This is a genomic window from Brevibacterium sp. FAM 27836, from assembly GCF_051351055.1.
In the GTDB taxonomy this organism is placed as follows: domain Bacteria; phylum Actinomycetota; class Actinomycetes; order Actinomycetales; family Brevibacteriaceae; genus Brevibacterium.
Map to the genome: position 1 here is coordinate 683,668 of NZ_CP195711.1, position 226,313 is coordinate 909,980.

Below are 226,313 nucleotides of genomic sequence, written 5' to 3' on the forward strand. Positions count from 1 at the left end.
CGCGGAAGTCCGGAAGTTCGGAATAGCGCCAAAGCTGCTGCCAAGTCCCGTCCTGAAGAAGGGTCTCGCGCATGAGCGCATCGACCTCCGCGCCGATCTCGCGTACGCCCGGAGCGTCCGAATCCGGCAGCACACTCCCCCGATAGAACTCCAGCGCTGTATCGATGTCGCCCCGGGACAGCGCCTGGAGAGTGCGCTCGAGGTCGGAGCCCAGTTGCCCGCGCAACCGGTAGGGACGCGCCTCGATGCTCAGATGCTCGACTCCGTCGATGGCCCTGCGCAGCCGGGTGATCTCCGCCCGCACGGTGACTTCGCTGCCGCCGACCGGCCACAGTCTTTCGACGAGTCCTGATCCGCTGATCCCGTCGGGGAATCGGTGGAGCAGAAGCAGGATCTCGGCATGACGCCGGGTCAGGGCGACTTCCGCCCGGCCGGGTGAGTGCAGGGCGGGCCCCGCACCGAGGACGGTCAGCTCTGTTCCAGCCGCCTCGGTGCCGGTGTCTCGTCCCTGTTGCGGCGTGTAGAGCTCGGACAGGCGGGCTGCGGCTGCCTTGGCCGTCGACGAGAGCAGCGGCAGCACGATCGAGGACACGGCGTCGTCTCCGCCGGTGACGTCGATGATGCCGATGACCTGCCCGGTCAGCGGATGCGTCACCGGGACGGCGCTGCAGCTCCAGGAATGGACGTCGGGAGCGAAGTGCTCGGCACGGCTGATCTGCACCGCAGTTCCCGATTGCAGGGCCAGGCCCGGCGCCGAGGTGCCCATGACTTCCTCCGACCAGTCGGCTCCGGGGACGAAGCCCATGGTCTCAGCCCGATTGCGCACGCTCCGCTCGCCTTCGATCCACAGCAGACGGCCCTGCTCATCACCGAGCGCGGCCAGCAGTCCCGAGTCTTTCGCAGGTTCGAGCAGATGCGATCGCAGCAGAGGCATGATCGCGTGAAAAGGATGGCGACGTCTCACCTCGGTCAGCTGATCTGCTTCATACGCCACGTGCACCCTTGCACCCGCGGGATCACGCAGCCGGTCGAGCGATCGATGCCACGATTCGAGCACTGAGGTGCGCACACCGCGAAGATGACCATGCAGCCGGGACTCATCGCTCGGTCGGCCGGGTATCAGCGGCTCCAGGCGCTCATGGGCCCGACGCACGGTGCGCTGATACGCGTCTTCGAGCAGAAGCGTCGAATCCATGCGGACGATCCACCTCCATCGGCGGTTATCGGAAGAGAGCCTCGAATGCTCATAATCTAACCGCGAACCTGTATTCGGGCAAGACCGCACCCACCCACCGAGACTCCCCCCTTGCTACCTGACGGCGGCCCAGCAACCTCGCGCGAGGTTGCTGGGCCGCCGTCAGGTAGCAAGGGGGGAGGGAAAGGGAAGGGGCGGGAAACGAAAACTCGCTTCCCGCCCCTCAAGCGCGCTGATCAGACGATCAGAGGCGCAGGCCCGAGTGATCGACCGGAACGGCGGGGCCGTTCGAGGTCGTGATCGTAGCCTTGCTGATGTAGCGGCCCTTCGAGGAGGACGGCTTCAGTCGCAGGATCTCGTCGACCGCGGCATCGAAGTTCGCCTGCAGTGCTTCCTCGGAGAAGGAGACCTTTCCGATGATGAAGTGCAGGTTCGAGTGCTTGTCGACGCGGAATTCGATCTTTCCGCCCTTGATGTCGGTCACGGCCTTCGCGACATCCATGGTCACGGTTCCGGTCTTCGGGTTCGGCATCAGGCCACGGGGACCCAGCACCTTACCGAGACGACCGACCTTGCCCATCATGTCAGGGGTCGCAACAGCGGCATCGAAGTCGGTGAACCCTCCGGCCACCTTCTCCAGCAGGTCATCGGAGCCGACGAAGTCAGCACCTGCTTCACGGGCAGCTTCTGCACGGTCGCCGGCAGCGAACACCAGGACCCGGGCGGTCTTACCGGTACCATGCGGAAGGTTGACGGTGCCGCGCACCATCTGATCCGCCTTGCGGGGGTCAACCCCGAGGCGGAGGGCGACCTCGACCGTAGCGTCGTACTTCGCCACGGTGGTCTCTTTAGCCAGGGCGATTGCCTGAGCCGGTTCGTAGTTCACATCTGCGGCGATCTTCTCAGCCGCGGCCTGATAGGCCTTTGAACGCTTTGCCATCTGCTTTGCTCCTTGCAGTCGTGGTGTGGGCTGCGCAGGCCCTGCCACTGTGTGAGGTGAGGTCTTCAGACCTCGATGTCGGTGGTGACGCCCATGGAACGCGCGGTTCCGGCAACGATGCGGTCGGCCTGTTCCAGGGTGTTGGCGTTCAGGTCGGGCATCTTCGTGGTGGCGATCTCACGCACCTGGTCGGCGCTCAGGTGAGCAACCTTGACGGTGTGCGGAGTGGCCGAACCCGACTTGACTCCAGCGGCCTTCTTGATGAGTTCAGCGGCCGGCGGGGTCTTGAGAACGAAGGTGAACGAACGGTCTTCGAACACGGTGATCTCGACGGGAACGATGTTTCCACGCTGGGATTCTGTGGCGGCGTTGTAGGCCTTGCAGAATTCCATGATGTTGACGCCGTGCTGGGCAAGCGCCGGACCGATCGGAGGAGCCGGGTTAGCGGCACCTGCCTGAATCTGGAGCTTGACGAGGCCGGCTACCTTTTTCTTGGGAGGCATGTACGGTCCTTAATCTTGAAGTTTCGATGTGCCAGACATATACAGCACATCGTTCGACGGCGACCATCCGATAAGGGCCGCAATCAAACCACACCAGTATTCCATGCGGGCAGTCCCGGGAGCAAATGCCCGTGAGGCGGATCACCGCACGCCACCATCGCCGAGGCGGCCGCCCCCTCCCCCGCGGACACGACCGCTGCATCAGCGCCCCCGGAGACGACGCAGGGGCCCGGAATCATCCGGGCCCCTGCGTCGGCGATCGCCGCCGCTGCGCGGCTGCACGATCGGCTCAGAAGTGCAATGTCACAGCTTCGCGACCTGGTCGAAGCCGAGCTCGACGGGGACGTCGCGTTCGAAGATCGACAGCAGCACGGTGAGCTTCTGCGATTCGGGACGGATCTCCTGGATCGTGGCGGGGTGGCCCTCGAAGGAGCCTTCCTTGACGAGCACGGACTCGCCGACCTCGAACTCCACCTCGGTGATCGGGGCGGACTTCGCAGCGGCTTCGGCGGCCGGACCTTCAGCGGCGGCGGCTTCGGCCTGGCGCTCTTCGAAGACCGGGGCGAGCATCGAGAAGACCTCGTCGATCGACAGCGGGGTCGGGTCGTAGGCGTTGCCGACGAATCCGGTCACACCCGGGGTATGGCGCACGGCGCCCCACGACTCGTCGGTCAGCTCCATACGGACGAGCACATAGCCGGGAATGCGCACGCGGCGAACCTGCTTGCGCTGTCCGTTCTTGATCTCGACGACGTCTTCCATCGGCACCTGCGATTCGAAGATGTACTCTTCGAGGTTGAGGCTGATGGTGCGGTTCTCGAGGTTCTGCTTCACGCGGTTCTCGTAGCCGGCGTAGGAGTGGATGACGTACCAGTCACCTTCCTGCATGCGCAGCTCGGCCTTGAACTCCTCGGCAGGATCGACTTCGTCGGCAGCGGCTTCGGCAGCATCGCTGTCTTCGGAGGATTCGGCCTGGTCGGCCTCGGCGGTCTGCTCGTCGTCAGCAGTTTCGACGTCCGCGTCATCGGCGGCGACAGCCTCGACGTCCGAAGCTTCGGTTTCGGGCACCACAGCGGCACCCGACTCTTCGGGAGTGACGTCCTGGGTCTCAGGGGTCTCCTGCTCAGGTGAGTTGGTATCCGACACCGATCAATTCCTCGCTTCGCGTGTTGTGATTCCCGGATGGGAGTGAAGGTTCAGCATAAGGTGCGTCGCTGCGAACAGCGAGTCACCACAAAGGCCACAGCGGTGTTCCGCCGAAGACGAATCCGACGAGCTTGCCGAACACCAGGTCGAGGACCGTGACGAGGAGCATCATGAACAGAATGAACCCCAGGACGACCAACGTGTAGTTGACCAGCTGTTTCCGTGTCGGGGTGACGACCTTCTTGAGTTCGGCCACGACCTCGCGGAAGAACTGCAGGATTCGTCCGAAGAACCCGAGCTTCTTAGGACCGGAGGCACTGCTGGGTGCGCTGCCAGTCTTCTTTGCCGGTGTGTCGCTCACACATCCTCACTCGGTCGGTTTCGTTGGGGCTTCACAATTGTTCATGCCGGTCGAGGACGGCGCCTGGCCGATGAGACTTCGGCAGAGTCAACTGCGCAGGGGTGACAGGACTCGAACCTGCAACCTACGGTTTTGGAGACCGTTGCGCTACCAATTGCGCCACACCCCTTCGGCCGGACGATGAGTTCCGTGCGGATCTCTGTGGTGTCCGACCACGAGAAACGAGCATACCGTGCCCGACCGCCGTTCGTCGAACCGAGCATCCGGATGGTTCCTCAGGCGTGCCGGCACCCGCTCATTCACCCGGTTCCTCGGCCGGTGGCTGAGCCGCGAGCGGCAGGGGTTCGGGGAAGCGCACCCACGGATCGATGCGGACTTCCTGTTTGGGGTTGACCGTGATCAGCTGCATGTCAATGGGTCGTTTGGTCCGGTTGTCCACGCGGATGATGCTCAGTTCCGCGTCCATGCGCAGCGGGCCCGGGGTGAGCGCATTCGCCAGCGCTCCGCCCGTTGTCGAGCTCACGTAGCGGACCCCCGAACCGGAGGTCTCCGGGCCCACTCGCCGGTGCCAATGTCCGCTCAGAGCGTAGTCGGCACACCCCGAACGCAGCGCCGGGGCACCGACTGCCGGGTCGTGGACGAGCATGATGTCGAAGTCGGTCGCGCACGCTTCATCACGCAGTCGCTGAGCGTATTGGTCGACGGTGAGCTCCGTTTCGAGCTGCGGTCCGGAGCCGAAGACGGTCCGACGCGGATCCGCGGCTCCGAAGAAGGTGACCCCGCCCATCTCGGCCGTCGAGTCCTCGAGCACCTTCCACCCGGTCGACTTCGCATGCCTGGTCGTCTCCACGGAGTCGTGGTTGCCCTTGACGATCATGCGCGGAAGCTTCTCAGGCAGCTCATCGTCGAGCACGTCGAGGCAGTAGTTCTCAGCCGACGTGCCGGTCATGGAGACGTCCCCGCCGTCGATATAGGCATCGGCGCCGCTCATTCCGGCGACGGCTCCGACGACGCGCGCCATACCGATATTGCAGTGGATGTCGGAGGCGAAGACGAAGGTCGTCACGCCCGCATCCTCGTCCGCCCCTGAGGCGGAGTCCCCGTCCTCTCCCCCCGGACCTCCGATTCCGGCGGGCGGGACCATGCCCCTGTCCGTCCAGTTGCCCGAGATCGGCCGCTGATCCCATTCGGCGCGCAGGGTCGTGAGCACCTTGTCGTAGAACGCATCGTTGTCGTCGGCGAAGTCCTGCACCGCGGTGACCGCGGTGTCGATGATCCCGCCGAGGCGGCCCGTGACCTGAGATCCGGCCAAGGGCGTGCCGTCGAAAGCCGGGTCCGCCGAGATCGGCTTCGGCCGATTGAACACGACGGTGCCGAGACCGGCGAGGACGAGGACGACGACCAGGCCGATGCCGAGGAGCTCCTTGCCGACGAAGGCGCGCGAGATGGCCTCTACGCGCCGCGGGCCGAGGAAGGCGGCGAGACCGACGAGCCCGCCGGTGATCACACAGACCGCCAGAGCCCAGCGGATGAGGATCGCTTGGCTGAGTCCGTGGACGATCTGGTCGACCTGGGCCTGCGGGGCGGAGAAGAGCGAGGCGTAGGAGGCCACGTCACCGCCGAGGGCGTCGACCGTTCCTCCACCGGGATCGTCGACCGCGTCGGGGTCTGCGGCGGGTCGCTGCTCATCACTGGCATCACCGGAGACCGGGATCTCGCCGATGGAGACCCGCAGCCCGAGGCCGAGCGGGATGTAGTCCTCGGCCGGGACGAGCAGCTTCCCCAGAGGACCGAAGTCGACGGTCAGCCGGGAGTCCGCGGTGACCTGGTACTGCGCTTCGTGGGGACCGAAGGTGAGATCGGCCCGCGAGGTGAACAGCGCCCACGGCAGGGTCAGGAGACCGACCGCGGCCAGGGTGATGATGAGAGTGATGGTTCTGCGACGTGAAGACACGTCCACCAGTCTAAAGAAGGTGCTGGCTGCCCACGGCTGGTCTCAGCGGTCCAGCGAACAGCCGATGAATGTCGGCTCCGGTTCGAGCGTGATGCCGAAGGCGTCCGCGACTCCGTCGACGACGGTGCGGGCGAGATCGATCACATCGGCCGTCCTCGCGTGTCCTCGATTCGTCAGCGCCAGGGTGTGCTTGTTCGACAAGGCGGCGTGTCCGTCACCGATGCTGAAGCCCTTGGCGAACCCGGCGTGTTCGATCAGCCAGGCCGCCGAGGTCTTCGTCTTCCCTTCGATCTTCGCCCCGCTGAGCGGATCGGTCACCGGGTAGCGCGGGGCTTCCGCCGGCAGGATCTCGGGGTCGTCGACGATCGGGTTGGTGAAGAAGGAGCCGGCCGACCAGGAATCGTGATCGTCCCCGTCGAGGACCATGCCTTTCGACCGACGCAGCGCGATGACGCTGTCGCGCACGAGGGCCGCCGCAACGCGGGTGCCGATCTCGACGTCGAGTGCGGACGCGAGTTGGGCGTAGCGCACGGGCAGGGAGAGTTCGCTGTGCTGGAGATCGAAGGTCACCGACAGCACGACGAACTGGGGGGTTCCGACCGCGGCCTGCGCGCGTTTGAGCGCCGAGGTGCGATAGCCGAATTCGAGTTCGACGGCGCTGAGACGACGGATCTGCCCGGCCACACGGTCGAAGACCTCGACGGAGGTGATGAGCTCACCGACCTCGGTGCCGTAGGCCCCGACGTTCTGGATCGGGGTCGCCCCGACCGAGCCGGGGATGCCGGAGAGCGCTTCGAGCCCGGACAGACCGAGGTCGAGGGTGTGGGCGACGAATGCATCCCAGTCCTCCCCCGCCTCGGCAGTGACCTGTGTATCGGTGCTCGTGGTCTCGGTCGTCGTCACCCCGGTGGTGCGCACGACGCACACGGCACCGTCGAACCCGTCATCGGAGATGAGCAGGTTCGACCCGCCCCCGATGAAGAGGACGTCGGAACGGTCGTCGCCGGTCAGCTCCAGCGGGTGGGCGTGACAGAAGTCGAGCAGCTCCTCGCGGATCTCCGCGATGGTCACATGCTCGGCCGGACCGCCGAGGCGGAAGGTGGTGAATGTCGAGAGATCCTCATTCACGGCTTCGGTCACCGGGAGATCCGAACCTGGGTGCGGCTGAGGACATCGGCTTCGCCGGACTTCACGGCGATGTCGATGCGGGCGGTGCCGACGGCGGCGTCGACCGCTCCAACGGTGGCGGTCATCTTCAGCGCGGTCGTCGGGGTCGCCGGCGACCCGGTCTCGGCGTCGGGGACGGGCACCGGAGCGGAGAAGCGCGTCCGGTAGTCCACGATCGCACCGGGGTCGCCGAGCCATTCGACGAGAGGGGCGATGACGACGGCCATGGAGAGCATGCCGTGGGCGATGACTCCGTCAAGTCCGACCTCGCGGGCGAAGCGTTCGTTCCAGTGGATCGGGTTGTGGTCGCCCGAGGCCGCGGCGTAGTCGATGAGCGTGGCCCGAGACAGTGGGATCTCGGACTCCACGACAGTGTCTCCGATGGTCAGCGCGGAGAAGTCGATGGGATTCATTCTCCGTCTCCTCTCACGACAATGGTCGAGGTCACGGTGACGACGGGCTGTTCGGCGGCGTCGGTGATCTCGGTGCGGGTGGTGATCATGGCGTTGTCGCCCGCGGAACGGACACCGTCGACATGGGTGACGGCGGAGAGCACGTCGCCGGCGACGATGGGGCGGGTGAAGGAGAACTGCTCGGAGCCGTGGACGACCTTCGAAAAGTCGATGCCCGAATCGGGATCGGAGATGTAGGCCGCCTCGGACTTCTGCGCGATGATCACGGCGAAGGTCGTCGGAGCGACGACGTCGCGGTAGCCCAGTGAGGTGGCCGCCTCGGTGTCGAAATGGTATTCGGCCTTGGCCCCGGTGGCGAGCGCGAATTCCGCGACCGCCTCCCGCGAGACTTCATAGGGCTGCGGCAGGGAGAACGAGGCCCCCTGCTTCTCGGTATTCACCGGCATATGCGCTCTCTCTTCCACTGTGGTCAGTATCGACACCAGCCTAAGGCACAGGCCTGCCGCGACGCTCATCGGCGAACATTCGGCCGCTCGTTCGCGTCCGATTCACACAATTGCCGCACCATCGGGCCCAGGACTACGAAACTGGTATATGTTATCCACATCACGTTTGCTAAGGAGTAGTGCGATGACCGACGAATCCCCCAGCGCAGGCCCAGCGATCCCTGAGTCGCAGAAAGCGAATTCCGGTGCCCGAGTCAAGGACGCAGTCGCCGTTCCCTCTCCGCATGCTCCCGGACCAGGCTCTCCAGCGGCCGCCGGACCGGCCGCCGCGACGCCTGCTGCACCCCCTGCAGTCGCTGCCGTCGCGAGCTCTGAGCCGACCGTGCACGAGGACGCCGAGCCGCAGGTCGAGGTCACAGTCGCCACCGACGCCGCCTACACAGGCAAAGAAGCCGACCGCGTCCAGATCCGCCGCCCACTGCGCAACGTCTCCGAAGTGCGTCACTTCTTCCGGACGAATCAGACTCCGATCTACTTCGTCGGGGCCACCCCGTTCAACCTCCTCGGTCTCGACCGGTGGGTGCGCAACTTCTCCTACATCACGTACTACGACGGGTGGGACGGCGCGCACCCGCGGGTGTTCTCCCCCCGCTACAAGCCCTATGTCGAGTTCGACTCGGGTGAGGCGATCAACAACTGGCTGCTGCTCAATGCCGAAGTGCGCGCGCATATGACGCGCAGCGTTCCCCACGGGGAGCGGGTGAAGGTGGCGATGGTCTTCTTCGATGAGGAGACCGAACGGATCTGCCGCGAGCTCGGCTACGATCTCATCCTGCCGTCGGCGGCTCTGCGCAATCAGCTCGATTCGAAGATCGAGACGACGAAGCTCGGCAACGAGGCCGGCGCCTTCTCCGTCCCCAACGTGCTGACCACAGCTGAGGCGTACGAAGAGCTCAACAAGCGGGCCGCTGAGGAGGGGCTGGGCACCGACCTGGTCGTACAGACTCCTTACGGCGATTCGGGGAAGACGACGTTCTTCATCTCCGGACCCGCTGACTGGGAGAAGCATAAGGACGACATCATCGGCGAGCAGCTCAAGGTGATGAAGCGGATCAACAACACTCCGGTCGCCGTCGAGGCGGTCATCACCTCCAGCGGTGTCGTCGTCGGTCCGTATCTGACCGAGCTCGCCGGTTTCGCCGAACTCACTCCCTACAAGGGAGGATGGTGCGGCAACGAGATGAAGCCCGACGTCCTCACCGCCCAACAGCGGGCCCAGACCCGCGACCTCGTTCGGCGAATGGGTGAGGGTCTGCGCAAACGCGGCTATCGCGGGTTCTTCGAAGTCGATGTCCTCGTCGACCTCGACAGCGACGTCTGCTACCTCGGTGAGCTCAATCCGCGTATCTCCGGCGCCTCGGCGATCACGAACGTCACCGCCGGTGCCTACGCCGATGTGCCGCTGTTCCTGTTCCACCTGCTCGAGTACCTCGATGTCGAATTCGACCTCGACGTCAACGAGATCAACGAACGGTGGGAGGAGCTCTCCGGTGCGGACGAGTGGAGCCAGATGATCATCAAGGAGACGGCTCCGATCACCGAATACATCACGCATTCGCCGCTGACCGGTCAGTACTACCTCGACCAGTACGGGACGCTGACCTATAAGCGGGCGGCCTTGGACTGGCATCCGCTGCAGAACGGCAACGAAGTGTTCTTCCTGCGCATCTTCGGCGCCGGCGACTACCGGTGGAAAGGCGCCGACCTCGGAGTGCTGGTGACGAAGAACCCGCTGCAGACCAATGTGGGCGGACCCGATTCGCTGAGCATCAGGGCCAAGCACTTCATCGATTCGATCCGCGCCATGTATGCCGGCGTCCCGGTCGCCGCGGAGGACCCGGCACCGGCCCTCGGCGGGCCCGGTGCGAAGGGCGACTGAGCGGCGGATCCCCGGTGGTAGCCTCGTCACAGTTGATGCGGCGGGGTTCCTGCCTGCCCTGGATGCGCAACATTCCGAACCGACCGAAAGGTGCACCGTGACCGAACCGTCACCGGACAACGCCACGCCCACCCCCTCCTCGGCGGGGGTCGGCACTCCGCCCATCGCCGACCCGTCCGTCGATGTCGCGGCCGCCGCCGGCGGTGATCCCGCTGCGGTCGCGCCGCCGCTGGGCGTGGACCCTTCCGCGGGCGTCGATCGGGACAACTGGCAGGAACCCGGCAATGTTCGGTGGTCATTCCAGAACGTGAAAGAGGTTCTGCCCACGACGCCGATCTCGCGCGGGACCGGGCCGGTGGCCGAACTCCCGGCCGACCTGCAGGACCTCGGTGAGGTCGAGATACCGGCGACCGAGCACTCCGAGGCGCGCAGCGTCCGCAGCGTCATCGAAGCTTCGGATACGGACGCGTGGCTGCTCATGCACAACGGGACAGTGCTCGCCGAGGAGTACTTCGGCGGGATGACGCCGGGCACCGAACATCTGCTCATGTCGGTATCGAAGTCGCTGGTCGGAACGGTCGCCGGCGTGCTCGTCGGCTCCGGCGACCTCGACCCGAACCGCCTGGTCACCGACTACGTTCCCGAACTCGCGAAGTCCGGCTATGCCGGAGCCACGGTGCGCCACATCCTCGATATGCGTTCGGGCATCCGGTTCTCCGAGGACTACCTCGATCCGAAGTCCGAGGTCAGACAGATCGAGGAGTCGATCGGCTGGACCGAGGCCAAGCGCGAGAACCCGGGCATCGGAATGTACGAGTTCCTCACCACCTTAGAGGCGAAGTCCGAACACGGCGGCGTTTTCGAATACCGCTCGTGTGAGACCGATGTGCTCGGCTGGGTGTGCGAGAAGATTGCCGGAGAGAGCATGCAGTCGCTGATGTCGCGGGTGCTGTGGTCGCACATCGGCGCGGAGCAGGATGCGCTCATCGCCACCGACCAATACGGCGTCGGAATGTTCGACGGCGGCATCAACACCACTCTGCGCGACCTCGCTCGGTTCGGTTACGTCTACGCCAATCGCGGCCAATCGCTGACCGGCCAGCAGGTCGCACCGACGACGTGGATCGGCGACACCCTGACGACCTCGGCGGAGGTGCGGCGGGCCTTTGCCGAAGGACCCGGCGACAATCGGATGCCAGGCGGGGCCTATCACAATCAGTTCTGGTTCCCGTTCCCCGATTCCCACGCGTTCCTGGCCCTGGGCATCCACGGCCAGATGATCTACATGAACCCAGGGGCGAACATCGTCGGCGTCAAGTTCTCCAGCTGGGGGCTGCCGCAGGATGCGACGAAGCTGTTCCCCACGATCCGCGCCTTCGAGGCCATGGCGAAGGCCGTCAACACGACCGCCCCGGCAGTCGGGTAACGGCCGACACCGAATCGCCCCGAGCCGGTGGGCTCTTCTCCTCGACGTACCGAACCATCAGTCACCATCAGCGGCATACCACCTCGGTGCAACGGTGCAGTGCGACGCTGACGGTGACTGATGCCTGCCGCACAACCGGTCGGCCTGTCTCGTCGGCCTGTCTCGTCGGCCGCGTTCCGGCACTTCCGCAGGTTCCGTGTGTCCGAATCGGCACAGCTGTCGCCGGATCCGCACACTCAGCCGCATCGGCAGGCTGACGGCCATGGCAGAATCATTCACGTATTGACAACTTCTGTGATCGCAGTTCGTGCGAAGGAGAGAGACCATGACACCGACTCGTCGGACTTATCTGATGCCCCGCCTGCTGACCGCGGCCGCAGGAACTGCCCTCGCCCTGTCCCTGGCCGCCTGCGGCGGGCCCGGTGCCGACAAGCCGACCGAAGACACACAGTCCGAAGCCGCCGAGTCTCCCGAAGGCGGATTCGGCGGAGGGTCAGTCGAGACGACACCGGCGGAATCGCCGGGTTCCGAACCCGCCGAGGCGGAGCCGACCGACACCGAATCGACCGATCCGTTCGCCGACGCTGCGAAGACGACAAACTGGGCCAGTGACGACGGGATGAAGATCGACAAGGACGGCAACGGCACCGTGCCCGCTTCGTCGATCGAAGCTGACCTCGTCGATCTGTTCGAGAACAAGCTCGAGCTGAAGCTCAAAGAAGCCAAGTGCGACTCCGATATGGAGCTCCGAGAGTGGTACGGATTCAAGTCCTGCCAGGTCACCGTCAAGGACAAAGAGGCTTACAAGGGCGAGCGGAAGTACTTCGGGACGGTGAAGATCGTCGACCACAAAGGTCAGATGATCAAGTACGAACTCATGTTCCCCGGCATCGACAAGGAAGACTTCGACTTCAAGGACTGACTCGGTCAGATTCCAGCAGGCACCACCCCGACGCAACCCCGTCCCCGTCACTCGGCGGGGATGGGGTCTCTGTGCCGCGGCTGCGCATCGACTGGGGTGTCATGATTTGAGTAGACAGCAGAACCCGATGAAAGGAAACTGCTGCACATGACTACCAGCCAATCCCCGCGGCGGCCCCGCAGAGAGTTCACCTCGGAGTTCAAGGCCGACGCCGTCGCGATGGTCACCGACCTCGGGAAGTCCCGAGCCGAAGTCGCCCGCGACCTCGACATCAACGAGTCGACGCTGGGCCGGTGGGTCGCGAAGGCCACTGGCACTGAAGGAACCGGCTCCGGATCAGCTCGACGCGCTCCCGACGCCAACAGTGATGACCCGGCCGAGATGGCCAAGGAAATCGCTCGTTTGAAGCAGGAGAACGCGTTCTTGAAAAAAGCCGCGGCCTTCTTCGCGAAGGAACAGCCGTGAGCGCGAAGTACGAGCTGATCCACACCGAAGAAGGCGCCTTCCCCGTCACCTTGATGACCCAGATTCTGGGAATTGAGCGCACCGGCTACTATGCGTGGAAGAACCGGCAGGACACCGAACCGGACCCTGAGTCCAGGCGTGGTCGCCGCCAGATCGTCGCCGACCGGGTCTACGCCCTGTGGTTGGCGTCGAACAAGGTCTACGGCATTCGCCGGATCCACAAGGATCTCGCAGCCGAAGGGATCACCGTTTCGCTGGGGTTGGTCGCTGCGATCATGCGCGAGCTCGGGATCGCGGGTGTCCAACCCCGGGCAACGAAGCGAACCACGATCCCTGCCGCCGATGCCCAGGACAGGGCGGATCTGGTGCGGCGGGAGTTCAACCCGCCGGTACCCACGACGCATCTGGTCAGCGACATCACTTATCTGAAGACGGGTGAGGGGTGGTTGTTCCTGGCCACGGTCATCGATCTCACGACCCGGATGGTGGTGGGGTGGGCGACGGCGAAGCATATGCGCACGAGTCTGATCATCGATGCTCTTAAGGTCGCCTACCAGGGCGGATACGTTGCCGAGGGCGCAATAGCGCATTCGGATCGAGGCAGCCAGTACACCTCTGCGGAGTATGCGGAAGTCGCACGATTGATGCAGGTTCGCTTGTCAGTGGGCAGGACTGGGGTGTGTTGGGACAACGCGGTCGCGGAGGCGTTTTTCGCTTCGTTGAAGAATGAGATGTTCCATCGTCAGCGATTCGCTACTCGCGCAAGGGCACGGCTGGCGGTCGCGGAGTATATCGAGGTGTTCTACAACCGGAAGAGGCGTCACTCGGCGTTGGGCTATGAGATCCCTGCCCGGGCGATGGAGTCGTTCTTCGATCGCACCGAGACGGAATCATCGGCAGCCGACCGGGCTGCTTGAGGAAATAGTGTTCTCCTGTCGAAACAACTTGACACAGTCCAGACCTTCCCGCCGCGGTTGGCACCGAGTAGCATGAAGGGCCAGGCCGCAGGCACGCCTCCAGACAGGCAGACACGGACGCGGCCGGGAAGGACCCCTCATGACTGAGCACCGTCCCCCATTGCCGCCGTTCGATCGGGACTCCGCCGCGCAGAAGGTCCAGGGCGCCGAGGATGCGTGGAACACTCGCAGTCCGCAGACAGTCGCCGCGGCCTACACCGTGGATTCGGTGTGGCGCAATCGCGATGAGTTCATTACCGGCCGCGATGAGATCCTTGCGTTCCTCACCCGCAAATGGGACCGCGAACTCGACTACGCGCTGCGCAAGAATCTGTGGGCATTCGATGACAACCGCATTGCCGTCCGCTTCCAATACGAATGGCACGATGCCGGCGGTCAGTGGTGGCGCAGCTATGGAAACGAGTTGTGGGAGTTCGATGCTCAGGGGCTGATGGCACGCCGTGAAGCAAGCATCAATGATGTCGCCATCGCCGAGGCGGACCGCTGGATCCGTGGGCCCCGACCGGCCGAGAACCGCGGCAGGGAATTCGACCTCCGGTAAGACATTCGTGGGCTCAATCGCCGCCTTGGGCGGTGGCGGAGGCATCCCACCAGTCGAGGATCCGCTGGGCTTGCAGCGTCACCCATTTCGAGGGTTCGCCGACGGGTGCGTCGACATGGAACCAGACTTGCCCGCCGAGGCGGTGCTCCTGTTGCCAGCGTCCGTCCGCTCCTCGGCGAGACCGGATCATCTCAACGGCTTCGCGCATGCGCGGATCCGGATCGGTGCAATCGGTTCGTGCCGCTTCTCGGAAGTAATCGAGTGCCGGCAGGATCCCGTAGAACCACCGTCTGGGGCAGAACAGCGCCAGGGCACGTTCGTCGAAGGGTTCGCCGGTGCCTCGGCGGCGGAACAGGTCTCGGACGAGCAGGTATTCCTCTCCCCCGGCCCGGGCCTGAGCTACGCGTGCGCTGTCACCGGCGGACTTTTGGTAATCGAGGAGCGCGACGAGGGCGTTGAGGGTGGAATGGAAGGAGGACACCTTCGCGCCGTCGACCCATTCGCAGTTCCATCCGCCGTCATCGAGCTGGTGGTCGAGGAACCAGTCGACGAGCCCGTCGACATCGGCACCCAGCCAGAGGCCGTTCGACAGTGTCCACGCATTGATGCACACATCGACTTCGCCGCCCCAGTAAGGCAGGTTCTCGTATTCCCACCGAACGGGCGCCAATTTCTCTGCGGTCCCTGCCAGCACCGACGCAGCCACTCCCCACTCGCGCAGGTCCTTGAGCGCCCAGGTCGTCGCCGTCCACGGCTGTGAACGCTCAGTGTTGAAATCGAAGCCGGCGGGGAAATATGCTCCGCCGGCCCATTGCCCATCCGGGTCCTGTCGGGAGAGCAGCTCGGCACCGAATCCGACGTGTGCGACTTCGGCTCTGCTTGACTGCCAGGTCGAGTCCTCAGCACCGAGGAGGTCACGTTCGACCTGCCAGCGCAAGGACGGGTCGGAATCGAGCAGCCAGTCGGACAGTTGTGCGTTGATCATCGTTGATCTCCCGCGTCGGTCGAACAGTCTCTATGAGAGTAGGTGACGAACCGTCTGATGACCATACCCGCCGCCGAATTGCGGTCGAACGGACATCCGTCGCGCTCGGACCGGCCCTGAGCATAAGAGAAGACCCCCACGCCGGGACCTTATCCCTGGTGAGTGGCTTGATCGGTAGCGGGAGGGGCCCCTGTTTGCACCCACAACATGCCCGTGCCGGCCGCATTATCGGTCGGCTCGAGGGCGTTGGTGTCAATGCTGTTGACGTGATCACCTATCGTCACGCCGTCCGGTGTGCGGTCGATCGCGTGGTAGGTCATGGCGAGTTCGATGGAGGCGTTGCGGATGCGGCGGCGTTGCTTCTCGCCTTCTTGGTATCTGACGTATTCGACGTTCATTTGCCACCCCCTGCGAGGTTGCTGAGGATCCGTGGGATCTCGGTGGCCGCGGTCTGCATTTGTTCCGGGGGGCGCGGAGATGGCGGTGAGGAGTGATGTGAGGACGGTTTCGAACTGGGCGCCCGTCTGCTCGGCGATACGCACTTGCCTCTCGTCGACACCGGCCTTCAACGTTTCGCCGGCGTACTTCGCGAGCAGGTCCTGCGCTTTGTGCAACAGCGTGTACACGATGTGCTGGCAGGCTTCCTGAATAGTCTCCCATTTCTCGCCCATGGGGATGTCTTCCTCGGATTCCTTCGTCGTCCCCCACCACAGTTCACCGTCAGTCTCGAAGAGCTCGACTTGGTGACGCAACCACTCGACTTCGCCAGCTTTGGATGCAACGAGATCCAGGAGTGCTTGCGCCAGGTCGAGGTCGGTGTGGGGTGTGCCGAGGCGGCGGGCAACGCGGGTGAGCTGGTCCTGCTCGAGGTTGCGAGTCGCAGCGGCGCGGGCCTTCTTGGATACCCCACCGTGGCGGAGACATACGCGCAGACCGCGGACGTGGTAGTTCTTGTATTGATCGCCACGCTTCTTCGACGTGGCTTGGCATTTCTTCGGGTCCCAGTTGCTCTTGTCGACCATCAGAGTCCGCTCACTTCGGTGGTGACGTACACGGTCGCGTCGTTGGGTACTGAGTGCAGGTGGTCGCCGATGCGGAGTGCGCTGGTGTCGGTGGCGGTTTCGAGGGTGATGGAGTGGAGTGTGCCGCTACGGCACCGGCCGAGGGCTGCGAGGGTCGGCAGGGTGACGGTCTTGCCGAGGTCGCTTGCGTTGAGGTGTCTGACGATCATGCACGGAGCATGCGGCCGGGCACGGGAGAGTTACCAGGGACGACACGCGGGTGACAAAAGAAGAGTGGCCCGAGCATGTTTGCGTGGGCCACTCTTCAGGGTGGAGCCTACTCAGGCACGTTAGCCTTCGATAATCTGAAAATCACCGTTCAGTCGAAGTTCACCGACCGTGATCACCTGGAGATCACCGACTTCAAGCTTCTTCCGGGCGTTCTCTTCTTGAAAGAAGACATCCTCAACTGCGGCGTCGCTTAAGAGCTCGATTGCTTCCTCACCGTCTGGTGTCGGCCTGTAGGTCGCCATGTAGTGGTAGGCGTAAACGGTGTCGCCGGGTTCGATCGTGTGGTCATCGGCATCCTCTACGTCGCGTTCCTCCCAGCTGATTTTGTAGCCCGTCTGCTCCCTTTCGATTCGTTCACACTCGGCCTCATCGCTAAAAATGCCGACCAGCGGATCAATCTTGTCGTCTGGGTCGAACGGAGACGTCTGTTCAGCGAACAGTAGGTACAATTTCTGCTTACTCATTGCTTGAGTCTCGCATCCTGTCGATCAGTGTGGTCCGCATTCTGCGCTGATTGGCGATGCGTATACTCGCGCCCACAGTGTTCGACCTTGATAGCGCAGACGCCCGATCATGCTCGCCGACCACTTGTGACTTCTGGTCCCTTTGCACAGGTAGTTCATGTTCTTCTGCTGAAACTTAACGACCCAGTCCTTCTTCTTGTACCGGTACTTTCCAGCCTTTAGGTCCTTGTCGGTCGCAGTTTGCGGGACCTGAACACCGGTCTTCACCCACATCAACGCGTTCTTGTAGCGCAGTTGGGAGGCCATCTTGATCCCTGTTACCGTCTTCGTGCACACAGTGACCGGTTTGACCCCGCCGTACTTATGACCGCTCGATTTCCTGGTGTGGAAGCTTTCTGGGTATAGAACGCACGGCCCGAAACGGACGCTGGCGACCTGAGCCTATATCCCACCGGGGTTCTCCTGCTCGATTTTGTCCAGCTTCTTCATGGCCTCTTCCTCCGTCTCGGCTTCGACGTACGGTGAGGCCCCTTGCATGCTCGTCAATTCTTGGTCGGTGACCTCGTTTTGGCTCGAGGCCGCGGCCGGGGTTACAGCGAAGCTGGCGAGCATAGTAGCCATCACGGCGCTGGTTACCAGCGACTTCACTAGTTTCATGGGGATGTTCCTTGCGGGCTTCATTCAAGGGGCTTTGCCATTCTCTGGCAACCATCGCGACACTACTGAAAACTGTCCTTTGATCGCATCGCACGTAAGTATGAAGTTCAGCCGCCTATGCCACACTGGCTTCCATGGTTCCTGGCACTGTGAGCGAGCTCTCCGAGCATGATCGGATGATCCTCGATTTGGAGAAGACCGCGCACACTGCGGCTGCCCGTCACTCGTTGTGCCGGCGCATCGATCTGCTGCCTGAGAAGTACACCGTTGCACTCGAGGGGCTGGCGGATACGGACGCCGCCTACAGTTACGCTCCGGATGTTGTCGAGCGAGTCAGGCAGTTACGGGCGGAACGGTTCGCGTTCGAACGACGGCAAGGACGGTGGAAGAACCGCTAGCAGTTGCTCGCACCTCTACTGCAGAGTCGGTATTGACCCATTCGATCAGATCCCGTTCACCCGGCTCGGGGCGTACGAGGCGACGTGTCGGCTGCTCGTTCGGGTTCACAGCTTTCCTCCTGCCTGTGGTCTGCCCGGCCTTTTCACATGTCGGGTGCGTATGGTGGGGTTGCTCCCCACTTCCTGAACGGTGCCCCTCGCGGGGTTTTCGTTCCGTCCTCTTAGGAAAACCTGAAATGGTGAACGGACGTGAAGTGGCGAGTATCTGCCTCGGGCGGTCGCGACCGCCCGAGGCAACATACCGTTGCTTACAGGCCTCATGGTTCCTCCCCGAGTAGTACGGAGATGACTGTCCGTGCTGCTTTCCGATAGTCGTTCTTCATCTCGGGTTCCTGCCCGTCCCATGTATCGGGTCCGTCGAATGATTCGAGTGCGGGTGCCGGGTCGGTGGACCAGATGGCCTCTGCTGCAAGCTCGACTGCTTCGTCGGTGCGGAGTTGGTCGCGTTGCCACTCCGCACCTTTGACGAACATCTTGTGGAACCGCTTGTTCTCGCGGTACCCGCGATGCTCGTAGGTGTGATGAGCGCTCGCGTGGTCCTCAGTCTTTTCGTCCCAGTTCATAGCTTCTCCTGCCCGACTACTTCAGTTAAAGTTCTGGCAACGGTTGTTGGCGGCCATGGAAAACTGCCCATAGGCGGACAGTAGAAATGCCCGTTCCTGGCCATAAGAACTGCCCAGTGGCGGCCACGATTTCTGCCCATCCGAGCATGTAGAACCTCTCATTGAGACACGACCCCGAACCACTTCCGGGAGATGATGACGGTGTCTAATCGATCAACATCCACCACGAGAGGGTTCGGGGCCGCGTATGAAGTCTGACGGAGAAATCATGGAAATTCTAGAAGCGTATGACTCCACAGGGTCCTACCGAGCCGCAGCCGAGTTGGCAGGGTGTTCACACCACACAGTCAAGGCCCACGTCACCGCCCGCGCTCAAGGCCGCCCGGTGGGCGTGCCCGTCCGCCGTGATCGGGTCACGGACGAGTTCATGGACAAAATCACGGAGCTGGTAGCCCGTTCAGGGGGCAGGATCCGTGCCGATAAGGTCCACGAACGCCTTCTTGGACTCGGCTATGAAGGTTCGGAGAGATCAACTCGCCGTGCCGTCGCCCACGCCAAAGCGATCCATGAAAGAGCAGGTCGTCGTGTGCATCGTCCCTGGGTGGCAGAGCCGGGACTGTGGCTGCAATACGACTACGGTGACGGGCCCGTCGTCGGTGGCGTGAAGACGGTGTTGTTCATCGCGTGGTTAGCGTTCTCGCGGTTTCGCATCGTCATTCCGCTTCGGGATAAGACGCTGGCGTCGGTGTTCATGGTCTTAGACCGCACGTTTCGACTCATCGGCGGCATCCCGACCTATGTGTTGACTGATAACGAGAAGACCGTCACGACGATGCATATCGCCGGGGTTCCGGTACGCAATCGCGACACAGTCTCATTCGCGAAGTACTACGGAACGACGGTCCTGACGTGTCAGCCGGCCGATCCGGCATCGAAGGGCGGGGTGGAGCGGTCCGTCCAGATCGCGAAGGCTGATCTGGTGCCCACAGCCACGAACCTGCGCAATGAGTACGCTTCGTTTGCTGACCTCGAGGCCGCCTGCCAAGCCTTTATGTCCGAGATCAACGAGAAAGAGCATCGGGTGACGAAACGATGTCCGATCGACTTGATCGGTCAGGAGCAGGAGAGGATGCATCCGGTCCCGGACCGGGCGCATACGATCGCGTTCGGTCTGTCGAGGAAGGTTCCGGTCAATACGCCGATGGTCGCTTTCGAGTCCGGGCAGTATTCGGTACCGCATGCACTCCTGGGGTCCGAGGTCTTCGTCCGCGTCCACGGTGTCGCCGAGGCAGAACAGATCATCATCGTAGCTGCCGGTCGTGATGGGGTTCGGGAAGTCGCCCGACACGGCAGGGCCCGGCCCGGATCGCCGAAGATCGATGACGAGCATTTCCCGACTGATGCCACACAGAAGGTGCCCGGAGTGTATGCGGTCACAGCGAACAGTCCTGATGAGGAAGCGTTCCTGATGATTGGGCATGGTGCTCACGAGTGGTTACGTGAGGCGGCCGCGGCAGGGACGTCGAGGATGCGACAGAAGATGGGCCAGGCCGTGGCACTGTCGCGGTTGCATGGTCGAGAACGTGTCGATGAGGTCCTGGGTACGGCGGCTGCCTATGGTCGCTTCGGCACTGGTGATGTGGCGTCGCTGCTGGCCCACCGGGTTGCTGATCAAGGCAGTCGCAGTGCGGGTGAGGATGCGTCCCTGGCGCAGGGGACTGTGGGATGGCAGGCGATGAGCTCACCGTCGACGACTGCGGACGGGGGTGAGCTGTGATGGTTGTCTCTGCCCAGGCGCCAGTCCTTGATACCGAGGTCGAGGCGCTGATGCGACGGTTGAAGATGCCGTATGCGCGCAGTCTTGCCCCCGAGTTGTTGGCCACGGCGAAAGCGCAACGGTGGGAGCCGGTCGAGGTCGTGCGGGCATTGTTAGTCGAGGAATCTCGTGGCCGATCGGCGGCGATGTTAGCGACCCGGCGGAAGCAGGCCGGGTTTCCCACGGGCAAGACGTTCGAGTCCTGGGATGAGGAAGTGTCATCGATTCCTGTACCCACGCAGCAGGCGCTGTCGACGCTGGAGTGGGTGGGGCGGAAGGAGAACCTGGCCATCTGTGGGCCCGCGGGAACCGGCAAATCGTTCTTCCTGGAAGCGCTGGGACAGAAAGTCATCGACGGCGGTGGACGCGTGTCCTGGCTGAAGCTGGAAGATCTGGGCGGACTCGTTCGTGCTCATCGTCCTGATGACCAGGTGACGAAGACTGTTCAGCGGCTGTTGCGAGCCGATCTCGTGATCGTTGACGACATCGGGCTGCTGCCGGTCAGTGATGATGCTGCCGAAGGTCTGTATCGGCTTGTCGATGCTGCTTATGAGAAGAGATCCGTCGCGATTTCGTCGAATCTCCATCCTTCTGCTTTCGACCAGCTGATGCCCAAGACCGTGGCTACGGCGACGGTTGATCGGCTCCTTCATCATGCTCATTTGGTCCAGACCAGTGGGGAATCGATTCGACTCAGCCAGGCCGTTTCTGGGGCAGGGGTGGTTGCTTTGAGCTGATATCGACGGCCCCGGGTGGTCACGACTGGACACAACGAGTCGATGGGCAGAAATCGTGGCCACCAGCGGGCAGTTTTATTGGCCACCAGTGGGCAATTCTCGTGGCCGTCTATGGGCAGTTCCTACTGACCGTTGACAAACGGTAGACATGGAGGTCTCCTCATGTGGGCAGTAGTCGGCATCCTTCTGGTGATTGCGCTCGGATGCTGGCTGCTTGCAAAGGTTCGGTCGCCGGCTGCACATAAGCCGCCGACGATCGATGCGCCTCCAGAAGACTTCAGCCCGGGCCCAACCGCTGACACCGCACCCTCGAGCCAGACTTGGTTGTCGAAGGAGGAGGCCGATTCGGAGCTGGTCCGCGACGAATGCGGGAGTCTCGCCTTTCGAGTCGAACGACGAGAAGGCGAGTACCGGTTCGTCAGTGAAAAGTCCGGAAAGCACCCCTCCCCTGGCAACCTGGCCCTGGCAAGACTTGGGATCTTCTACCTGAACGTTCGCGGGTGGAAGAACTACCCTGCCGCACGGCTGAAAGTCGGCGATCACATTGATCTTCGCCGGCGGCCCGGGAACAAGTACGATTCGAACGCGATTGCTGTCGCTCGTCCCGGTTCGAAACACATCTATGGCTATGTCAACAAGGGGTTTGCTCGTCGTCTCGCGAAACCTATCGACTCCGGCAAAGAGTTCGTGGGAGTGGTCATGGGTCGGGCGGGCAACACGATCGCGGTTATGCCGACTGAGATCGCTGCGGAACTGGACCTGTAGCCTCCACCGCCGCTTGAATGTGTCGCTCATCTTCACCGTCCGGCGCCTTCACGCCCTGGGCCGTCGCCTGTTCGTCCCTCCGACCATCCGTTGAACGTCTTCACGCCAACGCTCCAATCTCACCTAGCATCCCCGCATGGGATTTTTCGACATCTTCAAAGGACCAAAAACCCGCGTCTACGCAGGGGAACCAATCGAACGAGCCCTGAAACCCTGGCTCTGTGAAAGCTACGAAGGCAGGGACGAAATCAGTCCCGAAGGACGGTTCAAGCACGCTTGGGTCAAACTCGAACCATCCGGCGACCGCGTCAACGTGAAGACCCTCGACGGTGAGAAGGTCGGCTATCTCGACAAGGACAGGCCCGAATGCTCCACCGTCGTCGAAATCATCAGGCAGGCCGGCATCGAAGCCGGCACCGTCAAATGCTTCCTCGACGAAGAACGTGGCCGTGACGGGCACAGAGCAATCTTGACGCTTGGCCCCCACAAGTACCAGCCGAAGCCGCCGTTCAAACGGCTCGAGGAGGTCGATGTGCGCGCTCAGTGACGGAGCGTTGGCAGCGGCGAGTGAGTTCATGCCCTGAGCTTCGCCTCCCTCACGGGATTTTTCCTAGTGTCGACACACGGTTGGTGAGGTTCGGCTCTGGCCCCGATGTTTGGTGAGGTTCGGTGGGCTTGGGTGAGTCGTCGGCGGGTGATGAGGTACTCGATGGGGCGAATCATGCCGCTCCCCTCAGCGCGAGGGTCCCGCGACGGTACGCCGACCACGCTGTGCCACTGTGCAGATAGTCGTCGTGCTGGTCGGGGGTGAGTTGCCCGGATGCGATCGCCGCCGTGAGCTCCCGAGCCGTTGTCAGTTCGGTGCCGGCGTCGTTCATGTCGGCCAGGGACGGGTTTATCGGCCCAACCTTCGACAGGCGGTTCTTCCGTTCGACTTTGATGATCGACCGCACATGTGACGGCATCAGCCAGTCCGCATGGGCAACACCAGCGTCTCCGGAAAACGCGAGAACTACCGGGCGACAGCACGATCCCAACAGGTGAACGGCAAGACTGTGCCGCGGTTCCGAACCGGTGCCGCAAAGGAAGCCGCACGCAACGCGCTCCTCGAGCCGCTGACCGACCTGCGGGGCCAAACGATCGCCGGCGAAACCTCGAGCACGACGACTCTGGCTTCATTCGCAAACGACTGGTTGAAACGGTGGGAAGAATCCGACGAACACCCGCCAAGCAGCTTGGACACTCTGAGGTCGGGGTGACGGCGAAGCACTACGTGCAGAAGCTCAACATTGGCCCGCAGGGTGTCGTTGGGGTGCTCGACAAGTGGATGCAAAGCGTGTCGTAACCGTGTCGGTGGCCGTCTCTGGGCAGAAAAATAGCCCCTCACCGGGACGTTATCCCTGGTGAGGGGCTTGAAAGTAGCGGGAGGGGGACTCGATCCCCCGACCTCACGATTATGAGTCGTGCGCTCTAACCAGCTGAGCTACCCCGCCCCAGCGCCGCATTCCAGGCGGCACGAGAGCCCCGAAAGGGAATCGAACCCTTGACCTTCTCCTTACCATGGAGATGCTCTGCCGACTGAGCTATCGGGGCAACAGGTAAGAATTTACACGGGTTCGCGCAGCCAGGGCAAATCGGCCCGGAGTGACGTCACTCACACGACCTCGTTTCGGCAGCGAGTTCCGGCGCAATTCTTGTGCCGTCACAGCTGTCACCAGTGGAAACGATCATCTCACCGGGTCAAAACGCCCCGCCAGGAACCCTTGCAGACGGCCCGGTTGGTTGGTGATGATCCCGTCGACCTCGGCGTCAAGAAGTTCTCGCCATTCGTTCATCTCATCCGCCGTCCAGACGAACACCCCGAGGTCGTTGTCCCTGATCTCGGTGACGACCGATTTCCGCATGGTGAAGCCCTTATAGGAGGGATTGATCGCCACCGCCCCGAGATCACGGGCGATCTCGATGTCTTCGGGCTTGGGCACCATGCGCAGCAGGAATCGGGCGACCATGGGCAGGAGGTCGCGGCAGGTTTCGAGGGTTTCGAGGTTGAAGGACTGGACGATCATCCGGTCGGCGATGCCGGTCTCGACCACGAGCTCGGAGATCCTCGCCACCGCGCCGGAAGACCACTCCCCTTTGAGCTCGAGCAGGAGCTCCCCGCCTCGATGCTGGATGTCGCGCATCACGGCGGACAGGGTGGGGATCCGCACTCCGTGGAATCCGGGCCCCATCCAGGACCCGGCGTCGACGAACGACAGCTCCTCGGCGGTGAGGTTGGCTACGGGGCCTCTGCGGTTCGTGGTCCGGTCCAGGTCAGGGTCGTGGAGGATCACGGGCACGCCATCGGCGCTCGTCGATGTGTCGACCTCGATGAAGTCGACCCCGAGCGCACGCGCGGCATCGACGGCGGCCAGACTGTTCTCGGGCACAACTGCCGAATATCCGCGGTGCGCAATCACCAGCGGTCGGCTGCCGACCCCGGGCCGTTCGGCCATGCCTCGTTCGTGAAGGAACTGCAGAAAGCTCATGGGTTCACCCTATGCCCTGATAGGGCGAACGTGCATGACGGCCTCGGACCCCCAACGGTCACCGCTCTGGCCCTGACCGGCGCCGGCCTGCTGAGGCTTCACCCCAGGGCCGCTATCACCGACGAAGACGGCGCCACCATCGCCGAGGTGGCTGCTTCCTCTCCGCGCTCGTTTCGTCGGCTTGTCGGCCACCGCGCCCCTGACTGCGACCGCCGGCTTCCGCAGACCTGCCCGTGGTGCCCGGTTCCGCTCCGCGCCCTCCCGGCCCCAATCCGGCGCCGATGTCGGTCGTCGCTTGCGCACGGCGTTGGCGCCATGCCGCGACCTCGTCGTCGATGTTGCGCGGCGGGGTGAAGACCGGCGGGCCTTCGCGCAGGTCCATCACGGCATCTCGCACTCGGGCGTTGAATCCTGCGAGGTAGTCGCGGACATCTGCCTCTTCGGTGAAGGCGTCGACGGTGTCTTCGAGGACGGCGTTCTCCTTCCGGAGTTGGAACGCGGCCGGGGCGACTCCGCTGATGCCCTCGGTATCCATCTTCTGCTTGATCCACCAATCGGGATCGGACGAACCGTGCAGACCTGTCAACGGTTTACCGAGGCCGGGCAGATCATCGAAATCACCGCGTCTGATGGCCTTGTCGAGGGCGGATTCGACCACAGCGTTGCGGTCCTCCAGCGAATTCAGGCGCCGAGGCGGCCCTGCGTCAGTCGGATCGTCGCCCATCGTCTCGCCTCTCCTCCACCGCGTCCGCCGGGTGGTGTCCTTCAACGTTAGAGGCGAGGTTCAGGCTTGGCAAGGGAATGTGGGAAGTGTGCGAGACGAGAGAAGCTCCGTGACCGTTCGGTCACGGAGCTTCTCTCGTTCTGCGTGGCAGATGAAGGATTCGAACCTTCGAAGGCAATGCCGGCTGATTTACAGTCAGCTCCCTTTGGCCGCTCGGGCAATCTGCCGCAGTAGGCGCTCGATGAGCACCTGAAAAGAATACAAGGCCCGAGTCCGATTCGCCAACTCGGTTGTCGCAGGTCACATTCTCACGTCTCGACTAGACTCGGCGACAGAAGCCACGCCCGTTTCCCGCGGGCACGAACGAATACTCACGAAGGAGCATCCATGGCCAGCGAATCCTCATTCGACATCGTCAGCAAGGTCGACCGTCAGGAAGCTGACAACGCCCTCAACCAAGCCGCGAAGGAGATCAATTCACGCTACGACTTCCGCGGCACCGACGCCTCCATCGCCTGGAGCGGTGAAGCCGTACAGATGAAGGCCAGCAGCGAGGACCGAGTCAAGGCCATCCTCGACGTCTTCCAGTCGAAGCTCGTCAAGCGCGGAATCTCGCTGAAGTCCCTCGAAGACGGTGAGCCCTACCCCTCCGGCAAGGAGTACCGCATCGATGCGTCCCTCAAGGAAGGCATCGACAAGGACAATGCGAAGAAGATCTCGAAGATCATCCGCGATGAAGGCCCCAAGGGCGTCAAGGCCCAGATCCAGGGTGATGAGCTGCGTGTGAGTTCGAAGAAGCGTGATGACCTGCAGGAAGTCATCGCCCTGCTCAAGTCCCAGGACCTCGAGGTCGACCTGCAGTTCACGAACTACCGCTGATCCGCGCGTCGCACCCGAGGCACGCAGCACTCCCCTCCTCACCCGCCACCTCCCCTCACCTTCCGTCCCTCCTTCCTCCCCCTCCTCACCGGGCAGCAGCTGACCCGGCCCCATACCCTTGCCGCAGCGAACATGACGGAACACGTCCCCGTCTGACGTCAGTGGACGCTGCTTGACCCTCAGATGACGGGTCGTGACGCCCATGTGGCGTTGACACCGAGTCGTCCTGTCCCCGCTGTCAGGATGGCCGCATGCCTTCCACTCATCTCACCCCAAGGATCTCGGCCTCGGCGCCCGACAGCGTCGCCGATGGTCTCCCGCCCGCTCGCGGCCGGCTGCGGCGAGCGCTGTCGTTCGAAGTCATCCCGCCCCGATCAGCGGCGCAGGCGGCCCGAATGCCGCAGCTGCTGAGGTTCCTCGACTCGCTGCACCCTGACTATCTGGCCGTCACCTCTTCGGCGAACAGCGACTGGCTGCAGGGCACCGCCGATTTCATCAGCGAAGTCACCGACACCACCTCGCTCAGACCGTTGGCGCACCTCGCCTGCACCGCCGGTACCGAAGTCGAGCTCCTCACCTGGATCGAGCATCTCCTCAGTGCCGGCGTGCGCGGTTTCCTCGCCATACGCGGCGACATCCCCGCAGGTCAGACCTCGCTTCCAGCCGGTCACCTGCCCCACGCCGATGACCTCGTGGGCCTCCTGCGCCGCATCGAAAGCGAGAATGTCGCCTGCCTGGCCGCCGGACGTCTCGGGATCGGCGTCGCCGCCTACCCCTCCGGCCACCCGGAGTCGGCCGGCCCCGATGAGGACCTCGACGTGCTCGCCGCCAAACAGCGCAACGGGGCCGACTTCGCGATCACCCAACTCTTCTTCGACCCCACCGCGTACTCCCGGCTGAGACGCCGCGCCGAGCACGCAGGAATCACCCTGCCGATCATCCCCGGCATCCTGCCGATCACCGACGCCCGCCGTCTCCACACCATGTCTCGCCTCTCGGGCCTGCCCATCCCGGACGGCCTGCTTGCGCGCTTCGACGGAATCTCCGACCCCGCCTCGGCGCGGCGCATCGGGCTCGAGATCACGGCGGAGCACACCGCTGCGCTCCTCGACCAGGACGCCGACGGCCTGCATTTCTATACCTTCAATGACCAGAACACGACCGAAGACGTGCTCACCGCACTCGACGAGAAAGGAATCTCAGTGACCTCACTTCTTCCACCACCACCGCCTCGGCGATGGCCGCCAACACAACCGACCGCAACGACGACAGACAAGGACACCCGCTCATGACCGCACCATTCCCGACCGCCACCATCACCGGATACCCCCGCATCGGCGCCCGCCGTGAGCTGAAGAGGGCACTGGAGAGCTTCTGGTCCGGCCGAATCGACGCCGATGACTTCTCCCGTTCCGTGCACACCCTCCGCATCGAGACCTATCACCGTCTGGCGGGGCTGGGACTGCGTGAGGATTATGCGATTCCGGCCTCCTACAGCCACTACGACCACGTCCTCGACACCGCGCTGACGGTGGGTCTCATCCCTTCGTCCTCCACCGGCTCTGACTTCGACCTCACGGAGTACTTCGCCCTCGCCCGCGGCACCGCGTCCACGCCGCCTTTGGAGATGACGAAATGGTTCGACACGAACTACCACTACCTTGTGCCCGAACTCGCCGACGACACCGCGTTCACCGCGCACCCGCAGCACCTGCTCGCACTCGTGGCTGAGGCCGAAGCGGCCGGTCATCGCGTCCGCCCCGTACTCGTCGGGCCGTTGACTCTGCTCGCGCTGACCAAACCGGCTCCCGGCACCACCACCCGTCCGCTCGACCGCCTCGACGAGCTCACCGCCGTCTACCGTGAGATCATCGGCTCGCTCGCCGTGGCCGGCGTCGACTGGATCCAGTTCGACGAACCGGCCCTCGTCGCCGACATTCCCGGCACGAGCGATGAGGAACTCGCCGAGGCGGCCCGGCACACCTATTCGGCCCTGTCCGCGACCGAGGTCCGGCCGCGGCTGTTCGTCACCGCCCCGTACGGGAGCCTGCGGGCAGGTCTGAACGGGCTCGCCGGGTCCGGCATCGATGCCCTCGGTGTCGACATCTCGTCCGCCACCCGAGCCGTGGATCCGCAGTATGTGCAGCGTCTGCGCACACAGGTGCCGGACCACGTCCGCCTCGTCGCCGGCATCATCGACGGCCGCAATATCTGGGCCGATGATCTGCGCACCAGCCTCGACGTGCTCCGGGAACTGAACCGAGAGACGGTGAGCGTGTCGACTTCGACATCACTGCTCCACGTGCCCTATACGGTGGAGCAGGAGACGGCGCTGCCGGTCGATGTCGCGTCCTGGTTGTCATTCGCCGAGGAGAAGGTCACCGAGGTCGAGGCTCTCGCCGCGGCGATCACCGAGGCTCCCGAGGCGCGTGCAGCGGCATTCGAACGCGCCGACCGGGCCCGGCGCACCCGGTCCGAATCGGCTCGAGTCCACAACGATGCGGTTCTGGCCCGCACCGAGGCGGCTGCGGCACACACCGGCTTCCGCACCGATTTCGCAACGCGTCATGCGGCTCAGCAGACGCTTGGGATCCCCGAGCTGCCGACGACGACCATCGGTTCGTTCCCGCAGACGCCCGAGGTGCGCCGCGCCCGTGCAGATCACCGGTCGGGCCGCATCGACGATACCGACTACACCGCGCTGATGAAGGACGAGATCGACCGAGTCGTCGGTCTGCAGGAGGAACTGGGACTCGATGTCGTCGTCCACGGCGAACCCGAACGCAATGACATGGTCCAGTACTTCGCCGAGAACCTCGACGGCTTCGCGACCACCGACAACGGGTGGGTGCAGTCCTATGGATCCCGATGCACCCGTCCCCCGATTCTCTTCGGCGATGTGTCCCGCCCGAATCCGATCACCGTGGAATGGTCGGCTTACACCGCCCAGCAGACGTCGAGGACTGTCAAGGGCATGCTCACCGGTCCGGTGACGATCCTCGCCTGGTCGTTCGTTCGCGACGACGTGCCGTTGCGCGAATCCGCCGACCAGATCGCCCTGGCTCTCGCCGATGAGGTCCTCGACCTCGAAGCGGCCGGAATCGGTGTCATCCAGGTCGACGAACCCGCCCTGCGGGAGCTGTTGCCGCTGCGCGAATCCGACCGCGCGGACTACCTCGACTGGTCCGTGCGTTCGTTCCGGCTCGTCGCTGCACAGGTGAGTCCGCGCACCCAGATCCACACGCACCTGTGCTATTCGGAATTCGGGGAGATCATCGACGCGATCAATGCCCTCGACGCTGATGTCACCAGCATCGAAGCGGCCCGCTCCCGAATGGAGGTCCTCGATGACATCGCGGAGTACGGTTTTGAACGCGAGATCGGTCCCGGAGTCTATGACATCCATTCCCCACGGGTGCCCGCGGTGCCTGAACTCGTCGAACTCATCGAGGCTGCGCTGCGGCATGTGCCCGCCGACCGTCTGTGGATCAATCCGGACTGCGGGCTCAAGACGCGCGGCTATCCGGAGGTGCGTGCCGCGCTGGCCAACCTCGTCGCCGCGCGCGATGAAGTCCTGACCACGCGTGCCGATCGGGGACGCGGAGATCACGCCCTCGTGGGAGCCGGTCAGCCGCCTCGGTGAGGGTGACGGTTGCTGCGTCAGCGTCGCGGCAGATCGAGGGGAATGTAGTACAGGCCCTTCGAATCCTCTTCGACGCTGACGCGCAGCCGGTCGTCGATGCGGACGTAGTCGTTGACTTTGATCGTGCCCTTCGTCTCGCTGAGGCGACGGATCGCGAAGGCAGGCACCAGGCCCTGACGCCCGTCCCCGTCGACGGCGAGCGCATACTTCGGGCCCGTCGCGCGGACCCGGACCTCGATCCCGGTGTCCTGTTCGCGCAGCTCGTCGAGCTCGAGGACCGGCTCGGGGTTGGTCAGCGCGGTGAGCTCGAGGGCCAGGGTGTCGGCCATGTCATCGACGGTGGCGAGCATATTCGCCATCGCACGAGCGAACTCGCCGTGCAGCTTGCTCGGCTTCATCGCCGCACCGGGCTTGTACATGTCCTCGTGGGTCAGCTCGCTCCACGCATCCTGCAGACGGGTCTTCACCTGGATCTCGGCGAACACCGGCTGTCCGAGGTCGGAGGGGATGCGGAGGATGACATGGCAGGCACGGTAGCCGCTGGCCTTCGGCGGGTCCGTATAGTCCTTCGATTCGATGAGTTCGAAGGTGCCGAGCTGTTCGGGGTCGCGCAGAGCATCGAACATCATCCGCTGGTCCCGCGGTGACTTGCACAGCACCTTGATGCCGACGATGTCACGGATCTGGTCCTCGACGTCCTCGGCGCTGTCGACCGTCAGCTGCGGGTCCTCTTCGGACTTCTCGCTGAGTTTCGCCAGGGTCCGTGCGGCATCCTTGATCCGGTGCCCATCGACATCGAGGCGCGAGATGTCTTTGTCTTTGAGCAGACCCTTCTGCTGCTCCTTGAGCCAGTGCTTGATCCGCACGGCTGCCGCCTGCCAGGCATCAAGTCGTTCGGCATAAGCACGTTCGACGATCGCTCTGAGCAGCGATTCGTTTCTCACGAGGTCTCCCCTGCCTGCCGACGGTCTGGTTCCGGTGCGTGCCGGCGACCCTTTCGGTGCCGGTCAGCTGTATTCGACTCTACGCGGTGGACGCATCACGCCCCGGCAGCGACTCGTCCTCTCGGTGCGCCGGGAGGAGATGACGTTGCCGGGGCGTTTGGCCGCTCAGCGGAGGCGGTGACGCTGCCGGGAGGCGGTGACGCCGGCGGTGCGGGATGCCCCGGCGGCGTCAGCACCCCAGGAGGTCAGTGACCGAGGGGTTCAGCACCCGGAGTGATCAGCGCCCAGGGTGGTCAGTGGCCGCCGGAGGGTTGGCCCACGGATTCGGCGGTGACGTGGCCGCGCGCCTCGGCGAGCATCGCCTCGCGGGTGGCGAGTTTGATCCGTTCACGACCTTCGGCTTCGCCGGCGGCCTTCTCAGCGGACTCGACCCGGTGGTAGCCCTCCCAATCGACATAGTCGATGCCCTTGGATTCGAAGAGTTCGACGATGGCCGACTCGTCCGGGTAGACGGGGTCGGTGAGCACACCGGCGGCCCGGTCGTCGAGGATATGCCCGATGGTCTCGAGCGCATCGCCCTTCGTGTGACCGATGAGCCCGACGGGTCCGCGCTTGATCCACCCGGTCGAGTAGACGCCCTGGACGACGTCGGCCTCGGCCGCCTTCGTCTGGTCGTCAGAGTCGACGACGCGCCCCTCATGGTTGGGGATGACGCGCTTGCGCTCGTCGAAGGGCAGCTGCGGCAGCTTCGTGCCGGCGTAGCCGACGGCACGGTAGACGGCGTCGAGCTCCCAATCGTGGAAGTCTCCGGTTCCGTTGACTCCTCCGGCACCGTCCAGTTCCATTCGTTCGGTCCGCAGTCCGGTCACCCGATCCTCGCCGAGGATGGCCACCGGTGCGTGGAGGAAGTGGAGGTGGAGGCGACGCTTCGCCCCTGTCGGTTCACGCATGGTGAAGTCCGTGAGCGTCTTCGCGACCTGTTTGGTCTGGTTGCTCGATTCGATGGCGGCCATAGAGCCTTCGTCGAATTCGAAGTCCTCGGGGTAGACGATGACGTCGACGTCTTTGACCTGTCCGAGTTCCCGCAGCTCGAGTGGGGTGAACTTCGCCTGGGCCGGTCCCCTGCGGCCGAAGATGTGGACGTCGGTGACCTGCGAGGTCTTGAGTCCCTCGTAGACATGGTCGGGGATCTCGGTGGTGTGGAGGTCATCGGCCTGCTTCGCGAGCACCCGGGCGACGTCGAGGGCGACATTGCCGTTGCCGATGACGGCGACGCGCTGCGCGTCCAACGGCCATTCCTGGCTGACATCGGGATGCGAGTCGTACCAGTTGACGAACTCTGCGGCCCCGTAGGAGCCGGGCAGGTCGATGCCGGGCAGGTCGAGTGCGGCGTCGACGAAGCAGCCGGTGGAGAAGATCACGGCATCGTAGCGGTCGGTGAGCTCCTCGAGGTGGAGATCGACGCCGTATTCGACGTTCGAGAACAGGCGGATGTCACCACGGTCGAGGACCTTGATCAGGGCATTGATGATGCCCTTGATCCGCGGATGGTCGGGTGCGACGCCGTAGCGGACGAGGCCGAAGGGAGTCGGCAGGCGGTCGAAGAGATCGATGCTCAGATCGAAATCGCGTTCCGCCTTCATCATGAGATCGGCAGCGTAGATCCCGGCAGGACCGGCGCCGACGATGGCCACCCGGAAGGGTCGAGTCATTCTCACACCTCTCTATTCAGTCACAGCGAGTCTATCGTCAATGTAGGTGATCCTTACAATGACGTGACCAAGCTCGCACTTCGCACCCAGCTGGCTCCCAACCAGCCGCGCCGGGTTCGATTGCGTCTCATGTGCGGGGCCCCGCCCGGTCGCTGCCCGACTCTCAGTAGACTGGGGCGAGTGAGCACAGACCCAGGACCCGATGAGAGCGCAATCCGCCGTGCCGGCCTGATCAACGGATTCTCCGCCTACCTGCTGTGGGGAGTCATGCCGCTGCTCTTCGCAGCCGCAGCTCCCACGGGTGCGCTCGAGCTCGTCTCCCACCGAGTCATCTGGTCGCTGGTGTTCTGCGCCCTCCTCCTCGTCTTCACCGGCGGGTACGCCCGCACCTGGCAGATCCTTCGCTCACCGCGCACCTTCGGGCTCCTGCTGCTCGCCTCGGTGCTCATCGCGATCAACTGGACGACGTTCATCTACGGCGTCGAAACCAACCAGCTCGTCGAGATCTCGCTCGGTTACTACCTCAATCCGCTGCTGTCGATCGGCCTCGGCGTGGTCTTCCTCGGTGAGAAGCTGCGCCCGCTGCAGTGGACGGCCGTGGGCTTCGGCCTCCTGGCTGTGATCGTCGTCGGGGTCAGCCTCGGCCGCATCCCCTACCTCGCGTTCACGGTGGCCCTGTCATTCGGCCTCTACGGGCTCGTGAAGAACAAGGTCGGCTCCCGTGTCGGTGCGCTCGAGGGCATGACCGTCGAGAGCCTCGTCCTCGCCGTGCCCTCAGCGATCTACCTCATCGTCCTCGGCTCGCTGGGTCTGCAGACGTTCAGCGGCTTGGGCGGATGGCACGTGTTCGTCATCATCATCACCGGTCCCGCCACGGCCATCCCGCTCATCCTCTTCAGCGCCGCGGCGCGCCGCATCCCCCTGTCCTGGGTGGGCATGCTCCAGTACCTCACTCCGACCCTCCAGTTCATCCTCGGCGTCACGGTGCTCGGTGAGCTGATGTCGACACCGCGGTGGATCGGCTTCTTCATCATCTGGATCGCCGTCATCCTGCTCTGCACCGATCTCGTGCGCACAAGCCGTCGTCGTCCGTGACACCGCCTCCGCCGGAGTCGGTGGACGCCACTTCCGCCGGAGTCGGCAGCCCCCTCGGAACCACCCGAAACCCGTGATCCGATCATGCCAAACACCAGCCCGTCGGCGCCCATCCGCTGGCTGCCGGGTTCAGAGTCCAACGGATTCCGCCGGAAGCCCTTGACATCATCCTCACCCCCATGGTTCATTAGTTGAGTAACTAACCAACAGACATGGAGTTGAATATGATCGACGACGGCAGACCCCTGTTCGCGCAGATCGCCGAGCGCGTAGAGGACTCGATCATCGACGGGACCCTGTCCGAGATGTCCCGGGCCCCGTCGACGAACGAACTCGCGAGCTTCTACTCGATCAATCCCGCCACGGCGGCCAAGGGGATCAATCTCCTCGTCGCCAAGGGCGTGCTCGAAAAGCGACGCGGAATCGGAATGTTCGTCACCGAAGGCGCTCGCGGCCTCCTCATCAACGAGCACCGCACCACGTTCTCCGACACCTACATCACTCCCCTGCTCAATGAGGCCGATCGGCTGGGGCTGGGATCCGAGGACGTGATCGCGCTCATCACAGAGCGCTCCCGAGAGCTCCGACTGACCAGTGCCATCGATCCGGTCACCACGAAAGGATGAGACATGAATGCCGTCATCGAAGTCCGCCACCTCACGAAGACCTACAAGAAGACGAAGGCACTCGACGATGTCTCCCTCACCATCGAACAGGACGCGATCTACGGACTGCTCGGCCGCAATGGAGCCGGCAAGACCACACTGATGTCGATCCTCACGGCACAGGACTTCGCCACCAGCGGTGACATCGACGTCTTCGGCGAGCACCCGTACGAGAACGCCCGCGTACTCAACCGCATGTGCTTCGTCAGGGAGAGCCAGAAATACCCGGAGGATGCGACCGCCAAGCACGCACTTGCCAATGCCCGGCGCTTCTTCCCGCACTGGGACCGGTCGTTCGCCGAGGAGCTCGTCGATGACTTCCGCCTTCCCCTGAAGACCCCGATCAAGAAGCTCTCCCGCGGTCAGCAGTCCGCCATCGGCGTCATCATCGGTCTGGCTTCGCGGGCCGAAGTCACCTTCTTCGACGAACCGTACCTGGGTTTCGACGCCGTGGCCCGGCAGCTCTTCTACGACCGCCTCATCGCCGACTACGCGGAATGCCCGCGCACTATCGTGCTCTCGAGCCACCTCATCGACGAGGTGGCGAACCTCATCGAGAACGTCATCGTCATCGACCGCGGCCGGATCATCATGGACGAATCCGCCGAGGCGGTCCGCGGCCGCGCTGTCAACATCGTCGGCGATGATGATGCGATCCGACGTCTTGTCGCCGGACGTGAGGTCATCCACAGCGAGACATTGGGGCGGGTGTCGTCTGTGACGATGCTCGGACACCTCAGCACCCTCGACCGCGAATTCATCGCCGAGGCCAACCTGGATCTCACTCCCGTCTCTCTGCAGCAGCTCGTCGTGCGCACCACTCAGAGTGGGGCCGACGGCCGATCCGTGCCCGACACCGAACACAGGAGCCTTCAGCCATGACCGCCACCGCCTCCGCCTCCGCCTCCGCCGCCAGCATCCGACCCGCTGCCGGGCCGAAGAACCGGACCTGGGGTGTCGTCCGACTCCAATTCACCAATACGCAGACCTTCGTCTGGGTCCCCGTCCTCGTCCTCGGCGGGATCTGGCTCATCACCCTGAGCGTCTACTGGATCATCTCCTCTTCGGGTGTCGAGGGGCCGATGTACAGCGGTGGGTCGCAGGCACCCCTGTGGTACTTCGCTGTAGTGGGCGCCCAAGCAATGAATCTGACCTTCTACTTCTCCCAGGCGATGAGCCTCACCCGCCGCGAGTTCTACCTCGGCTCGCTCCTGGCCGCGGCGCTGAGTGCGTTCGGGATCTCCCTCGTCTTCGTCCTCCTCGGCCTCATCGAGCAGGCCACGAACGGCTACGGCATCAACGGCTACTTCGCCTACCTGCCCTGGGTTTGGGAGGGTGGGCCCTTGGCTGCGGGACTGACCTACTTCGTCCTCACCATGCTGACGTTCATCCTCGGCTTCTGGTTCGCCATCGTCAACAAGCGATTCGGGTTCCTCGTCCTCACCATCTCGCTTCTGGCAATCGCGCTTCTCCTCATGGGAGCAGCGGCGATCGTGAGCGTCAATCGGGCCTGGGCCGAAGTGTGGATGTGGTTCGCTCAGTCCTCAGCCCTCGGGCTCACCTTCTGGGCGCTGGGGCTGTGCGCGGTCTTCGCCCTCGGCTCCTATCTCACACTGCGTCGCCTGACCACCTGATATCGGATCAGGACTGACGAGCCCGACGAGGCAGTGCGGCACTTCAGCTCAGCAGCGCCAGCATCCCACCGGCGAGCACCGCTGAGACGGCGACGGCGACTCCCATGGCCGCGGTCGTCCGCCATCCCATCGCCTTGCCGACCATGACCATCGACGGGATGCTCAGCGCGGGCAGCGCGACGAGCAGGGCGCCGGTGACACCGGCTCCGACGCCCAGCGGCACGAGGGTGAGAATGATCGGGATCTCTCCGCCGGTGGGGATGACGAGCAGGGTGCCGACGACCGCGACGACGAGGACGGCACCGGCGCCCAGCTGCGCTTCGAGACCGAAGACGCCGGTCAGCCACGGAGCGAGCAGTCCGATGAGGAAGACGAGCAGAATATGCTCGGGCACGAGGATGAGCGTGAACCGCCCCAGGGAGCGCAGGAAGCGCACGGGAAGAGACGACACCGTCGCCGAGGCGGGGCTCGGGTCGGGCACCGGATCGTTGCGTCCGGTCACCCACCGTCCGATGAGGGCGCTGGCACCCACAGCGATGAGAACAGCGAAGACCAGGCGCACGGCCGTGTACTGCCACGGCAGGACGAAGGCCAAGAAGATGAGCACAGCGGGGTTGAGCAGCGGGTTGCCCACCCAGTAGGCCAGTGCCGCCGAACGACGCACCCCCGTCTCACGCAGTCCCGCGGCCACCGGGGCCGCACAGCAGGTGCACATCATCGACGGCATCGACAGGGCGGCACCGACGAGAGACTGACCGGCATGGCTGCGCCGATTGAGCAGCCGCAGCAGCCAGTCGCGCGGCACGAGAGCGTCGATGACGGCGGCGACGAGCAGCGCCACGAGCAGGGCTTTCCACACTGCGGTGAAGTACACAAGAGTGAAGTCCCAGGCTCCCGACAGCGACACGGCCTCCCCGGCAGCATCGAAGAGCGGAGCACCGTCCCACAGGGAGGTTCTGCTCAGCGCCCACGCCTTGTCCCAGTAGGGCAGCCACTTCGACCAGCTCAGGCCCACCAGGAGGAACACGGCGAGCACGCCGAGGCCGACCCAGTCGGCCGGTGTGAGTGTCTTCGCACTCGGAGACGGTGAGGCTGCCGAGTCGACGGTCATCGATGAGGTTCCTTTGCGGCCTGGCCGAAACGGCAGAGACTGAGAAGTGTGAGGACGCTCAGGAGCTGCGTGCGACGACGGAGTCGGCGAAGGCGAACAGCGCTTCCTTCACCCGCCCGGCGGGCAGCGCGGCCAGTGCCTCCTTGGCGTCATCGGCCCACCGCACGGCCTCGGTGCGTGCTCGCTCGGTCACGGGATGAGCGGCCAGGGCCGCGCGAGCGGACTCCAGAGCCGCATCGGAAGTGAGGTCGGCGTCGAGGAGTCGGACCACCTCGGTCGCGGAGTCATCGCCGGCGGCGGCAGCGGCACGCACGTAGAGGACGGGCAGGGTGGGGACGCGTTCGCGCAGGTCCGTGCCCGGGGTCTTTCCCGATTCCGAGGATGTCGTGGTCAGGTCGATGATGTCATCGGCGAGCTGGAAGGCCACGCCGACGCGTTCGCCGAAGATCCTGACGGGTTCGGCGAGTGCCTGATCGGCGCCGGAGAACATGACACCGAACCGCGCCGAGGTGGCGATGAGCGATCCGGTCTTATCGGCGAGCACCTGGATGTAGTGCTCGATCTCGTCGGCGTCTTCGGGCGGTCCGGCGAATTCGTTGAGCTGGCCGAGGACGAGACGTTCGAAGGTCTCGGCCTGGATGCGCACGGCCTCGGGACCGAGCTTCGCGGTGACCCCCGAGGCCTTGGAGAAGAGCAGATCGCCGGTGAGGATCGCCACCGAATTGCCCCACACCTCATGAGCGGCCTTCGCACCGCGGCGCACGGGAGCATCGTCCATGACGTCATCGTGGTAGAGCGAGGCGAGGTGAATGAGTTCGACGGCCACGGCCGCATCGATGATGTCCTCGTTCTCGGCGTCGCCGAGGCGGGCGGTGAGCAGGACGAGGTTCGGGCGCGCCCGCTTGCCGCCGGCGGCCAACAGGTGCTTCGAGGTCTCGTCGGGGAGCCTGCGGGTCTGTTCGGTCACCTCGTAGAGTTTGGCCTCCACGGTTTCCAACTGAGTCGAGATCTCCGCCGCGAGCTGGGCGTCGTCACCGGTGAAGGTGGCCGGAGAGGCTAGGTGGCTCATGTCCTCGTCATTCGTCGTAGTCGGTGTCGGCATGCCGTTGTCCTTGCCCTTGCGCTCAGAGTCTTCGCCCATGTGCTCAGACATTGCTGGTGGCCGGGACGATTCGGGCCAGGGCGGAGATCACCCTGTCGATGAGATCGGCCTCGGAGACCTTCGGGTCGCGGTAGAGGTTCGCCAACAATTTGACGACGAACTCCATCACAACGTCAACACCCATACCGTACTTGATTCCGAACTGCATGAGCGCAGGGTGGCCGATGATCGCGGCGAAAACACGGCCGAGAGTGAAGTAACCGCCCAAGGAGTCTCCGAGCAGTGCCGGGTATTCCTCGAGTCGGCGGCGCATCACGGCCTGCGGGTAACGGGAGTACGTGGAGATCACCTCGGCGGCGATGCGCGCCGATTCCAAGGCATAGTCGATGCCTTCGCCGTTGAACGGGTTGACCATACCGCCGGAGTCGCCGACGAGCAGCAGACCGCGGTGGAAGTGCGGAGTGCGGTTGAACGCCATGGGCAGGGCGGCGGATTTGATCGGACCCAGCGAGGTCGATTCGTCGATGCCCCACTCGTGGCCCATGTCGGCGATCCACTGCCCCATCACCTTGCGCAGGTCGACGGATCTGAATTGCGGGGAGGAGTCGAGGAGGCCGGCACCGATGTTCACCGTGCCGTCGCCGAGGGGGAAGATCCACCCGTATCCGGGCAGGGTCTCCGCCTCTCCGGCCTGGTTCGTCGACCGCATCTCGACCCAGGATTCGATGTAGTCATCGGCGTGCCGAGGCGTCGTGTGATAGGCACGGGCGGCGATTCCCATCGGCCGGTCGTCGCGCTTCTCCAACCCCATCGACACGGCCAGACGGGAGGACACGCCGTCGGCGGCGATGACGATGGGGGCCCGGAAGTGGGCTTCGGGTCCGACGCGGCGGCCTCGGTGGTCGGTGCCGGAGGCATGCACGCCCCTGATCCACCCGTCGTCGCCGATGTCCGGGGACATGGCCCGCACCTGTTCGAAGAGTCGGGCTCCGCTGCGCTGAGCATGCCGGGCGAAGGCCTCGTCCATGCTCATGCGCGGGCGGGTGAGCCCGTAGTTCGGGGTGCCGTCGATGTCCGGCCAGTCGAGTTCGAGGCGGTGCCCGCCGCCGATGAGGCGCAGCCCCTTGTTCGGATGCCAGCCGTCGGAGGCCGGCAGATCCATGCCGAGGAATCCGGCTTCCTTGACCGCACGCGGGGTCAGGGCATCGCCGCAGATCTTGTCGCGCGGGAAACCTGACTTCTCGAGGATGATGACCTCGTGGCCGGCCTGGGCGAGGTAGGCGCCGATCGCCGATCCGGCGGGGCCGGCTCCGACGACGACGACCTCGGCATCGAACTCATTCATCGTCAAGGCGTGTGCGTCTCCGCTTCGCCACCGTGCTCCGCCCGGTCGGTCGGCTCCGACGCCCCGGCATTCGCTGCCGGCTCGGCGGGTTTGAGGGCGTGGTGGACAGCGACGATTCCGCCGGTGAGGTTGCGGTACTTCACCTGGTCGAAGCCGGCATCGAGGATCTGGTGGGCGAAAGCGTCCTGGTTCGGCCAGGCGCGGATCGATTCGGCCAGGTAGACGTAGGCCTCGGGGTTCGAGGACACGGCCCGGGCGATGGCCGGCAGCGCCTTCATCAGGTACTCCTTGTACACGAGGCTGAAGGCGTCGAGCGTCGGGGTGGAGAATTCGCAGATGACGAGACGGCCGCCGGGCTTGAGCACCCTCAGCATCTCGGCCAGTGCCGTGTCGACGTCGTTGACGTTGCGGATGCCGAAGGAGATCGTGACGACGTCGAAGCTGGCATCGGCGAAGGGCAGATCCATCGCGTCGGCGTAGATGAAGTCGATCTTCGGGTGCCGTCGGCGCCCCTCGGCGAGCATCCCGGTGGAGATGTCCCCGGCGACCACCTCGGCGCCGTGGTGAGTGAACGTCATCGACGAAGTGCCGGTTCCCGCCGCCAGATCGAGCACACGTTCGCCGGGCCCTGCGGCCACGGAATGGGCGACGGTGCGACGCCATGCACGGGCGAGCCCGAAGGTGAGGACATCGTTCGTGAGGTCGTAACGGGAGGCGACATCATCGAACATCGACGCGACGTCAGCGGGCTGCTTGTCCAGCTTGGCACGATTCATGACCATATTGTCTCAACACCTGCGGCGGGAGGGCGAATCCGCACGACCGCGGACATGCGGCAGACGGTGTGGACATGGCCACACTCCCTGCCCCGAGTGCTCACCGCGACTCCAGCGGGGAGGCCGCGAGCCCGCATCCTCGTCTAGACTCGAGGCGACATGACTACGACTCTAGGCACCTCCGACATCCTGGCCGCCGCCCCGCGCCTGAACGTGCGCTCCCGCTTCGTCGATGACGTCGATCCCGGGCCCGGCTTCCCCTTCGAATCCGGCCTGCCGACCACCGTCGAGCAGACACTCGAGCTGCTGCCCACCTCCGGGTTCTCCTGCTGGGTGCGTGACACCTCCGGGCTCATCGGCTTCGGCCGAGTGCTGCGCATCCGCGCCAGCGGCCCTGAACGCTTCGCCGAACTGTCCCAGGCCTGGAAGGCCATCACCGAGGCGGCCACCGTCGAAGATGAGGTCGACCTCCTCGGATCCGGGCTGATGTGCTTCGCCACGGTCGCCTATTCGGGCGAATCCACGGTCGATTCGATCATCCACGTCCCCGAATTCGTCCTTGGTCGCCGCGGCGGCCGCGTGTGGCTGACCTCGATCACCACCGCCGCAGAACCTCCCCTGCCCCCGCTGCTGCGTCCCGAACCGCTGCGACGGGTGGAATCGGCCCATGCCGAACCCGGTGACCTCGACCCGACGCGGTGGTCGCAGCTCGTCGCGCAGGTCGCGGACATGCTCACTCCCGTCGAGACCTCCGACGAAGTCGACGCGTTCTCCGACGATCCCTCGCTGCGCAAGATCGTCCTGGCCCGCGACGAAGTCGTGACCACCGAGGGCGACATCGACGTCCGATCGGTGCTCGGTGCGCTCAACCGCAGCTACCCGAGCTGCTGGACCTTCGATGTCGCGGGTCTCATCGGATCGACCCCGGAGCTGCTCATCGGGGTGGAGAACAATCGGGTGACCTCCCGCGTCCTCGCCGGCACCTACCGGGTCGAGGCCGACCCGATGGACGAGCTGCCGGCGGCGAGAAAGCTGCTGAGCGCACACAAGGACAGCACCGAGCACGCCTTCGCCATCGCCTCCCTGCAGCGCAGCCTGGGATCGGTCGCCGAGGATGTCACCGTCGATGAGCGCCCGCACCTGCTGCCTTTGGCCAATGTCATCCATTCGGCCTCGGACGCGCAGGCGACGCTGGCCGCCGACTCCGGTCTCAACGCCCTCGACGTCGCCGCCGCCGTCCACCCGACCGCGGCCGTCGGCGGGTATCCGCAGGCGAGCGCTGTGGCCCACGTCGATGAGCTCGAACCCCTCGACCGGGGCCGGTACTCGGGTCCTGTCGGGTGGATGGACGGGCGCGGCAACGGGCAGTTCGGCATCGCCCTGCGCTGCGGCCAGCTCGAGGAGCGCAATCGGATCCGCTTGTACGCCGGGGCCGGGATCATGCCCGATTCGGATCCCGACACCGAGGTGGCCGAGACGAACGCGAAGCTCAAACCGATGCGCAGGGCGCTCGGTCTGAGTTGAGACGCGAGCCGGGCTGACGATCCGGTCAGGCTGCCGGCCCGGTCGGGCGGATGATCCGACCGAGCAACGTCCCGATAGGGAGGACTCGTGTGACGTCAGCCGAGAGGTGTCACTTCGACGATCCGCCGCCCGGTCGTGGAATCCTCGGCTGCCAGTGCAGCGCTCAGGCCCGGAGCGTCGCTCACCTGCGCGTAGTCCCAGCCGTAGGCGGCTGCCAGTTCGGCGAATCCGCGACCGTGCGGGACGGTGAAGTATCGCTCGAGGTGGGCCTCGAGGTGGGGCTGTGAGTGTTCGAGTCCGGAGAAGATCGCGCCCCCATCGTCGTTGAGCACGACGATCGTCACGTCACCGGCTGCCTCAGCGGTCGGAGTGAGCAGTCCGCCGACGTCGTGGAGCATCGCGATATCGCCGATGAGGAGGACGACCGGTTCCCCCAGCCCGAGAGACAGACCGGTTGCGGTCGACACGAGCCCGTCGATGCCGGCCAGACCGCGAGAGGCGTGGATGCGGGCCCGGATGGTCTCGGCGTCGCTGAGGTAGCGCACCGAGTTCGAGCTCGCCACGAACAGCGTGATCTCCTGCTCGGCGAGGTGTTCGGTGATCCTCCGCGCCGTCGTCTGGAACCTCTCCGCCGAGGGCAGGCTCACAGGTGAGGATGCGCCCGCCTCTTCAGCCAGTTCGGCCCGGACGTCCGCCACGATCGAGGCCCCCGTCTCGACCCAGTTCCGCACCCAGGCGGGTCCCGATGAGGCGTCGGCTTCTGCCGACCCCGAGTCGATTGCCTCGCCTGTGACGGCTGCCTCGTCGAACACGGTGATTCCGATCGTGTCGATGTCATCGGGCACATGCTGCACGTGCACGGAATCGTCGGCCAGCAGTGCGGCGACGGGCCTCGTCAGCGTCGGTTTGCCGTGGACGATGACGGTGCGGATCGCGTCCCGCAGCTCGATGTGTTCGCCGAGCACACGCGCATGGGCGGGCACGAATGTCGAGGTCGCCTGGGTGGACCGCGACAGCGGACTCGAGGGTTCGGCGAGTACCGGCAGATGGTGGTCGGCGGCGAGCGCTCGCACGGTCTCGGCCGAGTGTCCGCCGGCGTCCCCAGCGACGATGACCGTTCCTTCGGTGACGGTGACGTGCACCTCCGAACACACGGGCTCACGCGCTCGCATCGGTCCGGCCCGCAGGGTGCCGATCTCTTCGGCCCACGCCTTCAGCTCGTCGACGGTGGGCACGAGCGGGGTGTCGAACTGCACGTTGAACTGGACCGGACCGGCCGCCTCGGTGCCGGTTCCACCGGTCGTGCCCGCGGTCGCGGACACTGCCTCGATCACGGCGCGCTCGATCACGTCCGAACTCTCACCCGCGGGAATGTCGAAGCGGGCGCGGACATCGCTGAGGACCTGGGACTGGTCGTCGATGGTCTGGTTCGCGCCGGTGGCGCGCAGTCGGGCGGGCCGGTCGGCGGTCAGGGCCAGCAGCGGCAGGTGTCCGTAGGAGGCTTCGAGAACGGCCGGGTGGAGGTTGGCCACGGCCGAGCCGGAGGTCGTCACGATCGCCACGGCCGCTTCCCCGCCCCGCACGCGCAGACCGCGCGCAAGACCGAGGGCGAGGAACCCGGCGTCACGCTCATCGATGCGCACGTGCGTGCGGATGAGCCCCGCCTCGTTCAGCGGTGCCAGGGCGTAGACCAAGGGGGCCGACCGGGACCCGGGGGCGATGACCACGTCCGTGACCCGCGATCGGATCAGGCTCCGGGCTATCTGCTGCGCCGCCGCGCTCGAATTCGACATCACCTGATATTCAACCACTTACCCACCTGCGGTTCATCTCCACCCTCTAGCCTCGACGCATGCGCCGCTCGTTGATCATCGCGATGGGAGCTCGTGCCATCCGCACCCTGACCGCGGCTCGCTCCCAACGCGGACTGTACCCCGCCCTCGACCAGAACAGCTCCTTCCTCGGACCCGAACCCCGCGGCAAGGACGCACGCACCTGGCACATCCGAGACAAGCGGAAACTCTCTCCGAGGCTGCGCGAATTCTTCCTCTACTCCCCCGCTCTCGGCCGGACCGTCGGGGTGCGGGTGCTGCTGCCGGGCATTCCCGCCGAGGTCAGCCCCGTCATCCACCTCTTCCACGGCGGTGGCGACGATTTCCGGTCGTGGACGGATTTCGGGTCCGCCGAAGAGCTCACCATCGATTCCCCCTCCCTCATCGTCATGCCCGACGGCGGCGCCGGGACGTACTCGCGGCTGGCTGTCGGCAGCGAGGTCCACGATTGGCCCCGATTCCACACCGAGGAGATCCCCGAGTTCCTCAAGGCGAACTTCTCCGTGGATTTCGCCCCGGAGAACCAACGACTGGCCGGACTGTCGATGGGCGGGTACGGAGCGATGAAATACGCGGCCTGGCATCCCGACCGGTACGGGGCGGCAGCCGCGTTCTCCTCCCCCTTGGACCCGCTGTCGACCGTACCGGCCTTCGACATCATCGCAATGCGTGAAGGTGCTCGGTCGATGACGCTCTTCGGTGATCCGGTCGCCGATCGCGGCGAATGGCTGGCGAACTCCCCGTATGCCTTGGCCGAGAACCTCGCCGGCCTCGACCTGTGGTTCAGCGCCGGATCCGGCAGCCTCGAGAGCACGAAGGATCGGGACCTGGTGGAGAAGATGATCAACGCTCAGGGTGAGCGCTTCGCCGCCCGACTCAACGCACTCGGCATCCGTCATTCCTGGTTCCCCCGCACCAGCGGGCTGCACAACTGGACCAGTTGGGAACGCGAGCTCGGTGCGTGGCTGAAGACGCTTGCCAGACGGCGGAACTACTCGAGCTCGAACCGAGGCCTCACCGATCGCGTGGCCGATGGCGGCCGATTCACCTACCTCACCGGTCACGCCCTCTTCGACATTCACGGGTGGCGCGTCGAGATCTCCCGGCGTCGGCCACAGATCGTCCGCTTCGACGGCGTCAGCGCCGCGGGTTTCTCCCTGACCGGCACCGGCAGCTTCCGTGTCCGAACGCCCGGGCTCTTCGATCCCGGCCGTCGTTATGACATCAGAGTGTCCGGTCCCGGCGGAAGCAATGCCTACCAGCAGAAGGCGGACAAGAAGGGGCGGCTGACGTTCACCGGTCGGCTGGCCGCGGCCATGCACGACCCGATCATCCCCGGCAAGCGCACCGCACACTTCACCGCGCTGGGACAGGACGAGGTGACCGCGGTGCGGATCACCTCGGCGCTGGCCGACGCGGCAGCCGACGACAGAAATGCCGCGAGCGGCGACGAACGAACCGTGACCGACGATCGACACCCCACGGACGATGTGGGCCACGACCAGGTCAGTGGTGATGTTCCAGATCCGACACAGACAGCAGCCTCAACTGAGACCGTCGGCGACTATATTGAGAACGGTCATGAATCAACGACTGCTGACTCCTCTGAACGCTGATCTTCACTGAACGCTGACTCGAGAGGCCCAACATGAAACGCATACTCCCAGCCATCGCTCTCATCGCTGGACTGTCCCTGACGGGATGCACGGGCGGTGACCAGAGTGCAGACAAGCCCGACGGCAGCGGAGACTCCTCGCCGACCGCCGAGCAGACGCCGGAGGCGAAGAAGCTCGATGAGGCGCAGCTGAAGGACATCCTCGAGTCCACCTCTGCCGAGGGCCAGTCGTTCAAGGTCGTCGAGGGGGCCGGCCAGGCCAACAGTGAGTCGGTGAAGGCCATCGAGGGCTCGGAGTTCGAACCGGCCAAGTGCAAGAACATCACTCTCGACATCCTCAACGCGAACCTTGCCTCGGACGGCACCACAGTGGCCGCCACCTCCACCGACAATGTCCTGTCCGCAGGCATCACGAGCTTCGACGATCCTGAGGGTCCGCAGACCCAGCTCGATGGGCCGTCGAAGATCGCCGAAGAGTGCAGCGATGTCAAGCTCAAGACCGCGGGCCTGGAGATGACGATGAACTATCAGACCTTCGATCCAGAGGTCGCCGGGGCCGATGCGACCGCCGGAGTCGTCGCCTCCTTCGATGCCGCCGGGCAGACCGCGATGGAGATGAGGATGGTCTACGCTCAGGTCGACAACAATCTCGTCTCCGTGTCCAATGTCGCCGATGTCGAAGAGGCGACGGTGACCAAGACCGCCGACGCCTTCGTCGAGGCCGTGAAGAACGCCGGCTGAGCTCGCCCACTCAGCACAGGTCCGGGCCGTCGGTGGCCCCGCAGTCCGTGGCCCAGACATGGGCCGGCCGGGGGTCTAGACCTCTGCTGTCCCTCCGCGGCGCAGGAACGTCCAGCATTGTTGAAGTCGCCGCGTCCACCAGTCGAATCGCCCCGGATCCACCGCCAGCTGCTGCAGACGGTCAGGATCCGGGGTGATTCGCGCTGCGGGGATGCTCCCGTCGACCGGGGTCAGGCTCGCTGATTCGGACACGACATCGGCGGTGAAGAGACGCCCGGTGCCCAGACCGCAGGCTACCGACTCGCCGAGGATGTCCCGACTGGCCCGAGTGCGCGGCAGCCGGGCGGCGAGTTCGGCCCCCGCAGCCAGCCCGACGGAGGATTCGAGCGCTGAGGACACGACCGCGGGCAAGCCCGAGGCGGCAATGACGGACAGAGCCTGCCCGATCCCGCCCAACGGTTGGACCTTGACGATGATGACCTCGGCGGCACCGAGTTCGGCCACACGCAGCGGATCCTCGGCCTTGCGGATCGACTCGTCGGCGGCGAGAACGATCGGAATGTCCCGTCGGGTGAGTGCTTCGCGCAGCTGCGCAAGCCCCTCGACCCCTGCCACGGGCTGTTCGAAGTATTGGAGTTCGAAACCGGCGAAGGCCTCGCACGCCTCCAGTGCGTCCGGAAGCGAGTACCCGGCGTTCGCGTCGAGGCGCAAGGTCGTGTCCGGGAACAGACGCCTCAGCTCCCGCAGCCGTTCGAGATCCTCGTCGAGGGAGTCGATGCCGTGTTCGGCGACCTTCGCCTTGATCGTGGACACCGTTCCATAGCGGGAGAGAATCGACTCGACCTCGTTTGGAGCGCAGGCGGGCAAGGTCCCATTCACGCTCACCCTCTCAGGCACGAAACCGCGGGAAGAAGCGGCAGCTGGAGCCGCCTCGGCGAGGGTGGGAACGAACCCTGCGAATTCGAGTCCCGCCCGCAGCCACCGGCTCGCCTCCGCGGTGCCGTACTCGGTGAACGGGGAGAACTCTGCCCACCCGGCCGGTCCGGCGAAGAGCGCGACCTCGCGTTCGGTGATGCCTCTGAACCGGGTGACCATCGGCAGCCGCACCACGTGGAGCCGTTCGAGCATGTCTTCGAACCGTTCAGGCAGATCGAGCGGTGCGGAGACGGTGGCAGCGGCAGAAGCAGACGAAGTGTGTGCGATCTCGGGCATGGGCTCAGACTATCCCCTGTCGTTGGGGCACGACAGCACGAAGCCGCGTGCTTGGAAGGGGTGTCTCAGCACAGATCTCGACGCGGTGCCCCGCGCACTCTGAGGTCAGCGTGCCCCGAGAACTTCGCGCCCAAAGAGTCGTGAGCTCAGAGGTCCTGCAGGAAAGCGTGCACCCGTGAGCGCACCAGCCCAGCAGCGTCGGCGTCGAACGCCTCGAGCGAGGAATCGGTGAAGAGGTGCGCATCGCCGGGATAGACGAACAGTTCGGCCGAGGGTGTCGATTCAGCGAGCTCACGTGCTGCCGGCAGGTCCTCGTCGAAGAACTCATCGCCTTCCATCCCGTGGATCTGCACCGGAACTCCTTCCGGCCACGACTGCCCGAATTCGGAGACCGGGGCACACGAATGAAGGAACAGAGCGCCTCGCGCACCAGGGCGGGTCTGAGCCAGCTTCTGGGCAGTCATCACTCCGTAGGAGAAGCCCGCATAGACGAGTTCAGATCCCACCCCGTTGACTGCCGCCAGACCTTTGTCGCGGAGCGTATCGAAGCCGACCTCCTGAGCAAACGCAAAGCCGTCGTCGATCGAGGCGAAGGTCCGTCCGTCGAACAGGTCGGGGGTGTGCACGGTATGGCCCTGCTGCCGCAGATCCTCGGCGAAGGCGGCGACCCCGTCGGTGAGGCCCTGGATATGGTGGTAGAGCAGAACTTCGGCCATCTCAGTCTCCCATTGACTGCTGTTCTGGTGCGCTTGTCGTTCCGATTCTCCGGAATGGTGACTGAGTCTAGACCCGCATGGCCTGGCTCACAAGGTGTCTTTGCGCCTTCGGCGGAGACATCATGCGCCTTTGCCGAAGGCAGCAAGCGATGCCTGATGAGGTTCGCCTCCAGGCCCACGACACCTGGACTCCGAACTCATAGCCAAGCGCTAGGCTGGTGACCATGACGGTTTCAGCAATCTTCGACCCCTCCCTATGGCGTGAGGTCTCCGGCTTCGACTTCACCGACATCACCTACCACCGGGCGATCGACCCGACGACCGGTGACGACATCGGCTGCGTGCGCATCGCCTTCGACCGCCCCGAGGTCCGCAACGCCTTCCGCCCCCACACCGTCGATGAGCTCTATCGCGCCCTCGATCACGCCCGCCAGACCTCGGACGTGGGAGCCGTGCTGCTGACCGGCAACGGCCCGAGTGAGAAGGACGGCGGTTGGGCGTTCTGCTCCGGCGGCGACCAGCGCATCCGCGGACGGTCGGGCTACCAGTACGCTGCCGGTGAGACCCGGGAGTCCGTCGACCCGGCACGGGCCGGACGCCTCCACATCCTCGAGGTCCAGCGCCTCATCCGCACCATGCCGAAGGTCGTCATCGCCGTCGTCCCCGGCTGGGCGGCCGGCGGCGGGCACAGCCTGCACGTCGTGTGCGATATGACGATCGCCTCACGCGAACATGCGAAGTTCAAGCAGACCGATGCCGATGTCGGCTCCTACGACGCCGGCTACGGTTCGGCGTATCTCGCGAAGATGGTCGGGCAGAAGACGGCGCGCGAGATCTTCTTCCTCGGCCGCACCTATTCGGCACAGCAGATGGCCGATATGGGCGCCGTCAACGAGGTCGTCGACCATGCCGAACTCGAATCGGCAGCCCTGACGATGGCGCGTGAGATCCTCGGCAAGTCCCCGAACGCGCAGCGCATGCTCAAGTTCGCGTTCAACCTCGCCGATGACGGACTCATGGGGCAGCAGGTCTTCGCCGGTGAGGCCACCCGCTTGGGCTATATGACCGACGAAGCCGTCGAAGGCCGTGACGCCTTCCTCGAGAAGCGTGACCCCGACTGGTCCCCGTTCCCCTGGTACTACTGAGCCACCGAGGTCGACCGTGACCAGTCGCGAACTCAGCGCCGCCGAACTGCCCGAGGCCATCGACCGTGCCCTTGCGGGGACGTCGATCCTCATCCTCCCGGCTTCCCGGGCCGGTGCCGTCACCGAAGCGGATCCCCGAATGTGGGCCGGTCCCGGCTCGTCGCCGGCGCTCGTCCTCTTCACCTCGGGATCGACCGGGCAGGCGAAGGCCGTCGCCTTGTCCTCCCACGCCCTGACCACCTCGGCGCGAGCGACCGAACGGTTCCTGTCCGGACCCGGAGATTGGCACCTATGTCTGCCGGTCAACCACATCGCCGGATTCCAAGTGGAGCTGCGAGCCCGCTTGGCGGGGCGGGCCCCCGTGCGGGCCGCCTCGGCGAGGTTCACCGCAGAATCATTCGCAGCCGCTGTCGACTCGCTGCTGCAGCGGGCGGGCGGGCGGCCCACATACACCTCGATCGTGCCCACTCAGCTGCACCGGATCCTTGACGATGACCGAGCGACGCGGGCGGCCGCGCAGATCTCCCACATCCTCCTCGGCGGGGCGGCGATCTCACCGGCACTGCTCGACCGGGCCGACGAAGCCGGACTGGCGATCGTGCGGACGTACGGGATGAGCGAAACAGCGGGTGGGTGCGTCTACGACGGTGTCCCCTTCGACGGGGTCGACATCACCATCACCGAGGCGGGCACGATCGACCTGCGCGGACCCGTCGTCGCCGACGCCTACGTCGGCATCGACGACGACGGGACCATCACTCCCATCGAGTCGGCGGCACTCACCACCGATGAGCAGGGGCGGGCACTCATGCACACGAGCGACCTCGGTCGACTCGACAACGGAGTGCTCAGCGTGCTCGGGCGCGCGGATGACATCATCGTCTCCGGCGGTGAGAACGTCTCCCCGCACGCCTTGGAGACCGGGCTGCTGCCGAGTTGGCAGCGCGCCGGTGTCACGGAGATGCTTGTGACCTGGGTGCCCGACGCGGAGTGGGGGAAGAAGATCGTCGCCCTCGTCCGACTCGCCGATGACTGCCCATTCGGTGCGGAGGAGACTCCGCGGCAGCTGGCACGGCACCTCAATGGGCTCGACCGGGACATGACCGGGCAGCTCCTGCCGCAGCTCGTCTTCGCCGTCGAGGAGATTCCGAGCCGGTCGATCGGCAAACCCGACAGGAAGGCGGCAGCGGAAGTCGCCGCCGAACTCGAGGCCGGGTCTGGTCCTTGAGACACCGAATACCGTTGCCGGTGAACAATCGGTAATATGAGACGGTTCGAGGACATGACAGGAAGGTGAGCGAGACCTATGGCTGATGCCGCCCAGTGGATATCGGGAGCTCGACTGAGAACTCTCCCCCTGGCTCTCGCCCCCGTCCTCATCGGCACCGGTGCCGCTATCGGATCGCTCGGCGGCTTCACCGCCTTCATCCTCGACGATCTCGCCGGCAGCAGCGACCACGTCAGCATGGCTCAGATCCTGCTGCGCGGTCTTCTGGCCCTCATCGTCTCGCTGTGCCTGCAGATCGGATCGAACTTCGCCAACGACTACTCCGACGGCATCCGCGGCACCGATGACGAACGCGTCGGACCGGTTCGGCTGACAGCCACCGGATTGGCGGAGCCGCATGCGGTCAAGCGAGCGGCCTTCCTCTTCTTCGGCATCGCCGGTCTCGCCGGCATCGTGCTCGTCCTCGTCTCACAGGCCTGGTGGTTCCTCATCGTCGGGGCTGCCGCAGTCGCCGCGGCCTGGTACTACACGGGCGGGAAGAAACCCTACGGGTACATGGGGCTGGGTGAAGTGTTCGTGTTCGTCTTCTTCGGCCTCGTCGCCACCTTGGGCACAATGTGGATGCAGGTCGGTCACCTCAGCCTCAGCGGCTGGGCCGGTGCCGTGGCGATCGGTTCGCTCGCCTCGGCGGTGCTCATGGTCAACAACCTCCGCGACATCCCCACCGACATCGAGGCCGACAAGATCACTCTGGCCGTGCGGCTCGGCGACAACGCCGCCCGCATCGCCTACGCGGTGCTCGTGCTGCTGCCGTTCGCGCTGTTGGCGCTGGCGATCCTCGACGGACATCCGGCCGTGGCGTTGGCGATCCTTGCCATGGTCCCTGCGCTGAGCCCGCTGAAGACCGTGCTCAGCGGCACCACAGGGCCGGGCCTGGTCCCGCCGATCAAGTCCACGGGACTGACCGGCCTGGCCTTCTCCGCCCTGATGGGGCTGGGCCTGGCACTCTGAGGCGCTGCAGGCCCGTCTGGGCTCGGTCGCCCTATTCGGGCTTGTCACCGTCGGTGCTGTCATCGTCGCCGACGCGATCCGCGACGATCCGGTCCTCGGCTTCCTCATCGGCACCCTTGCGCTTGGGCTTCGCGGCCTGTTTCGCCACGCGCTCTTCGATGTCGGTGGCCACCTGGGCGCGCATCCGCCCGAGGAACAGGTAGCTGAGCAGAGCTCCGATGATGATCGCGGCAAGTGCCATGACCATGTTGAAGCCGAGGAACGGGAACAGGACGAGGCCGACGGCGATGATGATGCCGAGGCGTGCGAGAGTGTAAAGCCAGAAGGTGCGCATTGAGCCTATTTTAGCCGCCGATCGTGACCGTCTCGTCACCGCCCGCCTGGGTCTGCGCTCAGGTTCGTGGACTATCCTTGATGCATGGCTCGATTTCTCATAGCCGCGATCGTCCTGGCGGCTGCGGTGACACTGTACGGACTCTTCGATTGCCTGTTGCGCGATCGGGGTCTGATTCGAGTCCTGCCCAAACCCGCGTGGGCGCTCATCATCCTCTTCATCCCCGTCCTCGGCTTCATCCTCTGGTACCTCTTCGGACGCGGCTCCGAAGACAAGCCTCCCAAAGCCGGACGCCGGCGCGGACCCTCGGCTCCCGACGACGACGTCGAATACCTGCGCCAGGTCGATCGCGACGTCAAGCTCGGCAAGCATGCACCGGAAGCCGAGCGTCACGATGAGCCGACCACTCCGGACAAGGATTCCGCACCGCCCGCTGACGGAGACGATTCCGCGGGTTCCTCCGCCGAAAGTCCGGCCGACACTTCAGCCGACAGCGATGACCGCGGCACCAACAAGGGCGATGGCCGCGGCCGCTCGGACTGAAACTGCCCGCCCACAGGGCACACGGAGCCTCCTCACCGGTCGCCGAGACACTCACCCAGCAGAACCACTGAAGAACGTGGGCGCTGCGACACCAGATCCCAACGCCGCGTCCTGACGCCATCGCAGGTGCTGCCTCGCGAGCATCGTCACTCAACCCCTCGAGCATTCGGGGTTGCTGCGGTTGGCTCGCTGGAGCCCACGAGCATCCGAGGTTGCTGCAGTCGGGCTCAGTCGAGTCCGGAATACGAGTGCAGGCCGTTGAAGTACATGTTGACGACGGTGAAGTTGAAGATCACCGAGGCGATGCCGATGAGGTTGAGCACGGCCACCTTCGTCGGGCCCCAGCCGCGGGTCGCACGAGCGTGGAGGTACGCGGCGTAGATGACCCACACGACGAAGGTCCAGATCTCCTTTGAGTCCCAACCCCAGTAGCGGCTCCACGCCACCTCAGCCCAGATCGCACCGGCGATGAGCGTGAACGTCCAGGTGATGAACCCGACGGCCGCGATCGTGTAGGAGAGCCGTTCGAGATCGGTGCTCGAAGGCAGACGGTGCAGGAACCGCAGCCACTTCGGGTCCTTGCTCTCATGCACGCTCTTGAGGATCTGGAAGACCGCGAGGATCGCGGAGATGTAGAGCAGCGAGGTCGAAAGGATCGCGATCGGCACGTGGATGGCGATCCAGTAGGAGTCAAGCGCCGGAATGAGCTTCGCCGCAGGGGTGTAGAAGACGGTGATCGCCAGTCCCAGACACAACAGCACTCCCCCGGACACGAAGGTGCCCAGGTAGCGCACGTCCTTCTTCGTGAGCACGACGAGGTAGACGATGAGGGTGATCGCCGTGGCCGTGAGGACGTACTCCATCATGTTGCCCCACGGCACGCGGGACACCGACAGGGCCCGGGTGAGCACGGCTGCGACATGCAGAAGACCGGCAAGCACGAGCAGCGAGGTGCCGATGCGCGCTCCGCGATGCCGTTTGGTCCGCGACTTCTCCGACGGCACGGAAGCGTCATCATCGTTTGGGCGGTCGAGGACCGCGGTCGACGCGGTCTTCCGGTTCGTCCGTCGGACGGTGCTCGCCTTGGCGGTGCTCTCGACGCTGGTCTCAGCGGTCTTGAGCTCACGAGCGCCGAAGAGGTCGAAAGCGTAGAAGATCATGGCGAAGGCGTAGACGATCATCGCCGAGATGATCAACTGGTTCGACCACATTGCGAGGTCAGTGTTGACGTCCATTCATCCTCCGCACTCTTCGGTGCCTTCAAATCGTGTGCTGTTCGTGCCGGTGCAGGCGCCCGCCGCCGTCGATCTCGTGCGAGCTGCTCACACTCCGCGGCTATTCTACTCCGCGTAGTAGGTCCGACTCACCTTTCGTGATCGCAGTCATCGACTCCCGTCTTCGTTCGGCCGATCGCGCAGGTCTTTGACCAGGTCTTCGACGGCGCGTCCGACCATGGGATCTTCTCCCCGAGCCAGGGCGGCCACCTCGGCGTTTCCGTCCTTGATCCGCACCCACACGCGACGGCGCGGGATGAACAGGGACAGGCCGAGTCCGAGCAGGATGAGGATGGCGCTGATGAGCATGAGGGCCTGTGTCGGATCCTGGGAGATGTCGACGGCGATGTACTTCTTCACCCCGTCGAAGGTCACCGAACCACCATTCGGCAACTGCTGCGTCTCACCCTCGGCCAGCTGGATGACGAGCGGATTGCCGGACTCATCGGTCATCTCGGTCATGTTGTCCGCGTCGAGGGAGTACACCGACTGCGGAGCTCCGGAGTCGAGGCCGAGGTCGCCGGTGTAGCCGCTCATCACGAGGTACGGATTGCGCAGTTCGGCGAAGCTCGACACCAGCTCGCCGTCCTCGTTCTGGGCGGCAGTCGGCAGGAACACGCCGACGAAGCCCATCTGGCTTCCGGCCGCATCCGGGACCTTGATGACACCCTCGGAGGAGTATCCCGGGTCGCCGCCGTCGGGAATGAACACCTGCGGCCCGGAATGGACGACCTTGCCCTGCGCATCACGGACGGTCACCTCGGGGGCGTAGCCGTTGCCGGTGAGGTACACACCGACGCCGTTGACCCGCACAGGTTCGTTGACCTTGAGCACATGCGAGTCCTGCTGCCCGTCGACGGTGGTCGTGACCTTCGCGTCGAAGCTGCGCGGCTGACCGAACTGATTTCCCGCCGCCCGATCGTCGAACGTCGAGGTGAAGGTGTCGAGTCTGAGCCGGAAATCCGGCAGATTGTCCGCATCGTAGTAGGAGCCCGGTTCGAACGAATCGTAGGACACGAGCGAGTTCGTGAACGTCTCCCCCTCGACGAGGATGCGCTGCCCTTCGTAGCCGAACAGAGAGCCGATCGCCATCGTCAGGGTGGCCATGAGCAGGGCGATGTGGAAGACGAGGTTGCCGGTCTCCCGCAGGTAGCCGCGTTCGGCGGCGACATGGTCGGCCTGCCGATTGATGCGGTATCCGGACTTCTTCAGTCGAGCTTCGGCGGCGTCGAGGAACGTCTCGTCCGCGTCCTCCCGCGAATCCGCGTCTGCCTGCGCAGAGGTGAAGGAGGCGTATCCGGGCATCCGGGTCAGCCTCTTCGGCGCCTTGGGCGGGGCCGAGCGCATCGCCTTCCAGTGCTGCTTGGTGCGCGGAACAACGCAGCCGACGAGCGAGATCATCAGCAGCAGGTAGATCGCGGAGAACCAGACGGAGGAGTAGACGTCGAACATCTGGATGGTGTCGAGGAACCTGCCCCACGCACCGTTGGCCTCAAGGAACGTATTCACCCGTCCCGGGTCCTGGATGCGCTGCGGCAGCAGAGAACCGGGGATCGCGGCGAGAGCGAGGACGAGCAGCAGGATGAGTGCCACGCGCATCGTCGTCAGCTGCGTCCAGGCCCACCGGCACATGCCGAAGAAGCCCAGCTGCGGCTGTGTCACGGTCGACTTCGCGGACGACTTCGCCCCCTGCTTCGCGGTCGGCTCGGCACCGGCGTTCGCGGTCGTGTGCGCGTCCGCCTGCGTGTTCTCCGAGCCTTCGGTCCTGCCCGTCACTAGATCACCACTTCAAATCCATTGATCAGACCTTGCAGAGAGGTCATCCACATATTCCATACGCCGCTGGCCATGAGCACACCGAGGACGATGAGCATGATGCCCCCGGCCCGCACGATCGAGGTCTGGTGCTTCCGGACCCATTCGAGTCGCCCCGCACCCTTGTGGATCGCCACCGCCAAGAGGATGAATGGCACGCCGAGTCCCAGACAGTAGACGAAGGCGAGGAAGGCACCGCGCCAGATCATCCCGTCACCGCCGAAGCTCACCGACATGCTCAGCACGGCCGACAGAGTCGGGCCGACACAGGGGGCCCAGCCGAGGGCGAAGGTCGCGCCGAGGACAGGTGCGCCCCACAGCCCCGCTTTCGGCTTGGCCCGGATCCGGTGTTCGTTCTGGAGCAGACCGAACCCGCCCATGAACACGAAGCCGGCGAGGATGACGATGATGCCGAGGATGCGAATGATGACCGACTGCCATTGGGAGAACAGCGCCCCGAGCGCGGAGAAGCCGGTCCCCAGCAGTACGAACACGACGGTGAAGCCGAGCACGAACAAGCCGATGCCCACGACCACGCGCCATGTCTCTTTGTCTCTCAGCGAGGATCCGGACAGACCGGTGACGTACCCGACGTAACCGGGCACGAGCGGGAGCACACACGGGGAGACGAACGAGACGAGACCTGCCAGAGCCGCCGCACCGGCGGCCAGCAGCAGCGGGCCCGAGAGGATGGTCTGGGCGAACTCCGCCCCGAGCCCACTCACTCGGCTCGCACGTCCTCGATGAGTCCCTTGAGCGTCGAGGCATCGATCTCACCGACGACCCGGGCCGCGGCACGGCCCTTGCCGTCGAGGACGACGGTCGACGGGGTGGCCTGCGGCGGCAGGATTCCCGAGAGCAGGGCAACCATGTCCCCGTCGCTGTCGAGCATGTTCGGGTACGGGATCTGGTAGTTCTGGACGAATGCATTCGCCGCGGCCGCCTGGTCACGGACGTTGACGCCGATGAACTGGGCCTTGTCTCCGACGCCCTCCGACACGGACTTCAGGTCCGGGGCTTCTTTCCGGCACGGCGGGCAGGCCGCGTACCAGAGGTTGATGACCACCGGAGTCGGCCGCAGATCGGCCAGGGACATCTTCTTGCCGTCCAAGGTTTCGAACTCGAGGTCCAGGGGCTGTCCGCGATCCTTCGCAGCCACCTGCGAGACGACTCCCGAACCGGACACATAGCCCTGGTCGGAGCCGGCCTGATCGGCTAGGTCATCGTTCTCGCTGCAGGCGCTGAGCACCAGGGCCGAGCCGACGGCGAGGGCCGAGGTGAAGAGCGCGCGGCGGTTCAGTGGGCGATCGGAACTCATGCTCCTGCCACCGGGGTGCCGGGCTGCAGATCGGCGCAGATGCTCTCGTAACTCACGGACACCAGTGTGGACGAATCGAATGTGAAACTCGTGATAGAAGCCAGGTCACATTCGCGGCGACGCGGGTCGTGGACGAGGGACCGGCCCTCCCCCGACAGACGGGTCATCCAGATCGGCAGCTGGTGGGAGACGATGACGCCTTCGGCGTCGGGACCGTGGTGGGAGAGCTTCGCCCGCAGGCTGGCGATCGCCGCGCGCATCCGCAGCACGATCTGCTTGTACGGCTCACCCCAGGAGGGCGTGAGCGGGTTGTACAGCCGCACGAGGTTCTTCGGCTCGGCGAGGTGACGCACCCCCACCTTCTGTCCTTCGAAGGAGTTCGCGGCTTCGATGACCCGGTCATCGGTGAACACCGGCAGCTCGAGGCTCGTGGCCAAGGGCGCGATGGTCTGCTGAGTCCGCAGCAGCGGGGAGGCGACGAGTTCGACGGGGGTCGTGGCCGTCTCGGCGAAATGCCTCGCCACACGGGCGGCCATCTCGTGCCCGCGGTCGGTCAGCCCGAAGTGCGGCAGCCGCCCGTAGAGGATCCCCTCGGGATTGTCGACCTCTCCGTGTCGGACCAGGTGGATGGTGCTCATGACTGCGCCTTCTCGGTCTCCGGCACTCCGGCCGCCGCCTTCGCCGCTGCGGGCAGGGCGGAGATGATCCGGTCGAGGATCTCATCGGTGTGAGCGTAGGACAGGAACCAGGCTTCGAACGCGGACGGCGGCATGTGGATGCCCTGGTCGAGCATGGCGTTGAAGAACGCGGAGTAGCGGTCGACGTTCTGGCTGCGGGCATCGTCGTAGTTCGTCACGTCCTTGTCGGTGAAGAACACGGAGAACATCGAGTTCGCGGACTGGATGACGTGGGCGACGCCTTCGGCCTCGAGCGCGGACGCGACGGCCGGGCGCAGGATGTCCGCGGCCCGTTCGATGTGGGAGTACACGTCGAGCTCGGTGGTGAGTTTGAGCGTGGCGAGGCCGGCGGCGGTGGCCACCGGGTTTCCCGAGAGCGTTCCCGCCTGGTAGACGGGTCCGGCAGGTGCCAGGTGGGCCATGATCTCGGCGCGACCGCCGAAGGCCGCGGCGGGGAATCCGCCGCCCATGACCTTGCCGAAGGTGAACAGGTCGGCCGGTCCCTCCGGGTAGCCCAGAGACTCGGATTCGAAACCGTACCAGCCCGCCGCGGAGACGCGGAATCCGGTCATCACTTCGTCGCTGATCATGAGCGCACCGTGAGCCTTCGTCAGTCGGCGGATGGTGGTGGTGAACCCGTCGCGGGGAGGGACGACGCCCATGTTTCCGGGGCTGGCTTCCGTGATGACACAGGCGATGTCCTCACCATGCTCGGCGAAGACGGCTTCGAGCCCCGCGGCATCGTTGTAGTCGACGACGATGGTGTCCTGCGCCTGAGCTCCGGTGACTCCGGGGGTGTCGGGCAGGGAGAACGTGGCCAGACCGGATCCGGCCTGGGCCAACAGCGAATCGACGTGGCCGTGGTAGCAGCCGGCGAACTTCACGACCTTGGAACGGCCCGTGTACCCGCGGGCCAGTCGGATCGCGGACATGGTCGCCTCGGTGCCCGAGGACACGAGTCGCACCTGGTCGACGGGGTCGATGCGGGAGACGATCTCCTCGGCGAGTTCGACCTCACCGGTCGAGGGGGTGCCGAAGGAGAAGCCCTTGACCGCGGCTTCCTGCACGGCCGCGACGACCTCGGGGCGTGAGTGGCCCATGATCATCGGGCCCCAGGATCCGATGAGGTCGATGTAGTCGTTGCCGTCGACGTCGCGCAGCCACGCTCCGGTCGCCTCGGTGATGAATCGGGGGGTGCCGCCGACGGCTTTGAACGCGCGGACCGGGGAGTTGACTCCGCCGGGGATGACCGCCTCGGCGCGGGTGAACAGGGCGGCTGACTCATCGGTGGGGTGAGAGTTCGTCGGTGCTGTCGTCATGGGGTCTCCTCTGCTTCTGCCCGGGTCGGTGCGTCTGGCCGGGTCGGTGTCGTCACGGATCGTGGTCGGATACGCGGTCGGTGCGCCTCAGGCGCCGCCGGTCTCGCCGGTGTGGACGTTCTCACCAGTGTGGTCGGTCTCGCCGGTGTGGCTCAAATGCTCGAAGACTTTGGTGAAGACGCGGCCCAGCGCCGCCATCTCCTCGGGTTCGAGAAGGTCGACGAGGTGGTTGCGGACTCCCGCGACATGGTCGGGGGCCGCGGTGCTCAGCAGCTGCCATCCGGCTGCGGTCATCACGCAGTTGACTCCGCGTCCGTCCTCGGGGATGGCCGAGCGTTCGAGCAGTCCGCGCTTCTCCATCCGGGCCACACTGTGGGTCAGCCGGGACCTCGACATCGTCGTGTCCGTGGCGAGCAGGGCCATGCGCATCGTTCTGTCCTCGTGTTCGGACAGGCGCACCAGGATCTCGTACTCGGGCAGACCGATGCCGTGCTTCTCCCGCAGCTCCTTGTCCAGCTGCGCGCTCAGCAGCTGGGAGCCGCTCAGGTAGCTGCGCCACGCCTTCTGGTCCGCAGGATTGAGCCAGCGGGGTTCGGTCATCGCCGGGCTCCGGTCGCCGCCCCGACGGCTGCGCCTGACGCGGTGGTGCCGGCGGCTTCGGTCTGGAGGCGCTGGGCGACCTCGGTGGCCCAGTAGGTGAGGATCGCATCGGTGCCGGCCCGTTTGAAGGAGATGAGGGATTCCTCGATCGCCTTCTCACGGTCGATGGCTCCGGCCGCGGCCGCGAATTCGATCATCGCGTACTCCCCCGAGACCTGGTAGGTCCACACGGGCACGATGGATTCGCGGGCGACTTCGGCGAGAACGTCGAGGTAGGGCAGTCCGGGCTTGACCATGACGACGTCGGCACCCTCGGCGAGGTCGAGGCCGAGCTCGCGCATCGCCTCGCGGCCGTTGGCGGGATCCTGCTGGTAGGTCTTGCGATCGCCCTGGAGTTCGGAATCCACGGCTTCGCGGAACGGCCCGTAGAAGGCGGAGGCGTACTTCGCGGTGTAGCCCATGATGACGGTGTCGGTGAACCCGGCCGCGTCGAGTGCCTCCCGACAGTAGGCGACCTGACCGTCCATCATGCCGGAGAGTCCGAGCACCTCGGCTCCGGCGCGAGCCTGTGCCAGCGCCATCGACGCGTAGCGGTCGAGGGTCGCGTCGTTGTCGACGGCTCCGGAGTCGTCGAGGACTCCGCAGTGACCGTGCGAGGTGAACTCGTCGAGGCACAGATCGGACATGATGACCGTGTCCTCGCCGAGGTGCTCGTGGAGAAGCGCGAGCGCACGGTTGAGGATCCCCTCGGGAGCGTCGGCCTGGGAGCCGATCGGATCCTTGTGCTCGGGGATCCCGAAGAGCATGAGTCCGCCGACTCCGGCTGCGACGGCTTCCCGGGCGGCGTCGAGCAGCGAGTCCAGTGTGTGCTGGACGACTCCGGGCATCCCGCCCAAGGGAGCCGGTTCGCTCAGCTCCTCTTTGACGAACATCGGCAGGACGAGGTCGGCGGGGTGGAGGCGGACTTCGGAGACGAGTCGGCGCAGCGCCGGGGTCGTGCGCAGCCGGCGGGGGCGAACGGATCCGGGAACCAATGACATGTCAGGCCTTCCTTCTGCGGCGCTTCTGGCTCGGACGTTTCGGGGAGACCCCGGCGTCCACGTCTTCAGCCCGCTTGGTGAGAGCGAATTCGACGAGTCCGTCGATGAGCGAAGTGAGGTTGGCTTCCTCGGCGAGGACGTCGACGCGCAGTCCGTGTTCTTCCGCGGTGTTCGCGGTCGCCGGGCCGATGCAGCAGATCACCGAGGTGGGGGCGGGTTTGCCGGCGATGCCGACGAGGTTGCGCACCGTGGAGGAGGAGGTGAAGAGGAAGGCATCGAAGTCGCCGGCCTTGATCGATTCGCGGATCGGCGCCGGCGGCGGGGAGGCCCGCACTGTGCGGTAGGCGGTGACGTCGTCGGGGTCCCACCCCTTCTCCAGCAGTCCGGCCACGAGCACCTCGGTGGCGATGTCGGCACGGGGCAGCAGCACGGTGTTCATCGGGTCGATGTCATCGACGAAGTCGGGCCAGGCCGCGGCCAGGCCACGCGCCGAGTGCTCACCGTCGGGGACGAGATCGGGGGTGATGCCCCAGTCGACGAGCGCGGCGGCGGTGCGGCCGCCCACGGCCGCGACCTTGACTCCGGCCATCGACCGGGAGTCGAGTCCGAAGTCCTCGAACCACATGCGCACCGCACGCACGGCGTTGACCGAGGTGAAGCCGACCCATTCGTAGGACCCGTCGACGAGGCCGCGGATCGCCTTCTCCATCTGGGTCGGTGTGCGCGGGGGCTGCACGGCGATGGTGGGGACGACGGTGCCGACGGCACCGAGCTCGGCCAGCGCCTCGGCGGTGGAGGTTCCCTGTTCCTTCGTCCGCGGGATGAGCACCTGCCAGCCGAAGAGGGGTTTGGATTCGAACCAGCTGAGTTCTCCTCTGGATTCCACTCCCTGTCCCATGATCACCACCATACGATCCGAACCTGTCTGAGCCATGGACAGCGCCTGCTTCAGGGTGGTCTCCACACTCGTCTGCTCGATCGTGGAGATCCCCCATCCGAGGAGGACCTTCGTGTCCTCGTCCCAGCCGTCGGCCAGCAGTGCTTCGATGGCCTGTTCGTGAGCGGCAGCGGAGCCGGTGAGCACATGAGTGGTGTTGCGGTGACGGGAGACGTCGACATGCGTCTGCGGTCCGGCTTCGATGAATCGCACCGAACGCACCCGGTTCGTCGTCAGCGCGGTGCCGGTGAAGGCCGCCGTCGAGGCGGACAGTCCGACGCCGGGCACGATCTCCACCTCGACCTGTTCCTTGCGGCACACAGCGGCCTCGGCGGTCGTCGTGGTGAAGATGATCCCGTCATCCGAGCTCAGCCGCACCACCGTGTTGTCGGGGCGGGCGAGTCCGGCCAGGCGGCGGCCGCGGGTCGACGCGGCGACACCGAGATCGGCGGCGTCGATGAGTTTCGCCGCCTGCGGCACATACGCGGTGACGATCTCCGAGTGCACATCGGCGTCGTAGACGACGGTCTCCGCGGTGGCGAGGATCTCTGCCCCGCGCATCGTCATCAGCCCGGATTCGCCGGGGCCGCTGCCGATGAAGACGACACGCGGTGCGGCCGGCAGGAGTCGGCGGGGCTGGACCCGGCCCGTGGTCGGTGCGTTGGTCATCCCTGCTCCTGTGCCTTGACGGGGGTGAGGTGATCGGCGCTGGCCGCCGGGTCGATGCCGAGCCGATCGAGCAGGTCTTCGGCGGCTGCGGTGCCGAGTTCGTCGGCGACGCGGGCGAGTTCCTTCGCGGCCACGGTCAGCTGCTGCTGTGTTCCGGCGGACCAGTCGACATCCGGGACGGCAGGCAGTTCGGTGCTCTGTCGGGTGCGGGCGAGCTTGCCGTCGTCGTCGGCCATGACGGCGTCGACGATGAACGTGGTGCCTTCGATCTTCGCGAGGGCACCGATCGGTGCCGAACATCCTGCCTCGGCGCGGGAGAGGATCGCCCGTTCGCACGTGACGGACAGGTCCGTGGTCTGGTCGTGGATGCGCCGCAGCGCGGCACGCACTTCGGCATCGGCGTTGAGGATGCCTTCGGTGTTCGCGAAGTTGCTGTCGGCGCTGCGAGTCTCCACGGCCAGGGCGCCTTGGCCGGGGGCGGGCAGCATGACATCGAAGTCGATCGAATCGGTGGCTTCGGCCAGACGGCCAATGCGGCGCACACCGGCAGCGGCGAGTACGACAGCGTCGAGGCGTCCGTCGCGGACGTGGGCGATGCGGGTGTCGACGTTTCCGCGCACCCCGCGGACCTCGATATCGGGGCGGGCGGCACGCAGCTGCACGGCTCGGCGCGGCGACCCGGTGCCGATGACGGAACCTGCCGGCAGCTGAGCCAGGCTCAGACCGTCACGGCCGATGAGCACATCGGCAGGGTCGACGCGCGGCGGGATGGCCGCCATCTGGATGCCCGCCTCGGGGGTGGTGGGCAGGTCCTTGAGCGAGTGCACGGCGAGGTCGATCTTGCCCTGGTGCAGGGCCTGACGGACGGCGGAGACGAAGACCCCGGTGCCGCCGAAGCCGGCCAGCGGGGACATGTTGACATCACCCTCGGTGACGACTTCGACGATCTCGACCCGCCAGCCGGTGAGCGCGGCGATCTGGTGGGCGATCGCCGTGGACTGGGAGCGGGCCAGCTGAGACCGGCGGGTGCCCAGTCGCACGGTGCGGCCGCTGAAGTGTTCGGGTTCGACGATGTCGAGCGTGTGATCGGCGACCGGGCGGATGCCGTCGGCCTCGACATGGTGGACGCTGGCGGCCTTCGCGACCTTCGTCTCCGGTGGGGTCATGGCGTGGGCGACCTTGTTCACGGGCAGATCGAACAGCTGCATGAGCGCCTGAGCGTAGTCGACCTCGGACTCGGTCACAGCCAGTTCCTTGACCTTCACGGTCGGGGTGTGGATGAGCTTCTCGGCCACCCGGTGCAGGGACTTGCGGATCTCGGCGAAGGACTTCTCGTCCACGGCCGCACCGAGCTTCTTCTCCAGACGCTGCGTCTCCGCGGCGAGCACGTCCTTGGCGTGGGTACGCAGAGCGGTCACCGTCGGGGCGACCGAACGTTCCTTGTTGCCGGTGGCGATGTTCTCGATTTCGGCGGCGATGATGGTGCGGACCGCGTCGACGGTGCCGGCGACCTTCGCATCGCGTTCCTTGTCAGAGTTCTTCAGCAGCTCCCGGATCTCGCCGAGACCGAACAGGGCGACGTGCTCGAATTCGCGCACGCTGGGGTCGATGTCGTGCGGCAGGGCGAGGTCGACGAAGGCCTTGTTCGCCGCACCCTTGGGGTTCTGCGACAGTCCCGCGACGATGTCGTCGCGGGAGACGACGACGCCGCGGGCACCGGTGCAGGAGACGATGAGGTCGGCGTCGGCGATCTCTTCGGCCATCACACGCGGGGTCAGTTCGCGGGCACGCCCGCCCACTTCGGCCACGAGGCGTTCGGCCTTCTCCAGGGTGCGGTTGAGCACGGTGATGCGCCCGACCCCTTCCCTGTGCAGCCCGGAGACGACGAGACCGGACATCGCTCCGGCGCCGATGACCAGGGCGTTGGCCGCGCGCAGCGAACCGATGTGTCCGGCCGAGGCTTCGAGGGCCGCGCCGAAGAGCGAACGGGCGACCTCGCCGAGGTCGGTCTCCGAGTGAGCGCGTTTGCCCACGCGCAGCGCCCGCTGGAGGGCCTGGGACAGTTCCGAGGTCAATGCCTTGTCGGTCTGCGAATCGGTGAAGGCCGAGCGCAGCTGACCGAGGATCTGAGCCTCGCCGATGGCCATCGAGTCGAGCCCGCAGGCGACCTTGAGCAGATGCTCCATGGCCTGGTTGTCATAGTGGGCATAGAAGTGGCCGGCGATGTCCGACCACTCTTTGTCGATCGAGGACACCAGAGCGTTGCCGAGGTCGGCCAGTCCCCCGTGGAAGGCGGAGACGTCGGCGATGAGTTCGAGCCGGTTGCAGGTGGAGAGCACCGCAAGTCCGTCGACGTTGTCTCCCGCCAGAGCATCAGTTCGCAGGGCGCCGACCTCGCCGGCGCTGAAGGCCAGCTTGTCGAGCATGTCGATCGGGGCCGACTGATGGGAAATGCCGAGAACCAAGAGAGTCAATTCCTGTGCTCCTCAAAACCAGGGTTGAGCGGTGCCGTATCCAGCGCCGAATAGTATGCGAGTACTTGCAGCTCACTGGCCAGATCGACTTGGTGGACACGGACGGTGTCCGGGGCGTCGAGCACGGTGGGTGAGAAATTGAGAATGCCGCGCACACCCGCTTCGACGGCCGTGTGGGCCGCCGCGGGTGCCGCGGCTGCGGGGACGGCCATGACCACCAGGTCGATGTGTTCGGGCCAGGTGATCAGCTCGTCCAGAGAGGAGACGGTCAGTGTGCCGATGGCGGTGCCGATCTTCTCCTCATCGATATCGAAGATGGCGGTCAGACGCAGACCGCGTCGGCGGAATCCGGCGTAGTCGGCCAGGGCGGAGCCGAGACGACCGGCGCCGATGATGGCGACGCTGCGGTCCCGGTCGAGACCGAGGAAGGTCCGCAGGGTCGCAGCCAGTTCCGGGCAGGAGTAGCCGACACCGCGGGTGCCGGAGCGTCCCAGCTGGGACAGATCCTTGCGCAGGATCGACGGGGACACCCCGCTGCGAGCAGCGAGGTCCTCCGAAGACACTGTCTCCTGGCCTGTTGCGGCGATGGTCTCGACGGTCTGCAGGTAGATCGGAAGTCGGGAGATCACGCGCTCGGGTACGTCCTTGCGAACAACACCCTCAATCCTGTTGGCGGACAGAATCTCGCCCACGAATCCGTCTCACTCCTTCAATCGATCTCATGCGCCCAGTGCCGTGAGGGCCTTGGACAGCCGATCCTTCTCGACTCGATGAAAACTGTGCTGGCGCCCGTTGAGGAGCACGACCGGAACGTCCCAGCCGTACTGCGCGGCCAGGTCGTCATCGGTGTCGATATCGATCTCGGTCACGTTCACGTCTCTGCCGGCGGCCACCTCGGTGACGGTCTGCAGCGCCTGAGCGCACAGATGGCAGTCGACGCGCGTGAGGAAGGTCAGCTCGACCATGGCTCACTCCTCATCGGGTGCAACAAACCCCGCCGAGAAATCACTCGAGCGGGGGCGTAGGACCGTCGGGTCTTACTTCTTGTTGCGACGCTGGTGACGTGTCTTGCGAAGCTGCTTGCGGTGCTTCTTCTTCGACATACGCTTGCGGCGCTTCTTGATGACTGAGCCCACTCGGGTACCCCTTGTGCTTGTCGGTGGAGGGTGAACACCAGGTGCCCACCCATTGAACTAACCGTGCAATTCTATCGCCTGCCGGCCTGCTTTCCCAAAACTGTGTCGAGATCCACAGCGGCCGGAAGACTCAGCCGCGTCACCGCGGGGTGCCGGCCCGGTCGGGCCGTGAGCTGCGGGCTCGCGGCTCAGTCGAAGTACGGGTCGAGTCCGAAGAAGGGGAAGACGTTCTTCCGTGTTCCCATCACGGTCCTGTCGAGCTCGGCTTCGGGGTCGAATCCCTTCGACCACGGCTCGAAGGCTCCGTCGAATCCGTCGGTCATCGACAGCGGAGCTTCGCGTCCGGTCTTCGTCTGTGCGTAGTTCGCCCAGCGACCCGGGATGCGGGCGCCGGGTTCGATGTCGCGGCCGGCGGCGATGGCCAACAGATTCGTCCATACGCGGGGCACGACGTCGATGATCGCGTACCCGCCGCCGCCGACGGACAGCCATCTCCCCTCCGCGTGTTCGACCGCGAGGTCCCGGACCCGTTCGGCGGCGATGCGCATCGCATCCACGCTCAGCCGCATATGCGTCAGCGGGTCGCTGCGGTGACCGTCGCAGCCGTGCTGGGAGACGATGACCTGCGGTTCGAAGGCAGCGACGACCTGCGGGACCGTGGCGTCGAAGGCCCGCAGCCAGTCCGCGTCCCCGGTGCGCGGGGGCAGAGCGACATTCATCGCCGAGGCGGCCGCCTTCAGTCCCCCGATGTCCGCGGGATAGCCCGTGCCGGGGAAGAGGAACTTCCCCGATTCGTGGATCGAAATGGTCAGTACCCGCGGATCGTCCCAGAAGAACGTCTCCACACCGTCACCGTGGTGGGCGTCGAGGTCGAGGTAGACGATGCGCTCGAAGCCGGCGTCGAGGAATTCGGTGATTCCGGCGGCGGCATCGTTGTACACGCAGAACCCGCTGGCCTTGCCCGGCATCGAGTGGTGCATTCCGCCGCAGAAGTTCACGGCGCGCCGGTAGCCGCCGGAGATGATGGCGTCGGCGGCATCGATGCTGCCTTGGAACAGCAGTGCCGAGGCGGTGTGCATGTTCTCGAAGCCGGGAACATCCTCGGTGCCGATGCCGTAGCGGTCCGCGTCCTCTTCGCTGAGGCCCTCGGGGGTTCCTGCCTGTTTGACGGCGGCGATGAAGTCGGCGTCGTGGAGTCGAGCGAGCTTGGCCTCGTCGATGTCATTGATCGGGTGGACGTGGACGTTCTCGGCGTCGAAGAGCCCGAAATCGAGGGCAAGCTTCGCCGTCAGGTCGAGCCTGAAGGGGTGCATGGGGTGGCTGGGACCGAAGTTGTAACCGGTCACCGTTTCGTCCCACACGACATAGACATCATTTTCGGCCATGCCCACCATGCTATATGGCACAGCTCACCTGCACCGGTTCCGGGGCCTGCGGATCTACCATGGTGCTTGTGTCCAAGAATTCCGCACCGCGCTTCGATCGGCTGCTGCGGCCGGGACGGTGGGTCCGTGACTTCGTCGACGACCTCGCCGTCGCCTCGCCCGCCCGGTTGGCGATCGGCTCGTTCATCGCCGTCGTCGCTCTCTTCGCGATCCTGCTGATCCTGCCGGCGAGCATGCGCGACCCGGGCTCGGTGGATCGGGTCACGCACATCGCGAACTCCGTCTTCGTCGCCGTCTCGGCAGTGTGTGTGACCGGGCTCAGCCCGGTCGTGACGGAGGAGTACTGGTCGGATTTCGGGATCTCGGTGATCACCGCCGGCATCCAGGTCGGTGGTCTCGGCATCCTCACCCTCGCCTCGGTGCTGGGCATGGCGGTCTCACGTCGGCTGGGGGTCCGGCAGCGGCTCATCGCCCAGCAGGCCACCTCGGCGCTCAATCTGGGTCAGGTCGGCTCCCTGCTCAAGACCGTGGTCATCACGATCTTCACGGCCGAATCGATCCTCGCCGTGCTGCTGTTCCCGCGCTTCCTCATGCGCGGGGAGTCCTTGGGCGATGCGACCTGGTATTCGGTGTTCTACTCGATTTCGGCATTCAACAACGCCGGTTTCACCATTCACCCCGGCGGGGCCGCGTATTTCGCCGCGGATCCGTGGATCCTGTCTCTGCTCATGGCCGGCGTGTTCGTCGGGTCTCTCGGGTTTCCCGTCGTGCTCATGGTCGCGATGTTCTGGAATCGGCCGAGCCGCTGGGACCTGCACACGAAGCTGACGCTGACGACCACGACGACGGTGCTGGCGGTCGGCCTGCTGCTGTTGGCGCTGTTCGAGTCGGCGAACCCGGCGACGCTCGGCGACAAGAACGCCGGGCACACCTTCGTCGAGGTGCTGTTCATGGCCGTCATGCCCCGGTCTGGGGGTTTCGCGACGATGGACGTCGCGGACATGAGTCAGGCCTCGCACCTGCTCATGGATCTCATGATGTTCATCGGCGGCGGTTCGTCCTCGACAGCCGGCGGCATCAAGGTCACGACCGTGGCCGTGCTCGTCCTCGCCGCATTTGCGGAGGCCCGGGGCCTGCAGGATGTCCACGTGTTCGGTCGGCGGCTGACCTCCTCGACGATCAAGCTCTCGATCTCGATCCTGCTCACCGGCGCGATGATCGTCTTCGTCGGCACCCTGACGATGCTGCAGATCAGTGCCGAACCGCTCGACCGCGTGCTGTTCGAGGTGATCTCGGCCTTCGGCACGGTGGGTTTGAGCTCCGGGGTGTCCGCGTCGTCACCGCATGCGGGGCTCTATGTTCTGTCGGTGATCATGCTCATCGGCCGACTCGGTACGATTACACTTGCGGCTGCACTGTCCATGCAGGATTCAGTGCGCCTGTACCGCTACCCCGAGGAAAGGCCCGTCGTTGGCTAACGAACACAGCTCCATCCTCGTCATCGGACTGGGACGATTCGGGTCCTCGACGGCGGCCACCCTGGCCCGGCTGGGACGTGAGGTCATGGCGATCGAGCACAACCCCGAGCTCGTCAGGGACTGGTCCGGCAAGCTCACCCACGTCGTCGAAGCCGATTCGACGAATATCGACGCGCTGCGCCAGGTCGGTGCCGGTGACTTCTCGACTGCCGTCGTCGGCATCGGCACCTCGATCGAAGACAGCGTGCTGACGACTGCGAACCTCGTCGACCTCGGTGTCGGGCAGGTGTGGGCGAAGGCGATCTCCCCCTCCCACGGCAAGATCCTCCACCGCATCGGAGCCCACCACGTCCTCTACCCGGAGTCGGATGCCGGACGCCGTGTGGCTCACCTCGTCAGTTCGCGGATGATGGAGTACATCGAGTTCGACGAAGGCCACTTCGCGGTGGTCAAGATGCGTCCGCCGCGGGAGATCCAGGGCTTCACGCTCAGTGAATCCGGAGTCCGCGACAAATACGGCGTCACGATCGTGGGCATCAAGAGTCCCGGCCGCGACTTCACCTATGCGGACCCGACGACCCGGGTGGGCAAACAGGATCTGCTCATCGTCGCCGGCCACGTGGAGCTGCTGGGACGGTTCGCCGGTCGGCCGTAGGCTGCAGATTCCGCCGCTTCTGCGGTCACGGACGAGGCGGGAAACCGTCCGAGCAGTGGGCACAAAGAGAGCGGGCGACGGGAATCGAACCCGCGTCATCGGCTTGGGAAGCCGAAGCTTTACCATTAAGCTACGCCCGCATGTCACCTCAGATCAGCAGCTGTCTGCCCAGGTGAACCCCGGTCAGGACGTGCCGTGATCGGCGACTCGAACCAGTGTACCTCGTCTCACCGCACACGCACCCCCCCCGCCCCGTCTCTCACCGCAGGCACCTCCCCTGCCCGGCACCCACGACGCAGTCGAGGAGGGGCGGCCGCAGCCGCCCCTCCTCCTGCGTGTCGGGTTCGACGGACACCCAGCGACGTCCGATCTCCAGTCCCCGCCACGTGATCGGGTCACGTTCGGATCAGTGCTCGACGGCCTCCTCGGCGCCGAACCCGGTATGGGCTCGGACATCCATCTCGGCTGCGAGCTCGGGACTCTCCACCGTCCGGTCGGTGATCGAAGCGATCCAGCCGAGGAGGAAGCCCAGCGGAATCGAGATGATTCCCGGGTTGGCCAGCGGGAAGATCGCGAAGTCGGCACCGGGGATCATCGCGGTCTCGGACCCGGAGACGACCGGCGAGAACGTGATGAGCACCATCGCCGAGATCAGGCCGCCGTAGATCGACCACACGGCTCCGCGGGTGGTGAAGCCCTTCCAGAACAGCGAGTACAGGATCGTGGGCAGGTTCGCGCTGGCGGCCACGGCGAAGGCCAGGGCCACGAGGAACGCGATGTTCTGCCCCTGCACACCGATTCCGCCGATGATCGCGATCGCACCGATGACGATGACCGTGCGACGGGCGATCTTGACCTCCGCCTCGGAGTCCTCGACCTTGCCCTTCTTGATGACGTTGGCGTAGATGTCGTGGGCGAACGAGGCCGCGGCGGTGATCGCCAGGCCTGCCACCACGGCAAGGATCGTCGCGAACGCGACCGCGGAGATGAAGCCCATGAGGATGGGCCCGCCGAGGTGGAGCGCGAGCAGCGGTGCCGCCGAGTTCACGCCGCCGGGAGCATTCTTGATCTCATCGGCGCCGACGAGTGCGGCCGCGCCGTAGCCGAGGATGAGGGTGAAGATGTAGAAGGCGCCGATGAGCCAGATCGCCCACACCACCGAACGGCGGGCCTCTTTCGCCGTGGGAACGGTGTAGAAGCGCATGAGCACGTGCGGCAGGCCCGCGGTGCCCAGCACCAGGGCCAGAGCCAGGGAGATGAAGTCGAGCGGATTCTCACCGTACTGCAGGCCCGGGTTGAGGACTCCTTCCCCGACGCCTTCGGCCGCGTTCTCCACCGCCGAGGCGAGCAGAGTCGAGAGGTTGAAGCCGTTGAGTGCGAGCACCCAGATGGTCATGGCGAAGGCTCCGGCGATGAGCAGGATCGCCTTGACGATCTGCACCCAGGTGGTGCCCTTCATTCCGCCGACGAGGACGTAGATGATCATCAGCGCACCGACGACGGCGATGACCAGGGACTGACCGACCTTGCCGTCGATTCCCATGAGCAGGGAGACGAGTCCGCCGGCGCCGGCCATCTGAGCGAGCAGGTAGAAGAAGCACACGGCCAGGGTCGACAGGGCCGCGGCCATGCGCACGGGACGCTGCTTGAGCCGGAAGGAGAGCACATCGGCCATGGTGAACTTGCCGGTGTTGCGCATGAGTTCGGCGACGATGAGCAGAGCCACGAGCCACGCGACGAGGAAGCCGATCGAATAGAGGAATCCGTCGTAGCCGTTGACGGCGATCGCACCGCAGATGCCGAGGAAAGAAGCGGCCGAGAGGTAGTCACCGGAGATGGCGAAACCGTTCTGCGGACCGGTGAAGGACCGGCCTCCCGCGTAGTAGTCGGAGGCGGTCTTGTTGTTCCGGCTGGCGCGCAGCACGATGAACATCGTCACCCCGACGAAGGCAGCGAAGATCGCGATGTTGAGGACGGGGTTGTTCTCGACCTCGGTCGTCGCCGCGGTCAGCAGGTCTTTGCCGGAGGCGAGCATGTCGCCGATTGCCAGAGTGCTCATGAATGCAGTCCTCCCGACTGGGCTTCGAGACGCTCACGGATCTCCTGCGCTGGAGGATCGAGCTTCTTGTTGGCGAATGAGACATAGAACATCGTGATCGCGAACGTCGTCACGAACTGCAGCAGTCCGAACACCAGTCCCACATTGATCTCACCGACCACCTTGGTGGACATGAAATCGTGGGCGTAGGTGCTGAGGATGACGTAGAGGAAGTACCAGACGAGGAACGCGATCGACAGCGGGATCACCACCGAGAACCTCTTGCGCTTGAGCGCTTTGAATTGAGGATTTTCCTCTTCCTCGAGGAAATCAACCCCGAGGCTGACATTGTCAGTCATTCTTTCTCCTTTGAATGGACAGAACTTCAGTGTCCTGAATCACATGTCCAAAGGTAACGTTCAGCATGCACTAGGGAATACCACCGAAAGTTGGTAGCTTGTTCACATGAACGCGCATGCGAAGCACACGCGGGCTCTCAAGGCCGAGACCCGCCGCCTATTCGTCGAAGCCGTCGATTCTCTGCATCAGGCCGGTACGGGCGATGTCGTCTTCGGCGGCATGGTCGACGGGGGTGCGGTCGACGTCGAAGCCGTCGCCGGTGCCGGCAAGGGTCTGCTCTCCTCCCTCATCGTCAGCACCGGACGGGGCCTCGGCGGTCGAGCCCTGACCGAAGGCACTCCGCAGCTGACCCGGGACTATGAGGTCGACCCGCTCATCACCCACCACTACGACGAAGAGGTCCTCGGCGAAGGCATCCGGGTCCTCGTCGCCGTCCCCACCCTGCACGGCGGTGAAGTCACGGGCATGGTCTACTGCGGCCACCGCACGGACTACGACGCCGCTGCCCCGCAGACGGGAGACCTCGTCCGACGAGTCCGACAGCTCTCGGTCGATCTCGCTCGGCTCGGCTATCGACGGGAACCGCAGCCGGTCCCCGTCGCCGAGCGGCTCTACCCCGACTTGGATTCCTCGGGACGGGAGGCGCTGCGCCATACCTATGCCGAGCTGCGCGCCATCCGGTCGGGCATCCTCGATGAGGAGACGCGGGAGAAGCTCACCGTCGTCGAGACCCGGCTGGCCGATATCCTCTCCGGGCACAACCCGGATGACTTCCAGACACCGGTCCCGGCGGTTCGCCTGTCCCCAAGGGAGACGGACATCCTCTCCCATGTGGCTCTGGGCTGGTCGAATGCGCGCATCGCCGAAACACTGAGCCTGCGCGAGTCCACGGTGAAGTCCTACCTCAACACCGCCATGGTCAAGCTCTCGGCCCGCACCCGGCATGAAGCGGTGTCGATCGCTCGGTCGTCGAACGTCCTGCCCTGAGCGCGAACGAGTCGACCCCGGCCGACGCCGCTCACACGGTGCCTGCCGGGGTCGGATTCCGTCTCAGGGGGACGGTTCCGTTCAGCCGTTGATGGTCTCGGAATTCTCCCGTTCCATCTCCAGGGAACGATTCGCTGCCGCCTGCGCGGCCGCCTCGGCGATGTCGAAGATCCCCGCGTCGATGAACTGCTGGAGGCCCGCCAAGGTCGTACCGCCCTTGCTGCTCACGGCTTGCCGCTGAGCGGCCGGGTCGGGCTTCGCGCTCAGCAGCCGCCCGGCGCCGTCGGCGGTGGCGACGACCATCTGGCGGGCGGTGTCCTCGCTCAGCCCCTGCTTGACTCCGGCGGCGATCATCGCCTCGGCGAGGAGGAAGAAGTAAGCGACTCCGGACCCGGAGATGCCGGTCATGGCCGGGATCTGGGATTCGTCGAGGTCGACGACGAGCCCGGCCCCGGACAGCAGAGTCTTGAGTGTATCGACGCTGTCGGCGGGCACCTCGGCGTCGGGGGCGAACGCGATGACGCCGTGGCCGATCGAACTCGGCGTGTTCGGCATGATCCGCACGATGGGATTCTTCGGGGCGAGCTTCGCGAGGTCGGCGGACGAGACTCCGGCGGCCATGGACACGAGCACCGTGTTCGACTCCAGCGCGGGGGCCAGAGCGGCCAGGGTCTCGGCCATCATCCAGGGTTTGACGCCGAGGAGGACGAAATCAGCTTCGGCCGCGGCCTTCCGGTTCGCCTCCGCATCGTCTTCGACCGAAGTCACCGTCGCCGACGGCAGGTCGCGGCTCAGACGCTGTGCTGAGGCGGCCGAGTGAGTCGTCGCGCGAACAGCGATGGTCGCGTCGGCGCTGAGGATTCCCTGGATCAGCGCCGTGCCCATGTTGCCGGTTCCGATGGAGGCGAGAGTGGTCAAAGCGAACCAACCTTTCGTAGTGATTGTCATGCGTCGGTGGGGCGGGTGCGCGGTCGCGGCAGGCGCCGTCGGTGATGATGCGGGTCAGTTCCCGGAGGAGCGAGGGCGTTCCGAGGTGCGGCTGTGGCTGTGTCCGTTGCGCCGCGGGGCATCCTCGTTGAGTCCGAGGTGTTGGCGGGCAAAGGCGATGGACTCGGCGAGCATCTTCTCACGGGTCGACTGCTTGCGCACGAAACGAGTGTTGACCTCGACCACGACGTCACCGGCCCAGTTGTGTTTGGCCAGGTACTGCAGAGTCTCGGCCACGGGCATATTGCCGGCGCCGGGGACGAGGTGCTCGTCTTTGAGGGATCCGGACCCGTCGGTGAGGTGGACGTGGCGGAGTCGGTCGAAGATCTCGGCCACGGTCTCCAGCGCATTCACACCGGCCGTCGAAGCGTGGGAGAAGTCGAAGGTGAGGTCGTCATAGTCTTCGTCCAGCGGGTTCCAGTCGGGATAGTAGACCTGGACTTCGCGCAGGCCCGCCCGCCAGGGATACATGTTCTCCACAGCCAAGCTCACACCGGTCTCGCGGGAGACCTCCCGAACGCCGTCGACGAATCCCAGCGCGTAGTCCCCCTGCCACCTGAACGGCGGGTGGAGGACGACGGTCTCGGCGTTGACTGCCTTGGCAAGGTTCGCGGTGATCCGCAGCTTCTCCCAATGGTCTTTGTGAAGCACGCGCGGCAGGAAGAGCAGCGTCGGTGCGTGCAGGGACATGACCTCGAGTCCCGTCTCGGCGGAGAGTCCGTTGATGAGGTCGACATCTCGGGTCTCGGCATTGTGGGTGACCATGATCTCGACACCGTCGTAGCCGTGCTTCGCCGCTTGTGTGAAAGTCTCCTCGACGGTCATCGGGGACACGGAGGAACTCGACAGGCCGAGCCGGATGGGATGTTCGGAGACGTGATGAGCGTCGTGTTCGTAGACCGCATGGCTGTCGAAGTACTCTCTGTGGCGCCGCGAATTCGAGCGCGCAGAGTTCTTGGTGGTCAGCACCTTCCGTTTGGACTTCGACATTTTACTCATCGCCAACAGTTTAGCGCGGACTTTTCCCCCTCGCCCTCCCCCATTGCTACGTGACGGCGGCCCAGCAACCTCGCGCGAGGTTGCTGGGCCGCCGTCGGGTAGCAATTAGGAGGAGAGGGCGTCGGTGTCCTCGTCGACCCAGCCCTTCGACCGTTCCACGGCCTTGTTCCACAGGCGGTAGACGCGATCGACCTTCTCCTCGTCCATCGACGGGTCCCAGCGTTCGTCCTCACGCCAGTTGGCCTTGACATCCTCCTCGCCGTTCCAGAACTTCACCGCGATTCCGGCCGCATAGGCCGCCCCCAGGGCCGTGGTCTCGACGACCTCGGGACGGATGACGGGCACGCCGAGGAGGTCGGCCTGGAACTGCATGAGCGTCTCGTTGGCGACCATGCCGCCGTCGACCTTGAGCTCGGTGAGCTCGACGCCGGAATCGAGGTTCATCGCGTCGAGGACCTCGCGGGACTGGAACGCCACGGACTCGAGCGAGGCACGCGCAATGTGGTTCTTGTTCACATACCGGGTCAGACCCACGATGGTGCCGCGGGCATCGGACTCCCAATGCGGCGCGAAGAGACCCGAGAACGCCGGCACGATATAGCAGCCGCCGTTGTCCTCGACCTTCTTGGCCAGGGTCTCGACCTCCGGAGCGTCCTTGATCAGACCGAGGTTGTCGCGGATCCACTGCACCAGCGAACCGGTCACCGCCACCGACCCCTCGAGGGCGTAGACGGCATCGGCGTCACCGATCTTGTAGGCCACGGTCGTGAGCAGACCGTTCTTGCTCGCCACCGGCTCGTTGCCGGTGTTGATGAGCATGAAGTTGCCGGTGCCGTAGGTGTTCTTCGCCTGCCCCTTCTCGAAGCAGGCCTGACCGAAGGTCGCCGCCTGCTGATCGCCGAGGATGCCGCAGATCGGGGTGTCGATGATCAGTCCGTTCTTCGCCCCGTAGCCGTAGATCTCCGAGCACGACTTGATCTCCGGCAGCATCTCGACGGGGATGCCCATCTCCCCAGCGATCTCGGCGTTCCAGTCGAGGGTGTCGATGTTCATCAGCATCGTCCGCGAAGCGTTCGTGACGTCGGTGACGTGGAGGCCGCCGTTGACCCCGCCGGTGAGATTCCAGATCACCCACGTGTCCATCGTGCCGAAGAGGAGATCACCGGCCTCGGCGGATTCCTTGACCCCGTCGACGTTGTCGAAGATCCATTTCGCCTTCGGCCCGGCGAAGTACGTGGCCAGCGGCAGACCGACACGGTCCTTGTACTTATCGGCCCCGTCATCGCCGGCGAGCTCATCGCAGATCTTCTGCGTCCGGGTGTCCTGCCACACGATCGCGTTGTAGACGGGCTCACCGGTGTGCTTGTTCCAGATCACGGTGGTCTCACGCTGGTTTGTGATGCCGACGCCCTCGAGCTGATGGCGGTTGATGTTCGCCCGGGTCAGCGCCTGGCCGATGGCTTCGTTCGTGTTCTTGATGATCTCGACCGGGTCGTGTTCGACCCATCCCGCGCGAGGGAAGATCTGCTCGTGTTCGAGCTGACCGGACGAGACGATCTGGCCGTCGTGGTCGAAGACGATCGCCCGTGACGAGGTGGTGCCCTGATCGATGGCGAGGATGAACTTTTCCTGACTCATTCTGACTCCTGTGTCGAGGTGGTTGTCTGTGATCGTACTCAGATGAGGGCTCGGGAGACCACACCTGCAAGGACGGCGCCGACCAGTGGGCCGAAGACCGGCACCCACGAGTATGCCCAGTCCGAGCCGCCCTTGTTCGGGATCGGCAGGAGAGCGTGGACGATGCGGGGCCCGAGGTCGCGAGCAGGGTTGATCGCGTAGCCGGTGGGGCCGCCCAGCGACGCGCCGATCGCGACGACGATGAGCGCCACGGCCAGAGGACCGAGCCTGTCCGGGGTGCCGCCGAAGAGGAGGACGACGATGACGAGCACGAAGGTCGCGATGACCTCGGTGACGAAGTTCCAGGCGTATGAGCGGATCTCCGGGCCGGTCGAGAAGGTGCCGAGGATGTTGCCGGGGTCCTTCTCCTCGTCGTAGTGCTTCTTGTACACCGCCCAGGCGAGGAACGCACCGATCATCGCTCCGATCAGCTCGGCGGCGAGGTAGGCGATGGTGTTGCTCACGGTGACGGGGATCCCGTCCGCGTACTCTGCGGCCCCGCTGAACAGGATGCCGAATGTCACGGCCGGGTTGAGGTGCGCTCCGGTCTTGTAGGCGACATAGACGCCGGCGAAGACGGCAAGTCCCCAACCGAAGGAGATCAGCAGCCAGCCGCCCCCGTTGCCCTTGGTCTTGCCGAGGACGACGTTGGCGACGACGCCGACGCCGAGCAGCATGAGCATCGCCGTGCCAGCGATCTCGTGAAGGAAGATAGTGCCCATATCTCACAAACTCCTATTGTTTGTCTTTCCGGTGGGTGTTCCGGTCGATGGTCGACCCGGGCGATGCTCCGGGGGCGGTCGATATTCGGTTGTCGTCCCGCACGTCGTTGTGAACGACTCAGTGGAGGGTTTCACCGACCAGAGCCGCCGCCGAGGCGTCGTCATCGGTGGACTCGGCCGCGACCTGGGCGTCGACGTGGGCGTTGAATTTCTCGACCTCGGCCGACACCCGGTTGTCGTCCCAGCCGAGCACCGCGCCGACGATGGCGGCGACCGCCTCGGCGGCGTTCTTGCCCCGATCGCGGGTTTCGTAGTTCAGCCGCATGCGGCGTTCGATGATATCGCCGAGGTGGACGGCCCCCTCTGCGGCGGCCGCATAGTAGGCCTCGACGCGCAGATAGCGGTCGGCACCGTCCAGAGGCCGACCGAGTTCGGGGTCCTCGTCGACGAGGTCGAGCAGATTCTCGATGAGGGTGCCGTAGCGACGGATGAGCCGACTGACCCGGTCTTCGTCCCAGCCGTACTTCTCAGCGATCCCGGTCTGACCGCGACGCAGCGCGCCCACGCCCTGGGCACCGAGCAGCGGCACGGATTCGGTCAGTGACCTGCGGTCCTTCGCATCGTCGCCGAGGACGAAGTCGACGGCGTCTTCGGCCATCACCCGGTAGGTGGTGAATTTGCCGCCGGCGATCGCGGCAAGTCCGGGTTCGACTTCCATCACAGTGTGTTCCCGGGAGACCTTCGTCGAGGCCTGCCCTTCCTTGACCACGGGCTGCAGCAGCGGACGCAGACCCGAGTACACTCCGATGACGTCCTCCCGGGTGAGTTTGTCGGCGAGGATCGCATTCGCATGCTCGAGCAGGTACTCGATGTCCTTCGAGGTCGCCACGGGACTGTCGACGTCTTCGGTCCACGGAGTGTCGGTGGTGCCGATGACCCAATAGCCTTCCCAGGGGATGACGAAGAGGACGGATTTCTCCGTCTTCGAGATGATCCCCGTTCCCGGGTCGGCTTTGATCTTGTCCTGGGCCACGGTGATGTGCACACCCTTGGAGGCGAGCACCTTGAGTCCGGCATCGGCCTTCGCCAGGTCCTGCTGCTCCTCGGTCCATACGCCCCCGGCGAGGATAGTGCGACGGGCGTGGATATCGAATTCCTCTCCGGTGACCTCATCCCTGGCATGCACACCAGTGACTTGGTCGCCGTCATGGAGGTAGCCGATGACCGAGACGTGGTTGGCAGCGGCCGCACCGTAGCCGACAGCCGAACGCACGAGCGTCATCACGAACCGCGCATCGTCGACCTTCGCATCGTAGTATTCGAGCGCACCGACGGCGGCATCGTCGGCCAGCCCCGGGAAGTGTGCGCTCAGCGCCTTCTTGGACAGATGCCGATGCATCGGCACGGCTCGTTTGCGGCCCGGTCGGGTGGCCATCGTGTCGTAGAGGAGGACGCCGGAGCCGATGAAGGCACGGTCGATGAGACGGTGCTCGAAGGGGAAGACGAAGGCGACGGGCTCGACGAGGTGAGGAGCGGTGTGCTGCAGCAGCAGGTCACGTTCCCTCAGCGCCTCGGCGACGAGTTTGAAGTCGAGCATCTCGAGATAGCGCAGACCACCGTGCATGAGCTTCGAGGACCGAGATGAGGTGCCGGAGGCCCAGTCCTTCGAATCGACGACTCCGACCTTGAGACCGCGTGTGGCCGCGTCGAAGGCAGAGCCTGCGCCGGTCACACCACCGCCGACGACGAAGACGTCGAGTGGATCGGCCGCCGTTGTGTTCTTGAGGGTCTCGAGGGCCTGTTCGCGGTAGTGCGGGGACAGCTCACCATTTCGCATCGGCAGAAGCGTGCTTTCTATCAGACGTTCGGACACCCACCATTGTCATCCCGGTTCGGGACGATGAGTCGAGCCGGAAGCGGATAGTCAAAAACTAGCAGGCAATTCTGAGGTGCGATACTGACCGGTAGACAACAAGCGACGACGAGGCGGCCGAATCAGTCGAGTGCGGCGACCGCTTCGACGCGCATCGTCGAGGACTGCTCGGCCGAATCCAGCAGGTCGAGTTTGCGCATGATGATGCCTTCGCGCAGTGCCCACGGCGAGATGTTCATGACGCCGATGTCGAAGATCGTGAATGCCGCTTCGGCGACGATCGCACCGGCGAGCACCTGACCGGCACGGGCTTCGGAGACGCCGGGCAGCGTCGCCCGCGCCGCCGGGGTGCGTGTGGCCAGGGTATCGATGATGCCTTCGAGATCGCGACGGAAGAGTTTCCTCGGGGCGTAGATGCCGTCCCCGCTCGGGGCGGCACCGGCGATGCGGGCCAGGGAGCGGAACGTCTTCGAAGAGCCGACGACCTGGTCGGGCACGCCGACCCTGTTGATGTCACCGGCGATGCGTCCGATCTGCGCCCGTGCGTGTTTGCGCAGTTTGTGGATGTCCTCGGCCGAAGGGATGGGGTCCGGCAGGAAATCCGAATAGGTGCGTCCGGCGCCGAGCGGAACCGACACGGCCGCTTGCGGGTATTCGTCCTGACCGACCGCGATCTCCAGAGAGCCGCCGCCGATGTCGAGCAGCAGGATCTTTCCGGCCGACCAACCGAACCAGCGGCGAGTGGCGAGGAAGGTCACGCGGGCTTCGTCCCGGCCCGACATCACATTGAGGGTGACCCCGAGCTGAGCGTTGATCGTTTCGATGAGCGCCACCCCGTTCGGGGCATCGCGGACCGCCGAGGTGGCGAAGGCGAGTATCTGCTCCGCCCCCTGGTCCTCCGCGATCTCGACGGCTTCGGCGATGAACGAGTGCAGACGTTCCTGGCCCTCCGCATCGATCGTTCCGTCGTCGCTGAGGTACTCCGCGAGACGCAGCACCTCCTTGTGCGAGGTGGCAGGCAGGGGCGGTGCTCCGACGTGAGCGTCGACGACGAGGAGGTGGACGCTGTTGGAGCCGATATCGAGGACTGCAAGACGCATTCGCTCAGTTTATCCCGTCTTCAGGCTTCGCCGTCTGTTGCCCACGCGGACTTCGCGAACGCGAAATCCGGCGGTCGTTTGGCGAAGAAGGCCTCCTGCCCGCGCGTGATCTCCTCCCGGTACGCCGAATCCAACCACCGAGGCGGCTCCTCACCTGCAAGCAGATTCCCGTCGAGGATCGCTTTGGCCCCGACCTGGCTGAGCCGGGACAGGCCGACGATCCGCTCCCCCAGTGCCTGCGCCGCAGCCAGGGGAGTCGGCGTCGTGTCATGGAAGAAGCCGAGTTCGGCCATCTTCTCGAACTTCACGATCGACGCTGTGATCAAGAGGTACCTGGCCCAGGAGTCTCCGAGGATCTGCGCCAGACGCTGGGTGGGCCCGGCCGGGTAGACAAGGCCGAGCTTCGCGGCGGTCACACCGAAGATCGACCCGGGGGCGGCGATGCGGATGTCGCAGGCGGCAGCGATCTCGGTGCCTCCGCCCACGCAGTTTCCTTCGATCGCCGCGATCGTCGGAGTCCGCGAATTCGCTACGGCCGCCTCGGCGGAGGAGTTGAGCTCCCAGAAGTCGGCCAGCGGAACATCGAGGTCGGCGATGTCCGAACCGGCGGAGAAATGCCCGCCGGCACCGGTGATGATCAGCGCACCGATCGAGTCATCGGCGTCGACGGAGGCGATGATCTCCGGCAGCGCCCGCCACATCGCACGCGAGATCGCGTTGCGTTTCTTCCTCCGATCGATGACGAGGGTTCCGACCCCACCGGTGACGGTGAAGTCGAAACCCTCGAGATCGACCGGACGGTACAGACCGTCAGGTCCCATAATGCTGTTCTGCCTTTCGGACCTCTCAGCCCCGGTTGTCCGGGACCTCACGCTGGTCCTCACCGTCGTAAGCACTCAGGGGACGGATGAGGGCGTTGTTCGCCTGCTGCTCGAAGATGTGAGCGGTCCATCCGGTGATGCGGGCCATCACGAAGATCGGAGTGAACTGCTCGGTGTCGAAGCCCATCAGGTGGTAGGCCGGGCCCGAAGGGTAGTCGAGGTTGGGGTAGATTCCCTTGCGCTCGACGAAGTCCTCTTCGAAGGCGTTGTACAGATCGAGCAGATCCTTGGCGCCCTTGGCCTCGACCATGTCCTCGAAGGCCTTGCGCATGGTGGGAACGCGCGAATCGCCGTTCTTGTACACGCGGTGGCCGAAGCCCATGATCTTCGCCTTCTTGGCCAGCGCCTCGTCGATCCAGGCCGAAGCCCTGTCGGCGGTGCCGACCTCTTCGAGCATCGCCATGACCGCTTCGTTCGCGCCGCCGTGCAGGGGGCCCTTGAGCGCACCGACGGCACCAGCGACGGCCGAATAGAGGTCGGACGTCGTCGAGGTGATCACGCGGCTGGTGAACGTCGAAGCGTTGAACGAGTGCTCGGCGTAGAGGATCATCGACACGTCGAAGCAGCGCACGACCTCTTCGGTGGGAACCTCGTCGAAGACCATCTTGAAGAAGTTCGCGGCATAGCCGAGATCCCTGCTCGGAGCGACGGGATCGAGACCGTGACGGCGACGGTGGTCGATGGCCACGATCGTCGGCAGCTGCGCGTAGAGGCGCTCGGCCTTGGCCAGGTTCGCCTCTTCGCCCTCGACATCGGCTTCGGGGTCGACGGCGCCGAGGTAGGCCACGGCCGTCTGCACGACGTGCATCGGGTGGCAGTCCTTCGGCAGGTCGAGAATGAGCTGGATGAGCTTGTCGTCGATGGCACGCTGGGCGCGCTCACGCTCTTGGAATTCCTCCAGCTGAGCCTCGGTGGGCAGTTCGCCGTTCCAGATGAGGTAGGCGACGTCCTCGAAGCTGCGCTTGGCGGCGAGCTCCTGGACGGGGTAGCCGCGGTAGGTCAGCGAGTTCGTTTCCTGGACTACTTTCGAAACGGCCGTGGTGTCGACGACGACGCCGGCAAGGCCCTTCTTGATTTCTTCGGTCACTGGTGACCCTCCTGTGAGAAGTTGAATACTGCGGCGTCAAAATCGTTGTACGCAGCGTAGTCGATCGTGTCGTACAGGTCCGCACGGGTCTGCATGCCCTCGAGCAGGTCCACCTGAGTGCCCTTGTCCCGAATGGTCTCCAGGCCCGTCTTGATCGCACCCATGGCGATGCGCAGAGTCGTGACCGGGTAGATCACGAGCTTGACTCCCGCATTCGCCAGCTGCTCTGTTGTGAACAGTTCGCTCTTTCCGAATTCCGTCATGTTCGCCAGGATCGGCACATCGACGGCCGACGCGAAGGTCTCGAACTCGCCGAGGTCGCGCATCGCTTCGGGGAAGATCATGTCCGCTCCCGCATCGACGTAGGCCTTGGCCCGGTCGATGGCGGCGTCGAGACCTTCTCCGGCGCGAGAGTCCGTGCGGGCGCAGATGACGAAGTTCTCATCGCGACGGCCCTTGACCGCCGCTTTGATCCGCTTGGACATCTCGGCCGCGGTCACGACCTCCTTGCCGTCGAGGTGGCCGCAGCGTTTCGGATTGACCTGGTCTTCGAGGTGCATGCCCGAGATCCCTGCGTCCTCGAACTCCTGGACGGTGCGGGCCACGTTCATGGCTTCGCCCCATCCGGTGTCGGCGTCGATGAACGTCGGCAGGTTCGTCACTCGCGCGATGTTGCGTCCGTGGTCGGCCACCTCGGTGAGCGTGGTCAGCCCGATATCGGGCAGACCCATGGCCGCGGAGAATGCACCGCCGGAGATGTAGACGCCTTCGAAACCGGTCTGCTCGATGATCTGAGCGTTGATCGGGTTGATGGCGCCGGGGAACTGGACGATCTTGTCGCCGGCGAGGAGTTCGCGGAACTCAGCGCGACGCTCGGCCGGGGTTGCCTGTGCGCCGAGCATCAGAAGATGCCCTTCGATCCGCTGTGCTCGAGTCCGTCGACGACGAAGCTGAGTTCGCCCACACCCGAGGCATCGAGGTTCTCGAGGTTCTCAGCGAGGTCGAGGAACCGGGCCTGCTCCGCATCGGAGATGACGCCCTCGGCGAGGGTCTTGAACTTCTCGATGTAGTTCGCCCGGGCGAAGGGACGCGCACCGAATGGGTGGGCATCGGCCACGGCGATCTCGTCGGTCAGTGTCGATCCGTCGTCGAACTCGATCTCCACGCGGCCGCCGAAGGCCTTCTCGTTCGGGTCGGTCGAGTGGTAGCGACGGGTCCACTCCGGGTCCTCGGTGGTTTCGATCTTGTGCCACAGCTCGACGGTGTCGGGACGACCGGCGCGCTCGGGAGCGTAGGAGTGCTCGTGGTGCCAGCCCTGGTCCTGCATGGCCACGGCGAAGATGTACATGATCGAGTGGTCGAGGGTCTCGCGGCTGGCCTTGGGATCCATCTTCTGCGGATCGTTCGCGCCGGTGCCGATGACGTAATGGGTGTGGTGCGAGGTGTGGATGACGACGCGCTTGATCTTCGTCAGATCCTCGATCTGTCCGCCGAGCTTGCGCGCAAGGTCGATGAGCGCCTGCGCCTGGTACTCGGCCGAGTGCTCCTTGGTGTAGGTGTCGAGGATCGCACGCTTCGCTTCGCCCTGGCCCGGCAGCGGGACGGTGTAGCGGGCCTCGGGGCCGGAGAGGATCCAGGCGATGAAGCCGTCTTCGCCTTCGTAGATCGGGTTCGGTGCCCCTTCACCGCGCATCGCACGGTCGACGGCCTCGACGGCCATCTTCCCGGCGAAGGCGGGAGCATGAGCCTTCCAGGACGAGATCTCGCCCTTGCGCGACTGACGGGTCGCGGTGGTCACGTGCAGCGCCTGCTGGACGGCCTGGAAGGTGACCTCGGTGGGCAGGCCGAGCAGCGCGCCGATGCCGGCCGCCGCGGAGGGACCGAGGTGGGCGACGTGGTCGATCTTGTGCTCGTGCAGGCACATGCCCTTGACCAGGTCGACCTGGATCTCGTAGCCGGTGGCGATGCCGTTGATGAGGTCCTTGCCGCCGATGCCCTTGTGCTGCGCGACCGCGAGGATTGCCGGGATGTTGTCGCCGGGGTGCGAGTATTCGGCAGCGAGGAACGTGTCGTGGAAGTCGAGTTCACGCACGGCCACACCATTGGCCCAAGCGGCCCATTCCGGAGAGAAGCGGTCGGTCACGGGCAGACCGAAGATGTTGGCACCCGGGTTGAACGGATGAGCCTGCGCCTGCTCACGAGCGTGCGTCGGAGCGGAGCGGCGCACCGAGGCGGCTGCCACGGCGGCGTTGTCGATGATGCGGTTGATGACCATCTCGGTGACGTCTGCGTCGACCGGCGTCGAGTCGGATGCGACTTCGGCGATCTTCCAAGCGAGCTGATCTTCGCGAGCCAGGTTCTCTGAGCTCTTATGAGTGCGGACTTCATGATTGATCATGGATACCCCTTCATAGTCCTTGACCGGAACTGGTCGTCAGGTGCTGACCCCACTGTAGGTCACGGCACTCGGCAGATCTCTGCCGGTCGGAGATTTATCTCGACATCAAGATATTTTACCCGATGTGTGCGCTGGTTCACCAACAGGGTCCGATGCCTCTTCTGCACCGACCCCCGATATGGGACGATTGCCTCATGACCCGCACTGCATTGGACTTCGATGAGAACTGGTTCGACGATGCGGAGTTCGCCCGCCTGCGCAGACGGATCCCCATCCCCTACGTCAACGCGATCCCCGTGCGAGTCGGCGAGGCCGGCAACGTCGAACGCATCGGACTGCTGCTGCGCAGCCTCGAGGACGGAACCCTGGGCCGCGAGGTCGTGGGCGGGCGCATCCGCTTCCACGAATCGATCCGCTCCGCGCTCATGCGGCACGCCGAGAACGACCTCGGCCCGATGGCGCTGCCGGTCATCCCGCCGTCGATCTCCCCGTTCCACATCGCCGAATACTTCCCGACCGAAGGCTCCGGCCTCCTCCACGACCCCCGGCAGCACGCGATCTCGATGTGCTTCGTCCTCGAGGTCCGCGGCGAGTGCACTCCACGAGCCGATGCCCTCAGTCTCGACTGGCTGACCCCCGAGGAGACCCTGCGCCCCGATATCACCAGCGAGCTCTGCCACGGTCAGGATTTCATCCTCAAGGCCGCGCTCACCCATCTGGGCTTCCCGGTCTGAGACTGCGGTTCTCACAGACACCATTTTCTACATTCCGTAGAATAACCTTGGTAGACTGGTGGCGACGCAGACGATACCGCTGGTCGGGGCCGTCGTCGGCGTCTGGGTTGGCCAGGCCCCGAGGGAGAGGTTCGAGATGTCTGCCCAGTCCCCAATGCCCGAGTCCCACACCCCCGAAACACGTCCGGCTGATGCCCGGCCGTCCGAGTCCGGTCTCAACCGGGAATTCGGCGTCCTCGTCGGCTTCGACGGCTCCGAACTCGCCGGTCTCGCGGTCCGCTGCGGCGCGCTGGAAGCCGAACGACGCAAGACCACGTTGACCGTCGTGACCGCATATCCGCTGCCGACGATGATCTACCCGAACATGGCGTCGATTCCCAGCGAGCCCGAGGACGCGATAGCGAAGCAGGATGCGGAGAAGATCCTCGCCGAGGCGGTCGAACTCCTCCGCGATCATCCCGGAGAGAAGAGCTTCCGCACCGTGCCCGGCGATGCGGCCGGCTCGCTCATCGCGCTGAGCACCGATGCCGAGGTCATCATCCTCGGCGCGCGGGGCCGAGGCGGCTTCATGGGCCGCGTCCTCGGCTCGGTGTCCACCGCCGTGCCGGCTCACGCGCACTGTCCGACGATCGTCGTCCCCCACCATGCCGCGAACGCCGAGGCGGACGGACCGGTGGTCGTGGCCGTCGACGGTTCGGACACCGGCCGGGTCGCCATGGTCACCGCGGCCGCCGAAGCCGCCCTGCGCCGAACAGCACTCGAAGTTGTCGCGGTGCTTCCGGCGGGAGAGGAATGGCTCTACTGGTACCCCGAGCTCGAGCTCAGCTCCGAAGTCACGGGACGGCGGCAGAAGCAGATCGCTGCCGGACTGGAGGAAGAGATCGCGCAGCTGTCCGAGCAGTTCCCGGATCTCGAGGTGTCCTCCTCGGTGCCGGTCGGTGACCCCACGCAGACGCTCGTCGAGATCAGCGCCAGAGCGCAGCTGACGGTGATGGGCACGCGCGGACGAGGACGGTTCCGCAGCGTCCTGCTCGGCTCCGTCTCACGCGGAGTCCTCAATCATGCCGAGGGCACGGTGATGGTCGTCCCGAGCTGACAGCAACGGCACCTGACAGCGCAGCGGCACCTGAGGGTCCGCGGACCGGACAGCTCCGTGCCGGAGCCCGCTCTCCCCTGTTGTACAGTGGTGGCTACGACAGGGGAGCGCCGTCAGGGGCGCTGAGAGTGCAGAAGAAGCTGCAGACCCTCGAACCTGATGCGGCTAGGACCGCCGAAGGAAGTCGAGACTCTTCACCCCTCCTTGTATGAGGAGGCACAATGCCGAAAACCACCACACCGAAAACCACCTCCGCCGCGGCGACCGCACACACCAGGGCTCCGAAATCGAAGCAGTGGCGGGTCGTGGACTATGTCACCACCGCCGTGCTCGGCATCGCCGTCGGGCTCGTGTTCTGGGTGTTGGCGCTGAGCTGGAAGGTCATCGAACTCGCCTTCCAGGCCTTCCCGCCCTCGATCGGGCTCATCGCCGGCCTGTGGGTCCTCGCCGGCCCCTTGGCCGCTGCGATCATCCGCAAGCCCGGAGCCGCGCTCCTGTGCGAACTCATCGCCGCCATCGTCGAAGCGGTCCTCGGCTCACACTTCGGAGCCACCGTGCTGCTGTCCGGGTTCGTTCAGGGCCTCGGTGCCGAACTCGTCTTCGCCGCCTTCGGCTACAGGCGGTTCACGCTCTGGATCACCGCGCTGTCAGGGGTCGTGGCCGCGGCGTTCATGGCCGTGAGCGAGAACATCATGTACAACGCCGAATGGCAGTTCGGCTATCAGGCGATCTACGCGGTGTGCGCCATCGTCTCCGGCCTCGTCCTCTCCGGCATCGGCGCCTGGTACGCGTATCGGGCGATCGCAGCCACCGGGGCGCTGAGCTCGTTCGCCTCCGGTCGCCTGCGCTGATGGCACTGCCGATCACGGCACGCGGATACTCGTGGACGCATGCCGATCGCGATACACCGGCTGTCGGGCCCCTCAACATCGACATCGCCGCGGGTGAGAAGGTCCTCCTCCTCGGCCCCTCGGGGGCCGGCAAGTCGACTCTGCTCCATGCCATCGCCGGCGTCCTGCCCGAGGAGTCCGGCGAATCCAGCGGTGAGCTCCTCGTCGGCGGCGAGGCTCCGAATCCTCGCCGAGGCGGCACCGGACTGGTCCTGCAGGACCCCGATTCGCAGGTGATCTTCTCTCGCATCGGCGACGATGTCGCCTTCGGGATGGAGAACCTCGGTCTGCCCGCCGAGACCATCGAAGCTCGGATTCCCTCGTCTCTGCGTGCCATGGGACTCGACCTGCCCGCCGAGCATCCGAGTGCGGCACTGTCCGGCGGGCAGAAGCAGCGTCTGGCTCTGGCCGGCATCCATGCGATGTCGCCGGAGGTCATCGTCCTCGACGAGCCGACGGCCAATATCGATCCGTCTTCCGCGCCCGGCGTCCGTGATGCCGTCCTTGCCGTGCAGGCCGAGACTCAGGCGACCATGCTCGTCGTCGAACACCGCGTGGGGCTGTGGCTCGATCACGTCGATCGGGTGATCGTGCTCGGCCGGCAGGGAATCCTCGCCCAGGGCGCTCCGAGTCGGGTCTTCGATCATCCGAATCTCTCAAGCGTCCTCATCGACTGCGGCATCTGGGTGCCCGAGGACCCCTCACTATCCCGCGATGACCGTACCCGGTCGCTGAGCGGATCCGTCCGGACCGATGGTGAGCCCGAACGGTCACGGGTTCTGTCCGACCGGGCGGACGACCGCCTCGGCGAGGTGCTGCTGCGCACGGAGGAACTCAGCGTTGCGCGACCGCGGATGCGCGCGCCCGCGGTCGCCGGCCTCGATCTGAGTCTGCGCGCCGGGCAGGCGCTCGGCCTCGTCGGCCCGAACGGGGCCGGGAAATCGACGACAGCACTGACCATGGCCGGGCTCATTCCCGAATTCGCCGGTGCGGTCCACGCCGAGGCAGATCTGCGTGACGGACTCAGACGCACCCGCCCCTTCGCCTGGCCTTCTGCTCAGTTGGCCCCGCGCATCGGGATGGTCTTCCAGGAACCCGCGCATCAGTTCCTCGCTTCCAGCGTCGCCGGCGAACTCGAACTCGGTCCGCGACTGGCCGGCTGGTCGAGTGCCGAGATCACGACACGAGTGGATGACCTGCTCGTGTCACTCGGTCTGGCCGAACTCTCGCAGGCGCACCCGCAGAGCCTGTCCGGAGGAGAGAAGCGGCGCCTGTCGGTGGCGGCCATGATGGCACCTCGACCGCGAGTCCTCATCGTCGACGAGCCGACCTTCGGTCAGGATGCGCTGACGTGGGCGGGACTGGTCGAGATGTTCCTCGATGCTCTCGCGCACGGATCTGCGGTCGTGGCGGTCAGTCACGATCAGGCGTTCCTCGAGGCGATCGGGGCCGATCTCCTCGATCTCGGCGACCACGGTGGTGGGGCCACGACTCTGTCCGCCGACGTCCAGGTCAGGGCCGGTGATCGCGGTGAGTGAACGACTCGTGCGGGTGCGCTCCTCCCCCACCGAGGCGGCCGTTCCGGATCCGGGCCAGCTCATTCCCGTCATGCGCAACACCCTCGTGGTTCGGTGCAACCCGCTGACGAAGATCGGGGTGGCGCTCATCCTCATGGTCGGGGCTCTGCTGAGCATCGACCTGGTCTCGGCCGGAGTCGTCTTCGTCTTCTGCCTTCTTGCCCTTCCGGCCACGGGTCTCGACCTGTCGGCGGCGGCGAAGAGACTGTGGTTCCTGCCTGCCGGCGCCCTGCTCGCGGCCTGGGGTACCGCCTTGCTGGCGGAGAAGACCGGACCCGTCGTCGTCGACTTCGGACCGATCCTATTCACCACCGGATCGCTGTCCGCGGCCGCCGCGATCTTCCTCCGGGCTCTGGCCCTGGCGATTCCGCTCATCGTGCTCGCCTCGACGATCGATCCGCGCGACCTGTCCGATGCGCTCATCCAACATCTGCGCCTGCCCGAGGTGGTCGTGGTCTCTGTACTTGCCGCCTCGCGGCTCCTCGGACTCCTGATCAGCGAATGGCAGGTGCTGTCGATGGCGCGGCGAGCCAGGGGTGTGGCCGGAGGTTCGCTGCTGCGGAGGACTCACAGCCTCTTCAGCGGGGTGTTCGTCCTGCTCGTAGTCTCGATTCGTCGCGCCACCACACTGGCGATGGCGATGGAGGGCCGTGCGTTCGGTCGTCCCGGCCGGACGTGGCGCAGGCGCTCACACTTCGGGGTCCGGGATCTCGTGGTCGTGCTCATCAGCCTGGCCGTCTGTGCACTGGCGATCGTCGCCGCGCACCTGCTGGGGACCTGGAATCCGATCATCGGCTGAAGCTGAGCCGAAGCGCTTCAGTCCCGGGCCGACGGGCCTGCGAGCCGGCTGAGGAAGTCCTTGCCGAAGGCCCGCCATTCTTCGAGAGCGTCCGGGCTCGGCAGCTTCGAGGTGGTGAGGACGACGAGAGTCTTGTCGTCGCTCTTCGCCTCGGCGGCGACTTCGACCTTGATCCCGCCGTCGAGGTCCGCTCGCCAGAAGGAGCGCTTCGCGGTCTCGGAGGTGCGGGGTTCTCCCTCGAGGGCCGCTCCGTTGAGAGTGCCGTCGACGAAGGAGGCGAACTTCGCGATGAGGTCGCTGCGCTGACCGGAAATCGTGCGGGAGACAGCCACGTCGAAGGTGCCGTCGGCACGCTGCCCCGGCACCCGCCGACCGATCTCCTGCTCGTAGGCGACGACTGCACCTTGGACCCACCAGCCGTGGTTGTCGACTTGGCCTTCGAACTGCGGATAGAGAGCGTCGGCAAGTTCTCTGTGACTCGCCGACGCTCCCCCGGCCGCCTCGAGGCGAGCGCGGGTGTCCTCCCACTTCTCGCCGAGGGCGTTCTCGATCGCCGGAATGTTCATCCCTCTGGTCGCCATGGCAGAAGTCTAATCTCTGCGGCGCCCAATAGCGACGGTTCAGGCCGGTCCGGCGATCAGTCGATCTTGAGTTCGCCCATCTCGTCCCAGCCTTCGCCGTCGATCTTGCGGGAGATGATCTTCGGGGTCGAGGCCAGGTGCGGGCGCATCGCTTCGAGCCCGGCAGCGAAGTGATCGCTCGTGACATGCGGTTCGGCACCCTCGTCGGTGAATGCTTCGACGAGGACGAACTCGTTCGGGTTCTCCAGGCTCTTCGACCATTCGAAGAAGAGATTGCCCGGTTCGGCCCGGGTCGCCTCGGTGAAGGTGCGCACTGCCTCGGGGAACTTCTCGACGCTTTCGGGCTTCACGTCGTACTTCACAACGATGAAGATCATGGGATTCTCCTTCAGCTCTTTGGTGGATGGTTCGTCTTCAGCCTAGTTCGGTCGACCGCACGAATCGACTGGACGCAGCGAGAACGCCTCACAGTCGTGTGGCGATGAGGACGAGGAAGTCGCTGCCGGCGTCGAAGGGGTGCAGTTCCCAGGTGGAGAACCTCTGATCGACGAACATCCCAGTGGCCCTGAGATCGTCGGCGAAATCATCGAAATCGTAGCCGCGTCCGGCGCCGAACCCGGACACGAAGCGGCCGCCGTGCTTGAGCGTGGACTTGATGTTGCTCAGGGTCTGCCGGCGGGAGGCCGGGTCGAGGAAGGCGAGCACATTGCCGGCGCAGAAGGCCACGTCGATCTCATCGATCCCGGTCCCTGCGAAATCGAAGTCGGCGAGATCGCCGGTGTGCCATTCCCCGCTTGGGTAGTCCTCCTCGGCGACGGAGATGAGGAATTCGTCGAGATCGACGCCGTATACAGTGTGCCCTTCTTCGATGAGCAGACCGCCGGCCCGCCCCGTGCCGCAGCCGGCGTCGAGGATCCGAGCTTCGCGCGGAGCCATCGCGTTGACGAGTCGGGCCTCTCCCCCGATGTCGTGCCCGGCGGCGACCTGTTTGCGCCACATCTCGGCATAGTTCGCCGAATGCTCGGGGTTGACCCTGCGGACCTGGTTCCACTTGTGATCGAAGCTCATGGCCTCATCCTAGGACGATTTCACAGCTCCCGACGTCGAGGTCGGTGCTCACACGAACACTTCGGCGATGACCGCGGCCACGGCGCTGACCGGATCGCTCGGGTCCGGGGAGGTGAGCACGATGATCTCACGCCCTCCCGCCTCGGCGACGGGATGCAGATCGACATCGGGCCCGCTCAGGGACATCATGATCGGCGTCGCCAGGGTCAGGCCCAGCCCGGTCCCTGCGAGTGCAAGGGCGACCGCGGTGTCGGTGACGATGTGCGTCTCCTTCGCATTGATTCCCAGCGCCGAGGTGGCCAGACGCATCGCTCGGCCGAAGAGCTCCTCGGCCGGCGGGAGGATCCAATCCGCCTCGGCCAGTTCCGTCTCCCCCGGTCGAGCCCGGCCGGTGGGCACGACGATGCCGAAGTCCTCTTTCGCCACCGCCTCCCAGCTCAGCCCGCGCATCGGCGGCAGCGGCACCGCCGGATAGTTGATCCCGATCCCCAGATCGATGACTCCGTCGATGACGGCCGCTGACATCGACTCCACATTGATCTCCCGTGCCCGGACCTCGATGTGCGGGTGGCGCTGCGCCAACCGGTGCACGACTTGCGGCAGCGCTGTCATCGATGCGGATCCGAACACGCCGAGGGTGACGATCGCTTCGCTGCGGAAGTCGCGGCCGAGCATCGCCATCTCGGCCTGCTTCTGGGCGGCGAGGATGTTCCGTGCACGCGGCAGCAGGGTGCGCCCGGCCTCGGCGAGGATGAGCCCGCGGCCGCGGCGGACGAACAGTTCGGAGTCGACGACCTTGCGCAGTGCGGCGATGTGCTGGGACACCGCGCCCACGCTGTAGCCGAGGTGGTCGGCTGCGCGCGTCATCGATCCCAGTTCGGCCACCGCGACGAAGGTGCGCAGCTGCCCGAGTGTCCACGTCATGGAGGCATCCTAGCTGTCTTTAGGTTTCCTCAACAGAGTGTTCACAAACTCTCTCTTGTCCTTAACTGTGAGGGCGAGCACAATGGGGGAAAGTCGCAGTCCGCCGACATCGACGTCGGCGTCTTTCGCCTCTGCGGCGGCCAAAGGCGGTCGCCGCGGGGGCAGACAGGGAGGTCACAGTGGAGATCCCGACCGCACCGAACACGGATCCGACCACGCCTGACAGGGTGCCGGCGAGTGTATCGGTGGTCATCATCGGCGCAGGAGTGATGGGCGCGGCCATCGCCTTCCACCTGGCCGAACGAGGCGTCGAAGACGTCGTCATCGTCGAACGCGACGCTCCCGGCTCCGGTTCGACGTCGAAGGCGGCAGGAGGGGCGCGCTGCCAGTTCTCCGACGAAGTGAACATCGCCTTGGCCGCGCACGGCCTCGAGGTGCTGCGGAACTTCGAAACCGATTTCGGAGTCGACATCGACCTCGTGAGCAATGGCTACCTGTTCCTCCTCGACTCCGAGGAGTCCGCGCAGGCCTTCTCCGAGAATGTGGACCTGCAGCAGCGGATGGGACTCGACTCGCGCATGCTCACCGTCGCTGAGGTGGCCGAACTCGCCCCGCACGTGAACACCGAAGGGCTCGTGGCCGGGGCGTTCAACCCCGGTGATGGCCATTGCACCCCCGAGGCGGTCGTGTCCGGGTACATCACCGCCGCTCGCGAACGCGGCGTGCGGGTGCTCAAGGACTGCGAGGTGACCGGATTCGAGGCCTCAGCCGGACCCGACCGTGAGATCACCGCGGTGGTGACGGACCACGGCACCATCGCCTGCACCCAGGCCGTGTGCGCGGCCGGCGCCTGGTCCGGACTCATCGGAGACCTGGCCGGGGTCGACCTTCCGGTGACGCCCCTGCGACGGGAGATCATGGTCTCGGAACCGGTCGACTTCGACACGACCGGGATGCCCTTCACCATCGACTTCACGACCAGCTACTACGTCCACCCGGAAGGTCCCGGTCTGCTCTTCGGCTGCCCCGATGAGGTCGATGACTGGTCGTTCAATGACAAACGGGACCCGAATTGGCTGACCACCCTGGCCGAACACATCGAAGCCCGCACGCCCGCGCTCATCGATGTGGAGGCCAAACGCGGGTGGGCGGGGCTGTACGAGATGACTCCGGACCACAATGCGCTCATCGGTGAGGCCGAAGAGCTGACGGGATTCTTCTACGCCTGCGGGTTCTCCGGCCACGGTTTCCTCATGGGGCCGGCCGTCGGGGAGGTCGTCGCCGACCTCATGACCGGCCGCGCCCCCTTCGTCGACGTGACCCCGATGGACAAACGCCGTTTCATCACCACCGGACTGCGCAAGGAGCTCAACGTGGTCTGAACGCCCCACCCCACATACCTTCCTGCACCACCGTCACCGAAAGGACAGCAATGACCGCACTGCCCACCGACCAGACCATCTCCGACCTTCTCACCGCCGGACTCAGCGCCTGCGGCGTCGACCGATCCGTACTCGAAGGGTCGGTCGCCTCGGCGCATCTGCCCGCCCGCTCCCCCATCACCGGCCAGAGGCTCGGCACCCTCGCCGCCGACACCCCGGAGACGGCGGCAGGGAAGATCGGTGCCGCCGCCGAGGCCTTCGCCTCCTGGCGTGACGTGCCGGCGCCCGTGCGCGGACAGCTCGTCCAGAGGTGGGGCCAGCTGCTGAGTCAGCACAAGGAGGATCTCGCGAAGATCATCACCGTCGAGGCCGGAAAAACCCCCTCGGAGGCAGCCGGCGAGGTGCAGGAGATGATCGACATCTGCGAGTTCGCGCTCGGCCAGTCCCGACAGCTGTGGGGCAAGACCATGCCCAGCGAACGACCCGGACACCGGCTCATGGAGACCTGGCACCCGCTCGGCGTCGTCGGCGTCATCTCCGCGTTCAACTTCCCTGTGGCCGTGTACTCCTGGAACACTGCCCTGGCCCTGGTGGCCGGGGACTCCGTGGTGTGGAAGCCCTCGGAGAATGCCGTGCTCGCGGCCTTGGGCGCACAGTCTCTGCTGGCGCGGGCCGCCGCCGAGGTGGGAGCACCAGAAGGGCTCGTCCCGGTCCTCGTCGGAGGCAGGGACATCGGTGATGCGATGGTGCGCGACGAACGGGTGGCTCTGGTCTCGGCCACGGGATCGGTGCGCATGGGTCGTGAGGTCGGGCCCGTCGTGGCCGAGCGCTTCGGGCGGATCCTGCTCGAACTCGGCGGCAACAATGCCGCCATCGTCGCGCCGAGCGCCGATATCGAACTGGCTCTGCGCGGTGTCGTCTTCGCCGCCGCCGGAACCGCCGGGCAGCGCTGCACGACCCTGCGCCGGCTCATCGTCCACGAATCCATCGCCGATGAGTTCGTCGACAAGATCGTCTCGGCGTATCGGACGCTGAGCATCGGCTCACCGACCGATGACGGTGTGCTCGTCGGCCCCCTCATCAACGCAGGCTCCTTCGATGCCATGCAGGCCGCCCTCGAACAGGCCACGGCCGAAGGCGGCGAGGTGCTCTGCGGCGGAGCACGGGTGCTCGCCGAGGAACGGCCCGATGCCCACTATGTCGAACCGGCGGTGGTGCGGATGCCCGCACAGACAGCGGTGATGGAGTCAGAGACCTTCGCACCGATCCTCTATGTCGTGACCTATTCGGATCTCGACGAGGCGATCGAGATCCACAACGGGGTCCCGCAGGGCCTGTCCTCGGCGATCTTCACCTCCGAACTGGCCGAATCGGAGAGATTCCTCTCTCGGTCGGACTGCGGCATCGCCAATGTCAATATCGGCACTTCGGGTGCGGAGATCGGCGGAGCCTTCGGCGGCGAGAAGGAGACCGGCGGCGGCCGCGAATCCGGCAGCGATTCGTGGAAGGCCTATATGCGACAGGCGACGAATACGATCAACTACTCGGGCGAGCTGCCCCTGGCCCAAGGAGTGGAGTTCCTCTGACGAGCGGGCACTCGGTCCGGCTGACCTCGAACGGGCAGCGGCCCTGTGACGCGCAATCGCCTTCAGGTCACGCGAAACTCGAAAAAGTCGTCGCCAGTGATGACCTTTTCGAGCTTCGCATTGACTGAGCGAACCGGACGCCCACAACAGGACAAGGTTTCCTGATGACGTGAGTGAGAATCCGCTGCTACCAGCTGCCTATGATGTGATCTGGTCCGGCGTCGTCCTGCTGCTCGTCGTTCTGCTCATCTGGGCAATGGTGAGCATCGCCCGATCGGGGCTCGACGCCCGAGTGAGACTCGTCTGGGCGATCATCGTCCTGCTGCTGCCCGTCGTCGGGCCGATCTGCTGGTTCGTCGCGCGACCGCAGAAGGAGAACGGCGGCCTCAGCTGAAGGGCCGTGAGTGCGCATCGCGATCAGCCGCACGAGCCGAAGAGTTAGCGCGTCACTTCTCTCAGGTAACGCGAATCTCGAAAAACGCGTCGCCGGCGACGACTCTTTCGAGATTCGCGTTACCTGACGCCGGTCGCGGCGGGGTGAAGAGTCCGCAGCGCCAGCACGCCCACGGCGGGCCGGGTTCTCTTCCTGCGGCTGTCTCCTTGCCCACAGATGCGCGTGCGGCCGCGACTTCGGGACCGCCGAGGACTAAAATCGACACGAACCCCCTGCGCATCGTTGAAGGAGAACACCCGTGATTGAGCTGAAGACACCCGCCGAGATCGACAAAATGGCGGTCACCGGCCGATTCGTCGCGCAGACATTGGCCGAATTGTCTTCGACCGCGGAGCCCGGCATGAACATCATGCACTTGGAGAAGCGCGCGCGGAAGCTCATCGAGGACGCCGGGGCGGTCTCCTGCTACTGGGACTACGCACCCTCATTCGGTGAGGGCCCCTTCAGGAACGTCATCTGCCTGTCGGTCAACGACGGCGTCCTCCACGGCAAGCCCCACGATTATGTGATGAAGGACGGCGATCTCCTCACCCTCGACTTCGCGGTGTCCATCGACGGCTGGGTCGCCGATGCCGCCCGGTCCGTCGTCGTCGGAAACGGCAGCGAAGAGGACCAGAAGCTCATCGATTCGACGTGGGCCGGCCTCGAAGCCGGCATCGGTGCCGCACAGGCCGGCAACCGCCTCGGCGACATCTCGAAGGCGATCGGCGATGTCGCCGATGCCCAGCGCATCCCCGTCAACCTCGACTTCGGCGGCCACGGACTCGGCCGCACGATGCACGAGGATCCGCACGTGCCCAATCGCGGCAAAGGCGGTCGCGGTCTCGTCCTCAAACCCGGACTGACGCTGGCAATCGAACCGTGGTGGTCCTTCACTTCGAAGAAACTCACCGTGGACAAGGACGGCTGGACCCTGCGCCTTGCCGACGGTTCCCACGGCGCGCATTCGGAGAACACGATCGCCATCACCGAGGATGGTCCACGGGTCCTCACCGCGCTCGACTGACCCGGCCGCCGCACTTCTGTCAACGGGGCGTCCGACGATGAGATCGTCGGGCGCCCCTTCATCGTCCGCAGATTCTCGTGTCATGGTCTCGTGCCAGAATTGCGGTATGTCTTTCACGTGTGCCGAATGCGGCTATTCGACGGTCAAATGGCTCGGACGCTGCCCCGAGTGCCAGGCCTGGGGCACCCTCGAGGAGAGGGGCGCGAAGACTTCGAAGGTGAAGACCAAGGTCAAGAAGTCCAGTGGGGCGAAACCGATCAATCAGATCGACTCGACGCTGGCGCAGGCGAAGGAGACGTATGTCTCCGAGCTCGACCGAGTGCTCGGCGGCGGAATCGTCCCCGGCGCCGTCGTCCTGCTCTCCGGCGAGCCGGGCGTCGGCAAATCGACGCTGCTGCTCGATGTCGCGGCGAAAGCCGCGATGTTCGGTGCCAAAGTCCTCTACGTCACGGGTGAGGAATCGGCCGGCCAGGTCCGGCTCCGGGCCGAGAGGATCAACGCCCTGGCAGACTCGCTCCTGCTTGCCGCGGAGACCGACCTCGGGTCGGTGCTGGGCATGATCGAGGCTGAGGAACCCGAACTGCTCATCGTCGATTCCATCCAGACTCTGGCCTCCTCCGAGGTCGAAGGCGTCCCCGGTGGTGTCACCCAGGTCCGGGAGGTCGCGGCCGCACTCATCCGGGAAGCGAAGGCCCGGTCCCTGCCCACGGTCCTCGTCGGCCACATCACGAAGGACGGCACAATCGCCGGACCCCGGCTCCTCGAACACCTCGTCGATGTCGTATGCACCTTCGAGGGAGAGAAGCACTCTCGCCTGCGTATGCTGCGGGCGGTGAAGAACCGTTTCGGACCCACCGACGACGTGGGCTGCTTCGATATGGCTGAGAACGGCATCCACAGCCTCGAAGACCCCTCGGGACTCTTCCTCTCCCGCAGCGGAAACAACCCGCCGGGCACCTGCCTGACGGTGACCCAGGAGGGCAAGCGCCCCCTGCTCGTCGAAGTGCAGTCGCTGATCACCGAATCCGCCGGCGGCCAGTCACGCCGGTCGGTCTCGGGAGTCGACTCCTCCCGAGTGGCGATGATGCTGGCCGTGCTCAGCCAGAACATCCCCGGCGTCCAATTGGCCAAGAACGACGTCTTCGCCGCCACGGTCGGCGGGGCGAAGCTGTCCGAACCGGCCAGCGACTTGGCCATCTGCCTGTCCCTGGCATCGGCGGTCACGGGCAGACCGCTGGCGAAGAAGTTCGTCGGCATCGGCGAAATCAGTCTGTCCGGGGAGATCCGCAATGTCCCCAACCTCGGACAGCGGCTCAACGAGGCCAGACGTCTGGGCATCACTCATGCCATCGTGGCCAAGGAGGCCATGCGCAATGTGTCGACACCGGACAATATGACGGTCAGGGAATGCGAACACATCGCCGAGGCGGTACAGGTCCTGCTGCTCAACGGCGGATGAGAACCCGGGAAAGAGAAAATTCGGGACTTTCGGACGGTTTTAGAGCATCCTTGAGTAATGACCACTACAGTTTTTCCAGCACTGAGAACCACGGATGCGGCGGCCACGATCGCACTGCTGGTCACGCTCGGGTTCACTGAGCGTCTGATGGTCCGCAATGAGCAGGACCCCGAACTCGTCGACCACGCCGAATACGCACTCGGCGAGACCGGCGGGATCATGATCGGCTCCGTCCGCAATGACGGTTCGGCACTCGACGCCGTCGGCGGCAGCTCGATCTACGTCGTCGTCGACACGGAACGCGAAGTCGATCGTCTCTACCAGGAGATCGTCGATATGGGGCATGCGATCGTCAGACCGGTGGCGACACAGTCCTACGGCGGTCGGGAATTCGACTTCCGCGACCATGACGGCAATTCCTGGGGTGTGGGCTCCTACCGCGGAGCCTGAGCGACTCACCCCGAGGAGTCACCCCTCACGCTCTGCCGAGTGGGCTCGGCCGGGCGGGCTCAATCCTGCGCCGCGTGGTTCAGTCCTGCGGTTCCTCGGACTTCTCTTCCTCGGATTTCTTCTTCTCGTCCTCAGCCTTCTTCTCTTCGGCCTTCTCCGCGTCGCTCTTCTCGAGCTCGAAGCTCGTCGGCTTGCTCTCTTTGTCGTCGAGTTTGACGATGAGGTCGTACTCGCCGGATGCGAAGTCATCTTTCGCCCGGTTGCAGTTCTTATCGACCTTGACCCGATTCCACTTCAGCTTCGCCGTCTTCTCCGACTGCGGAGCGAACTCGGTCGAAACCTCGGCATTCTCATCCTTCGATGCCGCGCAGTACTTCGATGACCAGACCACATCGCCGTCCTTCTCGACGACGAACTCCTGCTGCTTGGTGCCGACCTCGATGAGGCAGGTCGCGGTGTGGCTGTTGCCGATGACCATGCCGAACTCGGGTTCCTGACCGTCTTTGACCGACTTCGGGTCGACCTTCGCCTTCAGCGAGACTTTGTCGTCGGGGCATTTGCCGCTCGCGGCCTTCTCATCCGGCACTGGTGCTGCGGTGCTCTGCTCGCTCGTCTGCTCCGGTTCGGCCGTGGTCTCGTCTCCGTCCGATCTGCCGCTGCCGAGGGCTTTGACGATGCCGACGATGCCCACCACCAGCAGCACGAGGACGATGATGGTCAGGACGCTCAAGGTGATACGGCGTCTGCGGTACACGTGAGCAGGCAGCTTCCCGCTAGACTGGCGGGGCTGTCCGGCAGCTCTGTTCGGCTGCGAACCACGATTGGAAGGAGTCATCGCTTTGAGCCTAGGCCGAAGCGAATGAGCATCCAAATGACACACCGAGTCAGCCCCGAAACGAATCCCTCCGGGTCGGCAACAGCCTTCCCCGAGGTCGCCGAGCCGCTGGTCTCCCGTGTGCAGGACACGATCATCTCCTGGTTCGCCGCAGAGGCGCGCGAGCTGCCGTGGCGAGACCCGAACACCAGCGCCTGGGCCGTCCTCGTCAGCGAGATCATGTCTCAGCAGACTCCGGTGTCCCGAGTCGAACCGCGGTGGCAGGCATGGATGGAGGCCTGGCCGACCCCGGCTGACCTCGCAGTCGCACCCACCGCCGAAGTGCTCCACCGCTGGGATCGTCTCGGCTACCCGCGCCGTGCCCTGCGCCTGCAGGAGGCGGCCCGCGTCATCGCCGAAGAGTTGGACAACGAGGTGCCAGGAACCGCCGAAGAGCTGCTGAGCCTGCCCGGCATCGGCTCCTATACCGCCGCCGCCGTCGCCTCGTTCGCCCACGGACAGCGGACGACGGTGCTGGACACGAATGTGCGCCGGGTCCTCATCCGCGTCTTCGCCGGACGGGAGCGTCCCACGGCGTCACCAGGCCGCCACGAAACCGAATGGGCCGCCGGTTTCGTACCAGAGAACGATCACGTGGCATGGAACGCCGGAGTGATGGAATTCGGCGCCCTTGTCTGCACGGCCCGCAGCCCCGGATGCCCCACCTGCCCGCTGCAGGACGTGTGCACGTGGTACCGACTCGGCAGACCCGCCTCGGCGACGAAGCCGAAGGCCCAGAAGTGGGCGGGCACGGACCGACAGCTGCGCGGGGCGATCATGGATGTGCTCAAGACCGCGCACTCCGCGGGAGGCGAACCCGCCGGTGTCAGCCTCGACCTCCTCACCACCTCGGTGGCGGTGCTCGACCCCGATCTCTTCTCCTCGCTTGACGAGCCGACCGCGGCGGCAGTGGCCCGGGTCCGCGAGCTCAGCACCGATGTGCAGAGGATCACCCGTCTCGTCTGCGACCTCGTCTCCGATGGTCTGGCGCAGGAGGACGAGGGCAGGCTGGCCCTGCCGGGACACTGACGACGCTCAACGGGAGTCGCTCAGTGCGAATGGGCTGAAGAACCTGGAGCGGGGCTGAGCCGAGTGATCGTCAGAGGTATTTGATCATACGCGAATTGCCCAAGGTGTTGGGTTTGACTCGAGCCAGGTCGAGGAACTCCGCCACACCTTCGTCGGTGGAGTGCAGAAGTTCGATGTAGACCTCGGGTGAGACCGGGATGCCCTTGATCGGTTCGAAGCCGAGGGAACCGAAGAATCCGGTTTCGAAGGTCAGGCAGAACACGCGGTCGACACCGATCTCACGGGCGTCGGCGAGCAGCTGACGGATGATCGCCTTGCCCACTCCCCTGCCCCGGTAGTCCGGTGAGGTCGCGACGGTGCGCGCCTCGGCGAGGTCGGACCAGATGATGTGCAGCGCACCGCACCCGGCGAGCACTTCCGAGCCGTCGGGCTGCGGGTCGACGACGAGCCAGAACTCCTGCAGCGACTCGAAATAGGTCACCGTGTCCTTGCCGAGCAGGATCCGTTCGCCGGCCAGGGGCGCCACCAGAGCTTCGATGCCCTTGACGTCGTTCGTCCTCGCCCTGCGCAGGAAGAGACCACCGGGCAGTTCGTGGGTGTGATGGTGGTTCCGAGAGACCTGGCGGTGGTCGAAATCCTCTGCGGCTGAGCTCATATGCCCATTCAACACCATGAGAGGCGGTGGCCGATCATTGCTCTTCCAGACAGACGGGTTCGGCGGAGACCGTAATGCTCTCACCGACGCGCTCCAGATGCCTGCGGATGATGCCGACGAGGTCGACTTCGCCGCGGGTGATGACCCACTGGAGTTGAACTCCGTCGGCGACCGCGATGCACTCTCTGGCGACGTCGACATAGTCGATGTCGGTGCGGAGGAAACCGTTGTCGGCCCCGGCGCGCAGCAGTCCTGCAAGCTCCTCGACCACCTTGGTGTAGTGCTCGACGAACAGCGGATGTGCGGGACCGTTCGGATCGGCGGCCTCAGCGGATACGAGGACGAAGAGTTCAGCCAAGGCCGGCTCCTCGGCCAGGCGCTTCGAGATGCGCAGCATCAGTCGCAGCGGGCCCAGGCCGTCGACATCCGGCGGAGAGGACTCGACGAGCGCTGTCGCGATGTTGAGTCGTCGATCGGCGACCGCCAGCAGCAGGTGCTGCTTGGTCGGAAAATGATGAGTCAGTCCCGGAGTCGTCAGTCCCACTTCTCGGGCGATCTCGGCCAAGGATGTGCGCGAATAGCCGCCCTCGGTGAACTTGGCCGTGGCGACGTCGACGATTCGATCACGCCGTCTGCGCCCGACTGCATATGATCCCCGCGCGCTCAGCTCCACGAATGTGAGGCTACTGAAGCCCCCAGGCTATTGCAAACGCAGCGACCGCACCATAGACCCCCGCCGCCATGGAGGATTTCCCTCTTGAATCTGAAAACCTTATATGTAAGCTATTCACTATTCGACCGAACATCGCATCCCCGTGTCACACGAGCTGCACCACCGCAGGCTCAGAATCATCCACACTCACCGACCACAGCGGTCGGGACAACGCAAGGAAGCGGAAATGACAACGATCGATTCATCCAGTTCATCTGAACCACCCACCTCCGACGAGACGCCCGGGACGCACGGAGCAACCGGATCAGCCGACGAGAACGCCCTTCAGGGGCCGCCCGCCTCCACGGTCGACGGCGAATGGCAGAATCCACGACGCGGGTTCCTCTTCTTCCTCGGTATGGCTGCCATTGCGGGAGGCATGGCCCAACTCGTGCCCGCAGTCCTCACCCTCTCGCTCAAGGCCAATGCACTCGACCCGGAGAACGCGACCACGATTCTGTCGACGGTCGTCGCCATCAGCGCTGCCTTCGGACTCGTGGCCGCACCGGCATTCGATCGGGTGAGCGACCGGATCACCTGGCGCGGCGGTCGCCGTCGACCCCTGCTGCTGGGAGCGCTCCTGTTCCTCATCGGCGCTCCACTCAGCTACGCAGCGGCGAACACAGTCACGCTCACACTGGCAGGAATTTTCACCACGCTCGGATTCACTGCCGTGACGGTCGCCTGCACAGCGATCCTCGCCGACCAGTATTCGCCTGATCGCCGCGGCCCCGCATCGGCGGTCATCGGTCTCGCCATGCCCGTCGGTGCCGTGGTGGGCCTGTTCATCGCCCAGCTGGTGTCCGGATCGCTGCTCGCTCAGTTCCTCCTTCCGGCGGGAATCGGTTCGCTCAGTGCGCTGCTGCTCGCAGCGCGTCTGCCCGACCGCGCGATCACCCGGGCCGAAGTGCCGACGATGAAGGTCCGGGACCTCCTCGGCACCTTCTGGGTCAACCCCCTCGCCCACCCGTCGTTCGGTTGGGCCTGGTGGAGCCGCCTGCTGATCTTCTTCGGAGTCGCGGCTGTGCAGGCCTACCAGGCGTTCTACCTCATCATTCGACTCGGATACTCGCCGGCAGAGGTGTCGGGAGCGGTCTTCCTCTCAACTCTCATGCTCACAGGAACAGCACTGATCTTCGCGCCGATCGCCGGCAAGATCTCTGACCGGGTCGGACGACGCAAACCCTTCGTGATCGCTGCGGCACTGATCTTCGCCGTCGGTCTCACGATCGTCACCATTGCGACCGACTATTCGATGTTTCTCGTCGCCATGGCCGTCGTCGGCCTCGGGCAGGGCGTCTACTTCGCCGTCGATCTCGCCCTCATCAGCGAGATTCTGCCCGACAAGTCGAACATCGCCAAGGATATGGGCATCATGGGGCTGGCCAGCACCCTTGCCTCCTCAGTCGTCCCGGCCATCGCACCGCTGCTGTTGGCCATCGGCGCGGCCGACGGAGAGCAGAACTTCTCGGCCCTCTTCCTCACCGGAGCCATCGCCGGTCTGCTCGGAGCCGCGTTCATTATTCCCATCAAACAGGTGCGATAGGCCGATGCACGACTTCCAGGATGCTCGTCTCCGGTTGCCGTTCGCCCTCCGCCGACAGATGACACCACCTCACAGAAGGATCCGCCCATGAACAGTCCCTTTCCCCTCGACTTCCTCTGGGGAGTCTCCACCGCCGGCCACCAGACCGAAGGTCACGACGAGACGAGTGACACCTCGTTCCTCGAGCAGGTCACCCCCACTGTGTTCCAGGAGCGTTCCGGCCCCGCATGCGACTCATGGAACAGGTGGGAGTCAGACCTCGACCTCGCACAGGGGCTCGGGCTCAACGCCTTCCGGTTCTCCGTCGAATGGGCGCGGATCGAACCGAGCCCGGGCGAGATCGACGAGGAGGCGCTTGACCACTACGATGCGATCGTCAGCGGATGCCTCGCGCGGGGGCTCTCACCGCTGATCACTCTCAGCCACTTCACCACCCCGCATTGGTTCGCAATGCGCGGGGCGTGGCTCGATCCGGAGGCACCGGCCCTCTTCTCGCGATTCGTCCGTGCGGTCATCGACCGGCTCGGTAACCGGGTGAGGGCGGTCGTGACCTTCAACGAACCCAATCTGCCCGAGATGCTCACCTGGAGCAGCCTGCCGCCTGTTGTCGCCGAACTCGAAAGAGCCACGCTCGAAGCAGCCGCCCGAGCGGCCGGGGTCGAACGCTACCGGACAGGAAACGTCATGCTCCCCGAAGACTTCTCTCGGATGCGTCAGGGCATGACCGAGGCGCATCTCGTGGCCAAGGAGATCATCGCGGCAGCACGACCCGGGCTTCCTGTCGGACTGTCGATCGCCGTGGTCGATGACGTCGCCCTGGCCGGAGGAGAAGAGATCCGCGACCGCAAACGCACCGAGGTCTATGACTATTGGCTGCGACTGGCGGCCGACGATGACTTCATCGGAGTCCAGAACTATGAGCGGCTGACCTATGGCCCCGAAGGACTCCAACCGCCTGTTTCGGAAGGCAGAGTCAATGAGATGGGCAGCGCGGTGGAACCGGATTCTCTGGCCGGAGCGGTCGTCTACGCCCATGAGGCCAGCGGGGTTCCCGTATTGGTCACCGAACACGGAATCAGCACCGACGATGATGAGCTTCGCAGTGACTTCCTCACCCGGTCGATCGCGGGACTCTCGGCCGCCGCCGAATCCGGAGTTCCGCTCATCGGATACTGCCACTGGACGCTGATGGACAACTTCGAATGGATCTTCGGCTATTCGCGGCACCTCGGCCTTCACGCCGTCGACCGGGAGACGTTCGAACGAATCCCCCGACCGAGCGCTGAGGTGTACGCGCGTATCGTCGAACAGGCACGAACTCAGACACACCAGGAGGACACTTTGTCACAGACTTCAGCACACCCCGCCGACGAGCCCGACATCCACGGGTTCGACCCGGAGGTGTTCCAGCCCCCGACCTATCTGGCACCGGGCACCGCGGAGGCGCAGCATCCGAGCGGAGCGACCGCCTGGCCGGGACTCACCTATTCCATGCCCGACGGATATCGACCGCTGCAGCTGGACCTGTTCGTACCGACCGAGCGCAGCGGTCCGGTGCCCTGCGTCATCTGGATCCACGGCGGAGCCTGGCTGCTGGGCACTCGTCTCACTCCCCCGGAGTACTGGCCGGCGGGAAGCCTGTTCCAATCCCTCATCGATTCGGGGATCGCCGTCGCGACCATCGACTACCGCCACTCTCGGGAGACTCCGTTCCCCGCGCAGCTCCACGATGCCAAGTCTGCGGTGCGCTATCTGCGGGCCTACGCCGAGGAATTGGGCATCGATGCGAATTCCTTCGGCGTGTGGGGAGAATCCGCGGGCGGTCATCTCGCCGCACTTCTCGCGCTCGCCAACGCTCCTGAACTCGAAGGCAGTGAGGGCATCACTGACCACAGTTCTGCGGTCGACGCCGCGGTCGTGTTCTATGGGGTCGCCGATGTGGACACTCTTCCCTCGTTCCTCGAGTCCATGCCGCCTGAATGGGCCGACGATCTGCGGGAGAAGGGTGATGCCGAGGCGGCCGAGCCGATTGATGTCCTCCTCGCGGGCAGCCCCTTCCCCCGCCAAGAGGCTCGACGCCTCGTCTCACCCGTTCACCATGTGCGTGCGGACGCTCCGCCCTGCCTCCTCGTCCACGGGGACTCTGACGCACTGGTCCCCTTTTCACAGAGCGAACAGCTTCGTGATGCGCTGCGGGCCGTCGGTGCGCCGGTCGAACTCGTGACGGTTGCCGGAGCGGATCATGTCTTCCTCGGGGCGGATCCGATGCCGCAGATCAGGCGCGGGGCCGCCTTCCTCAGTGAGGTGCTCAAGACCGCCGCGCCACAGGAAGAGCGGATCGGATGATTCTCCGACCCCCAGTTCCCACATTGGAGAGGTCCTTCGACGTGGTCGCAGAGCTCGGCCCCCTCGAAGACCACGGGATGACCCGCTCGGGGCATCGCCGGGTCATCCCAGTGATCGGAGGAAGCATCAGCGGAGCGGTCGCGGGTGAGATCATTCCCGGCGGTGCCGACTGGCAGGTCGTGCGCTCGGACGGATCGATCGAGATCGACGGTCGCTACAGTGCACGCCTCGATGACGGGAACCTGCTCGACATCCATGCCCGCGGAGTCCGCAGCGGTGAGCCCGCCGTTCTGGCTGCTCTTCTCGACGGCGAGGACATTGCCCCCGACGACTACTATTTCCGTGCGGCGCTGACCATCGAGTCGGCGCAGCACTCGGAATTCGAGAATTCGGTGTTCGTGGCGTCCTACATCCGAGAGAGTTCTCGAGTCAGATACACGGCCTACAGACTCACCTGAGGCTGAACGGCACCGGAGACACAGAGAAGTCCGAAGAAAGCGGTCTGCAACCGCCCCTTCGGACTTCTCTGTGTCTCTTCAGCTTCTCGGCCCGGGACTCACCGTAGGACGGCGACCATGGTCAGTCACCTCGGTGAGCGGGGCTCCGTCGCCGGTCAGGAGTTGGATCCTCCCGAACCGTTGGAACCGGATGATCCGGCGCCGGCAAGCTCGTTCTCGGGGTCAGAATCATCGGACTCACCCGCAACGGCACCCTCGGTCTCGACACCGTCGAAGGTGAATTCGGCGTCCTTTCCTTCCCCTTCGACATCGACCTTGATGGTCTGGCCCCGTCCGATCTCCTTGAACAGGATCTTCTCCGACAGAGTGTCCTCGATCTCGAGCTGGATGGTCCGACGCAGGGGTCGGGCTCCCAGGACCGGATCGTAGCCGCGGTCGGCGAGCAGGTTCTTCGCCGCATCCGTGACCTCGACCTTCATGCCCTGATCGGCAAGACGGGTATCGAGGCGCTCGAGGAAGAGGTCGACGATCTTGATGATCTCTTCCTTGCTCAGCTGCGGGAACACGATCGTGTCGTCGACACGGTTGAGGAACTCGGGACGGAAGTGCTGCTTGAGCTCTTCGTTGACCCGCTGCTTCATCCGGTCGTAGTTCGTCTTCGTGTCACCCTCGACCTGGAATCCAAGCTGGAGTCCGCTCGAGATATCACGCGTACCGAGGTTGGTCGTCATGATGATGATGGTGTTCTTGAAGTCGACCTCACGACCCTGCGAGTCGGTGAGTCGACCGTCCTCGAGGATCTGCAGCAGCGAGTTGAAGATGTCCGAGTGGGCCTTCTCCACCTCGTCGAAGAGGACGACGGAGAACGGCTTCCGACGGACCTTCTCAGTGAGCTGACCGCCCTCTTCGTAGCCGACGTATCCCGGAGGCGAACCGAACAGACGCGAAACGGTGTGCTTCTCCGAGTACTCCGACATGTCGAGGCTGATGAGCGAATCCTCGTCGCCGAAGAGGAACTCCGACAGCGCCTTGGCCAGCTCCGTCTTACCGACGCCGGTGGGACCGGCGAAGATGAACGAACCGGACGGACGCTTCGGATCCTTGAGACCGGCACGGGTGCGGCGAATCGCTCGCGAGATCGACTTGACCGCATCGTTCTGACCGATGACGCGCTTGTGCAGCTCGTCTTCCATCCGCAGCAGACGCGAGGACTCCTCCTCGGTGAGCTTGAAGATCGGAATGCCCGTGGCAGAGGCCAGGACTTCGGCGATGAGATCGGCGTCGACGACCTTCGAGGTGTCGGCACCGGATTTGCGCCACGCCTCGGTCTGCTCTTCCTTCTCCTTGACCAGCTTCATCTCGGAGTCGCGCTCCGAGGCCGCCAGTTCGAAGTCCTGAGCGTCGATCGCAGCTTCCTTGCGGTGGCGGGCCTCGAGGATCTTCTCCTCCAGGTCACGGACCTCCTGCGGAACCGACAGCCGCGAGATGCGCAGCTTCGCACCGGCTTCGTCGATGAGATCGATCGCCTTGTCCGGCAGGTACCGGTCGTTGACGTAGCGATCGGACATGTTCACGGCCGCGGCCAAGGCACCATCCGTGACGGTGACCTTGTGGTGTGCCTCGTACTTGTCGCGCAGTCCCTTGAGGATCTCGATCGAATGCGCCAGCGAGGGTTCGGGAACCTGGATCGGCTGGAACCGACGTTCGAGCGCGGCATCCTTCTCGATGTGCTTGCGGTACTCGTCCAGAGTGGTCGCACCGATGGTCTGCAGCTCTCCGCGCGCCAGCATGGGCTTGAGGATCGAAGCGGCATCGATTGCGCCTTCGGCGGCACCGGCACCCACGAGGGTGTGGATCTCGTCGATGAAGAGGATGATGTCGCCGCGAGTCCGGATCTCCTTGAGCACCTTTTTCAGACGCTCTTCGAAGTCACCGCGGTAACGGGAACCAGCGACCAGTGAGCCGAGGTCCAGCGTGTAGAGCTGCTTGTCGGTGAGGATCTCGGGGACATCGCCGTTGACGATGGCCTGTGCGAGTCCTTCGACGACGGCGGTCTTGCCGACGCCGGGTTCGCCGATGAGGACCGGGTTGTTCTTGGTCCGGCGAGAGAGGATCTGCATCACGCGCTGCATCTGCTCGTGGCGGCCGATGACCGGGTCGAGCTTGGCCTCCCGAGCCGCAGCGGTGAGGTTCGTGCCGAACTGGTCGAGCACGAGCGATCCCGAGGGGGTTCCCTCTTCGCGGCCGCCAGCGGACACGGGCTCCTTGCCCTGGTAGCCCGAGAGCAGCTTGATGACTTCCTGACGGACCCGACCGAGATCGGCTCCGAGTTTGACGAGCACCTGCGCGGCGACGCCCTCGCCCTCACGGATGAGGCCGAGCAGAATGTGCTCGGTGCCGATGTAGCTGTGGCCGAGCTGGAGAGCCTCGCGGAGGCTGAGCTCAAGAACCTTCTTCGCACGCGGTGTGAAGGGAATGTGTCCGCTCGGCGCCTGCTGTCCCTGTCCGATGATCTCCTGGACCTGGTCGCGCACCTGCTCGAGGGAGATGTCCATGCCCTCGAGAGCCTTCGCTGCCAGGCCTTCACCCTCGTGGATGAGGCCGAGCAGAATGTGCTCGGTGCCGATGTAGTTGTGTTTGAGAAGTTTTGCTTCTTCCTGTGCGAGCACCACAACGCGTCGTGCTCGGTCGGTGAACCGCTCGAACATATTCATCCTCCTCGGTTTCTTATTCTTCTGAGCCTAACGACCATGAGCGCGGTTCTATTGCACGTTTCGCCATGAGCCGAAAGCGTTTGGCTGAGGGCGAAATCTGCGCCGCTGTTCCAGCGACCCCGGTCTTCGGCGGCAGAGGCGCCGCGAACGCCTTCGTCCGCAATGCACTCGCTTCTTCCGTCGAGCCCGCTTTCAGCCGTTCCGCAGCGGAAGATCCTCGAAAGCTGACTCACCGCTGCCCACTGACACAGGGTCCCTTGATTTACTTCAGACCTCGACGAACCCTTTGCGTCTCGTTTGGCGTGGATCGCTTTGCCGCAGCGATTTCCTGGCAATTGTCTGTGACTGCTGACATTCGCGGTTCATCGCATTGTCGCTGCCGCTCCATTCGCGAAACCCTTGCGGGTCCAATATGAAAACACCTGAGGGGCCAGCGATGGAATTCGCTGACCCCTCAGGTCTGTTTGGCTGATTTCAGCTTTCGAATGGCCTCTTACTTCTCGGCGGCTTCGTAGGCTTCGACGATCTCCAGTGGGATCCGGCCACGGTCACCGAGCTGGTATCCGTTGTTCTGAGCCCATTCGCGGATCTTCGCGGTGTCTCGCTTGGGGCCGGCGCTCGAACCGGCGCGGCGACCGCGGCCGCCGGTATTGGCTACACGACGTGCCTTCGCGATGAATGGGGCGAACGTCTCACGGAGCTTTTCTGCATTCTCTGTAGAGAGCTCGAGTTCATACGTAGCCTGGTCAAGGCTGAAGCGAACGGTCTCTGCCGCTTCGGATCCGTCGAAATCATCCGTGAGAACGAGGCGCATTTCCCTTGCCATGTTCACTCTTTTCGTAATCAGAAGTATTTGTCGCAGTCATCTTAACATCTGATTCCGGGGCATTGTCGACTTCGCTAACGTCAATTTCAGAATAGTATTTATCGACCTGTTCGCGTTCATTGCGATCTGCGCGCACGATATTCTTGAAGACATACCAGAACAGCAATGCCACGCAGATCGATGGAAGAAGCGCTTTGAGGATATCGAGCATCGTAATCAGCCCTCCTGAGCTGTATCTTCCTGTGAAGCCGCCAAAGGCTTGGTGAATGGGAACAGAATCGTTTCGCGGATTCCCAAACCGGTCAATGCCATGAGCAGGCGGTCCAGTCCCATTCCCATTCCGCCGGTCGGCGGCATTCCGTGCTCCATGGCCATGAGGAAGTCCTCGTCGAGGCCCATGGCCTCGTCGTCGCCGCGTGCGGCGTCGGCTGCCTGCGCTTCGAAGCGCTCACGCTGGATGATGGGGTCGACGAGCTCCGAGTAGCCGGTGGCCAGCTCGAAGCCGCGCACGTAGAGGTCCCATTTCTCCACGACGCCCTTCTTCGTCCGGTGCTCACGCACCAGCGGTGAGGTGTCGACGGGGAAATCGGTGACGAAGGTCGGTGCCCACAGCCGGTCCTGGTAGAAGTGCTCCCACAGCTCTTCGACGTATTTGCCGTGTGAGCGGAAGACGCCGGACAGGTCCACGTCGTTGTCGGCGGCGATCTTGTCCAGCACATCGAGACCGGTCTCCGGGGTGACTTCGACGCCGGATTCCGCGGACAGGGATTCGTACATGCTCACCACGGCCCAATCGCCGCCGAAGTCGTATTCGCTGCCGTCTTCGAGGGTGACCACGAGCGAACCGGTCGCGTCCTGCGCGGCGTTCTGGATGAGAGTCTTCGTCAGATCCGCGATCGAGTGGTAGTCACCGAAGGACTGATAGGACTCGAGCATCGCGAATTCCGGCGAGTGCGTGGAGTCCGCCCCTTCGTTGCGGAAGTTGCGGTTGATCTCGAAGACGTTCTCGATTCCGCCGACGACGGCGCGCTTGAGGAACAGCTCCGGCGCGATGCGCAGGTACATGTCGATGTCGTAGGCGTTCATGTGCGTCGTGAACGGACGCGCCGAGGCACCGCCGTGCATGGTCTGCAGCATCGGGGTCTCGATCTCGACGAAGTCCTGTTCGGCGAAGGTCCGCCGCAGCGAGGTCATCACCTTCGCCCGGGTGAGCATCGTCTTCCGCGCCTGTTCGCGGGTGATGAGATCGAGGTAGCGCTGACGGACGCGGGTGTCTTCGGCCAGTTCGGTGTGCAGACCCGGCAGAGGGCGGATGGCCTTCGACGCCATCTGCCAGGAGTCCGCGAGCACGGAGAGCTCACCGCGCTTGGACTTGATGACCTTGCCGTGCAGGAACAGGAAATCGCCGAGGTCGACATCGGACTTGAAGTCGTCGAGTCGGTCCTGGCCGACCTCGCGCAGGGAGAGCATCCCCTGCAGACGGGTTCCGTCGCCGGCCTGCAGAGTCACGAAGCAGAGCTTGCCGGTGGTGCGGACGAAGACGACACGGCCGATGACACCGACGATGTCCTCGGTCTCCTCACCGGCTTCGAGCCCGTCATGGGCGGCGTGGACGTCGGCGAGACTGTGAGTGCGAGGCACCGAGACGGGGTAGGCTTCGGTACCGCCGTCGAGGAGACGCTGGCGCTTTTCCTTTCGGAACCGGATCTGCTCCGGATCGAGATGTTCGGGTGAAAGGTCTGCGTTCTCAGGTGTCTTCGAGTCGGTGTTCGCCATGCCTCAAGGCTACCGTGGACCGGGCTCGCGGGGGAATTCGGCGATCACTCGAGGACCGTCAGAATCTCCTGTGCCTGCGCATCTGTGATCCGTCCCATCGCCAGCGCCTTCGACGTCGTCGATCGGGCCAACGCGATGTAGCTGTTGCGGGCGGCGGGGTTGGAACGGCTGAGACTGAATTCGCTCAGCGCTGCCAGGTGAGCGGCCACGGTTCCGACATCGCCGCGACTGACCGGTCCGGTCAGGGCCTTCGGCCCGTTCTGGAGGGTGTTGGCCACACTCGCGTCGACAAGGGCGCCGAGGACATGGGCGGGATCGCTCACCCCCGCCTCGGTGAGCATCTCCATCGCTTCGGCGATGATCGTGATCGAGTGGTTCGAGGCGTGAGTGATGGCGGCGTGGTAGAGGGGACGGTCGGCTTCGGCGATATCGATCGGTTCGGCGCCGAGTTCGACGACGAGCGCCTCGCCGACCGGACGGATCGGTGCCGGTGCGGTGACCGCGATCGTCGCCTGCCGCAGGCGGGTGAGGTCGACGTCGGTGCCCGTGAACGTCAGCGACGGGTGCAGGGCGATGGGCAGTGCCCCGAGGCGGGTCCCGGCGTCGAGGGCCTCTGTGCCGTATCGACCCGAACAGTGCACGAGGATCTGACCGGGATGGAGGCGTCCGAGGTTCGCAAGCCCTGTCACCAGTGGCGCGATCTCGTCGTCCGGTACAGCCACGAGGACGAGTTCGGCGCGTTCGGCGATCTCATCGGGGTCGAGGACGGGGACTCCGTGAAGCATGTCAGCGGCTCTGTCGCGGCTGGCCTGCGAGGTGGCGCTGACGCCGACGATCGCGTGTCCGGCCTGTCGCCAGGCGGCGCCGATGCTCGCTCCGACTCGACCGCAGCCGATGATGCCGATGCCCAGCCGTGGGGCGTCGCTCTGGTTCATCGTTCGTCCTCCTCGGCGGGGTTCGGGCTGTGCTCGAGCACAGCGGCCTGTCCGGTCTTCGCGTCCTTGGTCACGGCATCGAAGTGCTGCCGGGCCAGTCGGGTGCGTTCGGCGTGTTCGGTGAAGAAGCGTTTGGCGTCCTCGGCGCTCTGGTGCGTGACTCGCGGGTCGACGGGACCGGCGGTCGAGTGCACGGCCACCGAACCCAGTCCCAGCGCCCGCATCAGTGGCCCCTGGTGGTAGCGCAGGGACTGCACCCGCACATGGGGGACGAAGTCGACGCGGCGGTTGAATGCCCCGAGGCGGAGCACAAGCAGCGATTCGGTCAGGGCATAGGCGCGACGCTTCCACACGAAGGGGTCGAGGATCCGCGAGGAACGCGGCTGCGGATGGAACATCGCCTCCGCCGCGGCGGCGTTCGGGTCGGCGGATTTCCGGTCATACATCGCCGAACGCACCAGAGTGTCGGCACCCACGCCTTCGTCCAGCTGCGGATCCGGCAGTGCCAGTCCGACCATGAGCAGCGCCTGGTCGAGGTCGCCGACGGGCAGCAGCAGGTTCGTATCGTGGTCTCCGCCGGCGCTGGCGATGTTGTATTCGGCTTGCCACCATCCGGCCCATCGCCACAGCAGAGGCTGATACAGACACACCGCTTGGATTCGGTCGAGCGGGATGACTTTGCGCGAGGTGGAGAAGAGTCCGTGGTTGACGGCCAGACCGGATTCGCCGAGGCGGACGACGAAGTTCGCGTTGTCGAGGTTCTTCCGGAACACGGAGAAGGCCGCGAAGATGCCCGGCAGGACACCGACGAGCATCGGGATGAATGCCTCTTTGATGCCCATGGCCATGAGCACGATGGCGATGACGATGACGATGACGACCACGGCCGCAGAGATCAGGGTCTCGGGCTTGAGCAGGGAGGCCACGACCACCCGGTGGACGGGCACACGGATGATCTCACCTTCCTTGCCGACGCTGGTCGAGAGGTTGTACGGCGCAAGGAGTTCGTTGAGGCTGCCTTCGGCCTCGTGTGAGACATCATCGGCCATCGCACCGAGTCGTTTGCTCAGCCTCACGCCGATGCTGTCGTCACGGCGTTCGGGCACGCTGCGGTCGACACCGGAGCTCGCCGGCTCGGCAATGTCCGCGGCGTTCTCGGCCTCGGGGAGGGCCTGCGCAGCGTGCGCTCCGCTGCCCGAGGGCCCCGCGACTGAGAGGTCCGCAGCTGAGGGACCCCCAGCTGAGGGGCGGTCGGGTCCGGCCGTCCCGGCGGTGTCGGTCCTCTTCTTCGCCCTGACCGCGGCCAGCAGTTCGTCACGCAGCTCTTCGGCGCGCTTCTTCGACAGGTACTTCAGTGAGATGTTCGAGTCACTGCCACCGGCGACGTCGAAGACGAGTTCGGCCATGCCGAGCACGCGGGGCAGCAGCTTCTGCTGCAGGTCGATCGACTGCACTCGGTCGAGTCGGGCCTTGCGCAGCTTCTTCGACAGCAGGCCTCGGCGGTAGTAGATCGCTTCGGCGTCGACTCGGTAGCCCATGACCCGCCAGGCCAGCCAGCTGAACATCGCGGTGAGCAGGAGGATGAGGATGATGCCGCCGACGATGCCGAGGATCGCCAGCGGGTGACCGCCGATCCACTCGGCGAACGTGAGGTCGACCGACCGGCCGGAGGCCAGATCTTCGACGGCGTTCTGGAAGACATTCTGCAGCCCATAGGCGGCAGCGATGAAGATGCCGACGAGGACGGCAAGACTTTCGATGATCGGCGTCAGCGGGTGGACGCGATGCCAGACCTCCGGAGCCGCTGCGCCTTCCAGCGCATCGGAGACGTCATCGTGGGACGCTGCGTGCACGGAGCGCCCGGCCTCGGCGGACTCGGGCAGCGCCGACGCGGCCGCTTCCTCGGTGCTCTGCTCGGGTTCGTCTGCGGCCATGTTCACAGCCCCGCCAGATTGGCCTGGCCGAGTCCGGCGAGGCTGTCGCGCAGCCGATCGGCTTCGGCGCGGGGCAGTCCGGGAATGGTGGCGTCGGTAGCGGCCGAAGCGGTGTGGAGTTTGACCGTCGCGAGGCCGAAGATACGGTCGATCGGGCCGGCGTCGACGTCGACGAACTGCAGGCGTCCGTAGGGGACGACGGTGGCCTTGTGGAACATGATGCCGCGGCGGATGAGCAGGTCGTCTTCACGTTCGGCATAGCCGATCGCACGAGCCTGGCGCAGGACGATGATCGTCGAGGCGATCCCGTAGGCGAGAATCGCGATCCAGATCAGGTGCAGCCACGGCACATCGGCGGTGAAGATGATCGCGCACACGAGCGCCGCGATGAACATCGGCACCAGGAAGATCATGCTCGCAAGGACTTCCTTCACCCCATATTTCGGACTCACCCTGTTGAACGGCACATCGGCACCGATGGTGAAGAAGTGGTCGCGGTTCATGCTGTTTCAGCTCCCGGCGGGTCTTGGGGTGGGATTTCGCAGAATCCCTCGACGATGATGCCCACGATCATGAGGACCGCGGCAGAGATGACGGCGACAAGCATACCTGCTGCCAGATCGTTGCGGATGCCCGGTGTGGACAGGAAGTAGTAGCCGGCGTTGCCCAGATACCACCCGGCCAGTCCGGCTCCGGTCAGTGCGCTGGCCTTGGCCATGACCGCGACTCGTGCGGCTTGGAGGGGGTCGATCTCCTTGGTCCGGTCGCCGTCGTTCCATTTCTTGATCGGCCACCCCAGCAGCAGGAGGACGGCGGCGAGGACGAGCATGCCGATGATCGCGAACCACGGCACTCCCGGAAGGGAGAACCCTTGGCTTTCGAGCACAACATCGACCACGACCGCGAGAACCGTGCCGATCACGGCCCAGACGGCGAGGGTGGACGAGGAGGTTCTCTGCATGGTTCCCAGTCTCTCAGATCAGCGTCGGTTATCCAGATGTGATCCGGGCGATGTCCTGGTCATCGAGTTCGGCGAGGATCTCGCCGATCGGGCGCGCACCGTCCGGGGTGCGCACCATCGTCTCGCCGACGAGTTCGGCCCACGGGGCCAACACGAATGCCCGTTCGTGAGCGCGCGGGTGCGGAAGCGTCAGTCGATTCGTCTCGGTGACGAGTTCGGCGGTGTCGCTGCCGTAGCGGATGAGGTCGATGTCGAGGGTCCGCGGTCCCCACCGCAACTCCCGGGTCCGCCCACAGGCGACCTCGATGCCCTGGGCCACGGAAAGCAGCTCGAGTGCCGGCAGGGTGGTCGCGACGATCAGTCCGAGGTTGAGGAAGTCGTTCTGTTCGACGCCTCCCCACGGGGCGGTGCGGTAGAACGAGGATCGGGCCTCCACCGTGATGTCCGGGTGCCGGTCGAGGGCTTCGACGGCTTGGACCAGGGTCTCGCGGGCATCGCCCAAGTTCGCGCCGAGGTTGAGGTACGCCTCGGCGCGGCCCGTGCTGTCTCCGGCCGGGGTGCGGAAGCGTTCGACTCGGATGCGCACATCGTCGAAGGTGCGTTGGATCGGAGCCGAGGGTTTGTGGACGACGACTTCGACGTGTGCGCACAGGCTCAGGCAGTGCTCGGCGATGCGTTCGGCGAGGGTTTCGATGAGGTCGAAGGTGTTGTCCTCGACGATGGCGGCGACATCCTCGGCGAGTTCTCCGTAGTGGATGGTCTCGGTGAGGTCGTCGGTGGCGGCGGCCGCGGCGACCGAGGTGTGCAGGGTGACGTCGATGACGAAGTCCTGACCCTCGCGCTTCTCGAAGTCGAAGACCCCGTGGTTGCCGCGCACGGTGAGGCCGCGCAGTTCGATGCGGTCGGGTGCCGCCTCGGGCCCGGTCATGCCCCCTCCTCCCCCGCTTCGGCAACGGCCGCGATGACCTTGCAGGCGATCGCCGAGGTGGCCGGGTCGTGGACGCGGACGGCCCAGGCGCCCGCCTGCGCGGAGATCGCCGAGATCGTCGCCGTCGCCTGGTCCTTCGCCGCCTGCTGTGCGAGTTTCGGATCGTCGGGGCTGATGAGCGAGGCGATGAAGCGCTTCCGGCTGGCGGCGACGAGGAGCCGGTGGTCGAGCGCTGCGAATTCATTCAGGGCGGCCAGCAGCTGCCAGTTCTGTTCGGCGTTCTTCGAGAATCCCAGACCCGGGTCGACGATGATGTTCTCCGGCTTCACTCCCACGGCGATGGCTTCGTCGATGCGGGTCCGAAGCTCACCGATGACCTCGGCGACGACATCTTCGTAGTGGAAGGTCGCGGAAGCCTGGTCGAGGTAGCCGCGCCAGTGCATGAGCACGATCGGGGCGCCGGTCTCGGCGGCGACGCTGAGCATGGTCGGATCCGACTGTCCGGCGGAGACGTCGTTGATGATGTGGGCTCCCGCGGCCAGAGAGTCTCGGGCGACGCTGGCGCGCATGGTGTCGACGCTGATCACGGCGCCGGCGGCCGCGAGATCACGGACGACGGGGACGACTCGGCGCAGCTCTTCGGCTTCGTCGACGCGGGCCGATCCGGGCCTGGTCGATTCGCCGCCGACGTCGATGATGTCGGCTCCGGTGGCCATGAGTTCGAGGCCGTGGGCGACGGCTCGATCATGGTCGAAGTAGCGTCCGCCGTCGGAGAACGAGTCGGGCGTGACGTTGAGGACGCCCATGATCTTCGTGGCCGTCGCGGTGCTGTTCGTGGTCTTCTGCATGGCTGCTCTGCCCCTTTTGCCGACCCTCAGCGCCCGAGGATCAGGCTCATCGCTTCGGCTCGGGAGGCGCTGTCGCGCAGCTGACCGCGCACGGCCGAGGTGATCGTCGAGGCACCGGGCTTGCGCACCCCGCGCATGGTCATGCACAGGTGTTCGGCTTCGACGACGACGATGACGCCCTGCGGGTCGAGGTGTTCGACGAGCGCGTCGGCGATCTGCGCGGTCAGCCGTTCCTGCACCTGCGGGCGACGGGCATAGATCTCGACGAGGCGGGCGAGCTTCGACAGGCCGGTGACCTTGCCGTTCCTGCTGGGAATATAGCCGATGTGGGCGACGCCGTGGAAGGGCACGAGGTGGTGTTCGCACGTGGAGTACAGGTCGATGTCACGGACGAGGACGAGTTCTTCGTGACTGATGTCGAAGGTGACGCCGAGGACTTCGGACGGGTCGCGGTGCAGGCCGGCGAAGATCTCTTCATAGGCTCGAGCCACACGTGCCGGGGTTTCGACGAGACCTTCCCGGTCGGGGTCTTCACCCACGGCGATGAGGATTTCGCGCACCGCGGCGGAGATCCGCTCCTGATCGACGTTGTTCTCACGCCCGGCGGGGGCACGGCCGAGGCCCGCGGAGACCTCTTCGATATCGGCCATCAGTCGTTGCTTCCTCTGTTCTCGTCTGTATCGTTCGTCGTCGGTCCGGTGCTGCCGGGCCCGTCGTTCGGTCCAGTGGGTCCGGTCGGCCCGCCCGTCGGCCCGGTCGGGCCGGTGGGTCCGTTCGGGTTCTGCGGTCCGGGTGGGTTGTGCGGAACCTGTGGCCCGCTCGCTCCCGAGGGACCGGCACCAGGAATGTCGGTGGTATCGACCTCGGCTCCGCCGGGTCCTTCTCCGGCGTTTCGATCGTTCTGCGGTGCCGGCGGTTCGATGGGACCGCGTGCGGACACCGGACGTTCGTCGTGGGCCAGCCACACCTCGCGGATGGGACGTTTGACGACGTCGGCGAAGATCGCATCGAGTGCCGCCTGGTCGAGGGTCTCCCGTTCCAGCAGCTGGTATGCGAGGTTGTCGAGGACATCGCGGTTGTGCGTCAGCGCCCAGTAGGCATCGGCGTGGGCGGAGTCGATGAGCCCGCGGACCTCACGGTCGATCGAGGACAGGGTCGAGTCTCCGTATTCGTCGCCGCCGCCGTAGCCGCGTCCGGCGAAGGGCTCGGACTGGTCATCGCCGATCTTGACCATGCCCAGCTTCTCGGACATGCCGTACTGGGTGACCATCTTCCGGGCGATGTTCGTCGCCTTCTCGATGTCGTTGCTGGCCCCGGTGGTCGGATCGTGGAAGACGATCTCCTCGGCGACCCGACCGCCGATCGCGTAGGCGAGCTGGTCGAGCAGTTCGTTGCGGGTTGTCGAGTACTTGTCTTCGCTCGGCAGCACCATGGTGTAGCCCAGCGCCCGTCCGCGCGGAAGGATCGTGACCTTCGTGACCGGGTCGGTCTGATTCATCGCCGCTGCCACGAGTGCGTGCCCACCCTCGTGGTAGGCGGTGACGAGGCGCTCCTTGTCGTTCATCAGGCGGGTCCGCTTCTGCGGGCCGGCGATGACTCGGTCGATCGCTTCGTCGAGGATTCGGTTGTCGATGACCTTCGCATTCTCACGGGCGGTGAGCAGGGCCGCCTCATTGAGGACGTTGGCAAGGTCCGCACCGGAGAATCCGGGGGTGCGCTTGGCGACCTGCCCGAGGTCGACCTCTTCGGCCAGCGGTTTGTCCGCCGCGTGGACCTCGAGGATGTGCTTACGGCCCTTCATGTCCGGGGCTTCGACGGGGATCTGCCGATCGAAGCGGCCCGGGCGCAGCAGCGCCGGGTCGAGGACGTCGGGACGGTTGGTGGCGGCGATGAGGATGACGTTGGTCTTGACGTCGAAGCCGTCCATCTCGACGAGCAGCTGGTTGAGTGTCTGCTCGCGCTCGTCATGGCCGCCGCCCATGCCGGCGCCGCGCTGACGACCGACGGCGTCGATCTCGTCGATGAAGATGATGCACGGGGCGTTGTTCTTCGCCTGATCGAACAGGTCGCGGACACGGGAGGCGCCGACGCCGACGTACATTTCGACGAAGTCGGAGCCGGAGATCGAGTAGAAGGGCACTCCGGCCTCGCCCGCGACGGCCTTGGCCAGCAGGGTCTTGCCGGTGCCGGGCTGGCCGTAGAGGAGCACGCCCTTGGGGATCTTCGCCCCCACAGCCTTGAACTTCTCGGGCTCGGCGAGGAATTCCTTGATCTCTTCGAGTTCCTCGAGAGCCTCGTCGACTCCCGCGACGTCCCCGAAGGTGACGTCCGGGTTCTCCTTGTTGACGAGCTTCGCCTTCGATTTGCCGAAGTTCATCATCTTCCCGCCCGACATCTGGGAGATGAGGAACCAGAAGACGACGAAGATGATGACGAACGGAATGAGCGTGCCCAGCAGCGACATCAGCCAGGACTGCTTGGGCACCTCGTCGGTGAATCCCTTATCGGGTTGGGCGGAGTCGACGGCCTTGACGACCTGCTCCCCGCGCTGGTCGACGTAGAAGAACTGGACCTTCTTGCCGAAGTCCTTGCCGTCGACCTTGAAATCGTCCTTGAGAGTGAGGTCGACGCGCTGGTCCTTGTCGACGATCTTGGCCTGTTCGACCTTGTCGTCATCCAGCAGCTGCAGACCCTGTTCGGTGTCGATCTGGCTGAAGCCGCTCTGACTGAACAGCAGTGCACCGATCGACACCACGAGCAGCGCCATGACGATCCAGACCAACGGGCCCTTCGTCGCCTTGGTGAACAGGGGGCGACGTTTGTTCGACTCGGCCATAAGTCCTCTCAGGAAAAAGATATGGGCAACCGTTTCAGGCTACCGAGGCTGCCTGGGAACATCCCCCACAGCCTAGTACTTCACACCGGTACAGCCCGAATGCGCCGCTGATCTATTCCGTCACAGGCACCGGGCCGAGGTGAGGTTCGCCGCAAGCGTAAATTCGCGGCAGCATTCCACCTCAGCTGCAGCGGTGTTCCGCCTCAGCTGTAGACGTGCTGAGCCAGGGTCGCGACGAAGGGCACATTGCGGTACTTCTCCGCATAGTCGAGTCCGTAGCCGATGACGAATTCGTTGGGCACGTCGAAACCGACGTACTTCACGTCGATGTCGACCTTGAGAGCTTCGGGCTTGCGCAGCATTGTGCAGATCTCGACGGTGGAGGCTCCGCGGGTGCGCAGGTTCTGGACCAGCCAGGACAGGGTCAGTCCGGAGTCGATGATGTCTTCGACGATGAGGACGTGACGGTCGGTGAGGTCGGTGTCGAGGTCCTTGAGGATGCGCACGACGCCGGAGGACTTGGTGCCCGATCCGTAGGAGGACACGGCCATCCAGTCCATCGTCACCGGTGAGTGCAGGGCGCGGGCGAGGTCGGCCATGACCATGACAGCACCCTTGAGGACGCCGACGAGGAGGATGTCTTTGTCTTTGTAGTCTTCATCGATGGCGGCTGCCAGTTCAACGAGTCGTGCGGCTATCTGCTCTTCCGAGACGAGTACCTTTTCGATGTCATTGCCGAGATCGTTGATGTCCACGAGTGTCGATTCTCCTCAGATGGGGTCCTGGAGATTCCATTATGGGTCACTTGGCCTCACCGGTGCCACTGTGCCGGGTGTCCGGAGCCAACTCTTCGTCGACGTTGCCGGGACCGGCCGAGAGCCAGCCGGTGATCGCCATGAGCGCGGAGATGATGACCATGAACCACAGCGGCACCTGCCAGCCCCCGCTCCAGCCGAGCAGCCCGCCGACGGCCAGGGGGCCGATGGCCGCGAGCACATAGCCCGAGGACTGCACGAATGCCGAGGTCGAAGCGGTGACGGACACGTCTCGGGTGCGGGAGGTGATGAGGGCCAGGGCGGCGGGGAACGCGAAGCCGCCGTAGCCGAGCAGGACCGCCCAGACCCATGGTGTGGTGGCCGGAATGAGCAGCAGGCCCATGTATCCGATGACGGCGCTGACACCGAATGAGACGAGGAAGGCGCGTGGGGCGATGTTCCGAACGATGATCTGCGGGGCGAGGAACCCTCCGGGCAGACCGCCGAAGGTCACGATGGTGAGCATGATTCCGGCGAGGAAGGGGTCGAGCCCGGCGTCGCGGTAGATCTGCGGCACCCACCCGAATTGGACGTAGGCGTTGGCCGATTGGAGTCCGAAGAACATCGCCATGTACCGAGCTTTCGGTGAGGAGAGCACCGATCGCCGAGGCGGCCGTCCCTCCCGTTCGTCACCGGGGTCTGCGACCTGGCCGGAGAGGATGGGCACGGACTTCAGTGTTCGCAGCACCGTCCAGGTGATGAGGGCCGACAGCGGCAGCACGAGCCAGAACCCGAGGCCGACACGCCACCCGCCGAAACTCTCGGCCAAGGGCGCGGTGAACAGCGACGGCAGCATCGAACCGAGGCCGAGGGAGACGGTGAATGTCGTGGAGCCGAGGGTGGGTCGGTGTGGGAAGCGGGACTTGACGTAGACGGGCAGGATGACGTTGCCGATCGACATACCGGCCAGAGCGAGGACGGTGAGCAGAGCGAAGGCCACCCATTCGGTGACGAGGGCGCGCAGGCCGATGCCGACGACGATGAATGCCGCGCTCATGGCCAGAGCCGAGAACAGGCCGAGGCGTTTGAGCAGGGGCACGGCGATGATGCCGCAGATCGCGAACACGAGTCCCGGCAGTGCGGTGAGCAGGCCGGTCTGCCATTCGGCGAGTGAGAAGCCGTCTTTGACCTCGGAGAGCACCGGGCCGAGTGACGAAGCCGCGGGTCTGAGAGAGGCGGCGATGAGGACGAGGCAGGCCAGGGCCAGGATGTCCAGGCCCCGCGAGCGGCGGAACCCGAGCTCGGTCGAAGACGTCATGGGCTCATCCTTTCAGACCAGGGCCACTCGCCCGCGCGGCGGGTCGGCAACACGACCTGCCGCGCGGGCGAAGGGCGGTGAGAGGATCAGATCCTGCCGGGACGCCTGGCGATCGCGACTGCGACGGCGCCCAGACCGATGAGCACCGCACCGACTCCGAGACCGACAATGCCGCCTCCGGTCCGCGGAAGGTCTCCCACCGGGCGAGAAGCCTCCGAATCATCCGAGCCCGCGGTGCCGCCGGACGAGGTGTCATCGGACGAGTTGTCGGCAGAGCTCGCGGTGTCGACGGCCTTCGCCGAAGCCTCCGATGACGCCCCCGCGTCGGACGCCTCAGAGCCACCACCGGTGCTGCTCGAGCTGTTCGCATCCGAGGCCGAGGCGGAGTCCGCTTCTGCGGCAGCATCGGCGTCGACCTCGTCACCGCGGTCGGAGCCGCCGTCCGAACCGGTGTCGGCGTCGGCACCCTCTGCCGTCGAGTCCCCGTCATCGCCGGGCGTCGGCTCTTCGTCTTCGCCCCCAAGGCTGTACGTGATGAGGTTGCCCTTGTGGTCGGTGGGCCAGTCGGCCTCGGGCGTGAAGAATTCGTCCTGCGACTCCTCCTCGACGAACTCATCGCGCACGACCGAGGTGCGCGGTCCCACGAGTTGAGCAGAGGTGGCCTGAAGGTCGTCATCGCCGGAATGGAAGACGAAGTCGATGCGATCGCGTTCGTCCGCTTTCGGAGTCCAGCTCAGCTCGGATGTGGGGAAGTCGGTGTTGCCGGCAGGCCAGGTCACTCCGGGATGGGTGATCTCATCGGGATGGACGTCTCGATAGGCGTCGACGTATCCGCCCTTCTCCAGCTCCAGCGTCGAATCCCACGGCATGACGACGCCGTTGTGGTCGTGCTCGTCCTTGGCCCGTTCGGTCCAATCGAGATGCGAGGGTTCGTTGAAGTCACCTCCGATGAGCACTGAGCGGTCCTGGCTGCGGTCATCCTCGGCGGCTGCGACCGTTCGGGCCACGGCTTCGCTGCGGCCCGATTCGCGGTTGATCTTCGTGATCAGGTCGAGATCGGTGATGGGTCCGGTTGGAATCTCGTCCCAGCCGTATTCGCTCGTCGGCAGCGGGGGCGGAGTCCCTCCCCCGTATCCGCGAGGCAGGTATTTCGCGTAGTACCGGTACTCGAGGTGACCGGAATACACCGCGAGCTCCTGATCGCCGACGTCGAGGACGGCTCGGGCGAAACCCTCAGCCACCGACGACTCGGTGATGGGGAACCGGGAGATGATTCCTGCGTCCGTGGAGGATCTGCTGGAGGTGTCGTGGCCGCGCCTGTTCAGTTCACGCCTGATCGAGTCAGCTGCGGGGCCGGCCTCGGAGAGCATGACGATGTCCGCTTCGGTCTCTTCGACGATGTCGGCGATGGTCGCGATCCCATCGGAGATCTGAGTCCCCTGATGCCAGATATTCAGCTGCAGCACTGTGATCTCGTCGGTGGGCTTCTGCGGTGGCTGCGCCTCCGCAGCCGCTGCGGGTACGGAACCAAGCGAATTCCCCAGAGCCAGAGCCAGCGCTGATCCAGCGCAGAGCAGGGAGCTTCGCCGTCGAAACACTCGGAACACAAGGAACCTTTCTGTCGGGAAGGGTGCTGACCTGGGACATCGTAGCTCTCGTGCCCATTACGGCGCAGACCGTCTCACCGTGCCTTCGCGGCAGCCTGGAACACCGCTCTGCCCGGCTCGACGAGGACCTCGTTGTCTCCCGGCAGGGAGAGTCGACCGCGGCCGCTGCCGCGGACGAGCGCGCCGAGCTCTGCCACCCGCACGGCGCCGAGGTTCTGGGCAGGAACTCCGCAGCGAAGCAGCCAGTTCCGCAGCACCCGGTGCAGGATCGCATCCGCACACTCGGTGAGGTCGGCCAGCGGCAGCTGCGCATCGACGCCGATCTCGGCGCTGATTTCCTCGGCCTGGGCGTCGAGGCAGTCGGCGTCTGCACGGCACAGGTCGGCGGTGCGGGCGAGGTTCGCCGTGATGGGTTGGCCGAGCTCGGTTTCGAGGCCGGCGAGCAGCTGTCGCGCCCGCACCCGGGTGAACGCGGTGTCGACGTTCATCGGGTCGTTCCAGACCTCGATGTCCTGCGCCCGGCAGGAGGCTTCCGTCTGCTCCCGGTCGAGGCCGAGCAGGGGACGCAGCAGCCGACCCGTCTGCGGGCTCATCCCCGCCAGCGACCGGGTGCCCGAACCGCGCATGAGTCCGAGGAGGACGGTCTCGGCCTGGTCGCTGCGGGTGTGGGCGGTGAGAATCCAGTCGGCACCTGCCGCTGTCCGTGCGGTCTCGAGCGCGGCGTAGCGGGCAGTTCGTGCCGCGGCTTCGAGTCCCTCCTCCCCCGCGGTGATCTCGACACGGACCAGGTCGGCGGGAACGCCCCAGGATTCGGCGGTGTCGACGACGTGACGGGCCACTTCGGCTGAACCGCTCTGGAGTCCGTGGTCGACGGTGAGGACGCGGGCACGCACTTCGCCTCGCCGGTGGAGGAAGGCACAGGCATGCAGCAGCGCCATCGAGTCTGCGCCCCCGGAGACAGCGACGATGATCCCGGGCGCCCGGGGCTCAGTTGCGCTCCCAACCGACGGCGGCCTCCGCGATTCGGAGGCCGCTGCGAGAGCGGATCGCACCGCGTTGCGGACGGCGCCGCTGGCCGGGTCGAGGGTGGGCCGCCTCGGCGAGGAGCGCTCAGAGTGCTCAGCCATGGATCCTCTCGAGCCAGAGCTGCGGTTCGTGGATCTCAGCGGTGCGCGGCAGATTCTCGGGTGCTGCGAAGATGCGGGAGAATCCCTTCTGTCCGACCTCGCTGCGGACGGCTCGGACGAACTTCGCCCCGTCGCGGTACTGGGCGAGTTTGAGATCCATCCCCAGCAGGTTCGTGAGCAGTCCGCCCTGCCCGGCGTCCCGGCGGGCTTCGAACTTCCGGCGCAGCTTCCGCACGCTCGGGATCACCCCGGCACCGACCTCGTCCATGACGACATCGGCATGGCCTTCGAGCAGGGACAGGATCGCCGTCGCCTCATCGAGTGCCGCGCGCATCTCTTCATCGCGGATGAGATCGACGAGGCTGGCTTCGCCCTTGACGATCCGCCCGAGCGTGGCGAAGAGCTCGACGATTCCACCGACTCCGGGCATCTTCACCCTGGTCGACACCGCCCCGGAGAGCAGGGAGCGCATGTGGTCGCGCAGCCAGGGCGCGGTGGCGAACTGCACCTGGTGGGTCGCTTCGTGCAGCGCCACCCACATCCGGAAGTCGCGCTCGTCCACGCCCATCGCCTCCTCGGCGATGAGCACCGCCGGAGCGACGAACATCAGCCGTCCGGCTTCGACGGCGAAAGGGTCGAACTGGCCGAGCACGCGCGTCGAGAGCAGAGACAGGACACCGGCGACCTCGACCGCGGCCCCCTTCGCGGTGGCCGGTGTCACGGGGGCGGGCAGGGCCGCCTCGTCGACCATCCCGTTGAGGGATTGCGCATTGGCCTTGACCCAGCCGACCTGGTCGAGCACGAGCACGGACCCGGCCGCCAGGCGCGCCCGCACGTCATCGGCGTGGGCGGGTTCGAGCAGGAACGAATCGAGCACGAGGTCCTGCGCGGTCAGCGCATTGTCCTTCATCCCGGCCACGAGCTCGTCGAGGACGCGGGCATCGGGGACCTTCGCCGCGGAGACGAGCTCACGTGCGGTGCGGGCGGCGAACTTCTCATCGACGATCATCGGCAGCCGCAATTCGCGAGTGCGGTGACGATGTCGTCCACGGTCTTTCTGGCTTCCAAGATCTTGTCCTTGTCCACGTCGTCGATTTGGATGGAGAACACGAGGTAGCGGCCTTCGGCATCGAGGACCCCACCGGCCAGGGAGGTCACGGTCGACAGTGTCCCGGTCTTCGCATGCACACTGCCGGAGGCGTTCTTCTCGTCCACAAACCGGTCGTGCAGGGTGCCGGTGAGACCGCCGACCGGAAAGTAGCTGATGAGGCCGGCCAGGGAGTCATCGGCGACGACGGAGGCTTGGAGGATCGTCGTGAGGTCGTGCGGGGCGATCCGGTTGTCATAGGACAGGCCCGAAGTGTCCACGAGGCGGGTGCGGCCGAGGTCGACCGAATCGCCGAGGGTTTTGAGCACGGCCTGCGGTCCGGCCTCGAGACTGCCGTCCTCGCCCTGGGCGATGGCAACCTCGTTGCCGAGCACCTCGGCGACCACGTTGTCACTGTGGACGAGCGCGTATTCGACGATCTCGGAGATCGTCGCCGACTCGACCCGTGCGAGCTCCTTCCCGTTCGCGCCAGCACCGTCCTCGGACTCCTGCGAACCAGCATCACTGTCGGCGCTGCTCTTCGCTTCTGCGTCGTCGTCTGCTGCGGTCGTGGTGATCCCGGCTTTCTTCAGTTCCTTCGCGAAGACCTTCAGCGCGTCGGCGGCCGGGTGCTCGCTGCGGGCTCGCCATTCCCGGTCCTTCGGTCCGATGTAGGCGGTGTCGACCATGAGCGGTTGGATCGGGGTGATCACACCCTTGGCGATGTCAGCGCGGTCCCATCCGGAGTCGAAGTCCTCACCGGTGTACCTACTCGTGTCCAGCGCGAGCGCCACCTCGGTGATGTCGTCGTCTTTGAGGGCCTGCGCAGTGTCCTCGGCCAAGGTCCGCAGCCCACCGTGCCCGTTGACCGAACCGGGATCGGAGTCCCCGGCTCCCAGGAGCACGTCCCCTCCTCCGGTCAGGGTCAGGGTGTTGGCATCGGCGTCGAAGTCCGCCGTCGTCGCCAACCGCGCCTGACCGCCGATGGATTTCAGCGCCGCTGCCGCGGTGAGCACCTTCGTCACCGAGGCGGGAGTGCGCGGTTTCGTTTCGTTCTTCGCATAGAGGACCTCGTCGGAGAGTCCGTCCCGGACTTCGAGGCCGAAGCCCTTGACCTTCGAATCCTTGAGGATGGGCGCGATCTTCTTCTCAACCTTCGTCGGCACGGAGGCGGAGTCTGCCACCGCCGAGGCGGGGGCGGGCACTTCCTTTGCCTGCGCTTGGGGATTCGGCACAGCTTGGACGGAGATCGGCGGCTCCGTGGTCAGCACGCCGGGCAGCCCGGGGACGAGGTCGAAGGCGTCGACGGCCGCGTAGGCACCGAGTGCCAGGACGAGGACCCCGGCAGTGATCGCCCCGCCTCTTCCCCTGCGGCGTCGACGCTTCACGGCATCGGAGCGCGGGGAATCGGAGTCCGTCGAGTCCGCAGTCTTCGGCTCATCGGGGATGTCGTTCAAACGCGCTTCTCATTCCTCGACGGCCGAGAAGGCCGCCGTCGGTGGACGGTGACGGGGACTTGTACCATCTATTCTAGTGATGCACCCCTAACGTGAAGGAGCACTATGGAACTGTTGGCCACAATCGAGATCCCGCGCGGATCCCGCATCAAGTACGAAGTCGACCATGAGACCGGTCGTGTCAAGCTCGACCGCTATCTCTACACCTCGATGCAGTACCCCGCCGATTACGGCTTCATCGAGGACACGCTCGGCAACGACGGTGACCCCCTCGACGTTCTCGTGCTGCTGCCCGAACCGCTGTTCCCCGGTGTGCTCATCGACGTCCGCCCCATCGGCATGTTCCAGATGGAGGACGAGGCCGGAGGCGACGACAAGGTCCTCGCCGTGCCCGCCGGTGACCCCCGCTGGGAGTCCTACACGGACATCTCGGATGTGGACAAGTTCATGCTCGACTCGATCGAGCACTTCTTCAACCGCTACAAGGACCTCGAGCCCGGAAAGTACGTCAAGGGTTCGAGCTGGGCCGGCCGGGAAGCCGCCGAGGCCGAGGTCAACGCCTCCATCGAGCGCTTCAAGGCGGAGGGCCACTGAGCCGCTCCCCCCTCAAACGCACCTGACCGCCCGGATGATGTCATCCGGGCGGTCGTGTCATGTGGGCGGGTGACCTGCTGACCGGCACCGACGAGTGACGATGCTCACGATTTCTTAGGTCACCCTAAGGGGCAGTGTGAGCCAGGTTATGCCATCGTCGAGTCATGAAACTCGATCATGTGTCATACGCCAGTGAACCTGATGGCTACCGTGCGACGGCCGAGCGGATCTCGGAGAAGCTCGGTGTGGTTCCCTACGACGGCGGTGTGCATCCTCGATTCGGCACCAGAAATCTCATCTTCCCCCTCGCGAACGGCCACTATCTCGAAGTCGTAGAAGCCTTGGAGCACCCGGCCGCTCTCTCAACCCCTTTCGGTCAGGCAGTGCGAGCTCGCTCCGAGCTCGGCGGCGGCTGGATGGGCTGGTGCGTCTCGGTCGAAGATCTCGCCGCGGTCGAAACCCGCCTCGAGCGCAAAGCCGTCGACGGCAACCGCACACCGGAGTCCGGTTTGGAACTCAAGTGGCTGCAGATCGGCATCAAGGGGCTCATCGCCGACCCCCAGCTGCCGTTCTTCATCAAGTGGTCTGCCGATTCCTCACAGCATCCGTCGACCTATAAGACGAATCCCGCTGTCGCCATCGACACGCTGCAGATCGCGGGCGACCGTGATCGACTGCGTGATTGGCTGGGTACTCAGGACGCGAAGCCGATCCCGGAGATCCACATCGACTGGTCCGCACCCCACGGGACGCCGGGCATTATGTCGGTGAGCTTCGAGACGAAGAACGGGTCCGTCACCATCTGAGATGGCCGACCTCGAGGCGTCGGTGCCGGCCGCGACGCCGGCCCCACGCCGCGGCGCCGGCCGACTATGGCCGAAGACCGGTGATGCGACGGAGTTCAGGACGGTCTGTGCTGAATCCGGTACTGGATTCCATCACAGGCCGTCCTGAACTCGACGTCAGCGGTTTCTCCCGCGCTGCCCTTCTGCATCTTTCAGCCAAGTGGCGGCCGAACTGGGGTCACTCGGCGTGGGTCTCCTCGACCGACTCCCCGGTGCCGTCCGCGGGTGATGCATTCTTCCGACGCATATGAGCGGCCGTGGCCATGGCTCCGCCGACGGCGAGCAGCCCGGCACCCCCGCCGAGCAGAGGCAGCGTGCTGTCCGAACCGGTCCACGGCAGCTCGCCGCCGGATCCCGAACCGCCGCCTGAGCTGCTCGATCCGGAGCCTGCGCTGCCGGCGGAGGAGCCTGCGTCACTGCCTCCGCTCGAGGCCGCTCCCGCGGCTGCGGCGTCCTTCGCTCCGTCCTGGGATCCAGCCGTCGACCCCGAGCTGTCAGCGCCGCTTCCGGTCGTGTCACCTTTCGCATCGGCGTTCTCATCCGATCCGGTGCCGTCGGCGCTGCCGTTCTCACCGGCATCGGCACCACCGGCATCTGAACCATCGGCCTCGGCGTCCTGGTCCTTCGGCGGATCCGTCGGGTCCGGCGCCGAGCCGCCGTCTCCCTTGATCACCTGGACAACGGTCGGTCGCGGCAGCGCAGCCACCCCCTTTTCGACATCGGTCTCATCCACATAGTCGGGGAAGCGCGAATGCTGGTCTGACCAGGACCCGTCTTCGCCCGGGTGTTGGACGGCGACGAACGCCGAATCGTAATCGTCGTGCACGAGCGGCCCGCAGACCTCTGCCTCGCGTGGAACGGAGAGGAACTGTTCGACCCGTCCGCGCTGGCTGCCGTCGATCGTGACCTTGAACAGACCATCGCAGTACCCGATGCCGTCGGGAGCGCCGTCGGTGGAGATCCACAGGTTCCCGGCCGTGTCGAAGGCGACGTTGTCCGGACATGAGATCGGTGAGACCTGATCTTCGGGGAATCCGGAGAAGTAGGTGGCGTCTCCCTGTTTCGGGTCACCGCAGACGATGAGCAGCGTCCAGTCGAACTGGGTGCCCGTATGGTCGCCTGAGCGTTCCGTGATTTCGACGATGTGACCGTCGCGGTTCTCGGTCCGCGGGTTCGCTTCGTCGGCGGCCGCCTTTCCGTCGGTGCCGCGATCGGAGTTGTTCGTGCAGGCGACGTAGATGCGACCGTTGACCGGGTTTGGTTCGACGTCTTCGCACCGGTCCATCTTCGTCGGACCGACCTTATCGGCGGCGAGGCGTGTATGGACGAGGACCTCTTCGACGGAGAATCCCGAGACCTGGGACTGGCCGTCCTTGAGCAACGGCAGCCACTGTCCGCTGCCATCGAATTCGCCGTCGGCGGGCACTTCGCCGCTCCCGTCGATCTCGGACTTCGGCGAGTTGCCGGTGAACTTCGCGACGTAGAGGTCGCCTGCGGTCAGCAGGGTCTTGTTGTGTTCGCGGTCGCCTTCGACATAGGTGCCCTTCGACACGAACTTGTACAGGTAGTCGAACTTCTCGTCGTCTCCCATATAGGCCACGGCGTGCCCCGAGTCGGAGATCGTGATGTTCGCGCCTTCATGTTTGAACCGGCCCATGTTCGTGTGTTTGTGCGGAGTGGAGGTCGGGTCCCACGGGTCGACCTCGACGATCCAGCCGAACCGGTTCGCTTCGTTGGCGTAGCCGGCGTTGTTCGTGTCGAATCGGTCGAGATCGGCTTCCCAGCCATTCGCCGATTCGTCGCTGCTCAGGCCGTAGCGTTTGTCCTCCGCCGAGGTGCCCGGTGTTCTGAAGTACGAGTTGAAGTTCTCCTCACCGGAGACCACGGTGCCCCACGGGGTGAGCCCACCAGAGCAGTTGCCGACGGTGCCCTGGACCTTGTCGCCGTTCGGGTAGTCCTTCGTCCGCAGCAGATCGGTTCCGGCGGCGGGACCGGTGAACTCGTATTCGGTGTCGATGAGGAACCGGCGGTTCTTCTTGCCATTGACGTCGACCGTCCACGTCGACTTCTCGTCCTTGCGGGTGAGTTCGGCCACGGTCAGTCCGTGTGCTTCGCGGCTGATCGCTCGTTGGTCGTCCCCATCCATGTCGTCGGGGTACATGATGGCGTCGTTCGTGTACTCCTGGTTGGAGAACAGCAGTGCCCGGTTCGAATCGCTGTCGTCGACCTGGATGGACAGATAGTCGTTGTTGTAGCCGAATTGGCGACGCTGGGCCTCCGGGGTCTGGTTCTCGGGATCGAACTTGGGGGCGTCGGGGAACAGTGGGTCGCCCCAGCGCACGATCGGGTGCCAGGTGTAACCGTCGGGGACGATGAATTCGTCGACTTCATGCTGGACGGGGTCGATGGCAGTGAAGGCGAGGCTGCCGGCGGTCGCGGCCGCGGCGCTGCGCGCGGTCGGGCTGGGCGCAGTGGTCACAGCGATCGCCAGGGCACCGGCGGCGGAGGCGCCGAGGACCGCGCGACGGCTGAGCTTCGCATTGACGATATCGCGGAAGTAACCGTTCGCCGATGTGTTGCAGGTGGCCTTGAGACACGCGTTGTCGCACTTGAGAGCGCAGGTGACGGGGCTGCGCTTGCCGCGCACGTGGTTGGCCATCGGCAGCAGGGTTCTCATCGGTTCTCTCCTCGTATCGGATTGTCTCTCCCCTTCCGCGGCCCGCACCGGATGACGGCACGACCCGGAAAGGCTCACCCGATCGAGACTTCCATCGGCAGGAAGCCCTGTGACGACCCGTCGGTGAACTGAGGATGAATCCGTGTGGACGAGTGCATGTTCGGGCCTCAGCCGAAATCGATGAGTGTGAGCACTCCCGGGGCCAGGAAACCGACCGCGTCGATGATGAAGTGCGCCCACACCAGCGGCATCAGTCGACCGCGGCGCAGGAAGTACCAGCCGAAGATGATGCCCATGGCGATGTTGCCGAGGAACGGCCCGATCCCCTGATAGAGATGGTAGCTGGCCCGGAAGATCGCCAGAGAGATGATGATCGTCCACGGCCCATATCCCAGCCGCCGCAGACGGTCGGCGCCGAATCCGAAGATGAGGACCTCTTCGAGGATGCCGTTCTTCGCCGCGGCGAGGATGAGAACCGGAATCGTCCACCAATGATCGCCGAGGTTGGACGGTTGGAGCTCGGCAGTGATCCCGAGTGCCCTCCCGGTCGCGTACATCCCGAGGGTGCCGATGCCGATGATGACGAAGATGAGGCTGCCGTGCCCGAGGTCTCGGAGTCGGTGCCCGTCGACGCCGAGGCGGCCGCTCAGGCTCCGATGTCCGGCATCGCGGGTGAGCAGGTAGAGAGCGAGGAGGACGGGAACGAGGCTGAATCCGATGTCGAACATCTGGTAGATGAGGTCGAAGCCGGGCCGCTGGGACTGCGAGGTGTTGAGTTTGGCTTGGGCTTCGCCGATGGGTCCTCGGGTGAGGATATCGGCCAGCCGCACGACCGCGTAGACGGCCGATTGGCCCAGGGACAGGGCCGCAACGACACCGAGCTCGAACCACAGGCGCTTTCTCTCCTGCCGTTCGAGCTCGGTCATCATGCACCCCACTGTAGCCGGGTCGGCTCAGTGCTTGGGTTCGCTGCCTCCGTCGTCGTGGCGCGGGTTGTGGCTGCGCAGTGTGAAGTCCGAATCCGCGCTGCCGCGTCCGGCTGCCTCGGGACGGCCCGTTCTGGGTTCATCCGAGCCGGGCTCACCGGTGCCGGGTTGGTCCGAGCCGGGCTCACCGGTGCCGGGTTCGTCCGAGTCGGACTCTGCTGCTCCGGCTCCGCCTTCGTCTGCTGCCGGTGTGGGTTCATCCGTCACCGAGGCGGCTGCACCGGAATCGGTCGGCCGCGGCTCGTCCTCCAGCCGAGTCGAATCCCGATCGGGCGCTTCCGCACGTGCCTCGGCCGAGTCGAGGACCTCGCCGCGGGCCATGTTCTTCACGTACCGCTTCTCCGCACGCCGTTCCTTGACTCCCTCGAGCAGGAGGTAGAGCACGGGCACGAGGATGAGCGTGAGCAGCGTCGAGCTGACCAGGCCGCCGATGACGACGATCGCCAACGGCTTCGAGATGAACACTCCCCCACCGGTCAGACCCAGTGCCATGGGCAGCAGCGCGAAGATCGTCGCGGCTGCGGTCATGAGGATCGGACGGAAACGCAGCCTCGCACCGTGGACGACCGCCGTGCGCAGATCCACTCCACGCAGACGGAAGTGGTTGATGAGGTCGATGAGCACGATCGCGTTCGTGACCACGATGCCGATGAGCATGAGCAGACCGATCATCGATGTCAGCCCCAGTGGGGTGTCGGTGATGAGCGAAAGCGCAACCGAACCGGTGGCCGCGAACGGGATCGAGACGAGGAGGATCAGCGGCTGCAGCAGCGACTTGAACGTGGCGACCATGATGACGAAGACGATGAGGATCGCAGCGAGCATCGCCAGGCCCAGCTGAGCGAACGCGTCGTTCTGCTCCTGAGTCGCACCGCCGGTGTCGACGCTGACCGATTCGGGCAGGTCGACATCGTCGAGAGCGGACTGCACCTCTGTCGACACGGCACCGAGGTCATCACCCTCCGGGGTCACAGACACGGTCGTCGAACGCTGCGCATCCGTGTGACGGATCGTTGGAGCGGTCTTGACCTCCTTGACTTCCGCAACATCGTCGAGCTTGATGAACCGCGGTTCCCCGGTCACCGCGGGAGCACCCGCGTTCGGGTCGCCGCCGGCCGCACCGGCACCGCCCGCACCGCCAGCGTCTCCGGCAGCACCAGCGTCTCCGGCACCTCCAGCCGCTCCGGCGTCTCCGGCGCCTCCGGCCGCTCCAGCATCACCGGCTGCGCCGGCATCGTCTGCACCGCCGGCTGCCCCTGCCCCGCCGGGAGCGGGGGCCGCTTCCTTCGGCTTGCCGGGGATCTTCAGATCGCGCAGCTTCTTCACCGTATCGGCATTGCGGTCGAAGAGCAGCACCGAGTGGGAGACATCGTCGATGACGACCTCGCCCACCTGCTGACCGTGCATGGCACGCTGCACATACTGTCCGATGGCCGCCTCGGTGAGGTTCTCTTCTGCGGCCTTCTTATGATCGACTTTGACCTCGATGACGGGCTGAACCGACTCGATGTCGCTGGTCACCGACTGCGCGCTGGAGACTCCCTCGAGCTGGTCAGTGACCTTCTTCGTCGCGGCCTCGAGCTCCTTGGGGTCCGTGGCCGAGAGCGTGATGTCGATCGTCTGCGCCCCGGGTGTCGAACTCTGGCTGAGCACCTCGACCTCACCGACGTCCTTGAGACCGTCGAAGTCCTTCTGCAGGTCGGTGGAGATCGACTCCGCAGAGACACCGGATTTCGTGTTGACGATATAGGTGCCCGTCAGCGAGGAGTCATCGGTGAACCCGAATGTCGTCCCGCCCAGCGACAGCTGGTAGTTGTCGACATCAGAGTTGTCGGCGAGGACGTCTTCGACCTTCTCCGCCTGTTTCGACGCTTCGTCGAGGTCGGTGCCCGGATCGAAGGCCTGCGAGACCTGCAGGGAGTCCTGACCGGTGTCGCCGAACAGTTCGGTCTTCAGCTGCGGGATCATCGCACCGGTGCCGGCGAGCACGAGCACGGCGATGAGGATCATCACCAGCGGGTGCTTCGTCGAGAAGGCGATGGCCGGCATGTAGGTCTTCTGCAGACGTGTCACCGGCGAATGCATTCCGGCGAGCTCGTCGACTTCCTGTGTGCCGTCCTCGGATTCGCCGTAGCGCGGGCCGTCGGCGCTCACACCGACAGGTCCACCGGCGCGTGCCCCTGCGGCCTCGTCGACGGCTGCGGTGTCTTCGGCGTCGGCGCCGGCAGCGACCATGTCGCGGTTCTTCTCCGCCTTCTTCGCGGCCTTCTTCTCCGTCCGCCACTGCGCGAGCATCGACTTGCGGCTGCGGCGGATCTCCGCCTTCTCCGCCCGGGTGAGCTTGACCTTCGACTCGCGTTGGCGCAGGAACCAATAGGCAAGCACCGGAACGATCGTCAAAGCGACGAACAGCGACGACAGGAGAGCGATCGTGGCGGTCAGCGCGAAGGGACGGAACATCTCACCGGTCTGCCCGGTGACGAACGCCAGCGGCAGGAACACGGCGACCGTCGTCAGAGTCGAGGCGGTGATCGCGCCGGCGACTTCGGAGACTGCAGCGAGGATGTTCGAGAACTTGTCACCGCCGGAGGCGTGCCGTCGTCTGATCGCTTCGATGACGACGATGGAGTCATCGACGACGCGGCCGACGGAGATCGTCAGCGCGCCGAGGGTGAGCATATTCAGAGTCTCCCCGCCCATCCACAGGCCGACGAGCGCGATGAGCAGCGACAGCGGGATCGAGATCGCGGTGATGATCGTCGCCCGCACCGAGAGCAGGAAGACGAGGATGACGAGGACGGCGAAGATCAGGCCGAGTCCGCCCTCGTTGAGCAGGTCGTCGATGGACTGTTCGATGAAGGGTGCCTGGTCGAAGGCGGAGACGAACTTCGTGTTCTCGCCCATCATCTTCTCGAGCTCGGGCAGTTTGTCGGCCACCGCGTGCGAGACATCGACGGTGTTCGCGTCGGACTCCTTCATCACCGACACCGACAGCGAAGGCTGGCCGTTGGTCCGGGAGATCGACTCGACCGGTTCGTCGACGAGTTCGACATCCGCGACGTCGGAGACCTTGATCGGGCCGTCCTTGCCGGAGATGACGAGATCCTTGATCGCATCGATCGACCGGATCCGGGTGCCGACCTCGACAGGAGCCGCACCGTCGGCGCCCTTGAGTTCACCCGCCGAGGTGGGCACACCGTTGGACTGGAGGATTCCGGCCACCTCGTCGAGGTTCGCCCCTTCATCCTCGAGATCGTCACGACGGATGCTGATCTCGACCTGTTTGGTCTTCGCACCGGCGATCTGGACCTGGGAGACTCCGTCGATCTTCTTCAGTTCCGGTTCGACGATGTCTTCGAGGTTCGCCGCCAGATGGTCCTCATCGGCGTCGGAGGTCACCGACAGGGCGAGCACCGGGATATCGTCGGTGCCCATCATCATGACATTGGGTTCGACCCCGTCGGGCAGGCTCGGCTGCACCTGGGACACGGCGCGCTGCAGGGCTCTGACGACATCGTCGGAGTCGTCGCCGTACTTCGTGCTCACCGTGATCTGCGCACTGCCGGCAGAAGAGGTCGAAGTCATGTCTTCGACCTCGGGCAGGGCGGTCAGCGCACCTTCCAACGGGTCGGTGACTTCGGATTCGACGGCCTCGGGGGTGGCGCCTTCATAGGAGGCGGTGACCGTCGCCTGGGGATTGTCGAGGGATGGGAAGAGCTCTTGCTTGAGCGCACCGGCTCCGATGACGCCGAAGATCACGGCAACGACGGAGATGAGCGCGATGAGCGCCCGGTTCTTCAAGCTCAGCCGGGTCAGGAAACTCACAGAGGGGACTTTCTGGTCGTAGGCAGGGCGACGACGCAGCACGTCGACTCCACCATCCTAGTGAATGTCCGCTGGGCGGCACATGAGGAAAACCTGACTCCTCAGGACTCTTTCTTCGTCTCCCGCACCTGCCGCGGACGAGTCTCACGACCGAAGAACCACAGCCCCGCAGCGATGACGCCGAGGAGGCCGGTGAGCAGGAACGCCCACGAGTAGTCGAAGCGGTCGACGATCGCACCGGCGATGATGGGCCCGATGATCGCACCGCCGTCGAGAGCCATCTGGTACCGCGCGAGCACTCGACCGCCCTTGCGTTCGCGGCCGATGACATCGGCCACGGTCGCCTGCTGGGCGGGGTTGGCCAGTCCGGAGCCGACTCCGGCGATGACGGAGAAGACGAAGAAGACCCAGATCGCGTCGGTGAACGCCAACGCCGCAGTGGTCACGCCGAGGACGAAGAGTCCCCATTGGATGAAGGGTTTGCGGCCGAGCGTGTCGGCGAAGCGTCCGACGACGGTCACAGCTGAGGCGTTGCCGATGGCGAACATGGTCAGGGCCAGTCCGGCTACGGCAGTGTCGGCCTTGAGGGCTTGGATCGCGAACAGCGGGTAGATGGCCACGCGGATGCCCATCGCCGACCAGCCTTGGACGAAGGCAGAGATGAGAGCCGAACGGTAGGCCGAGTCGCTCCACGCCTGGCGGAAGGTCATGACTTCCTGCTGCTTCTCATTCTTCGTCGCCTCCAGGCGGGCACGCCCGGATTTCGTCGAGGATCCGAACGCCGCGGTCGAGGCGAGGAAGACGCGCACGACGATCGCGGCCAGCAGCAGACCGACGGCGTAGATGATGAACGGCACGCGCATGCCCCAACCGGCCATGGCCCCGCCGAGGACGGGGCCGGCGATGTTGCCGACGAGGAAAGCGGTGGCGTAGGTCGATGAGGCTTTCGCGCGCGCATCGATCGGTGCGAGACGGACGATGAGCGCCATCGCGGAGACACTGAACATCGTCGACCCGATGCCGCCGAGGCCGCGGAAGACCAGCAGCTGCCAGTAGTTCTGCGCAAAGGCCACGGCCGCGGTGGAGGCAGCGACGATGAGGAGTCCGGTGATGTAGATCCGGCGTTCGCCGAAGGCGTCGACGAGGCGGCCCGACGACGGTGAGAAGACGAACCGGAAGAATGCGAAGGAGGAGACGACGATCGTAGCGGCGGTGACGCCGAAGTCGAAGCTCGCTGCGAACTGCGGCAGCACCGGGGCGATGATGCCATAGCCGAGTGCCACGATGAATGCCGCGGCCACGAGGACGTAGATCTCCTTGGGCAGCCGGCGTGCCTCGTCCTCGAGGGCGGGGGCCGTTGAGTCGGTGTCGGCTCCCGGTGATACGGCGCTGTGGTCCCGGTCGTCGTGGCCTGTCACAGGGTATCGAGGAACTGTTCGGGCGACGGCAGCGGTCGGGTGCTCGTGGCCAGGCGCTGTCGGTACCGTTCGGGAACGGCACCGATGTAGAACCACCCCATGAGCAGTTCGGAATCCTTGAGCCGGTGGAGCCGGCGGACCGGTTCGCTGTTGGCCAGGGTGCCCGAGCGCCACATCACTCCCCAGCCGGCCTGCCACAGGGCGAGTTCGAGCAGATGACCGGCTCCGGCGGCGGTGGCGTGCTGCTCCCATTCGGGAACCTTCTCATGCTTCGTCGGTGAGGCCACGAGCGCGAGCAGCAGCTCGGCCCGCAGGGGCTTCTGGTTGACCTCGCCGGGTTTGCGTCTGACTCCCCCGGCTTCGTCGAGGGCTTCACCGAGGCGGTGCCGGTCGTCTCCGCGGATGATGAGGAATCGCCAGGGGCGCAGTCCCTTGTGGTCGGCGACCGAGGAGATCGAGCGGATGAGTTCGAGCAGGTCGGCGTCGTTCGGGGTCTCCGGATCGACCTTGGAGATGGAACGACGCGTCGACAGGGCGTGGAGGACGGGGTCGGCGACGAGGTCGATCGATGACGGCACGGAGTAGTCAGGCCCGCGCCGGGTCGGCAGCCCGGATTCGCTGCTGCCGTTCCCGGCAGCAGCGGCCGCCCCGGCGGGCTGGGCGTTCTTCGCCTCCTCGGCGGCGAGGTTCTTCGCCCACGGTCCGGTGTTGCCGTCGAGGAAATGCGCGCGGACGCGTTCCTTCGTCACCTGACAGGCACCGTCATCGTAGGCACGGTCCGTGTCCTTGCCGGTGGAGCCTTTGGACTTCTTGTGCTTCTTGTCTTTGTGTTTGCCCTTCTTGTGCCCGCCCATCAGCTCACCCATTCGGCGAAGGCGGTGCGGGCTCGGTGGAGCTTCGGATCGATGATGACACGGCAGTAGCCGTTGTCGGAGTTCGCGGTGTAGAAGTCCTGGTGGACCGCCTCGGCGGGGTAGAACGTACCGAGCGGTTCGAGGGTCGTGACAATCGGGTCGTCGAAGAGCGCCTGCGCGGATTCGATGGCCTGCGCGAAATGCTGCTTCTCGGCCTCATCTCGATAGAACATCGCCGAACGGTATTGGGTGCCGACGTCGTAGCCCTGCCGGTTGAGGCTCGTCGGGTCGTGTCCGGTGAAGAAGAGCCCGAGGATGACCTCTTCGGGAACGATATCGGCGTCGAAGGTCACCTGGAGTGCTTCGGCGTGACCGGTGGTGCCGCTGCAGACCTCACGGTAGCGGGGATCGTCGGTATGACCGCCCGTGTATCCGGAGATCACTTCTCTCACGCCGGTGGTCCGTTGGTAGACGGCGTCGAGGCACCAGAAGCAGCCGGCGCCGAGGGTGAGGGTACGAAGATCGCTCATAACTCGTATAACGATGACACACGCGAGTTATTCCCGGCAGACTCCGCCTGCCTTCGACTCTCGATCGGGTCATCGTCGGGGCCGGCCGTCTGCTCGAAAATGGCCGTCTTCTCGAAAATGACGGGGCCCTCCGGCTCATTGCCCGTCGACGCGGATGCTCAGTTCCTCCGGTCGCGGCCAGGACTCCAGCGTGTGCACCTGTTCGTCGAAGACCTCGTCCGTGATCTCGAGACTCGACCAGTAGGCGGCTTCGTCCTCGTCGCCGGTCTCCTCGGGGTGGAGAGTGCCCGGCACGGAGTCGCGCAGGGCCGCGGCGGTGAGCATGTCTGCGTCGGTGTCCGCAATCGGTTCGCCCAGGTCCAATCGGTTCAGGCGCCCGTCGACGATTTCGATGCTGAGTTCCATGCTGCCCTTCGCCTCACCACCGGCTGCCCGGTCCGCACTGTCATCGGCATGGTCGGCGACACAGGTGAGACCGGTGATCGGGTAGGTCTGCATGGCCGGCACGATTGAAGGACTCACCGTGCGGGGACGAACTTCGATCGAGACGATGTCTTCTCCTTCAAGCACCTGCGCAAGCTGCTGGGAGTCGAGGCGGACCGGCTCGTCCCCCGAATGGAGAGAGTCCGGGTAAGTCACCCACACGAAGAACTGCGCGGAGTCGAACTGCTTGCGGACCGCCTCGGCGGTGGAAGGGGAATTCGGGTGCGGCTGGGACAGCAGGAGCTCGACCGATTCGCGGATATGAGCGGGCAGCTCGATTTCGACCGGGGCCCAGTTCGTCTCCTCGCCGTCGTCGGCCCAGGATCCGACCGTGTCGATGACCGCACCGGTCAGTGCCACGAGCCCGCCGCTGGCCACGGCGTTGAGCCCACGGCCCACGCCCTTCGGCAGCCGCTTGTCGACGGCCGCGGCGATGTTCTCTGTCAAAGGCCACAATGCCCAGCCGGCTGCCCCGGCCGCCACTGCGGTGGCTGCATTGAGAAATCTCGGTGACTTCAGGTCCGCGCGCTCATCCCACCACGCTTCGGGGTCGACACCGCCCTCACGCCCTCCGGTGCGGCCCTCTGCGTCGACTTCATAGGAGTAGCTCACCGGCCCGGTGCCCCGGCCTGTGAAGGATTCGAGGAATTCATCGATGCCGCTCGATCCGCCGACCTTGCCGAGGAACGCGGTGGTTCCGGTGAGCCAAGTCAGACCGCCGGTTGCCAATGCGGTGCCCAACCGCAGGCACCGCTGGTTCTCGGCCGAGACGTCACGCCTGCGGACCAGCGCGAGGGACGCTGCCGCCAGCGTGGCGGCAGTGCGGACGATTCGGTGATGACGCTGGGGGATGTCGGGAAGACGCATGCCCTCATCCCAGCATGTTCACCTGTGTTATTGGTGGGAACCGTCCTCACATCACCATGCCGCTGGGCAGGGCGAAGCCGAGTTCGGCGGCGGCCTTCTGCGTCGAGGGCTGATTCCAGAATTTCGCCACAGAGTCGTTCGTCGCCAACGACCGCATTTCGGCCTTGTCGAGGAACAGGATTCCGGACAGGTGGTCGGTCTCGTGGGCGACGATGCGGGCGGACCAGCCGGTCACCACCTCGGCGATGGGCTCGCCGTCCACAGCGGTGCCGCGCAGTTCGACCTCACGCGGGCGAGCGACGACGGCTTGGTATCCGGGGATCGACAGGCAGCCTTCGTAGAAGGCGACGTCCTCACCGGTGGCCCGCTCGTACTCGGCGTTGAGGACCACGCGCAGGGGCATCGGCTCGCGCTGGCGTGCCGCGGCGACCTCCGGGTCCCGAGCTCCCGGATCCTCGGCGACGAACATCGACAGGCCGATGCCCACCTGCGGGGCGGCGAGGCCGACGCCGGGGGCTGAGAGCATGGTCGCCCGCATCACCTCGGCGAGCTTGGCCAGCTCCGCGTCGTCGACCTGTCCGTCGAAGGGACGGGTTTCAGCGCGCAGCGCCGGGTCGCCGGCCTCGACGATGTCCGCGATCCCGCCGCCTGCCTCGGCGGCGGCGAGGACGGTGCGGATCTGGTCGGCGATGATCGCATCGGCTTCGTGCATCTTCCGTGTCCCTCCGTGGATCAGTCCGCGCGGGCGACGATGAGTTCGGCGTGCTTGAGCAGCGGAGCGTCGATCATCTTGCCTTCGAACGCGAACGCGCCCTTCTCCGTGGTGGCGAGTTCGAGGACGGACTTCGCCCAGGTCAGCTGTTCCTCGCTGGGACGGAAGGCGTCCCGGACGACGGGCACGTGGTTGGGGTGGATGGAGACCTTGCCGGAGAACCCGGACTGCACGGCGTCCTCGGCCTCGTCCGCCAGCCCCTCGAGGTTGGGGATGTCGGCCCAGATCGAGTCGAGGGCGTACTTGCCGTGAGCACGCGCAGCCAGCAGGGTCTGGCTGCGCACGTGCTTGGCCACGTCACGGTAGGCGCCGTCGGCGGTGCGCGAGGATCCTCCGCCGAGATCGGCGATGAGGTCCTCAGAGCCCCACATGAGCGCGAAGGTGTTCGGGGCCGCAGCGATCTCGGCGACGTTGACGGCCCCGAGCGCGGTTTCGATGAGCGCGATGACCTGGTAGTCGGCGAGGATCGTCAGGTCGGTGCCCCGTTCGGACTTCGGCAGCATCACGGCCGTGTACTCGGTCTGCGCGAGCATCTTGAGATCCTCGCCGAGGTGGTCCGAATCCCTGGCATTGATGCGCACGACCGTACGCGTGGGGTCGAGCGGGAAGTCGATGATCGCCTCACGTGCAGCGGCTTTGTCCCCGTCGTTGACCGCATCTTCGAGGTCGAGGATGACGATGTCGGAGCGTTCGGCGGCCTTCGTGTACCGGTCGGGGCGGTCGCCGGGGCAGAAGAGCCAGGCGGGTTTGAACTCGAGGGCCATGGGAGTGCTCACTTTCCTGATTCGGTCTGGTCGTCTGCGGTCGCGTGTCCCGCGTCCTTCGCGTGGCTCGAGTCGAACATCATGGTCTGACGCACGGCTTTGGCCACAAGGGTGCCGTCCTGGTTGTAGCCGCGGTGTTCGAGGGTGACGATGCCCTGCCCGGGACGGGACTTCGAGTTGCGCTTGTCGAGGATCGTCGTCTCCGCGTAGAGCGTGTCACCGTGGAACAGGGGTGCCGGGAAGCTGACCTCGGAGAAGCCGAGGTTGCCGACGATCGTGCCCTGGGTCAGCTGGGTCACGGACAGGCCGATGAGGGTGGCCAGGGTGAACATCGAATTGACGAGGCGCTGGCCGAAGGGCTCGGTCTCGGCGAAGGCCGCGTCGAGGTGGAGGGCCTGCGTATTCATGGTCACGGCGGTGAACCAGGTGTTGTCCGCCTCGGTGATGGTGCGCCCCGGCGCATGCTTGTAGGTCGCTCCGACTTCCATCTCGTCCAGCCACAGACCTCGTTGTTCGATGACCTTCTCGCTCATGTGTCACTCCTCACTCGTCGTGATTTGAGCTTATCGTCTGTCTCCGGCCCGCTGCGAGTCAGGGCCGGGTTTCGGTAGGCTCACACCCATCATGGCCATTGTGCGCACGCTCTACGTCGCCACCCACCCGGAGTCCGAGCACCATGTCGACGGTTGTCTTCCCTCCCGTGCCGGCCGGGCCCTGCGGCCACGATCTGCGCCTCGATCATTTCGAAGGCATCGAAGGCGCGGAGACCCGGCGTGAGGCGGGTGCCCGCGTCTATGCGGCGATGGACCGGATTCTGACGCGCCCGCGTGACCACCAGGTGGTGGTCACTCATGGGTTCTCGCACACCTTCGTCGTCGGCCGCTGGCTGCAGCTGCCGCTCGAGGCGATGGGACGGGCAGCCTTCGCGGCCTCACCGGGGTGCATCACCGAGCTGGTCGAGGATGACGTGTTCGGCAACCGCACTCTGCGCACACTGGCGGCCGTGGACCACCTCGACGATGTCTGAGGCGATCCACGGTCGTTGTGATGTTTCGTGCGGACGCTGCGGACTGTTGGGCGGATGAGCGCTGCTGCCTCATTCCCGGCGGGCCGAGGCAGGCTGTTTCCGGTCTCGGCTCAGGAGCCGAGCTCTGCATCGAGGACTCTGAATGCAGAGTTCCATCCGTCGTAGGCGCTCGCTTCGGAACCGGAATCGTTCGGGATGCCGGTCACGGAGAATGTCATGCGGGTGGTGGCCTCGTCGATCTCGTCGAATTCGATGCTCACCCGCGGCGATGCGTCGATCTCCTCGGGACTACCCCAGGTGAAGTCCAACCGCCGGGGCTGCTCGACGCGCAGATATCTGCCGGCGACCGGGAACTCCTGACCGGTCTCCTCGATGACCATCGTGTACGCGTAGAGGCCGCCTTCGCGGAGGTCGACGCTCACCGAGTCGCGTGGGGTGACGAGGGTCTCCGGGTGGAACCAGCGGGCCATGACGTCCGGGGTGGTCCAGGCCCGCCAGACCTGTGCGCGGGGTGCGGAGAAATCGCGGACGATGGTGAAGCCGGGCTCCTCGGTCTCGGTCGGGTTCGTGTCGGCGGTGGTGTCATTCGTGTTCATGATGCTCCTCCTTGAGTCGATCATCTTCCGTATAGGACTGCACGGGTTCAGGACGTCTCAGCCTGCTGGTCGGCGGCCAGAACCTGGTCGAGATTGTCGAATCGCTGCTGCCATTCGTCGTGAGCGGCCTGCAGCCAGCCGGTTGCAGCGGACAGCCTATCGACGTTCAGCGACACGATTCGTCTCTGGGCGCTCTTCGACCTCGTGATCAGGCCGGCACTCTCGAGCACCTTGAGGTGCTGGGAGACTGCGGACCGGCTGATCGGCAGCGGATCCGCCAGCTCTCCCGAACTCAAATCCCCATCACGGAGTCGATCGATGATCGCTCTGCGCGTGGGGTCGGCCAGAGCCCCGAAAACGAGATCCAAAGTCATTGAAGCACCTACTTAATTAAGTACCGCCTACAATACAGTCCTCAATGCAGGTGTCAAGGGTTCTGCACGGTCAGTGTTCACGTGATCGCCCCCCGTCTCGGCCGACCGGATCCGTCCCGGCATTCGTTTCCGGCAGGGGCATCGATTCCGACTAGGCTGGGAGTGTGCCGTTTCGGCCCACCCCTGAGTTCGAGGAGAGACATGGATCGCGATTCGATCGAATGCTGGCTGACCGATATGGACGGCGTCCTGGTCAAAGAGAACAACCCCCTGCCCGGGGCCGCTGAACTGCTCGCCCAATGGCGGCAGGCTGACATCCCCTACCTGGTGCTGACGAACAATTCGATCTACACCGCCCGAGACCTCTCGGCCCGGCTGCGTTCGAACGGACTCGACGTCCCCGAGGCGAACATCTGGACCTCGGCCATGGCCACCGCGGACTTCCTGTCCAATCAGGTCGATCACGGCACCGCCTATGTCGTCGGCGAGGCGGGGCTGACGACGGCTATCCACGAAGCTGGGTTCGTCATGACCGAACACGACCCGGACTTCGTCGTCGTCGGCGAAACGCATTCGTACTCGTTCGAAGCGATCACGAAGGCGATCCGCCTCATCGATGCCGGTTCCCGCTTCATCGTCACGAACCCGGACGCCACCGGCCCCAGCCCCGAGGGTGTCCTTCCGGCCACCGGCGCCATCGCCGCTCTCATCACGAAGGCGACGAACCGCGATCCCTACGTGGTGGGCAAGCCGAATCCGATGATGTTCCGTTCAGCCCTGAACAAGATCGGCGCGCATTCGATGAGCACTGCAATGATCGGAGACCGCATGGACACCGACATCATCGCCGGCATGGAAGCCGGCATGCACACCGTGCTCGTACTGTCGGGAATCTCCACCGTCGAGGATGTCCGCGCCTTCCCGTTCCGCCCCAACGAGATCGTCGACGGAGTCCACGAGCTCCTCGACGTCCCACTGGAGGCGCGCAGCGAGCTCGGCCCGGACGTCACCGGCTCCGCCTGAGACTCGCTGGCCCCGCTGGTTCGCTGGCCCAGGACGCGATGCCCCCAAAAACATAGGTCACTATCGGATACTTTCAAGCGCGAAACGTATCCGATAGTGACCTATGTTTCGGCGAAAGTGTCCGATAGTGACCACAAGTCCGCGCCAGGACGTGCCGGCGCGCCAGTTTCAGCACCGGCTACGGTGCCGCGCTCACTACATTGCGGAGGCTAACAGCAGGGTGCAGGATCACTACATCGCGGAGGCTAACAGCAGGGTGCAGGATCACTACATCGCGGAGGCTCACTGCAGGGCGGAGGTCAGACGCATCGCCGACTCCATGTAGCGGCGTCTCAACGGCCGCTTCTCCCACTCCTCGAGTGTCAGCTCTCGGCTGACCTCCTGGTAGCCGGCGACGACCTCGACGATGTCGTCGACGAGGTCACCACCGGTCGTGAGCAGGCTGATCTCGTAGTTGAGGCCGAAGGAGCGCATATCCATGTTCGATGAGCCCATCACCGCATAGGTGTCGTCGACGACGAAGCACTTCGTGTGCAGCACCGCCGGTTTCGGGAACATGAAGATCCGCACTCCCGCTTCGAGCAGCGACCGGTAGTACGAGGACTGAGCACGGTCGACCATGTACTGGTCGGCCTGCTCGCTGACATAGAGTTCGACCTCGACGCCGCGCCGAGCCGCTGTGCCGACCGCGGCGAGCAGCGATTCGTCGGGCACGAAGTAGGGACTGACGATGGCCAGGCGCTTCTGCGCGAGGTACATCATCGAGGTGAAGACTTTGAGGTTCGGTTCGGTGGTGAAGCCGGGCCCCGAGGGAATGAGCTGCATCGCGCTCGTCGCCCCGCCCACTTCGGGTTCGTTGCCGTCGCGAGCGTAGGGTCGGACCCCCAGCGCCTCTCCTGATTCGCTGTACCAGTCGGTGGAGAACACAGCCTCGATCCCGGCGACGATGGGGCCGGAGAGTTCGACCATGGTGTCGTGCCAATGACGACCGATGCGCACGTTCTTCTTATTCAGGTACGTCGAGTCGATCATGTTCTGCGAACCCATCATCGCCTTCGCCCCGTCGACGACGAGGAGTTTGCGGTGGTTGCGCAGGTCGATCCGCCGGGCCTTGCCCCGCCACGGGATGAACGGCAGCATGAGATGCCATTCGATGCCGGCGGCGGTCAGTCGCTTGCCCAGCCGGTGGAATCCCGGGTATTTCCGAGACCCGATGTGATCGAAGAGGACGCGCACTTCGACCCCACGTGCCGAGGCTCGTTCGAGTGCGCGGAAGAACACGTCGGTCGTCGAGTCCCAGGCCATGATGTAGATCTCGACGTGGACGTAGTCGCGCGCTTCGTCGACGAGCTGCGACATCCGGGCGATGGATTCCTCGTAGTCCGAGATCACCCCGTGGCTGTCACCGGTGACCATCGGAAGCGCGGTCAGTGCCCGCCCCAGCTGGGCGATGGAGACGAATTCCGGGGCGGCGACCAGCGAGGGCGGCACATCGGGCAGGTCGTCGGCGCCTTCGTGCATGAGTTCGTTCGCTTCGGCCTGGATCTCCGCCCTCCGGCGGTTGATGGAGGGGCTGCCCAGCATGATGAACGCGGGGATGCCGACGATCGGCACGAACAGGATGAGCAGCAGCCACGCCGAGGAGGACGACGGTCGCCGGTTCTCCGGCACGACGCCGATTGCGATGATCTTGACGATGTATTCGATGACGATCCAGGTCGTCGTCGCCACCGTAGCCACCACGCTGAGGTCCATCCGCGTTCACCTCCACAATCGGTCGCCCGGTCACCTCGATGTCCTGTCGCCCCAGACTATCGCCTGCCCGGCTCGGCCGAATCGATCACCCCGATCGAATCGCCCGCCGAGGCGGTCGTCCACGTCCGTACGGATGTGCACGACCGCCTCGGCGGGCGGGGTGCGGGTCGGTCCCCGAAGGAGCGCTTGAGCGCGAACGCGACCGGCGCGAACCGGTTCAGGGACCGAACCGGTTCAGATTCCGAGTTCGCGGGCGATGAGCATGAGCTGGACCTCGGTCGTGCCTTCGCCGATTTCGAGGATCTTCGAGTCGCGGTAGTGGCGGGCGACGAGGTATTCGTTCATGAACCCGTAGCCGCCGTGGATCTGGGTGGCGTCGCGGGCGTTGTCCATGGCGGCCTCACCGGCGATCATCTTCGCGATGGCCGCTTCCTTCTTGAACGGCAGTCCGGCGAGCATCCGGGAGGCTGCGAGGTAGTAGGCCGAGCGGGCGGCGACGACGCGGGCTTCCATGCGGGCGATCTTGAAGGAGATGCCCTGGAAGTCGGCGATCGGCTTGCCGAAGGCCTGGCGTTCCTTCGCGTACTTCACGGATTCGTCCACGCAGCCCTGAGCAGCACCGACGGACAGTGCGCCCACGGCGATGCGGCCCTCGTCGAGGATGCGCAGGAAGTTCGCATATCCGCGTCCGCGTTCGCCGAGCAGGTTGGCTTCGGGCACCTGCACATCGTCGAAGGTCAGGGGGTGCGTGTCCGAAGAGTTCCAGCCGACCTTGTCATAGGCCGGTTCGGCGGTGAAGCCCGGTGTCCCGGTGGGGACCATGATCGTCGAGATCTCGGGGACCTCACGGCCTGACTTCGAGGTTCGGGTCCCGGTCACTGCCGTGGCGGTGACCAGCCGGGTGATGTCGGTGCCGGAGTTCGTGATGAAGCACTTGCTGCCGTTGATCGTCCACGTGCCGTTCTCCAGCGTGGCCTTCGTCTTCGTGCCCCCGGCATCGGATCCGGCCTCGGGCTCGGTCAGACCGAAGGCGGCCAGTCCGGAGGCGTCGGTGAGCTTGGGCAGCCACTCCTTCTTCTGCTCCTCGGTGCCGAAGCGGTAGATCGGCATCGCACCGAGCGAGACGCCGGCCTCAAGGGTGATGGCCAGAGACTGGTTGACTCGGGCGATCTCCTCGATGGCCAGGCACAGGGCGAAGTAGTCTCCGCCCATGCCGCCGTATTCCTCGTCGAAGGGCAGACCGAACAGGCCCATCTGCCCCATCTTCGCAACGAGTGCGTAGGGGAACTCGTGTTTGGCATCGAGTTCGGCTGAGACGGGTGCGACCTCTTCGTCGGTGAATTTCGCAACACCCTGGCGCAGGTCTTCGTATTCTTCGGGCAACATGCCCGGAACAAAGGTTTCCATGGTTTCCTCCCCGCTTGCGGCGTGGTTATCGGTTCAGTTCTCTGATGTGGTGTCGGTGGACGGTGTCGCCGCGGATCCCTCGGCGGCGGATTCGTCGACGACGGTGGCGAGCACCTCGTCGAGTCCGACCTGGATGCCTGCGACGGCGGTGACGGTGACGATGCCGGCGGCGGGCGCGGTGAGCACGTGCTCCATCTTCATCGCTTCGACGACGACGATCGGGTCGCCCTGTTCGACGTGGTCGCCGGTGGCGACTTTGATGTCGACGACGGATCCGGGCATCGGGGCGAGCACTTCCGCACCGTCGAGTCCGGGCGTCAGCGAGGTATCGGCCCGCGGACGGCTGAAGGCATGGACGCCGCGGTCGCTGCTGACCCAGATGCTGCGGCTGCCGGCATCAGAGAAGATGCGGGCGGTGTACTGGATGCCGTCGATGCTCAGATGCCACAGCCCCGTGTCGTCGATGGTCACGGAGCCTGCCCGTGCACTCACCTCGACCCCGGGTGCCATGGCGGCGGCCGGTGCCGGGCCGTATTCGACCTCGTCGCCGTCGTCGACAGTCATCTCGCCGGCCTCGGCGAAGTCGAGACGCACGGTGGGGCGGAATTCGGGACGAGACGTCCGGAAGGCCGCCGGTCTCCCCCACGCCGAGGCGGTTCCGCCGACTGCTGCGCCTGCCAGATCCCGGGCCGTGACCGCACCGGTGATCGCGGTCCCTGCGCGGCCTAGAGTCTCGATGACTGCCGCGGCGGCGACCTGTCTGTCGATCTCGCTCGGCACGTGGGCCAGCTGGCTCTCGTCGAGGTTGTCGATGAGTGAGGTGTCGAGATCACCCGAGATCAATGCGTCGATGGTGATGAGCGTGCGCAGGAAGTCGATGTTCGTCACGATGCCGGGCACCGCCGAGGCGGCGAGCGCGGCGTCGAGGCGAGCGAGCGCGGCTGCCCGGTCGGGTGCGTGGACGATGAGCTTGGCGATCATCGGATCGTAGTCCGAGGCGATGGTCTGCCCGGCTTCGAGACCGGCATCGACGCGAATGCCTTCGCCTTCGGGGAAGACGACGTCGAGGGCGCGCCCGCCGGTGGGCAGGAAGCCGCGCGAGGGGTCTTCGGCGTAGATGCGAGCCTCGATCGAATGCCCGGTCATCGTGATGTCGTCTTGGACCAGAGGCAGCTCTTCACCGGCGCCGATGCGCAGCTGGAGTTCGACGAGATCGATCCCGGTGACCTCCTCGGTGACCGGGTGCTCGACCTGGAGACGGGTGTTCATCTCCATGAAGAAGAACTCGTCGGGGCGGTCGGCGCCGACGATGAACTCGACGGTTCCGGCCCCGACGTAGCCCACGGACTTCGCGGTCTCACAGGCCGCCTGGCCGATCCGGGCTCGGGTGGCTTCGTCGAGCAGCGCCGATGGAGCCTCCTCGATGACCTTCTGGTGGCGGCGCTGCAGCGAACATTCACGTTCGCCGAGATGGATGACGTTGCCGTGCGCATCGGCCATGATCTGGACTTCGATGTGGCGCGGGGTGGCGACGAGACGTTCGAGGAACAGGGTGTCGTCGCCGAAGGAGCTCGCGGCCTCGCGGCGGGCAGTCTTGAGCGCCTCGGGCAGCTTGTCCGCGTCGAACACCGCGTGCATGCCTTTGCCTCCACCACCGGCGGAGGGTTTGATGAGCACGGGGAAGCCGATGTCGGCGGATGCGGCGATGAGCGACTCGTCGCTCATGGCGGCGTCCTTCGTGCCGGGCACGAGGGGTACTCCGCGGGAGGACACGGCCTGCTTCGCGGTGATCTTGTCGCCCATGGTCCGGATGGCATCTGCCCCGGGTCCGAGGAAGACGATTCCGGCTTTCTCGCAGGCGGCGGAGAACTCGGCGTTCTCCGACAGGAATCCGTAGCCGGGGTGGATGGCTTGCGCACCGGTCGCCTCTGCGGCGGCGATGACCTTGTCGATGCGCAGGTACGACTCGGCAGCGGCGGCCGGACCGAGGTGCACGGAGAGGTCGGCGGCCTTGACGTGCGCGGCCTGGGCATCGGCGTCGGAGTAGACGGCGACGGTGCGGATGCCCAGCCGGCGGCAGGTGCGGATGACGCGCAGGGCGATCTCTCCGCGATTGGCGATGAGTACTGTATTGAACATGGAGGGGCTCACATTCTGAAGACGCCGTAGCCGCTGGCATTGAGCGGGCGTTCCATCGGTCCGAAGCGGGCGAGTTCGAGGGCCAGTGCCAGCACCTGTCGGGTGTCGCCGGGTTCGATGATGCCGTCGTCCCACAGGCGTGCCGTCGAGTAGTACGGATTGCCTTGGGCTTCGTACTGGTCGCGGATGGGCTGTTTGAATGAGTCTTCGTCCTCGGCACTCCACGTCTCTCCGCGGCCTTCGAGCTGGTCGCGCTTGACCGTGGAGAGCACGCTGGCGGCCTGTTCGCCGCCCATCACGGAGATGCGGGCATTGGGCCACATCCACAGGAAGCGCGGGGAGTAGGCGCGGCCGCACATCGAGTAGTTGCCGGCACCGAAGGAGCCGCCGATGACGACGGTGAATTTCGGCACCCGGGCGGTGGCGACGGCGTTGACCATCTTCGCTCCGTGTTTGGCGATGCCGCCGGCTTCGTAGTCGCGGCCGACCATGAAGCCGGAGATGTTCTGCAGGAACACCAGCGGCACGCTGCGCTGGTCGCAGAGTTCGATGAAGTGGGCACCCTTCTGCGCGGATTCGCCGAAGAGGATGCCGTTGTTGGCCACGATGCCCACCGGGTGTCCGTCGAGGTGGGCGAATCCGGTGACGAGGCTCGTGCCGTATTCGGCCTTGAACTCGTGGAACTCGGACCCGTCGACGAGGCGGGCGATGACTTCGTGGACGTCATAGGGGGTGCGCGAGTCCACAGGGACGACGGATGTCAGTTCCTCCGGCGCGTGCGCGGGCAGTCGCGGTTCGACGACGTCCCAGTTCGGCGCGCCCTTCGGCCCGAGCGTGGAGACGATGTCGCGCATGATCTCCAGGGCGTGAGAGTCGTTGGCCGCCAGGTGGTCGGTGACGCCGGAGACCCGGGAGTGCAGCGCACCGCCGCCGAGCTCTTCGGCGGTGACTTCCTCACCGGTGGCGGCCTTGACCAGGGGCGGGCCGCCGAGGAAGATCGTGCCCTGCTCGGAGACGATGATCGATTCGTCGGCCATGGCCGGGACGTAGGCACCGCCGGCGGTGCAGGAGCCCATGACGGCGGCCAGCTGCGGAATGCCCGCGGCAGAGAGCGTGGCCTGGTTGAAGAAGATGCGCCCGAAGTGTTCACGGTCGGGGAACACGTCATCCTGGTTGGGCAGGTTGGCCCCTCCGGAGTCCACGAGGTAGATGCACGGGAGGCTGTTCTCCTTCGCGATCTCCTGGGCGCGCAGGTGCTTCTTCACCGTGACCGGATAATAGGTGCCGCCCTTGACGGTGGCGTCATTGGCGACGATGACGCATTCGCGTCCGGCGACCCGGCCGATTCCGGTGATGATTCCGGCTCCCGGGCTGGCGTCGTCGTACATGCCGTTCGCGGCCAGCGAGGAGAGCTCGAGAAACGGGGTGCCGGGGTCGAGCAGTGCTTCGACGCGATCCCGGGGCAGCAGTTTGCCGCGGTCGATGTGGCGTTGCCTGGACTTCTCGGAGCCGCCGCGGGCGGTGGCCGCGATGCGCTCCCGGAGTTCAGCGATGAGCTCGGCGTGGGCGTCGGAATTGGCCTGCCCCATTGCCGGACTGATCGCAGTTCCCACTGCTCTCATTCCATCCTCGTTTCAGTTAACGATTATTAACTGACTGCTATGATACTGCTCACGAGCGAAAGTGACAATGCACGGTCGGGACAACGCCCGGATCACGGTGCTCGGCAGCGCAGCAGCGACGAGGAAGGAGAACGGGCATGCCCGACGACGACACGGCCAAGCCGACGGCACGAGCGGCGGCGAAGGCGGCGCGGCGCGAGCAGCTGCTCGCAGTGGCGAAGACGCTCTACGCCAGGCACGGATTCCACGGGGTGCGCCTTGATGACCTGGGCAAAGGGGCCGGGATCTCGGCACCGGCCGTCTACCGTCACTTCTCGTCGAAGGAAGCAGTGCTCGAGGAACTGCTCGTCGGCATCTCCGAGTACCTGCAGTCCGGCGCGGAGGCGATCGTCGCCGAGTCGGGCACCGGCACCGAGGGGGCCTCCCCCGCTGCGACGCCTGCGGAGGCGACTCTGCGCCGCCTCATCGACTTCCACGTCGACTTCGCGATGAGCGAGCCCGAGCTCATTCTCATTCAGGACCGCGACCTTGCGGCCCTGCCGGAGAGTTCGCGGCGGACCGTCCGGCGCCTGCAGCGCGCCTATGTCAGCCGGTGGGCCGAGGTCGTCACTGCCGCCCACCCCGGATGGTCACTCGAGGCGGCGACGGTACGCGTTCATGCGGTGTTCGGGATGATGAATTCGACCCCGCACCAGGCTCGACGCTCCAGCGCCGAGGTGGTCGGGGTCGAACTGCGTGCCGCCGCGGCCGCGGCATTGACCGTCGGCTGAGCCGACAGCTGAGGAAGCGGCTCGAAGAACGGCTCAGGGCACGATGACGAGCTTTCCGCGGACATGCCCGGTCGCACTGTCCTTAAACGCCTGCGCCACCTCGTCGAGGCCGTAGGTCTTGGCGACTTCGACAGAGAGCTTCCCTTCATCGGCGAGGAGGCCCAGTCGTGCGGTCTCGGCTCCGTCGGGGCGCACCCAGATGTACCGTCCGCCGTGTTCGGCGACGCTGGGATCGGCCACCGAAGCGTGGCTGCCGCCGTCAGCGAGCACAGCCAGGGTCTCGTCGAGGACTTCCCCGACGAAGTCAGCGACCCCGTCGACCTTCCCTCCGGCGGCGTCGAGCACGCGTTCGACCATTCCGTCCCCGTAGGTCACGGGCTCGGCACCGAGGCCGCGAAGATAATCGTGGTTGGCCTCCGATGCTGTGCCGATGACGCGGGCGCCTGCTGCTCGTGCGATCTGCACCGCGAAGCTGCCCACTCCCCCGGAGGCCCCATGGATGAGCACGGTGCGGCCCTCGATTGTGCCGAGGGATTCGAGGGTGCGCAGAGCCGTGCCGCCGGCCAGCGGCAGTCCGCCCGCCTGCTCCCAGCTCAGACTCTTCGGCTTGGCTGCGACAGCCCGCACCGGGACCGCCACCTTCTCGGCGAAGGTCCCCGTGCCCAGCACGTCCTTGCGCGCATAGGCGACGACCTCGTCTCCGATGGAGAATTCCGGGGTGTCGAAGCCGAGTCCGACGACGACACCGGCTACGTCCCAGCCCGGAGTGACGGGGAACTGCGTGGGCATGACCGGGTCGAGGTGGCCGCCGACCAGCTTCCAGTCGACCGGGTTGACGCCCGCGGCCCTGACCTCGATGAGCACCGAGGCGGGTGGGAGTTTGGGCTCGGGCATCTCGCGGACCGTGATGTCGTCGAAGTTCTCGGTGTAGGCGTCGTAGACGGCGGCTCGCATAGCAATGGCCTTCCGGTTGATGTCAGTGACACTGGATGTTCAGTGTGACTGGACAACACCGGAAGGCCATCGGGCTATTCCTGTGGACCGCCCCGCCTCGGCGGGATGTCCTCAGTCGATACGCGACTTACTCGTAGGTCTCCCCGGTCTTCGCCCGCTCGACCAGCGAGGCCGGCGGGGTGAAGTGCTCGCCGTACTGCGCGGCCAGTTCCTTCGCTCGCGCCACGAACCCTTCCAGGCCACCCTCGTACTGGTTGACGTACTGGAGGACGCCGCCGGTCCAGGCGGGGAATCCGATGCCGAAGATGGAACCGATGTTCGCATCCGGCACCGAGGTCAGCACTCCCTCGTCGAGGCACTTGATCGTTTCGATCGCCTCGGCGAAGAGCATGCGCTCCTGCAGGTCGGCGAAGGGCTGATCGTTCGACCCGGAGTCGTACTTCTCACGCGTCCCCTGCCACAGCGCGGTGCGTTTGCCAGCCTCGTCGTAGTCGTAGAAGCCGGCACCGTCCTTGCGTCCGGTGCGTCCCTGCTCGACCATCCAGTTGAAGACCGCCTCGGAGGGGTGAGCGACCCAGGTGCCGCCTGCGGCCTCGACCGCGTCTCGGGTCTCCTGATTGATCTTCTGCGACAACGTCAGCGTCAGCTCGTCGAGCAGCTGCAGGGCACCGGTGGGATATCCGGCCTGCAGCGCTGCCTGTTCGACTGTCGCCGGCTCCACGCCTTCGCCGACCGCGGCGACCGCCTCGGCGATGAACGTGCCGATGACGCGGGAAGTGAAGAATCCGCGGGAGTCATTGACGACGATCGGTGTCTTCCGGATCTGCTGCACGAGGTCGAAGGTGCGGGCGAGGACCTCGTCGGAGGTGTTCTCTCCGCAGATGATCTCGACCAGCGGCATCTTGTCGGCAGGTGAGAAGAAGTGGACTCCGATGAAGTCCTTGTCCCGGTTCACACCCTTGGCCAGTTCGGTGATCGGCAGGGTCGAGGTGTTCGAACCGAGGACCGCGTCGGGTTCGACGATGTCCTGGATCTCCTGGAAGACCTTCTGCTTGAGGTCGACGGACTCGAAGACAGCTTCGATGACGAAGTCGACGCCGGCGAAGTCCTCGGCGGAGGCACTCGGGGTGATCCGGTCGAGGACGGCCTGGGACTTCGCCTCGGTGGTCTTGCCCTTGGCCAGGGCGGATTCCTCACGCTTGGCGGCGTAGGCCTTGCCCTTCTCCGCATTGGCGAGCTCGACGTCCTTGAGTACGACTTCGATGCCCGACTTCGCGGCGCTGTAGGCGATCGCAGCACCCATCATTCCGGCACCGATCACACCGAGCTTCTTCACCGGACGAGGTTCGAACCCGTCAGGCCGCGAGCCGCCGGAGTTGATGTGGCCGAGGTCGAAGAAGAACGCCTTGATCATGTTCTTCGCCACCGGGGTGTGGGTGAGGTGGACGAAGTAGCGGGTCTCGACGTCCAGAGCCGTGTCGATGTCGACATAAGCGCCTTCGACCGCTGCGGCGATGGCAGCACGCGGGGCAGGCATCGGTGCTCCCTTGGTCTGACGGCGCAGGAGAGCGGGCAGAGCGGGAAGCATGGAACCCAGCGAGGGCGAGGTCGGCGATCCGCCGGGCATCTTGAAGCCCTTGACGTCCCAGGGCTGAGCCGCTTCGGGGTTGGCCTTGATCCAGTCTTTGGCGCGGTCGACGAGGTCACCGACCGGTGCCAATTCATCGATGAGTCCCAGCTCAAGGGCATCTGCCGCTTTGAACTTCGTCGAGGGCAGAATCGCCTTCTGCAGTGCATTCTGAAGACCGATGAGTCGAACGGTCCTGGCGACGCCGCCGCCTCCGGGAAGCAGTCCGAGTGAGACTTCGGGGAACCCGACGCGCAGGCTGGAGACATCCTCCGCCGCGATCCGGTGGTGAGTGGCGAGTGCGAGCTCGAGCCCGCCGCCCAGGGCTGCGCCGTTGACGGCGGCCACGACGGGCTTGCCCAAGGTCTCGAGTCGACGCAGGAGTGACTTCATATGGTTGGTCCGCGCGGCCTCGGCTGCGGAGTTCTCCGGGTCTGCCGCGCGCAGTTTGTTGAGATCGCCTCCCGCGAAGAAGGTCTTCTTCGCCGAGGTGATGATCACGCCCGTGATGTCATCGACGTTGGCCTCGAGCCACTTCACGGTGCCCTCGAGGGCGGCCGCGAAGTGGTCGTTCATGGTGTTGACCTTGGCGTTCGGATCGTCAACGACGACCGTGACGATACCGTCGGAGTCGGTGGTGTGGGAGTATTCGGTGTTCGTCATGTCAGACCCTTTCGATGATCGTCGCGATACCCATACCGCCACCGATGCACAGGGTGACGAGTCCGCGCTTGAGGTCGCGCCGTTCGAGTTCGTCGAGAATGGTGCCCAGAATCATGGCTCCGGTGGCTCCGAGCGGGTGGCCCATAGCGATGGCTCCGCCGTTGACGTTCACCTTCTCGTGGGGGATGTCGAGATCCCGCATCCATTTGAGCACGACGGCGGCGAAGGCCTCGTTGAGCTCGAACAGGTCGATGTCATCGACGGTCAGTCCGGCCTTGTCGAGGGCCTTCTGCGTGGCAGGAGTCGGTCCGGTGAGCATGATGGTCGGTTCAGAACCGGTGACCGCGGTGGCGACGACGCGCGCACGCGGCTTCATACCCATCGACTTGCCGACCTCACCGTCGCCGACGATGACGAGGCTGGCGCCGTCGACGATCCCCGAAGAGTTCGCTGCGGTGTGGACATGGTCGATGGCCTCCACCCAGTGGTACTTCTGCAGCGCCACCTCGTCGAATCCCGCCTGGGCGGCGACCTTGGTGAATGCCGGGTTGAGGGAGGACAGCGATTCCACTGTTGATCCCGGGCGCATGTGCTCATCGGTATCGAGCAGCGTGATGCCGTTGATGTCCTTGACAGGGACGATTGACTTCTCGAAGTACCCGTTCTTCCAGGCATTCGCGGCACGGGCCTGGGATTCGGCGGCGAAGGTGTCGACGTCGGTGCGGCTGAAGCCCTCGGTGGTGGCGATGAGGTCGGCGCCGATGCCCTGCGGGACGAAGTAGGTGTCGTAGTTCGTCGCCGGATCCTGGGCCCAGGCTCCGCCGTCGGAGCCGAGAGGCACGCGCGACATCGATTCGACCCCGCCGGCGACGACGAGGTTCTCGAAGCCGCTGCCGACCTTCTGTGCGGCGAGATTGACGGCTTCGAGCCCGGAGGCGCAGAAGCGGTTGACCTGGACGCCGGCGACGGACTCGTCGAGTCCTGCCACGAGTGCCGCGGTGCGGGCGATGTCCCCGCCCTGTTCGCCCACTGGCGAAACGACGCCGAGGACCAGATCGTCGATGGCTTTGTCGTCGAGTTCGGGGTTGCGCTCGCGCAGTGCGTCGATGAGCCCGGTCACGAGATCGATGGGTTTGACGCTGTGCAGAGAACCGCCGCGGTTCTTGCCGCGCGGGGTTCGCACCGCGTCATAGATGAACGCTTCGCTCATGTGTTCCTCACAGTCTGGATGGAAGACCGACCACAAGATCTGATCGATCGTTCAGTAACATTCGCACGTCCCATTGTGCCCCGGTTTCCGGTGACGGGCAACACATGCAGACGGCGGAGAGACGGCAGTGGGGTGACACCGTCGAAGAGAAGGCGATGGCGGCGGGGCGAAATCAGAGCAGCTGCAGAAGGAGGCCGAGCAGCGCTGCGCTCAGGCCCGCGAATCGAAGAGCGACGACCAGTCGACGATGATGGGCATCGATGAGCTCCGCGAAGCCGCACAGCACCATCAGTCCTGCCGTGGTCAGCGATGTTCCGGGCATGGCCTCGGCCCACGACAGCGACGGGGCGACGAGACTGGCTACCAACACCAGACCGAAAGCGACAACAGAGAACTTCGCAGCGCTGTTGTGGCGAGGTGGACCGAACAGCTCGTCCTTGAACGTCCTTCGAGAGGTCGAGGCGCCCGCCGGAATATCTGCATCCACCATGCCCTCAGTGTCACATCCGCACCCGGCGACTGCCAAGGGCACCTGTACCCGCGCGATCACGGATCCGAGCGCAGAAAGCCCCTCCCACTCCGTGTCTGCACTGGAGTGGGAGGGGCGTTGCCGAGCCGCCTACCAGAATCGAACTGGTGACCTATTCATTACGAGTGAATCGCTCTACCGACTGAGCTAAGGCGGCAACCGGACTAACTTTAGCCAACTCTCCTGCCGAGCGTCAAAACGAAGGTCCGCTCTCGCGGTCCTCTCCAGCACACCGGGCGAACCTCCTGATCGCGCCGGGTCCCACCGCCTGCGTCTGACCTCACCTCGGAACCGGTTAACCTGGTAGGAACAGCAGACGGAAGAGGAATGGGAGACACCTGTGGCAGAGTTCGACTCCGACGATTTCATGAGTGACTTCCAAGCCCTCATCGAATGCGAGTCGTTCTCCAACGACCCCTCGTCCCTGGCCCGCAGCGCACAGCTCGTCTCCCGCATCGGCACCGGAATGCTCGGTGCCGCCCCGCAGATCATCGAGACCGACGCCCACCCGCATGTGCTCTGGCGCTTCGGCTCCGGACCCCGCAAGGTTGTCCTCGTCGGCCACCACGACACCGTCTGGCCCACCGGCACGCTTTCGGACTTCCCGTACTCGGTCAAGGACGGAGTCGTCCGCGGACCCGGTGCCGATGATATGAAGGGCGGGCTGCTCATCGCCATCTACGCGCTGGCCCGGGTCCGCGCCGAACTCGGCACCCTCGACGGGGTCAGCCTCCTCATCACCGCCGACGAAGAGCTCGGTTCTCCCGGCTCCCGGTCGATCATCGAGGACGAAGCCCGCGGAGCCGAAGCCGCGCTCGTCTTCGAAAGCGGCGCTGCCGACGGTGCGGTGAAGATCGCCCGCAAAGGGGTGGCGATCTACCAGCTCGAGGTCACCGGTCTGGCCTCTCACGCCGGTGTCGAACCCGAGAAGGGCATCAACGCCACCATCGAAGTGGCCAACCAGGTCATCGACATCGCCCAACTGCACAAACCGTCCCTCGGCACCTCGGTCGTCCCGACGGTGATGTCGAGCGGATCGACGACGAACACCGTCCCGGCCAAAGCCGTCGTCGGCATCGACTCAAGGGCCGCCTCGGCGAGTGAACAGGTCCGCATCGATGAGGCCCTGCGCGCGCTCACCCCCACCGTGGCGGGGGCGAAGATCGAACTCAAGGGCGGGATCAATCGGGCCCCGCTCGAAGAGGAGATGGCGATGGGCCTCTACGCACGTGCCCAACGACTGGCGGGCAAGCTCGGGCATCCTCCGCTGCGCTCCGTTGCCGTCGGCGGCGGATCGGATGGCAATTTCACCGCCGGAGTCGGAACCCCGACCCTCGACGGTCTCGGCACCGTCGGCGGAGGCTCCCACGCTCGCACCGAACATGCCCTGCAGATCTGGATTCCCCGCCGCATCGAACTCACCGCGGCGCTCGTCTCAGAACTCCTCAGCAAACGCTGAGGGCACAGCCGCGCCCCAGTGTCGGCCCACGCCGCCGACGGTTGTCGCGTAGGGCTTCTGTGACCGCGAGGCGTCAGATCGCTCCCGAGCGGTCCTCCTGCAGCCACGGGTTCGACAGCAGCACGAACGCCGCCTCGACGATGAGCACCGGTGACATATTCGTCTGCAGACGCTGTCGGGCCTCGGTGATGGCGTCGATGCGCAGCAGGGTGGTATCCGGTCCGTCCCGGTTCGCCTGCTCGGCGATGAGGTCGACCTCGCCGTCGTTGATCCAACCGTCGCGGATCCCCAACTGATACATGAGAATGTCGCGGTAGAGGCTCATCAGTTCGAGGAAGATGCGATCGAGCTCATCGTTGCGAGCCCGCACCGACCGTCTCTTCTGCTCTTCTTCGAGCTTCCTGATCTGTGCCCTGGCCGAAGGCGGAATCGTCTTCTCCGTCTCGATGCCCAGGGTCGTCAGGAGCTCGGCGCGTTCGGCTGCGTTGCGCTCCTCGACCCTCGACTTCGCCGTTTCCGCCGCGGCATCGACGATGCGTCCGGCCAAGCGGATCGTCGCCCCCACCGAGGTGAGTTTGCCGGGGATCGCGAGGATCTGTCGGCGTTCGGCGTCGGCCGATTCGCTCAGCGTCAGATACTTCGCCCGGCCGATGTGGTTCTGCGCCACGGCGGCCGCCCACTTCGCGCGATCCTCGTCGACGTGATCACGCTGCATGAGCAGCTGCGCCACGGCATCTCGAGACGGAATCCGCAGTCGCACCGGTCGGCACCGCGAGCGGATGGTCGTGAGTACGTCGATCGGGCTCGGCGCGCACAGCAGCCAGACGGTTCCGGGAGGCGGCTCTTCGATGGCTTTGAGCAGAACATTCGCCGTCCGCTCCATCATCCGGTCGGCGTCTTCGATGATGACGACCCGCCATTTCGAATTCACCGGAGCGGACTGAGCCTTGGACACGAGCTCACGCACCTCTTCGATCGAGATGACCGATTTCTGAGTCGACATGATCGTCAGGGACTCGTGATGGCCCGACAGCACCCTGGCGGTGACGTCATTCGACTCGGTGCCGCCGGAGATCAGTGCGGCGGCGAACGCCCGGGCGGCGTTCGACCGGCCCGACCCGGGTGGGCCCGTGAACAGCCACGCATGGGTCATCGCGGCCGGGTCGTCCAAGGCATAGCCGAGCTGGGTGATGACATCGTCTTGGCCGACGAGTTCGTCGAAGACGCTCACTTCAGGATCCCTCCGGGTCGTTGAAGCGACGGTTGTTGCGTTCGCGTTGCCTGCGCAGCCGCTCTCGAGCCTGCCTTTCGATCTCGGCCTGGGCCTGCAGACGTTCACGGCTCATCTCGCGAGCGCTGCGTGCCGGCAGCACCGTCGTCTCTGCATCGCCAGCAGGGGCTCCCTCGTCGGGTTCCCCTTCGGCGATGGGATCGGCTTGTTCGACGACGCGGGTTTCAGCGTCCTCAGGGGTCACTTGGCTGACGACGCGGGTTTCAGCGTCCTCCGCAGTCACCTGGCTGACGACTCGGGTCTCTGCGTCTTCGTCGTTGGCTGGATCTTCGCTGAAGTCAGTGGAATCGGAATCGTCGTCTGCACCTGCATCGTCCGAGTCGGCGTCGTCCGCTCGGTCATCCGATGTCGAAGGTTCGGATTGCCTCACCGGGGTCGCGGCGAAGTTCTGATCGCTCGCCGAGGCGGCCGGGCCGTCGCGCAGGTCAGCTCCGAGGTCGACCCGTTCGGTGGGAACGGCTCCGGACGTCTCCACTTCCGCGTCGCTGATCGCGCTCGGGATGAACCGGTCGTCGGCCACCGGGACGAAGCGCGGTCCGCGCTCATGTCGGTCGGCGTCACCGGCAGAGGAGTCTTCTGCGATCTCGGAGGGGGCGTCATCGGGTCCGGTGTCGGTGGCGTCGTTGTCGTCGCTGGTCTCCGGGGAGGCAGCGACCGCCTCGGTGCTGGTGCCATCGCGAGAGAGCAGAGCCTGCGGAAGCCGCGCCCGGACGGCGGCGAGCATCTGCGCGGTGAGCTCATCGGCACTGACCGAGGCGTCGAGGACGACATAGCGGTCCGGTTCCCTGCGTGCCCGGGACAGGTAGGTCTGGCGCACACGCTGGTGGAACTGCTGGTTCTCCTCGTCGAGGTAGTTGCTCTCCCCGCGCTGCCCCATCCGCTCGGCGGCGCTCTCGGGATCGATGTCGAGCACGATCGTCAGGTGCGGGACGAGTCCCTGGGTCGCCCAACGGCTCAGCGCCTGGATCGTCTTCTCGTCGAAGCTGCGGCCGGCGGCCTGATAGGCGATCGTCGAATCGATGTAGCGGTCGGTGATGACGATGGCGCCCTCATCCAGGCTGGGGTCGACCAGCGACGCGACATGGTGGGCGCGGTCGGCGGCGAAGAGCAGCGCCTCGGTGCGGGGGCTCGGCGGGTCGGCGTCGAAGAGGACGGAGCGGATCTTCGTGCCCAGCTCGGTGCCGCCGGGTTCCCGGGTGGACTCGACGTGATAACCGTCGTCGGCCAGGGCACGGGAGATCCGTTTGATCTGCGTGGTCTTCCCGGCCCCGTCGCCGCCTTCGACAGCGATGAAGAAACCGGCGCCGAGGCGCTGAGTCGAATTCCCGAGCCCGCCGGCAGAGGCTTCCGCCTGATTCGGTGGGCGGAACCCGTGGACGATGTCGACGGACAGACCCTGCAGTTTGTGCGGGTCGAAGATGAACAGGCCGATGATTCCGGCGACGAGGGCGGCGATGCCGAAGACGAGGAACGCCACGTCACTGGGCGCGAGCACCCAGTCTGGGCTCGACCCGACCTCGACCGTGCCGCCGAGGTCGAAGGCGTTGATGACCAGGGCCAGACCGGCACCGGCAACGGCACCGTAGCGGCGAGAGAAATCGTAGGGTTGGGCGCGCACGCCGATGCCGACGAGGAATGCGATCGCTGCTGAGAGCACGACCTTGCCGGAGAGCTCGTTGATGGCTCCGGTCGCCAGCAGCAGCACACCGGAGACGAGCAGGGCGAAGGTGGACACACGGGGCCGGGACATTCCGGGGGCGAAGGTCGGTCCCATCTCGAAGCCGATCGCCCAGCCGACGAGGCAGCAGGCGATGATGAGTGCGAAACCGGCCTGCCCGTACCCGTGACTGATCGCCGTCGGCTGCGCGAGCATGAAGGTGGCGCCGAGTACGGCGAAGAGTCCGATGCACACCCAGGGGTTGGCGATCGCCTCGGCGGGACGGACCACGCGAGCTTTGAGTTCCGGGAACGAACCGGTGGTCGCGGTCTCCGCGTGCAGGACGCGTTCGGGGGTGAGGAAGATGATGACGGAACCGGCGGCCATGCCGATGCCGACGAGCAGCGATGTCCATCCGAGCGCTTGGGTTCCGGCGGTGGATCCACCGAGGATCTGAAAGGCACAGGAGACGAAGACGAGGACCGCGGCGGGGATCCCGACACGACGCCACGGCTTCTCGTTCGTGAACGGGTTGATGCTCATGAGCAGACCCACCACGGCCCCGAGGAACAGGGCGGCGACCCAGGTCAGCCAGGCGCTGGGTGCCAAGCTGAGGACGATGAGCACGGCGGCCTCGACGACGGCGGCGATGCTCAGCGCGGTCTTGCGCACCGCCGGTGACCGGGTGGCGAAGACCTTCGCGGGAATGAAGAGGCCCGCGCATGAGAGCGCGAAGACGATGAGCAGCGACAGGGTGCCCATCCGATTGTCGAAGCCTCCGGCGCTGATGGATTCGCCCATCGCGGTGAAGGCGCGTCCGCCCACCGTGGCGAGAAGTCCGCTGGTCCCTGCCACCACATAGCTGATCGCGACAAGTACGATCAGTGCTCCCCAGGCGGCGGTCTCGGTGACCAGCCGGCCGGGTGCTCCGGGCAGTCGGTGTCCTGTAGTCGTCAACATGCTCACAGCTCTAGACTATCGGTCTCGACTGACATATCTCTTGGAACCCGATGCGATCTCCGACAACCCGAACCGCGCCGGGGTCGACCCATCCTCTACTCTTGTTCACGTGCACACAGACATTCCGGCCATGACCACGGTGGCGACTGAGGGGTTGGGGCCCGTTGCCGAGCTCGCTTTCGCCCGTGTCCTCCTCGACTCGGTCAAGGCCGGTCGTCGCGGGGCAACGCTGCGGATGTACCGCCCTCAACCGACCTTGGCCTTCGGTGCCCGCGACCGTTTCCTGCCCGGCTTCACCACCGCGATCGAGGCGGCCCGTGACCACGGTTTCACGCCCGTGCTGCGCAGCCTCGGCGGCCGGGCGGCGGCCTATCATCCGGGATCGCTGGTCATCGATCACATCGAACCGAGTGATTCCTTCATCACGAACACGAACGCCCGGTTCACCGGTTTCGGTCTCGATTACGTCGAAGTTCTGCGCGGCATCGGAGTCGACGCCCGCCTCGGCGAGATCCCCGGCGAATACTGCCCCGGTGAGCACAGCGTGAATGTCGCCGGACGGATCAAGGCCATCGGGACCGCCCAGCGAGTGGTCTCGGGAGCATGGCTGTTCTCCTCCTCCGTCGTCGTCGAGGACCCGGACCCGATCCGTGCCGTCCTCACCGATGTCGAAGCCGCCCTCGGCATCGACTGGGACCCAACGACGGGTGGGTCGATCAGTGAGATCCATCCCGAGGTCACGGTCGATGCCGTCGCCGAGGAGTTCGCTTCGTACTATGCTCACGCCGATGCGCATACGCCCGAATCACCGACGCCTGAAGAACTGACAGCGCTGCCGGACTATGTCGGCAAGCACCTGCTGTGAACCATATCCACCACCGGGAGGAAGAATGTCCCTGACGATCCGTGAGGCCGGAGAGGATGATCTGTCCGACATCCTCCGTCTCGTCCATGACCTGGCCGTGTACGAGAAGGAACCGGATGCCGTCGAGGCCACCGAGGCGGACTTCGCCGCGGTGATGTTCCCCACCGACGGTCACCCGAACACCTACGGTCTCGTGGCCGAGGTCGACGGGGAGGTCATCGGCATCGCCATCTGGTTCCACTCGTTCTCCACCTGGACGGGCAGGAACGGGATCTGGCTCGAAGATCTCTATGTCTCGCCTGAGCACCGAGGAATCGGTGCCGGGAAGGCGCTGCTGGGGCGTCTGGCTCAGATCTGTCAGGAGCGGGGGCTGGCCAGGCTCGAGTGGTGCGTGCTCAAGTGGAACACACCATCGATCGGGTTCTATGAGTCTTTGGGTGCGAAGGCTCAGGACGAATGGGAGACCTACCGGCTCGATGGAGCGGCGCTCACAGCGTTCGCCGAGGCCGACCTCATGCGTCGAGGTTGAGTTCGATCTCTTCGAGCCGCTCGATAGGGCGGAAGCCCAGCCGCCGGTTGATCGCCAGCATGTGCTCGTTCTCTTCGGCGTTGTAAGTGATGATCGCCCGCGCCGCCAACTCCGATCGGGCGAACTCGCCTGCGGCGGCGGCCTTCACCGCAGCACCGAGCCGATGGCCCCGGTGCTCGGCCCGGACGAGAGTGCCCCACTGGTAGACCATGGACTCGGCCGAAGAGTGGACCAGCTGGGTGTAGGCGGCGATGTCACCAGAGGGGTCGAGAGCGATCGCGGCGAAGCTCGTACGCCCTTGGGCCGCGAGGATGGCCTCCTGTTCGCGGATATCGGCGGCCGAGGTCGCCGAGGGTTCGATCTCGCGCTCCCCCGTCGGCGCTTCGGTTTCGATGAGCCCTTCCATCTGAGCCCATTGATCCACGAACTCCTCCGGCACATCTCCGCTCCAGGAGCGAAGCTCGAAGTCCTCGTGGAAGGGTTGTGCTTCCTCGGCGATCGCGCGAATGAGCGTGGGCTCCAGAGGCAGAGGACATTCGCTGCGCAGCTCTCCGATGGCGAAGGCGAACGTGTGGTGCTCGGCGAAGGCGATTCCCGGAACCAGCGCTGCCGTCCGTGAGTCCCCGGTGCCGAGATCGGCAGGCTCGGCGGCGCGGTCCGCATCCACGAAGGTGCGGCCCGCACCCTCGTAGGGACGGAAGACCTCCGAGGCGATCACCCTGCGGCCCAGTTCCCGTGCTCGGGTCCGAACGAATTCGAGCATGGCGGAGCCGACACCTCGGCGCCGGGATTCGGGATCGACGTAGAGCTCGACATCGACGCGGTGGCGGTTGTCGCGGAGCGGAACCGTCAGCGCGATCGCACCGATCGGGCGACGTTCCTCGGCCGGTCGGAGTGCGAGATAGAGTTCGGTCCTCGACGAGCTCCGCTCCACTCGCAGCTGGGCCCCCAGCTCTGCCTGGGACCACACCGGAGCCTCAGGACCGCGATCATGACGGCGTGCCGCCGAGTACACCGCATGCCATCGCGCGAACGCGTCGTCATCGGCCGGGTCGTTGCGGCTGATGGAGACCGAGAGGGAATCTGGCATGGAGGCTCAGCCTCAGGGAGTCTTCGGCTTCGTCGTGCTCGTCGTCTTCGCGGCCGTGGTCTTCTTCGCCGTGGTCGATTTGGCGGCCGTGGTCTTCTTCGCCGTGGTCGACTTGGCGGCCGTCGTCTTCTTCGCCGCCGTGGTCTTGGCCGCAGTCGACTTCTTGGCAGGTGCCTTCTTCGCCGTCGACTTCTTCGCCGGCGCCTTCTTCTTCGCCGGTCCCTTCGCCCTCTTCTCGGCCAGCAGAGTCGCTGCTCTGTCGAGGGTCATCGACTCGACGGAGTCGTCTTTGCGCAGAGTCGCGTTGAACTCACCGTCGGTGACATAGGGCCCGAAGCGACCGTCCTTGACGACGACCGGCTTCTTCGAGATCGGATCCTCGCCGAGTTCTTTCAGCGGAGCCGCGGCACGACGGCCACCGCGCTGCTTGGGCTCGGAGTAGATCTTCAGCGCCTCTTCGAGGGTGATGTTGAAGATCTGCTCTTCGTCCGTCAGCGACCGAGAGTCCGTGCCCTTCTTCAGGTACGGTCCATAGCGGCCGTTCTGCGCGGTGATGTCCGTGCCCTCTTCGTCCTGACCGACCACACGCGGCAGGCTGAGCAGCTTGAGCGCGGTGTCCAGATCGATGGTGTCGAGGTTCATCGACTTGAACAGCGAACCGGTGCGCGGCTTGGGTTTCTTCGCTCCGCGCTTGGGCTTCTCCTCGGGCTCGGGAAGCACCTCGGAGACGTAGGGGCCGAAGCGACCGTTCTTCGCCACGATGGTGTGCCCGGTCTCCGGGTCGACTCCGAGTTCGCGGTCTTCGCCGCCCTGAGTCTCGATGAGCTCGGCCGCCTTGGCGGCTGTGAGCTCATCGGGAGCAAGATCATCGGGGACGGAGACCCGCTTCGGATCTTCACCCTCGACTCCGGACGGCACCTCGAGGTAGGGACCGTACCGGCCGACACGCAGGTTCACACCGTCGCTGATCGCCACGGTGTTGACCTCACGGGCGTCGATGTCACCGAGGTCGTCGACGATCGTCTTGAGGCCCTCGCGGTCCTGAGTCTGGTCACCGAAGTAGAACCCGGCCAACCAGTCATTGCGGTCCTCTTCGCCCATCGCGATCCGGTCGAGTTCGGATTCGAGATCGGCAGTGAACGCATAGTCGACGAGCCCGGTGAAGTGCTCCTCGAGCAGCCGCACGACAGAGAACGCCAACCAGCTGGGCACGAGAGCATTGCCGCGCGAGGTGACGTACCCGCGATCCTGGATCACCGAGATCGTCGCCGCGTAGGTCGAGGGTCGGCCGATGCCAAGCTCTTCGAGCTGCTTGACCAGGCTCGCCTCCGTGAAGCGCGGCGGCGGTGCGGTCGTGTGACCGTCGGCTTCAGCCTTGACCACCGACAGCGCCTGGCCCTCTTCGACCTGCGGCAGGCGGGATTCGCCGGACTTCGTGTCGTAGCGGGAAGCGTCCTGCCCCTCTTCGTAGGCGGCGAGGAAGCCGCGGAAGGTGATGACGGTGCCGCTGGCGCTGAATCCGGCCTCGTGGCCGTCTGCGAGCGCGGCACTGACCTTGATCGTCGCGGTCTTGCCCTTCGCATCGGCCATCTGGCTGGCCACGGTGCGCTTCCAGATGAGGTCGTAGAGACGGAACTCATCGCCGTTGAGCTGTTTGGACACCTGCGCCGGGGTGCGGAAGGAGTCACCGGCGGGACGGATCGCCTCGTGGGCCTCCTGCGCCGACTTCTGCTTGCTGGCGTACTGACGCGGTGACTGCGGCACGAACTCGGGACCGTAGAGCTCGGTCACCTGCTTCCGGGCTGCGGCGATGGCCTGGCCCGAGAGCGACGAGGAGTCGGTACGCATGTAGGTGATGTAGCCGTGCTCGTACAGCGACTGAGCGGTGCGCATGGCCTGGCGGGCGCTCATGCGCAGCTTGCGGCCGGCTTCCTGCTGCAGCGTCGAGGTCGTGAACGGGGCGGCAGGACGGCGGGAGTACGGCTTCGATTCCACCGCGGACACCGTCAGAGCGTTCTTCGCACTGCCGTTGAGTTCGGTGGCCAGAGCTTCCGCCCGGGCCTGGTCGACGACCGTCGCCGAGATGTTCTTCAGCTGACCCTTGTCGTTGAAGTCACGTCCCGAGGCCACACGGGCCCCATCGAGGGTGGTGAGGTTCGCGGCGAACGGGTTTGTTCCGTCGGGCAGCCCGAGGTCGATGTCGAGGTCCCAGTAGTCGGCGGGCACGAAGGCCATGCGTTCGCGTTCGCGTTCGACGACGAGCCGGGTGGCCACAGACTGGACACGTCCGGCCGACAGGCCGGCTCGGATCTTGCGCCACAGCACGGGTGAGACCTCGTAGCCGTAGAGACGGTCGAGGATCCGACGGGTCTCCTGTGCGTCGACGAGCGAGGTGTCGATGTCGCGGGTGTTCTCCAGAGCGCGTTCGATCGCCTCAGGGGTGATCTCGTGGAAGACCATGCGTTTGACGGGGATCTTCGGTTTGAGCACCTCGAGCAGATGCCAGGCGATGGCCTCTCCCTCGCGGTCCTCATCCGTTGCGAGATAAAGTTCGTCGGCATCCTTGAGCAGGCGTTTGAGCTCGGTGACCTTCTTCTTCTTGCCCGGGTCGACCCGATAGTAGGGGTCGAAGCCGTTGTCGACGTCGACGGCGAACTTGCCGTAGGGCCCCTTCTTCATATCGGCGGGCAGTTCCGAGGGGGTGGGCAGGTCGCGGATGTGCCCGACCGACGCCTCGACGTCATAACCGTCGCCGAGGTATCCCACAATCGTTCGCGCCTTCGTCGGAGACTCGACGATGACGAGGCGACGGGGCTTCTTCTCGGTTGTGGTCACGCTTTCACATTCCTCTCACGGCATCTGCTGCTCGCTGCAACGGACGATCCGGCCCAATGTAACACTGTTGAATGGCCCTGATCGTCATCGGCTGGTTCGGCCCTGACCCTGCCCGGACTTCACCGGGACACGGCGTCAACGGTTTACGATCCTATCCCCTTCCCCCGCCGTCCCGGGTCGCCGAACCCTCGGTCGAGTCGATGTCCGGCAGCAGCACACCCGCTGCAGACAGGGCTCTGACCTGGGCGATGAGCTGATCTTCGAGTGCCGTCGCATCGACGTCGAGCAGCTGCGCAAGCGCGCTGGCCGTCTGTCGCAGAGTCAGTGATCCATCGGCGACGGAGACGAATCCCGCCAGCGCCGTGTCGAGGTCGAACTCCTGCCCGAAGCCGATGCCCTGCTCCAGGGTGATCGAGCTCGGTTCCGATTCGCCGGGCACGAAATGGCGGTGTTCGACAAGGTCCGGTGAGCGTGTGAACGCAGTCGCGGCGATCTCCTCGGGCCCGACCGACGCCAGCCAGGACCGGATCGCGACGATCGTGGTGAGGAATTCGGCGAGTCCGTGCGGATTGCTCGCCGGCGCCGAGGTGGTCCTCACCCGGGTCTTGAACGTCCCGGAGCCGATCGTTGGCACATCGTTATCGGCCCGTGTCATGAGCACGTACCCGAAGACGATCTCGTCCACAGCTCTCGTGGCGAAGTCGGCGAGCCAGGCGGCGACCGCGGTGTTCCATGCGGCGCTGGCGCGCGGGATCCCGCCGTCGCGGATCCAGGTCTCGGCGTAGGCGATGGGGTCGAGGGCTTCGCGTTCGATGACGAGAACCGAGGTGTCGTCTTCGCTGACCCAGGTCTCCGGGCCGTCCGCATTCGCCGAGGTGGTCTCCCAGTTGCCGAGGCAGACGCTGCGTCCGCCCGGGTTCAGTGCCGCAGGGATCTGGGAGAACAGCGTGCGCACGAGCGCATCTCCGGTCATTCCGCCGTCCCGGTATTCGAAGGTCGTGTCCGTGCTGCGTGGGGTGATGACGAACGGCGGGTTCGACACGAGCAGGTCCACGGGTTCGTCGACCGGTTCGAGCAGAGATCCGTGCCGGAATTCGATGGTGTCGACACCGTTGAGCTCAGCCGAAAGCGCTGCCAGGTGCAGGGCGCGGTGAGAGATGTCGGTGGCGATGACCCGTGTGCTGTGGCGAGCCAGCAGCAGGGCTTGGATGCCGCAGCCGGTGCCGATGTCTGCGGCCAGTTCGACCCGGTCACGTGGAGTGATGGACACGAGCGTGCGTCCGGCCCCGCCGAGTCCGAGGACGAACTCCCCGTCGAGAGCCTCCGGCGTGGTCAGGGTGCCGTGATCGGCGACGAGATAGAGGTTCTCATCCCCTGTGCGGAAACCGCGTGGAACTCCCACCGGAAGGTCATAGGGAGTGAGGGCGAACGGTGCGCTGACCTCATCATCGGTGATCTCGATCAGCCCCGCCTCGGCGGCGGTGTCGACATCCTCACCCAACACGGCGCGGACCGCTGAGAGATCGACTCTGCGGTGGAAGTGGAACAGCAGGGCCAGATTCGCCAGGCCACGGTCGAATTCGGTGGCCGAGTCATCGACGAGAACCTGAGTGCAGCGGTGAATGGCCGGAGCGGCGTTGTTGCGAACGAGAGCCTCCGAAGTCGCGGCACCCCAGAGCTGCCGCAGCCGCGGCTCGGTGTAGCCGGCACGGTAGAGGGTCTCGCTCAGGCAGGTCAACGGAAGATCAGTCACAGAAGAATCCTAACGACTGCGCCATAATTGACCCATGGCCTCCTCCGCTCTCCTCGATATCGTCACCGCTTTCGGTGCCCGGGATGAGCGCATCGTCCACGTCCGCGACATTCCGCAGCGTTTCGAGCACGATGCCGACTGGCCCGACTGGATCGACGAGGAACTCAAACACGCCTGCCATGCCATCGGCGTCGACGCCCTCTGGCATCACCAGCTCGAAGCCGCGAACACGGCTCGCAGCGGATCCGACATCGTCATCGCCACCCCGACCGCCTCGGGGAAGTCCTTGGGGTTCTGGCTGCCGGTGATTGAATCCATCCAAGCCACCCGAGACAAGCTGCGCACCGCCTCGGCGCTCTACATCGCCCCGACAAAGGCGCTCGCGGCCGATCAGCTGACCAAACTCGAACGGTTCATCATCCGGGGCATGCGGCCCGCCGCCTACGACGGGGACACCTCCCAGGCGTCGAAGGACTGGGCGCGACGGCATGCGAACATCATCTTCACCAACCCGGACATGCTCCACCGCGGTATCCTGCCCCAGCACGAACGATTCGCGCGGATGTTCAAGAATCTGCGGTTCATCGTCATCGACGAAGCCCACCGGTACCGCGGCGTGTTCGGGTCCCATGTCGGCCTCATCCTCCGCCGGCTGCTGCGCATCGCCGCCCACTACGGAGCATCGCCCGTCGTCATCGGGGCTTCGGCGACGATGGCCCAGCCGGATGCGGCGTTCGCCAAGCTCACCGGGCGGCCCGCGCACGCCGTGACCGAGGATTCCTCCCCACGGGCCTCAGGCTCCTTCGCACTGTGGGAGCCGCCCGTCTCACCGGGCGGGGACAGACGCAGCGGACTCGTCGAAGCCGCCGACGTCATCACCGATGCGATGTGCGCAGGCTTCCGATCACTCACCTTCATCGCCTCCCGCCGCGGCACCGAGGCACTCGCCCAGACCGTGCGCGATCAGGTCGGTGAGGTCGATGAGTCGCTGACCGGAAAGATCGCCGCCTACCGCGGAGGGTATCTGGCTGAGGAACGGCGGATGCTCGAGACCGCTCTGCGTTCGGGGAAGCTGCTGGCAGTGGCGTCGACGAATGCCCTGGAGCTCGGCATCGACATCTCCGGGCTCGACCTCGTCATCATCTCCGGCTGGCCCGGCACTCTGGCCTCCCTGTGGCAGCAGGCCGGTCGTGCCGGCCGGGCCGGACAGCGGTGGATGGCCGTGTTCATCGCTCGTGACGATCCGCTCGACACCTATGTCGTCCACCACCCCGAAGTCATCTTCGACTCCCCCGTCGACGCCGGGGTCATCCATCCGGGCAACCCGCATGTGCTCTCCGGACATCTGTGTGCAGCCGCCGCCGAGGTGCCGCTGAAGGAGGGCGATCTCGTGCACTTCCCGGACAACTCGGCCGAAGTCATCGACGACCTCGTCGAGCAGAAGCTGCTGCGGGCTCGTCCGACCGGATGGTTCTGGGCCAAGGACCAGCCGGCGACCGACCTGTCCGATATCCGTGGATCCGGCGGTGGTCAGTTCCGTCTCGTGGAGGCGAGCACGGGCACCCTGTTGGGCACGGTTGATGAGTCCGGGGCGCACACGGGAGCCCACCCGGGTGCGGTGTACACGCATCAGGGGGTCGATTTCATCGTGCTCGATCTCGACCTCGAGGACCACATCGTCGCGGTCGAACGAGCCGAGGTCGACTACACGACGCAGCCGCGTTCGCAGACGGAGATCGAGATCGTCGACACCGATGCGCAGCGGGTTCTGCCGTCGGGGATCGCGGTGTGCAGCGGCACCGTCGACGTCAAGGACCAGGTCGTGGCCTACCGGATGAGGGCGAAGCGGGGCGGGGCGATCATCGCCGAACACGAACTCGACCTGCCCGAACGCACCCTGCGCACGAAGGCCGTGTGGTGGACGGTTCCGCAGACGGCGCTGGACGAGGCCGAAGTCGCAGCCGGGGATCTGCCCGGTGCCGTTCATGCCGCCGAGCATGCCTCCATCGGACTGCTGCCGCTCTTCGCCGGCTGCGACCGGTGGGATATCGGCGGGGTCTCGACGGCTCTGCACGCGGATACCGGCATGGCCACGGTGTTCGTCTACGACGGGCTGGCCGACGGTGCGGGTTTCGCCGAACGCGGGTCCGAGGTCTTCGAGGACTGGCTGGCTGCGACCAGGGATGCCATCGCCGCGTGTGAGTGCATCGACGGATGTCCCTCATGCGTGCAGTCGCCGAAGTGCGGAAACGGCAACGAACCCTTGGAGAAGGACGCCGCTCTGCGTCTGCTGCGCATCGTCCTGCGCTGAGGATCCGCGGTGAGCCGCACGGCGGCGTCGCTGCTTCGGTCGTCCTCAGCCACCGTCGACCGGGTCCTATCTTCCTGCGACGGCTTTCTCCCTGACCTTCGGCAGCGGGCCCGGGATGTCGACTTCGACAGCGACATACGCCGACTGCTCACTCAGCGACGCCGCACAGTCGCTCAACGACCCGCCGTTGCGTTCGGCCACCTCCTTCGCGATCTCACACGGTTCGCCGGTCGCCAGTCCGCGCACCGCGTCTGCAGCGGCCAGCGCCGCCAGATCCGCGGCGTTCTGTGCCTGGCTGTGGGCGGCGAACGCCTGAGACAGGCTGCCGACGGCGGTGACAAGCACGAGCACGATCGAACAGAGTCCGACGACGATGTTCGTCATGACGGCCCGCTCCGATCTCCTTCGTATCGGGCGGTGGCGTTCGCATCGACCGTGTCGAGGAAGAAGATCGCGGCAGGCAGGCGAATCGTGACCGTGACGACCGAATAGCCTCCATCGGCGCGCACGGCGACATTCGCCGAGCTGCCCGCGTGCTTCTTCGCTTCGGCGATGACAGCCGCCTGGGGTTCGCCCCGGGCGATCTCACGGGCCGCCGAGCGTGCCGCGTCGAAGGCGCGCAGCTGGGAGAATCCGATCGCGGCAGCTCCCGTGAGCACAACGAGCAGGAGCACGATGGCGGGGAGGACGACAGCGAATTCCGCCGTTGCCGTTCCCTCATCGAGCTCGTGGCTCCGGTGTCGCTGACGGGAGCGTCCGCATGCCATCTCGGCTCAGGCTCCCAGCCCGAGTGCCGAGGAGATGACCCCGGTGACGAGTTCCTTGATCGGTTCGGACTTGAGGATCACGACGAGCAGCGCCGCGAATCCGCAGGCGGCCAATGTGGTGATGGCGTACTCGGCGGTGGTCGCTCCGGTGTCGGCCTCCCAGAACTGTTCGATGCTCTCATCGCCATCGACCGATTCGATCCGGTCGACGGGCGGGCCGTCGGTTTCCGGGTGCGGGGATGTGGTGCTCATGCTCTCCTCCTTGGCAGCAGACCCGTTCGCACTCTGCGAGCGGAACTTCAGCCTGGGAGCCAGGAGGCAGCGATGTCGAGGGTCGAAATCGTCCCTGTGGAAACCGTGCCGCCGTCCACAGGGAGATCATGGACGAGTGGCCGGGCCGTCCACAGTCATCGGCGCCGAAGTGGCGTGACGACCAGCAGGTCCGCTCCGGGACCGGTGCCGGGTCGGTGCACGGGTGGTTCAGGTGTTTCCGGCCCAGTCGTCTCTGAGGATGGCCATGATCACTTCGTCATGACGGCGACCGTTGAAGAACACTGCCTCGCGACGACGCCCCTCCTCGACGAACCCGGCCTTCGCATAGGAGGCGATGCCGCGGGTGTTGAACGCCCAGGTCTGCAGCTCGATGCGGTTGAGTCCCAGCTGCAGGAACCCGTAGCTGACAGCCAATCGCACAGCGTCCGAACCGTAGCCGCGGCCGTGGAATTCGGGGCCGAGGACGATGGCGAGTGTCGCGGACTGGTTGATCGGGTTGCGACCGTAGAGGGTGACGTGCCCGACGAACTCCTCGGTCTCCGTCAGTTCGATGCTGAAGCCGACCGCCTCGCTCGAGGTGTTCGCGCTCCACTGAGAGAACTGCTCGGAGACTCCGCCTTCGGGCCGTGGGAGAACCGTGTGGTTCTGCAACACGACGATCGAGGGGTCGAACCACCATTGTTCGAGGTAGGGAAGATCGTCCTCTCGCAGAGGTCGCAGTCGCACGGAGCGACCGACGAAGAGATTTTCGGCGTATTCTTCCGCCTGTTCGACATTGGACAGCTGGTTGAAAGGTGTGACCGGTGCCATTCGTCGACCCTATCGGTCGACCCTGAAAGCCACCAACTCACCACCCCGGCTGCGACCGAGGATCCGGCCGTTCAGAAGAACACGGTCGTGATGTCGGAGAGGAGGGAGATGACGACGGGGACGACGGACAGCAGCAGGAATGCCGGCAGGATGCACACACCCAACGGCAGCACGAGCTGCACGCCCAGGGCCGCAGCGGCTTCCTGCCGGCGACGGCGTGACGAAGCCCGCAGCTCCTTGGCCACGGATTCGATGAGCGGTGCCGGCCCGACGCCCGAGTGTTCGGAGAATTCGAAGACCTCGAGCACCGGCAGCAGCCGGTCGTCGTCAGCGAGTTTGCGGCCGCCGATCGTCATCGCCCGCCCGATCCGCCGCAGACCCGACCGGTCGCCGGTCGCTTCGGCCGTGAGCGTCAGTGCCACGGGAATCGGCAGGCCCGAGGTCAGGCAGATCGCGACCAGATCGAGGTCGAAGGCCAGCTGGTCATCGGCGACGGCACGAGCAGTCCCCGCACGGGAGTGCCCGGGCCCCGGTTCGGTGGGGGCCGCCTCGGTGATGGTGGGATCCTGTTCCTTTCCCGGCTCGCCGAGGAGGCTGCGCAGGCGGCGGTCGGTCGAGCCCGCCCACAGCAGAACTGCCAGGGCGATGAAGACTCCGGTGAGCACGGGCAGCATGATCATCACCTCTGGGCTCGCCGCATCATCGTCCGCATCCACCACCGGCCGAGGACATACAGGGCCAGACCGGCGCCGATGCTCAGCTGTCCCGGCAGCCCGGTGATGAGTTCGAGGGGTCTGACCCCGATGAGCAGACCCAGGCCGATGCCGATGAGCGGCAGCCAGCTGAGCACCCGCACCGTCGACTTCGGTCCGGCCATGGCGATCCGGCGTTCGCGTTCGGCGTCGAGAGCGTCGCGTTGGGCGGCGGCGTAGCGCAGGATCATCTCGGCTGCGGGTGCTCCGGAACGTTCGGACACCGTCCACACCGCCGCCATGCCGGAGAGCACCTCGGCGGCGGGGCCGGGAAGGTCGGTGCTGTGGGCGGCGATGGCACGGCCCGGTTCCTCCCCGAGGCCGATCGCCCGCGCAATCGGTGCCAAGGCATCGTTCTGCCGGCTCAATGTCACGATCACCGCCTGTGGAGTCATCCCCACCTTGAGCAGGTGGGCGCAGTTCTCCACGGCCGCGATCGCCCACAATCGATCGGTCCGCGCATCCGGTGCCCGGCCGCCTCGGCGAAGGAATCCGGTCGCTGTCGGTCGCGGTTCGGTCTCGGCGGCGGGGTGGAGCAGTTCACGCAGCCGCGCACCCGCGTCCAAGGGCGCGGCCAAAACGATGCCCAGGGCCACGAGGACGGCGGTGGCGATGATCATCCCGCGGACTTCTGTTCGAGCACGGCTTCGAACCGGGCCAAGGCGCGCCGGTTGGCCGTCCCCGACGATGACGGCGACGGTCGGCCCCACACGGGTTCCATCACCACACCGGTGCTTCCGGTGCGGGTTGGGATCGCGAGTTCCGTGACACCGCGGTGGGAACCGGTCCGGCGCAGGTGGATGACGAGGTCGATGGCCGTGGAGAACTGGGAGAACACCGCCTCCGGCGTCATCTTCGCCAGGGCGCCGAGTGCGGCGACTCGGCTGGGCACGGCATCGGCGGTGTTCGCGTGGATCGTCGCGCACCCGCCTTCGTGTCCGGTGTTGAGTGCGGTGAGCATGTCTCGCACCTCCGCCCCGCGACACTCGCCGACGACGAGGCGGTCGGGTCGCATCCGCAAGGCGTTGCGCACAAGATCGGCCATGGTCACCTCGCCACCGCCTTCGACATTGGCCTGCCGGGCGGCGAGCGCAACGACATGCGGGTGGGTGACGATGAGCTCCCGGGAGTCCTCGACGATGACGATGCGCTGGACGTCTTCGACGAGGGAGAGCAGAGCGCCGAGGAGGACCGTCTTCCCCGTGCCCGTTCCGCCCGAGATGAGGATGTTCGCCCGTGCTGTGACCGCCTCGGTGAGCAGGGGGCTGACCTCGTCGGGGACGAATCCCTCTGCGCACAGCTGAGAAAAGGGGAACCCGGAGCGTTTGGGCACGCGGAAGGAGATCGTCGTGGTCTCCCCGGAGATGGGCGGAACGATCGCGTTCATCCGCACCCCGTCGGGCAGGCGGACATCGACATAGGGGCTGGAGTCATCGAGGCGGCGCCCGCCGAGTGCCGCCAGACGCACCGCCAGGGATCGCACTTCGTCTTCGGACCCCAATGACAGGTCGAGCAGGCGGGGTCCGTCACCGGTGTCGGAGAAGATCTCCCGCGGTCCGTTGACGAAGACGTCGGTGGTGCCGGGCACCTCGAGCACGGCCTGCAGGGGCCCGGCACCGGACAGTTGGGCCGAAAGCCGAGTGACGAGTTCGAGCAGGGCGGCAGAACCGAGCACCCGTCCGGTGCGTTGGACCGCCTCGGCGACGGCGGCCGTGGTCACCGGCCCGGGCTTGTCGAGCAGGGTCTTGCGGACATCGGCGACGAGGGAGGCATCGAGCCATTCGCTCATTCCACCCACTCCCCCAGCAGACGGTCGACGAGGCGGCCGAGGTGGGCGCCGCCGGGGATGCCCTCCCCGCGGTCGACGGCGGCGGATAGTCCTCGGTCGTCACGAATGCTTCCGGCCAGGTTCAGTCCGATCGAGTCGGCGAGGAGGTCGGCGTCGAGGCCGCCGGCCCCGGTCTCACGGACGACGAGGCGGACATCGGGGTGGGCGTGGGACAGCCGTTTCGCCACCTGGGAGGAGGCGACGGCGGAGCGGACTCGCGCCGGGGAGACGAGGAGGACATGGTGGCAGCGGCGGGTCCACTGCGGTGGGGCGTGGCGGGGCAGGTCGACGATGACGAGGTCGAAGGCCTGACCGGCAGCGGCGAGGAAGTCGTCGAAGACGTCCGGGTCGAGGTCGACGGTGTCGTCACGTCCCCAGGACAGCAGCGCGAGGCCTTCGTGGCGGGGCAGAGCGTCGGCCAGCGTCGACGGACGCAGCTGTCCGCGGGAGGCGCTGAGGTCGGTCCAGCGGGGCCCGGGCACCTGTTCGGCACCGAGGACGAGGTCGAGTCCGCCGCCGAGCGGGTCGGCATCGACGAGGACGGTGCTGACATCGGTCCCGGCTCTTCTGGCCAGGGCGCAGGCGAGCACGGAGGCACCGGCTCCCCCGCAGCCGGCGACGACGCCGACCGTGGTGCCTGGGACGTTGGGAGGTTCGATGGCCGCGATCATCCGCCCGCTCAGCCATTCTGCTGCCGCGGGCAGCACCGCCAGCTGGTCCACACCGAGGTGGGCCGCCTTCGCCCAGGTCGAACCGGGCTCGTCACCGTCGAGGACGACGAGGATTTTGTCGGCGCGGTCGGTGGCAGGAGCTTCTCGCACGTCTTCGCCGAGGAGGATCAGTGACGCTGACTGCCAGCCTCCGGAGTCGGGTGGCAGAACGGTGAGGGCGATGCCGATGCTTTCGGCGACGCGGGCGCATTCTTCGGTGATCGCGCCGAGGTCGGTGATGAGGGCTACCTGCATGGCGTGAAGCCTGCCCGCAGCACGCGGGCACCGACCAGGCCGCAAGAACCTCCTGTGGATGGGATGGCGAAGGGGCGCCTCCTGTGAGTTCGAGTCACAGGAGGCGCCCCTGTCGGTGCCGCTGGGGTCATCGCCCAGGTCAGCCGTGCTGCGCCAAGCAGCCGGTCACGCGTGGCCGGGCCCGGGGGCGCCGGCCGGTCCGTGTTTCATCCACAGCACCGGTGTGTGAGTGGATGCGCACCGGTTCAGCCGCGCTGGATTCCCTCGATGTTGCGCAGGATTCCTTCGCTGCCGTCGGTGTCGCGGACCTTGAACCAGGAACCGTTGTCCTCGAGGCTGAGGTACCAGTCGCCCGGGTAGATCGTGAACACGGGCAGCCCGGTCGTCGGATCCACGGCTTCACGCGGCTCGGGAACGGCGAACCAGAACGCCTGGACGATGGTGCGGCCGCCGTCCTGCTCGTTGCCCTGGTCGTTGCCCTGGCCCGCGTGGGTGCCGCCCTGGCCGGCATCGGCCGGAACCGGCTCATTGTCGATGGCGGTCTGAGCCACGGTGTCGTCGTCCGTGCGGTCCGATCCCGAGTTCGCCGGGTTCTCGGCCTCGGGACGGTTCCGGTAGCTGGCGACGGGCACGTACTGCGTCGGCTCTTCGCTTTCGGGAGCCTCGGTGCGCTCCGAACGGGTGGCGGTCCCGTCGGCCGCAGGGACGACGTCCTCACCGGCTGGGGTGTTCACTGCAGTCGCCTCGGAGACCCCGATGTTGGCATTGTCCTCGGCGGCGTCCGACGCAGAGGCGCCGGCCGGCTGTGAAGCCGACTCCGACTGTGATGTCGGAGACGGCTGCTCGATCGACTCCTGCGGGGAGTCCGCCTGCTCTGCGGAGCCGGACTGCGGTGCGGAGCCTGACGGAGACTCGGAGGCGGAATCGGACGAGGAGTCCGTCACGGGCTTCGCTCCGGTGTCTCCTCCGTCGATGGCCGCGTCTTCGGCAGTTCCAACGTTCGTGTCCGAGGTCTTGGCGTTGACCTTCGACACGAGGTCGCTGCTCTCCGCCGGCGAGACGACCGTCGGTGCCTCGTCCTCCGACACTGGGGCGGAGTCCGCGGTCGCAGTGGGTTCGGCGGAGCCCTGAGCCTCGTTCGTCTCAGCAGTGTCTGAGTCCGGTGCGGCGTGGCGGCCGCGGCGACGCTCGGAGTCCGAGTGCGCTGCGGCGACCCCGGCCGCCGCAGCGCCGGCACCGATCACACCGGCGCCGGCAGCCGCTGCCCCGGCGCCTGAATGCGTCTCGTCACCGGATTCTGTCGGCTGGTCAGCACGGGCCTCGCTCTGATCGTGGCCGGCGCCGACGCCGAAGGTCTGAGTCGGCTCGCTCTGTGAGTGCTGCGGAGCGTGCGAATCTCGACGGCCGAGGTAGGTCTGTCCGTCGCCGGTGCTGTGGACCGGTCCGTCAGCGTTCGAATGCTCCGGAGAGGCCGCGAAGGCATTGCCCGAACGTTCAGCGTCCTGCTGCTGCGGCGGCGCATAGGGGTTGGGCTGCTGCGCCTCGTCGGGCTGCCCGAACCGCGGCTGGTCCGGCTGCCCGAACCGCGGCTGGTCCGGCTGCCCGAACTGCTGCTGGTCCGGCTGCTGGCCGGGCTGCCCGGAAGCGGCGAACTGGTTCTGACCGAACTGGTCGCCTCCGGTCTGATGCGGCTGACCGGCCTGACCCGGCTGACCGGGTGCACCGAATGCGGCTGCTCCGGGGTGGCCCGGTCCCGGCTGACCCTGTCCGGGCTGACCCAATCCCGGCTGACCTGCCCCGGCAGGAGCCGAACCGTAAGGAGCGAACCCGGGGCCGCCGGCGTTGCCGCCGGGAACATTGGCCACCGGCGCCGGATGCGGCGTGTGCTTGGAGACGGGACGTGCCTTCGGATGGGTTTCGATGGCTTCGCGAACGGCGAATTCCTGAGCGAAGAAGGGGATCATCGTGAAGACGCCGGCGAAGAAGGCGATCAGCGCGGCGAAGAACGTCAAGTAGGCGCCGACGTGCCACAACATGACCGAAGTGATCAGATCGACGAACGCGAAGGCGAACGCGACAGCCGATACCGCCGAGATGAATTGATCGAGGCTGAGCGAGCCCACCCGCATACGACCGTTGCCGAGCTTATTGACGAGTACGGCCGCGACGATCAGCAGGATCGCCAGCACCTCGAAGACGAGCGGGCCGATTGTGGTGATATGCCAGTGCCACAGGGTGTGAGAGTACCCGAAATAGAAATCGCTGCGATTGGGCACGAACAGTGCGATGAACGCGAGGAGACCGGCGAACAGGAGGAAGAGGTCCCGCAGAGTCAGAGGACCGATGAGACCCGGGCCGGTCTTCTGCTTGGGTGCAGGAGCCTGACCGAACTGTCCGGGCGCGGAACCGTAGGGTCCAGGACCCGAACCATAGGGTCCGGGTGCCGAGCCGTATGGGCCAGGGCCCGAACCGTATTGTGCCGGTGCCGGCGCCGGGGCCGAACCATAGGGTCCCGGTGCCGCGGCGTTCTGGCCGGGTGCGGAACCATAGGGGCCGGGGGCGGAACCGTAGGGCCCGGGTGCGGAGCCGTAGGCCTGACCTGGTCCGGAGGCGACCGGCCCTGGACCTGATCCGTAGACGGGCGGCTGGCCGCCGGCCTGCGGTGCGTTCTGGCCTGGGTGCTGCGGGGGCTGATCCTGCCACGGATGCGGCCCGGACCCGGTTGGATGCTGCGGCGAACTCATCGCTCACTCCACTCGATCTTGGGGAAAAGGAACAGTGTTGCGGTGCCTGCACGGGACGAATCCCGACAGACTCTGCCCCCCATCCTTGCAGAACACAGGGTGCCTGCGCACTCATCTGCGCATACTGAACTGCACTCGGATCCGTCCTCGTCCCCTCGCCGAGGCGGCCCACCGTCCTCGTCGACCACACCGGCTTGCCTGTGACCTATACCACGCAATTGTCGTCATGGCTACCCCCGATTCCACCGTTCATCGGCCGAAACTGCCCGTCTTCGTCCCCGTCTGCGGGTATACAGTGCAACTAGAATTTCGATCCACCAAAGATGTCGGAGGGAAGAATGACCGAAACCACTGCCGAGCAGACCGAGACCTTTGCACCGCCTGAGCAGTTCGCGGCCAGTGCCAATGTCAAGGCCGACGAGTACGAACGTGCCGATGCCGACTACTTGAGCTTCTGGGCCGAACAGTCTCGTGAGCTCGTCGACTGGAACGCCGACTTCGGTGAGGTCCTCGACTGGACGAACCCGCCGTTCGCGAAATGGTTCGTCGGTGGCAAGCTCAACGTCGCCTACAACTGCCTCGACCGTCACGTCAACACCGGCAACGGCGACCGTGTGGCCATCAACTTCGAAGGCGAACCGGGCGACTCCCGCTCTTACACCTACGCCGAACTCCTCGCCGAGGTGTCGAAGACGGCGAACACACTCACGGACCTGGGTGTGAAGGCGGGAGACCGGGTGGCCATCTACCTGCCGATGATCCCCGAAGCGATGATCTCGATGCTCGCCTGCGCCCGCCTCGGCGCGGCCCATTCGGTCGTCTTCGGCGGATTCTCCGCCGACGCTCTGCGCTCGCGCATCATCGACGCAGAGGCCCGCGTGGTCATCACCGCCGACGGCAGCTACCGCCGCGCCAAACCCACCAGCCTCAAGCCCGCCGTCGATGAGGCCCTGTCCGCCGGCGACACCCCTGTCGAGCATGTCCTCGTCGTCCAGCGCACCGGTCAGGACGTCGACATGGTCGACGGCCGGGACCAGTGGTGGCACGACACCATCGGTCAGGCCAGCGACCAGCACGAATGCGAATTCTTCGACTCGGAGAACCCGCTGTTCATCCTCTACACCTCCGGCACGACCGGTCGGCCGAAGGGCATTCTCCACACCTCGGGCGGCTACCTCACCCAGGTGCTGTACTCGATGAAGGCCGTCTTCGACATCAAACCCGAGACCGATGTCTTCTGGTGCACCGCCGACGTCGGCTGGGTCACCGGGCACTCCTATGTCACCTACGGCCCACTGGCCGCGGGTGCCACCCAGATCGTCTACGAAGGCACCCCCGACACCCCGCATCAGGGCCGTTGGTGGGAGATCATCGAGAAGTACAAGGCCACGATCCTCTACGCCGCACCGACGGCTATCCGCACCTTCATGAAGTGGGGAGAGGACATCCCGGCGAAGTACGACCTGTCCAGCCTCCGCCTGCTCGGCAGCGTGGGCGAACCGATCAACCCCGAAGCCTGGCGCTGGTACCACCGTGTCATCGGTGCCGAGCGCTGCCCGATCGTCGACACCTGGTGGCAGACGGAGACCGGCGCACACATGATCGCTCCCCTGCCCGGAGTGCTCTCGACCAAGCCCGGCTCCTCCCAGCGCCCGATCCCTGGAATCTCCGTCGACGTCGTCGACGATTCGGGTGAGAACCCGGCCGGCCCCGAGGGCGGTCTCCTCGTCATCCGTCAGCCGTGGCCGGCGATGCTGCGCGGCATCTGGAAAGACCCGGAGCGCTTCAAGGAGACCTACTGGTCACGGTTCGAGGACACCTATTTCGCCGGGGACGGCGCCCGCCGCGACAAGGACGGCGACATCTGGTTCCTCGGCCGCGTCGACGATGTCATGAACGTCTCCGGGCACCGCTTGTCGACCGCGGAGATCGAATCCTCGCTCGTCGCTCATTCCAAGGTCGCCGAGGCGGCTGTCGTCGGCGCTGCGGACGACACCTCCGGTCAGGCCGTCGTCGCCTTCGTCATCGTCTCCAACGGCGTCGAGGATTCCGCTGAGACGGCCGAGGAGCTGCGCCAGCATGTGGGTAAGGACATCGGCCCGATTGCGAAGCCGAAGAAGGTCCACATCGTCACCGACCTGCCGAAGACCCGGTCGGGAAAGATCATGCGCCGTCTGCTCAAGGACGTCGCAGAGAACCGGGAGGTCGGCAACACGATGACGCTCGCCGATGCCTCGGTGATGGATGGCATCGAGAAGTCGGTGGCGAACTCCTGAGACATTCAGGGCAGACCCGCCGGTGACAGCGGACGTTCTCGAGGAACGTTCCGGCCTGGATCCGGCGGGTTTTCCTCGGATTCTCGCCGATTCGCCTTTGGCCGCAGGGCGCCTTCAGACTACTCTTAAGTTAGATTGTCCTCGTTCTCGATATAGGAGCTCCCCATGGCCGAACGGTCGATCAGCGAACTGATCAAAGGCATCAGCGACGACTCCAAAGCAGTCGCCGAGGAAGAGATCGCTCTGGCCAAGGCCGAAGCCACTGCCGGGGCGAAGAACCTGGGCATCGGCGCCGGCCTGGCCATCGTCGCCCTGTTCTTCCTCTTCCTGTCCTCCTTCATGGTGATCTTCGCCGGTGCGGCTGCGTTCCATGAGGGACTCGGCTGGCCGTGGTGGGGAAGCTTCCTCATCGTCTTCGGCATCCTCGCCGTTCTCGCGATCGTCCTCGTCCTCGTCGCCCTCCCTCTGCTGAAGAAGGGCAATCCGGTGCCGGGCACCGCGATCGGCTCGGCCAAATCGCTCATCGCTTCGGTCAAGCGCGCACTGAAGAACCCCTCGGGCCCCCGGTACTGACACCACTCCATCACTGAAACACTGAGGCGGCGCTGGACTTGAAGTCCAGCGCCGTCTCTGTCTCTGTTTCAGAAATCGATGCCGATGGGCGCTTGCTTGTCCCAGTCCCCGGCCCAGCCGAGGTGGTCAAGCGCGAAATCGAGGATGCCGGCAGTGAAGCCCCACACCTTGAGCACACCGACATCGAAGGCCGGAGTCGAGATCTTGAGGTCGGGACGGGTGAAAGTGCCGCGGTTGGCAGGAGCGACGAGATCAGCGATGGACACACGGTAGACGGAATAGGATTCGCGTTCGTCCATCACCTGCACCGCACCCGGCCGCCGCCAGTAGCCGATGACCGGGGTGACCTCGAACTTCGAGACGGGAATGTAGAGGGGGTCCATCTGTCCGAGGACCTCCACGGTGGTCGGGGCGATCCCTGCTTCCTCCTCAGCCTCACGCAGGGCGGCCGCGGCCATGGAATCGTCCTCCGGGTCACGTCCACCTCCCGGGAAGGCCACCTGCCCCGGATGATGGCGCAGGGTCGCGGCCCGCTGCAGGAGCACGATGTCGACATCATCGACCCCGAATTCGGCCAGGCGCGCGGTCTCGGCCTCACCCGCCTCGGTGCGGGGTGCTCCCCCGCGGCCGAAGAGCATAAGCACGGCGGCATCTCTGACCTGGCCCGCCTGCGAGCTCTTCTGCCTGCGCAGCCACAGAGGGGAACCGTGGGAGGTCGCGAGATCTTCGAGCTGACCGCGCAGCGCCCCGTCGGCGATGGTCGCGGACTCCGGCGGCAGGTCCGGGATGCCGGTGCTCACTGGTCGTCCTCGGAAGCGTCGGCAGTGGTCCGGGCTGTCGTTGCCGGGGCGGTCGCCTCGGCGACGGTGGCTTCCGGGGCCATTTCGAATCTGAGCATGGCGCGGGCCTTGTCGGGGTCGAGTTCGCCGATTCCGAAGGAAGGACACAGGGCCGCCAGCGGACAGGCCCCGCAGGCGGGCTTGCGGGAGTGGCAGATGCGGCGGCCGTGGAAGATCACCCGGTGGGACAGAAGGGTGAGGTCCTTCTTCGGGAACAGGGCGGCGATCTCATGTTCGGCCTTGACCGGGTCGGTCTCCTCGGTCCATCCGAAGCGGCGGGCGAGCCGACCCATGTGGGTGTCGACGGTCAGGCCGGGGGTGTCGAAGGCGTTGCCGAGGACGACGTTCGCGGTCTTGCGGCCGACCCCGGCGAGTTCGACGAGCTTGCTGAGCTTGTTCGGCACCACCCCGTCGTATTCGTCGACGAGTTCGTTCGCGAGTCTGACGATGTTGCGGGCCTTGGCGCGATAGAAGCCGGTGGAGCGGATGTGCTCCTCGACCTCGATGAGATTCGCGACGGCCAGCGAATGGGCGTCGGGGAAGGCGGCGAACAGACCCGGGGTGACCGCGTTGACGCGGATGTCGGTGGTCTGCGCGGACAGGACGGTGGCGATGAGCAGCTGGAACGGGGTCTCGAAGTCGAGTTCGCATTGTGCGTTCGGATACACCTCGGCGAGGATCCGATGGATCTTCCGGGCTCGGCGGGTCCGCCCCAGCGGGGTCTCCTTCGCGAACTTCCGCGCGCTCTTCTCTGCCACCGTCAACACGGCTCACCATCCTAATCCGTACCCAGGAATTCCGCAGTTGCCCCGCTCACATCCGTGGCTCGGGCCGACCGGGCGAATCGGGTGGGGCGGGCGGACGGGTTGTGGGAATGGCTTCAGCGTCTCAGGCGTTGGAGGCCGGTGGGACGGGTTTTCATTTTGGTGGGCCCTACTCCCGCGTCTTTGCTGGTATCGATGCAGATGACCAGGTAGATTTGTGTGTGATTATCACGACAAGGAGGAACCAGTGGATATTGAAGTGGTGCGGGGCGCGACGCTCTTCGCAGGTCTGGACGATGAAGCCACCAGTGCATTGATGAAGTTCATGAACCCGCGGAGTCTCCGTCGGGGCACCGTGCTCTTCCATGAGGGCGATGCCGGTGACGAGCTCTACATCGTCTCCTCGGGCAAGCTCAAGATCGGCCGTGAATCCTCCGATGGCCGTGAGAATCTGCTGTCCGTGGTCGGCCCCGGCGAACTCATCGGCGAGCTCAGCCTCTTCGATCCGGGCCCACGGTCCACTTCCGTCACCGCTGTCTCCCAGTCGGAGCTGCTCAGCCTCAAGCACGAGGACCTGACCACCTGGCTCAACGAGCGTCCGCAGGCCGCGATGAACCTGCTCAAGGCTTTGGCTCAGCGTCTGCGTCGGACGAATGAGACCGTCGGCGACCTCGTGTTCTCCGATGTGCCCGGTCGTGTCGCCAAGGCGCTGCTCGACCTCGCCGCCCGCTTCTCGAAGCCGGCTCCCGACGGTGTGCTCGTCGCCCACGACCTCACCCAGGAGGAGCTCGCACAGCTCGTCGGTGCCTCTCGTGAGACCGTCAACAAGGCCCTGGCCGACTTCGCCGCCCGCGGTTTCATCCGCCTCGAGGCTCGCTCCGTCGTCATCCTCGACATGGACCGGATGCGCAACCGCGCCCGCTGACCCTCTCAGCGGCCCGAGCGCCGAGCACGACGAAACGCCCCGACCGGTCGGTTGGGGCGTTTCGTCGTGTACGGGGCGTATCGCCGCGCTCGGGGCGCGTGCTGTGCGGGTGCGGCGAGCAGGTCCCGCCTGTGCTCTCAGGCGTCGTCGGCGGCGGGCAGAGCGTCGAGGTAGGCCAGTTGGGCCTTGACGATCTGTTCGGCTGCGGGACGCACGCTGACGTCGACGTCGTGGTAGACGATGTCGCACACCTCGGAAGCAGTGGTGGCACCGCGTGCGAGGGCGGCTTCGACCTGCTCGATGCGTTCGCGTCGGTGGGAGCGGTAGTAGTCGATGACCTCGGCGGGATTATCGATGCGCGGGCCGTGCGCGGGTTCGATGATCGCGTACTCCCCCGCGTCGAGCAGCGCCCTGAGACGGTCGAGGGACGCGAGATAGTCGCGGAGGGACCCCTCGGGATGAGTGACGATCGTCGTCCCCTCCCCGAGGATCGTGTCGCCGCTGTACAGCGTCCCCGCATGGATGAGGCTGATGCTGTCGCTCGTGTGGCCGGGGGTGGCCACGACGCGCAGAACGTCGGCGGCGGTGTCGCCGAAGGGGATCTCGTCGCCGTCGGACAGCGGATCCGTGTGTCGGGCGAAGCGGCCGAGCACGGCATAGACGGGCACTTCGGGGGCCCACTGTTCGATGCTTCCCAGCATCTCCGAATGGTCGGCGTGCTGGTGGGTGAGGACGATGGCGCGCAGATCACGATCAGCCACCTCGGCGAGGAAGGCCCCCCGGTGCTCTGCCAGCTCCGGGCCGGGATCGATGATCACTGCGGAGCCGTCGTCCTGGCTGGTGAGCACGTAGGTGTTCGTCCCGCTCAGGGTCATCGGGCCTGGATTGTTCGCACGGATTCTCATGAGTCCTCGTCTTCGTCGTCTGTACTGTCGTCACCGTCGTCATCGCTGCTGAATGTCAGGAAGCCGGGATTGTGGTCGTTGTCGATCTCGCCCACGGCGATCGCCCGATCACGCAGCGAACCCTTGCTGTGCGGATCCTTCCCGGTCTGGATAACGACCTTCCATTCGCCGTCGTCGTTGATGATCTCCGGCCGCAGCGGGTGGGCGTTGCGGATCTGGGCCATGGCCGCACCCACGCTCGCAACCTCGGCAAAACTTTCGACGATGAGATGGGTGGCGGCACCGATGCTGTCGGGATCGCCGCCGACCTCGGCGAGGATCTGGCCCGGGCGTTTCCATCCGCCGGAGGTCTCGTTCGGTGACAGGAAGTCGACCTCTTGGCCGAAAGGCACGGTGGCGATGAAGAACGTGGTGTCGAAGCGGTGCAACTGGGTGGGAGTGTTGATCCAGCGCAGCCATGGCTTGCACAGATCCGGGCGCAGACGCAGGTCGCGGTCGCGCAGGACCTGGGACCACGAGACCTCGTTGGAGAACAGCCGAGATCGGGTAGAGCGCCAGTCCGTCTGCGGGGCGGCCACGATCTCCCGGTCGATGTCTTCGGCGAGCAGGATTCCGGTGGCAGCGAAAGTGATGCGGGCGGCCGCGGAGAAATGGTGGAGAGCACGAGATTTGTTCTCGATGCTCAGTGCCCGGGCACAGCGGGCCGAGTTCCATCCGGCCAGGGGCAGTTTGCGCACATCACCGGGGCGCAGACTGCTGGAGGGAAACGCCCACCGGTTGCGGTCCTCGACCCCGCGGGCGTCGAGCTGCCGGGTGATGAAGAGTTCCAGACCTTCCGAGGCGTCCCGGATGAGCACGATCGCCGAGGTGGGTCGGGGCGCCTCGGGGACGGGCCACCGTCCGTCGGACTGCCAGTGGTCGAGCAGCCACCGCAATTCCGACGAGACGGCAAGGGTGCGTCCGCTAAGCGGCATCGCCTGCGACCTCGACGACGACCTCGACCTCGACGGGCGTGCCCAGAGGAAGTGTGTTCACGCCGACGGCGCTGCGAGCGTGCTGTCCGCGATCGCCGAAGATCTCTCCGTAGAGTTCGGACACGCCGTTGATGACAGCCGGCTGCTGGGTGAAATCGTCGGCAGAGTTGACGAAGCCGGTGACCTTGACGACGCGCACGACCTTGTCGAGGTCACCGATGACACCGGCGATCGCTGCCAGAGCGTTGAGCCCGGCGGTGCGGGCCAACTGGTAACCGGTGTCGACGTCGACGTCGGTGCCCAGGTGGCCTGTCGCCGGCAGTTTGCCGTCGACGACGGGCAGCTGGCCGGAGGTGTAGACATAGTTTCCGGTGCGCAGGGCGGGGACGTAGACGCCGGCGGGTACGGCGATCTCGGGCAGTTCGAGGCCCAGTTCGGCGATGCGGTCAAGGGTTTGGGACATGGTTCCTCTTTCGACGTGGGGTGCGGAAGCCTGACGGGTTCAGATCATTCCTTCGGACGCTTGAGGTAGGCGACGAGTCCGTTGTTGTCCGGTCCCGGAACGACCTGGACGAGCTCGTAGCCGTCTTCGCCCCACTGATCGAGGATCTGCTTCGTCGCATGGACGATGAGCGGCACGGTGACGTATTCCCACTTGGTCATGATTCTCCTCGGTGACGGGTGCGTCGGCGGTCTGATTCTGCCGGCTCTGTCCCGGCTCGGTCGACGACGCGGTTGTGTTCCCCAGACTAACCCAGTCCGTCTCAGCTGAGCACCTCAGCCGAGGGGCGGACACTCCTCCGATCGAACACGCCTGAGGGCGGGGAGGATGATCTCATCCTCCCCGCCCTCAGACATCGTGTGAACGGATCTCAGCCGGCTTTTGACGGGCTGCCGCGGCTCGACTCGGTTGCGCTGGCTCAGTTGCCGCCGAGGCCGGGAGCTTCGTCCTCGTCCCCACCGTCGCCGCCGTTGTCTCCGCCGCCGGTGCCGCCACCGCCGCCGTTGTTGCTGCCTCCGCCGCCGTTGTTGCTGCCTCCGCCGCCGTTGCCGCCGCTGCGGTTCGGGCCGGTCGAGGACCCGCCTCCACCGCCGGAGCCGCCACCGGAGAAGTACTTGCTGCTGGGCTTCGGGAAGCCGGTGTTGCCCTTGGTCTCTCGCGCTGCCTGGCTCATATAGGCCTGCCAGGTCTTACCGGAGAGCGTGGCACCGTAGATCTGGCCACGGACCGCACCGGCACCGTTGGTTCTCCAGTCCCGCGTTCCATTGGGATCACCGGTCCAGACCGCGGTCGCCAGGGTCTTGGTGAATCCGAGCAGCCAGGTGTGGCCGACTTCGAAGTTCGTCGTACCGGTCTTGGCACCGGCAGGAACGCCGATCTTCAGCGAGCTCGTCGTACCGCCGTTGAAGGTCTGGGTCAGGGCGTAGGCGACGCCCTTGGCCACTTCCTTATCGAGCACGCGCTTACAGCCTTCACCCGGAACGTCGAGCTTCTTGCCCTTGCGGTCCTTGATCTCGGTGATCGGCTTCGGTCCGCAGAACTCACCTTCATTCGCGAAGGTTGCGTAGGCCGCGGCCATAGCGATCGGAGTGGTCTCCGTCGTACCGAGGATCGATGAAGGTGACAGCGCCTGGATGAAGCCGGACTTGTTTTCATAGTCCAGCGACTCGCCGCTGCCGTAGCGGATGCCCAGATCCATAGCCGTATCCATGATCTTGCACATGTTCAGCTGGTTGCCGATTGCGGCATAGCCGGTGTTGACCGAATGCTTCGTGGCGTCGAGCACCGTCATCGACCCGTTGCCCTTACCGTCACCGGCGTTGTTCGGGTCCCAGTCTCCGGCCATACTCGGGCAGCCGTCGTACTTCCACGAACTGGCCGGGAAGTTCCGTTTCGTCGCGTTCACGGTCGCGTTGAGACTCTTGCCCGACTTCAGCCAGGTTGTCAGCACGAAGGGCTTCCAGGTCGAACCGACTTGGAAACCGCCGCCTCCGCCGTGCCTCTTGTCGACCGTGTAGTTGATCGAGGTCTTCTTGTACCTATCCTTCTTCTTGACGTCGCCAACCGTGTACTCACGATTCTCGGCCATGGCGATGACCTCACCGGTGCCCGGCTCGATCGTCACCAGAGCGTGACCGGCGCCGGAGGGATCGCCGACGGGGACGCGCTTCTTGACCTCTTTGTCCGCGATCTTCTGGATGTCCGGCTTGAGGCTGGTCTTGATCGTCAGACCACCGCGTTGGAGGAACGCGATGCGCTCCTCGACGGTTTTTCCGAATGTCTCGTCGTTCTTGATGACATTCTCGACATAGTCGCAGAAGAACTGCGCATTGCTCTTCGCCGACGAACAGCCGTTCGGGGTCTCATGCAGATCGAGATCAAGGTCGGTCTTGACCGCCTTGTCGTATTCCTTCTGGGTGATGTGCTTGTACTTGAGCATCTGCCCGAGCACCGTATTGCGGCGCTTGAGCACCTGGTCGGGGAACCGCTGCGGGTTGAACGCCAAGGGGTTCTGCACGATTCCTGCCAGCATCGCCGACTGCTGGATGTTGAGATCCTTGGCGTGGATTCCCCAGTATCGATAAGCGGCAGCTTCGACGCCGTAGACGTTCGGGGAACCCGAATAGTTGTTGATGTTCATGTAGCGGTTGAGAATCTCCTTCTTGTCGTACTTCTTCTCAACCGCGACAGCGAGCTTGGCCTCGCGCAGCTTACGCGCGTATCCGGCAGTGCCGTCAGATTCCTTCGCTGCTGCCACACCTTCGGAGTCCTCCTCGGCGTGGGCATTCTCTGCGAGCACGTTCTTCACATACTGCTGGGTCAGGGTCGATCCGCCCTGAGTCGTCGAGGACACCATATTGTGCACCGCTGCACGGGCGATGCCCTCGATGTCGACGCCGCCGTGCTCGAAGTACCGGTAGTCTTCGACCGCGATCGTCGCGTTCCGCATGTCTTCTGAAATCTTGTCGAGGGGCACCTCTTGGCGGTTCTGCCAATAGAACTCCGCGATCTCGGAACCGTCGGAGGCAAGCATCGTCGACTTCTCGCCGAGGTCCTTGATCTCCAGGGTGGCCGGAAGAGAATCGAAGATCTCGACCGCACTGTTCGCACTGGCTGTGGCTACGCCGACTCCGGGGATGGCAAGACCGGCGGCGACGATGCCGGCGACCGCGCTGACGGCCACGAACTGCATGAACGCGCCCATTTTGGTCGGAGTGGGATTTGACTCAGGAGACACCATGCGAACCAGTTTAACGAATAGGCCTTGTGCAAATCTTCAGAAACCGCTGAATGGGTCAGGCCTTCGCGACGAGTTCGAGGACGCTGACTTCCGGCCGACAGGCGAAACGCACTGGTGAGTAGGGTGAGAACCCGAGACCGGCCGAGATCGCCACGCGGCTTTCCCGGTAGGCGAAAACGCCTCTCGCGCGTGTCCGGTCGAGATCGCAGTTCGTCACGGGCGCGCCCCAGAAGGGCACGCGGATCTGTCCGCCATGGGTGTGCCCGGCCATGATGAGATCCGCCCCGGCCGTGGCGAACGCCTCCAAGGTCCGCGAATACGGGGCATGGGTGACACCCACCTTGAGTCCGGCGGCGGAGTCGAAGCGCGGAAAGTCGAGGGTCCCCTCGCCCGGCTCTCCCCCACTCCAGCTGATTCGGTCACGATCGATATGGGCATCGCCGAGTCCGCGGAAGTCGATGCGGGTGCCCTTGATCGTCAGGGACGCCTCGGCGTTGTCGAGGAAATGCCAACCGCTCCCCACCGCGGAGCCGCTGCCATCTGGGTCGGCAACCGGGCTGCCGGCCGTGCCTTCGAATCCTCGGATGAGGGCCTTGACGTCGAGGTCGGGTTCGACCCGGTGTTTGACTTCCGATGGTGAGCGCAGATACTTCGCAGGATTCTTCGCCTGTGGGGAGAAGAAGTCGTTGGAACCGAGCACGAACACGCCGGGAACGTCGAGGAGTCCGGAGAAGACATCGAGGACGGTCGGGACGATGTCGGCTGAGAGGTTGTCACCGGTGTTGACCACCAGGTCGGGTTCGAGGCGGGTGAGCGCCTTGACCCAGGAAGCGCGATGCTTCTGCCAGGGGGCCAGGTGCAGGTCGGCGACGTGGAGGACCCGGATGGTCTCCGCCCCGGCGGGCAGGAGCGGCAGGGTGTGGTGACGGATCGCGAAGAGGTGCGGTTCGATGGCCGCACCCCAGATGCCGGCGGCCGTGGGAGCGGCGAGAGCACCGGCGAGGAGAGCACGCTTCTTCATTTCCCCAACTCTATCCGCTCCCCGAACTACCTGACGGCGGCCCAGCAACCTCGCGCGAGGTTGCTGGGCCGCCGTCAGGTGGTAATTAGGGGGTGGTGACGGGAGTGTTGTGCTCCTTCGCGGCCCGCGCGGCGCGGCGACGGTGCAGGGCTTTCATCCGCCGGCCTCCGGCGAGGCGGCAGATGATGTAGATGAGAAACGAGATCGTCGTGACGAAGGGACTGATCGGCACGACCGGTGAGCCCAGAGCGATGAGGATGCCGCCGACCGAGGCCGTGACGGCGAAGATCACACTGAGCACCGGCACCCACACCGGCGAGGCCGAGAGCTGTGTAGCGGCGGCGGCCGGGGTGATGAGCAGCGCGAGCACGAGGAGGACTCCGACGACCTGCACGCTCAGTGCCACCGCCAGCCCGAGTGTGAGCATGAAGACGATGGTGAGCACCGAGACCGGAACTCCCTTGGCTCGGGCCACCTGCGGGTCGAGGCTGGAGAACATGAGCGGACGCCACACGATCGCCAACACCACGAGCACCCCGAGGGCACAGATGATGAGGGTGAGGATCTGGCCCGGAGTGATCGCGACGATCTGCCCGGTCAGCAACCCGAACTTGCTCGCCGCTCGCCCGTCGTAGAGAGCGAGGAAGAGGATCGCCAGCCCCAGGCCGAAGGGCATGAGGACACCGATGATGGCGTTCTTCTCCGAATCCTTGGCCCCACCGATGCCGATGATGAGTGCCGCGAGGATGGATCCGACTATCGAGCCGACCACGACGTCGAAGCCGATGAGCAGGGCGAAGGCAGCTCCGGCGAAGGAAAGCTCGGAGACTCCGTGGACGGCGAAGGGAATGTCCCGCGCCATGACGAAGACGCTGATGAGTCCGCCGACGACGCCGAGCAGCGCGGCGGCGATGAGCGAGTTGGATAGGAGGGCGACGAGTTCGCCGTAGTCCTCGAAGGTGAAGAGGTTGGCGAAGATCTCGGAGACGCTCATCGGTTCACCACCGTCCCGTCGATGTCGAAGGAGTCATCGGGCAGATCGTGGTGGTCGACGCATTCCTCTTCCCCGCCGACGACGACGAGGCGACCGCCGACCCTGACCACGTCGACCGGGGACCCGTAGAGGCGGGACAGGGATTCGGTGGTCATCACTTCCTCGGGGGTGCCGACGAGGAAATGCCCGCCGACGATGTAGAGCACCCGATCGACATAGGGCAGGATCGGGTTGATCTCGTGGGTGACGAAGACGACCGCGGCCTCCCGTCGGACCCGCTGTTCGTTGAGCAGCGACGCGACGACCTTCTGATGGTGCATGTCCAGGGACAGCAGCGGTTCGTCGCACAGCAGCACGGATGGGTCATTGGCCAGGGACTGCGCCACCCGCAGTCGCTGCAGCTCACCTCCGGAGACGGTGCCCGCGGGCGCATCCGCATAGTCGGTGGCGCCGACGGCGGCGAGGAGTTCGTCGACCTTCTTCCGCCGACCCCGGGAGAACAGGCTCATCCCCCACCGATGGCCGTCGATGCCCATTCGGACCAGGTCCCGGCCGCGCATCGGTGTGTGCGGGTCGATTCCGCGCTGTTGGGGAATGTAGCCGATGGCCGGATTCCCCGAATGCACCGCGGCCCCAGCCACCTCGGCGGTGCCCGACGACAGGGAGTTCTGTCCCAGCAGCACCTTGAGCAGGGAGGTCTTGCCGGTGCCGTTGGGTCCGAGGACGGCGATGAACTCCCCCGGCGCGACGTCGAGGTCGAGGTCGTGCCACAGCACGCGCGGGCCGAACCGCAGTTCGGCATCGCGCAGTCGAATCACCGGCTCCCGAGGTATTGAGGGTGCGGAAGCGTCGGATTCTTTGGCCATAGTCAGTGCTTGTGTCCTTCGAGTGCTGTCGAGATTTCGGTGATGTAGTCGCCCATCCAGTCCGCGTAGTGCTCACCTTCCGGCATGGTCTCGCCGAGGTCGATGATCGGAACATCGGACTTCTCGGCCGTGGCCTTGAGCGCTTCCGCCTGCGGACCGGCCGCTTGAGTATTGTATCCAAGCAGCACGGCTTCCCCGTCGGAGATCTGCTTCTGCGCGGCTTTGAGCACCAGCGGCGGCACATCATTGCCCTCTTCGACGGCGGCGAGGAACTCCTCGGAGGTGACGTTCTCCAGCCCCATGTCGGCAAAGAGCCACAGCGGCACAGGCTCGGTCGCCGCGACCTTCTCCCCGCCGTGGTCCTTCTTCACCGCATCGATGTCGGTCTGCAGCTCGTCGAGTTCGGACTTGTAGTCCTTCGCGTTCGCTGTGAACTCGTCCTTGTGGTCGGGCAGTTCCTCGCCGAGGTGGGTCGCCACTTCGTCGACGAGTTTCGTCATCGTCGGCACCGAGTACCAGAGATGTTCGTTGAACGATCCGTGATCGTGGTCGTGGCCCTCATGATCTTCGCTTTCCTCGGAGTGGTCGTGGCCCTCTTCCGAGTGTTCGTCATCGTCGTGGGTGTGTCCGCCGCCGTGGGCCTCTTCGTCCTCCTCGCCCTCACCATGGTCGTGGTCGTGCGGCTCATTGCCGAGACCTTCGGAGCCGGGCAGACCGGAGATCGCCACGGTGTCGATGGTCGTGACTTCAGTGCCCGAAGCTTCGAGCATCGTGGTCATGAACGCATCGTAGCCGCCGCCGTTCTCGACGACGAGGTCGGCCTTCGAGAGTTTGAGGCGGTCCTGGGTGGTCGCCTCGTAGGAGTGCGGGTCCTGGTTCGGATCGTCGATGATCGGGCTGACGTCGGCGAAGTCGCCGGCGACCTGAGAGACGATGTCGGCGTAGACGTTCGTCGAGGTCACTACGCGCAATTGGCTCGAGTCCGAGTCGGAGGAGCCTCCCCCGCAGCCGCTGAGGACCAACGCCGTGGAGGCCGCGATGGCTCCGGTGGTGAGAACGATGCGGGAAGCTGGCATGAGGGGCCTTTCTGAGGCGGTGGTGTGTTTGCGACATCGTCGACGATACTCAGATGAAGGGTCGGCCACTAATATAAATATTTATATATAGCAACGCATTTATGCGTCACCCGTCGCCAGGGAGATGTCTCGTCCGCACCTGCCCTCTTCTGTCTCTCAAGCAGCGCGAAGCTCGACTCCAGTAGCGCAAATCCCAGCTCAAGTAGCGCGAAGCTCGAAGCAACCAGCGCGAAATCCGGCTCAAGTAGCGCGAAGCCCGAAAAGCGCGCCGCTGGCGGAACGTTTTTCGCGTTTCGCGCTACCTGAGCGACCAGACTCCTCTCTCGCGAGACGCAGAACCGCCCGAGAGTCTCCTCCCGGGCGGTTCATCGTTCGGCGACCGGCTTCTTCAGCCTCCACCGGCCAGCAACCGGCTTCTTCGGCCCTCAGCGGTCAGTTGACGGTTGCCTTCAGTCTTCAGCAGTCCGCTGCCGGCTTCTTCGGCCTTCAGCAGTCAGTTGCCGGTTGTCACAGTGCCGGTCAGGCGGCCTTCGCTTCGAGCTTGGCGGCCAGCAGCGCAGCGATCTGCACCGTGTTCAGCGCCGCGCCCTTGCGCAGGTTGTCGTTGGCGACGAAGAGGACGAGCCCCTTGCCGGCCGGAGCCGACTGGTCGGCGCGGATGCGACCGACGAAGCTCACGTTCTGTCCGGCAGCCTTGAGCGGCGTCGGCACGTCGTCGAGGGCAACGCCGGGAGCCTGGCTGAGGATCTCCGTCGCCTGTTCGGGGCTGATCTCGGAGTCGAACTCGGCGTGGATGCTCAGGCTGTGTCCGGTGAACACCGGCACGCGCACGCAGGTGCCGGCAACAAGAAGCTCGGGCAGGCCGAGGATCTTCCGGCTTTCGTTGCGCAGCTTCTTCTCCTCGTCCGTCTCGTTCTGACCGTCGTCGACGACCGCTCCGGCCATCGGCAGGACGTTGAACGCGATCGGTTCGACGTAGTTGTCCGGTTCCGGCAGGGTCACCGCGGTGCCGTCGGTGGTGAGCTTGCGGGCATCGGAGATGCCGGCTTCGAGCTGCCCGGCGAGCTCCTCGACTCCCGACAGTCCCGAACCGGACACCGCCTGGTACGTGGACACGATGAGACGGGTCAGACCGGCCTTCGCGTGGAGAGCCTTGAGCACGGGCATCGCGGCCATGGTCGTGCAGTTCGGGTTCGCGATGATGCCCTTGGGCAGCTCATCGAGGGCCTCGGGGTTGACCTCGCTGACGACCAGCGGGACCTCCGGGTCCGAACGCCAGGCCGAGGAATTGTCGACGACGGTGACGCCGGCGGCGGCGAAACGTTCGGCCTGTGCCCGGGAGGTGGCCCCACCCGCGGAGAACAGGGCGATGTCGAGTCCGCTCGGGTCCGCCTGGGCGGCATCCTCGACGGTGATCGGCTGACCCTTGAAGTCGATGGTCTTCCCAGCCGAACGGGCCGAGGCGAACAGCCTCAGGGTCCCGATCTCGAATCCGGGATCGTCGGCCAGAAGGTCGAGCATGACGCCTCCGACCTGGCCGGTGGCTCCGACTACTCCAACATCCACACTCATCGTCCGGTACCTCCGTACACCACGGCTTCGTTGTCTTCGCTGTTGAGTCCGTAGGCGGCGTGGGCGGCACGGACCGCGTCGTCGAGCAGATCTGCTCGGGTGACGACGCTGATGCGGATCTCCGAGGTGGAGATCATGTCGATATTGACCTGGGCTTCACTGAGTGCCTCGAACAGGGTCGCGGTCACACCCGGGTGGGACCGCATTCCGGCACCGACGACGGAGAGCTTGCCGATCTGGTCGTCGTAGCGAACCTGGTCGAAGCCGATCTCGGCCTTCACCGCGTCGAGGGCTTCGAGTGCCTTCGCACCGTCGGCCATGGGCAGGGTGAAGGAGATGTCCGTCTTGCCCGGTTCGCGGGTGGAGATGTTCTGGACGATCATGTCGATATTGGCTTCTTGCTTCGCCAAGGTCTTGAAGATCTCGGCGGCCTTGCCTGGGACGTCGGGAACACCGACGATCGTGACTTTGGCTTCCGAGCGATCATGGGCGACGCCGGAGATGATTGCCTGTTCCATGGTGGACTCCGTTTCTGATTCCGCTGCCGGGGTCGAGGAACCCCGTCCCTGTCGGAAGGCTTCGGGGATGGGTGAATCGGTCACCCAGGTACCTTGGTTGCGAGAGAATGAGGACCGCACGTGCACAGGCACGTTGTAGCGGCGGGCGTATTCGACGCAGCGGAGCATGAGGACCTTGGCGCCTGAGGCGGCCATCTCCATCATCTCCTCGTAGCCGATCTCATCGATCTTGCGCGCCGAGGGCACGATCCGCGGGTCGGCGGTGAAGACACCATCGACATCGGTGTAGATCTCACACACATCGGCATCGAGGGACGCGGCCAACGCCACAGCCGTGGTGTCGGAGCCGCCGCGGCCGAGCGTGGTGATGTTCTTCGCGGTCTGGCTGACTCCCTGGAACCCCGCGACGATGGCAACGTATCCCTCGTCGAGGGAGGACCGGATCCGGCCGGGGGTGACATCGATGATGCGGGCCTTGCCGAACTGCTCATCGGTGATGACTCCGGCCTGGGAGCCGGTGAAGGATTGGGCTTCGAAGCCGAGATTGGCGATCGCCATGGCCAGGACCGCCATCGAGATGCGCTCACCGGCGGTCAGCAGCATATCGAGTTCGCGGGCGGGTGGCATGGGGGAAACCTGTTGGGCTAAGTCGATGAGATCATCGGTACTGTCACCCATGGCCGACACCACAACTACTACTTCGTGGCCGGCTTGACGGTACTCGACAATTCGTTTGGCCACCCGCTTGACCGATTCCGCATCGGCTACCGAGGACCCACCGAACTTCTGGACGACTATGCTCACTGCAGTATCTTCCTTATCGCTGATAAGTTCCGTGCCAGGCGATCGATTCCATGGTTCCACGCATGGAGGTCTCGTGCTTCATCGATCAGGATTTCAGCCGTGTCGGGCTCCCGGCACCTCGACCATTGTATGAGGTAGGTCATTGCGGTTCACCTTCGCCCGCCATTCAGACACCGCCTGACCGGGGTCGACGCCGCTCGTCTCCACCCCGTCCGATCACCGTGTACATGGGCGAAGCGAGGGGTGGCCACCGACCGTTCAGTCCCCGTTCAGAAATTGTTATACAAGGGGGTCCGAAAGGGTCGATCCGGGCAGGGCGACGACGGTCCGGGTCCGTCGCCGAGGTGGTCAGTCGATTTCGCGGCGGCCGGAGAATGCCCGACCGAGGGTGACTTCGTCGGCGTATTCGAGGTCGCCGCCCACGGGCAGGCCCGAGGCCAGCCGGGTCACGGTCACGCCGAGGCTGCCGAGCAGGCGCACGAGGTAGGTGGCGGTGGCTTCGCCTTCGAGGTTCGGGTCGGTGGCGATGACGGTCTCGGTGACCTCGCCGTCCTGCAGCCGGGTCATGAGTTCCTTGATCCGCAGATTGTCCGGGCCGACCCCGGCCATCGGGTCGATCGCCCCGCCGAGGACGTGGTAGAGACCCCGGTATTCCCGGGTCCGTTCGATGGCGACGACGTCCTTGGGCTCTTCGACCACGCAGACCATCGACCGGTCACGACGCGGATCCTGACAGACCGTGCATTCGGCTTCTTCGGACACGTTTCCGCAGATCTCGCAGAACCGCACCCGCTTCTTGACGTCGGTGAGGGCCTGCGCGAGCGCGTTGACGTCCTGCGCATCCGTCTGGAGGATGTGGAAGGCGAGTCGCTGCGCTGATTTCGGCCCGATGCCAGGAAGCTTGCCGAACTCTTCGACCAGATCCTGGAGGGCACCTTCGTAGACAGCGCTCATACTTCTCTTTCGTCAATGATTTCGCCACCGAGGACACGCGCGATCACGTCGACCCCCATCTGGGGTGCCTCGGAGACGTCGAGATCCGTTTCCGGATCATACTCGTCCTCATCCGATCCCGGATTCTGCGGGTACGGGTTGGCCACCGGCGCCGAGGCGCTGCCCTGCCCGCCGTAGCCACCGCCGTTGGTCGGGGTGTCGGAACCGAAACCGGATCCGCCCGGCGAGGAGGTGTTGACCCCATGCTTCTCTGCCAGTGCGGCGAAGCGGGATTTGAATGGCTTCGCCTCGTTCCCCCGGGCCGTCGGCGGGGTCTGAGCGGGAGGTGCCGGCGGGGTGTCCGGTGCCGAGGATCCTCCCCCGAAACCGCTGGGGGCCGCGGTGACGTCCGGATAGTCGAGATCATCGTCCGGCGGTGGGACGACAACGGCTCCGACGTCGACGGCTCCGCTGCCTGCACTGGTGGAGTCGACATCCGTGGGACCGTCATCGAACGGCGCGGAGGTCGGCCCGTCATGCCAGTTCGGTTCATCCCACCGCGGTTCGACGTACTCCATCGGCGAGTTCTCATCAGTGGGCGATGACTCCTGTGCACTCGACGAAGGCGGCGGTGTGCCGAACGACGATGCCTGGCCATGGGAATCATGCGTGTGCTCGACTGACGAGGGCGCATGCGTCGAAGCGGACAAGCTGTCGCCGCCCGCCGGTTCGGGTGCTTCGTCGGTCGATGCCCCGAAGAAGTCATCATCGGAGAGGTCGGGGACGACGATCTCACGGTCGTCGGATCCGAGTCCGGGGTCATTCGTACCGACATTCGGTTCGACCGGACCTGCCGGTTCGGGCGCAGTCTCCGATTGAGTTGCAGTCTCCGGTTGGGTTGTAGCCTCTGGTCGGGTTGCAGCCTCTGATTCGGGCGCAGCCTCCGGTTGGGGCGCAGTCTCCGGATCGGCGACATCCCCGGACGGGGCGGGCTCGTCGCGTCGTGCGGAATCGTCTGTCACCGGTCCGGCCGGTTCGGCTTCCGTGGTGTGCCCGTAGCCGGGGCGGCTGTCTTCAGAGTTCGGTTCGCTGGGTCGCCCCGGCTGGTCTCCCTCCTCGTCGTCGGAGGACCAGGGGCCCTGGGTCGGGCCGCTCGGTTCCCAGAACTTCTCATGGTCGACCTGCGGTTTGTCGACTTCACGGGTGCCGACGACTGCGGCAACTTCCTGCGGGCTGGGGCGGCGCTGAGTCGGAGCGGGTCCGTAGCTGCCTCCGCCAGTGCTCATCGGTGGCCCCGAGGATCCCTTGCCCTGAGGGCTGCCTCCCGAGGCGTTTCCGCCGATGCGGCCGACCTCTCCAATGTCGATGCGCGCCTGGATGCCGAGCACATCATTGATGGCCGCGGCCAGTTTCGACGCATGATCGCGCTGCTGGAAGCCCTGCACCGAACCAGGGTTGTTGAAGCCGAGGTAGACGGTCCCGTCGGAGAACGACTGCGGGATCGCATTGGCGGCGATGATCGCTCGGGTCAGTCGACTGCGTTTCTCCACCGCCGCGAGGATGCTCGGCCATGCCCGACGGATGGCTTCGATCTCTCCGCCGATATCGCCGGGGCCGGCCACCGAGGTGGCTTCCGGAGCCGACTGTTCGCGCGCAGTCTCGGGCGCAGCCTGCTCCCGCACCGACTCATGCGTGTTCCGCTGCGATGCGTTCGGCTGCGGTGCGTTCGGCTGCTGCGCCGTCGGAGCGGATTGATCCTGGGGGCCGGGTCCGGCCTGCCCCACGTCGGGTTCGGCCTCCTGCGAGTTCGGGCCGGGCTGCTGGTTGCCCGGCTCCTGGGCTGGCGTCGGCTCAGGTTCCGGCGAGCTCGGACCCGCTTCTGCGGCATCCGGCTCCGCAGGTGCCGTTGGCTGAGACTGTTCTGCCGGCCTCTCAGACGCTGTCGGCGGAGACTGTTCTGCCGGCTGAGACTCTTCTGGTCGCTGAGGCGGCTCAGCGGGTGCGTTGAGCATCGATTCGGCGGCGACGGCCATGGCCGCGATGTCGTCGAAATCGTCATGAGCGGCAGATCTGGGCTGTCCCGCTGACGCGTTCTGCGTCGGCGCTCCGTTGCCTCGTCCGTCCGCTCCACCCGGTGCCTGACCCTGTGTCTGGCCCTGGCCGGGTGCCTGCCCCTGGCCGGGTGCCTGGCCCTGACCAGCGGCGTGGCCTTGACCGGTGTTCTGCCCCTGGCCGGGCACCGGTCCCTGCCCGGGCCCCGCCGCCTGTCCGGGGACCTGCCCGTGTTCAGAAGTCTGCGCAGGCGGCACGTTTGCGGCGACGCCGGTGGCGGACATGCCGATGCGACGCTCCATCCGTTCGACCCGGCTGAGCACGGCATCGCGGCTGCGGCCGGAGCCTGGCAGCAGGATGCGCGCACACATGAGTTCGAGCTGCAGCCTCGGCGAGGTCGCTCCCGACATCTCAGTCAGTCCCACATTGAGCAGGTCTGCAGCACGTGAGAGTTCGCCCTGGCCGAAGCCGTTGGCCTGCAGGGTCAACCGCTCCAAACGGTCCGGCGGCACCTCGGGCAGGAAAGCATGGGCCGCTTCGGGGGCGGCGTTGATGACGATGAGGTCACGGAAGCGCTCAAGGAGGTCCTCGACGAACCGTCTGGGGTCCTGACCGGATTCGATGACGCGTTCCACAGCCCGGTAGACCCCGGCACCGTCACCGGCGGAGAACGCATCGACGATGTCGGACAGCAGTGAGTCCGGGGTGTAGCCGAGCAGAGCCACGGCCCGCCCGTAGTCGACTCCGTCCGGCCCGGAGCCGGCGATGAGCTGGTCGAGCACGGACAGGGTGTCGCGCACGGATCCGCCGCCGGCACGCACGACCAGCGGCAGCACGCCCTTGGCGACATTCACATCCTCGCGAGCACACAGATCCTCGAGGTAATTGCCCAGGGCCTCGGGCGGCACCAGTCGGAAGGGATAGTGGTGGGTCCGCGACCGGATCGTGCCGATGACCTTCTCCGGCTCGGTCGTGGCGAAGACGAACTTGATGTGCGGCGGCGGCTCTTCGACGATCTTGAGCAGAGCGTTGAAGCCCTGCGAGGTGACCATGTGCGCCTCATCGAGGATGAACACCTTGTAACGATCCCGCGCGGGCGCATAGATCGCGCGCTCACGCAGATCACGGGCGTCATCGACACCGTTGTGGCTGGCCGCGTCGATCTCGACGACGTCGAGCGAACCCGGTCCCCCGTTCGCCAGATCCCGACAGCTCGGGCACTCCCCGCAGGGCACCGGCGTCGGTCCCTGCTCGCAGTTGAGGCACCGGGCCAGGATCCGCGCCGAGGTGGTCTTTCCGCACCCGCGCGGTCCGGAGAACAGATAGGCATGGTTGATGCGGCCACGTTCGATGGCGGCCTTCAGCGGATCGGTCACATGCTCTTGACCGATGACCTCGTCGAAGGTCTCTGGGCGGTATCTTCTGTACAGTGCGGTGGACACGTCCCCTAGCCTAATGCCAACGGCTGACACGAGATAAGGCACGCTCTCACCCCGCCTTTGTCGCCCGCCGTGCGATCAGGCACGATAGAGATCATGACCCGCCCCAACCCCGGTTCCGACGAGAACGACCCCGCGAAGACCTTCCGCATCGGCCACAGGGAACGTGACGAAGCGATCGAGATTCTGCGCGAGGCGGCCGGGGACGGACGGATCACGGTCGACGAACTCGACGAACGGATGGAGAAGGTCCAGTCCGCGAAATTCCCGGTCGACCTCGACGAAGTCCTGTCCGATCTCATCACGGAACTGCCGTCCGATCGCTTCCGCCCCACCTCGGCAGTCTCACCGATCGACAACCGCGCGCTGGCCCTCCAAGGTCGGGACCGGTTAGATCCGCTCATCATTCGGGCCGGTTGGGAGTCCGAGGTCCGCCGCGCCAATTGGGCCGTTCCGCCATTCATCCGCTTGGAACCGGCGATGTCGAACATCGAACTCAACTTCCTCGAAGTCGAGACCGCCTTAGAGACCATCGACGTCGAAATCATCGCGGGCCTGGGATCGGTCACCGTTGTCATCCCCGACGACTGGGCCGTCAACGTCGACGCACTGTCGAAGACCTGGGGCAGCGTGAAATCCGTGGTCAACGCGGTCCCGACCGGCCGCCGTCCCCTCGTGCGGATGAGCGGATCGGTGGGAATGGGCTCGTTCAAGGCCCGCTTCGCGAACTACTTCGACCGGCGACGAATGGCCAAGTGATGGAACCCGGACTCGGTGCGGTCATCTTCCTCACCTTCTGCATCATCGCCGTCTTCAGCCTCGGCGCGTTCCTCATCTACCGGGTGATGACCAAACCCGGCGCGCACATCGGCTCCCGACTGCCCGAATACGACCCCGACAGCGCCGAGGATCCCGACGCCGAGGCTGCCCCCACCGAGCCGTCCCCTCGGGACTCCCCCGCCGGCCGGGATCTCCTCGACGGCCCGGACGACCCCGACAGCCCGGATGACCGCGAGGATCGGAACGGCCCTCGCGGACCCGACCGTCGATGAGAACACCGCGTCCCTGACACCGCATCGCGTCCCTGACATCGCGCAGCCGGTGTGAACACAGGATCTGCGACGGCCCGGCATCCTTGAAAACCCGGGCCGCCCGTGATCGACTCTTGCCATGACCGAGATTCGGATCACACGCATCGACTCCGCCGATGAGGACGGCCTGCTCGCCTGGAACGAGCTCATGCGCGTCGCCTACACCTCAGATCGCACGGCCGCGTGGTGGCGCAGCCCCGAGACGACGCTGAGCCAGTTCGCCACGCCGCGCACCGACAAGGAGGACTTCGCGCTCATCGCCCACCTCGGCGACGAGGCCGTCGGCGGTGCCGAGATCAACGTCACCGCCGATTCCCCGGCCGAGGTCGAACTCGGTGTCCTGCCGACCTGCCGCCGACGCGGCTGCGGTACGGCCCTCGCCGAGGCGGTCGAACAGATCCTGGCCGACCGCGACCGCCCCTCGGTGATCGTCCAGACCGAAACCTACTGCCCCGAAGGCGTCGCATTCGCCGAGTCTCGAGACATGCGCATCGGCAATGAGGAGCACCGGCTGCTGCTCGACCTGCCCGCCTATCTGCAGGCCGATGCCGACCGGTACAAGGACTCTGGTGCCGCCACGACCGTTCCCGTGATCAAGGAGGACCCGGACTTCTCGGTCACTTCGTGGATCGGCGGCTGTCCGGAAGAGGTCCTCGCCTCCTGGACGCGGCTGCGTGAGCAGATGGACGAAGACGTCCCGGTCGGCGACCTCACCCGCACCGTCAGTCATGCCAGCACCGCCGCCATCCGCAGCCACGAGGAGCGGATGGAAGAGCAGGGCTGGACCCTGGTCGGTTCGATGGCGCATGTCGGCGACCTCGCCGTCGGCTATACGGAGATCATGGTCTCGGCCCATGACCCGCAGATCGTCATCCAGGAGGACACGCTCGTCGACCGCGCCTATCGGAATCGGGGCATCGGACGGGCCCTCAAGATCGCGAACCTCCGCCAACTGCCCGCTGTGGAGGCGACGGCCTCCGCGCGGTGGGTGCAGACGTACACGGCGACGAACAACGATCCGATGCTCGCGCTCAACCGGGACCTCGGCTTCACCGTCGCCGATACGATGACGGCGCTCGAGGGTCGGGTCGACCGCAACAGGGCATGACCCGTTCCCGTCAGCCGGCCAGCAGTGAGGCGAGTCCGCCGACGAGGCCGAAGGAGATGCCGAGCACCCAACCGAGGACGAGGAGTCCGAGGAAGACGATGCCGAGGATGAAGCCCCATTTGCCCATCTCGTTGTCTGCCCGACCGGCGTCCTGAGAACGCTTGCGTGCCATGTGGCCGGTGATGATGCCGATGACGGGGCCGAGGAAGTTGAAGCCGAGGAAGGTCGACAGAGTCGCGACGAGTGAGACGATGCCGAGCACCTTGCCCGGGTCCTCCTCGGTGCGCGGATCGGTGCGCGAAGCATAGGCCATCGGGGGCTGGCCCGGGTAGGTCTGGGGAGCGCCCGGGTAGGTCTGGGACACGCCGGACGGGTTCTGCTGGGAATAGGGCGGCAGTTCCTGTCCTGCGTGTGCAGCGTCCAACTGTCCCGAGTGGGGGTCGTCGTGCTGTCCGGGCAGTGGGGTGGGGGCGGCGTTCATGACGTCTGGTCTCCTTCCGAAAGACTGTTGAGACCAGCTTAGGAAGAACACGGTGGCCGCCGATATGGACCAATCCCCCGCCTCGGCGAAGGAAATCCCGACACTCAGCGCAGGTCGCCGCCGCGCACTTCAGCGCACATCGACGAGGGCCTGGTCTTTTCGCCCCATGAGGTAGAGGAGCAGCTCGAGCGGCGCCCCGGTGATCGTGGAACCGTCCCCCGCCTGCTTCTTCCCAGCGGTGCGAGACCCGAAGCCCGGTGCCGTGATCGTCACGGGGCCCTCGGCTTTGGCAGCGAAGGGCAGGAGCGCGACCCTCGTCTGCGCCCAGACGGTCGCGGTCTCTGCACGGGAGAGCTGTCGCGGCATCCATTCGATGGCGGCACGGCGGATGTCTTCGTGGTGGACGAGGAATTCGGTCGTGTTCATCACGGGCTCGACTCCGGGCAAGGCGCCCGGAGTCCACTTCGGTGGGGCCGCGACGAGGCCGAGCAGCTGGGCGAAGGGCGTCTGCGCGTAGTCGGCCTCCTTCGCCTCTCTCCGATCGTCGAATCTCGATAGGAAGATGCCCAGCGCCGCGGACGGGTGGCGTTCGCGGATGACGAGGTGGGTGGCAAGATCCCTGACGGTCCACCCCTCACACAGAGTGGGCGCATCCTCACCCGCACGGCGGGCGGAGTCGACGAGACGCAGGCGTTCGGCGCGGGCCAGATTTTCTCTCATGTCCGCCAGTCTTCCATCCCCGGCTTGGACTCACCTGGAAGCCCACGCGCTGATGAAGTCCGCGACGCGCGAAACCGAGCGGAAGTCCGCGAGTTCATCGCCGCGGGTGGGCCCGTCGGTGACGATGACGACGGGTTTGTCCTCTTTCGCTGCGGAACGAACGAAGCGCAGACCCGAGAGCACCGCGAGCGAGGATCCGAGCACGACGATCCCCGACGCCTCATCGCAGATCCGGTTCGCCTCCTGCAGTCGGGCCGGCGGCACCGAGTCACCGAAGTAGACGACATCGGGTTTGAGGATGCCTGCACATTCGGGACAGTCGGCGATGACGAAGCCCGCGGTGTCATCGAGGTCGACGTCACCGTCGGGGGCGCTCTCGAGATCGTCGGGATCGATCCCGACTTCCTGGGCGAAGCCCGGATTGAGCTCGCTCAGTCTCTGCTGCAGCCAGTCCCGATCGACGAGGTGGCCGTTGTCGAGGCAGATGACCCGATCGAGGCTGCCGTGCAGGTCGATGACGGGGCTCGGCAGCGGCCCGGCTCCCGCAGCGCCGCGTCTGAGTGCGACCGCCTCGGCGGCGGCCTGATGGAGTCCGTCGACGTTCTGGGTGACGATGCCGGCCACGGGAAGACCCGCGAGGGCGAGATGGCCGGCATTGGGCCGGGAACGGCGCATCCGCGGCCAGCCGATCCATGACCGCGCCCAATACCGGGCACGCTGATCGGGGTGGGAGAGGAAGGTCTGGATGGTCATCGGCGATCGCGGCTGCGCGTCCGGCCCGCGGTAGTCCGGGACACCGGAGTCCGTGCTCATTCCCGCTCCCGTGAGCACCGCCCATTCCGACGTGTCGAAACGCGTCGTGAGGACATCGATGATCTCCTCATCGCTGTGGCTGGGCCCCGGACGCGTTCTGTCGCGCAGGGGATCGAAGATGACTGCCATGGTCCCACCTTAGACATCGGGGCTGACTTGCGTCAGTCCCCGGGGCTAGGGTGGAGGCATGGTCAACGTTCTGCTCGTTCATCATTCCCCGTCGACGGCGACGAAGCGGATCGCCGAGGCGGCTCTGGCCGGACTGCGGCTGCCCGAGCTCGGCGACATCGACGTCACCGTCCGACCCGCTCTGGACACCAGTGTCGACGATGTCCTCGCCGCCGATGCCTATGTGCTCGGGACGACCGCGAACTTCGGGTACATCTCGGGTGCGCTCAAGCACTTCTTCGACACCACCTATGACGCGGTGCGGGAGCCGACGGCCGGTCGGCCCTTCTCCTACTGGATCCACGGCGGCTATGACACGACCGGCGCCGAGACCGCGATGAGTCAGATCACCACCGGTCTGGGATGGAAGCTGGCCTTCGACCCCCTCGTCTTCACCGGTGAGGTCAGCGACTCCCACCTCGAGGCGGCCACAGAGCTCGCCGCTACGGTCGCCGCCTCGGCCGGCTGACGTCCGGGCGTCCACCTTCACCTGTCTCAAACTCCTGGGGATTCCTGCATGAAAGTACTTTCCATAATGGAAAGTACTTGTTACACTGAAATGACTTTCAGCCGCATCGCCTCCGCGATGCCCACCCGAAGGAGCAGGCATGGAGACCACCCCCACCCCACAGCAGGCCGACGAACTCCTCGCACAGGTCGACGCTTCGCAGAAGCAGGCCCGAACACATGACTCCTGGCCGCTGGTGACGATGCTCTTCGTCCTCACCGCAGGCATCTCCGTCGGCCTCGTCGCCATCGGCATCATCGACGACGACACGACACAGCTGATCATCTTCGGTGCGGGTCTGGCCTGGCTGGTGCCGGCGATGATCGTCTACCTCGTCAAGGCGCTGAGCTGGAGCCGACGCTCAACCGCTCTGCTGCTGACCTGGCTGCCGCTGACCGTCCTCGTCACCCTGGCCGCGATCATCACCGACTCGATCTCACCGGGGCCCGTGGTCCCGCTGGCGGCTGCCGCCTTCCTGTGGATCGCCTCACCGGTCATCGCGCTCATCGGCCTGCGCCGCTGAGTCCGAGACCCGCGAGACCGCCCGAGACGAAGGACCCGATCATGACCTCGAAGAACAACGCTGCCGACGACACGATCCCCGACCTCGGCGATTCCCTGGCTCGGATCGATCCGGGCCTGGGCAATCCGACCCGACTGGGCATCGTCGCCAGCCTCAAAAACCGCGACCGGGCAGAGTTCCGACTCCTGCGGGATTCGCTCGGCGTCTCGGACTCCGTGCTCTCCCGGCACATCACGGCCCTGGAATCGACCGGCATGGTCGCGGTAAAGAAGGGCTATGTCGGCAAACGCCCCCGGACCTGGGTCTCGATCACCGACGAAGGCACGCGACGCTTGGACGCCCACGTTCAGGCGCTGCGGGAGCTTGCCGGCAGCTGAACCGTCTGCCCAGGTGAGAGACCTCATCGAGCAACTGGGTGTGCCTGAGTGACCGGGCCCGCCCGTATCGATAACATGGGGAGTCGGAGCGATCCGGCTCCCCGATGCAAGGAGGCACGATGAGCACCACCTCGGTCAACAGCGGACTCGAATTCCGTGAGCTCCACGAGATCTCCCATCTCATCCGCTCCGGACGGCTGAGCGCCCGGGAAGCCACCACGGCGATGCTCGACCGCATCGCAGACCTTGATCCGGCGCTGGGATCCTATGTCACCGTGATGGGCGAGACGGCACTCGCCGAGGCGGCCGACCGCGATGACCGCCTCGCCCGGGGCGATTGGCTCGGCCCGCTGCACGGAGTGCCGCTGGCGATCAAGGACCTCGCGTACACCCACGATGCACCGACCGGGGCGGGCACGACCATCCACGCGGACTTCCAACCGGACTGCGACGCCACCGTCGTCGCTCGGCTGAGGGCGGCAGGGGCGATCATCCTCGGCAAGCTGCGCCTGACCGAGGGCGCCTTCACCGGTCACCATCCCGATCTGCCCACGCCGGTCAACCCCTGGGACTCCGAGACTTGGACGGGGGTGTCCTCGAGCGGTTCGGGCGTCGCCACCGCCGCCGGCCTCTGCTTCGGCTCCCTGGGCTCGGACACCGGCGGCTCGATCCGCCTCCCCTCCTCGGCCAACGGCGTCACGGGACTCAAACCCACCTGGGGGCGAGTCTCGCGCCACGGCATCTTCGGCCTCGCCCCGAGCCTCGATCACATCGGGCCGATGACACGCAGCGCCCGGGACGCCGCACTCATCCTCGAAACCATCGCCGGACACGATCCGCACGATCCGACCTCGGCACTGGCTCCGGTGCCCCGCTACAGTCGGCATCTGAGACTCGAGCGAACCCCGGTCGTCGGCTTCGACCGGGAGCTGGCCGCCGAGCACTTCGACGATGCGACGAACGCCATGCTCGAATCGACGATCGAGACGATCACCGGACTGGGCTGGCGCGTTCTCGACGTCCGCACTCCGGGCCTGCCCGAAGCGGCCCAGGAATGGACGGCTCTGTGCGGTGTCGAGACCGCCGGGGTCCACGCCGCGACCTACCCTGCACGTCAGAGCGACTACGGTCCCGACCTGTCCGGGCTCATCGAGATCGGACAGGGACTGACCGCCGTCGACTACCACCGACTGCTCGAGTCCCGCCGCGCATTCACCGGGCGCATGCGCTCCCTCATGGCCGATATCGATCTGCTCCTGCTGCCCGGCATCGGAGTGGCCTCCCCGACGATCGACCAGATGAGCTCTCTCGCGACCGGCCCCGAGCTGTTTGCTGCCGTGACGGTTCCCACGGCGCCGATCGACAGCTGCGGACTGCCGTCGATCACCCTGCCCGCGGGCTTCACCGACCGCGGCACCCCGGTGGCCGCACAGTTCGTCGCCGGGGACTTCGACGAGCAGCTGCTCCTCGCCGCCGGCCACACCCTGCAGCAGGTCACCGATTTCCACCGTGAGCATCCGGACCTCGTCGCGCACTGATGCCGCAGTATCCTTGATCCGTGCCCACGATCAAGCCCTGCTCCCCGACGGCTCGACCGTCCTCGTCCGTCGTGGAGCGTCGTCTTCCCCGCTACGCGGCCGGCCAGCTCCCGATGCCGACGAGGATCCTCGGCTCGCGGGAGGCCATGGGCGAGGAGACGTACTGGGCCGAGCACTCGCACCCCACGCATGAGCTGCTGTGGCGCGATTCCGGGGTCGGCACCGTCACAGTCGGCTCCCGAACGTGGACGATCACCGCACCCCTGGGAATGTGGATCCCCGCAGGCGTCGCCCACTCCGGCTGGACCCCGGCCGGTGTCGTCCTCCGCGCGGCCCATTTCAGTGTCGACGGCCCCCGCGTCAGTGACACCCCGACGGCGATCGCCGTCACCGATCTCCTCCGCCTTCTGCTCGATCGACTGCTCGATCTCGAGGTCAGCAGCGAGTCCTATGCCCTGACCGAGGCGATGATCCTCGACGTCATGGCACCGACCGGTCATGAGCTGCTCGTCCACCAGCCGAGCAGCTCACTGCTGAGACCCATCGTCGACGCGGTCCTCGACGATCCGAGCGATCCGACGAGTCTGCAGGAGTGGTCCCGGAGGCTGGGCGTGAGCTCCCGGACCATCACTCGCGCTTTCGCTGCCGAGACCGGCTTGGGTTTCAACCGGTGGATCACGACCGCTCGGATCCAACATGCGGTCACCCTCATGGGCGCCGGCCATGAGATCGAGACCGCCGCCCTCGACGTCGGCTACTCGTCCGCGAGCGCCTTCACCACCGCGTTCAAGCGGATCACCGGCACCACTCCGGGTCTCTTCGGCCGCTGAGATCGCCGCCGGGGCCGACCGCTCAGCTGGGCCGGGTCGGGCAATCTCCTGTCCGTTCCGCGAAATCATGTGTCCGAATATCCTGATTGCGCCCGGCCGCCTCCTCGGATACCTTGATTAGGCACACCTAAGCTACCGGTCCTTGCGACGCATGCTCCGGGCCCCTGAACTCATCCGATCCGGGAGCCTCGACCCGCGGGCAAGCACTGCCGAAAGGAAACGATGTCCCGTCCACACCGTGCGCTGGTTCTCACCGCAGCCGCCTCCGCCGTGTTCATGCTCGCCGCATGCTCACCGTCCGACTCCTCCAACGAAGCCGACGGCGGTGACAGCTCGTGGCAGCCGGTGACCATCGAGCATGCTCTCGGAACGACGAAGATCGCGGAGAAGCCCGAGCGGGTCGCCACCGTCAATTGGGCCAATCACGAGGTTCCTCTGGCCCTCGGCGTCGTCCCTGTCGGCATGGCGCGGGCGGACTTCGGCGATGACGACGGCAACGGGGTCCTCCCCTGGGTCGAGGACAGGCTCGAGGAACTCGACGCCGAGACCCCGACTCTCTTCGACGAGACCGACGGCGTCGATTTCGAAGCCGTCGCCGACACAGAGCCGGACGTCATCCTCGCCGGCTACTCCGGTCTGTCTCAGGAAGACTACGACACGCTGTCGGAGATCGCTCCAGTCGTCGCCTACCCCGACACGGCCTGGGGCACCCCGTGGCGGGAGATGATCGAGATCAACAGCGAAGCCATCGGCATGAAGGCTGAAGGTGAACAGCTGGTCGAGGATCTCGAATCCGAGATCGACTCTGCCGTGGACGAGCACCCGGCGATCAAGGACAAATCGACGATGTTCCTCACCCACGTCGATCCCTCCGATCTGTCCGAGGTCAACTTCTACACCACGCACGACACCCGTGCGATGTTCTTCGAGGACCTGGGTATGAAGGCCCCGGCCAGCATCGAGAAGGCATCGGACGACACCGATCAGTTCTCCTCATCGGTCAGCGCCGAACAGGCCGATGTCTTCGACGATGTCGACATCATCGTCACCTACGGCGACGACGAGCTCGTCAAGACCCTCGAAGGCGACAAGCTGCTCTCACAGATGACGGCGGTGAAGAACGACGCCATCGTCAACCTGCCCAGCGATGACCCCCTGGGCACCGCGGCGAATCCGACTCCGCTGTCGATCTCCTTCGTCCTCGACGACTACCTCGACGCCCTCGACGGGGCCGCCTCGGCCGAGAAGTAGGACCCGCTCATCGCGATGACCGCACTCACCACCATCGAGTCGACCGCCGCCCGGCTGCGGCGGTCGACTCGCGTCCGCCTGCTGTGGATGCTCGCCGCGCTCACCCTCGTCGTCGTCCTCGGCATCGCCTCGACGATGATCGGCTCCCGCGGCGTCGACCTCGCCGATGTCATCGCCGCCTACGGCGGCTCGGCCACCGGCTTCGACCAGGCGGCCGTGGCCAAACGCATCCCACGTACCCTGCTCGCCGTCTGCGTCGGCGCCGCCCTCGGCGTCTCGGGCGCAGTGATGCAGGGGGTGACCCGCAACCCGCTGGCCGATCCCGGGATCCTCGGCGTCAACACCGGAGCCTCCCTGGCCGTGGTCATCGGCATCGCCTACTTCGGACTGGCCAGCGCCACCCAGTACATCTGGTTCGCCATCATCGGCGCGGCCATCACCGCGGTATTCGTCTACACGATCGGGTCCTTGGGCAGGCAGGGAGCGACCCCGCTCAAGCTGGCCCTGGCCGGGGCCGCCACCGCAGCGGCCCTGACCTCCTTCATCAGCGCCGTCGTTCTGCCCCGCGGTGACATCTCCGACCTCGCCCGCGACTGGCAGATCGGCGGGGTCGGCGGAGTGACGATGAGTGCGGTCATCCTCGTCGGACCGTTCCTCCTCGCCGGGTTCCTCATCTGCATCTATTCGGCCCCCGGGCTCAACGCCCTGGCCCTCGGCGACGAACTCGCCGCCGGACTCGGCCAACACGTCGGCCTGACCCGGCTCGTCTCCGCGGCCGGCGCCGTCGTCCTCTGCGGCGGCGCGACCGCGGTGGCCGGACCGATCGGCTTCCTCGGACTCGTCATCCCCCATGCCTGTCGTCTGCTCATCGGCGTCGACCATCGGTGGCTGATCCCGTTCTCTGCAGTCACCGGTGCGGGACTGCTGACGGCATCGGATATCCTCGGGCGCATCATCGCCCGCCCCGCCGAACTCGACGTCGGCATCCTCACCGCCCTCATCGGCGCCCCCTTCTTCATCGCCATCGTCCGTCGGCAGAAGGTCAGGTCCCTGTGAGTCTGACCCAGCACAGTTCCACCGCCGAGGCGGTCGCCGGCCTGCGCAGATCGCGCGCAAGGCGATACACGACCATCGTCTCCGTGCTCGCCGCGCTCGTCGTGGTCGTCTTCCTCACCAGCCTCATGGTCGGTCAGACGTTCTACTCGCCGGCCGAGGTCATCGGCGTGATCAGAGGCGAGCAGGTGCCGGGAGCCTCCTTCACGGTCGGTCGGCTGCGCCTGCCCCGGGCGGTGCTCGCCGCACTGGTCGGTCTGAGCTTCGGGCTCGGCGGGGTCACCTTCCAGACCATGCTGCGCAATCCCTTGGCCAGTCCCGACATCATCGGCATCAGTTCTGGTGCCTCGGCGGCCGCCGTGTTCGCGATCATCACCCTGGGTCTGGGGCGCACGGGAGTCTCGGTCGTCGCCATCACCGCCGGTCTCGCCGTGGCGCTGCTCATCTATCTGCTCGCCTATAAGAACGGAGCGGCCGGGATCCGGCTCATCCTCGTCGGCATCGGGATCGCCTCGATGCTCGATGCCCTCATCAACTGGGAGCTGACACGAGCCGCGCAATGGGACCTGCAGGAGGCCCTGCGCTGGCTGGCCGGCAGCCTCAACGGCGCCGCTTGGGACTCGGCGGTGCCCGTCCTCATCGCCTTCATCGCGCTCGCCCCGATCCTGCTCAGTCAGGCGAAGAACCTGTCGATCACTCAGCTCGGCGACGAGGCCGCAGAGGCCCTGGGCGTCCGGGTGGCCCGCACCCGGCTGCTCGTCATCGTCACCGCAGTCGGCCTCATCGCCTTCGCCACCGCCGCGGCCGGGCCGGTGGCGTTCGTGGCGTTCCTGTCCGGGCCGATCGCCGCCCGCCTCATCGGTCCGGGCTCGTCCCCGCTTCTGCCGGCCGGGCTCGTCGGGGCTCTGCTCGTGCTCGTCGCCGATCTTGTCGGCCAGTTCGCCCTCGGCACCCGCTACCCGGTGGGAGTGATCACCGGCATCCTCGGTGCGCCCTACCTCATCTACCTCATCATCAGGATCAACCGTTCGGGAGGCTCCCTGTGACCACGGACCACTCACTGACCGCGAAGGACCTCCACCTGTCCTACGGCGATGCCGAGGTCATCGCGGGACTGAATCTGGATCTTCAGGCCGGATGCATCACCGCCATCGTCGGGGCCAACGCCTGCGGAAAGTCGACCCTGCTCAAATCGATGTCGAGGCTGTTGGCACCGAGGTCGGGCGCCGTCGTCCTCGACGGCAGGAAGGTGCACTCGATGCCGGCCAAACGACTCGCCCGCATCCTCGGTCTGCTCCCCCAGACGCCGATCGCCCCCGAAGGCATCACCGTCGCCGACCTCGTCGGTCGGGGACGCCACCCCCACCAGGGGGCCTTCTCCCGCTGGAGCGCCGAGGACGACCTCGCCGTTGCAGACGCCCTGGACACCACGGGCACGGCTGTGCTCGCCGATCGTCCCGTCGACGAGCTCTCGGGCGGTCAGCGGCAGCGGGTGTGGATCGCCATGGCTCTGGCGCAGCAGACGGACATCCTCCTCCTCGACGAACCGACGACCTTCCTCGACGTCAATCATCAGGTGGAGGTCCTCGATCTGCTCACCGAGCTCAATCAGCGCTCCGGAGTCACGATCGTCATGGTCCTCCATGATCTCAACCTCGCCGCCCGCTACTGCGACCGGCTCGTCATGCTCGCCGATGGGAACATCCATGCCTCCGGCACACCGGCCGAGGTGCTCACCGAGGCCAATGTCGAGCGTGTCTTCGGTCTGCCCAATCAGATCATCGTCGATCCGGTGTCCGGTCAGCCGCTCATGGTGCCGATCGGGCGGCATCGCACTCTCGGCTGAGAGCCGGCCGGATCACGCTTCGGTCCGACGACGCTTGGCCACGGCCGGCAGCTTGGTGAGGTTCTCCTCGTGGTCGTCGCCGAGGATGATGCTTCAGTCGTCGTCATCGACAGATGGTGCGAGAATCGCCGACCCGGCCGATCGGCGTTCGCTGCCGAAGCCGACGAGAACGACGATCATACCGACGATGACGCCGATGACGGTCTCAACGGCCCGCGAGGTCAGCAGCTCGACCACCGGCTGCGGGTGTCCGATCTGCGTCATCATCAGGGCCAGCGGAGTGATGAAGAACAGTGCCACGGAGTAGTTGCGCAGAACGAAGACCTCGGCGAGGAACTGGAGCACGATGACCCAGACGACGAGCTGCCAGGCTTCGACGGGGAAGGACAGCAGGAAGGCGGTGACGATCACTCCGCCGAGGGTCCCGACCACACGATGCAGACCCCGCTTGAGGCGGGCGGAGCGCCTCGGCGGTGCGACCGGTGCCACCGCGGCGACCATCGCCCAATAGCTGTGGGACAGCAGCGGCAGCACATCGATGAGCAGGGTGCCCAGAATGCCGGCGATCAAGGGGGCGATGGTGAAGCGGATGGCATGGGCCAGCAGGTCCCGTTTGCCCACGGGTGACAGTCCCACCCGGACGTAGGTCTCCTTGTCTCGGGGCATCCGCTCACCGACACGGTGGGCCAGGGCACCGAGGCCGATGCACACCAGCGCCGAGGCGGCTGCGACGGGCACGGCCACCTGGACGGGTGCCCCGTCGGGAATCGAGCCCACGGCCCCGGTGGCGAAGATGAAGAAGATCGACCCGCCGGGTTTGAGGCGGAAGCGCACGGCCATGACCGCGCCGATCCCCGAGACCAGGGCGGTGACGACGATGAGCACCCAGATGCTGGTCTGTGCCGTGCCCAACAGGGCTCCGATGCCGACGCAGGAGACGAGCACACCGGCCGCGATCGACTGCCGCCTGATCCGCGAGCGCGGGGATTCGAACCGGGCGTAGATGCCGGTGAATGCGCCGAAGGCGGCGTAGATGGCCAGATCGAGGCGGTCGACGCCGAGCAGCACGAGCAGCGGAATCGCCACTCCCAAAGCGATCCGGAACGCGGGGATGTGATCGCGTTCGGCCGGTGAGATGCGGAAGAACTCCTGGACGTGGCTCAAACGGGGCCGGCCTCCTTCGACTGCGGGGTGTGGTCGTGTCGATCGTAACCGAGGTCCCGGCGGCGCTCGTGCCGGCAGCGCTTGAGAGTGACGAAGCTCGCGTCGGCTCAGCGTGCGTCGTGAAGCCGAGCCGAACATCGCAGCAGATGGTCCCGTTCAGCGGAGCTGCCGGCCCGGTCGGCGGCTCGGACGTAGAGCTCAGCGGCCCGACGGAGATCACCGGAGCGTTCGCGCAGATGCGCTTCGACGGCCTGGCGGCGGGGCAGATCCTCGTCGAGTTCACGCAGCAGGGCCAGTCCCGCAGCGGGGCCGCGGGCCTCACCCACCGCGACAGCCCGGTTGAGGCGGACGATCGGAGTGTCGGTCAGTTCGAGGAGTTCGTCGTACCAATCGACGATCTGCCCCCAATCGGTGTCCTCGACCCGCTGCGCATCCGCGTGCAGGGCTGCGATCGCGGCCTGCACCTGGAATTCGCCGAGCTGGTCGCGAGCCAACGCAGCGCCCAGGAGCATGATGCCTTCGCCGATGAGGTCCGTGTCCCACAGTGATCGGTCCTGCTCGGCCAGCGCGATGAGTCTGCCCTCGGCATCGAACCGGGAGGCGCGTCGGGCATGGTGCAGCAGCATGAGCGCCAGCAGACCAGACGCCTCAGGATGGTGTGTCATCGTCAACAGGGTTCGGGTGAGGCGGATAGCCTCGGAAGCGAGATCGATGTCGCCGGAGTGGCCCTCGTTGAACACGAGGTAGAGGACGCGGAGGACCGACGAGAGATCGCCGGGTCGGTCGAGTCCGCGGTCGGCGATGGTGCGCTTGGCGCGGCTGATCCGCTGCGCCATCGTCGCCTCGGGAACGAGATAGGCCGCGGCGATCTGCCGCGTCGTCAGTCCGCCCACGGCGCGCAGGGTCACAGCGACGGCGGAGGCGGGAGACAGGTCCGGGTGAGAGCAGAGAAAGTAGAGCGCCAGAGTGTCATCAGCGCTGGTCACATGCTCAGACGGGCCAGACACTCGAGCCGGTTGCTCGACGACGAACCGCTGCTCGCGCCGCGTGCGCGCCGTCTCGGAGCGCACAGCGTCAAGGAACTTCCGCCAGGCCACGGTCACAAGCCACCCGCGCCGGTCGCGGGGAGGATCGTCCGGCCATGCGGACAATGCTTGAAGCAGCGCTCCTCGGCGGCCGGGAAATCTGCTCCCCGGCCGCGGAGGATGCCGATCACTGCGGGGACGAGCTCTGGCAGCCCCTCCTCGTCGAAGGCTCCCGCGGCGGTCATGGGGTCATTCCGTCACGGTCGGCGACTGTCCGAGGAAGGGCCGAAGTTCGAGCCACTCCCGGATCGGTTCGCCGCCGAGCCCCGGCGCGGCCGAGAGCTCACCGGCCAGTTCGACGGCGCGGTCCCAGCCGTCGACGTCGATGACCATCCAACCGGCGATGAGGTCCTTGGTCTCGGGGAACGGCCCGTCGGTGACCGGTGGCCGGCCCTCTCCCCCGGAGCGGACGAAGGTCCCCTCGGGTGACAGCGCCTGGGAGTCGACGAATTCTCCGGAGTCCCTGAGCCGCTGCGCGAAGTCGTTCATATACGCCACGTGCGCGTCGATCTCCGCCGGACTCCACTGATCCATGGGGGTGTAGTCCATGTATTCGCTCGGCATCCGGTAGTGCTTGAGCATGAGGTACTTGGCCATTGTGTCTCCTTCTCCGGTGTCGCTTGCACGGGCTGTGCTCGCTGACATGACTGGGAAGCAGCCGGACGAGGGTTTTCGACATCGGCTGCGAAGAATCTCTCACCGTGTCGGAATCCCACTCCAGAATAGGCCGATGTGTCCGACCTGGAACATGCGTCACCGGATGCGAACACGAACCGTCCCCTGACCGCCGACCCGCGCTGAGAGGCTTGTCATGTACGCAGCACCGACACCTCTTCACCACGAGTCCAGGAGCCGACATGAAGACCCAGACACTCCTCAAGACCATCACCGTCGCCGGAGCCCTCGCAGCGACCCTGTCGCTCTCGGCCTGCGATATGCACATCTCGTTCGGGCCCGAAGGTCAGGGCCAGGAACAGCAGGGCCAGCCCGCACAGTCCGAGGACGCGCAGAACCCCGAGACGGACACCACCCAGGCCGCCGAGGAACCGACTTCGGAGTCTCACTCCTCGTCCACCTCGACGTCTGACTCCGCTGCCGACGGGTCGACCTCGAACGGGACATCATCGAGCGGATCGGCCGCGAACGGAACCACGAGCAGCAGCGGATCCACAGATTCGAGCAGCTCATCCTCGGCGAGTGATTCCTCCACCTCGAGCGGATCGTCGTCCTCGGGCGGCAGCGCCGCGGGCGAGGACTACCAGGGTCCGCGGATCGGTGAAGAGGGAGTCGAACTCGACCTGGACGGCAATGGCAGGATCCCCGCGGATGTGCTCGAGAAGGACATCAAGCACGCCTACGCCGAGCAGGGCACCACGGTCGACACGGTCGACTGCTACGCGGACCTGCGAATCACCGCCCGCCGAGGCTCGCAGAACTGCACCGTCACGGCAGCCGGCAAGAACCACTACGGCACGGTGAAGATCACCTCGGCGTCGCAGTCCGGCATCGGCTACAGCCTCGAGTTCCCGAATATCTGAGCCTCCCCGAACCGCTCCCCTCGAGCGTCCCGCGATCCGCTCGTTTCGAGCACCTCGCATCCCCACCGCACTCCCCTGGCCGGCCCGGTCCGGGGAGTGCGGTCATTCCTGAGATGGAACAAGTTCGCCTCCTTCATCGTTATCCCTGCTGTGGGCGTCGGCACTGGCCGGGATCCGCGCACCGATTCGTCAACCGCACCGATTCGTCAACCGATCAGGAGCAAAGCATGACAAGACGGGTCCAATACACCTCCAACGGCGGCATCGATCAGCTTCACCTCGCCGAGGTGGCCACCCCCGAGGTCGGCCGCGGACACGTCCTCGTCTCCGTCCTCTACACCGGACTCAACCCACTGGACTGGAAGATGCTCCAGGGCGGTCGCTTCGGCACCGTCGAGGGCAGCTCGGGCAACGGCGTCGACTTCTCCGGTGTCGTCGCCGAGGTCGGCTCCGGCGTCGAGGACTTCGCGCCCGGCGACCTCGTCTACGGCGGGCTGCCGAAGCAGGCACAGACCGGGCAGCTGCTCATCGAGGATCCCGCAGACCGTCTCGATCGGGTCCCGCGCGGCCTCGGGATCGACACTGCCGGCGGTCTCTACATCACGGGGCGCACCGCGATGTCCGGGATCCGCGACCTGGGCCTCAACGAGGGCGACACGCTCTTCGTCTCCGGGGCCTCCGGCGGCGTCGGCATCATCGTCGCCCAGCTCGCCCGCAACCTCGGCGCGCGCGTCATCGGCAGCGCCAGTCAGGGCAATCACGCCCTTCTGCGCAGCCTCGGCGTCGAACCCGTGACCTACGGAGAGGGCATGTGGGACAACGTCCGCACACTCGCTCCGAACGGAATCCAGGCCGCGTATTCGACCCAGGGCGAGGACGAGGTCGCCGGCCTGCTCGACGCCGGCGTCCCGGCCGAGCGCATCGTCTCGATCGGTGCCGGTCCCACCGTCGCGGAGACGTACGGGGTGAGCATCGCGGGTGAGGCCACGGCTCGCCGAGACGACATGGTCTGGCTCGGTGAGGCGATCGCCTACGGCCATATCCACGTGCCCATCGACCGAGTCTTCGACGTCGATGAGGTCCAGGACGCCTACCGGCACCTGCTCACCGCCCACCCGGCCGGCAAGGTCCTGCTGCGCTTCCCCGCGAAGCCGCTGACCGATGAGCAGCGGGCTCACCTCCGCTGAGTCGCCGGGCATCGCTCGCACCACCGACCAGCACGACAACCACGACGACAATCATCCCAACAGACAGAATCCACAACAGTTAAGGAGCACCATCATGGCCATCTCCGACAAGAAGATCGCATTCCTGCTGACCCGCGGCGTCGAGCAGGTCGAACTGACCAGCCCTCGCACGGCCCTCGACGACGCCGGAGCGACGACGTCCATTGTCTCTCCCTCCGAGGCAACGCTGCAGGCGATGGAAGGCGATTGGGAGCATGCACAGACCTTCGACGTCGACGTTCCGGTCGCCGAGGCCGCTGTCGAGGACTTCGACGCGCTCGTGCTGCCCGGCGGAACCCTCAACGCCGACGCCCTGCGCCTGAACGAGGACGCCGTCGCTTTGGTCAAGGCGTTCTTCGCCGCCGACAAACCGGTGGCCGCGATCTGCCACGCACCATGGATCCTCGCCGAGGCGGGGGTGGCCGAAGGGCGGAAGCTCACCTCCTTCATCTCGACGAAGACGGACCTCATCAACGCCGGTGCACAGTGGGAGGACTCCGAGGTCGTCGTCGACGGCAATCTCATCACTTCCCGCAACCCCGGTGATCTCGAGGCCTTCAACGCCGCGATCGCCGAGAAGTTGAGCTGATTGCGTCAGCACCGCACGGTGCAGCACTGACCACCGCGGCGAGCCGCTGAGCACGCCGGACCCACGGGAGGCTCCCGGACGATCCGTCCGGGAGCCTCCCGTCTGTCGTCGACAGTGCGGCATCATATGCTGGCCGGAGACACCAGCGCGGCATGAATCGGGACCGCGCCCGCTCGGACGAAGGAGAGCACAGCTATGCCGGAAGGCCACGTGATCCACAATCTGGCCAGCGACCTCGTCGATCTCTTCTCCGGCCATCGCCTCTCCTCGTCCACTCCGCAGGGACGCTTCACCGGTGCCCATCTGCTCGATGGCGATGCGCTCGAGAGTGCCGACGCCTGGGGGAAGCATCTCTTCATCGGGTTCGCCTCCACCGACGCCCGGGTCCACATCCACCTCGGAATCTACGGCACGATGCGGTTGCTGCCCGGCGAGCCCGAGGTCGTCGGACAGGTCAGGTGGAGGATCACCGACGGAGTGAACACGGCCGATCTGCGCGGGCCGAACACCTGTGCGCTGCTCGACCCTCCCGAGGTCGCTGCCGTCATCGACCGACTCGGGCCCGACCCACTGCGCGCCGATGCCGATCCCCAGAGATTCATCGACAGAGTGCTCAGGTCACGCTCGACCGTGGCCACTCTGCTCATGGACCAGTCCGTGATCGCGGGAACGGGGAACATCTTCCGCGCCGAGGTGCTGTTCCGCCTCGGCATCGATCCGCTCACTCCGGGCAAATCGCTCGGACGTGAGCGTGCGGAAGCGATCTGGCACGACACCGTCGAACTCATGGAGATCGGTCGTCGGCGCGGTCGCATCGACACCGTCCGACCCGAACATGAGCCGGAGGCGATGGGCAGGCCTCCGCGCGAGGACGACCACGGCGGTGAGGTGTATGTCTACCGGCGTCAGAATCAGCCCTGCTGGATCTGCGGCAGCCCGATACTCACGACCACGATCGCCGGCCGGAACCTGTTCTGGTGCCCGGTGTGCCAGGCAGCCTGACCCTGCCCTGGGCGGCCGAAGCCGGACCGGCCGACATGCGAGCCGGCAGTCTCTGCAACGCAGAAGTCCCGGACCGTCGTGTCGACGATCCGGGACTTCTCTGGCGGAGGATAGGGGATTCGAACCCCTGAGGGCGTTAACCCAACCCGCGTTCCAGGCGAGCGCCATAGGCCACTAGGCGAATCCTCCGCGAGCCAGCTTATCCGAGTCGTGACGACAATGCGAAATCGCAGTGGCCGAGTGTGAACCATCCCACGTCCTGCGGGTGAAGAACCCTGCCCACGGCAGGTCCCGCTGCCTCGCGAGCTTCTGGCCCCGCCCACTCGTTTTGTGTGCCGAGGTCGCTCTCGACTAGACTGGTCGCTGGCTCCCCGTGCGGCGTCATCTTGTGAACTCCCCCAGGGCCGGAAGGCAGCAAGGGTAAGCGAGCTCTGGCGGGTGCACGGGGAGTCCTTTTTGCCTGAAGATCACAATTTCACAACTCCCCTTTTCCCCCGTCGGCCCAGGTCAGTCCCGCCGACAATGCCCCGCGGTCGCCTATTTCCAGGGTTGAGAAGCGCTTTCGTTAATACTTTCGTGATTTCACTTCATTACCATTGTTCGCAGCTCTCATCCCTGTGTTCGAACGAGGTTCCCTGTTGCCCAAGAAGATCCAAGGGGCTATTGCCGCCTTTTCGGTGCTTGCCCTGCTCACGGCGTGCACGCCGTCGAGCTCCGACCCCGACGCGACTCGCAAAGATGCGAAGACCGCCGAGGCAGCCGCCGATCCCGTCTTCCGCGTCGGTGCCATCACGAACGACTCGGCCGAGACCGCCGCCGAGGCGGCCCCGTCTTCCCCGCCCACCGATGATGCGACATCCACCGCGGCCCCGAGCGCATCAGCACCGGCAGCCATCCCGACCGGCGACGCATTCGGAGAGGTCGTCGAATCCGGTGACGAGCTCGATCTCGAGGCCGGGCAGCGCATCGGCATCGCCGTCGAGAACGCCACCCTCACCGACGTCTCCGTCACCGAGCAGGAGCACCCCCGCATCACCGCCGACCCGGGCACCTTCTTCGACGTCTCCGGCACCGCCCTCGACACCGATGACGATGCGCAGGCGGGCTCTTCGACCCCGACGTCCACGTCTTCCGAACCGAGCGACAGCTCCTCATCCGAGGCCGCCTCGGGCGAGACCAAAGACAAGGACGGCGCCGAGGCGGTCACCGCCCCTGCAGAGTCCGCCGCCTGGATCTCCCGCTATGATCTCGTCGCCGACAGCGAGTACACCGTGGAGGCCACCGCCACCACACCAGACGGGGACGAAGCCGAGCTCAAGACCACGGTGGCCGTCGGTGCCACCACCGCCGCGCCGATGTCGGTGCGCACGACGCTCGCCGACGATCAGACGGTCGGCGTCGCCGCCCCCATCATCCTCAGCTTCGGCTCCACCGTGTCCGAAGACTTCCGCGACGATGTGGAACGCAGACTCTCGGTGAAGGTCACCGACAAGGACGGCAAGGAGCGCAAGGTCGAAGGGTCCTGGGGATGGCTGTACGACGATCCGCAGTCCCGACTGCACTTCCGCCCGAAGGAGTTCTGGCCCGCCCATTCGAAGGTCTCCGTCGACGTGCCGCTGAAGAATGTGCCCACGGGCGAGAACAGCGTGGGGCAGAACGACCTCACCCTCGATTTCGAGATCGGCCGCAAACAGGTCGTCGAGGCAAGCGCGAAGACCCACCGCATGGTCGTCACCCGTGACGGCAAAGAGGTGATGGACTTCCCCGCGTCCCTCGGCGCCCCGAAATCTCCGTCGTACAACGGCACCCACGTGGTGATGTCGAAGGCCGCCGACTACACGATGAAGTCAGAGCAGTGGGACTATGAGACCGATGTGCAGTGGGCCGTGCGCATCCACAACAACGGCGAATTCATCCATGCCGCCCCCTGGTCGACCGGCGTCCAAGGTTCGCAGAACGTCTCCCACGGCTGCATCAACCTCTCGACCCAACGGGCGAAGCAGTACTTCGATTCGGCGATCTTCGGCGACCCCGTCGAGATCACCGGCTCCCACGTGAGCCTGTCGACTCAGGACAGCGACATCTCCGACTGGGTCTACAGCTGGAAAGACTGGCAGAAGCTGAGCGCGCTCGACTGAGCACGCCCAGCTTCCCGGCCGGCCCCCTGTTCTACTTGTCGAGCTTCTTCACTGCCTTGTCGATCATCGGCACGTAGCGCTCGAGAGTCCACGGGACGGTGAGCGGGTTGATGATCGAGGACCCGGTGACGAAGGCCTGGTCCTCTGATGCCACGACGGCGCCGGATTTGACGGCGGGAATGTTTGCGTACAGTCCCTGGGACTCCACTTCCTTCTTGTTCTTCGCATCGGAGTAGAACGTGAAGATGAGGTCCGAGTCGTTGAGCTTGTCGGCATTCTCCAGACCGATGAGTGCCGAGTCCGTGCCCGGTTCGTCGTAGTCCTTCTTCAGCTCGTCGATGACCGGGTCCGGGGTCAATCCGAGCGCGGAGACCATCGCCACGCGCTGCTCGGAGGGATAGAAGACACCGAGCGTGCCGGGCCCCGAGTTGTAGACGTAGGAGAACGTGAGGTCCTTGTACTCGTCCCGCTTGGCCTCTTTCAGCTGGGTTTTGATGTCGTCGACGAGGCCCTCGGACTCCTCTTCCTGACCGAGCGCTTTCCCGATCGTCGTGATCTGCTCATCCCATTCAATCGTCCACGGCTGCTTCGGGTAGGCCACGGTCGGGGCGATGTCATCGAGCTGCTTGTACTGCTCAGCGGTCACACCCGACCAGGGGGCGAGGATGACATCGGGTTCGAGTTCGGCGATGGCCTCGACGTCGAGTTCCGTGTCGCCCTGGAACTGCTTGGGCAGCTCCTCTCCTTTTTCCTTCACGGCTTCATAGATCCACGGCATGTACCCCGTGTCGTCGCTGCCCCAGGCATATTCCTCCATACCGACCGGAGTCTTGCCCAACGCGATCGCGGTCTCCGTCGATCCCTGGCCGAGGGTGACGACGCGTTCGGGCTCGGACTCGATGACCGCCTCCCCCAGCGCGTGCTTGATCGTCACGGTCTCGAAATCGGCAGATCCGGATTCCTCCGCGGACTGCGATCCCTGTCCGCAGGCGGTGGCGGTGAGCGAGAGCGCAACGAGCGCTCCGGCGATGACGGCCCGGCGGCTGTGAGGAACTGACATTCCTGTCCTTTCGACAGTGGTCGGAGCCTGATGCGACTCCTCGACATTAACGTAGGACAGCCTAACTTAACTGGCTGCCGATTCCGCAATGCCTGTGAGTCACTTCACGTCGAAGTTCCTTCTCTGCTGAGAGCAGAAGCTCTCGCCGAGGCGGCCCTGCAGATCGTAGGCTCACCACATGACCCACATGCTCCCGCACAGTCCGACCCCGCCGCTGCTGTGGCGTGAGGCGCTCGGCCGCGCACTCCGACTGCGCCGCACCGACATGGGTCTCACCCTGGCACAGGTCTCTGAACGGTCCGGGGTCTCGACCCAGTTCCTCTCCGAGATCGAACGCGGACTCAAGGACCCGTCGTCGGAGGTCATCGAGGCCGTCGCAGCGGTCCTCGGATTGCAGCTGCCGCAGATCCTCGTGCTCGCGGCTGTCGGCATGACCTCCGGAGTCTCCGCGACCACGCTCCTCTCCGCCGCCGATATGACGCGAGCCGCACCCTCGCCGCCGGCGGCGGGTCAGGTGCGGCTCGCTCTGGCCGCCTGAACGACTCAGCCGTTGCCGGCCTCGAGCCGATTCGCCCGCAGCACCTCGAGGCGGGCGCGGTATTCGGCTTCCTCGATGTCACCTTCGGCGAAACGCTGCGCCAGGGTCGCCTCGGCGCTCCTCGTCCCCTCTCGTGCCGCATACGCCCACGGCGGTCCCCCGGCCTGCCGCCACCGGCGTCGGTTGAGGGTGATGATGTCGAGGAGGACAAGTCCTGCCAGTGCGGCCGCGCGCGGTCCCGGCCGCCTCGCCGCGAAGAAGATCGCAGGTGAGACGACCGCAGTGCCGATGCGTACGATCATTGCACCCGACGCCGTCGTCATCCTCGGGGAGTACTTCCGACCACCTCGGCGGGAGCAGGGAGTCAGAGGATGACGTCGACGAGTCCGAAGTCCCGTGCCGCCTGGGCGTCGAGGACGAGGTCGCGATCGAAGTCACGGTGGATCTGCTCCGGGGTCCGCCCTGTGCTGCCGGCGAGCATCTCTTCGACTTCTCGGCGCTGTCGGACGATCTCGTCTGCGGCGACGATGAGGTCGGGAATCGTGCCCCGTGCACCTTCGGCATGCGGCTGACGCAGCACTGCGCGGGCATGTGCGAGCATCGCCCGCTGACCGGGCTCTCCTGCGGCCAGGAGCACTGCCGCATCCGCGACCGCCTGCCCGACGCAGGTGGTGGCCACGGGCGCGCCGATGTGGTGCATGGCGTCGAAGATCGCAGTCATCGCGGTCAGTGACCCGCCCGGGGAGTTGATGTACATGCTGATCGGCAGATCCCGGCTGCCCGAATCGAGGTGGAGCAGCTGCGCAATGATCGTGTTCGCCACTCCGTCGTCGATGGGCACGCCGAGGTAGACGATGCGGTTTCCGAGCAGATGCGAGTAGACGTCGACGATCTTCTCGCTGCCCCCGGAGCGGTCGACGACATTGGGAATCGTGTACTGGCTCATCGCCCTCCTCCGATCTGGGCATGCAGGTCGGCCGGGGAAGTGAGGACCCGGTCGATGAGTCCGTACTCGATCGCCTCCTCGGCGGTGAACCACCGGTCCCGCAGTGAGTCTTCGAAGATGCGTTCGTGCGTCTTCCCGGTCGCCTCGGCGATCCGTTGCAGGACGGAGTCCCGGACCTCTCGGAGGTCGTCGCCTTGGAGTTCGATGTCGGCGGCGGCTCCGCCGATCCCACCCGAGCCTTGGTGGAGGAGGATACGAGCGTGAGGCAGGGCGAGACGTTTCCCTGTCGTGCCCATGCTGAGCACGAACTGCCCCGCCGAGGCGGCCCACCCGAAGGCGATCGTGACCACATCATTGGGCAGGGCGGCGATGGTGTCGGCGATCGCATGCATCATCGGCACGGATCCGCCCGGAGAATTGATCCACAGGTGGATATCGGAACGCGGATCCTCGGCGGAGAGGAGGACGAGGCGGGAGATGATCTCCATTCCGCTCTCGTCGCGCAGCTCTCCGTTGAAGACGACGGATCGGTAGGCGTAGAGCATGCGCTGGGATTCGGGGATCGTGGTCGTCGGCGGAGACTCGTCGGCGTCGGAGAACATCGGTGGGCTGGTTGCGGATCGTGTGTGCATGCCTCAACTGTGCGACCTGGCGACGGCGTAGCGGGCACAAATCCGCTGGAAGCGGGACGGTGCCGCTGTGAGCGGACGAACACCGGCAGCTGAGGCTCCGGCGACCCTTGACTCTTCGACCGGGCTCGGACATAGGATCGGCCGCATGAGTACACAGCGAGATCGGGCCGGCCGCCTCCTCGATGGGCACGGTCGCACCTTCGCCGCGGAGGCCTCGATCACTCTCCGGGACAAGCCGGCCCCGCTGTGGCAGCTGCTCGTCCTCAGCCTGCTCCTGTCGACGCGCATCAGCTCTGGCATCGC

213 protein-coding genes, 7 tRNA genes, 1 other RNA gene and 1 riboswitch (2 of these 222 only partly in view) are annotated in these 226,313 nt (G+C 65.6%); of the genes, 75 read left to right on the forward strand and 146 right to left on the reverse strand.

From position 1 onward, the window contains the following. From ACSE4D_RS03210 to ACSE4D_RS03255, 10 genes are all read right to left on the reverse strand, one after another. A protein-coding gene (locus ACSE4D_RS03210; protein ID WP_135537145.1) for a helix-turn-helix domain-containing protein crosses the window boundary here: on the reverse strand, positions 1–1,195 show its 5' portion. The gene continues 98 nt to the left of window position 1, outside the view; 1,195 of the gene's 1,293 nt are visible here — the first part of the coding sequence; it begins with the start codon at positions 1,193–1,195; its stop codon lies off the left edge, out of view. A gap of 244 nt (positions 1,196–1,439) precedes the next feature. Beyond that, positions 1,440–2,135, reverse strand: coding sequence for a 50S ribosomal protein L1 (gene rplA, locus ACSE4D_RS03215; RefSeq protein WP_135537146.1), 696 nt, complete (start codon positions 2,133–2,135; stop codon positions 1,440–1,442). A gap of 65 nt (positions 2,136–2,200) precedes the next feature. Next, positions 2,201–2,638: a 50S ribosomal protein L11 gene (gene rplK, locus ACSE4D_RS03220; protein ID WP_135537147.1), complete on the reverse strand. Its 438-nt coding sequence runs from the start codon at positions 2,636–2,638 to the stop codon at positions 2,201–2,203. A 303-nt stretch (positions 2,639–2,941) separates the two neighbouring features. Further along, positions 2,942–3,784, reverse strand: coding sequence for a transcription termination/antitermination protein NusG (nusG, locus tag ACSE4D_RS03225; RefSeq protein ID WP_135537148.1), 843 nt, complete (start codon positions 3,782–3,784; stop codon positions 2,942–2,944). An 82-nt stretch (positions 3,785–3,866) separates the two neighbouring features. Further along, the gene (secE, locus tag ACSE4D_RS03230) at positions 3,867–4,145 is read right to left on the reverse strand and encodes a preprotein translocase subunit SecE (RefSeq protein ID WP_135537149.1); all 279 of its coding nucleotides are present in this window, start codon (positions 4,143–4,145) and stop codon (positions 3,867–3,869) included. A gap of 96 nt (positions 4,146–4,241) precedes the next feature. Then, positions 4,242–4,314, reverse strand: a tRNA-Trp gene (locus ACSE4D_RS03235). Positions 4,315–4,440: 126 nt separating this feature from the next. Further along, positions 4,441–6,099, reverse strand: coding sequence for a metallophosphoesterase (locus ACSE4D_RS03240; protein ID WP_240689507.1), 1,659 nt, complete (start codon positions 6,097–6,099; stop codon positions 4,441–4,443). 42 nt (positions 6,100–6,141) lie between these two features. Then, positions 6,142–7,239 (reverse strand): UDP-N-acetylmuramate dehydrogenase, encoded by a 1,098-nt coding sequence (locus ACSE4D_RS03245; protein WP_240689508.1) that lies wholly within the window; start codon positions 7,237–7,239, stop codon positions 6,142–6,144. Continuing rightward, complete coding sequence (locus tag ACSE4D_RS03250) at positions 7,236–7,679, reverse strand: MaoC/PaaZ C-terminal domain-containing protein (RefSeq protein WP_135537151.1); 444 nt, start codon at positions 7,677–7,679, stop codon at positions 7,236–7,238. Before ACSE4D_RS03250 ends, ACSE4D_RS03245 begins: the two co-directional genes overlap by 4 nt. After that, positions 7,676–8,125 carry an FAS1-like dehydratase domain-containing protein gene (locus ACSE4D_RS03255; RefSeq protein ID WP_425120267.1) on the reverse strand — a complete coding sequence of 150 codons (450 nt, stop codon included), beginning with the start codon at positions 8,123–8,125 and terminating at the stop codon, positions 7,676–7,678. The genes ACSE4D_RS03250 and ACSE4D_RS03255 overlap by 4 nt, the downstream gene beginning before the upstream one ends. 184 nt (positions 8,126–8,309) lie before the next feature. Between ACSE4D_RS03255 and ACSE4D_RS03260 the strand changes: the two genes are divergently transcribed. From ACSE4D_RS03260 to ACSE4D_RS03280, 5 genes are all read left to right on the forward strand, one after another. Beyond that, entirely contained in the window at positions 8,310–10,064 is a 1,755-nt protein-coding gene (locus ACSE4D_RS03260; protein ID WP_135537152.1) for a biotin carboxylase, read from the forward strand. Between the two features lie 97 nt (positions 10,065–10,161). Further along, a complete protein-coding gene (locus tag ACSE4D_RS03265) occupies positions 10,162–11,490 on the forward strand; it encodes a serine hydrolase domain-containing protein (RefSeq protein WP_135537153.1) in 1,329 nt (442 codons plus the stop codon). Between the two features lie 325 nt (positions 11,491–11,815). Then, positions 11,816–12,412: a hypothetical protein gene (locus ACSE4D_RS03270; protein ID WP_135537154.1), complete on the forward strand. Its 597-nt coding sequence runs from the start codon at positions 11,816–11,818 to the stop codon at positions 12,410–12,412. A 147-nt stretch (positions 12,413–12,559) separates the two neighbouring features. Further along, a protein-coding gene (locus tag ACSE4D_RS03275) for an IS3 family transposase (protein ID WP_426936496.1) occupies positions 12,560–13,794 on the forward strand; the annotation gives its coding sequence in 2 pieces (ribosomal slippage) (positions 12,560–12,845 and positions 12,845–13,794; 1,236 coding nt in all). A 139-nt stretch (positions 13,795–13,933) separates the two neighbouring features. Further along, positions 13,934–14,395, forward strand: a complete 462-nt coding sequence (locus ACSE4D_RS03280) for a nuclear transport factor 2 family protein (RefSeq protein ID WP_135537155.1) — start codon at positions 13,934–13,936, stop codon at positions 14,393–14,395. Positions 14,396–14,408: 13 nt separating this feature from the next. Here the strand turns inward: ACSE4D_RS03280 and ACSE4D_RS03285 are convergent, their stop codons facing one another. The 5 genes from ACSE4D_RS03285 to ACSE4D_RS03305 form a co-directional block, all read right to left on the reverse strand. Continuing rightward, a complete protein-coding gene (locus ACSE4D_RS03285) occupies positions 14,409–15,380 on the reverse strand; it encodes a squalene cyclase (protein WP_135537156.1) in 972 nt (323 codons plus the stop codon). Between the two features lie 149 nt (positions 15,381–15,529). Then, complete coding sequence (locus ACSE4D_RS03290) at positions 15,530–16,402, reverse strand: hypothetical protein (RefSeq protein WP_436326640.1); 873 nt, start codon at positions 16,400–16,402, stop codon at positions 15,530–15,532. Then, complete coding sequence (locus ACSE4D_RS03295) at positions 16,402–16,611, reverse strand: hypothetical protein (RefSeq protein WP_135537159.1); 210 nt, start codon at positions 16,609–16,611, stop codon at positions 16,402–16,404. The genes ACSE4D_RS03290 and ACSE4D_RS03295 overlap by 1 nt, the downstream gene beginning before the upstream one ends. A gap of 120 nt (positions 16,612–16,731) precedes the next feature. After that, on the reverse strand, positions 16,732–17,136 hold the full coding sequence (locus tag ACSE4D_RS03300) for a hypothetical protein (protein ID WP_135537160.1): 405 nt from the start codon (positions 17,134–17,136) through the stop codon (positions 16,732–16,734). Between the two features lie 441 nt (positions 17,137–17,577). Next, entirely contained in the window at positions 17,578–17,793 is a 216-nt protein-coding gene (locus tag ACSE4D_RS03305; protein WP_135537161.1) for a hypothetical protein, read from the reverse strand. A gap of 134 nt (positions 17,794–17,927) precedes the next feature. Between ACSE4D_RS03305 and ACSE4D_RS03310 the strand changes: the two genes are divergently transcribed. Next, positions 17,928–18,191: a DUF3263 domain-containing protein gene (locus ACSE4D_RS03310; protein ID WP_135537162.1), complete on the forward strand. Its 264-nt coding sequence runs from the start codon at positions 17,928–17,930 to the stop codon at positions 18,189–18,191. A 317-nt stretch (positions 18,192–18,508) separates the two neighbouring features. Here ACSE4D_RS03310 and ACSE4D_RS03315 read toward each other — a convergent pair whose 3' ends face one another. Further along, a complete protein-coding gene (locus ACSE4D_RS03315) occupies positions 18,509–18,814 on the reverse strand; it encodes a hypothetical protein (protein ID WP_135537163.1) in 306 nt (101 codons plus the stop codon). Between the two features lie 247 nt (positions 18,815–19,061). On the opposite strand from ACSE4D_RS03315, the gene istA reads away from it, so the two are divergent. From istA to ACSE4D_RS03335, 4 genes are all read left to right on the forward strand, one after another. After that, positions 19,062–20,591, forward strand: a complete 1,530-nt coding sequence (gene istA, locus ACSE4D_RS03320) for an IS21 family transposase (protein ID WP_436326641.1) — start codon at positions 19,062–19,064, stop codon at positions 20,589–20,591. Next, on the forward strand, positions 20,591–21,367 hold the full coding sequence (gene istB / locus ACSE4D_RS03325; RefSeq protein ID WP_426936288.1) for an IS21-like element helper ATPase IstB: 777 nt from the start codon (positions 20,591–20,593) through the stop codon (positions 21,365–21,367). The genes istA and istB overlap by 1 nt, the downstream gene beginning before the upstream one ends. Before the next feature lie 162 nt (positions 21,368–21,529). Beyond that, positions 21,530–22,132: an HIRAN domain-containing protein gene (locus ACSE4D_RS03330; RefSeq protein WP_135537164.1), complete on the forward strand. Its 603-nt coding sequence runs from the start codon at positions 21,530–21,532 to the stop codon at positions 22,130–22,132. Positions 22,133–22,268: 136 nt separating this feature from the next. After that, positions 22,269–22,679 carry a hypothetical protein gene (locus ACSE4D_RS03335; protein WP_135537165.1) on the forward strand — a complete coding sequence of 137 codons (411 nt, stop codon included), beginning with the start codon at positions 22,269–22,271 and terminating at the stop codon, positions 22,677–22,679. A gap of 172 nt (positions 22,680–22,851) precedes the next feature. On the opposite strand, the gene ACSE4D_RS03340 is transcribed toward ACSE4D_RS03335, so the two are convergent. Further along, the gene (locus ACSE4D_RS03340; protein ID WP_135537166.1) at positions 22,852–23,097 is read right to left on the reverse strand and encodes a hypothetical protein; all 246 of its coding nucleotides are present in this window, start codon (positions 23,095–23,097) and stop codon (positions 22,852–22,854) included. A gap of 12 nt (positions 23,098–23,109) precedes the next feature. Here ACSE4D_RS03340 and ACSE4D_RS03345 point away from each other — a divergent pair, with 12 nt between their 5' ends. Beyond that, positions 23,110–23,391, forward strand: a complete 282-nt coding sequence (locus ACSE4D_RS03345) for a hypothetical protein (RefSeq protein WP_135537167.1) — start codon at positions 23,110–23,112, stop codon at positions 23,389–23,391. A 160-nt stretch (positions 23,392–23,551) separates the two neighbouring features. Here ACSE4D_RS03345 and ACSE4D_RS03350 read toward each other — a convergent pair. The 5 genes from ACSE4D_RS03350 to ACSE4D_RS03370 all read right to left on the reverse strand — a co-directional run bounded on the left by ACSE4D_RS03350 (position 23,552) and on the right by ACSE4D_RS03370 (position 25,611). After that, positions 23,552–23,625 (reverse strand) — tRNA-Met (locus ACSE4D_RS03350). Positions 23,626–23,652: 27 nt separating this feature from the next. After that, positions 23,653–23,725 (reverse strand) — tRNA-Thr (locus tag ACSE4D_RS03355). A 134-nt stretch (positions 23,726–23,859) separates the two neighbouring features. Further along, complete coding sequence (locus tag ACSE4D_RS03360; protein WP_135537168.1) at positions 23,860–24,660, reverse strand: glycerophosphodiester phosphodiesterase; 801 nt, start codon at positions 24,658–24,660, stop codon at positions 23,860–23,862. 115 nt (positions 24,661–24,775) lie between these two features. Next, positions 24,776–25,384 (reverse strand): DUF1992 domain-containing protein, encoded by a 609-nt coding sequence (locus ACSE4D_RS03365; protein WP_135537169.1) that lies wholly within the window; start codon positions 25,382–25,384, stop codon positions 24,776–24,778. Positions 25,385–25,529: 145 nt separating this feature from the next. Then, positions 25,530–25,611: transfer RNA gene (locus tag ACSE4D_RS03370), tRNA-Tyr, on the reverse strand. Positions 25,612–25,771: 160 nt separating this feature from the next. Here ACSE4D_RS03370 and ACSE4D_RS03375 point away from each other — a divergent pair. The 3 genes from ACSE4D_RS03375 (at position 25,772) to metE (ending at position 29,906) form a co-directional block, all read left to right on the forward strand. Beyond that, complete coding sequence (locus tag ACSE4D_RS03375) at positions 25,772–26,263, forward strand: YajQ family cyclic di-GMP-binding protein (RefSeq protein ID WP_135537170.1); 492 nt, start codon at positions 25,772–25,774, stop codon at positions 26,261–26,263. Positions 26,264–26,514: 251 nt separating this feature from the next. After that, positions 26,515–27,555, forward strand: coding sequence for a methylenetetrahydrofolate reductase (locus ACSE4D_RS03380; protein WP_425120389.1), 1,041 nt, complete (start codon positions 26,515–26,517; stop codon positions 27,553–27,555). Continuing rightward, positions 27,552–29,906: a 5-methyltetrahydropteroyltriglutamate--homocysteine S-methyltransferase gene (gene metE, locus ACSE4D_RS03385; protein WP_436326642.1), complete on the forward strand. Its 2,355-nt coding sequence runs from the start codon at positions 27,552–27,554 to the stop codon at positions 29,904–29,906. Before ACSE4D_RS03380 ends, metE begins: the two co-directional genes overlap by 4 nt. Before the next feature lie 17 nt (positions 29,907–29,923). Here metE and ACSE4D_RS03390 read toward each other — a convergent pair whose 3' ends face one another. Further along, complete coding sequence (locus ACSE4D_RS03390) at positions 29,924–30,850, reverse strand: GTP pyrophosphokinase (protein ID WP_135537173.1); 927 nt, start codon at positions 30,848–30,850, stop codon at positions 29,924–29,926. A 293-nt stretch (positions 30,851–31,143) separates the two neighbouring features. Continuing rightward, complete coding sequence (locus tag ACSE4D_RS03395; RefSeq protein ID WP_436326643.1) at positions 31,144–32,562, reverse strand: FAD-dependent oxidoreductase; 1,419 nt, start codon at positions 32,560–32,562, stop codon at positions 31,144–31,146. 180 nt (positions 32,563–32,742) lie between these two features. Here ACSE4D_RS03395 and rarD point away from each other — a divergent pair, with 180 nt between their 5' ends. The 4 genes from rarD (at position 32,743) to ACSE4D_RS03415 (ending at position 35,956) form a co-directional block, all read left to right on the forward strand. Next, positions 32,743–33,657 carry an EamA family transporter RarD gene (gene rarD / locus ACSE4D_RS03400; protein WP_240689509.1) on the forward strand — a complete coding sequence of 305 codons (915 nt, stop codon included), beginning with the start codon at positions 32,743–32,745 and terminating at the stop codon, positions 33,655–33,657. A gap of 224 nt (positions 33,658–33,881) precedes the next feature. After that, positions 33,882–34,283: a GntR family transcriptional regulator gene (locus tag ACSE4D_RS03405; RefSeq protein WP_135537480.1), complete on the forward strand. Its 402-nt coding sequence runs from the start codon at positions 33,882–33,884 to the stop codon at positions 34,281–34,283. Positions 34,284–34,286: 3 nt separating this feature from the next. Next, positions 34,287–35,204 carry an ABC transporter ATP-binding protein gene (locus ACSE4D_RS03410; RefSeq protein ID WP_135537175.1) on the forward strand — a complete coding sequence of 306 codons (918 nt, stop codon included), beginning with the start codon at positions 34,287–34,289 and terminating at the stop codon, positions 35,202–35,204. Beyond that, complete coding sequence (locus ACSE4D_RS03415; RefSeq protein WP_436326644.1) at positions 35,201–35,956, forward strand: hypothetical protein; 756 nt, start codon at positions 35,201–35,203, stop codon at positions 35,954–35,956. Before ACSE4D_RS03410 ends, ACSE4D_RS03415 begins: the two co-directional genes overlap by 4 nt. A 43-nt stretch (positions 35,957–35,999) precedes the next feature. Here ACSE4D_RS03415 and ACSE4D_RS03420 read toward each other — a convergent pair whose 3' ends face one another. From ACSE4D_RS03420 to ACSE4D_RS03435, 4 genes are all read right to left on the reverse strand, one after another. Further along, positions 36,000–37,067: a permease gene (locus tag ACSE4D_RS03420; RefSeq protein WP_135537177.1), complete on the reverse strand. Its 1,068-nt coding sequence runs from the start codon at positions 37,065–37,067 to the stop codon at positions 36,000–36,002. Between the two features lie 58 nt (positions 37,068–37,125). Then, positions 37,126–38,136, reverse strand: coding sequence for a polyprenyl synthetase family protein (locus tag ACSE4D_RS03425; protein ID WP_135537481.1), 1,011 nt, complete (start codon positions 38,134–38,136; stop codon positions 37,126–37,128). Positions 38,137–38,212: 76 nt separating this feature from the next. Continuing rightward, entirely contained in the window at positions 38,213–39,514 is a 1,302-nt protein-coding gene (locus tag ACSE4D_RS03430; protein WP_135537178.1) for a geranylgeranyl reductase family protein, read from the reverse strand. Between the two features lie 2 nt (positions 39,515–39,516). Next, complete coding sequence (locus tag ACSE4D_RS03435) at positions 39,517–40,290, reverse strand: demethylmenaquinone methyltransferase (RefSeq protein ID WP_135537179.1); 774 nt, start codon at positions 40,288–40,290, stop codon at positions 39,517–39,519. A 159-nt stretch (positions 40,291–40,449) separates the two neighbouring features. Here ACSE4D_RS03435 and ACSE4D_RS03440 point away from each other — a divergent pair, with 159 nt between their 5' ends. Then, entirely contained in the window at positions 40,450–41,814 is a 1,365-nt protein-coding gene (locus ACSE4D_RS03440) for an isochorismate synthase (protein ID WP_135537180.1), read from the forward strand. 95 nt (positions 41,815–41,909) lie between these two features. Here ACSE4D_RS03440 and menD read toward each other — a convergent pair whose 3' ends face one another. Continuing rightward, positions 41,910–43,607, reverse strand: coding sequence for a 2-succinyl-5-enolpyruvyl-6-hydroxy-3-cyclohexene-1-carboxylic-acid synthase (gene menD, locus ACSE4D_RS03445; RefSeq protein WP_436326645.1), 1,698 nt, complete (start codon positions 43,605–43,607; stop codon positions 41,910–41,912). Positions 43,608–43,666: 59 nt separating this feature from the next. On the opposite strand from menD, the gene ACSE4D_RS03450 reads away from it, so the two are divergent. Both ACSE4D_RS03450 and ACSE4D_RS03455 read left to right on the forward strand, forming a co-directional pair. Next, positions 43,667–45,262: an alpha/beta hydrolase gene (locus tag ACSE4D_RS03450; protein WP_436326646.1), complete on the forward strand. Its 1,596-nt coding sequence runs from the start codon at positions 43,667–43,669 to the stop codon at positions 45,260–45,262. 32 nt (positions 45,263–45,294) lie between these two features. Next, entirely contained in the window at positions 45,295–46,002 is a 708-nt protein-coding gene (locus ACSE4D_RS03455; protein WP_135537182.1) for a hypothetical protein, read from the forward strand. Positions 46,003–46,077: 75 nt separating this feature from the next. Here ACSE4D_RS03455 and ACSE4D_RS03460 read toward each other — a convergent pair whose 3' ends face one another. Both ACSE4D_RS03460 and ACSE4D_RS03465 read right to left on the reverse strand, forming a co-directional pair. Continuing rightward, complete coding sequence (locus ACSE4D_RS03460; RefSeq protein ID WP_436326647.1) at positions 46,078–47,214, reverse strand: o-succinylbenzoate synthase; 1,137 nt, start codon at positions 47,212–47,214, stop codon at positions 46,078–46,080. A 146-nt stretch (positions 47,215–47,360) separates the two neighbouring features. Then, positions 47,361–47,930 (reverse strand): dienelactone hydrolase family protein, encoded by a 570-nt coding sequence (locus tag ACSE4D_RS03465; protein ID WP_135537184.1) that lies wholly within the window; start codon positions 47,928–47,930, stop codon positions 47,361–47,363. 224 nt (positions 47,931–48,154) lie between these two features. Here ACSE4D_RS03465 and ACSE4D_RS03470 point away from each other — a divergent pair, with 224 nt between their 5' ends. The 3 genes from ACSE4D_RS03470 to ACSE4D_RS03480 all read left to right on the forward strand — a co-directional run bounded on the left by ACSE4D_RS03470 (position 48,155) and on the right by ACSE4D_RS03480 (position 51,314). Continuing rightward, a complete protein-coding gene (locus ACSE4D_RS03470) occupies positions 48,155–49,075 on the forward strand; it encodes a 1,4-dihydroxy-2-naphthoyl-CoA synthase (RefSeq protein WP_436326648.1) in 921 nt (306 codons plus the stop codon). A 16-nt stretch (positions 49,076–49,091) separates the two neighbouring features. Beyond that, positions 49,092–50,303 (forward strand): AMP-binding protein, encoded by a 1,212-nt coding sequence (locus tag ACSE4D_RS03475; protein ID WP_436326649.1) that lies wholly within the window; start codon positions 49,092–49,094, stop codon positions 50,301–50,303. Between the two features lie 78 nt (positions 50,304–50,381). Beyond that, a complete protein-coding gene (locus tag ACSE4D_RS03480) occupies positions 50,382–51,314 on the forward strand; it encodes a 1,4-dihydroxy-2-naphthoate polyprenyltransferase (RefSeq protein ID WP_135537187.1) in 933 nt (310 codons plus the stop codon). 31 nt (positions 51,315–51,345) lie between these two features. Here the strand turns inward: ACSE4D_RS03480 and ACSE4D_RS03485 are convergent, their stop codons facing one another. After that, positions 51,346–51,648, reverse strand: coding sequence for a DUF4229 domain-containing protein (locus ACSE4D_RS03485; RefSeq protein ID WP_135537188.1), 303 nt, complete (start codon positions 51,646–51,648; stop codon positions 51,346–51,348). Between the two features lie 84 nt (positions 51,649–51,732). Here ACSE4D_RS03485 and ACSE4D_RS03490 point away from each other — a divergent pair, with 84 nt between their 5' ends. Further along, entirely contained in the window at positions 51,733–52,191 is a 459-nt protein-coding gene (locus tag ACSE4D_RS03490) for a PLDc N-terminal domain-containing protein (RefSeq protein ID WP_425120397.1), read from the forward strand. A 227-nt stretch (positions 52,192–52,418) separates the two neighbouring features. Here ACSE4D_RS03490 and ccsB read toward each other — a convergent pair whose 3' ends face one another. The 14 genes from ccsB to ACSE4D_RS03560 all read right to left on the reverse strand — a co-directional run bounded on the left by ccsB (position 52,419) and on the right by ACSE4D_RS03560 (position 66,835). Continuing rightward, complete coding sequence (ccsB, locus tag ACSE4D_RS03495) at positions 52,419–53,426, reverse strand: c-type cytochrome biogenesis protein CcsB (RefSeq protein ID WP_436326650.1); 1,008 nt, start codon at positions 53,424–53,426, stop codon at positions 52,419–52,421. Positions 53,427–53,573: 147 nt separating this feature from the next. Continuing rightward, positions 53,574–55,241 (reverse strand): cytochrome c biogenesis protein ResB, encoded by a 1,668-nt coding sequence (gene resB / locus ACSE4D_RS03500; protein ID WP_240689511.1) that lies wholly within the window; start codon positions 55,239–55,241, stop codon positions 53,574–53,576. Further along, positions 55,241–56,005 (reverse strand): cytochrome c biogenesis CcdA family protein, encoded by a 765-nt coding sequence (locus ACSE4D_RS03505; RefSeq protein WP_135537191.1) that lies wholly within the window; start codon positions 56,003–56,005, stop codon positions 55,241–55,243. The genes resB and ACSE4D_RS03505 overlap by 1 nt, the downstream gene beginning before the upstream one ends. Continuing rightward, positions 56,002–56,598 (reverse strand): TlpA family protein disulfide reductase, encoded by a 597-nt coding sequence (locus ACSE4D_RS03510; RefSeq protein ID WP_436326651.1) that lies wholly within the window; start codon positions 56,596–56,598, stop codon positions 56,002–56,004. Before ACSE4D_RS03510 ends, ACSE4D_RS03505 begins: the two co-directional genes overlap by 4 nt. Further along, on the reverse strand, positions 56,595–57,236 hold the full coding sequence (locus ACSE4D_RS03515) for a histidine phosphatase family protein (RefSeq protein ID WP_436326652.1): 642 nt from the start codon (positions 57,234–57,236) through the stop codon (positions 56,595–56,597). Before ACSE4D_RS03515 ends, ACSE4D_RS03510 begins: the two co-directional genes overlap by 4 nt. Continuing rightward, the gene (gene hemL / locus ACSE4D_RS03520) at positions 57,233–58,594 is read right to left on the reverse strand and encodes a glutamate-1-semialdehyde 2,1-aminomutase (protein WP_436326653.1); all 1,362 of its coding nucleotides are present in this window, start codon (positions 58,592–58,594) and stop codon (positions 57,233–57,235) included. Before hemL ends, ACSE4D_RS03515 begins: the two co-directional genes overlap by 4 nt. A gap of 87 nt (positions 58,595–58,681) precedes the next feature. Further along, entirely contained in the window at positions 58,682–59,194 is a 513-nt protein-coding gene (locus ACSE4D_RS03525; RefSeq protein ID WP_425120399.1) for a MarR family winged helix-turn-helix transcriptional regulator, read from the reverse strand. Next, a complete protein-coding gene (gene hemB, locus ACSE4D_RS03530) occupies positions 59,191–60,234 on the reverse strand; it encodes a porphobilinogen synthase (RefSeq protein WP_436326654.1) in 1,044 nt (347 codons plus the stop codon). The genes ACSE4D_RS03525 and hemB overlap by 4 nt, the downstream gene beginning before the upstream one ends. A 1-nt stretch (position 60,235) precedes the next feature. Continuing rightward, positions 60,236–61,840: a uroporphyrinogen-III synthase gene (locus ACSE4D_RS03535; protein WP_135537197.1), complete on the reverse strand. Its 1,605-nt coding sequence runs from the start codon at positions 61,838–61,840 to the stop codon at positions 60,236–60,238. Then, positions 61,837–64,314, reverse strand: coding sequence for a glutamyl-tRNA reductase (hemA, locus tag ACSE4D_RS03540; RefSeq protein ID WP_436326655.1), 2,478 nt, complete (start codon positions 64,312–64,314; stop codon positions 61,837–61,839). Before hemA ends, ACSE4D_RS03535 begins: the two co-directional genes overlap by 4 nt. After that, complete coding sequence (locus tag ACSE4D_RS03545; protein ID WP_436326656.1) at positions 64,311–65,006, reverse strand: redox-sensing transcriptional repressor Rex; 696 nt, start codon at positions 65,004–65,006, stop codon at positions 64,311–64,313. Before ACSE4D_RS03545 ends, hemA begins: the two co-directional genes overlap by 4 nt. 27 nt (positions 65,007–65,033) lie before the next feature. Beyond that, the gene (locus tag ACSE4D_RS03550) at positions 65,034–65,279 is read right to left on the reverse strand and encodes a glutaredoxin family protein (RefSeq protein ID WP_135537200.1); all 246 of its coding nucleotides are present in this window, start codon (positions 65,277–65,279) and stop codon (positions 65,034–65,036) included. Between the two features lie 72 nt (positions 65,280–65,351). Beyond that, complete coding sequence (locus ACSE4D_RS03555; protein ID WP_009882927.1) at positions 65,352–65,450, reverse strand: 30S ribosomal protein bS22; 99 nt, start codon at positions 65,448–65,450, stop codon at positions 65,352–65,354. Positions 65,451–65,638: 188 nt separating this feature from the next. Next, positions 65,639–66,835 (reverse strand): acetoin utilization protein AcuC, encoded by a 1,197-nt coding sequence (locus tag ACSE4D_RS03560; protein WP_436326657.1) that lies wholly within the window; start codon positions 66,833–66,835, stop codon positions 65,639–65,641. Between the two features lie 59 nt (positions 66,836–66,894). Between ACSE4D_RS03560 and ACSE4D_RS03565 the strand changes: the two genes are divergently transcribed. Continuing rightward, positions 66,895–68,313, forward strand: a complete 1,419-nt coding sequence (locus ACSE4D_RS03565; RefSeq protein WP_436326658.1) for a TrkH family potassium uptake protein — start codon at positions 66,895–66,897, stop codon at positions 68,311–68,313. Next, on the forward strand, positions 68,306–68,968 hold the full coding sequence (locus ACSE4D_RS03570; protein WP_135537203.1) for a potassium channel family protein: 663 nt from the start codon (positions 68,306–68,308) through the stop codon (positions 68,966–68,968). The genes ACSE4D_RS03565 and ACSE4D_RS03570 overlap by 8 nt, the downstream gene beginning before the upstream one ends. A gap of 69 nt (positions 68,969–69,037) precedes the next feature. Here ACSE4D_RS03570 and ACSE4D_RS03575 read toward each other — a convergent pair. The 3 genes from ACSE4D_RS03575 to ACSE4D_RS03585 form a co-directional block, all read right to left on the reverse strand. Further along, positions 69,038–69,108: transfer RNA gene (locus ACSE4D_RS03575), tRNA-Gly, on the reverse strand. Positions 69,109–69,374: 266 nt separating this feature from the next. Further along, positions 69,375–71,003, reverse strand: coding sequence for a solute symporter family protein (locus ACSE4D_RS03580; RefSeq protein WP_135537483.1), 1,629 nt, complete (start codon positions 71,001–71,003; stop codon positions 69,375–69,377). 20 nt (positions 71,004–71,023) lie between these two features. After that, positions 71,024–71,365, reverse strand: a complete 342-nt coding sequence (locus ACSE4D_RS03585) for a DUF485 domain-containing protein (RefSeq protein ID WP_135537204.1) — start codon at positions 71,363–71,365, stop codon at positions 71,024–71,026. A gap of 106 nt (positions 71,366–71,471) precedes the next feature. Here ACSE4D_RS03585 and ACSE4D_RS03590 point away from each other — a divergent pair, with 106 nt between their 5' ends. Continuing rightward, positions 71,472–72,353, forward strand: coding sequence for a helix-turn-helix transcriptional regulator (locus tag ACSE4D_RS03590; RefSeq protein ID WP_135537205.1), 882 nt, complete (start codon positions 71,472–71,474; stop codon positions 72,351–72,353). Positions 72,354–72,434: 81 nt separating this feature from the next. On the opposite strand, the gene proC is transcribed toward ACSE4D_RS03590, so the two are convergent. The 10 genes from proC to ACSE4D_RS03640 all read right to left on the reverse strand — a co-directional run bounded on the left by proC (position 72,435) and on the right by ACSE4D_RS03640 (position 84,077). Further along, complete coding sequence (gene proC, locus ACSE4D_RS03595; RefSeq protein ID WP_135537206.1) at positions 72,435–73,271, reverse strand: pyrroline-5-carboxylate reductase; 837 nt, start codon at positions 73,269–73,271, stop codon at positions 72,435–72,437. An 84-nt stretch (positions 73,272–73,355) separates the two neighbouring features. Further along, positions 73,356–74,339 (reverse strand): sugar phosphate isomerase/epimerase family protein, encoded by a 984-nt coding sequence (locus ACSE4D_RS03600; protein WP_240689514.1) that lies wholly within the window; start codon positions 74,337–74,339, stop codon positions 73,356–73,358. A 105-nt stretch (positions 74,340–74,444) separates the two neighbouring features. Beyond that, positions 74,445–75,977 (reverse strand): glycerol kinase GlpK, encoded by a 1,533-nt coding sequence (glpK, locus tag ACSE4D_RS03605; RefSeq protein ID WP_135537207.1) that lies wholly within the window; start codon positions 75,975–75,977, stop codon positions 74,445–74,447. A 38-nt stretch (positions 75,978–76,015) separates the two neighbouring features. Beyond that, positions 76,016–76,738 (reverse strand): MIP/aquaporin family protein, encoded by a 723-nt coding sequence (locus ACSE4D_RS03610; RefSeq protein WP_135537208.1) that lies wholly within the window; start codon positions 76,736–76,738, stop codon positions 76,016–76,018. Positions 76,739–76,856: 118 nt separating this feature from the next. Beyond that, positions 76,857–78,575 carry a glycerol-3-phosphate dehydrogenase/oxidase gene (locus tag ACSE4D_RS03615; protein WP_425120306.1) on the reverse strand — a complete coding sequence of 573 codons (1,719 nt, stop codon included), beginning with the start codon at positions 78,573–78,575 and terminating at the stop codon, positions 76,857–76,859. A 158-nt stretch (positions 78,576–78,733) separates the two neighbouring features. After that, positions 78,734–79,711: a Ppx/GppA phosphatase family protein gene (locus ACSE4D_RS03620; protein ID WP_135537210.1), complete on the reverse strand. Its 978-nt coding sequence runs from the start codon at positions 79,709–79,711 to the stop codon at positions 78,734–78,736. 20 nt (positions 79,712–79,731) lie between these two features. Further along, entirely contained in the window at positions 79,732–80,532 is an 801-nt protein-coding gene (locus ACSE4D_RS03625) for an enoyl-CoA hydratase/isomerase family protein (protein WP_425120305.1), read from the reverse strand. A 25-nt stretch (positions 80,533–80,557) separates the two neighbouring features. Then, on the reverse strand, positions 80,558–81,679 hold the full coding sequence (locus ACSE4D_RS03630; RefSeq protein WP_135537212.1) for a bifunctional 2-methylcitrate synthase/citrate synthase: 1,122 nt from the start codon (positions 81,677–81,679) through the stop codon (positions 80,558–80,560). Next, entirely contained in the window at positions 81,676–82,581 is a 906-nt protein-coding gene (prpB, locus tag ACSE4D_RS03635) for a methylisocitrate lyase (RefSeq protein WP_135537213.1), read from the reverse strand. Before prpB ends, ACSE4D_RS03630 begins: the two co-directional genes overlap by 4 nt. Next, complete coding sequence (locus ACSE4D_RS03640; RefSeq protein WP_436326659.1) at positions 82,581–84,077, reverse strand: MmgE/PrpD family protein; 1,497 nt, start codon at positions 84,075–84,077, stop codon at positions 82,581–82,583. The genes prpB and ACSE4D_RS03640 overlap by 1 nt, the downstream gene beginning before the upstream one ends. 194 nt (positions 84,078–84,271) lie before the next feature. Here ACSE4D_RS03640 and ACSE4D_RS03645 point away from each other — a divergent pair, with 194 nt between their 5' ends. The 5 genes from ACSE4D_RS03645 (at position 84,272) to ACSE4D_RS03665 (ending at position 89,173) form a co-directional block, all read left to right on the forward strand. Then, positions 84,272–84,811, forward strand: coding sequence for a DUF4916 domain-containing protein (locus tag ACSE4D_RS03645; protein WP_135537215.1), 540 nt, complete (start codon positions 84,272–84,274; stop codon positions 84,809–84,811). 136 nt (positions 84,812–84,947) lie between these two features. After that, positions 84,948–85,907 (forward strand): universal stress protein, encoded by a 960-nt coding sequence (locus tag ACSE4D_RS03650; RefSeq protein ID WP_436326660.1) that lies wholly within the window; start codon positions 84,948–84,950, stop codon positions 85,905–85,907. A 91-nt stretch (positions 85,908–85,998) separates the two neighbouring features. Continuing rightward, positions 85,999–86,107, forward strand: a riboswitch (TPP riboswitch). 21 nt (positions 86,108–86,128) lie between these two features. Continuing rightward, entirely contained in the window at positions 86,129–86,758 is a 630-nt protein-coding gene (locus tag ACSE4D_RS03655) for an ECF transporter S component (RefSeq protein WP_436326661.1), read from the forward strand. Next, a complete protein-coding gene (locus ACSE4D_RS03660; RefSeq protein WP_436326662.1) occupies positions 86,758–88,335 on the forward strand; it encodes an ABC transporter ATP-binding protein in 1,578 nt (525 codons plus the stop codon). The genes ACSE4D_RS03655 and ACSE4D_RS03660 overlap by 1 nt, the downstream gene beginning before the upstream one ends. Then, the gene (locus ACSE4D_RS03665) at positions 88,328–89,173 is read left to right on the forward strand and encodes an energy-coupling factor transporter transmembrane component T family protein (RefSeq protein ID WP_436326663.1); all 846 of its coding nucleotides are present in this window, start codon (positions 88,328–88,330) and stop codon (positions 89,171–89,173) included. The genes ACSE4D_RS03660 and ACSE4D_RS03665 overlap by 8 nt, the downstream gene beginning before the upstream one ends. A 17-nt stretch (positions 89,174–89,190) precedes the next feature. Here the strand turns inward: ACSE4D_RS03665 and ACSE4D_RS03670 are convergent, their stop codons facing one another. The 4 genes from ACSE4D_RS03670 to ACSE4D_RS03685 form a co-directional block, all read right to left on the reverse strand. Continuing rightward, positions 89,191–89,754, reverse strand: coding sequence for a hypothetical protein (locus ACSE4D_RS03670; protein WP_436326664.1), 564 nt, complete (start codon positions 89,752–89,754; stop codon positions 89,191–89,193). Positions 89,755–89,810: 56 nt separating this feature from the next. Continuing rightward, the gene (locus ACSE4D_RS03675; protein ID WP_135537219.1) at positions 89,811–90,131 is read right to left on the reverse strand and encodes a putative quinol monooxygenase; all 321 of its coding nucleotides are present in this window, start codon (positions 90,129–90,131) and stop codon (positions 89,811–89,813) included. Positions 90,132–90,219: 88 nt separating this feature from the next. Then, positions 90,220–90,822, reverse strand: coding sequence for a class I SAM-dependent methyltransferase (locus ACSE4D_RS03680; protein ID WP_425120297.1), 603 nt, complete (start codon positions 90,820–90,822; stop codon positions 90,220–90,222). Between the two features lie 48 nt (positions 90,823–90,870). Then, positions 90,871–91,746 carry a LysR family transcriptional regulator gene (locus ACSE4D_RS03685; RefSeq protein ID WP_425120296.1) on the reverse strand — a complete coding sequence of 292 codons (876 nt, stop codon included), beginning with the start codon at positions 91,744–91,746 and terminating at the stop codon, positions 90,871–90,873. A gap of 179 nt (positions 91,747–91,925) precedes the next feature. Between ACSE4D_RS03685 and ACSE4D_RS03690 the strand changes: the two genes are divergently transcribed. The 6 genes from ACSE4D_RS03690 to ACSE4D_RS03715 all read left to right on the forward strand — a co-directional run bounded on the left by ACSE4D_RS03690 (position 91,926) and on the right by ACSE4D_RS03715 (position 98,083). Beyond that, positions 91,926–93,128, forward strand: a complete 1,203-nt coding sequence (locus ACSE4D_RS03690; protein WP_436326665.1) for an NAD(P)/FAD-dependent oxidoreductase — start codon at positions 91,926–91,928, stop codon at positions 93,126–93,128. Positions 93,129–93,178: 50 nt separating this feature from the next. Further along, a complete protein-coding gene (gene amaB / locus ACSE4D_RS03695; RefSeq protein WP_436326666.1) occupies positions 93,179–94,714 on the forward strand; it encodes an L-piperidine-6-carboxylate dehydrogenase in 1,536 nt (511 codons plus the stop codon). A gap of 169 nt (positions 94,715–94,883) precedes the next feature. Next, entirely contained in the window at positions 94,884–95,108 is a 225-nt protein-coding gene (locus ACSE4D_RS03700) for a PLD nuclease N-terminal domain-containing protein (protein WP_135537223.1), read from the forward strand. Between the two features lie 298 nt (positions 95,109–95,406). Then, a complete protein-coding gene (gene map, locus ACSE4D_RS03705; RefSeq protein WP_135537224.1) occupies positions 95,407–96,174 on the forward strand; it encodes a type I methionyl aminopeptidase in 768 nt (255 codons plus the stop codon). 106 nt (positions 96,175–96,280) lie between these two features. Then, positions 96,281–97,633 carry a DNA repair protein RadA gene (gene radA / locus ACSE4D_RS03710; protein ID WP_436326667.1) on the forward strand — a complete coding sequence of 451 codons (1,353 nt, stop codon included), beginning with the start codon at positions 96,281–96,283 and terminating at the stop codon, positions 97,631–97,633. A gap of 57 nt (positions 97,634–97,690) precedes the next feature. Next, entirely contained in the window at positions 97,691–98,083 is a 393-nt protein-coding gene (locus ACSE4D_RS03715; RefSeq protein ID WP_240689518.1) for a VOC family protein, read from the forward strand. A gap of 79 nt (positions 98,084–98,162) precedes the next feature. Here ACSE4D_RS03715 and ACSE4D_RS03720 read toward each other — a convergent pair whose 3' ends face one another. Continuing rightward, the gene (locus ACSE4D_RS03720; protein WP_436326668.1) at positions 98,163–98,813 is read right to left on the reverse strand and encodes a hypothetical protein; all 651 of its coding nucleotides are present in this window, start codon (positions 98,811–98,813) and stop codon (positions 98,163–98,165) included. Between the two features lie 141 nt (positions 98,814–98,954). Here ACSE4D_RS03720 and ACSE4D_RS03725 point away from each other — a divergent pair, with 141 nt between their 5' ends. Continuing rightward, a complete protein-coding gene (locus ACSE4D_RS03725) occupies positions 98,955–99,986 on the forward strand; it encodes an A/G-specific adenine glycosylase (RefSeq protein ID WP_436326669.1) in 1,032 nt (343 codons plus the stop codon). Positions 99,987–100,056: 70 nt separating this feature from the next. Here the strand turns inward: ACSE4D_RS03725 and ACSE4D_RS03730 are convergent, their stop codons facing one another. Together ACSE4D_RS03730 and ACSE4D_RS03735 are read right to left on the reverse strand one after the other, a co-directional pair. After that, complete coding sequence (locus ACSE4D_RS03730) at positions 100,057–100,641, reverse strand: amino-acid N-acetyltransferase (protein ID WP_436326670.1); 585 nt, start codon at positions 100,639–100,641, stop codon at positions 100,057–100,059. 34 nt (positions 100,642–100,675) lie between these two features. Then, a complete protein-coding gene (locus ACSE4D_RS03735; RefSeq protein ID WP_135537229.1) occupies positions 100,676–101,314 on the reverse strand; it encodes a TetR/AcrR family transcriptional regulator in 639 nt (212 codons plus the stop codon). Positions 101,315–101,540: 226 nt separating this feature from the next. Here ACSE4D_RS03735 and ACSE4D_RS03740 point away from each other — a divergent pair, with 226 nt between their 5' ends. The 3 genes from ACSE4D_RS03740 (at position 101,541) to ACSE4D_RS03750 (ending at position 105,703) form a co-directional block, all read left to right on the forward strand. After that, positions 101,541–102,899, forward strand: a complete 1,359-nt coding sequence (locus tag ACSE4D_RS03740) for an MFS transporter (RefSeq protein ID WP_436326671.1) — start codon at positions 101,541–101,543, stop codon at positions 102,897–102,899. Positions 102,900–102,986: 87 nt separating this feature from the next. Beyond that, positions 102,987–105,245: a family 1 glycosylhydrolase gene (locus ACSE4D_RS03745; RefSeq protein ID WP_436326672.1), complete on the forward strand. Its 2,259-nt coding sequence runs from the start codon at positions 102,987–102,989 to the stop codon at positions 105,243–105,245. Next, complete coding sequence (locus ACSE4D_RS03750) at positions 105,242–105,703, forward strand: DUF3237 domain-containing protein (RefSeq protein WP_135537233.1); 462 nt, start codon at positions 105,242–105,244, stop codon at positions 105,701–105,703. Before ACSE4D_RS03745 ends, ACSE4D_RS03750 begins: the two co-directional genes overlap by 4 nt. 155 nt (positions 105,704–105,858) lie before the next feature. On the opposite strand, the gene ACSE4D_RS03755 is transcribed toward ACSE4D_RS03750, so the two are convergent. The 18 genes from ACSE4D_RS03755 to dacB all read right to left on the reverse strand — a co-directional run bounded on the left by ACSE4D_RS03755 (position 105,859) and on the right by dacB (position 126,812). Continuing rightward, positions 105,859–108,411, reverse strand: a complete 2,553-nt coding sequence (locus ACSE4D_RS03755) for an ATP-dependent Clp protease ATP-binding subunit (RefSeq protein ID WP_135537234.1) — start codon at positions 108,409–108,411, stop codon at positions 105,859–105,861. A 499-nt stretch (positions 108,412–108,910) separates the two neighbouring features. Next, the gene (locus ACSE4D_RS03760) at positions 108,911–109,243 is read right to left on the reverse strand and encodes a histone-like nucleoid-structuring protein Lsr2 (protein ID WP_135537235.1); all 333 of its coding nucleotides are present in this window, start codon (positions 109,241–109,243) and stop codon (positions 108,911–108,913) included. Further along, positions 109,209–109,454, reverse strand: a complete 246-nt coding sequence (locus ACSE4D_RS03765; RefSeq protein WP_426936539.1) for a hypothetical protein — start codon at positions 109,452–109,454, stop codon at positions 109,209–109,211. The genes ACSE4D_RS03760 and ACSE4D_RS03765 overlap by 35 nt, the downstream gene beginning before the upstream one ends. Positions 109,455–109,459: 5 nt before the next feature. Then, a complete protein-coding gene (gene lysS / locus ACSE4D_RS03770) occupies positions 109,460–111,019 on the reverse strand; it encodes a lysine--tRNA ligase (RefSeq protein ID WP_426936540.1) in 1,560 nt (519 codons plus the stop codon). A gap of 44 nt (positions 111,020–111,063) precedes the next feature. Then, a complete protein-coding gene (locus ACSE4D_RS03775; protein WP_135537238.1) occupies positions 111,064–111,954 on the reverse strand; it encodes a Rossmann-like and DUF2520 domain-containing protein in 891 nt (296 codons plus the stop codon). Next, positions 111,951–113,888 (reverse strand): PH domain-containing protein, encoded by a 1,938-nt coding sequence (locus ACSE4D_RS03780; protein ID WP_436326673.1) that lies wholly within the window; start codon positions 113,886–113,888, stop codon positions 111,951–111,953. The genes ACSE4D_RS03775 and ACSE4D_RS03780 overlap by 4 nt, the downstream gene beginning before the upstream one ends. A 2-nt stretch (positions 113,889–113,890) precedes the next feature. Continuing rightward, positions 113,891–114,391, reverse strand: a complete 501-nt coding sequence (locus tag ACSE4D_RS03785) for a PH domain-containing protein (RefSeq protein WP_135537240.1) — start codon at positions 114,389–114,391, stop codon at positions 113,891–113,893. Continuing rightward, on the reverse strand, positions 114,388–114,849 hold the full coding sequence (locus tag ACSE4D_RS03790) for a DUF3180 domain-containing protein (RefSeq protein ID WP_135537241.1): 462 nt from the start codon (positions 114,847–114,849) through the stop codon (positions 114,388–114,390). The genes ACSE4D_RS03785 and ACSE4D_RS03790 overlap by 4 nt, the downstream gene beginning before the upstream one ends. A gap of 28 nt (positions 114,850–114,877) precedes the next feature. Then, positions 114,878–115,777, reverse strand: a complete 900-nt coding sequence (gene folK / locus ACSE4D_RS03795) for a 2-amino-4-hydroxy-6-hydroxymethyldihydropteridine diphosphokinase (protein ID WP_135537242.1) — start codon at positions 115,775–115,777, stop codon at positions 114,878–114,880. Then, the gene (gene folP / locus ACSE4D_RS03800; protein WP_436326674.1) at positions 115,774–116,625 is read right to left on the reverse strand and encodes a dihydropteroate synthase; all 852 of its coding nucleotides are present in this window, start codon (positions 116,623–116,625) and stop codon (positions 115,774–115,776) included. Before folP ends, folK begins: the two co-directional genes overlap by 4 nt. 26 nt (positions 116,626–116,651) lie before the next feature. Beyond that, positions 116,652–117,275 carry a GTP cyclohydrolase I FolE gene (folE, locus tag ACSE4D_RS03805; RefSeq protein ID WP_135537243.1) on the reverse strand — a complete coding sequence of 208 codons (624 nt, stop codon included), beginning with the start codon at positions 117,273–117,275 and terminating at the stop codon, positions 116,652–116,654. Continuing rightward, the gene (ftsH, locus tag ACSE4D_RS03810) at positions 117,275–119,461 is read right to left on the reverse strand and encodes an ATP-dependent zinc metalloprotease FtsH (protein ID WP_135537244.1); all 2,187 of its coding nucleotides are present in this window, start codon (positions 119,459–119,461) and stop codon (positions 117,275–117,277) included. The genes folE and ftsH overlap by 1 nt, the downstream gene beginning before the upstream one ends. A gap of 203 nt (positions 119,462–119,664) precedes the next feature. Continuing rightward, positions 119,665–120,216 (reverse strand): hypoxanthine phosphoribosyltransferase, encoded by a 552-nt coding sequence (gene hpt, locus ACSE4D_RS03815; protein WP_135537245.1) that lies wholly within the window; start codon positions 120,214–120,216, stop codon positions 119,665–119,667. A 46-nt stretch (positions 120,217–120,262) separates the two neighbouring features. Beyond that, positions 120,263–121,534 carry a CynX/NimT family MFS transporter gene (locus ACSE4D_RS03820; RefSeq protein ID WP_425120284.1) on the reverse strand — a complete coding sequence of 424 codons (1,272 nt, stop codon included), beginning with the start codon at positions 121,532–121,534 and terminating at the stop codon, positions 120,263–120,265. 86 nt (positions 121,535–121,620) lie between these two features. Then, on the reverse strand, positions 121,621–123,000 hold the full coding sequence (locus tag ACSE4D_RS03825; RefSeq protein WP_436326675.1) for an endonuclease/exonuclease/phosphatase family protein: 1,380 nt from the start codon (positions 122,998–123,000) through the stop codon (positions 121,621–121,623). A gap of 215 nt (positions 123,001–123,215) precedes the next feature. Continuing rightward, positions 123,216–124,268: a tRNA lysidine(34) synthetase TilS gene (gene tilS / locus ACSE4D_RS03830; protein ID WP_135537248.1), complete on the reverse strand. Its 1,053-nt coding sequence runs from the start codon at positions 124,266–124,268 to the stop codon at positions 123,216–123,218. Then, positions 124,261–125,289: a zinc-dependent metalloprotease gene (locus ACSE4D_RS03835; RefSeq protein WP_240689520.1), complete on the reverse strand. Its 1,029-nt coding sequence runs from the start codon at positions 125,287–125,289 to the stop codon at positions 124,261–124,263. Before ACSE4D_RS03835 ends, tilS begins: the two co-directional genes overlap by 8 nt. After that, positions 125,274–126,812, reverse strand: a complete 1,539-nt coding sequence (gene dacB / locus ACSE4D_RS03840) for a D-alanyl-D-alanine carboxypeptidase/D-alanyl-D-alanine endopeptidase (protein WP_240689521.1) — start codon at positions 126,810–126,812, stop codon at positions 125,274–125,276. The genes ACSE4D_RS03835 and dacB overlap by 16 nt, the downstream gene beginning before the upstream one ends. A gap of 105 nt (positions 126,813–126,917) precedes the next feature. On the opposite strand from dacB, the gene ACSE4D_RS03845 reads away from it, so the two are divergent. Both ACSE4D_RS03845 and ACSE4D_RS03850 read left to right on the forward strand, forming a co-directional pair. After that, entirely contained in the window at positions 126,918–127,406 is a 489-nt protein-coding gene (locus ACSE4D_RS03845; RefSeq protein ID WP_135537249.1) for an inorganic diphosphatase, read from the forward strand. A gap of 164 nt (positions 127,407–127,570) precedes the next feature. Beyond that, positions 127,571–128,212: a VOC family protein gene (locus ACSE4D_RS03850; protein ID WP_135537250.1), complete on the forward strand. Its 642-nt coding sequence runs from the start codon at positions 127,571–127,573 to the stop codon at positions 128,210–128,212. A 217-nt stretch (positions 128,213–128,429) separates the two neighbouring features. Here ACSE4D_RS03850 and ACSE4D_RS03855 read toward each other — a convergent pair whose 3' ends face one another. From ACSE4D_RS03855 to ACSE4D_RS03900, 10 genes are all read right to left on the reverse strand, one after another. After that, positions 128,430–130,928, reverse strand: coding sequence for a PhoX family protein (locus ACSE4D_RS03855; RefSeq protein ID WP_135537251.1), 2,499 nt, complete (start codon positions 130,926–130,928; stop codon positions 128,430–128,432). A 167-nt stretch (positions 130,929–131,095) separates the two neighbouring features. Further along, complete coding sequence (locus ACSE4D_RS03860; RefSeq protein WP_135537252.1) at positions 131,096–131,857, reverse strand: CPBP family intramembrane glutamic endopeptidase; 762 nt, start codon at positions 131,855–131,857, stop codon at positions 131,096–131,098. 24 nt (positions 131,858–131,881) lie between these two features. Further along, on the reverse strand, positions 131,882–135,739 hold the full coding sequence (locus ACSE4D_RS03865) for an efflux RND transporter permease subunit (RefSeq protein ID WP_436326676.1): 3,858 nt from the start codon (positions 135,737–135,739) through the stop codon (positions 131,882–131,884). A gap of 101 nt (positions 135,740–135,840) precedes the next feature. After that, positions 135,841–137,064 (reverse strand): MFS transporter, encoded by a 1,224-nt coding sequence (locus ACSE4D_RS03870; RefSeq protein WP_135537492.1) that lies wholly within the window; start codon positions 137,062–137,064, stop codon positions 135,841–135,843. A gap of 89 nt (positions 137,065–137,153) precedes the next feature. Next, a complete protein-coding gene (locus tag ACSE4D_RS03875) occupies positions 137,154–138,023 on the reverse strand; it encodes a nitroreductase family protein (RefSeq protein WP_240689524.1) in 870 nt (289 codons plus the stop codon). Beyond that, positions 138,011–138,541: a peptide-methionine (S)-S-oxide reductase MsrA gene (gene msrA, locus ACSE4D_RS03880; protein WP_135537253.1), complete on the reverse strand. Its 531-nt coding sequence runs from the start codon at positions 138,539–138,541 to the stop codon at positions 138,011–138,013. Before msrA ends, ACSE4D_RS03875 begins: the two co-directional genes overlap by 13 nt. Positions 138,542–138,676: 135 nt before the next feature. After that, positions 138,677–139,891 carry a hypothetical protein gene (locus tag ACSE4D_RS03885; RefSeq protein ID WP_135537254.1) on the reverse strand — a complete coding sequence of 405 codons (1,215 nt, stop codon included), beginning with the start codon at positions 139,889–139,891 and terminating at the stop codon, positions 138,677–138,679. Between the two features lie 46 nt (positions 139,892–139,937). Further along, positions 139,938–140,603 (reverse strand): peptide deformylase, encoded by a 666-nt coding sequence (locus ACSE4D_RS03890; protein WP_135537255.1) that lies wholly within the window; start codon positions 140,601–140,603, stop codon positions 139,938–139,940. 20 nt (positions 140,604–140,623) lie between these two features. Further along, positions 140,624–141,427, reverse strand: a complete 804-nt coding sequence (locus ACSE4D_RS03895) for an HpcH/HpaI aldolase/citrate lyase family protein (protein WP_135537494.1) — start codon at positions 141,425–141,427, stop codon at positions 140,624–140,626. Positions 141,428–141,435: 8 nt separating this feature from the next. Further along, a complete protein-coding gene (locus ACSE4D_RS03900) occupies positions 141,436–141,960 on the reverse strand; it encodes a MaoC family dehydratase (RefSeq protein ID WP_135537256.1) in 525 nt (174 codons plus the stop codon). Between the two features lie 143 nt (positions 141,961–142,103). Between ACSE4D_RS03900 and ACSE4D_RS03905 the strand changes: the two genes are divergently transcribed. Then, positions 142,104–142,454 (forward strand): histidine phosphatase family protein, encoded by a 351-nt coding sequence (locus tag ACSE4D_RS03905; protein ID WP_135537257.1) that lies wholly within the window; start codon positions 142,104–142,106, stop codon positions 142,452–142,454. A gap of 110 nt (positions 142,455–142,564) precedes the next feature. On the opposite strand, the gene ACSE4D_RS03910 is transcribed toward ACSE4D_RS03905, so the two are convergent. Together ACSE4D_RS03910 and ACSE4D_RS03915 are read right to left on the reverse strand one after the other, a co-directional pair. Continuing rightward, positions 142,565–143,050: an SRPBCC family protein gene (locus tag ACSE4D_RS03910; protein WP_135537258.1), complete on the reverse strand. Its 486-nt coding sequence runs from the start codon at positions 143,048–143,050 to the stop codon at positions 142,565–142,567. 47 nt (positions 143,051–143,097) lie between these two features. Then, entirely contained in the window at positions 143,098–143,424 is a 327-nt protein-coding gene (locus ACSE4D_RS03915) for an ArsR/SmtB family transcription factor (protein ID WP_135537259.1), read from the reverse strand. A gap of 201 nt (positions 143,425–143,625) precedes the next feature. Here ACSE4D_RS03915 and ACSE4D_RS03920 point away from each other — a divergent pair, with 201 nt between their 5' ends. After that, positions 143,626–144,447, forward strand: coding sequence for an HAD-IIA family hydrolase (locus ACSE4D_RS03920; protein ID WP_135537260.1), 822 nt, complete (start codon positions 143,626–143,628; stop codon positions 144,445–144,447). 282 nt (positions 144,448–144,729) lie between these two features. Here the strand turns inward: ACSE4D_RS03920 and cls are convergent, their stop codons facing one another. The 4 genes from cls to ACSE4D_RS03940 form a co-directional block, all read right to left on the reverse strand. After that, complete coding sequence (cls, locus tag ACSE4D_RS03925; RefSeq protein WP_135537261.1) at positions 144,730–146,202, reverse strand: cardiolipin synthase; 1,473 nt, start codon at positions 146,200–146,202, stop codon at positions 144,730–144,732. 234 nt (positions 146,203–146,436) lie between these two features. After that, on the reverse strand, positions 146,437–147,609 hold the full coding sequence (locus ACSE4D_RS03930) for an acyl-CoA dehydrogenase family protein (RefSeq protein WP_135537262.1): 1,173 nt from the start codon (positions 147,607–147,609) through the stop codon (positions 146,437–146,439). 33 nt (positions 147,610–147,642) lie between these two features. Beyond that, a complete protein-coding gene (locus tag ACSE4D_RS03935; protein ID WP_436326677.1) occupies positions 147,643–149,748 on the reverse strand; it encodes an acetyl-CoA carboxylase biotin carboxylase subunit in 2,106 nt (701 codons plus the stop codon). A gap of 8 nt (positions 149,749–149,756) precedes the next feature. Then, entirely contained in the window at positions 149,757–151,370 is a 1,614-nt protein-coding gene (locus tag ACSE4D_RS03940) for a carboxyl transferase domain-containing protein (protein WP_135537264.1), read from the reverse strand. A 137-nt stretch (positions 151,371–151,507) separates the two neighbouring features. Between ACSE4D_RS03940 and ACSE4D_RS03945 the strand changes: the two genes are divergently transcribed. Next, positions 151,508–152,140, forward strand: coding sequence for a TetR/AcrR family transcriptional regulator (locus ACSE4D_RS03945; RefSeq protein ID WP_135537265.1), 633 nt, complete (start codon positions 151,508–151,510; stop codon positions 152,138–152,140). A gap of 33 nt (positions 152,141–152,173) precedes the next feature. Here ACSE4D_RS03945 and ACSE4D_RS03950 read toward each other — a convergent pair whose 3' ends face one another. From ACSE4D_RS03950 to ACSE4D_RS03970, 5 genes are all read right to left on the reverse strand, one after another. Next, positions 152,174–153,094 carry an NADP-dependent oxidoreductase gene (locus ACSE4D_RS03950; RefSeq protein WP_425120586.1) on the reverse strand — a complete coding sequence of 307 codons (921 nt, stop codon included), beginning with the start codon at positions 153,092–153,094 and terminating at the stop codon, positions 152,174–152,176. A gap of 127 nt (positions 153,095–153,221) precedes the next feature. After that, positions 153,222–155,384, reverse strand: a complete 2,163-nt coding sequence (locus tag ACSE4D_RS03955; protein WP_135537267.1) for a 3-hydroxyacyl-CoA dehydrogenase NAD-binding domain-containing protein — start codon at positions 155,382–155,384, stop codon at positions 153,222–153,224. Position 155,385: 1 nt separating this feature from the next. Beyond that, complete coding sequence (locus ACSE4D_RS03960) at positions 155,386–156,594, reverse strand: acetyl-CoA C-acetyltransferase (RefSeq protein ID WP_135537268.1); 1,209 nt, start codon at positions 156,592–156,594, stop codon at positions 155,386–155,388. A 172-nt stretch (positions 156,595–156,766) separates the two neighbouring features. Next, entirely contained in the window at positions 156,767–157,084 is a 318-nt protein-coding gene (locus ACSE4D_RS03965) for a hypothetical protein (protein ID WP_135537269.1), read from the reverse strand. 123 nt (positions 157,085–157,207) lie between these two features. Then, positions 157,208–157,280, reverse strand: a tRNA-Thr gene (locus ACSE4D_RS03970). A gap of 183 nt (positions 157,281–157,463) precedes the next feature. Between ACSE4D_RS03970 and ACSE4D_RS03975 the strand changes: the two genes are divergently transcribed. Then, positions 157,464–158,582: a M20/M25/M40 family metallo-hydrolase gene (locus tag ACSE4D_RS03975; RefSeq protein WP_205683264.1), complete on the forward strand. Its 1,119-nt coding sequence runs from the start codon at positions 157,464–157,466 to the stop codon at positions 158,580–158,582. Positions 158,583–158,655: 73 nt separating this feature from the next. Here ACSE4D_RS03975 and ACSE4D_RS03980 read toward each other — a convergent pair whose 3' ends face one another. Beyond that, positions 158,656–159,813 (reverse strand): DNA polymerase III subunit delta', encoded by a 1,158-nt coding sequence (locus tag ACSE4D_RS03980; RefSeq protein ID WP_436326678.1) that lies wholly within the window; start codon positions 159,811–159,813, stop codon positions 158,656–158,658. Position 159,814: 1 nt separating this feature from the next. After that, positions 159,815–162,490 carry a dTMP kinase gene (gene tmk, locus ACSE4D_RS03985; protein WP_135537496.1) on the reverse strand — a complete coding sequence of 892 codons (2,676 nt, stop codon included), beginning with the start codon at positions 162,488–162,490 and terminating at the stop codon, positions 159,815–159,817. Positions 162,491–162,620: 130 nt separating this feature from the next. Here tmk and ACSE4D_RS03990 point away from each other — a divergent pair, with 130 nt between their 5' ends. Together ACSE4D_RS03990 and ACSE4D_RS03995 are read left to right on the forward strand one after the other, a co-directional pair. Then, positions 162,621–163,355 (forward strand): lipoate--protein ligase family protein, encoded by a 735-nt coding sequence (locus ACSE4D_RS03990; RefSeq protein WP_436327117.1) that lies wholly within the window; start codon positions 162,621–162,623, stop codon positions 163,353–163,355. 25 nt (positions 163,356–163,380) lie between these two features. Next, positions 163,381–163,884 (forward strand): GNAT family N-acetyltransferase, encoded by a 504-nt coding sequence (locus ACSE4D_RS03995; protein ID WP_135537271.1) that lies wholly within the window; start codon positions 163,381–163,383, stop codon positions 163,882–163,884. Here the strand turns inward: ACSE4D_RS03995 and ACSE4D_RS04000 are convergent. From ACSE4D_RS04000 to ACSE4D_RS04010, 3 genes are all read right to left on the reverse strand, one after another. After that, on the reverse strand, positions 163,868–164,974 hold the full coding sequence (locus ACSE4D_RS04000) for a GNAT family N-acetyltransferase (protein WP_436326679.1): 1,107 nt from the start codon (positions 164,972–164,974) through the stop codon (positions 163,868–163,870). The genes ACSE4D_RS03995 and ACSE4D_RS04000 overlap by 17 nt on opposite strands. A gap of 12 nt (positions 164,975–164,986) precedes the next feature. Continuing rightward, positions 164,987–167,809: a type I DNA topoisomerase gene (gene topA, locus ACSE4D_RS04005; protein WP_436326680.1), complete on the reverse strand. Its 2,823-nt coding sequence runs from the start codon at positions 167,807–167,809 to the stop codon at positions 164,987–164,989. A 151-nt stretch (positions 167,810–167,960) separates the two neighbouring features. Then, positions 167,961–169,562, reverse strand: a complete 1,602-nt coding sequence (locus tag ACSE4D_RS04010; RefSeq protein WP_436326681.1) for a DUF7059 domain-containing protein — start codon at positions 169,560–169,562, stop codon at positions 167,961–167,963. 34 nt (positions 169,563–169,596) lie between these two features. Here ACSE4D_RS04010 and ACSE4D_RS04015 point away from each other — a divergent pair, with 34 nt between their 5' ends. Beyond that, positions 169,597–171,873: a DEAD/DEAH box helicase gene (locus tag ACSE4D_RS04015; RefSeq protein ID WP_436326682.1), complete on the forward strand. Its 2,277-nt coding sequence runs from the start codon at positions 169,597–169,599 to the stop codon at positions 171,871–171,873. Positions 171,874–171,939: 66 nt separating this feature from the next. Here the strand turns inward: ACSE4D_RS04015 and ACSE4D_RS04020 are convergent, their stop codons facing one another. The 9 genes from ACSE4D_RS04020 to ACSE4D_RS04060 all read right to left on the reverse strand — a co-directional run bounded on the left by ACSE4D_RS04020 (position 171,940) and on the right by ACSE4D_RS04060 (position 180,012). Next, positions 171,940–172,257: an Rv3654c family TadE-like protein gene (locus tag ACSE4D_RS04020; protein WP_436326683.1), complete on the reverse strand. Its 318-nt coding sequence runs from the start codon at positions 172,255–172,257 to the stop codon at positions 171,940–171,942. Continuing rightward, a complete protein-coding gene (locus ACSE4D_RS04025; RefSeq protein ID WP_436326684.1) occupies positions 172,254–172,640 on the reverse strand; it encodes a TadE family type IV pilus minor pilin in 387 nt (128 codons plus the stop codon). The genes ACSE4D_RS04020 and ACSE4D_RS04025 overlap by 4 nt, the downstream gene beginning before the upstream one ends. Before the next feature lie 6 nt (positions 172,641–172,646). Further along, on the reverse strand, positions 172,647–172,892 hold the full coding sequence (locus tag ACSE4D_RS04030; RefSeq protein ID WP_436326685.1) for a DUF4244 domain-containing protein: 246 nt from the start codon (positions 172,890–172,892) through the stop codon (positions 172,647–172,649). A 228-nt stretch (positions 172,893–173,120) separates the two neighbouring features. Further along, the gene (locus ACSE4D_RS04035; protein WP_425119337.1) at positions 173,121–173,723 is read right to left on the reverse strand and encodes a GNAT family N-acetyltransferase; all 603 of its coding nucleotides are present in this window, start codon (positions 173,721–173,723) and stop codon (positions 173,121–173,123) included. Between the two features lie 71 nt (positions 173,724–173,794). Next, positions 173,795–174,403 (reverse strand): type II secretion system F family protein, encoded by a 609-nt coding sequence (locus ACSE4D_RS04040; protein WP_436326686.1) that lies wholly within the window; start codon positions 174,401–174,403, stop codon positions 173,795–173,797. Beyond that, the gene (locus ACSE4D_RS04045) at positions 174,403–175,095 is read right to left on the reverse strand and encodes a type II secretion system F family protein (protein WP_135537279.1); all 693 of its coding nucleotides are present in this window, start codon (positions 175,093–175,095) and stop codon (positions 174,403–174,405) included. Before ACSE4D_RS04045 ends, ACSE4D_RS04040 begins: the two co-directional genes overlap by 1 nt. After that, positions 175,092–176,264: a TadA family conjugal transfer-associated ATPase gene (locus ACSE4D_RS04050; RefSeq protein WP_135537280.1), complete on the reverse strand. Its 1,173-nt coding sequence runs from the start codon at positions 176,262–176,264 to the stop codon at positions 175,092–175,094. The genes ACSE4D_RS04045 and ACSE4D_RS04050 overlap by 4 nt, the downstream gene beginning before the upstream one ends. Beyond that, positions 176,261–177,268 carry a septum site-determining protein Ssd gene (gene ssd, locus ACSE4D_RS04055; RefSeq protein ID WP_135537281.1) on the reverse strand — a complete coding sequence of 336 codons (1,008 nt, stop codon included), beginning with the start codon at positions 177,266–177,268 and terminating at the stop codon, positions 176,261–176,263. The genes ACSE4D_RS04050 and ssd overlap by 4 nt, the downstream gene beginning before the upstream one ends. Before the next feature lie 245 nt (positions 177,269–177,513). Continuing rightward, on the reverse strand, positions 177,514–180,012 hold the full coding sequence (locus ACSE4D_RS04060; protein ID WP_436326687.1) for a hypothetical protein: 2,499 nt from the start codon (positions 180,010–180,012) through the stop codon (positions 177,514–177,516). 338 nt (positions 180,013–180,350) lie between these two features. On the opposite strand from ACSE4D_RS04060, the gene acs reads away from it, so the two are divergent. Both acs and ACSE4D_RS04070 read left to right on the forward strand, forming a co-directional pair. Next, positions 180,351–182,288 carry an acetate--CoA ligase gene (gene acs, locus ACSE4D_RS04065; RefSeq protein WP_436326688.1) on the forward strand — a complete coding sequence of 646 codons (1,938 nt, stop codon included), beginning with the start codon at positions 180,351–180,353 and terminating at the stop codon, positions 182,286–182,288. Between the two features lie 165 nt (positions 182,289–182,453). Then, positions 182,454–182,861, forward strand: a complete 408-nt coding sequence (locus ACSE4D_RS04070) for a phage holin family protein (RefSeq protein WP_135537283.1) — start codon at positions 182,454–182,456, stop codon at positions 182,859–182,861. 68 nt (positions 182,862–182,929) lie between these two features. Here the strand turns inward: ACSE4D_RS04070 and ACSE4D_RS04075 are convergent, their stop codons facing one another. Both ACSE4D_RS04075 and nth read right to left on the reverse strand, forming a co-directional pair. Continuing rightward, on the reverse strand, positions 182,930–183,661 hold the full coding sequence (locus tag ACSE4D_RS04075) for an NUDIX hydrolase (protein ID WP_135537284.1): 732 nt from the start codon (positions 183,659–183,661) through the stop codon (positions 182,930–182,932). Continuing rightward, positions 183,658–184,467 (reverse strand): endonuclease III, encoded by an 810-nt coding sequence (nth, locus tag ACSE4D_RS04080; protein WP_425119332.1) that lies wholly within the window; start codon positions 184,465–184,467, stop codon positions 183,658–183,660. Before nth ends, ACSE4D_RS04075 begins: the two co-directional genes overlap by 4 nt. A 244-nt stretch (positions 184,468–184,711) precedes the next feature. Between nth and ACSE4D_RS04085 the strand changes: the two genes are divergently transcribed. Then, complete coding sequence (locus ACSE4D_RS04085; protein ID WP_135537286.1) at positions 184,712–185,389, forward strand: Crp/Fnr family transcriptional regulator; 678 nt, start codon at positions 184,712–184,714, stop codon at positions 185,387–185,389. 137 nt (positions 185,390–185,526) lie between these two features. Here ACSE4D_RS04085 and ACSE4D_RS04090 read toward each other — a convergent pair whose 3' ends face one another. The 13 genes from ACSE4D_RS04090 to ACSE4D_RS04150 form a co-directional block, all read right to left on the reverse strand. Further along, the gene (locus tag ACSE4D_RS04090) at positions 185,527–186,294 is read right to left on the reverse strand and encodes an MBL fold metallo-hydrolase (protein ID WP_135537287.1); all 768 of its coding nucleotides are present in this window, start codon (positions 186,292–186,294) and stop codon (positions 185,527–185,529) included. Next, positions 186,291–187,268: a hypothetical protein gene (locus ACSE4D_RS04095; RefSeq protein ID WP_135537288.1), complete on the reverse strand. Its 978-nt coding sequence runs from the start codon at positions 187,266–187,268 to the stop codon at positions 186,291–186,293. Before ACSE4D_RS04095 ends, ACSE4D_RS04090 begins: the two co-directional genes overlap by 4 nt. Further along, positions 187,258–187,731 carry a RidA family protein gene (locus ACSE4D_RS04100; protein ID WP_135537289.1) on the reverse strand — a complete coding sequence of 158 codons (474 nt, stop codon included), beginning with the start codon at positions 187,729–187,731 and terminating at the stop codon, positions 187,258–187,260. Before ACSE4D_RS04100 ends, ACSE4D_RS04095 begins: the two co-directional genes overlap by 11 nt. A gap of 44 nt (positions 187,732–187,775) precedes the next feature. Next, entirely contained in the window at positions 187,776–187,931 is a 156-nt protein-coding gene (locus ACSE4D_RS04105) for a hypothetical protein (protein WP_009883339.1), read from the reverse strand. 257 nt (positions 187,932–188,188) lie between these two features. Next, positions 188,189–190,510 carry a transglycosylase domain-containing protein gene (locus tag ACSE4D_RS04110; RefSeq protein WP_425119330.1) on the reverse strand — a complete coding sequence of 774 codons (2,322 nt, stop codon included), beginning with the start codon at positions 190,508–190,510 and terminating at the stop codon, positions 188,189–188,191. 55 nt (positions 190,511–190,565) lie between these two features. After that, a complete protein-coding gene (locus tag ACSE4D_RS04115; protein ID WP_135537291.1) occupies positions 190,566–191,531 on the reverse strand; it encodes a metallophosphoesterase in 966 nt (321 codons plus the stop codon). Positions 191,532–191,616: 85 nt separating this feature from the next. After that, positions 191,617–192,525 carry a metal ABC transporter permease gene (locus ACSE4D_RS04120; protein WP_425119329.1) on the reverse strand — a complete coding sequence of 303 codons (909 nt, stop codon included), beginning with the start codon at positions 192,523–192,525 and terminating at the stop codon, positions 191,617–191,619. Next, on the reverse strand, positions 192,522–193,391 hold the full coding sequence (locus tag ACSE4D_RS04125; RefSeq protein WP_425119328.1) for a metal ABC transporter ATP-binding protein: 870 nt from the start codon (positions 193,389–193,391) through the stop codon (positions 192,522–192,524). The genes ACSE4D_RS04120 and ACSE4D_RS04125 overlap by 4 nt, the downstream gene beginning before the upstream one ends. 2 nt (positions 193,392–193,393) lie before the next feature. After that, positions 193,394–194,467, reverse strand: a complete 1,074-nt coding sequence (locus tag ACSE4D_RS04130; protein ID WP_425119327.1) for a metal ABC transporter solute-binding protein, Zn/Mn family — start codon at positions 194,465–194,467, stop codon at positions 193,394–193,396. A gap of 519 nt (positions 194,468–194,986) precedes the next feature. Continuing rightward, entirely contained in the window at positions 194,987–196,039 is a 1,053-nt protein-coding gene (locus ACSE4D_RS04135) for an aspartate-semialdehyde dehydrogenase (RefSeq protein WP_135537295.1), read from the reverse strand. Beyond that, on the reverse strand, positions 196,036–197,361 hold the full coding sequence (locus ACSE4D_RS04140; RefSeq protein WP_135537296.1) for an aspartate kinase: 1,326 nt from the start codon (positions 197,359–197,361) through the stop codon (positions 196,036–196,038). The genes ACSE4D_RS04135 and ACSE4D_RS04140 overlap by 4 nt, the downstream gene beginning before the upstream one ends. 348 nt (positions 197,362–197,709) lie before the next feature. Continuing rightward, positions 197,710–198,315, reverse strand: coding sequence for a recombination mediator RecR (gene recR / locus ACSE4D_RS04145; protein WP_135537297.1), 606 nt, complete (start codon positions 198,313–198,315; stop codon positions 197,710–197,712). Continuing rightward, positions 198,312–201,788, reverse strand: coding sequence for a DNA polymerase III subunit gamma and tau (locus ACSE4D_RS04150; protein WP_135537298.1), 3,477 nt, complete (start codon positions 201,786–201,788; stop codon positions 198,312–198,314). The genes recR and ACSE4D_RS04150 overlap by 4 nt, the downstream gene beginning before the upstream one ends. A gap of 93 nt (positions 201,789–201,881) precedes the next feature. Here ACSE4D_RS04150 and ACSE4D_RS04155 point away from each other — a divergent pair, with 93 nt between their 5' ends. From ACSE4D_RS04155 to ACSE4D_RS04165, 3 genes are all read left to right on the forward strand, one after another. Beyond that, entirely contained in the window at positions 201,882–202,544 is a 663-nt protein-coding gene (locus ACSE4D_RS04155; RefSeq protein ID WP_135537299.1) for a DUF1707 SHOCT-like domain-containing protein, read from the forward strand. Then, complete coding sequence (locus tag ACSE4D_RS04160; protein ID WP_425119324.1) at positions 202,541–202,837, forward strand: hypothetical protein; 297 nt, start codon at positions 202,541–202,543, stop codon at positions 202,835–202,837. The genes ACSE4D_RS04155 and ACSE4D_RS04160 overlap by 4 nt, the downstream gene beginning before the upstream one ends. 118 nt (positions 202,838–202,955) lie before the next feature. Beyond that, positions 202,956–203,984: a GNAT family N-acetyltransferase gene (locus ACSE4D_RS04165; protein ID WP_436326689.1), complete on the forward strand. Its 1,029-nt coding sequence runs from the start codon at positions 202,956–202,958 to the stop codon at positions 203,982–203,984. A 10-nt stretch (positions 203,985–203,994) separates the two neighbouring features. On the opposite strand, the gene ACSE4D_RS04170 is transcribed toward ACSE4D_RS04165, so the two are convergent. The 3 genes from ACSE4D_RS04170 to ACSE4D_RS04180 all read right to left on the reverse strand — a co-directional run bounded on the left by ACSE4D_RS04170 (position 203,995) and on the right by ACSE4D_RS04180 (position 206,127). Further along, complete coding sequence (locus ACSE4D_RS04170; RefSeq protein ID WP_425119322.1) at positions 203,995–204,465, reverse strand: DUF4190 domain-containing protein; 471 nt, start codon at positions 204,463–204,465, stop codon at positions 203,995–203,997. 129 nt (positions 204,466–204,594) lie between these two features. Further along, positions 204,595–205,185, reverse strand: coding sequence for a TIGR03085 family metal-binding protein (locus tag ACSE4D_RS04175; protein ID WP_425119321.1), 591 nt, complete (start codon positions 205,183–205,185; stop codon positions 204,595–204,597). Between the two features lie 30 nt (positions 205,186–205,215). Continuing rightward, complete coding sequence (locus tag ACSE4D_RS04180; RefSeq protein WP_436326690.1) at positions 205,216–206,127, reverse strand: Sir2 family NAD-dependent protein deacetylase; 912 nt, start codon at positions 206,125–206,127, stop codon at positions 205,216–205,218. 58 nt (positions 206,128–206,185) lie between these two features. On the opposite strand from ACSE4D_RS04180, the gene ACSE4D_RS04185 reads away from it, so the two are divergent. The 9 genes from ACSE4D_RS04185 (at position 206,186) to ACSE4D_RS04225 (ending at position 214,092) form a co-directional block, all read left to right on the forward strand. After that, positions 206,186–206,635, forward strand: a complete 450-nt coding sequence (locus ACSE4D_RS04185; RefSeq protein WP_135537305.1) for a flavodoxin family protein — start codon at positions 206,186–206,188, stop codon at positions 206,633–206,635. A gap of 139 nt (positions 206,636–206,774) precedes the next feature. Next, positions 206,775–207,197: a hypothetical protein gene (locus tag ACSE4D_RS04190; RefSeq protein WP_135537306.1), complete on the forward strand. Its 423-nt coding sequence runs from the start codon at positions 206,775–206,777 to the stop codon at positions 207,195–207,197. A 41-nt stretch (positions 207,198–207,238) separates the two neighbouring features. Continuing rightward, positions 207,239–207,574, forward strand: a complete 336-nt coding sequence (locus ACSE4D_RS04195) for a winged helix-turn-helix domain-containing protein (RefSeq protein WP_135537307.1) — start codon at positions 207,239–207,241, stop codon at positions 207,572–207,574. Positions 207,575–207,693: 119 nt separating this feature from the next. Next, positions 207,694–209,112, forward strand: coding sequence for an amidase (locus ACSE4D_RS04200; RefSeq protein ID WP_240688842.1), 1,419 nt, complete (start codon positions 207,694–207,696; stop codon positions 209,110–209,112). Positions 209,113–209,132: 20 nt separating this feature from the next. Next, on the forward strand, positions 209,133–209,942 hold the full coding sequence (locus ACSE4D_RS04205; protein ID WP_425119319.1) for a helix-turn-helix domain-containing protein: 810 nt from the start codon (positions 209,133–209,135) through the stop codon (positions 209,940–209,942). 222 nt (positions 209,943–210,164) lie between these two features. Beyond that, the gene (locus tag ACSE4D_RS04210; protein ID WP_425119317.1) at positions 210,165–211,193 is read left to right on the forward strand and encodes an iron-siderophore ABC transporter substrate-binding protein; all 1,029 of its coding nucleotides are present in this window, start codon (positions 210,165–210,167) and stop codon (positions 211,191–211,193) included. A 15-nt stretch (positions 211,194–211,208) separates the two neighbouring features. After that, entirely contained in the window at positions 211,209–212,249 is a 1,041-nt protein-coding gene (locus tag ACSE4D_RS04215; protein WP_135537310.1) for a FecCD family ABC transporter permease, read from the forward strand. Continuing rightward, positions 212,246–213,292, forward strand: a complete 1,047-nt coding sequence (locus ACSE4D_RS04220) for a FecCD family ABC transporter permease (RefSeq protein WP_135810838.1) — start codon at positions 212,246–212,248, stop codon at positions 213,290–213,292. Before ACSE4D_RS04215 ends, ACSE4D_RS04220 begins: the two co-directional genes overlap by 4 nt. Continuing rightward, positions 213,289–214,092, forward strand: coding sequence for an ABC transporter ATP-binding protein (locus ACSE4D_RS04225; protein ID WP_135537312.1), 804 nt, complete (start codon positions 213,289–213,291; stop codon positions 214,090–214,092). Before ACSE4D_RS04220 ends, ACSE4D_RS04225 begins: the two co-directional genes overlap by 4 nt. A gap of 93 nt (positions 214,093–214,185) precedes the next feature. On the opposite strand, the gene ACSE4D_RS04230 is transcribed toward ACSE4D_RS04225, so the two are convergent. The 4 genes from ACSE4D_RS04230 to ACSE4D_RS04245 all read right to left on the reverse strand — a co-directional run bounded on the left by ACSE4D_RS04230 (position 214,186) and on the right by ACSE4D_RS04245 (position 216,938). Then, positions 214,186–215,256 (reverse strand): FUSC family protein, encoded by a 1,071-nt coding sequence (locus ACSE4D_RS04230; protein ID WP_240689529.1) that lies wholly within the window; start codon positions 215,254–215,256, stop codon positions 214,186–214,188. A 107-nt stretch (positions 215,257–215,363) separates the two neighbouring features. After that, entirely contained in the window at positions 215,364–216,242 is an 879-nt protein-coding gene (locus tag ACSE4D_RS04235; RefSeq protein WP_346763162.1) for an RNA polymerase sigma factor, read from the reverse strand. A 113-nt stretch (positions 216,243–216,355) separates the two neighbouring features. Continuing rightward, positions 216,356–216,526: a hypothetical protein gene (locus ACSE4D_RS04240; RefSeq protein WP_346763163.1), complete on the reverse strand. Its 171-nt coding sequence runs from the start codon at positions 216,524–216,526 to the stop codon at positions 216,356–216,358. 4 nt (positions 216,527–216,530) lie between these two features. After that, positions 216,531–216,938 carry a YciI family protein gene (locus tag ACSE4D_RS04245; RefSeq protein WP_135537314.1) on the reverse strand — a complete coding sequence of 136 codons (408 nt, stop codon included), beginning with the start codon at positions 216,936–216,938 and terminating at the stop codon, positions 216,531–216,533. Between the two features lie 260 nt (positions 216,939–217,198). Between ACSE4D_RS04245 and ACSE4D_RS04250 the strand changes: the two genes are divergently transcribed. The 4 genes from ACSE4D_RS04250 (at position 217,199) to ACSE4D_RS04265 (ending at position 220,696) form a co-directional block, all read left to right on the forward strand. After that, positions 217,199–217,879, forward strand: coding sequence for a hypothetical protein (locus ACSE4D_RS04250; protein ID WP_135810840.1), 681 nt, complete (start codon positions 217,199–217,201; stop codon positions 217,877–217,879). A 227-nt stretch (positions 217,880–218,106) separates the two neighbouring features. Then, positions 218,107–219,066 carry an NADP-dependent oxidoreductase gene (locus tag ACSE4D_RS04255; protein ID WP_425119316.1) on the forward strand — a complete coding sequence of 320 codons (960 nt, stop codon included), beginning with the start codon at positions 218,107–218,109 and terminating at the stop codon, positions 219,064–219,066. 94 nt (positions 219,067–219,160) lie between these two features. After that, on the forward strand, positions 219,161–219,694 hold the full coding sequence (locus tag ACSE4D_RS04260; protein WP_135537317.1) for a type 1 glutamine amidotransferase domain-containing protein: 534 nt from the start codon (positions 219,161–219,163) through the stop codon (positions 219,692–219,694). Positions 219,695–219,889: 195 nt separating this feature from the next. Further along, positions 219,890–220,696, forward strand: coding sequence for an Fpg/Nei family DNA glycosylase (locus ACSE4D_RS04265; protein ID WP_135810842.1), 807 nt, complete (start codon positions 219,890–219,892; stop codon positions 220,694–220,696). A gap of 101 nt (positions 220,697–220,797) precedes the next feature. Here ACSE4D_RS04265 and ACSE4D_RS04270 read toward each other — a convergent pair. Next, a tRNA-Ser gene (locus tag ACSE4D_RS04270) sits at positions 220,798–220,885 on the reverse strand. A gap of 173 nt (positions 220,886–221,058) precedes the next feature. Here ACSE4D_RS04270 and ffs point away from each other — a divergent pair. Together ffs and ACSE4D_RS04280 are read left to right on the forward strand one after the other, a co-directional pair. Beyond that, an RNA gene (gene ffs, locus ACSE4D_RS04275) (signal recognition particle sRNA small type) lies at positions 221,059–221,154 on the forward strand. A 180-nt stretch (positions 221,155–221,334) separates the two neighbouring features. Further along, positions 221,335–222,834, forward strand: a complete 1,500-nt coding sequence (locus tag ACSE4D_RS04280) for an Ig-like domain-containing protein (protein WP_425119315.1) — start codon at positions 221,335–221,337, stop codon at positions 222,832–222,834. A 31-nt stretch (positions 222,835–222,865) separates the two neighbouring features. Here the strand turns inward: ACSE4D_RS04280 and ACSE4D_RS04285 are convergent, their stop codons facing one another. Further along, entirely contained in the window at positions 222,866–223,894 is a 1,029-nt protein-coding gene (locus ACSE4D_RS04285; RefSeq protein WP_135537319.1) for an iron-siderophore ABC transporter substrate-binding protein, read from the reverse strand. A gap of 178 nt (positions 223,895–224,072) precedes the next feature. Between ACSE4D_RS04285 and ACSE4D_RS04290 the strand changes: the two genes are divergently transcribed. Continuing rightward, positions 224,073–224,432, forward strand: coding sequence for a helix-turn-helix domain-containing protein (locus ACSE4D_RS04290; protein ID WP_167854311.1), 360 nt, complete (start codon positions 224,073–224,075; stop codon positions 224,430–224,432). 5 nt (positions 224,433–224,437) lie between these two features. On the opposite strand, the gene ACSE4D_RS04295 is transcribed toward ACSE4D_RS04290, so the two are convergent. The 3 genes from ACSE4D_RS04295 to ACSE4D_RS04305 all read right to left on the reverse strand — a co-directional run bounded on the left by ACSE4D_RS04295 (position 224,438) and on the right by ACSE4D_RS04305 (position 226,010). Further along, entirely contained in the window at positions 224,438–224,734 is a 297-nt protein-coding gene (locus ACSE4D_RS04295) for a hypothetical protein (protein WP_135537320.1), read from the reverse strand. A gap of 62 nt (positions 224,735–224,796) precedes the next feature. After that, the gene (locus tag ACSE4D_RS04300) at positions 224,797–225,378 is read right to left on the reverse strand and encodes a ClpP family protease (RefSeq protein WP_135537321.1); all 582 of its coding nucleotides are present in this window, start codon (positions 225,376–225,378) and stop codon (positions 224,797–224,799) included. Then, positions 225,375–226,010, reverse strand: a complete 636-nt coding sequence (locus ACSE4D_RS04305) for a ClpP family protease (RefSeq protein WP_205683266.1) — start codon at positions 226,008–226,010, stop codon at positions 225,375–225,377. Before ACSE4D_RS04305 ends, ACSE4D_RS04300 begins: the two co-directional genes overlap by 4 nt. 145 nt (positions 226,011–226,155) lie before the next feature. Here ACSE4D_RS04305 and ACSE4D_RS04310 point away from each other — a divergent pair, with 145 nt between their 5' ends. Continuing rightward, positions 226,156–226,313: the 5' portion of an endonuclease gene (locus ACSE4D_RS04310; protein ID WP_135537322.1), read on the forward strand. 481 nt of this gene lie beyond the right edge of the window; only the first 158 of its 639 coding nucleotides appear in the window; its start codon is at positions 226,156–226,158; the stop codon falls past the right edge of the window.

What these genes read in the sequence shown, in the direction of transcription:
- rplA (WP_135537146.1), bottom strand. Translation starts at nt 2,135, where the DNA reads ATGGCAAAGCGTTCAAAGGCCTATCAGGCCGCGGCTGAGAAGATCGCC.
- rplK (WP_135537147.1), bottom strand. Translation starts at nt 2,638, where the DNA reads ATGCCTCCCAAGAAAAAGGTAGCCGGCCTCGTCAAGCTCCAGATTCAG.
- ACSE4D_RS03250 (WP_135537151.1), bottom strand. Translation starts at nt 7,679, where the DNA reads ATGAATCCCATCGACTTCTCCGCGCTGACCATCGGAGACACTGTCGTG.
- ACSE4D_RS03255 (WP_425120267.1), bottom strand. Translation starts at nt 8,125, where the DNA reads ATGCCGGTGAATACCGAGAAGCAGGGGGCCTCGTTCTCCCTGCCGCAG.
- ACSE4D_RS03260 (WP_135537152.1), top strand. Translation starts at nt 8,310, where the DNA reads ATGACCGACGAATCCCCCAGCGCAGGCCCAGCGATCCCTGAGTCGCAG.
- ACSE4D_RS03270 (WP_135537154.1), top strand. Translation starts at nt 11,816, where the DNA reads ATGACACCGACTCGTCGGACTTATCTGATGCCCCGCCTGCTGACCGCG.
- ACSE4D_RS03280 (WP_135537155.1), top strand. Translation starts at nt 13,934, where the DNA reads ATGACTGAGCACCGTCCCCCATTGCCGCCGTTCGATCGGGACTCCGCC.
- ACSE4D_RS03285 (WP_135537156.1), bottom strand. Translation starts at nt 15,380, where the DNA reads ATGATCAACGCACAACTGTCCGACTGGCTGCTCGATTCCGACCCGTCC.
- ACSE4D_RS03290 (WP_436326640.1), bottom strand. Translation starts at nt 16,402, where the DNA reads ATGGTCGACAAGAGCAACTGGGACCCGAAGAAATGCCAAGCCACGTCG.
- ACSE4D_RS03295 (WP_135537159.1), bottom strand. Translation starts at nt 16,611, where the DNA reads ATGATCGTCAGACACCTCAACGCAAGCGACCTCGGCAAGACCGTCACC.
- ACSE4D_RS03300 (WP_135537160.1), bottom strand. Translation starts at nt 17,136, where the DNA reads ATGAGTAAGCAGAAATTGTACCTACTGTTCGCTGAACAGACGTCTCCG.
- ACSE4D_RS03305 (WP_135537161.1), bottom strand. Translation starts at nt 17,793, where the DNA reads ATGAAACTAGTGAAGTCGCTGGTAACCAGCGCCGTGATGGCTACTATG.
- ACSE4D_RS03310 (WP_135537162.1), top strand. Translation starts at nt 17,928, where the DNA reads ATGGTTCCTGGCACTGTGAGCGAGCTCTCCGAGCATGATCGGATGATC.
- ACSE4D_RS03315 (WP_135537163.1), bottom strand. Translation starts at nt 18,814, where the DNA reads ATGAACTGGGACGAAAAGACTGAGGACCACGCGAGCGCTCATCACACC.
- istA (WP_436326641.1), top strand. Translation starts at nt 19,062, where the DNA reads ATGAAGTCTGACGGAGAAATCATGGAAATTCTAGAAGCGTATGACTCC.
- istB (WP_426936288.1), top strand. Translation starts at nt 20,591, where the DNA reads ATGGTTGTCTCTGCCCAGGCGCCAGTCCTTGATACCGAGGTCGAGGCG.
- ACSE4D_RS03330 (WP_135537164.1), top strand. Translation starts at nt 21,530, where the DNA reads ATGTGGGCAGTAGTCGGCATCCTTCTGGTGATTGCGCTCGGATGCTGG.
- ACSE4D_RS03335 (WP_135537165.1), top strand. Translation starts at nt 22,269, where the DNA reads ATGGGATTTTTCGACATCTTCAAAGGACCAAAAACCCGCGTCTACGCA.
- ACSE4D_RS03340 (WP_135537166.1), bottom strand. Translation starts at nt 23,097, where the DNA reads ATGCCGTCACATGTGCGGTCGATCATCAAAGTCGAACGGAAGAACCGC.
- ACSE4D_RS03345 (WP_135537167.1), top strand. Translation starts at nt 23,110, where the DNA reads ATGGGCAACACCAGCGTCTCCGGAAAACGCGAGAACTACCGGGCGACA.
- ACSE4D_RS03360 (WP_135537168.1), bottom strand. Translation starts at nt 24,660, where the DNA reads ATGAGCTTTCTGCAGTTCCTTCACGAACGAGGCATGGCCGAACGGCCC.
- ACSE4D_RS03365 (WP_135537169.1), bottom strand. Translation starts at nt 25,384, where the DNA reads ATGGGCGACGATCCGACTGACGCAGGGCCGCCTCGGCGCCTGAATTCG.
- ACSE4D_RS03375 (WP_135537170.1), top strand. Translation starts at nt 25,772, where the DNA reads ATGGCCAGCGAATCCTCATTCGACATCGTCAGCAAGGTCGACCGTCAG.
- ACSE4D_RS03380 (WP_425120389.1), top strand. Translation starts at nt 26,515, where the DNA reads ATGCCTTCCACTCATCTCACCCCAAGGATCTCGGCCTCGGCGCCCGAC.
- metE (WP_436326642.1), top strand. Translation starts at nt 27,552, where the DNA reads ATGACCGCACCATTCCCGACCGCCACCATCACCGGATACCCCCGCATC.
- ACSE4D_RS03395 (WP_436326643.1), bottom strand. Translation starts at nt 32,562, where the DNA reads ATGACTCGACCCTTCCGGGTGGCCATCGTCGGCGCCGGTCCTGCCGGG.
- ACSE4D_RS03405 (WP_135537480.1), top strand. Translation starts at nt 33,882, where the DNA reads ATGATCGACGACGGCAGACCCCTGTTCGCGCAGATCGCCGAGCGCGTA.
- ACSE4D_RS03410 (WP_135537175.1), top strand. Translation starts at nt 34,287, where the DNA reads ATGAATGCCGTCATCGAAGTCCGCCACCTCACGAAGACCTACAAGAAG.
- ACSE4D_RS03415 (WP_436326644.1), top strand. Translation starts at nt 35,201, where the DNA reads ATGACCGCCACCGCCTCCGCCTCCGCCTCCGCCGCCAGCATCCGACCC.
- ACSE4D_RS03420 (WP_135537177.1), bottom strand. Translation starts at nt 37,067, where the DNA reads ATGACCGTCGACTCGGCAGCCTCACCGTCTCCGAGTGCGAAGACACTC.
- ACSE4D_RS03425 (WP_135537481.1), bottom strand. Translation starts at nt 38,136, where the DNA reads ATGAGCCACCTAGCCTCTCCGGCCACCTTCACCGGTGACGACGCCCAG.
- ACSE4D_RS03430 (WP_135537178.1), bottom strand. Translation starts at nt 39,514, where the DNA reads ATGAATGAGTTCGATGCCGAGGTCGTCGTCGTCGGAGCCGGCCCCGCC.
- ACSE4D_RS03435 (WP_135537179.1), bottom strand. Translation starts at nt 40,290, where the DNA reads ATGAATCGTGCCAAGCTGGACAAGCAGCCCGCTGACGTCGCGTCGATG.
- ACSE4D_RS03440 (WP_135537180.1), top strand. Translation starts at nt 40,450, where the DNA reads ATGACTACGACTCTAGGCACCTCCGACATCCTGGCCGCCGCCCCGCGC.
- menD (WP_436326645.1), bottom strand. Translation starts at nt 43,607, where the DNA reads ATGTCGAATTCGAGCGCGGCGGCGCAGCAGATAGCCCGGAGCCTGATC.
- ACSE4D_RS03450 (WP_436326646.1), top strand. Translation starts at nt 43,667, where the DNA reads ATGCGCCGCTCGTTGATCATCGCGATGGGAGCTCGTGCCATCCGCACC.
- ACSE4D_RS03455 (WP_135537182.1), top strand. Translation starts at nt 45,295, where the DNA reads ATGAAACGCATACTCCCAGCCATCGCTCTCATCGCTGGACTGTCCCTG.
- ACSE4D_RS03460 (WP_436326647.1), bottom strand. Translation starts at nt 47,214, where the DNA reads ATGCCCGAGATCGCACACACTTCGTCTGCTTCTGCCGCTGCCACCGTC.
- ACSE4D_RS03465 (WP_135537184.1), bottom strand. Translation starts at nt 47,930, where the DNA reads ATGGCCGAAGTTCTGCTCTACCACCATATCCAGGGCCTCACCGACGGG.
- ACSE4D_RS03470 (WP_436326648.1), top strand. Translation starts at nt 48,155, where the DNA reads ATGACGGTTTCAGCAATCTTCGACCCCTCCCTATGGCGTGAGGTCTCC.
- ACSE4D_RS03480 (WP_135537187.1), top strand. Translation starts at nt 50,382, where the DNA reads ATGGCTGATGCCGCCCAGTGGATATCGGGAGCTCGACTGAGAACTCTC.
- ACSE4D_RS03485 (WP_135537188.1), bottom strand. Translation starts at nt 51,648, where the DNA reads ATGCGCACCTTCTGGCTTTACACTCTCGCACGCCTCGGCATCATCATC.
- ACSE4D_RS03490 (WP_425120397.1), top strand. Translation starts at nt 51,733, where the DNA reads ATGGCTCGATTTCTCATAGCCGCGATCGTCCTGGCGGCTGCGGTGACA.
- ccsB (WP_436326650.1), bottom strand. Translation starts at nt 53,426, where the DNA reads ATGGACGTCAACACTGACCTCGCAATGTGGTCGAACCAGTTGATCATC.
- ACSE4D_RS03510 (WP_436326651.1), bottom strand. Translation starts at nt 56,598, where the DNA reads ATGAGTTCCGATCGCCCACTGAACCGCCGCGCGCTCTTCACCTCGGCC.
- ACSE4D_RS03515 (WP_436326652.1), bottom strand. Translation starts at nt 57,236, where the DNA reads ATGAGCACCATCCACCTGGTCCGACACGGAGAGGTCGACAATCCCGAG.
- hemL (WP_436326653.1), bottom strand. Translation starts at nt 58,594, where the DNA reads ATGACGACAGCACCGACGAACTCTCACCCCACCGATGAGTCAGCCGCC.
- ACSE4D_RS03525 (WP_425120399.1), bottom strand. Translation starts at nt 59,194, where the DNA reads ATGACCGAACCCCGCTGGCTCAATCCTGCGGACCAGAAGGCGTGGCGC.
- hemB (WP_436326654.1), bottom strand. Translation starts at nt 60,234, where the DNA reads ATGTCATTGGTTCCCGGATCCGTTCGCCCCCGCCGGCTGCGCACGACC.
- ACSE4D_RS03535 (WP_135537197.1), bottom strand. Translation starts at nt 61,840, where the DNA reads ATGACCAACGCACCGACCACGGGCCGGGTCCAGCCCCGCCGACTCCTG.
- ACSE4D_RS03550 (WP_135537200.1), bottom strand. Translation starts at nt 65,279, where the DNA reads ATGGTCGAGCTGACCTTCCTCACGCGCGTCGACTGCCATCTGTGCGCT.
- ACSE4D_RS03560 (WP_436326657.1), bottom strand. Translation starts at nt 66,835, where the DNA reads ATGGCCGAAAATGATGTCTATGTCGTGTGGGACGAAACGGTGACCGGT.
- ACSE4D_RS03565 (WP_436326658.1), top strand. Translation starts at nt 66,895, where the DNA reads ATGGTGCTTGTGTCCAAGAATTCCGCACCGCGCTTCGATCGGCTGCTG.
- ACSE4D_RS03580 (WP_135537483.1), bottom strand. Translation starts at nt 71,003, where the DNA reads ATGCTCGCCTCCGGCAAAGACCTGCTGACCGCGGCGACGACCGAGGTC.
- ACSE4D_RS03585 (WP_135537204.1), bottom strand. Translation starts at nt 71,365, where the DNA reads ATGACTGACAATGTCAGCCTCGGGGTTGATTTCCTCGAGGAAGAGGAA.
- ACSE4D_RS03590 (WP_135537205.1), top strand. Translation starts at nt 71,472, where the DNA reads ATGAACGCGCATGCGAAGCACACGCGGGCTCTCAAGGCCGAGACCCGC.
- ACSE4D_RS03600 (WP_240689514.1), bottom strand. Translation starts at nt 74,339, where the DNA reads ATGAGTAAAATGTCGAAGTCCAAACGGAAGGTGCTGACCACCAAGAAC.
- glpK (WP_135537207.1), bottom strand. Translation starts at nt 75,977, where the DNA reads ATGAGTCAGGAAAAGTTCATCCTCGCCATCGATCAGGGCACCACCTCG.
- ACSE4D_RS03610 (WP_135537208.1), bottom strand. Translation starts at nt 76,738, where the DNA reads ATGGGCACTATCTTCCTTCACGAGATCGCTGGCACGGCGATGCTCATG.
- ACSE4D_RS03615 (WP_425120306.1), bottom strand. Translation starts at nt 78,575, where the DNA reads ATGCGAAATGGTGAGCTGTCCCCGCACTACCGCGAACAGGCCCTCGAG.
- ACSE4D_RS03620 (WP_135537210.1), bottom strand. Translation starts at nt 79,711, where the DNA reads ATGCGTCTTGCAGTCCTCGATATCGGCTCCAACAGCGTCCACCTCCTC.
- ACSE4D_RS03625 (WP_425120305.1), bottom strand. Translation starts at nt 80,532, where the DNA reads ATGGGACCTGACGGTCTGTACCGTCCGGTCGATCTCGAGGGTTTCGAC.
- prpB (WP_135537213.1), bottom strand. Translation starts at nt 82,581, where the DNA reads ATGCTCGGCGCACAGGCAACCCCGGCCGAGCGTCGCGCTGAGTTCCGC.
- ACSE4D_RS03640 (WP_436326659.1), bottom strand. Translation starts at nt 84,077, where the DNA reads ATGATCAATCATGAAGTCCGCACTCATAAGAGCTCAGAGAACCTGGCT.
- ACSE4D_RS03645 (WP_135537215.1), top strand. Translation starts at nt 84,272, where the DNA reads ATGACCCGCACTGCATTGGACTTCGATGAGAACTGGTTCGACGATGCG.
- ACSE4D_RS03650 (WP_436326660.1), top strand. Translation starts at nt 84,948, where the DNA reads ATGTCTGCCCAGTCCCCAATGCCCGAGTCCCACACCCCCGAAACACGT.
- ACSE4D_RS03655 (WP_436326661.1), top strand. Translation starts at nt 86,129, where the DNA reads ATGCCGAAAACCACCACACCGAAAACCACCTCCGCCGCGGCGACCGCA.
- ACSE4D_RS03660 (WP_436326662.1), top strand. Translation starts at nt 86,758, where the DNA reads ATGGCACTGCCGATCACGGCACGCGGATACTCGTGGACGCATGCCGAT.
- ACSE4D_RS03670 (WP_436326664.1), bottom strand. Translation starts at nt 89,754, where the DNA reads ATGGCGACCAGAGGGATGAACATTCCGGCGATCGAGAACGCCCTCGGC.
- ACSE4D_RS03675 (WP_135537219.1), bottom strand. Translation starts at nt 90,131, where the DNA reads ATGATCTTCATCGTTGTGAAGTACGACGTGAAGCCCGAAAGCGTCGAG.
- ACSE4D_RS03680 (WP_425120297.1), bottom strand. Translation starts at nt 90,822, where the DNA reads ATGAGCTTCGATCACAAGTGGAACCAGGTCCGCAGGGTCAACCCCGAG.
- ACSE4D_RS03685 (WP_425120296.1), bottom strand. Translation starts at nt 91,746, where the DNA reads ATGACGTGGACACTCGGGCAGCTGCGCACCTTCGTCGCGGTGGCCGAA.
- amaB (WP_436326666.1), top strand. Translation starts at nt 93,179, where the DNA reads ATGACCGCACTGCCCACCGACCAGACCATCTCCGACCTTCTCACCGCC.
- radA (WP_436326667.1), top strand. Translation starts at nt 96,281, where the DNA reads ATGTCTTTCACGTGTGCCGAATGCGGCTATTCGACGGTCAAATGGCTC.
- ACSE4D_RS03715 (WP_240689518.1), top strand. Translation starts at nt 97,691, where the DNA reads ATGACCACTACAGTTTTTCCAGCACTGAGAACCACGGATGCGGCGGCC.
- ACSE4D_RS03725 (WP_436326669.1), top strand. Translation starts at nt 98,955, where the DNA reads ATGACACACCGAGTCAGCCCCGAAACGAATCCCTCCGGGTCGGCAACA.
- ACSE4D_RS03730 (WP_436326670.1), bottom strand. Translation starts at nt 100,641, where the DNA reads ATGAGCTCAGCCGCAGAGGATTTCGACCACCGCCAGGTCTCTCGGAAC.
- ACSE4D_RS03740 (WP_436326671.1), top strand. Translation starts at nt 101,541, where the DNA reads ATGACAACGATCGATTCATCCAGTTCATCTGAACCACCCACCTCCGAC.
- ACSE4D_RS03745 (WP_436326672.1), top strand. Translation starts at nt 102,987, where the DNA reads ATGAACAGTCCCTTTCCCCTCGACTTCCTCTGGGGAGTCTCCACCGCC.
- ACSE4D_RS03750 (WP_135537233.1), top strand. Translation starts at nt 105,242, where the DNA reads ATGATTCTCCGACCCCCAGTTCCCACATTGGAGAGGTCCTTCGACGTG.
- ACSE4D_RS03755 (WP_135537234.1), bottom strand. Translation starts at nt 108,411, where the DNA reads ATGTTCGAGCGGTTCACCGACCGAGCACGACGCGTTGTGGTGCTCGCA.
- ACSE4D_RS03760 (WP_135537235.1), bottom strand. Translation starts at nt 109,243, where the DNA reads ATGGCAAGGGAAATGCGCCTCGTTCTCACGGATGATTTCGACGGATCC.
- ACSE4D_RS03765 (WP_426936539.1), bottom strand. Translation starts at nt 109,454, where the DNA reads ATGCTCGATATCCTCAAAGCGCTTCTTCCATCGATCTGCGTGGCATTG.
- lysS (WP_426936540.1), bottom strand. Translation starts at nt 111,019, where the DNA reads ATGGCGAACACCGACTCGAAGACACCTGAGAACGCAGACCTTTCACCC.
- ACSE4D_RS03775 (WP_135537238.1), bottom strand. Translation starts at nt 111,954, where the DNA reads ATGAACCAGAGCGACGCCCCACGGCTGGGCATCGGCATCATCGGCTGC.
- ACSE4D_RS03780 (WP_436326673.1), bottom strand. Translation starts at nt 113,888, where the DNA reads ATGGCCGCAGACGAACCCGAGCAGAGCACCGAGGAAGCGGCCGCGTCG.
- ACSE4D_RS03785 (WP_135537240.1), bottom strand. Translation starts at nt 114,391, where the DNA reads ATGAACCGCGACCACTTCTTCACCATCGGTGCCGATGTGCCGTTCAAC.
- ACSE4D_RS03790 (WP_135537241.1), bottom strand. Translation starts at nt 114,849, where the DNA reads ATGCAGAGAACCTCCTCGTCCACCCTCGCCGTCTGGGCCGTGATCGGC.
- folK (WP_135537242.1), bottom strand. Translation starts at nt 115,777, where the DNA reads ATGACCGGGCCCGAGGCGGCACCCGACCGCATCGAACTGCGCGGCCTC.
- folP (WP_436326674.1), bottom strand. Translation starts at nt 116,625, where the DNA reads ATGCAGAAGACCACGAACAGCACCGCGACGGCCACGAAGATCATGGGC.
- folE (WP_135537243.1), bottom strand. Translation starts at nt 117,275, where the DNA reads ATGGCCGATATCGAAGAGGTCTCCGCGGGCCTCGGCCGTGCCCCCGCC.
- ftsH (WP_135537244.1), bottom strand. Translation starts at nt 119,461, where the DNA reads ATGGCCGAGTCGAACAAACGTCGCCCCCTGTTCACCAAGGCGACGAAG.
- ACSE4D_RS03820 (WP_425120284.1), bottom strand. Translation starts at nt 121,534, where the DNA reads ATGACGTCTTCGACCGAGCTCGGGTTCCGCCGCTCGCGGGGCCTGGAC.
- tilS (WP_135537248.1), bottom strand. Translation starts at nt 124,268, where the DNA reads ATGGCTGAGCACTCTGAGCGCTCCTCGCCGAGGCGGCCCACCCTCGAC.
- ACSE4D_RS03845 (WP_135537249.1), top strand. Translation starts at nt 126,918, where the DNA reads ATGGAACTGTTGGCCACAATCGAGATCCCGCGCGGATCCCGCATCAAG.
- ACSE4D_RS03850 (WP_135537250.1), top strand. Translation starts at nt 127,571, where the DNA reads ATGAAACTCGATCATGTGTCATACGCCAGTGAACCTGATGGCTACCGT.
- ACSE4D_RS03855 (WP_135537251.1), bottom strand. Translation starts at nt 130,928, where the DNA reads ATGAGAACCCTGCTGCCGATGGCCAACCACGTGCGCGGCAAGCGCAGC.
- ACSE4D_RS03860 (WP_135537252.1), bottom strand. Translation starts at nt 131,857, where the DNA reads ATGATGACCGAGCTCGAACGGCAGGAGAGAAAGCGCCTGTGGTTCGAG.
- ACSE4D_RS03875 (WP_240689524.1), bottom strand. Translation starts at nt 138,023, where the DNA reads ATGGGTGAGCTGATGGGCGGGCACAAGAAGGGCAAACACAAAGACAAG.
- msrA (WP_135537253.1), bottom strand. Translation starts at nt 138,541, where the DNA reads ATGAGCGATCTTCGTACCCTCACCCTCGGCGCCGGCTGCTTCTGGTGC.
- ACSE4D_RS03885 (WP_135537254.1), bottom strand. Translation starts at nt 139,891, where the DNA reads ATGCGTCTTCCCGACATCCCCCAGCGTCATCACCGAATCGTCCGCACT.
- ACSE4D_RS03890 (WP_135537255.1), bottom strand. Translation starts at nt 140,603, where the DNA reads ATGCACGAAGCCGATGCGATCATCGCCGACCAGATCCGCACCGTCCTC.
- ACSE4D_RS03895 (WP_135537494.1), bottom strand. Translation starts at nt 141,427, where the DNA reads ATGGCCCTCGAGTTCAAACCCGCCTGGCTCTTCTGCCCCGGCGACCGC.
- ACSE4D_RS03900 (WP_135537256.1), bottom strand. Translation starts at nt 141,960, where the DNA reads ATGAGCGAGAAGGTCATCGAACAACGAGGTCTGTGGCTGGACGAGATG.
- ACSE4D_RS03905 (WP_135537257.1), top strand. Translation starts at nt 142,104, where the DNA reads ATGTCGACGGTTGTCTTCCCTCCCGTGCCGGCCGGGCCCTGCGGCCAC.
- ACSE4D_RS03910 (WP_135537258.1), bottom strand. Translation starts at nt 143,050, where the DNA reads ATGAACACGAATGACACCACCGCCGACACGAACCCGACCGAGACCGAG.
- ACSE4D_RS03915 (WP_135537259.1), bottom strand. Translation starts at nt 143,424, where the DNA reads ATGACTTTGGATCTCGTTTTCGGGGCTCTGGCCGACCCCACGCGCAGA.
- ACSE4D_RS03920 (WP_135537260.1), top strand. Translation starts at nt 143,626, where the DNA reads ATGGATCGCGATTCGATCGAATGCTGGCTGACCGATATGGACGGCGTC.
- cls (WP_135537261.1), bottom strand. Translation starts at nt 146,202, where the DNA reads ATGGACCTCAGCGTGGTGGCTACGGTGGCGACGACGACCTGGATCGTC.
- ACSE4D_RS03930 (WP_135537262.1), bottom strand. Translation starts at nt 147,609, where the DNA reads ATGGAAACCTTTGTTCCGGGCATGTTGCCCGAAGAATACGAAGACCTG.
- ACSE4D_RS03935 (WP_436326677.1), bottom strand. Translation starts at nt 149,748, where the DNA reads ATGTTCAATACAGTACTCATCGCCAATCGCGGAGAGATCGCCCTGCGC.
- ACSE4D_RS03940 (WP_135537264.1), bottom strand. Translation starts at nt 151,370, where the DNA reads ATGAGAGCAGTGGGAACTGCGATCAGTCCGGCAATGGGGCAGGCCAAT.
- ACSE4D_RS03945 (WP_135537265.1), top strand. Translation starts at nt 151,508, where the DNA reads ATGCCCGACGACGACACGGCCAAGCCGACGGCACGAGCGGCGGCGAAG.
- ACSE4D_RS03950 (WP_425120586.1), bottom strand. Translation starts at nt 153,094, where the DNA reads ATGCGAGCCGCCGTCTACGACGCCTACACCGAGAACTTCGACGACATC.
- ACSE4D_RS03955 (WP_135537267.1), bottom strand. Translation starts at nt 155,384, where the DNA reads ATGACGAACACCGAATACTCCCACACCACCGACTCCGACGGTATCGTC.
- ACSE4D_RS03960 (WP_135537268.1), bottom strand. Translation starts at nt 156,594, where the DNA reads ATGAGCGAAGCGTTCATCTATGACGCGGTGCGAACCCCGCGCGGCAAG.
- ACSE4D_RS03965 (WP_135537269.1), bottom strand. Translation starts at nt 157,084, where the DNA reads ATGGTGGATGCAGATATTCCGGCGGGCGCCTCGACCTCTCGAAGGACG.
- tmk (WP_135537496.1), bottom strand. Translation starts at nt 162,490, where the DNA reads ATGTTGACGACTACAGGACACCGACTGCCCGGAGCACCCGGCCGGCTG.
- ACSE4D_RS03990 (WP_436327117.1), top strand. Translation starts at nt 162,621, where the DNA reads ATGACCACGGTGGCGACTGAGGGGTTGGGGCCCGTTGCCGAGCTCGCT.
- ACSE4D_RS03995 (WP_135537271.1), top strand. Translation starts at nt 163,381, where the DNA reads ATGTCCCTGACGATCCGTGAGGCCGGAGAGGATGATCTGTCCGACATC.
- ACSE4D_RS04000 (WP_436326679.1), bottom strand. Translation starts at nt 164,974, where the DNA reads ATGCCAGATTCCCTCTCGGTCTCCATCAGCCGCAACGACCCGGCCGAT.
- ACSE4D_RS04015 (WP_436326682.1), top strand. Translation starts at nt 169,597, where the DNA reads ATGGCCTCCTCCGCTCTCCTCGATATCGTCACCGCTTTCGGTGCCCGG.
- ACSE4D_RS04020 (WP_436326683.1), bottom strand. Translation starts at nt 172,257, where the DNA reads ATGACGAACATCGTCGTCGGACTCTGTTCGATCGTGCTCGTGCTTGTC.
- ACSE4D_RS04025 (WP_436326684.1), bottom strand. Translation starts at nt 172,640, where the DNA reads ATGGCATGCGGACGCTCCCGTCAGCGACACCGGAGCCACGAGCTCGAT.
- ACSE4D_RS04030 (WP_436326685.1), bottom strand. Translation starts at nt 172,892, where the DNA reads ATGAGCACCACATCCCCGCACCCGGAAACCGACGGCCCGCCCGTCGAC.
- ACSE4D_RS04035 (WP_425119337.1), bottom strand. Translation starts at nt 173,723, where the DNA reads ATGGCACCGGTCACACCTTTCAACCAGCTGTCCAATGTCGAACAGGCG.
- ACSE4D_RS04040 (WP_436326686.1), bottom strand. Translation starts at nt 174,403, where the DNA reads ATGATCATGCTGCCCGTGCTCACCGGAGTCTTCATCGCCCTGGCAGTT.
- ACSE4D_RS04045 (WP_135537279.1), bottom strand. Translation starts at nt 175,095, where the DNA reads ATGATCATCGCCACCGCCGTCCTCGTGGCCCTGGGCATCGTTTTGGCC.
- ACSE4D_RS04050 (WP_135537280.1), bottom strand. Translation starts at nt 176,264, where the DNA reads ATGAGCGAATGGCTCGATGCCTCCCTCGTCGCCGATGTCCGCAAGACC.
- ssd (WP_135537281.1), bottom strand. Translation starts at nt 177,268, where the DNA reads ATGCAGGTAGCCCTCATCACCGACCTCGGCGCGATCACCGAAGAATGC.
- ACSE4D_RS04060 (WP_436326687.1), bottom strand. Translation starts at nt 180,012, where the DNA reads ATGAGTTCGCCGCAGCATCCAACCGGGTCCGGGCCGCATCCGTGGCAG.
- acs (WP_436326688.1), top strand. Translation starts at nt 180,351, where the DNA reads ATGACCGAAACCACTGCCGAGCAGACCGAGACCTTTGCACCGCCTGAG.
- ACSE4D_RS04070 (WP_135537283.1), top strand. Translation starts at nt 182,454, where the DNA reads ATGGCCGAACGGTCGATCAGCGAACTGATCAAAGGCATCAGCGACGAC.
- ACSE4D_RS04090 (WP_135537287.1), bottom strand. Translation starts at nt 186,294, where the DNA reads ATGAGAATCCGTGCGAACAATCCAGGCCCGATGACCCTGAGCGGGACG.
- ACSE4D_RS04095 (WP_135537288.1), bottom strand. Translation starts at nt 187,268, where the DNA reads ATGCCGCTTAGCGGACGCACCCTTGCCGTCTCGTCGGAATTGCGGTGG.
- ACSE4D_RS04100 (WP_135537289.1), bottom strand. Translation starts at nt 187,731, where the DNA reads ATGTCCCAAACCCTTGACCGCATCGCCGAACTGGGCCTCGAACTGCCC.
- ACSE4D_RS04105 (WP_009883339.1), bottom strand. Translation starts at nt 187,931, where the DNA reads ATGACCAAGTGGGAATACGTCACCGTGCCGCTCATCGTCCATGCGACG.
- ACSE4D_RS04110 (WP_425119330.1), bottom strand. Translation starts at nt 190,510, where the DNA reads ATGGTGTCTCCTGAGTCAAATCCCACTCCGACCAAAATGGGCGCGTTC.
- ACSE4D_RS04115 (WP_135537291.1), bottom strand. Translation starts at nt 191,531, where the DNA reads ATGAAGAAGCGTGCTCTCCTCGCCGGTGCTCTCGCCGCTCCCACGGCC.
- ACSE4D_RS04120 (WP_425119329.1), bottom strand. Translation starts at nt 192,525, where the DNA reads ATGAGCGTCTCCGAGATCTTCGCCAACCTCTTCACCTTCGAGGACTAC.
- ACSE4D_RS04125 (WP_425119328.1), bottom strand. Translation starts at nt 193,391, where the DNA reads ATGGCCAAAGAATCCGACGCTTCCGCACCCTCAATACCTCGGGAGCCG.
- ACSE4D_RS04130 (WP_425119327.1), bottom strand. Translation starts at nt 194,467, where the DNA reads ATGCCAGCTTCCCGCATCGTTCTCACCACCGGAGCCATCGCGGCCTCC.
- ACSE4D_RS04135 (WP_135537295.1), bottom strand. Translation starts at nt 196,039, where the DNA reads ATGAGTGTGGATGTTGGAGTAGTCGGAGCCACCGGCCAGGTCGGAGGC.
- recR (WP_135537297.1), bottom strand. Translation starts at nt 198,315, where the DNA reads ATGAGCGCTGTCTACGAAGGTGCCCTCCAGGATCTGGTCGAAGAGTTC.
- ACSE4D_RS04155 (WP_135537299.1), top strand. Translation starts at nt 201,882, where the DNA reads ATGACCCGCCCCAACCCCGGTTCCGACGAGAACGACCCCGCGAAGACC.
- ACSE4D_RS04165 (WP_436326689.1), top strand. Translation starts at nt 202,956, where the DNA reads ATGACCGAGATTCGGATCACACGCATCGACTCCGCCGATGAGGACGGC.
- ACSE4D_RS04170 (WP_425119322.1), bottom strand. Translation starts at nt 204,465, where the DNA reads ATGAACGCCGCCCCCACCCCACTGCCCGGACAGCACGACGACCCCCAC.
- ACSE4D_RS04175 (WP_425119321.1), bottom strand. Translation starts at nt 205,185, where the DNA reads ATGAGAGAAAATCTGGCCCGCGCCGAACGCCTGCGTCTCGTCGACTCC.
- ACSE4D_RS04180 (WP_436326690.1), bottom strand. Translation starts at nt 206,127, where the DNA reads ATGGCAGTCATCTTCGATCCCCTGCGCGACAGAACGCGTCCGGGGCCC.
- ACSE4D_RS04185 (WP_135537305.1), top strand. Translation starts at nt 206,186, where the DNA reads ATGGTCAACGTTCTGCTCGTTCATCATTCCCCGTCGACGGCGACGAAG.
- ACSE4D_RS04190 (WP_135537306.1), top strand. Translation starts at nt 206,775, where the DNA reads ATGGAGACCACCCCCACCCCACAGCAGGCCGACGAACTCCTCGCACAG.
- ACSE4D_RS04195 (WP_135537307.1), top strand. Translation starts at nt 207,239, where the DNA reads ATGACCTCGAAGAACAACGCTGCCGACGACACGATCCCCGACCTCGGC.
- ACSE4D_RS04200 (WP_240688842.1), top strand. Translation starts at nt 207,694, where the DNA reads ATGAGCACCACCTCGGTCAACAGCGGACTCGAATTCCGTGAGCTCCAC.
- ACSE4D_RS04210 (WP_425119317.1), top strand. Translation starts at nt 210,165, where the DNA reads ATGTCCCGTCCACACCGTGCGCTGGTTCTCACCGCAGCCGCCTCCGCC.
- ACSE4D_RS04215 (WP_135537310.1), top strand. Translation starts at nt 211,209, where the DNA reads ATGACCGCACTCACCACCATCGAGTCGACCGCCGCCCGGCTGCGGCGG.
- ACSE4D_RS04240 (WP_346763163.1), bottom strand. Translation starts at nt 216,526, where the DNA reads ATGACCGCCGCGGGAGCCTTCGACGAGGAGGGGCTGCCAGAGCTCGTC.
- ACSE4D_RS04245 (WP_135537314.1), bottom strand. Translation starts at nt 216,938, where the DNA reads ATGGCCAAGTACCTCATGCTCAAGCACTACCGGATGCCGAGCGAATAC.
- ACSE4D_RS04250 (WP_135810840.1), top strand. Translation starts at nt 217,199, where the DNA reads ATGAAGACCCAGACACTCCTCAAGACCATCACCGTCGCCGGAGCCCTC.
- ACSE4D_RS04255 (WP_425119316.1), top strand. Translation starts at nt 218,107, where the DNA reads ATGACAAGACGGGTCCAATACACCTCCAACGGCGGCATCGATCAGCTT.
- ACSE4D_RS04260 (WP_135537317.1), top strand. Translation starts at nt 219,161, where the DNA reads ATGGCCATCTCCGACAAGAAGATCGCATTCCTGCTGACCCGCGGCGTC.
- ACSE4D_RS04265 (WP_135810842.1), top strand. Translation starts at nt 219,890, where the DNA reads ATGCCGGAAGGCCACGTGATCCACAATCTGGCCAGCGACCTCGTCGAT.
- ACSE4D_RS04285 (WP_135537319.1), bottom strand. Translation starts at nt 223,894, where the DNA reads ATGTCAGTTCCTCACAGCCGCCGGGCCGTCATCGCCGGAGCGCTCGTT.
- ACSE4D_RS04290 (WP_167854311.1), top strand. Translation starts at nt 224,073, where the DNA reads ATGACCCACATGCTCCCGCACAGTCCGACCCCGCCGCTGCTGTGGCGT.
- ACSE4D_RS04295 (WP_135537320.1), bottom strand. Translation starts at nt 224,734, where the DNA reads ATGATCGTACGCATCGGCACTGCGGTCGTCTCACCTGCGATCTTCTTC.
- ACSE4D_RS04300 (WP_135537321.1), bottom strand. Translation starts at nt 225,378, where the DNA reads ATGAGCCAGTACACGATTCCCAATGTCGTCGACCGCTCCGGGGGCAGC.
- ACSE4D_RS04305 (WP_205683266.1), bottom strand. Translation starts at nt 226,010, where the DNA reads ATGCACACACGATCCGCAACCAGCCCACCGATGTTCTCCGACGCCGAC.